Origin of the sequence: Streptomyces sp. NBC_00620, from assembly GCF_026341825.1 — a bacterium.
Classification (GTDB): Bacteria; Actinomycetota; Actinomycetes; order Streptomycetales; family Streptomycetaceae; genus Streptomyces.
This window is the reverse complement of sequence record NZ_JAPENY010000001.1, coordinates 460,766-688,530: the sequence shown is the minus strand read 5'-3', so window position 1 is coordinate 688,530 and position 227,765 is coordinate 460,766. Positions and strand designations below refer to the sequence as shown.

208 protein-coding genes and 2 pseudogenes (2 of these 210 running past the window's edge) are annotated in these 227,765 nt (G+C 69.7%); 114 read left to right on the top strand and 96 right to left on the bottom strand.

The genetic code is table 11. The features are described from left to right. The 6 genes from OG246_RS03080 to OG246_RS03055 all read left to right on the top strand — a co-directional run. Positions 1–425, top strand: the final stretch of a protein-coding gene (locus OG246_RS03080) for a BMP family protein (RefSeq protein WP_266455445.1). The gene continues 625 nt to the left of window position 1, outside the view; the window shows 425 of its 1,050 coding nt (coding positions 626–1,050); its start codon lies off the left edge, out of view; the stop codon is at positions 423–425. Between the two features lie 271 nt (positions 426–696). Next, positions 697–2,313 carry an ABC transporter ATP-binding protein gene (locus tag OG246_RS03075; RefSeq protein ID WP_266455443.1) on the top strand — a complete coding sequence of 539 codons (1,617 nt, stop codon included), beginning with the start codon at positions 697–699 and terminating at the stop codon, positions 2,311–2,313. After that, positions 2,313–3,443: an ABC transporter permease gene (locus tag OG246_RS03070; RefSeq protein ID WP_266455440.1), complete on the top strand. Its 1,131-nt coding sequence runs from the start codon at positions 2,313–2,315 to the stop codon at positions 3,441–3,443. The genes OG246_RS03075 and OG246_RS03070 overlap by 1 nt, the downstream gene beginning before the upstream one ends. Next, a complete protein-coding gene (locus tag OG246_RS03065; protein ID WP_266455438.1) occupies positions 3,440–4,705 on the top strand; it encodes an ABC transporter permease in 1,266 nt (421 codons plus the stop codon). Before OG246_RS03070 ends, OG246_RS03065 begins: the two co-directional genes overlap by 4 nt. Beyond that, entirely contained in the window at positions 4,702–5,115 is a 414-nt protein-coding gene (locus tag OG246_RS03060; RefSeq protein ID WP_266455435.1) for a cytidine deaminase, read from the top strand. Before OG246_RS03065 ends, OG246_RS03060 begins: the two co-directional genes overlap by 4 nt. Before the next feature lie 82 nt (positions 5,116–5,197). Continuing rightward, the gene (locus OG246_RS03055) at positions 5,198–6,481 is read left to right on the top strand and encodes a thymidine phosphorylase (RefSeq protein ID WP_266463818.1); all 1,284 of its coding nucleotides are present in this window, start codon (positions 5,198–5,200) and stop codon (positions 6,479–6,481) included. Positions 6,482–6,506: 25 nt separating this feature from the next. Here OG246_RS03055 and OG246_RS03050 read toward each other — a convergent pair whose 3' ends face one another. Continuing rightward, entirely contained in the window at positions 6,507–7,427 is a 921-nt protein-coding gene (locus OG246_RS03050; protein WP_266455417.1) for an AEC family transporter, read from the bottom strand. 123 nt (positions 7,428–7,550) lie between these two features. Here OG246_RS03050 and OG246_RS03045 point away from each other — a divergent pair. Then, positions 7,551–7,790 (top strand): annotated as a pseudogene (locus OG246_RS03045) (hypothetical protein); the annotation flags it as partial. Between the two features lie 39 nt (positions 7,791–7,829). Here OG246_RS03045 and OG246_RS03040 read toward each other — a convergent pair. Continuing rightward, complete coding sequence (locus tag OG246_RS03040) at positions 7,830–8,864, bottom strand: sigma-70 family RNA polymerase sigma factor (RefSeq protein ID WP_266455414.1); 1,035 nt, start codon at positions 8,862–8,864, stop codon at positions 7,830–7,832. Between the two features lie 318 nt (positions 8,865–9,182). Next, positions 9,183–10,472 (bottom strand): MFS transporter, encoded by a 1,290-nt coding sequence (locus tag OG246_RS03035; RefSeq protein ID WP_266455411.1) that lies wholly within the window; start codon positions 10,470–10,472, stop codon positions 9,183–9,185. Between the two features lie 62 nt (positions 10,473–10,534). Between OG246_RS03035 and OG246_RS03030 the strand changes: the two genes are divergently transcribed. After that, positions 10,535–11,497: a LysR family transcriptional regulator gene (locus OG246_RS03030; RefSeq protein WP_266455408.1), complete on the top strand. Its 963-nt coding sequence runs from the start codon at positions 10,535–10,537 to the stop codon at positions 11,495–11,497. Here the strand turns inward: OG246_RS03030 and OG246_RS03025 are convergent. The 7 genes from OG246_RS03025 to OG246_RS02995 all read right to left on the bottom strand — a co-directional run bounded on the left by OG246_RS03025 (position 11,451) and on the right by OG246_RS02995 (position 19,098). Continuing rightward, complete coding sequence (locus OG246_RS03025) at positions 11,451–12,338, bottom strand: anchored repeat-type ABC transporter permease subunit (protein ID WP_266455405.1); 888 nt, start codon at positions 12,336–12,338, stop codon at positions 11,451–11,453. The two genes, OG246_RS03030 and OG246_RS03025, sit on opposite strands and share 47 nt — an antisense overlap. After that, positions 12,335–13,060 (bottom strand): anchored repeat-type ABC transporter ATP-binding subunit, encoded by a 726-nt coding sequence (locus OG246_RS03020; protein ID WP_266455402.1) that lies wholly within the window; start codon positions 13,058–13,060, stop codon positions 12,335–12,337. The genes OG246_RS03025 and OG246_RS03020 overlap by 4 nt, the downstream gene beginning before the upstream one ends. Further along, positions 13,057–14,442 carry a TIGR03773 family transporter-associated surface protein gene (locus OG246_RS03015; protein ID WP_266455400.1) on the bottom strand — a complete coding sequence of 462 codons (1,386 nt, stop codon included), beginning with the start codon at positions 14,440–14,442 and terminating at the stop codon, positions 13,057–13,059. Before OG246_RS03015 ends, OG246_RS03020 begins: the two co-directional genes overlap by 4 nt. Then, positions 14,442–15,926, bottom strand: a complete 1,485-nt coding sequence (locus tag OG246_RS03010) for an anchored repeat ABC transporter, substrate-binding protein (protein WP_266455398.1) — start codon at positions 15,924–15,926, stop codon at positions 14,442–14,444. The genes OG246_RS03015 and OG246_RS03010 overlap by 1 nt, the downstream gene beginning before the upstream one ends. Continuing rightward, on the bottom strand, positions 15,923–17,551 hold the full coding sequence (locus OG246_RS03005) for a choice-of-anchor M domain-containing protein (RefSeq protein ID WP_266455396.1): 1,629 nt from the start codon (positions 17,549–17,551) through the stop codon (positions 15,923–15,925). The genes OG246_RS03010 and OG246_RS03005 overlap by 4 nt, the downstream gene beginning before the upstream one ends. A 9-nt stretch (positions 17,552–17,560) precedes the next feature. After that, positions 17,561–18,211 (bottom strand): choice-of-anchor M domain-containing protein, encoded by a 651-nt coding sequence (locus OG246_RS03000; protein WP_266455393.1) that lies wholly within the window; start codon positions 18,209–18,211, stop codon positions 17,561–17,563. 125 nt (positions 18,212–18,336) lie between these two features. Further along, positions 18,337–19,098: an alpha/beta hydrolase gene (locus tag OG246_RS02995; protein WP_266455390.1), complete on the bottom strand. Its 762-nt coding sequence runs from the start codon at positions 19,096–19,098 to the stop codon at positions 18,337–18,339. 113 nt (positions 19,099–19,211) lie between these two features. On the opposite strand from OG246_RS02995, the gene OG246_RS02990 reads away from it, so the two are divergent. Both OG246_RS02990 and OG246_RS02985 read left to right on the top strand, forming a co-directional pair. Beyond that, positions 19,212–20,366, top strand: coding sequence for an adenosine deaminase (locus tag OG246_RS02990; RefSeq protein WP_266455388.1), 1,155 nt, complete (start codon positions 19,212–19,214; stop codon positions 20,364–20,366). Positions 20,367–20,508: 142 nt separating this feature from the next. After that, on the top strand, positions 20,509–20,862 hold the full coding sequence (locus tag OG246_RS02985; protein ID WP_266455387.1) for an ATP-binding protein: 354 nt from the start codon (positions 20,509–20,511) through the stop codon (positions 20,860–20,862). 79 nt (positions 20,863–20,941) lie between these two features. On the opposite strand, the gene OG246_RS02980 is transcribed toward OG246_RS02985, so the two are convergent. From OG246_RS02980 to afsQ1, 5 genes are all read right to left on the bottom strand, one after another. Then, positions 20,942–21,145 carry a PspC domain-containing protein gene (locus OG246_RS02980; protein ID WP_266455385.1) on the bottom strand — a complete coding sequence of 68 codons (204 nt, stop codon included), beginning with the start codon at positions 21,143–21,145 and terminating at the stop codon, positions 20,942–20,944. Between the two features lie 102 nt (positions 21,146–21,247). Next, positions 21,248–21,799, bottom strand: a complete 552-nt coding sequence (locus OG246_RS02975) for a VanZ family protein (protein WP_266455383.1) — start codon at positions 21,797–21,799, stop codon at positions 21,248–21,250. Positions 21,800–22,150: 351 nt separating this feature from the next. Beyond that, positions 22,151–22,768, bottom strand: coding sequence for a hypothetical protein (locus OG246_RS02970; RefSeq protein ID WP_266455380.1), 618 nt, complete (start codon positions 22,766–22,768; stop codon positions 22,151–22,153). Beyond that, the gene (locus OG246_RS02965) at positions 22,765–24,357 is read right to left on the bottom strand and encodes a HAMP domain-containing sensor histidine kinase (protein WP_266455377.1); all 1,593 of its coding nucleotides are present in this window, start codon (positions 24,355–24,357) and stop codon (positions 22,765–22,767) included. The genes OG246_RS02970 and OG246_RS02965 overlap by 4 nt, the downstream gene beginning before the upstream one ends. Next, positions 24,354–25,031 (bottom strand): two-component system response regulator AfsQ1, encoded by a 678-nt coding sequence (gene afsQ1, locus OG246_RS02960; protein WP_037625670.1) that lies wholly within the window; start codon positions 25,029–25,031, stop codon positions 24,354–24,356. Before afsQ1 ends, OG246_RS02965 begins: the two co-directional genes overlap by 4 nt. Before the next feature lie 298 nt (positions 25,032–25,329). On the opposite strand from afsQ1, the gene OG246_RS02955 reads away from it, so the two are divergent. Continuing rightward, on the top strand, positions 25,330–26,070 hold the full coding sequence (locus tag OG246_RS02955) for a SigE family RNA polymerase sigma factor (RefSeq protein ID WP_266455371.1): 741 nt from the start codon (positions 25,330–25,332) through the stop codon (positions 26,068–26,070). Positions 26,071–26,254: 184 nt separating this feature from the next. Here the strand turns inward: OG246_RS02955 and OG246_RS02950 are convergent, their stop codons facing one another. After that, a complete protein-coding gene (locus tag OG246_RS02950) occupies positions 26,255–26,893 on the bottom strand; it encodes a uridine kinase (RefSeq protein WP_266455368.1) in 639 nt (212 codons plus the stop codon). 256 nt (positions 26,894–27,149) lie between these two features. Between OG246_RS02950 and OG246_RS02945 the strand changes: the two genes are divergently transcribed. Next, on the top strand, positions 27,150–27,560 hold the full coding sequence (locus tag OG246_RS02945) for a hypothetical protein (protein WP_266455366.1): 411 nt from the start codon (positions 27,150–27,152) through the stop codon (positions 27,558–27,560). Between the two features lie 137 nt (positions 27,561–27,697). On the opposite strand, the gene OG246_RS02940 is transcribed toward OG246_RS02945, so the two are convergent. From OG246_RS02940 to deoC, 3 genes are read right to left on the bottom strand one after another with little or no spacing between them, the layout of a single operon-like run. Then, complete coding sequence (locus tag OG246_RS02940; protein ID WP_266455364.1) at positions 27,698–28,606, bottom strand: aldehyde dehydrogenase family protein; 909 nt, start codon at positions 28,604–28,606, stop codon at positions 27,698–27,700. Further along, positions 28,599–30,035 (bottom strand): aldehyde dehydrogenase family protein, encoded by a 1,437-nt coding sequence (locus OG246_RS02935; protein WP_266455361.1) that lies wholly within the window; start codon positions 30,033–30,035, stop codon positions 28,599–28,601. The genes OG246_RS02940 and OG246_RS02935 overlap by 8 nt, the downstream gene beginning before the upstream one ends. 5 nt (positions 30,036–30,040) lie before the next feature. After that, a complete protein-coding gene (gene deoC, locus OG246_RS02930; RefSeq protein ID WP_266455358.1) occupies positions 30,041–31,030 on the bottom strand; it encodes a deoxyribose-phosphate aldolase in 990 nt (329 codons plus the stop codon). Positions 31,031–31,188: 158 nt separating this feature from the next. Here deoC and OG246_RS02925 point away from each other — a divergent pair, with 158 nt between their 5' ends. Continuing rightward, a complete protein-coding gene (locus OG246_RS02925; protein WP_266455355.1) occupies positions 31,189–31,887 on the top strand; it encodes a PH domain-containing protein in 699 nt (232 codons plus the stop codon). 498 nt (positions 31,888–32,385) lie between these two features. On the opposite strand, the gene OG246_RS02920 is transcribed toward OG246_RS02925, so the two are convergent. After that, positions 32,386–33,150, bottom strand: a complete 765-nt coding sequence (locus OG246_RS02920; protein WP_266455353.1) for a calcium-binding protein — start codon at positions 33,148–33,150, stop codon at positions 32,386–32,388. Positions 33,151–33,597: 447 nt separating this feature from the next. Between OG246_RS02920 and OG246_RS02915 the strand changes: the two genes are divergently transcribed. The 10 genes from OG246_RS02915 (at position 33,598) to OG246_RS02870 (ending at position 46,970) form a co-directional block, all read left to right on the top strand. Next, positions 33,598–33,984, top strand: a complete 387-nt coding sequence (locus OG246_RS02915; RefSeq protein WP_266455350.1) for a DUF1508 domain-containing protein — start codon at positions 33,598–33,600, stop codon at positions 33,982–33,984. 305 nt (positions 33,985–34,289) lie between these two features. Beyond that, complete coding sequence (pstC, locus tag OG246_RS02910) at positions 34,290–35,231, top strand: phosphate ABC transporter permease subunit PstC (RefSeq protein WP_266455347.1); 942 nt, start codon at positions 34,290–34,292, stop codon at positions 35,229–35,231. Between the two features lie 14 nt (positions 35,232–35,245). Further along, on the top strand, positions 35,246–36,550 hold the full coding sequence (gene pstA, locus OG246_RS02905) for a phosphate ABC transporter permease PstA (RefSeq protein WP_266455344.1): 1,305 nt from the start codon (positions 35,246–35,248) through the stop codon (positions 36,548–36,550). Beyond that, on the top strand, positions 36,547–38,268 hold the full coding sequence (pstS, locus tag OG246_RS02900) for a phosphate ABC transporter substrate-binding protein PstS (protein ID WP_266455339.1): 1,722 nt from the start codon (positions 36,547–36,549) through the stop codon (positions 38,266–38,268). The genes pstA and pstS overlap by 4 nt, the downstream gene beginning before the upstream one ends. Beyond that, the gene (locus tag OG246_RS02895) at positions 38,265–40,736 is read left to right on the top strand and encodes a hypothetical protein (protein ID WP_266455336.1); all 2,472 of its coding nucleotides are present in this window, start codon (positions 38,265–38,267) and stop codon (positions 40,734–40,736) included. Before pstS ends, OG246_RS02895 begins: the two co-directional genes overlap by 4 nt. 169 nt (positions 40,737–40,905) lie before the next feature. Beyond that, positions 40,906–41,964 (top strand): hypothetical protein, encoded by a 1,059-nt coding sequence (locus tag OG246_RS02890; RefSeq protein WP_266455326.1) that lies wholly within the window; start codon positions 40,906–40,908, stop codon positions 41,962–41,964. Positions 41,965–42,100: 136 nt separating this feature from the next. After that, positions 42,101–43,549: an Ig-like domain-containing protein gene (locus OG246_RS02885; protein ID WP_266455324.1), complete on the top strand. Its 1,449-nt coding sequence runs from the start codon at positions 42,101–42,103 to the stop codon at positions 43,547–43,549. Between the two features lie 89 nt (positions 43,550–43,638). Further along, positions 43,639–44,580: a sortase gene (locus tag OG246_RS02880; protein ID WP_266455321.1), complete on the top strand. Its 942-nt coding sequence runs from the start codon at positions 43,639–43,641 to the stop codon at positions 44,578–44,580. Positions 44,581–44,674: 94 nt separating this feature from the next. Further along, positions 44,675–45,499, top strand: coding sequence for a phosphate ABC transporter ATP-binding protein PstB (pstB, locus tag OG246_RS02875; RefSeq protein WP_266463815.1), 825 nt, complete (start codon positions 44,675–44,677; stop codon positions 45,497–45,499). A gap of 187 nt (positions 45,500–45,686) precedes the next feature. After that, positions 45,687–46,970, top strand: a complete 1,284-nt coding sequence (locus OG246_RS02870; RefSeq protein WP_266455318.1) for a lytic transglycosylase domain-containing protein — start codon at positions 45,687–45,689, stop codon at positions 46,968–46,970. Positions 46,971–47,205: 235 nt separating this feature from the next. On the opposite strand, the gene OG246_RS02865 is transcribed toward OG246_RS02870, so the two are convergent. The 4 genes from OG246_RS02865 to OG246_RS02850 form a co-directional block, all read right to left on the bottom strand. Continuing rightward, a complete protein-coding gene (locus OG246_RS02865) occupies positions 47,206–48,297 on the bottom strand; it encodes a glycosyltransferase family 39 protein (protein WP_266463812.1) in 1,092 nt (363 codons plus the stop codon). Between the two features lie 254 nt (positions 48,298–48,551). Continuing rightward, positions 48,552–50,183, bottom strand: coding sequence for a phospho-sugar mutase (locus tag OG246_RS02860; protein WP_266455315.1), 1,632 nt, complete (start codon positions 50,181–50,183; stop codon positions 48,552–48,554). 311 nt (positions 50,184–50,494) lie between these two features. Then, positions 50,495–51,319: a purine-nucleoside phosphorylase gene (locus tag OG246_RS02855; RefSeq protein ID WP_266455312.1), complete on the bottom strand. Its 825-nt coding sequence runs from the start codon at positions 51,317–51,319 to the stop codon at positions 50,495–50,497. A gap of 157 nt (positions 51,320–51,476) precedes the next feature. After that, a complete protein-coding gene (locus OG246_RS02850) occupies positions 51,477–51,914 on the bottom strand; it encodes a gamma-glutamylcyclotransferase (RefSeq protein ID WP_266455309.1) in 438 nt (145 codons plus the stop codon). Between the two features lie 107 nt (positions 51,915–52,021). Between OG246_RS02850 and OG246_RS02845 the strand changes: the two genes are divergently transcribed. Next, positions 52,022–53,470: an NAD(P)H-quinone dehydrogenase gene (locus OG246_RS02845; RefSeq protein ID WP_266455306.1), complete on the top strand. Its 1,449-nt coding sequence runs from the start codon at positions 52,022–52,024 to the stop codon at positions 53,468–53,470. Between the two features lie 167 nt (positions 53,471–53,637). Further along, positions 53,638–54,603, top strand: coding sequence for a DeoR/GlpR family DNA-binding transcription regulator (locus tag OG246_RS02840; RefSeq protein ID WP_266455304.1), 966 nt, complete (start codon positions 53,638–53,640; stop codon positions 54,601–54,603). Between the two features lie 142 nt (positions 54,604–54,745). Here the strand turns inward: OG246_RS02840 and OG246_RS02835 are convergent, their stop codons facing one another. Then, positions 54,746–56,518, bottom strand: coding sequence for a biotin carboxylase N-terminal domain-containing protein (locus OG246_RS02835; RefSeq protein ID WP_266455302.1), 1,773 nt, complete (start codon positions 56,516–56,518; stop codon positions 54,746–54,748). Between the two features lie 356 nt (positions 56,519–56,874). On the opposite strand from OG246_RS02835, the gene OG246_RS02830 reads away from it, so the two are divergent. Further along, positions 56,875–57,357, top strand: coding sequence for a hypothetical protein (locus OG246_RS02830; RefSeq protein WP_266455300.1), 483 nt, complete (start codon positions 56,875–56,877; stop codon positions 57,355–57,357). A 12-nt stretch (positions 57,358–57,369) separates the two neighbouring features. Here the strand turns inward: OG246_RS02830 and OG246_RS02825 are convergent, their stop codons facing one another. Both OG246_RS02825 and mmpB read right to left on the bottom strand, forming a co-directional pair. Continuing rightward, complete coding sequence (locus tag OG246_RS02825; RefSeq protein ID WP_266455298.1) at positions 57,370–57,990, bottom strand: nucleoside triphosphate pyrophosphatase; 621 nt, start codon at positions 57,988–57,990, stop codon at positions 57,370–57,372. A 57-nt stretch (positions 57,991–58,047) separates the two neighbouring features. Next, positions 58,048–58,176: a morphogenic membrane protein MmpB gene (mmpB, locus tag OG246_RS02820; RefSeq protein WP_266455295.1), complete on the bottom strand. Its 129-nt coding sequence runs from the start codon at positions 58,174–58,176 to the stop codon at positions 58,048–58,050. A 164-nt stretch (positions 58,177–58,340) separates the two neighbouring features. Between mmpB and OG246_RS02815 the strand changes: the two genes are divergently transcribed. Beyond that, complete coding sequence (locus tag OG246_RS02815; RefSeq protein ID WP_266455292.1) at positions 58,341–59,471, top strand: SGNH/GDSL hydrolase family protein; 1,131 nt, start codon at positions 58,341–58,343, stop codon at positions 59,469–59,471. 7 nt (positions 59,472–59,478) lie between these two features. Here OG246_RS02815 and OG246_RS02810 read toward each other — a convergent pair whose 3' ends face one another. Together OG246_RS02810 and OG246_RS02805 are read right to left on the bottom strand one after the other, a co-directional pair. Then, the gene (locus OG246_RS02810; protein WP_266455289.1) at positions 59,479–59,688 is read right to left on the bottom strand and encodes an acyl-CoA carboxylase epsilon subunit; all 210 of its coding nucleotides are present in this window, start codon (positions 59,686–59,688) and stop codon (positions 59,479–59,481) included. 34 nt (positions 59,689–59,722) lie between these two features. Then, positions 59,723–61,321, bottom strand: a complete 1,599-nt coding sequence (locus tag OG246_RS02805; RefSeq protein ID WP_266455286.1) for an acyl-CoA carboxylase subunit beta — start codon at positions 61,319–61,321, stop codon at positions 59,723–59,725. A 181-nt stretch (positions 61,322–61,502) separates the two neighbouring features. Here OG246_RS02805 and OG246_RS02800 point away from each other — a divergent pair, with 181 nt between their 5' ends. Then, the gene (locus OG246_RS02800; RefSeq protein ID WP_266455283.1) at positions 61,503–62,375 is read left to right on the top strand and encodes a biotin--[acetyl-CoA-carboxylase] ligase; all 873 of its coding nucleotides are present in this window, start codon (positions 61,503–61,505) and stop codon (positions 62,373–62,375) included. Between the two features lie 329 nt (positions 62,376–62,704). Further along, on the top strand, positions 62,705–63,889 hold the full coding sequence (locus OG246_RS02795; RefSeq protein ID WP_266455280.1) for an adenylate/guanylate cyclase domain-containing protein: 1,185 nt from the start codon (positions 62,705–62,707) through the stop codon (positions 63,887–63,889). Here the strand turns inward: OG246_RS02795 and OG246_RS02790 are convergent. Next, complete coding sequence (locus OG246_RS02790) at positions 63,886–64,401, bottom strand: hypothetical protein (RefSeq protein ID WP_266455277.1); 516 nt, start codon at positions 64,399–64,401, stop codon at positions 63,886–63,888. The two genes, OG246_RS02795 and OG246_RS02790, sit on opposite strands and share 4 nt — an antisense overlap. A gap of 269 nt (positions 64,402–64,670) precedes the next feature. Here OG246_RS02790 and OG246_RS02785 point away from each other — a divergent pair, with 269 nt between their 5' ends. The 5 genes from OG246_RS02785 (at position 64,671) to OG246_RS02765 (ending at position 70,733) form a co-directional block, all read left to right on the top strand. Further along, the gene (locus tag OG246_RS02785) at positions 64,671–65,483 is read left to right on the top strand and encodes an enoyl-CoA hydratase/isomerase family protein (protein WP_266455275.1); all 813 of its coding nucleotides are present in this window, start codon (positions 64,671–64,673) and stop codon (positions 65,481–65,483) included. Between the two features lie 232 nt (positions 65,484–65,715). Continuing rightward, the gene (locus tag OG246_RS02780; RefSeq protein ID WP_266455272.1) at positions 65,716–66,885 is read left to right on the top strand and encodes a diguanylate cyclase; all 1,170 of its coding nucleotides are present in this window, start codon (positions 65,716–65,718) and stop codon (positions 66,883–66,885) included. 64 nt (positions 66,886–66,949) lie between these two features. After that, complete coding sequence (gene hutH, locus OG246_RS02775; RefSeq protein WP_266463809.1) at positions 66,950–68,488, top strand: histidine ammonia-lyase; 1,539 nt, start codon at positions 66,950–66,952, stop codon at positions 68,486–68,488. A 257-nt stretch (positions 68,489–68,745) separates the two neighbouring features. After that, entirely contained in the window at positions 68,746–68,949 is a 204-nt protein-coding gene (locus tag OG246_RS02770) for a cold-shock protein (RefSeq protein ID WP_266455269.1), read from the top strand. 113 nt (positions 68,950–69,062) lie between these two features. Beyond that, positions 69,063–70,733: a DEAD/DEAH box helicase gene (locus tag OG246_RS02765; protein ID WP_266455267.1), complete on the top strand. Its 1,671-nt coding sequence runs from the start codon at positions 69,063–69,065 to the stop codon at positions 70,731–70,733. Positions 70,734–70,816: 83 nt separating this feature from the next. Here the strand turns inward: OG246_RS02765 and OG246_RS02760 are convergent, their stop codons facing one another. Then, a complete protein-coding gene (locus tag OG246_RS02760) occupies positions 70,817–71,554 on the bottom strand; it encodes a DUF2625 family protein (RefSeq protein WP_266455264.1) in 738 nt (245 codons plus the stop codon). 37 nt (positions 71,555–71,591) lie between these two features. Beyond that, positions 71,592–71,936 carry a hypothetical protein gene (locus OG246_RS02755; RefSeq protein WP_266455255.1) on the bottom strand — a complete coding sequence of 115 codons (345 nt, stop codon included), beginning with the start codon at positions 71,934–71,936 and terminating at the stop codon, positions 71,592–71,594. Positions 71,937–72,046: 110 nt separating this feature from the next. Here OG246_RS02755 and OG246_RS02750 point away from each other — a divergent pair, with 110 nt between their 5' ends. The 6 genes from OG246_RS02750 (at position 72,047) to OG246_RS02725 (ending at position 80,654) form a co-directional block, all read left to right on the top strand. Further along, the gene (locus OG246_RS02750) at positions 72,047–72,391 is read left to right on the top strand and encodes a hypothetical protein (protein ID WP_266455252.1); all 345 of its coding nucleotides are present in this window, start codon (positions 72,047–72,049) and stop codon (positions 72,389–72,391) included. A gap of 209 nt (positions 72,392–72,600) precedes the next feature. Next, positions 72,601–73,872: an Ig-like domain-containing protein gene (locus OG246_RS02745; RefSeq protein WP_266455249.1), complete on the top strand. Its 1,272-nt coding sequence runs from the start codon at positions 72,601–72,603 to the stop codon at positions 73,870–73,872. A 172-nt stretch (positions 73,873–74,044) separates the two neighbouring features. Next, positions 74,045–75,520, top strand: coding sequence for an ABC transporter permease (locus OG246_RS02740; protein WP_266455246.1), 1,476 nt, complete (start codon positions 74,045–74,047; stop codon positions 75,518–75,520). Positions 75,521–75,579: 59 nt separating this feature from the next. Then, on the top strand, positions 75,580–76,263 hold the full coding sequence (locus OG246_RS02735) for an ABC transporter ATP-binding protein (protein ID WP_266455243.1): 684 nt from the start codon (positions 75,580–75,582) through the stop codon (positions 76,261–76,263). Between the two features lie 263 nt (positions 76,264–76,526). Further along, a complete protein-coding gene (locus OG246_RS02730) occupies positions 76,527–79,784 on the top strand; it encodes a S8 family serine peptidase (RefSeq protein ID WP_266455242.1) in 3,258 nt (1,085 codons plus the stop codon). A gap of 99 nt (positions 79,785–79,883) precedes the next feature. Further along, a complete protein-coding gene (locus OG246_RS02725; protein WP_266455240.1) occupies positions 79,884–80,654 on the top strand; it encodes a group II truncated hemoglobin in 771 nt (256 codons plus the stop codon). A 188-nt stretch (positions 80,655–80,842) separates the two neighbouring features. Here the strand turns inward: OG246_RS02725 and OG246_RS02720 are convergent, their stop codons facing one another. After that, entirely contained in the window at positions 80,843–81,757 is a 915-nt protein-coding gene (locus tag OG246_RS02720) for a helix-turn-helix domain-containing protein (protein ID WP_266455238.1), read from the bottom strand. 190 nt (positions 81,758–81,947) lie between these two features. Here OG246_RS02720 and OG246_RS02715 point away from each other — a divergent pair, with 190 nt between their 5' ends. Further along, the gene (locus OG246_RS02715; RefSeq protein WP_266455235.1) at positions 81,948–82,988 is read left to right on the top strand and encodes an NAD(P)-dependent alcohol dehydrogenase; all 1,041 of its coding nucleotides are present in this window, start codon (positions 81,948–81,950) and stop codon (positions 82,986–82,988) included. A gap of 51 nt (positions 82,989–83,039) precedes the next feature. Here OG246_RS02715 and OG246_RS02710 read toward each other — a convergent pair whose 3' ends face one another. Genes OG246_RS02710 through OG246_RS02700 form a run of 3 tightly spaced genes read right to left on the bottom strand, consistent with a single transcriptional unit; the run spans position 83,040 to position 86,190 of the window. Continuing rightward, entirely contained in the window at positions 83,040–84,089 is a 1,050-nt protein-coding gene (locus OG246_RS02710) for an iron chelate uptake ABC transporter family permease subunit (protein ID WP_266455233.1), read from the bottom strand. Then, positions 84,086–85,093: an iron ABC transporter permease gene (locus tag OG246_RS02705; protein WP_266463806.1), complete on the bottom strand. Its 1,008-nt coding sequence runs from the start codon at positions 85,091–85,093 to the stop codon at positions 84,086–84,088. Before OG246_RS02705 ends, OG246_RS02710 begins: the two co-directional genes overlap by 4 nt. 41 nt (positions 85,094–85,134) lie before the next feature. After that, the gene (locus OG246_RS02700; RefSeq protein WP_266455231.1) at positions 85,135–86,190 is read right to left on the bottom strand and encodes an iron-siderophore ABC transporter substrate-binding protein; all 1,056 of its coding nucleotides are present in this window, start codon (positions 86,188–86,190) and stop codon (positions 85,135–85,137) included. Between the two features lie 188 nt (positions 86,191–86,378). On the opposite strand from OG246_RS02700, the gene OG246_RS02695 reads away from it, so the two are divergent. Then, positions 86,379–86,762, top strand: coding sequence for a VOC family protein (locus OG246_RS02695; RefSeq protein ID WP_266455230.1), 384 nt, complete (start codon positions 86,379–86,381; stop codon positions 86,760–86,762). Positions 86,763–86,770: 8 nt separating this feature from the next. On the opposite strand, the gene OG246_RS02690 is transcribed toward OG246_RS02695, so the two are convergent. Further along, positions 86,771–87,577, bottom strand: a complete 807-nt coding sequence (locus OG246_RS02690; protein ID WP_266455228.1) for a hypothetical protein — start codon at positions 87,575–87,577, stop codon at positions 86,771–86,773. 12 nt (positions 87,578–87,589) lie between these two features. Continuing rightward, positions 87,590–88,087: a hypothetical protein gene (locus OG246_RS02685; protein WP_266455225.1), complete on the bottom strand. Its 498-nt coding sequence runs from the start codon at positions 88,085–88,087 to the stop codon at positions 87,590–87,592. A 212-nt stretch (positions 88,088–88,299) separates the two neighbouring features. Here OG246_RS02685 and OG246_RS02680 point away from each other — a divergent pair, with 212 nt between their 5' ends. Beyond that, on the top strand, positions 88,300–89,592 hold the full coding sequence (locus OG246_RS02680) for an ArgE/DapE family deacylase (RefSeq protein WP_266455222.1): 1,293 nt from the start codon (positions 88,300–88,302) through the stop codon (positions 89,590–89,592). Positions 89,593–89,631: 39 nt separating this feature from the next. On the opposite strand, the gene OG246_RS02675 is transcribed toward OG246_RS02680, so the two are convergent. Continuing rightward, positions 89,632–90,609, bottom strand: coding sequence for an LLM class flavin-dependent oxidoreductase (locus tag OG246_RS02675; RefSeq protein WP_266455219.1), 978 nt, complete (start codon positions 90,607–90,609; stop codon positions 89,632–89,634). Positions 90,610–90,902: 293 nt separating this feature from the next. On the opposite strand from OG246_RS02675, the gene OG246_RS02670 reads away from it, so the two are divergent. Beyond that, entirely contained in the window at positions 90,903–91,454 is a 552-nt protein-coding gene (locus OG246_RS02670; protein WP_266455216.1) for a DUF3455 domain-containing protein, read from the top strand. Between the two features lie 106 nt (positions 91,455–91,560). On the opposite strand, the gene OG246_RS02665 is transcribed toward OG246_RS02670, so the two are convergent. From OG246_RS02665 to OG246_RS02655, 3 genes are all read right to left on the bottom strand, one after another. Then, positions 91,561–91,974, bottom strand: a complete 414-nt coding sequence (locus OG246_RS02665; protein WP_266455213.1) for a hypothetical protein — start codon at positions 91,972–91,974, stop codon at positions 91,561–91,563. A gap of 78 nt (positions 91,975–92,052) precedes the next feature. After that, positions 92,053–92,394, bottom strand: coding sequence for a VOC family protein (locus OG246_RS02660; RefSeq protein WP_266455210.1), 342 nt, complete (start codon positions 92,392–92,394; stop codon positions 92,053–92,055). 166 nt (positions 92,395–92,560) lie between these two features. Next, complete coding sequence (locus OG246_RS02655) at positions 92,561–93,298, bottom strand: SDR family oxidoreductase (protein WP_266455208.1); 738 nt, start codon at positions 93,296–93,298, stop codon at positions 92,561–92,563. Positions 93,299–93,403: 105 nt separating this feature from the next. Between OG246_RS02655 and OG246_RS02650 the strand changes: the two genes are divergently transcribed. Next, on the top strand, positions 93,404–94,261 hold the full coding sequence (locus OG246_RS02650) for a helix-turn-helix transcriptional regulator (protein WP_266455205.1): 858 nt from the start codon (positions 93,404–93,406) through the stop codon (positions 94,259–94,261). A 79-nt stretch (positions 94,262–94,340) separates the two neighbouring features. Here the strand turns inward: OG246_RS02650 and OG246_RS02645 are convergent, their stop codons facing one another. Continuing rightward, on the bottom strand, positions 94,341–94,718 hold the full coding sequence (locus tag OG246_RS02645) for a helix-turn-helix domain-containing protein (protein WP_266455202.1): 378 nt from the start codon (positions 94,716–94,718) through the stop codon (positions 94,341–94,343). Between the two features lie 109 nt (positions 94,719–94,827). Between OG246_RS02645 and OG246_RS02640 the strand changes: the two genes are divergently transcribed. Together OG246_RS02640 and OG246_RS02635 are read left to right on the top strand one after the other, a co-directional pair. Next, complete coding sequence (locus OG246_RS02640) at positions 94,828–95,481, top strand: NADPH-dependent F420 reductase (RefSeq protein WP_266455199.1); 654 nt, start codon at positions 94,828–94,830, stop codon at positions 95,479–95,481. A gap of 726 nt (positions 95,482–96,207) precedes the next feature. Continuing rightward, a complete protein-coding gene (locus tag OG246_RS02635; RefSeq protein WP_266455197.1) occupies positions 96,208–98,268 on the top strand; it encodes a restriction endonuclease in 2,061 nt (686 codons plus the stop codon). Positions 98,269–98,418: 150 nt separating this feature from the next. Here OG246_RS02635 and OG246_RS02630 read toward each other — a convergent pair whose 3' ends face one another. Further along, the gene (locus tag OG246_RS02630) at positions 98,419–99,045 is read right to left on the bottom strand and encodes a hypothetical protein (protein ID WP_266455195.1); all 627 of its coding nucleotides are present in this window, start codon (positions 99,043–99,045) and stop codon (positions 98,419–98,421) included. A 469-nt stretch (positions 99,046–99,514) separates the two neighbouring features. After that, positions 99,515–100,177, bottom strand: a complete 663-nt coding sequence (locus OG246_RS02625) for a hypothetical protein (RefSeq protein ID WP_266455193.1) — start codon at positions 100,175–100,177, stop codon at positions 99,515–99,517. Between the two features lie 358 nt (positions 100,178–100,535). Here OG246_RS02625 and OG246_RS02620 point away from each other — a divergent pair, with 358 nt between their 5' ends. After that, on the top strand, positions 100,536–101,339 hold the full coding sequence (locus OG246_RS02620) for an MBL fold metallo-hydrolase (RefSeq protein WP_266455190.1): 804 nt from the start codon (positions 100,536–100,538) through the stop codon (positions 101,337–101,339). Here OG246_RS02620 and OG246_RS02615 read toward each other — a convergent pair. Further along, positions 101,270–101,467, bottom strand: a pseudogene (locus tag OG246_RS02615) (IS256 family transposase); the annotation flags it as partial. The gene OG246_RS02620 and the pseudogene OG246_RS02615 overlap by 70 nt on opposite strands. Positions 101,468–101,732: 265 nt before the next feature. Here OG246_RS02615 and OG246_RS02610 point away from each other — a divergent pair. After that, complete coding sequence (locus tag OG246_RS02610; protein WP_266455187.1) at positions 101,733–102,368, top strand: DUF6000 family protein; 636 nt, start codon at positions 101,733–101,735, stop codon at positions 102,366–102,368. A gap of 57 nt (positions 102,369–102,425) precedes the next feature. On the opposite strand, the gene OG246_RS02605 is transcribed toward OG246_RS02610, so the two are convergent. After that, on the bottom strand, positions 102,426–103,022 hold the full coding sequence (locus OG246_RS02605; protein WP_266455184.1) for a hypothetical protein: 597 nt from the start codon (positions 103,020–103,022) through the stop codon (positions 102,426–102,428). 105 nt (positions 103,023–103,127) lie between these two features. Then, a complete protein-coding gene (locus OG246_RS02600) occupies positions 103,128–103,721 on the bottom strand; it encodes a DUF4291 domain-containing protein (protein WP_266455181.1) in 594 nt (197 codons plus the stop codon). Between the two features lie 204 nt (positions 103,722–103,925). Here OG246_RS02600 and msrA point away from each other — a divergent pair, with 204 nt between their 5' ends. Next, positions 103,926–104,438 (top strand): peptide-methionine (S)-S-oxide reductase MsrA, encoded by a 513-nt coding sequence (gene msrA / locus OG246_RS02595; protein WP_266455180.1) that lies wholly within the window; start codon positions 103,926–103,928, stop codon positions 104,436–104,438. Between the two features lie 74 nt (positions 104,439–104,512). Here msrA and OG246_RS02590 read toward each other — a convergent pair whose 3' ends face one another. Next, positions 104,513–105,631, bottom strand: a complete 1,119-nt coding sequence (locus OG246_RS02590) for a hypothetical protein (protein ID WP_266455177.1) — start codon at positions 105,629–105,631, stop codon at positions 104,513–104,515. 134 nt (positions 105,632–105,765) lie between these two features. On the opposite strand from OG246_RS02590, the gene OG246_RS02585 reads away from it, so the two are divergent. Then, the gene (locus OG246_RS02585) at positions 105,766–106,923 is read left to right on the top strand and encodes a cystathionine gamma-synthase (protein WP_266455174.1); all 1,158 of its coding nucleotides are present in this window, start codon (positions 105,766–105,768) and stop codon (positions 106,921–106,923) included. A 5-nt stretch (positions 106,924–106,928) separates the two neighbouring features. Here the strand turns inward: OG246_RS02585 and OG246_RS02580 are convergent, their stop codons facing one another. The 3 genes from OG246_RS02580 to OG246_RS02570 all read right to left on the bottom strand — a co-directional run bounded on the left by OG246_RS02580 (position 106,929) and on the right by OG246_RS02570 (position 108,466). Continuing rightward, positions 106,929–107,177, bottom strand: coding sequence for a hypothetical protein (locus OG246_RS02580; protein ID WP_266455172.1), 249 nt, complete (start codon positions 107,175–107,177; stop codon positions 106,929–106,931). Further along, a complete protein-coding gene (locus tag OG246_RS02575) occupies positions 107,174–107,671 on the bottom strand; it encodes a sigma factor-like helix-turn-helix DNA-binding protein (RefSeq protein ID WP_266455170.1) in 498 nt (165 codons plus the stop codon). Before OG246_RS02575 ends, OG246_RS02580 begins: the two co-directional genes overlap by 4 nt. A gap of 288 nt (positions 107,672–107,959) precedes the next feature. Continuing rightward, positions 107,960–108,466: a MarR family winged helix-turn-helix transcriptional regulator gene (locus tag OG246_RS02570; RefSeq protein ID WP_266463803.1), complete on the bottom strand. Its 507-nt coding sequence runs from the start codon at positions 108,464–108,466 to the stop codon at positions 107,960–107,962. A gap of 164 nt (positions 108,467–108,630) precedes the next feature. Between OG246_RS02570 and ilvA the strand changes: the two genes are divergently transcribed. From ilvA to OG246_RS02555, 3 genes are all read left to right on the top strand, one after another. Further along, the gene (gene ilvA, locus OG246_RS02565) at positions 108,631–109,860 is read left to right on the top strand and encodes a threonine ammonia-lyase (protein ID WP_266455168.1); all 1,230 of its coding nucleotides are present in this window, start codon (positions 108,631–108,633) and stop codon (positions 109,858–109,860) included. A gap of 227 nt (positions 109,861–110,087) precedes the next feature. Further along, positions 110,088–111,113, top strand: a complete 1,026-nt coding sequence (locus OG246_RS02560) for an ATP-binding cassette domain-containing protein (protein ID WP_266455166.1) — start codon at positions 110,088–110,090, stop codon at positions 111,111–111,113. Continuing rightward, a complete protein-coding gene (locus tag OG246_RS02555; protein ID WP_266455164.1) occupies positions 111,110–111,967 on the top strand; it encodes an ABC transporter permease in 858 nt (285 codons plus the stop codon). Before OG246_RS02560 ends, OG246_RS02555 begins: the two co-directional genes overlap by 4 nt. Before the next feature lie 114 nt (positions 111,968–112,081). On the opposite strand, the gene greA is transcribed toward OG246_RS02555, so the two are convergent. Continuing rightward, positions 112,082–112,579, bottom strand: a complete 498-nt coding sequence (greA, locus tag OG246_RS02550) for a transcription elongation factor GreA (RefSeq protein WP_266455162.1) — start codon at positions 112,577–112,579, stop codon at positions 112,082–112,084. Between the two features lie 168 nt (positions 112,580–112,747). Beyond that, positions 112,748–113,146, bottom strand: coding sequence for a DUF4307 domain-containing protein (locus OG246_RS02545; protein ID WP_266455159.1), 399 nt, complete (start codon positions 113,144–113,146; stop codon positions 112,748–112,750). A gap of 182 nt (positions 113,147–113,328) precedes the next feature. On the opposite strand from OG246_RS02545, the gene mca reads away from it, so the two are divergent. Together mca and OG246_RS02535 are read left to right on the top strand one after the other, a co-directional pair. Beyond that, positions 113,329–114,189 (top strand): mycothiol conjugate amidase Mca, encoded by an 861-nt coding sequence (gene mca / locus OG246_RS02540; protein WP_266463800.1) that lies wholly within the window; start codon positions 113,329–113,331, stop codon positions 114,187–114,189. 1 nt (position 114,190) lies between these two features. After that, positions 114,191–114,502: a hypothetical protein gene (locus OG246_RS02535; protein ID WP_266455156.1), complete on the top strand. Its 312-nt coding sequence runs from the start codon at positions 114,191–114,193 to the stop codon at positions 114,500–114,502. 191 nt (positions 114,503–114,693) lie between these two features. Here the strand turns inward: OG246_RS02535 and OG246_RS02530 are convergent, their stop codons facing one another. Then, entirely contained in the window at positions 114,694–117,897 is a 3,204-nt protein-coding gene (locus OG246_RS02530; protein WP_266455154.1) for a tetratricopeptide repeat protein, read from the bottom strand. Between the two features lie 133 nt (positions 117,898–118,030). Between OG246_RS02530 and OG246_RS02525 the strand changes: the two genes are divergently transcribed. From OG246_RS02525 to OG246_RS02505, 5 genes are all read left to right on the top strand, one after another. Next, positions 118,031–120,070: a thioredoxin domain-containing protein gene (locus OG246_RS02525; RefSeq protein ID WP_266455151.1), complete on the top strand. Its 2,040-nt coding sequence runs from the start codon at positions 118,031–118,033 to the stop codon at positions 120,068–120,070. A gap of 201 nt (positions 120,071–120,271) precedes the next feature. Further along, complete coding sequence (locus OG246_RS02520; RefSeq protein WP_266455148.1) at positions 120,272–121,525, top strand: glycosyltransferase; 1,254 nt, start codon at positions 120,272–120,274, stop codon at positions 121,523–121,525. A gap of 60 nt (positions 121,526–121,585) precedes the next feature. Beyond that, a complete protein-coding gene (locus tag OG246_RS02515) occupies positions 121,586–123,253 on the top strand; it encodes a glycosyltransferase family 39 protein (protein ID WP_266455146.1) in 1,668 nt (555 codons plus the stop codon). Beyond that, entirely contained in the window at positions 123,250–124,461 is a 1,212-nt protein-coding gene (locus OG246_RS02510) for a glycosyltransferase family 2 protein (RefSeq protein WP_266455143.1), read from the top strand. Before OG246_RS02515 ends, OG246_RS02510 begins: the two co-directional genes overlap by 4 nt. Positions 124,462–124,616: 155 nt before the next feature. Further along, a complete protein-coding gene (locus tag OG246_RS02505; protein WP_266463791.1) occupies positions 124,617–126,884 on the top strand; it encodes a galactose oxidase early set domain-containing protein in 2,268 nt (755 codons plus the stop codon). 58 nt (positions 126,885–126,942) lie between these two features. Here OG246_RS02505 and OG246_RS02500 read toward each other — a convergent pair whose 3' ends face one another. From OG246_RS02500 to OG246_RS02480, 5 genes are all read right to left on the bottom strand, one after another. Next, the gene (locus OG246_RS02500; RefSeq protein WP_266455140.1) at positions 126,943–127,221 is read right to left on the bottom strand and encodes a type II toxin-antitoxin system RelE/ParE family toxin; all 279 of its coding nucleotides are present in this window, start codon (positions 127,219–127,221) and stop codon (positions 126,943–126,945) included. A 5-nt stretch (positions 127,222–127,226) separates the two neighbouring features. Beyond that, positions 127,227–127,508: a type II toxin-antitoxin system Phd/YefM family antitoxin gene (locus OG246_RS02495; protein WP_266455137.1), complete on the bottom strand. Its 282-nt coding sequence runs from the start codon at positions 127,506–127,508 to the stop codon at positions 127,227–127,229. 60 nt (positions 127,509–127,568) lie between these two features. Then, the gene (locus tag OG246_RS02490; RefSeq protein ID WP_266455134.1) at positions 127,569–128,192 is read right to left on the bottom strand and encodes a TetR/AcrR family transcriptional regulator; all 624 of its coding nucleotides are present in this window, start codon (positions 128,190–128,192) and stop codon (positions 127,569–127,571) included. Positions 128,193–128,197: 5 nt separating this feature from the next. Then, positions 128,198–129,775 (bottom strand): MFS transporter, encoded by a 1,578-nt coding sequence (locus OG246_RS02485; protein ID WP_266455131.1) that lies wholly within the window; start codon positions 129,773–129,775, stop codon positions 128,198–128,200. Between the two features lie 360 nt (positions 129,776–130,135). Beyond that, the gene (locus tag OG246_RS02480; RefSeq protein WP_266455128.1) at positions 130,136–130,894 is read right to left on the bottom strand and encodes a hemolysin III family protein; all 759 of its coding nucleotides are present in this window, start codon (positions 130,892–130,894) and stop codon (positions 130,136–130,138) included. A 338-nt stretch (positions 130,895–131,232) separates the two neighbouring features. Between OG246_RS02480 and OG246_RS02475 the strand changes: the two genes are divergently transcribed. From OG246_RS02475 to OG246_RS02430, 10 genes are all read left to right on the top strand, one after another. Next, positions 131,233–133,065, top strand: coding sequence for a phosphoenolpyruvate carboxykinase (GTP) (locus OG246_RS02475; RefSeq protein ID WP_266455126.1), 1,833 nt, complete (start codon positions 131,233–131,235; stop codon positions 133,063–133,065). A gap of 306 nt (positions 133,066–133,371) precedes the next feature. Next, positions 133,372–134,382: a serine/threonine-protein kinase gene (locus OG246_RS02470; RefSeq protein WP_323178274.1), complete on the top strand. Its 1,011-nt coding sequence runs from the start codon at positions 133,372–133,374 to the stop codon at positions 134,380–134,382. Continuing rightward, on the top strand, positions 134,366–134,845 hold the full coding sequence (locus tag OG246_RS02465) for a hypothetical protein (protein WP_266455123.1): 480 nt from the start codon (positions 134,366–134,368) through the stop codon (positions 134,843–134,845). The genes OG246_RS02470 and OG246_RS02465 overlap by 17 nt, the downstream gene beginning before the upstream one ends. A gap of 129 nt (positions 134,846–134,974) precedes the next feature. Then, entirely contained in the window at positions 134,975–135,919 is a 945-nt protein-coding gene (locus OG246_RS02460; protein WP_266455120.1) for a hypothetical protein, read from the top strand. A 41-nt stretch (positions 135,920–135,960) separates the two neighbouring features. Continuing rightward, complete coding sequence (locus tag OG246_RS02455; RefSeq protein ID WP_266455118.1) at positions 135,961–136,722, top strand: hypothetical protein; 762 nt, start codon at positions 135,961–135,963, stop codon at positions 136,720–136,722. 28 nt (positions 136,723–136,750) lie between these two features. Beyond that, positions 136,751–137,548: a PP2C family serine/threonine-protein phosphatase gene (locus tag OG246_RS02450; protein ID WP_266455116.1), complete on the top strand. Its 798-nt coding sequence runs from the start codon at positions 136,751–136,753 to the stop codon at positions 137,546–137,548. Next, positions 137,545–138,699 carry a hypothetical protein gene (locus OG246_RS02445; RefSeq protein ID WP_266455115.1) on the top strand — a complete coding sequence of 385 codons (1,155 nt, stop codon included), beginning with the start codon at positions 137,545–137,547 and terminating at the stop codon, positions 138,697–138,699. Before OG246_RS02450 ends, OG246_RS02445 begins: the two co-directional genes overlap by 4 nt. A 149-nt stretch (positions 138,700–138,848) precedes the next feature. After that, positions 138,849–139,673 carry a hypothetical protein gene (locus tag OG246_RS02440; protein ID WP_266455113.1) on the top strand — a complete coding sequence of 275 codons (825 nt, stop codon included), beginning with the start codon at positions 138,849–138,851 and terminating at the stop codon, positions 139,671–139,673. Then, on the top strand, positions 139,670–141,847 hold the full coding sequence (locus OG246_RS02435; RefSeq protein ID WP_266455110.1) for a bifunctional serine/threonine-protein kinase/ABC transporter substrate-binding protein: 2,178 nt from the start codon (positions 139,670–139,672) through the stop codon (positions 141,845–141,847). Before OG246_RS02440 ends, OG246_RS02435 begins: the two co-directional genes overlap by 4 nt. Before the next feature lie 61 nt (positions 141,848–141,908). Then, the gene (locus OG246_RS02430) at positions 141,909–144,017 is read left to right on the top strand and encodes a bifunctional serine/threonine-protein kinase/ABC transporter substrate-binding protein (RefSeq protein ID WP_266455107.1); all 2,109 of its coding nucleotides are present in this window, start codon (positions 141,909–141,911) and stop codon (positions 144,015–144,017) included. A 20-nt stretch (positions 144,018–144,037) separates the two neighbouring features. Here the strand turns inward: OG246_RS02430 and OG246_RS02425 are convergent, their stop codons facing one another. The 6 genes from OG246_RS02425 to OG246_RS02400 form a co-directional block, all read right to left on the bottom strand. Continuing rightward, the gene (locus OG246_RS02425; protein WP_266463788.1) at positions 144,038–144,625 is read right to left on the bottom strand and encodes a hypothetical protein; all 588 of its coding nucleotides are present in this window, start codon (positions 144,623–144,625) and stop codon (positions 144,038–144,040) included. A gap of 22 nt (positions 144,626–144,647) precedes the next feature. Next, on the bottom strand, positions 144,648–146,198 hold the full coding sequence (locus OG246_RS02420) for a substrate-binding and VWA domain-containing protein (RefSeq protein ID WP_266455104.1): 1,551 nt from the start codon (positions 146,196–146,198) through the stop codon (positions 144,648–144,650). Then, on the bottom strand, positions 146,195–147,370 hold the full coding sequence (locus OG246_RS02415; RefSeq protein ID WP_266455101.1) for a toxic anion resistance protein: 1,176 nt from the start codon (positions 147,368–147,370) through the stop codon (positions 146,195–146,197). Before OG246_RS02415 ends, OG246_RS02420 begins: the two co-directional genes overlap by 4 nt. A 13-nt stretch (positions 147,371–147,383) precedes the next feature. Continuing rightward, positions 147,384–148,457: a substrate-binding domain-containing protein gene (locus OG246_RS02410; RefSeq protein ID WP_266455098.1), complete on the bottom strand. Its 1,074-nt coding sequence runs from the start codon at positions 148,455–148,457 to the stop codon at positions 147,384–147,386. A gap of 343 nt (positions 148,458–148,800) precedes the next feature. After that, positions 148,801–149,220, bottom strand: a complete 420-nt coding sequence (locus tag OG246_RS02405; protein WP_266455095.1) for a hypothetical protein — start codon at positions 149,218–149,220, stop codon at positions 148,801–148,803. A 103-nt stretch (positions 149,221–149,323) separates the two neighbouring features. Continuing rightward, the gene (locus tag OG246_RS02400; RefSeq protein WP_266455093.1) at positions 149,324–150,535 is read right to left on the bottom strand and encodes a pyridoxal phosphate-dependent aminotransferase; all 1,212 of its coding nucleotides are present in this window, start codon (positions 150,533–150,535) and stop codon (positions 149,324–149,326) included. Positions 150,536–150,661: 126 nt separating this feature from the next. On the opposite strand from OG246_RS02400, the gene OG246_RS02395 reads away from it, so the two are divergent. Together OG246_RS02395 and OG246_RS02390 are read left to right on the top strand one after the other, a co-directional pair. Next, positions 150,662–151,288, top strand: a complete 627-nt coding sequence (locus tag OG246_RS02395; protein WP_266455090.1) for a hypothetical protein — start codon at positions 150,662–150,664, stop codon at positions 151,286–151,288. Positions 151,289–151,439: 151 nt separating this feature from the next. Then, on the top strand, positions 151,440–152,312 hold the full coding sequence (locus tag OG246_RS02390) for a serine protease (RefSeq protein WP_266455087.1): 873 nt from the start codon (positions 151,440–151,442) through the stop codon (positions 152,310–152,312). A gap of 19 nt (positions 152,313–152,331) precedes the next feature. Here OG246_RS02390 and OG246_RS02385 read toward each other — a convergent pair whose 3' ends face one another. After that, positions 152,332–153,954 carry an amidohydrolase family protein gene (locus OG246_RS02385; protein WP_266455084.1) on the bottom strand — a complete coding sequence of 541 codons (1,623 nt, stop codon included), beginning with the start codon at positions 153,952–153,954 and terminating at the stop codon, positions 152,332–152,334. Between the two features lie 20 nt (positions 153,955–153,974). Next, positions 153,975–155,252: an amino acid deaminase gene (locus tag OG246_RS02380; protein ID WP_266455081.1), complete on the bottom strand. Its 1,278-nt coding sequence runs from the start codon at positions 155,250–155,252 to the stop codon at positions 153,975–153,977. 146 nt (positions 155,253–155,398) lie between these two features. Between OG246_RS02380 and OG246_RS02375 the strand changes: the two genes are divergently transcribed. The 4 genes from OG246_RS02375 (at position 155,399) to OG246_RS02360 (ending at position 159,220) form a co-directional block, all read left to right on the top strand. Beyond that, a complete protein-coding gene (locus OG246_RS02375) occupies positions 155,399–156,418 on the top strand; it encodes a sugar kinase (RefSeq protein ID WP_266455078.1) in 1,020 nt (339 codons plus the stop codon). Next, positions 156,415–157,194: an IclR family transcriptional regulator gene (locus tag OG246_RS02370; RefSeq protein WP_266455076.1), complete on the top strand. Its 780-nt coding sequence runs from the start codon at positions 156,415–156,417 to the stop codon at positions 157,192–157,194. Before OG246_RS02375 ends, OG246_RS02370 begins: the two co-directional genes overlap by 4 nt. Before the next feature lie 7 nt (positions 157,195–157,201). Then, positions 157,202–157,612 (top strand): RidA family protein, encoded by a 411-nt coding sequence (locus OG246_RS02365; RefSeq protein WP_266455069.1) that lies wholly within the window; start codon positions 157,202–157,204, stop codon positions 157,610–157,612. Between the two features lie 123 nt (positions 157,613–157,735). Beyond that, the gene (locus OG246_RS02360; protein WP_266455067.1) at positions 157,736–159,220 is read left to right on the top strand and encodes a GntP family permease; all 1,485 of its coding nucleotides are present in this window, start codon (positions 157,736–157,738) and stop codon (positions 159,218–159,220) included. 78 nt (positions 159,221–159,298) lie between these two features. Here the strand turns inward: OG246_RS02360 and OG246_RS02355 are convergent, their stop codons facing one another. The 3 genes from OG246_RS02355 to OG246_RS02345 form a co-directional block, all read right to left on the bottom strand. Next, on the bottom strand, positions 159,299–159,556 hold the full coding sequence (locus OG246_RS02355; protein ID WP_266455065.1) for a hypothetical protein: 258 nt from the start codon (positions 159,554–159,556) through the stop codon (positions 159,299–159,301). Further along, complete coding sequence (locus OG246_RS02350) at positions 159,553–159,900, bottom strand: hypothetical protein (RefSeq protein WP_266455063.1); 348 nt, start codon at positions 159,898–159,900, stop codon at positions 159,553–159,555. The genes OG246_RS02355 and OG246_RS02350 overlap by 4 nt, the downstream gene beginning before the upstream one ends. A gap of 129 nt (positions 159,901–160,029) precedes the next feature. After that, positions 160,030–160,878: a helix-turn-helix domain-containing protein gene (locus OG246_RS02345; protein ID WP_266455058.1), complete on the bottom strand. Its 849-nt coding sequence runs from the start codon at positions 160,876–160,878 to the stop codon at positions 160,030–160,032. A 487-nt stretch (positions 160,879–161,365) separates the two neighbouring features. Between OG246_RS02345 and OG246_RS02340 the strand changes: the two genes are divergently transcribed. Both OG246_RS02340 and OG246_RS02335 read left to right on the top strand, forming a co-directional pair. Then, entirely contained in the window at positions 161,366–161,689 is a 324-nt protein-coding gene (locus OG246_RS02340) for a hypothetical protein (RefSeq protein ID WP_266463785.1), read from the top strand. A 159-nt stretch (positions 161,690–161,848) separates the two neighbouring features. Next, complete coding sequence (locus OG246_RS02335; protein WP_266455055.1) at positions 161,849–162,466, top strand: hypothetical protein; 618 nt, start codon at positions 161,849–161,851, stop codon at positions 162,464–162,466. Positions 162,467–162,552: 86 nt separating this feature from the next. On the opposite strand, the gene OG246_RS02330 is transcribed toward OG246_RS02335, so the two are convergent. Then, complete coding sequence (locus OG246_RS02330) at positions 162,553–163,920, bottom strand: M14 family metallopeptidase (RefSeq protein ID WP_266455052.1); 1,368 nt, start codon at positions 163,918–163,920, stop codon at positions 162,553–162,555. 335 nt (positions 163,921–164,255) lie between these two features. On the opposite strand from OG246_RS02330, the gene OG246_RS02325 reads away from it, so the two are divergent. Continuing rightward, positions 164,256–165,575 carry an Nramp family divalent metal transporter gene (locus OG246_RS02325; protein WP_266455049.1) on the top strand — a complete coding sequence of 440 codons (1,320 nt, stop codon included), beginning with the start codon at positions 164,256–164,258 and terminating at the stop codon, positions 165,573–165,575. A 3-nt stretch (positions 165,576–165,578) separates the two neighbouring features. Here the strand turns inward: OG246_RS02325 and OG246_RS02320 are convergent, their stop codons facing one another. From OG246_RS02320 to OG246_RS02305, 4 genes are all read right to left on the bottom strand, one after another. Then, positions 165,579–166,880 carry a hypothetical protein gene (locus OG246_RS02320; protein ID WP_266455047.1) on the bottom strand — a complete coding sequence of 434 codons (1,302 nt, stop codon included), beginning with the start codon at positions 166,878–166,880 and terminating at the stop codon, positions 165,579–165,581. Between the two features lie 63 nt (positions 166,881–166,943). Beyond that, positions 166,944–167,459, bottom strand: coding sequence for a SigE family RNA polymerase sigma factor (locus tag OG246_RS02315; RefSeq protein ID WP_266455044.1), 516 nt, complete (start codon positions 167,457–167,459; stop codon positions 166,944–166,946). An 88-nt stretch (positions 167,460–167,547) separates the two neighbouring features. Further along, on the bottom strand, positions 167,548–168,198 hold the full coding sequence (locus tag OG246_RS02310) for a hypothetical protein (RefSeq protein ID WP_266455042.1): 651 nt from the start codon (positions 168,196–168,198) through the stop codon (positions 167,548–167,550). Positions 168,199–168,347: 149 nt separating this feature from the next. Then, a complete protein-coding gene (locus tag OG246_RS02305) occupies positions 168,348–170,039 on the bottom strand; it encodes a glycosyl hydrolase family 18 protein (protein ID WP_323178273.1) in 1,692 nt (563 codons plus the stop codon). Between the two features lie 411 nt (positions 170,040–170,450). Here OG246_RS02305 and OG246_RS02300 point away from each other — a divergent pair, with 411 nt between their 5' ends. The 17 genes from OG246_RS02300 to OG246_RS02220 all read left to right on the top strand — a co-directional run bounded on the left by OG246_RS02300 (position 170,451) and on the right by OG246_RS02220 (position 185,493). Next, entirely contained in the window at positions 170,451–171,398 is a 948-nt protein-coding gene (locus OG246_RS02300; protein WP_266455037.1) for a hypothetical protein, read from the top strand. Positions 171,399–171,471: 73 nt separating this feature from the next. Further along, entirely contained in the window at positions 171,472–172,185 is a 714-nt protein-coding gene (gene cpaB, locus OG246_RS02295; RefSeq protein WP_266455034.1) for a Flp pilus assembly protein CpaB, read from the top strand. A gap of 180 nt (positions 172,186–172,365) precedes the next feature. Continuing rightward, positions 172,366–173,985 carry an AAA family ATPase gene (locus OG246_RS02290; RefSeq protein ID WP_266455031.1) on the top strand — a complete coding sequence of 540 codons (1,620 nt, stop codon included), beginning with the start codon at positions 172,366–172,368 and terminating at the stop codon, positions 173,983–173,985. Positions 173,986–174,104: 119 nt separating this feature from the next. Beyond that, positions 174,105–174,473 carry a TadE/TadG family type IV pilus assembly protein gene (locus OG246_RS02285; protein ID WP_266455028.1) on the top strand — a complete coding sequence of 123 codons (369 nt, stop codon included), beginning with the start codon at positions 174,105–174,107 and terminating at the stop codon, positions 174,471–174,473. A 24-nt stretch (positions 174,474–174,497) separates the two neighbouring features. Beyond that, positions 174,498–175,838, top strand: coding sequence for a CpaF family protein (locus OG246_RS02280; RefSeq protein WP_266455025.1), 1,341 nt, complete (start codon positions 174,498–174,500; stop codon positions 175,836–175,838). Positions 175,839–175,863: 25 nt separating this feature from the next. Further along, on the top strand, positions 175,864–176,808 hold the full coding sequence (locus tag OG246_RS02275) for a type II secretion system F family protein (RefSeq protein WP_266455023.1): 945 nt from the start codon (positions 175,864–175,866) through the stop codon (positions 176,806–176,808). A 13-nt stretch (positions 176,809–176,821) separates the two neighbouring features. After that, entirely contained in the window at positions 176,822–177,712 is an 891-nt protein-coding gene (locus tag OG246_RS02270) for a DUF5936 domain-containing protein (protein ID WP_266455020.1), read from the top strand. Then, the gene (locus OG246_RS02265; RefSeq protein ID WP_266455017.1) at positions 177,709–179,187 is read left to right on the top strand and encodes a sensor histidine kinase; all 1,479 of its coding nucleotides are present in this window, start codon (positions 177,709–177,711) and stop codon (positions 179,185–179,187) included. The genes OG246_RS02270 and OG246_RS02265 overlap by 4 nt, the downstream gene beginning before the upstream one ends. Further along, positions 179,180–179,914 carry a response regulator transcription factor gene (locus OG246_RS02260; protein ID WP_266455014.1) on the top strand — a complete coding sequence of 245 codons (735 nt, stop codon included), beginning with the start codon at positions 179,180–179,182 and terminating at the stop codon, positions 179,912–179,914. Before OG246_RS02265 ends, OG246_RS02260 begins: the two co-directional genes overlap by 8 nt. A 114-nt stretch (positions 179,915–180,028) precedes the next feature. Continuing rightward, the gene (locus tag OG246_RS02255; RefSeq protein WP_266463782.1) at positions 180,029–180,232 is read left to right on the top strand and encodes a hypothetical protein; all 204 of its coding nucleotides are present in this window, start codon (positions 180,029–180,031) and stop codon (positions 180,230–180,232) included. After that, positions 180,229–180,843, top strand: a complete 615-nt coding sequence (locus OG246_RS02250) for a pilus assembly protein TadG-related protein (protein WP_266463779.1) — start codon at positions 180,229–180,231, stop codon at positions 180,841–180,843. Before OG246_RS02255 ends, OG246_RS02250 begins: the two co-directional genes overlap by 4 nt. 15 nt (positions 180,844–180,858) lie before the next feature. After that, a complete protein-coding gene (locus OG246_RS02245; RefSeq protein WP_266455011.1) occupies positions 180,859–181,455 on the top strand; it encodes a hypothetical protein in 597 nt (198 codons plus the stop codon). A gap of 2 nt (positions 181,456–181,457) precedes the next feature. Continuing rightward, positions 181,458–182,114 (top strand): OmpA family protein, encoded by a 657-nt coding sequence (locus OG246_RS02240; protein ID WP_266455009.1) that lies wholly within the window; start codon positions 181,458–181,460, stop codon positions 182,112–182,114. A gap of 142 nt (positions 182,115–182,256) precedes the next feature. Beyond that, positions 182,257–183,237: a hypothetical protein gene (locus OG246_RS02235; RefSeq protein WP_266455007.1), complete on the top strand. Its 981-nt coding sequence runs from the start codon at positions 182,257–182,259 to the stop codon at positions 183,235–183,237. A 161-nt stretch (positions 183,238–183,398) separates the two neighbouring features. After that, on the top strand, positions 183,399–184,022 hold the full coding sequence (locus OG246_RS02230) for a dihydrofolate reductase family protein (RefSeq protein WP_266455005.1): 624 nt from the start codon (positions 183,399–183,401) through the stop codon (positions 184,020–184,022). A 40-nt stretch (positions 184,023–184,062) separates the two neighbouring features. After that, positions 184,063–184,935, top strand: coding sequence for an LLM class flavin-dependent oxidoreductase (locus OG246_RS02225; protein WP_266455004.1), 873 nt, complete (start codon positions 184,063–184,065; stop codon positions 184,933–184,935). Between the two features lie 45 nt (positions 184,936–184,980). Then, positions 184,981–185,493, top strand: coding sequence for a GNAT family N-acetyltransferase (locus tag OG246_RS02220; protein ID WP_266455002.1), 513 nt, complete (start codon positions 184,981–184,983; stop codon positions 185,491–185,493). On the opposite strand, the gene OG246_RS02215 is transcribed toward OG246_RS02220, so the two are convergent. Next, on the bottom strand, positions 185,478–185,990 hold the full coding sequence (locus tag OG246_RS02215) for a DinB family protein (protein ID WP_266454999.1): 513 nt from the start codon (positions 185,988–185,990) through the stop codon (positions 185,478–185,480). The genes OG246_RS02220 and OG246_RS02215 overlap by 16 nt on opposite strands. Before the next feature lie 97 nt (positions 185,991–186,087). Here OG246_RS02215 and OG246_RS02210 point away from each other — a divergent pair, with 97 nt between their 5' ends. Beyond that, entirely contained in the window at positions 186,088–186,888 is an 801-nt protein-coding gene (locus OG246_RS02210; protein ID WP_266454996.1) for a class I SAM-dependent methyltransferase, read from the top strand. An 8-nt stretch (positions 186,889–186,896) separates the two neighbouring features. Here OG246_RS02210 and OG246_RS02205 read toward each other — a convergent pair whose 3' ends face one another. From OG246_RS02205 to mgrA, 3 genes are all read right to left on the bottom strand, one after another. Beyond that, a complete protein-coding gene (locus OG246_RS02205; protein WP_266454993.1) occupies positions 186,897–188,048 on the bottom strand; it encodes a winged helix DNA-binding domain-containing protein in 1,152 nt (383 codons plus the stop codon). Positions 188,049–188,471: 423 nt separating this feature from the next. Continuing rightward, complete coding sequence (locus OG246_RS02200) at positions 188,472–188,807, bottom strand: DUF192 domain-containing protein (protein ID WP_266454991.1); 336 nt, start codon at positions 188,805–188,807, stop codon at positions 188,472–188,474. Between the two features lie 445 nt (positions 188,808–189,252). After that, complete coding sequence (mgrA, locus tag OG246_RS02195) at positions 189,253–190,293, bottom strand: L-glyceraldehyde 3-phosphate reductase (protein ID WP_266454989.1); 1,041 nt, start codon at positions 190,291–190,293, stop codon at positions 189,253–189,255. A gap of 153 nt (positions 190,294–190,446) precedes the next feature. Between mgrA and OG246_RS02190 the strand changes: the two genes are divergently transcribed. From OG246_RS02190 to OG246_RS02175, 4 genes are all read left to right on the top strand, one after another. After that, entirely contained in the window at positions 190,447–191,220 is a 774-nt protein-coding gene (locus tag OG246_RS02190; RefSeq protein ID WP_266454987.1) for an isoprenyl transferase, read from the top strand. 353 nt (positions 191,221–191,573) lie between these two features. Continuing rightward, positions 191,574–192,899, top strand: a complete 1,326-nt coding sequence (locus OG246_RS02185) for a PhoH family protein (protein WP_266454984.1) — start codon at positions 191,574–191,576, stop codon at positions 192,897–192,899. A gap of 417 nt (positions 192,900–193,316) precedes the next feature. Beyond that, positions 193,317–194,033, top strand: coding sequence for a transglycosylase SLT domain-containing protein (locus OG246_RS02180; RefSeq protein ID WP_266454981.1), 717 nt, complete (start codon positions 193,317–193,319; stop codon positions 194,031–194,033). 136 nt (positions 194,034–194,169) lie between these two features. Further along, the gene (locus tag OG246_RS02175) at positions 194,170–195,636 is read left to right on the top strand and encodes an AI-2E family transporter (protein ID WP_266454978.1); all 1,467 of its coding nucleotides are present in this window, start codon (positions 194,170–194,172) and stop codon (positions 195,634–195,636) included. 115 nt (positions 195,637–195,751) lie between these two features. Here the strand turns inward: OG246_RS02175 and OG246_RS02170 are convergent, their stop codons facing one another. The 5 genes from OG246_RS02170 to OG246_RS02150 form a co-directional block, all read right to left on the bottom strand. Beyond that, positions 195,752–198,094, bottom strand: coding sequence for an ABC transporter permease (locus OG246_RS02170; protein WP_266454975.1), 2,343 nt, complete (start codon positions 198,092–198,094; stop codon positions 195,752–195,754). Beyond that, on the bottom strand, positions 198,091–198,780 hold the full coding sequence (locus tag OG246_RS02165; protein ID WP_266463776.1) for an ABC transporter ATP-binding protein: 690 nt from the start codon (positions 198,778–198,780) through the stop codon (positions 198,091–198,093). The genes OG246_RS02170 and OG246_RS02165 overlap by 4 nt, the downstream gene beginning before the upstream one ends. Positions 198,781–198,803: 23 nt before the next feature. Then, positions 198,804–199,331, bottom strand: a complete 528-nt coding sequence (locus OG246_RS02160) for a PadR family transcriptional regulator (protein ID WP_266454972.1) — start codon at positions 199,329–199,331, stop codon at positions 198,804–198,806. 138 nt (positions 199,332–199,469) lie between these two features. Further along, positions 199,470–199,757, bottom strand: coding sequence for a hypothetical protein (locus OG246_RS02155; RefSeq protein WP_266454969.1), 288 nt, complete (start codon positions 199,755–199,757; stop codon positions 199,470–199,472). Then, the gene (locus OG246_RS02150; protein ID WP_266463773.1) at positions 199,754–200,689 is read right to left on the bottom strand and encodes an SPFH domain-containing protein; all 936 of its coding nucleotides are present in this window, start codon (positions 200,687–200,689) and stop codon (positions 199,754–199,756) included. The genes OG246_RS02155 and OG246_RS02150 overlap by 4 nt, the downstream gene beginning before the upstream one ends. A gap of 259 nt (positions 200,690–200,948) precedes the next feature. On the opposite strand from OG246_RS02150, the gene OG246_RS02145 reads away from it, so the two are divergent. After that, positions 200,949–203,243, top strand: coding sequence for a transglycosylase domain-containing protein (locus OG246_RS02145; RefSeq protein ID WP_266454966.1), 2,295 nt, complete (start codon positions 200,949–200,951; stop codon positions 203,241–203,243). Between the two features lie 57 nt (positions 203,244–203,300). Here OG246_RS02145 and OG246_RS02140 read toward each other — a convergent pair whose 3' ends face one another. From OG246_RS02140 to OG246_RS02125, 4 genes are all read right to left on the bottom strand, one after another. Continuing rightward, positions 203,301–204,764: a catalase gene (locus tag OG246_RS02140; protein WP_266454963.1), complete on the bottom strand. Its 1,464-nt coding sequence runs from the start codon at positions 204,762–204,764 to the stop codon at positions 203,301–203,303. A 171-nt stretch (positions 204,765–204,935) separates the two neighbouring features. Beyond that, positions 204,936–207,080: a SpoIIE family protein phosphatase gene (locus OG246_RS02135; RefSeq protein WP_266454960.1), complete on the bottom strand. Its 2,145-nt coding sequence runs from the start codon at positions 207,078–207,080 to the stop codon at positions 204,936–204,938. A gap of 370 nt (positions 207,081–207,450) precedes the next feature. Further along, on the bottom strand, positions 207,451–208,143 hold the full coding sequence (locus tag OG246_RS02130) for a DUF402 domain-containing protein (RefSeq protein ID WP_266454958.1): 693 nt from the start codon (positions 208,141–208,143) through the stop codon (positions 207,451–207,453). A gap of 115 nt (positions 208,144–208,258) precedes the next feature. After that, positions 208,259–209,644: an aspartate ammonia-lyase gene (locus OG246_RS02125; RefSeq protein ID WP_266454956.1), complete on the bottom strand. Its 1,386-nt coding sequence runs from the start codon at positions 209,642–209,644 to the stop codon at positions 208,259–208,261. Between the two features lie 146 nt (positions 209,645–209,790). On the opposite strand from OG246_RS02125, the gene OG246_RS02120 reads away from it, so the two are divergent. Both OG246_RS02120 and OG246_RS02115 read left to right on the top strand, forming a co-directional pair. After that, on the top strand, positions 209,791–210,306 hold the full coding sequence (locus OG246_RS02120) for a SigE family RNA polymerase sigma factor (protein WP_266454953.1): 516 nt from the start codon (positions 209,791–209,793) through the stop codon (positions 210,304–210,306). A 65-nt stretch (positions 210,307–210,371) separates the two neighbouring features. Next, a complete protein-coding gene (locus OG246_RS02115; RefSeq protein WP_266454950.1) occupies positions 210,372–210,809 on the top strand; it encodes a PASTA domain-containing protein in 438 nt (145 codons plus the stop codon). A 64-nt stretch (positions 210,810–210,873) separates the two neighbouring features. On the opposite strand, the gene OG246_RS02110 is transcribed toward OG246_RS02115, so the two are convergent. Continuing rightward, positions 210,874–212,541, bottom strand: a complete 1,668-nt coding sequence (locus tag OG246_RS02110) for a fumarate hydratase (RefSeq protein ID WP_266454947.1) — start codon at positions 212,539–212,541, stop codon at positions 210,874–210,876. A gap of 201 nt (positions 212,542–212,742) precedes the next feature. Between OG246_RS02110 and OG246_RS02105 the strand changes: the two genes are divergently transcribed. Together OG246_RS02105 and OG246_RS02100 are read left to right on the top strand one after the other, a co-directional pair. Further along, positions 212,743–213,459 (top strand): DUF1707 domain-containing protein, encoded by a 717-nt coding sequence (locus OG246_RS02105; RefSeq protein ID WP_266454944.1) that lies wholly within the window; start codon positions 212,743–212,745, stop codon positions 213,457–213,459. Between the two features lie 208 nt (positions 213,460–213,667). After that, on the top strand, positions 213,668–214,045 hold the full coding sequence (locus tag OG246_RS02100) for a WhiB family transcriptional regulator (RefSeq protein WP_266454941.1): 378 nt from the start codon (positions 213,668–213,670) through the stop codon (positions 214,043–214,045). Positions 214,046–214,203: 158 nt separating this feature from the next. On the opposite strand, the gene glpX is transcribed toward OG246_RS02100, so the two are convergent. Beyond that, a complete protein-coding gene (gene glpX / locus OG246_RS02095) occupies positions 214,204–215,235 on the bottom strand; it encodes a class II fructose-bisphosphatase (RefSeq protein WP_266454939.1) in 1,032 nt (343 codons plus the stop codon). Between the two features lie 126 nt (positions 215,236–215,361). Between glpX and OG246_RS02090 the strand changes: the two genes are divergently transcribed. Next, positions 215,362–215,880 (top strand): DUF4245 domain-containing protein, encoded by a 519-nt coding sequence (locus OG246_RS02090; RefSeq protein ID WP_266454938.1) that lies wholly within the window; start codon positions 215,362–215,364, stop codon positions 215,878–215,880. Positions 215,881–215,982: 102 nt separating this feature from the next. On the opposite strand, the gene OG246_RS02085 is transcribed toward OG246_RS02090, so the two are convergent. The 4 genes from OG246_RS02085 to OG246_RS02070 all read right to left on the bottom strand — a co-directional run bounded on the left by OG246_RS02085 (position 215,983) and on the right by OG246_RS02070 (position 219,773). After that, positions 215,983–216,573, bottom strand: coding sequence for a malonic semialdehyde reductase (locus OG246_RS02085; RefSeq protein WP_266454937.1), 591 nt, complete (start codon positions 216,571–216,573; stop codon positions 215,983–215,985). 165 nt (positions 216,574–216,738) lie between these two features. Next, entirely contained in the window at positions 216,739–216,987 is a 249-nt protein-coding gene (locus tag OG246_RS02080; protein WP_266454935.1) for an exodeoxyribonuclease VII small subunit, read from the bottom strand. A gap of 9 nt (positions 216,988–216,996) precedes the next feature. Beyond that, a complete protein-coding gene (gene xseA, locus OG246_RS02075) occupies positions 216,997–218,205 on the bottom strand; it encodes an exodeoxyribonuclease VII large subunit (protein ID WP_266454932.1) in 1,209 nt (402 codons plus the stop codon). Between the two features lie 176 nt (positions 218,206–218,381). Continuing rightward, the gene (locus tag OG246_RS02070) at positions 218,382–219,773 is read right to left on the bottom strand and encodes an APC family permease (protein WP_266454929.1); all 1,392 of its coding nucleotides are present in this window, start codon (positions 219,771–219,773) and stop codon (positions 218,382–218,384) included. A 97-nt stretch (positions 219,774–219,870) separates the two neighbouring features. Between OG246_RS02070 and OG246_RS02065 the strand changes: the two genes are divergently transcribed. Both OG246_RS02065 and ppgK read left to right on the top strand, forming a co-directional pair. Next, positions 219,871–220,875: a 4-hydroxy-3-methylbut-2-enyl diphosphate reductase gene (locus tag OG246_RS02065; RefSeq protein ID WP_266454926.1), complete on the top strand. Its 1,005-nt coding sequence runs from the start codon at positions 219,871–219,873 to the stop codon at positions 220,873–220,875. 96 nt (positions 220,876–220,971) lie between these two features. Further along, positions 220,972–221,718, top strand: coding sequence for a polyphosphate--glucose phosphotransferase (ppgK, locus tag OG246_RS02060; protein ID WP_266454923.1), 747 nt, complete (start codon positions 220,972–220,974; stop codon positions 221,716–221,718). A gap of 168 nt (positions 221,719–221,886) precedes the next feature. On the opposite strand, the gene OG246_RS02055 is transcribed toward ppgK, so the two are convergent. Next, positions 221,887–222,468, bottom strand: a complete 582-nt coding sequence (locus OG246_RS02055) for a DUF6542 domain-containing protein (protein WP_266454920.1) — start codon at positions 222,466–222,468, stop codon at positions 221,887–221,889. A 174-nt stretch (positions 222,469–222,642) separates the two neighbouring features. Here OG246_RS02055 and ychF point away from each other — a divergent pair, with 174 nt between their 5' ends. From ychF to OG246_RS02030, 4 genes are all read left to right on the top strand, one after another. Then, positions 222,643–223,731, top strand: coding sequence for a redox-regulated ATPase YchF (gene ychF / locus OG246_RS02050; protein WP_266454917.1), 1,089 nt, complete (start codon positions 222,643–222,645; stop codon positions 223,729–223,731). A 206-nt stretch (positions 223,732–223,937) separates the two neighbouring features. Further along, positions 223,938–225,353, top strand: coding sequence for a DUF234 domain-containing protein (locus tag OG246_RS02045; protein ID WP_266454914.1), 1,416 nt, complete (start codon positions 223,938–223,940; stop codon positions 225,351–225,353). A 676-nt stretch (positions 225,354–226,029) separates the two neighbouring features. Next, a complete protein-coding gene (locus OG246_RS02040; protein ID WP_266454911.1) occupies positions 226,030–227,019 on the top strand; it encodes a helix-turn-helix domain-containing protein in 990 nt (329 codons plus the stop codon). Between the two features lie 620 nt (positions 227,020–227,639). Beyond that, a protein-coding gene (locus tag OG246_RS02030; protein ID WP_266454908.1) for a hypothetical protein crosses the window boundary here: on the top strand, positions 227,640–227,765 show its 5' portion. The gene runs 963 nt beyond the window's last position; the window shows 126 of its 1,089 coding nt (coding positions 1–126); the start codon lies at positions 227,640–227,642; its stop codon lies beyond the right edge, outside the window.

Sequence of the window (227,765 nt, the reverse complement as noted above, 5' to 3'; positions counted from 1 at the left end):
AGGGTGGCTTCTCCAGCCCCGACAAGGGCAAGACGGCCGCCGAGGGCCAGATCGAGAAGAAGGCCGACGTCGTCTACGCGGCCGCCGGTCTGTCCGGCCAGGGTGTCATCGAGGCCGCCTCCGCCGCCAAGGTGTGGGCGATCGGTGTCGACTCCGACCAGTACAAGCAGGAGGCCCTGAAGGCGTACAAGGCCTCCATCCTGACCTCGGCGACCAAGGACGTCGCCAAGGCGGTCTACAACCTCGCGAAGTCGGTCGAGGACGGCAAGCCGGAGACCGGTATCGTTCGGGGCGACCTGAAGTCCGGTGAGGTCGGCCTGGCCGATTCCAACCCGGAGTTCAAGAACAACACCGCGATCCAGGACGCCGTCGAGGCGGCCAAGGCAAAGATCATCAGCGGCGAGATCAAGGTCAAGACCAGCTGACGAGCAAGACCTCAGGACCGCTGAGCGGCTCCGGGGAAGTTCAGGAGGCTCCACAGGTGCCGCCCGCTCTTCCCCGGAGCTGCTTAGTAACCGCGGGGTTACGTCCGCTCAACGGGGTACGGGGAGTCTGGCTCTCCGTATCCCGTTCTCGCGGCGCGTCGCCCCTTATGTTGCCGTAGGGGCGCTACGCGCGTAGACGACCCCCTTTCCCTCAGGAGAGTGCGCCATCAACGCGTCCAGCAGCCCTCCGGCCGGCGCGGTCAACGGTCAGGTGACCGCAGTCGAACTCGCCGGGATTACCAAGCGGTTCCCCGGCGTCGTGGCCAACCACGACATCCACCTCAGCGTCCGCAAGGGCACGGTGCACGCCCTCGTCGGCGAGAACGGTGCCGGCAAGTCGACGCTGATGAAGATCCTCTACGGCATGCAGAAGCCGGACGAGGGCACCATCGCCGTCGAAGGTGAGCAGGTCACCTTCTCGTCGCCCGCCGACGCCATCGCGCGCGGCATCGGCATGGTCCACCAGCACTTCATGCTCGCCGACAACCTCACCGTCCTGGAGAACGTGGTCCTGGGCAGCGAGAAGCTGTACGGCATCGGCGGCAAGGCCCGCCGCAAGATCCTGGACCTCTCCAAGCGGTACGGCCTCGGTGTGCGCCCCGACGTCCTCGTCGAGGAGCTCGGTGTCGCCGACCGCCAGCGCGTGGAGATCCTCAAGGTCCTCTACCGCGGCGCCCGCATCCTCATCCTCGACGAGCCCACCGCGGTCCTCGTCCCGCAGGAGGTCGAGGGGCTCTTCGCCAACCTGCGCGAGCTCAAGGCCGAGGGCCTGTCGGTCATCTTCATCTCGCACAAGCTGGGCGAGGTCCTTTCGGTCGCCGACGACATCACCGTCATCCGCCGCGGTACGACGGTCGGCACCGCCGTCCCGTCCCAGACCACCTCGCGCCAGCTCGCCGAGCTGATGGTCGGCAGCGAGCTGCCGACCCCGGAGACGGCGGAGTCCACGGTCACCGATCGCCCGGTCCTGACCGTCACCGACCTGCGCCTGGTCGCCCCCGGCGGCAAGGCCCTCCTCGACGACATCACCTTCACCATCCACGCGGGCGAGGTCCTGGGCCTCGCCGGTGTCGAGGGCAACGGCCAGACCGAGCTGATCGACGCGCTGATCGGCCTCAAGGGCGCCGACTCCGGCACCATCACGCTGGCCGAGGAGGAGATCACCTCCTGGGCCACCCGCAGGCGCCGCGAGCAGGGCATCGGCTACATCCCCGAGGACCGGCACCGCCACGGCCTGCTCCTGGAGGCCCCCCTCTGGGAGAACCGCATCCTCGGCCACGTCAGTGAGAAGCCCAACGCGAAGGGCATCTGGCTCGACATCAAGGGCGCCCAGGCAGACACCCGCCGGATCGTCGAGGAGTACGACGTCCGCACCCCCGGCATCGACGTCACGGCGGCCTCGCTCTCCGGCGGCAACCAGCAGAAGCTGATCGTCGGCCGCGAGATGAGCAGCAAGCCGCGCTTCCTGATCGCCGCCCATCCCACCCGGGGTGTGGACGTCGGCGCGCAGGCCCAGATCTGGGACCAGATCCGGGAGGCCCGCCGCGAGGGTCTCGCCGTACTCCTTATCTCCGCCGACCTGGACGAGCTGATCGGCCTGTCCGACACCCTCCGGGTGATCTACAACGGCAAGCTGGTCGCCGACGCCAACCCGGCCACCATCACTCCGGAGGAGCTCGGCACGGCCATGACCGGCGCCGCCACCGGCCACCTGGAGAACGAAGAGCTCGCCGAGCAGGTGGAGCTCGAAGAGCAAGCCGAGCAAGCCGCCGATCAAGCCGAGACCACGGCAGACACCCCGGACGCCCCGGAAGACGAGGCCCGCTGATGAAGAAGTTCGACAAGGAGCGCCTGCTCCTCGCGGTGGCCGGACCGGTCATCGCGCTCGTCGTGGCCGTGGCGCTGACCTCGGTCGTGCTGATCGCCTCGGGCAAGAACCCGATCGAGCCGTACACGCTCATGTTCGAGCAGGCCACGTACTCCGACATCCAGGTCCTGATCATCAACCAGGCCTCGATGTACTACATCGCGGCCCTCGCGGTGGCCATCGGCTTCCGGATGAACCTGTTCAACATCGGTGTGGACGGCCAGTACCAGCTGGCCGCCATGATGGCCGCGGTCGTCGGCGCCCATGTCGCGCTGCCGGCCGTCCTCCAGGTCCCGCTGCTCATCCTGACCGCGGTCTGTACGGGCGCGTTCTGGGCCGGCATCGCGGGTGTCCTCAAGGTCACCCGAGGGGTCAGCGAGGTCGTCGCGACGATCATGCTCAACGCGATCGCCACCTCCGTCATCGCCTACCTCTGGCTGCCGAACGTCTTCGGCGTCAAGGTCGGCAACAACAACACCACCGGCGAGATGGACAAGTCCGGCTGGGTGCCCGGCTTCGACATGGGCGACTCGGGCGAGATCTACGGCCTGGTCGTCCTCGCGGCGCTGCTCGGCATCGGCTACTGGATCGTCCTCAACCGGACCCGCTTCGGCTTCGACCTGCGCGCCTCGGGCGCCTCGGAGACCGCCGCCGCGGCCAGCGGTGTGAACCCCAAGCGCATGGTGCTCACCGCCATGCTGGTCTCCGGCGGACTGGCGGGCCTCGCGGGCCTGCCGATCCTGCTCGGCGACTCGCACACGTACAGCCTGAACTTCCCGACCGGCATCGGCTTCCTGGGCATCGGCATCGCCCTCCTCGGCCGCAACAACCCCACCGGCATCGCCTTCGCGGCCCTGCTGTGGGCCTGGCTGGACAAGGCGTCGCCCGAGCTCGACTACAACGGCTACGACAAGGAGATCGCGGTCATCATGCAGGGCCTGATCGTGCTCTCGGTCGTCGTCAGTTACGAGTGGGTACGCGAGTGGGGTCTGCGCCGCCAGCAGCGCCGCGTCGGCGCGGAGCTGGCCGCGGGCAACGTCCTCGGCGCCTCCTCCGACAACGACACCAAGAAGGAGGTGGCGGGCCGATGACCACCGCAACCGACGTCAACCAGCCCTCGCTGGAGACCGCGCCCCCCGGCGGCCGCCGGCTGTCGCTTCCCGTCCTCCTGCTGGTCATCGCGGGCGGCCTCGCGCTGACCTCGATCGTCCGCATCATCACCGGCGCCGACGGCATCACCAACGTCAGCCAGATGTCGACCGCCCTCGAACTGGCCGTCCCGATCGGCCTTGCCGGTCTCGGCGGTCTGTGGGCCGAGCGCGCGGGCGTCGTCAACATCGGCCTCGAGGGCATGATGATCCTCGGCACCTGGTTCGGTGCCTGGGCCGGCTACCAGTGGGGCCCGTGGAACGGCGTCCTGGTCGGCATCATCGGCGGCTGCATCGGCGGTCTGCTGCACGCGATCGTCACCGTCACCTTCAACGTCAACCACATCGTCTCCGGTGTGGCCATCAACATCCTGGCGCTCGGCGTCACCCGCTACCTCGCCCCGCTCGCCTTCGAGGGCGTCCAGGGCGGCTCGGCCAAGCAGTCCCCGCCGGTCGACTCACTCGGCAGCTTCACGGTGCCGGGGCTGTCCGACTGGCTCACCACCCTCAACTCCAAGGGCTGGTTCTTCGTCTCGGACATCGCGGGCCTGCTCGGCGGCCTGGTCACCGACGTCTCCTGGCTGACCCTGATCGCCATCGCGCTGATCCCCGCCACCTGGTGGATCCTCTGGCGCACGCCCTTCGGCCTGCGTCTGCGGTCCTGCGGTGAGAACCCGATCGCGGCCGAGTCGCTCGGCGTCAACGTCTACAAGTACAAGTACATCGCCGTGATCATCTCCGGCGGTCTGGCCGGCCTCGGCGGCGTCTTCCTCTCCACCGTCGCCAACCCCTTCTACCTGGAGGGCCAGACCAGCGGACGCGGCTACATCGGTCTCGCCGCGATGATCTTCGGCAACTGGATGCCGGGCGGACTCGCCCTGGGCGCGGGCCTGTTCGGCTACACCGACAGCCTCAACCTGCGCGGCGGCTCCGAGAACGTCCACGCGCTGCTGCTGCTCGCCGCCATCCTGCTGCTCATCGGCGCGATCTGGCTGGCGATCAGGAAGAAGTACGTTCCCGCCGTGATCACCCTGGTCATCGGTGTCCTGGTGTTCCTCTGGTACGCCCTCACCAACGAGGTCCCGAACCAGGTCGTCTCCGCCACGCCGTACGTCATCACGCTGCTGGTGCTCGCGCTGTCGGCGCAGCGCCTGCGAATGCCGAAGGCGGACGGTCTGCCGTACCGGAAGGGGCAGGGCAAGTGACGGCCGCACACGGGGGTTCCTCGGCCGTCGACTGGGATGCCCTTCGGGAGGTGGCCCGCGCGGCCATGTCCCGTGCGTACGCGCCGTATTCGGGCTACCCGGTCGGTGTCGCCGCCCTCGTCGACGACGGCCGGATCATCTCCGGCTGCAACGTCGAGAACGCCTCCTACGGGGTCGGGCTGTGCGCCGAGTGCGGTCTGGTCTCGGAGCTGCACAACACCGGGGGCGGCCGGCTGACGCACTTCACCTGTGTCGACGGGCGGGGCGAGATCCTCGTCCCGTGCGGGCGCTGCCGTCAGCTGCTGAACGAGTTCGGCGGGCCGGATCTGATTCTGGAGACCCCGGCCGGGATCCTGCCGCTCTCCGAGATGCTGCCGCAGGCCTTCGGGCCGGAGCATCTCACCAAGTAACTCCGTGCGGCCCCTCCCGATCGACCGAACACCGATCGTCGGGAGGGGCCGCTCACCTTTCGGAAGGAAAGCCATGACTGTGTTGTCGATGGATGCCGTCTCCGTCATCCGCACCAAGCGGGACCGCGGTGAGCTCAGCGACGAGCAGATCGACTGGGTCATCGACGCGTACACCCGCGGCGAGGTCGCCGACTACCAGATGGCCGCCCTCAACATGGCGATCCTGCTCAACGGCATGGACCGCCGTGAGATCGCCCGCTGGACCGCCGCGATGATCGCCTCCGGCGAGCGCATGGACTTCTCGTCCCTGTCCCGCCCGACCGCCGACAAGCACTCCACGGGCGGCGTCGGCGACAAGATCACACTCCCGCTGGCGCCCCTGGTGGCGGCCTGCGGTGCGGCGGTCCCGCAGCTGTCCGGGCGCGGCCTCGGCCACACCGGCGGCACGCTGGACAAGCTGGAGTCGATCCCCGGCTGGCGCGCGCTGCTCTCCAACGAGGAGATGCTCGCCGTACTGGACGGCGTGGGCGCGGTGATCTGCGCGGCGGGCGACGGTCTCGCCCCCGCCGACAAGAAGCTGTACGCGCTCCGCGATGTCACCGGCACGGTCGAGGCGATCCCGCTGATCGCCTCCTCGATCATGTCCAAGAAGATCGCCGAGGGCACGGGCTCGCTGGTCCTGGACGTGAAGGTCGGCACCGGCGCCTTCATGAAGACCATCGAGGACGCGCGTGAACTCGCCTCCACGATGGTCGGGTTGGGCACGGACCACGGCGTGAAGACGGTCGCGCTCCTCACCGACATGTCGACACCGCTGGGTCTGACGGCGGGCAACGCGCTCGAAGTACGGGAATCCGTCGAGGTGTTGGCGGGCGGCGGCCCCTCGGACGTCGTCGACCTCACCGTCGCCCTGGCCCGCGAGATGCTCGACGCCGCCGGCATCAAGGACGCCGACCCTGCGAAGGCCTTGGCCGACGGCTCCGCGATGGACGTCTGGCGTCGCATGATCGCCGCACAGGGCGGCGACCCGGACGCCACGCTGCCCGTCGCACGCGAGCAGCACGTCGTCACGGCGCCCGAGTCGGGCGTGCTCACCCGCCTCGACGCCTACGACATCGGCATCGCCGCCTGGCGCCTGGGCGCCGGCCGCGCCCGCAAGGAGGACCCGGTCCAGGCCGGAGCGGGCGTCGAACTCCACGCCAAGCCGGGCGACACGGTGACCGCGGGCCAGCCCCTCCTCACCCTCCACACGGACACCCCGGAGCGCTTCGAGTACGCACTCCAGTCGGTCGAGGGGTCCTACGACATCGCGGCCGCGGGCACGGACTTCAAGCCGACCGCGATCGTGCTGGACCGGATTTCCTAGGCAGCCGTTGCTGATGGGCTGGTGGTCATCCCAGTAGTGCCGCGATGACCACCAGCACTGGTACGGCAAGGATCGTCGACAGCAGGATCGACTCGCGGGCCAGGGTTTCGCCGACCCGGTAGCGCGAGGCGTAGGTGAAGAGGTTCTGGGCGGCGGGCAGGGCCGAGGTGACCACGACGTCGAGCAGGGGTGCGCCGTGCAGGCCGAAGACGCCGACGGCCAGTGCCCAGGCGGCCAGCGGCTGGCCCACGGACTTCAGCGCGACGGAGAGCAGTACCGGGTGCCGGTCGGAGCCGCGCCCCGGGAGGCTGCTGCCGCACAGTGAGATGCCGAACGCCAGCAGTACCGCGGGCACCGACATGTTCCCGATCAGCGTGAGCGGGTCCAGGACAGGGCCCGGCACTGTCAGGCCGGTCGCCGAGACCAGGACCCCGGCGAGGGAACCGACCGCGATGGGGTTGCGCAGCGGCGTGATCAACTGATGCCACAGGGGACCCTTCTCGCCGTCCCCGGACAGGTCCAGGACGGTGAGCGCGACGGGAGTCACGGCGACCACCTGGAAGAGCAGCACGGGCGCGACCAGGGAAGCGTCCCCCAGCACGTATACGGCGATCGGTATGCCGAGGTTGCCCGAGTTGACGTAACTGGAGCACAGCGCGCCGATCGTCGTACGCCCCACGCCCCAGCCCCGTACGGCACCCACCGCGACGAAGACGCCGGCCGCCGCGGCCGTACTCAGCGCCGTGACCAGGAGCCGGCTGGAGAAGATCACCGACAGGTCGGCACCCGCGAGCGTCGTGAACAGCAGGGCGGGTGATGCCACGTGGAAGGCGAGCTTGGTGAGCACCTCACGTCCGTTGTCCCCGAGGTGTCCGCGCCGTCCGATCACATAGCCGACCCCGATGACGACGGCGATCACCGCGAAGCCGGTCAGCACCCCCTGCACGTCGCCCCCTCGGCGGGGAGGCGGCCGTCGGGTATCGCATGAGGTGTTGGTTCGTGGGGCATACACCCAACCCTCTGTGGGCAGCCCGGTTCAGGTCAATGTGATCCTGTGCGGACCCTCGCGATGAGTTCCGCGCCCCCGGCCGGTCTACTGAATGTGGATGCCACGACACCCGCGGTACTCGTGCTGCCGGGCCCGGTCACCAGGGACGAGGTGCCCCGGCTCTGTGACGACGTGCGTACGCGACTGGAGACGAGCGGGAGCGGGGTGGTGGTCTGCGATGTCGCGGGGATCGGGCCGCCCGGCCTGGGCGCCGTGGATGTACTGGCTCGGCTGGAGCTCGCCGCGCGGCGGGCCGGGGGCCGGATACGGCTGCGGAATCCGGACCCGGCCCTGCGCGCCCTACTCGACCTGGTCGGTCTCCGCTTCGAGGCCTTCGACACCCTCGACGCCTTCGAGCCGGAGAGGGAGGCCGAAGAGCGGGAACCAGCGGGCGGTGTCCAGGAAGCAGTGGAACCCGGTGATCCGCCCCTTTGAGATCTCCAGGACCTGCACGGCCCAGGGCGAGAAACCGCCCTCCTCCGGATCCGGCTTGTAGTGCGCGAAGCCCGGGAGGCCGTTGACCTCCACCGGCACCAGGCGCGAGTTCGCGCAGCCGGCGCCCAGCGTCGTCATGAAGCCGGTGATGTCGTCCGTGCCGACCAGCCACAGGTCGAACGGCGGCATCGTCATGATCGCGTCCTCGTGGAGCAGCGCCGTCAGCGCCGTCATGTCGTACCCCTCGAAGGCGGCGACATAGCGCTCCAGGAGCTTCTGCTGCTCCTCGTCGAGCGGGTCGGAGGTGGCGGCGTCCGCCCCGGCGCCGTCGCTCTCCGCGAGGGTCACGCGGGCCCGCTGGAGCGCGCTGTTGACCGAGGCGACCGTCGTGCCGAGCAGTTCGGCGACCTCGCTCGCCTTCCACGCGAGGACCTCGCGCAGGATCAGCACCGCCCGCTGCTTGGGCGGCAGTTGCTGCAGTGCGGCCATGAAGGCGAGCCGCACCGACTCCTTCGCCACCGCGGCCTCGGCCGGGTCGGTGACCTCGGGCAGGACGCGGGCGGTCGGCATCGGTTCCAGCCAGGTGTGGTCAGGGAGGGGGTTGAGCGCCGCCTGTGCCAGCGGTGAGGGTGCCGACAGGTCCATGGGGCGTGCCCTCTTGTTGCCCGCGTTCAGCATGTCCAGGCATACGTTCGTCGCGATGCGGTACAGCCAGGAGCGCATCGAGGAGCGGCCCTCGAACTTGTCGTAGCTGCGCCAGGCTCGGACCATCGTGTCCTGCACCGCGTCCTCGGCCTCGAAGGAGGAGCCGAGCATTCGGTAGCAGTACCCGGTCAGCTCGACCCGGTGCTTCTCCAGCCGGACGTCCAGGTCTGTCGTCGTCGCCGTGCCGTCGCTCATAGCCAACCCACCCCTGTGGCTGCTTCCGTCGCGTCTTCGCGCCGCACTTCGGAAGCTACCGCAGGCCACTGACAATGGCCCCCGGAGTGGGGAAAGGTGCAGGTCAGGGGGCGGGTGATTTTGTTCGCCCCCTCCGCCCCTACCCGTCCCTTGCTTCCTGGGGGCTGCCGCCCCCAGACCCCCGCATCGCGCTGACGCGCTCGTCCTCAAACGCCGGACGGGCTGAAGATTTTCAGCCCCTCCGGCGTTTGAGGAGCGGGGTCTGGGGCGGAGCCCCAGGAACAAGGGACGGGCAGGGGCGGAGGGGGCGAAAAAACGTCAGTGCGCCAAGACCGGCCCCCGCCGCGCCCGCACCCGCGCCGCGTGCGATCCGAGCACCGTGATCGCGACGACTCCGAGCACGGCGAGCAGGCCGAGGGAGACCGTGCCCGCCCAGCCACCCGCGTGGAACGCGACCGCGCCGAGCGTGCTGCCGGCGCTGGAGCCGACGTAGTACGCGGACTGGTACAGAGCCGAGGCCTGCGCCCGCCCCCGCGTCGCCGTGTGACTCACCGAGGACGACGCCACCGCATGCCCCGCGAAGAACCCCGCGGTGATCAGGACGAGGCCGAGCAGGATGAGCGGCAGCGAGTCGGCGAGGGACACCAGCAGACCCGCGGCCGTCGTGCCGCCCGCCAGGTAGAGGGAGCCCCGGCGGCCCAGGCGGCCGACCAGCCTCCCCGCCGTGGACGCCGACACCGTACCCACCAGGTACACCAGGAAGATCGAGCCGATGATGCCCTGGGGAAGGGAGAAGGGCGCCTCGGTGAGCCGGTACCCGATCACCGTGTAGACGCCGCCGAACACCGTCATGAACAGCGCGCCGATCGCGTACAGCCGGCACAGCAGCGGGTTCGAGAGGTGGTCACGGACGGTACGGACCAGCACCCGCGGCCGCAGCGAGCCCGGCGCGAAGTGCCGCGGAGCGGGCAGCAGCAGCCGGAACGCCACCGCGCACGCCACCGCGATCAGGCCGATCACGCCGACGGCGACCCGCCAGCCCCACTCCTGCGCGACCCAGCCGGTGATGACCCGCCCGCTCATGCCGCCGACGCTATTGCCCGCTACGAACAGACCGATCGCGGTGATCAGCGCCTTGGGGCGGACCTCCTCGGCCAGATACGCGGTCGCCGAGGCCGGCAGCCCCGCGAGCGCGGCACCCTGCACGGCCCGCAGCGCGATCAGCGCGCCGATCGACGGGGCGAAGGGGACAAGGAGGCCGACCGTCACGGCCACCACCAGGGACGCCGTCATCAACGTACGACGCCCGAACCGCTCCGACAGCGCACTCATGGGGAGGACGAACAGCGCAAGCGCGCCCGTCGCCGCCGACACCGTCCAGCTCGCCTGGCTCGCACTCACCGTGAAGTCGTGCGAGATGAGGGGGAGCAGCGCCTGCGTGGAGTAGAGGAGCGCGAAGGTCGCGACGCCCGCGAGGAAGAGGGCGAAGCTCATCCGGCGGTAACCGGGCCCGCCCGGGGCCATACGGGAGTCGGTCGGGACGGCAGGAGCGGAAACGGTGGTCGCGGCGCCCACGGTCGTGGACGCCCCGGTACTGGCAGAAGGCATGCTTCGAACCTAAAGACCCGCCGCTCATCCGTCCAATGCACAGAAACGCCATAATCGTTCCCGTGATGCATGAGCAGAGGTCAGAGACGCACCTGTCACCGTCCAGTGACACAGAAGACAGCGCGGACATGTCGAGGTTGCTCGCTCCGCGCCTCGCGTACTTCGCCGGAGTGGCCCGCACCGAGCACGTCACGAGGGCCGCGCACGAGATGGGCGTGCCGCAGTCGACTCTGTCGCGGGCCATGGTCCGGCTCGAACAGGACCTGGGTGTCGACCTGTTCGCGAGAAGGGGGCGGACGGTCTCGCTCACCCCGGCAGGGCGTACGTTCCTCGGCTCCGTCGAACGGGCCCTCGCCGAGATCGAACGCGCCGCCGACGAGGTGCGCGCGGACGCCGACCCGGCCACCGGCAAGGTCGCCTTCGGCTTTCTGCACACCATGGGCTCGGAAACGGTCCCCGGGCTCATCCGCGCCTTCCGCGCCGACCACCCCCGTGTCCGCTTCAGCCTCGTCCAGACCTATGGCGAGGCGATGCTGGAACGGCTGCGCTCCGGCGAGCTGGACCTGTGCCTCACCTCGCCCGTGCCGGACGCGCCCGACCTGGTGGCCCGCCGCCTCGACGAGCAGAAGCTCCGGCTCGTCGTCCCCGCCGACCACCGCCTCGCCGCCCGCAAACGCATCCGCCTCGCCGAGGCCGCCGACGAGACCTTCGTGACCCTCGAACCCGGCTACGGCCTGCGCCGTATCACCGACGCCGTGTGCCAGGAGGCGGGCTTCCGGCCGAAGGTCGCCTTCGAGGGCGAGGAGGCGGAGACGCTGCGAGGACTCGTCGCCGCCGGGCTCGGAGTGGCCCTCCTTCCACCACCGGCCTTCGCCCGCCCGGGAGTTGTCGAACTGACGGTCACCGCCCCGCGCGCGGTGCGCGAGATCGGCGTCGCCTGGCTCGACGGCCACCCGGACACCCCGCCCGTCGCGGCCTTCAAGAAGTTCCTGCTGTCGCGGCGGGGGCACTTGCTGCCGGAGTGACTCGCTGCCGCAGGGCCCGCGTCAGCAGCCCGTGCCGCGGCGCCAGACACCAGGTGACGATGAAGACGCCGGTCAGCACGACGACCACCGAACCACCCGCCGCGAGGTCATAGGCGTACGACACATAGAGCCCGGCCACACTGCCCGCGCAGCCGATCCCGGACGCGAGCATGGTCATCACCCACAACCGGTCCGTCAGCATCCGGGCGGTCGCCGCGGGCGTGATGAGCAGCGCCAGGACGAGTACGTTCCCGACGGCCTCCAGCGACATCACGATCGTCGCGGTGACGACGACGTACAGGGTGAGATCGAGGCGGAAGACCGGCAGCCCCGCCGCGCGGGCGGTTTCCCGGTCCAGGCTGACGGCCACCAGCTCCTTGCGCAGCGCGAGCACGACGGCGACCAGCACCGCCCCGATCCCGGCCACCGTCCACACGTCGGACGCCGACACCGCGAGCACCTGCCCGAACAGGAACGACGACAGGTCGGTCGTCCAGCTGTCCCGCGTCGACACGAGCACGATCCCGAGCCCGAACGCGAAGGCGAAGAACACCCCGATGACGGTGTCCTCCTTCAGCCGCCGGTTCTGCGACACGAACGCGATCAGTACGGCGGTGGTGATCCCGGCGGCCGCCCCGCCGATCAGCAGGTTCCCCTCGAAGGTGTAGGCGAGTGCCACGCCGGGGAACGCCGAGTGCGCCACCGCGTCCCCGATGAACGCCATCCCGCGCAGCACGACGTACACCCCGACGACCCCGCAGACCAGCCCGACGACGGCGGCGACGGTGAACGCCCGCTGCATGAAGGGGAGTTCCCAGGGGTCGAGCAGAAAGTCGATCACGCGGTCACTCCCTTGCCCGCCATCGCCCGGTCGAGTCCGAACGCCCGCAGCATCTGCTCCGGGTCGGTGAGAAGGTCCGGCCCGCCCTCCGCGACGACCGTTCCGTTGATCAGCACCACCCGGTCGCAGGTGCGGGCGGCGGCCGCCAGGTCGTGGGTCGTCATCAGCAGCGCCTTGCCCTGTTCGCGGGTGAGTTGTCCGAAGAGGTCGTTGAGCAGCTGCTGCGTGGGCACGTCCACTCCGGTGAACGGCTCGTCCAGCAGCAGGAGTTCGGGCTCGGCGGCGAGGGCGCGTGCCACGAGCACCCGCTGCCGTTGCCCGCCCGACAGCTCGCCGATGGGCCGGCGGCGGAGCTCGGTGAGCCCGGTCAGCTCCAGGGCCCGTGCGACGGCCGCCCGGTCCGCGGCCCGCGGCGCCCGCAGCCAGCCGATGGAGCGCGTACGTCCCGTCAGCACGGCCCCCGCGATGTCGATGGGGAAGTCCCAGGCGAACTCGTGCCGTTGGGGCACGTACCCGATGGGCGACGACTCGGCCCGGACGGCTCCCGAGGCGAGCGGGACAAGACCGAGGACCGCCCTCAACAGGGTGGTTTTTCCTGCCCCGTTGGGCCCGATGAGCCCGACCAGCTCGCCGCCGTCGACGGTCAGCGAAGCGTCCCGCAGGGCCGGGCGCCCGCCGAGGACGACGGACGCCGAGTCGACCGTGAGCCGGGTGCCGCTCACGCCTCCTCACCCGTACGGCGACGTCGTACGGCCCAGACGGCACCGGCGCCCGCCACCGCCAGACCGGCGGCCATGGATCCGAGGAGGACGGTGTCGTCCGCGCCGGTGTGGGCCATGGAACCGGAAGCGTCGGTGCTCCCGGTGGCCGCGTCCTCGGACGTCCCCGAACTCCCGGAGTTCGTATTCGTGTCCTCGGCGGAGTCCGACGAACCGTCCCCACCGCTCACCTCCGACGGATCGGTGCCGTCCCCGACCACGAACGCGAGCGTCTCCGTGTCGCTCACCTTCGTCCCGTCCGCCAGTTGCCCGGACATGGTGAACGTCAGCCGGTAGGTCCCCTCCTTCCGGAAGGCCCAGCCGCCGTGCGCGTGGGTGTTCAGGGCGACGTCGAAGGAGTCCGGCACGCCGTCCGCGCTGTCGAAGAGCACATCGGCGCCCGACAGCCCGTCGTAGGTGTAGAGCGCGAAGTCCCCTGGCCCGTCGGCCTTGTCGAGCGAGAACCTCACCTCGCCCTCGGTCGCCCCCGCCGCGATGTTCTCGGTCGACCAGCCGGGCCACAACAGCCCGTCCTGCTGCACCTGGTCGAGCAGCCACACCGGGTCGCCCGCCTTGCCGAGGAACGCGAAGTCGTCGCTCTCGGGGACGGTCTTCCTGGCGGCCGGCTTGACGTGCAGTACGAGGGACGAGGGTTCGCGCCAGGTGGTCTTCCCGGCGACGGTTCCGTCCTTGACGTGGATCTGCATCCTGCCGGCCACGACCCGGGCGGCGATGTCGATGTGCCCCTCGTCGAGGGTCGTCTTCGTGGAGACGACGGTCACGTCGTCCTCGGTGGCGGACCGGACTTCCTCGGTGGCGGACCGGACCTCCTCGGCGGCGGGTTGGGCGAGCTGCTGGGCGGCGAGCATCGGGACGGCGGGCGTCTCGGTCACCTCGGCGGCAGGAATCCTGGCGGCGGGCGGAGGAGACTCATCCGCCTGGGCCTCGGTCTCCGCCTCCTCGATGGCCGTATCCCCGACAAGCACCTGATACCGAGCCTCGGTCGCCTCACCCGTCCGGAAGACCAGCTCGTACGTCCCCGCAGCCGCGAACACCCAACGCGCGTCGCCCTCTTGACCCTCCGAGGTCACCGCCCCCGGCCCCTCGGCCCCGCTCAGCGACCACCCGTCCCGGCCCCAGCCGGTCTCGTCCGCCGTCACCTCCCACACGCGCGAGCCCGCGAAGTCCTCGCCGCCTCCGGACACGACGATCCGATGGGAGTCGTCCACCTCCACCACGGGAACCTCGGCGTCCACGCCGTCCTCCGCCGCGAAGGCCACACCCCCGCCCACCGCCAGCGTGGCGGCCAGCGCCACCGCCACTGCCGTACCAACCCTGCCGCGCATCAACGTGCCTCTCCCTCAAGGCACTTCGCGAGCTCATTCGCGTTGTGCCGCATCATCGCCACGTAGTCGTGGACCTTGTCGTCGAACGAGTCGCCGTAGATCGTGCAGACGCGCACGCCCTCGTCCTCGGCGACCCGGCGCAGCACGTCGGCGCGGGCCGCGAGGTTCGGTTCGAGGAAGACCGCCGGGACGTTCTTCTCCCGGATGGTGTCGCCGAGTTCCTCGACCTCGGCGGCGCTCGGCTCCTGGTTCGGCACGGGGACGACGAAGCCCGCGACCTCCATGCCGTACGCCTTCGCGAGATAGCCGAAGGCGTCATGCGTGGTGATGAGCCTGCGGTTCTCCTCGGGGATCGTCGCGAGCGTGTCCGCGACCTCCTGGTCGAGCGCGCCGAGCGTCTTGAGATAGGCGGAGGCGTTCTTCTCGTACGCCGCCCTCCCGGCCGGGTCCGACTTGACCAACTCGGCCTCGATGCGGCGCACATAGGCCTCCGCGTTGGCGACGTCCTCCCACGCGTGCGGGTCCAGATCGCCGTGCACGTGCTTGCCGATGACGGCCTGCGGCAGCACCCACAGGTCGGCTCCGGGCGCGCCCAGGAAGCCGTACGCGCCCTCCTCGGGCACTTCCTCCTTCGCTCTGTCCGGCACATTGAGCGTGACGTCGCCGGTCGCGTGGTACGTCCGCTTCCCGGTGTCGGGGTCGTCGGAGCGTACGGACACCTTGTGCCGCTCGGCGTCGAAGGCGACGTCCGCGTGCCCGCCGTCGAGAACCGAACCCCCTGCGGGAGCCGCGCCGCCGACCGAGAAGGTCAGCGTGCCGCTGCCGGCACCCGAGCCCTCGACGGTCAGCCGGTACGTACCCGGCTCGGTGAAGGCCCAGTTGACGTGGGTGTGCGCCTCGGCGGGCAGCTCGAAGGAGTCGTCCTCGTCGAAGCCGTCGGTGGAGTCGACGTAGCTCCGGGGGCTGCCGAGGGTGTCGGTGAGATAGACGTGCAGGTCGCCCGGACCCTCCAAGTCCGTTGCGCTGATCCGCATTTGGTCACCTGTGCCGCCGAGATCGCCCTCGACCGCCCAGCCAAGCCACAGCACATCGAGCCCGAGGTCCTCCTCCAGCTTGATGACCGTGCCGCCGTACTCCTCCAGCTTCTCGCTGATCCCGACCTTGGGCGCGTCCTGCCGGGCGTTGCTGTGGACCATCTTGGTGATCCCCGGCTCTTCGAGCAGCAGCCCGTTGCTGAAGACCAGGTCGGCCCGCGCGACCTTCGCCGCGTCGCCGGGGCTCGGTTCGTAGGAGTGCGGGTCGCCGTGCTGCGGCACGATCGAGGTGACGTCGACCCGGTCACCGCCGACCTGGCGCACCAGGTCGGCGATGATCGCGGTGGTCGTCGACACCTTCAACTCGACGGTGTCCGAGCCCTGTTGGGACATGGCGCACCCGGCGAGCAGTACGCCCACGAGGACCGCCGTGACCGCGCGTCCCCTCACCGCTGAACCTTCCTTCTCCGTACGGCCCACACGGCCCCGCTCCCGACGACCAGCGCGGCGACGGACGCGCCGAGCGGCACGAGGACACCGGAGCCGGTGGAGGCGAGAGCGCCGGTGGCCGTGGTCGGCGTACGGCTGCTGGACGACGCTGCGGGCGTGGCACCCGCCGGTGACGCGGACGGCTCCGCGCTCGGGGCGGCACTGGTGCTCGAACTCGCCGTCCCCGTAGGCGATTCGGAGCCGGACGCACCGGCCGTCGGTGTCGCCGTGGCCTCGCCCCCCGCCCCCGGATTCACCGTCGACGGGTCGACGTCGTCGCCCACGACCCAGGCGATGGTCGCCGTGTCGCTGACCTTCGTCCCGTCGGCGAGCGTCGCGCTCACGGTGAACTTCGTGCGGTAGACGCCTTCTTGGGTGAAGGCCCAGTACGAGTGGGAGTGCGCGTCGACGCTGTGATGGAAGCTGTCGGGCAGCCCGTCGCCGCTGTTGATCCAGAGGTCCCAGCCGCTGAGCGAGCCGCCCGAGAAGACGGCCATGGTGCCCGGGCCCTGCAACGAGTCCACCCGGTAGGTGACTTGGCCGTCGAGCGCGGACGGTTCCCACTCCTCGGTGTTCCAGCCCGGCCAGAGGATGCCCGAGACCTGGGCGAGCGGCAGCCACCAGACGGGGTCGCCCTCGGCGCCGAGAAAGGCCGTGTCGCTCGTGATCTTCTTCTTCGCGGCCGGGACGACATGCAGGACGACCTCGTCGGGCTCGTACCACTCGTAGTCGTATGCCGTGCCTTCCTTGATCTGGAACCGGAGCCCGCCGTCGACGGGGCGGGCGGCGAGGTCCAGGTGCCCGTCGTCGATTACGTGGGCGGCGGGGCCGGTGGGGGTGACGGTCTCCGTCGGGGGCGAGCTGCTTGGCGTCGGAGTCGGCGTCGATCCGTCCCCCGGCAGTACGTCCGTCGGGTCCACGTTCCCGACCGCGACCGCGAGGGTCTCGGTGTCGCTGGAGACGGTGCCGTCGGCGAGGGTGGTGCTCGCCCTGAAGGTGAGCCGGTAGACGCCTTCGGTGCCGAACCCCCAGGTGGGGACGGCGTGTTCGGTGTCCTTGCCCAGCGTGTAGGAGGTGTTCGCGGCGGGGTCGGAGGCGAGGTGTACGTCCGGCGGGATGTCGTTGTACGAGTCGTCCTCCAGCCAGTCGTAGAGGGCGAAGCCGCCCGGGCCCTCGAAGCCGGTGAGCGTCACCTCGGTGTCGGACCCGGCCTCCGTGCCGTTCCAGCCGGGTTCCAGGGCGAAGATCTGGTCCGCCTCCCAGCCGTTGAGGTACCAGGCGTCCATCAGACTGCCCAACGGCCCCTGGAGCGGGCCCTCGACGAACGACTTCGCCTCGGGTACGACGTGCCAGACGACCTCGGACGGCTCGCGGACCACCTCGGTGTCCGTCGTCCGGTCGTCGATCTGTAGCTGGAGTTCGCCGTCGACGAGCCGGGGCGTGAGATCGACCGCCCCCTCGTCGAGGACGACGGCGCCGGACGCGGCCCGGGCGGGCGGGGTGCCGCCCGCCACGAGCCCCGCCGCGCCGGTGAGTACCGCCGCCGCGGTGATCACCGCGGCGGCGTAGGTGTGTCCTTTACTCATCGGCCCGGATCAGCCCGACACGACGAAGGTGAGGGTCTGCTGCTCGGAGGTGACCGTGCCGCCGCCGACCGTGCCGCTCACGGTGAAGGTGACCTGGTAGGTGCCCGCCTCCTCGAAGGCCCAGTTGGGGTGGTTGTGGGCGCCGACGGTGAACGACTCGGAGCGGTTGGCGGTGCTGCCGCTGTCGAAGTAGCGGTTCACCGAGCCCGAGGCGTCGCTGTAGACACTGAAGTCCTCGGTGGTCGCGCCGTTGCGGGTCGCGCTCACCAGGGTGTAGGTGACGGTGTTTCCGGTGAAGGTGCCGGTGGTGAGGTGCTCGGTGGAGACGCCGGCGAAGAGCACGCCTGCCGCGGTGGCCTCGGCCTCCGTGTCGGGCAGCAGCCACACCTGGGTGCCGGTGCCGAGGAAGCCGTAGCCCGGGTTGGTGACCTTCGCCGCCGCCGGGACGGCCAGGGTCACATCGGCCGGCTCGTACTCGGTGTCGGTCACCTCGTCGTGCACGTGCAGGTGCAGGGCGCTGCCGTCCCACTCCGAGTCGAGTACGTCGACGTGGCCGGACGACAGCGTTGTCGCGGCGAAGGCCGACGTGTTGAGACCGGCCGCGGCGAGAGCGGCGGCGGCGACACCGGCAACGGTCAGCAGGCGCTTGCGGGTACGCAAAATAGACCCCCCTGAGTCATGTACATGCCCCCCATGGGCATGTAAAGACGATAATCATTTTCAGTAAAGGTGCGCAAGGGGGTCCTGTGAGAGGGGTGACCTGTTGTGCGCGGGAGAGTTGGCGGCTACCGCCGCAGCGACTGCCCGAAGCCCGCCGCGAGCGGCATCCTCAGCCCCAGCGGCGGCGGCGCGGCGAACGCGTCCTCGACCGGGCGCGAGAAGGAGCGCCCGAACAGCGCGCCCAGGACGAAGTCCTCGGCGAGAGCAAGGACTTCACTCCGGTGCTGCTGCAGCGCGTGCCCGTCGGAGTGGACCTCGAAGCGGCAGATGTCGCGGTTGGCCTTCTTCGCGCGCGCCGCCAGACGGAAGGACAGTTCCGGGTCGGTGCGCTCGTCGTTCGTGCCGTGCACGATCAGCACCCGGCGCCCGGCCAGCTGTTTCACCGGTTCGGGTGGTGCCGCCACGTCCTCCTCGGGCAGCCAAGGGGCAAGCGCGAGAACGGAGTTGACGGCGCTGTGGCCGCCCGCGTGCAGCGCCGCGCGGCCTCCCATGTCGACGCCGGCCAGGCACACGGGGACGTCTCCGTAACGGCGTACGACCTCGTCGGCGGCCCAGGACGCGTCGGCCGCCAGCTCCGCCTCGGGGCCGTTCCAGCCCCGGACCCGGTAGTGCACCACATGCGTGACCAGGCCCTCCGTGCGTCCCGCGCGGGTCAGTCGGCGCCCCAGGGTGTGGAGGGAGGCGGCCGCCAGCATCGAGGACGGTCTGCGGGCGGAGATCTCCTCGCCACCCGGGAGCAGCAGGACGACCCCGCTGACCGCCGTCGGCTCCGAGCCGAGCGCCCTCCCCAGCCGGGCTCTGCGAACCGGCGTCGCTTGGTGTGCCATGACAGAACAGTCTCAGAAGCGGCGGTGTACGCCACCCGTCCGCAGGGTCACCGTTACGTATCGACGGATCTGCCCGACAGGAGATCTACGCGCGTAGGGACTAGAGTGCGAAAATGACGAGCCAGATCCCGAACACCCCGAGCTCGGAGCAGATCCGCCGGGCGCCCAAGGTCCTGCTGCACGATCATCTCGACGGGGGCCTGCGCCCCGGGACGATCGTCGAACTAGCCCGTGACACGGGCTATTCAGGTCTCCCCGAGACCGACCCCGACAAGCTCGGCATCTGGTTCCGCGAAGCCGCCGACTCCGGTTCCCTCGAGCGGTACCTGGAGACCTTCGCCCACACCTGCGCCGTCATGCAGACCCGCGACGCGCTCGTCCGGGTCGCGGCCGAGTGCGCCGAGGACCTCGCCGAGGACGGCGTCGTGTACGCCGAGGTGCGCTACGCGCCCGAGCAGCACCTGGAGGGCGGGCTCAGCCTCGAAGAGGTCGTCGAGGCGGTCAACGAGGGCTTCCGGGAAGGCGAGCGGCTGGCCCGCGAGAACGGCCACCGCATCCGCGTCGGCGCCCTGCTCACCGCCATGCGGCACGCCGCCCGCGCCCTGGAGATCGCCGAACTCGCCAACCGCTACCGGGATCTGGGTGTCGTCGGCTTCGACATCGCAGGCGCCGAGGCCGGGTTCCCGCCCACCCGGCACCTCGACGCGTTCGAGTACCTCAAGCGCGAGAACAACCACTTCACCATCCACGCCGGAGAGGCCTTCGGGCTGCCCTCGATCTGGCAGGCGCTGCAGTGGTGCGGCGCCGACCGGCTCGGGCACGGGGTGCGGATCATCGACGACATCAAGGTCCACGAGGACGGCTCCGTGCAGCTCGGACGGCTCGCCTCCTATGTACGCGACAAGCGCATCCCCCTGGAGCTGTGCCCCAGCTCCAACCTGCAGACCGGTGCCGCCGACTCGTACGCCGCCCACCCGATCGGGCTGCTCAGGCGGCTGCATTTCCGGGCCACGGTGAATACGGATAATCGGCTCATGTCCGGTACCAGCATGAGCCGGGAATTCGAGCACCTTGTCGAGGCGTTCGGTTATTCGCTCGACGACATGCAATGGTTCTCCGTCAATGCTATGAAGTCAGCATTCATTCCTTTCGATGAACGACTGGCCATGATCAATGACGTGATCAAGCCTGGTTATGCCGAGCTGAAGTCCGCCTGGCTGTTCGAGCAGACCGCTTCCACCAGCGGTTCTGTGGAGGATGAGGGCTGATTGGGCGTGGCGGGAAGCGGTCGGGTCTTCACTTGTTCTCCATGACTCGGCCGCTTTTCGATGTTTGCAGAGGGCCGCTTTACGTGTTTACGGTCTTGGACCGCTCACATCCCCGTCTCACGTATCCAAGGACGCATTCAAAATGAAGCAGTCTGCTGCCAAGACCCTCGGTGTCGCCGCTCTCGGTGCCGCCTTCGCCGCCGCCGGCGCGGGTGCCGCGAATGCCGCGCCGGCCGTGCCGGACGCCTCCTCGGCGCTGGACACGGTCACCTCGACGCTGCCCGCGGAGAACGTGACCAAGGCGCTCCCCGGTGCGGGCGAGGCGATCGCCCAGGGGCAGGGCGCGCTCGGCGCGGGCGTGGCCGCGGCTCAGCCCGCCGTGGCGAAGGTGCTCGCCGACGGCCCGACCGCTCCGGTGGCCGGTCTGCTCGGCGGTCTGCCGGTGCAGGGCCTGCCCACCCACGGACTGCCGGTGAACGGTCTGCCGCTCGGCTGAGGCAGCTTGCACGGACGAACGCCGGTGGGGCGCACCCGACTTGGGTGCGCCCCACCGGCGTTCCGTCGTGCGGCCGTGGTCACCAGGCCGTGGTGCGGGCCTTGTCCTCCGAGGGGAACAGGATCCACAGCGCTATGTAGAGCAGGAACTGCGGGCCCGGGAGCAGACACGACAGGACGAAGATCACGCGCATCGTGGTCGCGGAGGTGCCGAAGCGCTGTGCCAGCGCTGCGCACACTCCGCCGATCATGCGGCCGTTGGTCGGGCGGGCAATGGCGCTCATTCGGGGCTCCTTCGCGAACCGTCGGTCAGGCGACTTGTTCGCCTCGGTGACCGTGTCTCTGTGCCTTCAAAGCTACGGAGACGAAGCGGGCGAAGCGTCGCTCTACGGTGCGATCCCGACCCTGGGAATCGTCGGGGTCCGACCCTGAGCCGCGTCCTCCGGGCGGAGGGCGGCGCGTCGTCGCTTCTCCGCCCGGCGGCGGAACCCGGCCCGGGTGGCGGGCACGATCGCGAGGTGGGCCAGGGCGACACCGACGGTGTTGAGCAGCAGCGAGTCGACGTCCACCACCTGGCCGGGGACACCGGTCTGCAGCAGCTCGATGCCCAGCGAGAGCAGGGCGCCCGCGGCGATCGTACGGACGAGGGAGCCGAGCGGGGAGGCGGCGAGCCTGCCGCCCGCCATCGGGAGCAGGACGCCCAGCGGGGCCAGCAGGACCAGGCCCTCGCCGATGCGGCGGGCCGCTTCCCGGGGTCCCAGCGCGAGATCCGCCCTGATACCGGCGAAGGGCCGCAGGTTGGCGGCGCTCACCCAGGGGACGTCCAGGGGGCGCAGGGTGATCCAGGCGACGAGGGCGAGGTGCGCGAGGAGGAGGACACCTCCTGCCACACGGACACGGATCGCGGCACTGCCGCCGCCTGAGCCTTCACGCTGCACGTTCCCCAAGACGCGGGGTTCGGCGCGATCGGTTCCGGGTTGGTGGGGAGGTTGGGGCTGAGGGGTGAGGCATGCGCCACACGACACGCTCCACGCGTACAGCTGTACGAGTGGAGCGGGCTAGGGCCTGTCCGGCGGGTCAGGTCGGAGGAAATCGGCGGTGCCTCATTTGACGCAGGTGAGCGGGGCGTGGTGCGTCGAGCTGCAAGGCGGAGGAGGGCGACGACGCGATGGGGGTCCCCCCGCTCGAGCGAAGCCGAGAGTGGGGGAGTCGGCAACCGACGACAACGCCGCAGATTGGCGTGCCACGCCCCGCGTCTCCGGCCTGATCCGCCGGACAGGCCCTAATCCTCAGGTGCCCTCGACGGCTGTCGAAGACAGGGACTCCGTGCCCGGGCTGGAGCGGACCTCGGGTGTGCACTCGTAGCGGTTGAGGGGGCCGGTGGCTGGGCCGCCGAGGATGACGGAGCCGTCGTCCTGGGCGGCGGCGGAGTCGGCGAAGGTGCAGACGATCTGGGCGAGGGCGAAGCGGGTGAGGTCGCTCGGCGGGGTGCTCAGCCGGAGGGCGTCCTCGGGGTCCTTGGGGTGCGGACCGCTCACCGTCATGCCGCCGCGTACGTCCGTGGCGTAACCGGCCTGCCGCTCGGCCGTGGACGGCGTCTCGGCGAGCTCGTCGAGCAGCCCCTGGGCCACCAGGACGCGCCGCGCGGCCTCCTCCGTGCCGGCCGGGATGGTGACGGCCCTGTCGACCGTGACGAGCTGAGCGGAGCAGAGCAGGAAGACCTGGACCGGGACGCCCCCGGAGGTCTGTGTGGAGATGTCGCCGGACAGGGCACAGGGGACCAGGGAGGGCGCGGGGCCGAAGTCCGTGGGTACCTGGGTGGAGCGGATGCCGCAGCCCGCGAGCAGCGCGGCCAGCAGGCCGACGGCCGCCCAGGAGCGGACGGAGCGGCGTCTTACGGTCGTCATCCGGCGGTCGCCTCCGTGCCGTTCCCGTTCTCGTCGCCGTCGTCGCCGTTCCGGTCGCGCGGGTCGTCGGCGAGCAGCACCGGCGCGTCCTGCGGGAGGCGGAGCGTGAAGACGGCGCCGCCCTTGGGCGCGTTCGCCGCGGTGATCTCGCCGCCGTGGATGTGCGCGTTCTCCAGGGCGATGGACAGGCCCAGGCCGCTGCCCTCGGAGCGGGGGCGGGAGGCGCTCGCTTTGTAGAAGCGGTCGAAGACGTGCGGCAGTACGTCCTCGGGGATGCCCGGACCGTGGTCCTGGACCTCGATCAGCAGCGCGTCGGCCTCCTTGCGCACCGAGACCCGTACCGGCGAGCCGCCGTGCTTGAGCGCGTTGCCGATCAGGTTCGCCAGGATCACGTCCAGGCGCCGCGGATCCAGGCGCACCATGACACCCCGCTCGGCGTCCAGGTCCACCGCGTCCAGCCAGGCGCGCGCGTCGATGCACGCGGTGATCTGGTCGGCAATGTCCACGTCGTCCAGGACGAGCCGGGCGGTACCCGCGTCGAAGCGGGTGACCTCCATGAGGTTCTCCACGAGGTCGTTCAGCCTGCGGGTCTCGCTGACGACGAGCCGTACGGCCGGTTCGATCATCGGGTCGACGCTGCCGGTCTCCGCGTCCAGTTCCTCTTCCAGGATCTCCGTGACGGCGGTGATCGCGGTGAGGGGCGTACGGAGCTCGTGGGACATGTCCGCCACGAAGCGGCGGGAGGCCTCGTCACGGGAGCTCATGTCGGCGACGCGTTTCTCGAGGGCCTCGGCCGTGTGGTTGAACGTACGGGAGAGGTCGGCGAGTTCGTCCGTGCCGGACACCCGCAGGCGGGTGTCGAGTTTGCCCTCGCCGAGGCGGCGGGCGGCGATACCGAGGCGGTGCACCGGCTTGAGGACCGTGGTCGCGGCGGCCTGGGCCAGCAGCGCGGAACCGATCAGGGCCAGACCGGTCGCGATACCCAGGGACCAGGCAAGGGAGTTGAGATCCTTCGCCTCGGGTTCGAGGGACTTGAGCATGTAGCCGGTCGTGCTGCCGCCGATCACCTTCGCACCGCCCACGAGGTACGGCTTGTCGTCGTCGGTGACCCGCTGCCAGTACAGGTGGTACGCGGACTTGTTGTTCGAGGAGAGCGGCTGCTTCTTGTTCACCGCCGTCTGGAGGGACTTGGGTACGTCCTCCAGCGTGAAGGTGTCCAGGGCGGAGTTACCGGTGATCTGCTTGCCGTCCGCGGCCTCGGCGACCAGGAGCACGCTGAAGCGCTGGCTGCTCGCCGACATCTGCCCTGCCGTGCGCTGGAGTTCGTCCTGAGCGGGGTGCACCGGCAGCATGCTCGCGCGGTTGTTCATCTCCTGCTGGAAGTCGCGCAGCACCGCGTCCTGCGTACGCGTCAGGACGGCCTCGCGGTTGAGCCAGTACGCGATGCCCGACGCCGACACGGCGGCCGTGAGCGCGACGAGCCCGAACACCACCACCAGGCGCAGCCGCAGACTGGTGAAGCGCAGGCCGGACAGTATCGCCTTGCGCGCCGCCGCCCAGCCGCGGAGCTTGTCCTGCGGTTTGGTCACTGAGGATTGTCCAGCCGGTAGCCGACTCCGCGCACCGTGCGGATGAGGGTGGGGGAGGAGGGTACGTCCTCCACCTTCGCGCGCAGCCGCTGCACACAGGCGTCCACCAGACGCGAGTCGCCGAGGTAGTCGTGCTCCCAGACCAGGCGCAGCAACTGCTGGCGGGACAGCGCCTGTCCGGGCCTGCGGCTCAGCTCCAGGAGCAACCGCAGCTCGGTGGGCGTCAGTTGCAGGTCCTCGCCGTTCTTGGTGACCGTCATGGCGGCGCGGTCGATGACGAGGGAGCCGAAGGACGCCGAGTCGTTCGCCTCGCGTTCACCACGCCGCAGCACGGCCCGGATCCGGGCGTCGAGCACCCGCCCCTGCACAGGCTTGACCACATAGTCGTCGGCGCCGGACTCCAGGCCCACCACCACGTCGATGTCGTCGCTGCGCGCGGTCAGCAGGATGATCGGCAGCTGGTCGGTGCGCCGGATGCGCCGGCACACCTCGAATCCGTCGATGCCGGGCAGCATGACGTCCAGCACGATCAGGTCGGGCCGCTGCTCACGCAGCAGCTTCAGACCGTCCTCGCCGGTGGCAGCTGTGGCCACACGGTGCCCCTGGCGCGTCAGCGACAGCTCCAGGGCCGTACGAATGGCGTCGTCGTCTTCGATCAGCAACAGGGAAGGCACGGACGTCATTCTGGCCCATCGAACGGTGGTGTATCGACCGTTGGAGCGCTCCCACTCATCTCCGGCACACGCGGAGGCCCCGCGCGAGCCCCCAAGTGGTCATCCGAGTAGTCGTACCGCTCTTCTCTGTGATCACGCTGTGACCCTGCCGTGACGTGCCTGCGGGCGGGCCCTGTGACAGGTCTGTGACAGTCGGCGGACACCGCCATGAAGTGGCCCGGGCAAGCTTCTCGACACAAGGCAAGACAGCACGGCGGAACGAACCGAAGAACCGGGATTCCACGACGGGGGGCGCGAGATGAACACGCTGCACAGCACCAGCACTAGCGCAGTAGTCACGCGTCTGCACGACGTCACAGTCTCCCGGAACACGGAGAAGTCCGGTGCCGTGAGCGGGCGGGGGTGCGCTCGCGGCACCGGGCGTCAGCACACCGGGTACATGACGGTGGTTGACGCGGGGGGACAGGCTCACGGGGGAGCCGCGTACGGGGAGGGCACGGGGGAACGGCGCTCGGTGTCGGAGGCGGAGTTCACCGCCTACGTCCAGGAGCGCCGGGCCTCCCTGTACGCAACCGCCTACCACCTGACCGGTGACCGCTTCGAGGCCGAGGACCTGCTGCAGAGCGCGCTGTTCTCGACGTACAAGGCCTGGGACCGGATCAGCGACAAGGCCGCGGTCGGGGGCTATCTCCGCCGCACCATGACCAATCTGCACATCAGCGCGTGGCGCCGCCGCAAGCTGAACGAGTACCCGACCGAGGAACTGCCGGAGACCGCCGGTGACACGGACGCGATGCGCGGCACCGAGCTGCGCGCCGTGCTGTGGCAGGCGCTCGCCCGGCTGCCCGAACTCCAGCGCACCATGCTGGTCCTTCGTTACTACGAGGGCCGCACGGACCCGGAGATCGCGGAGATCCTCGACATCAGTGTCGGCACGGTGAAGTCGAGCATCTGGCGGTCGCTCCGCCGGATGCGTGAGGACGAGGTCCTCAGCTTCGGACGTGACGAGGAGGAGTCCTTCGGGGAGCTTGTCGCCTGAAGGTCTGGGGGGAAGTAAAGGGAAACAGGTAACACGGGGGAGCGGTTCCGGGGGGAACCAACGGGTCGGGGGACCCACCACGGGGTCGGGGGACCACGTGGGAGCACGGGGGAAACGAGAAAGGTCCAGGCGGACTGGGGGGTCCGCCTGGGCCTCTTTTCGTTGTGTGCGTACGTCCGGGGCGCTACGCCGTTGCCGGGCGCGGCGTCGAGCAGCGGCCGGCCGCCGCCGCGGTCAGGCGGCCGAGGGCCTCGTCCTTGTCGCAGGGGTGCGCGCCAAGGGCGGTCTGGCGGGCCACGATGGAGCGCTCGGCGCGCATCAGGCGCCAGCCGCGGCGCAGCAGGAACGGGACCGACTTGCGGCCCTCCTTGAGATCCCGCAGGAAGCGGCGGCGGAACGTCGTCACCGGGCCGCGCGACAGGCACAACGCGTCCGCCAGCACACCCAGTTCGCGGCAGCGCCCGACGATCTCGGCGGCGAAGATGCCCTCCGCGATGAACAGCGGAGTCCGCTCGATGTGCAGCGCCTCCGTGCCCGTACGGGCGCTCAGCGCGATGTCGTACACGGGGATGGTCGTACGACCCGTGCGGCACAGCTCCTCGATCGCGGTGACCGCGGTGTCCGCGTCCCAGGACAGCGGATGGTCCCAGTCGATGTCCGCGCTGCCCTCCACCTGGGGCAGCGTCGGGTCCGTGCCCTCCTTGTAGAAGTCGTCGAGGCGGAGCACGGGGAGGCCGGAGTCGGCCGCGAGAAGGGACTTCCCAGAGCCGGAGGGGCCGCAGAGCAGCACCACGCGGGTGGGTATCGGGGGATGGGAACCCAATTCTCAGTTCCTTCTCTGACTCGACCTGGCCTCGCCGCCTGCCGGCAACGTCCAGGACATTATCCCTGCCGCGGGACCCTTGTTCCGGTCAGTGGGGCGAGGGCTCCGTCACGCCCTTGCCGACGGCCTCGACCACGGTTGGCGCTGATATGCCTGTTGGGCCGCACAGGGGAATCAGCCGCCGGGACCGCCCGGAAGAGGACCCGAGTCAACTACTCTGCGTGTCAATCAAGTTGCTCTCCGAATAGGAAATGTGATGGCGCGACACGCAGACCAGCTGACCACCATGGCGCGCAGGACCGCGCGGATCGCCACCGCGGCCGGCGTGGTCGTTGCTGCCGGTGCGGCCGTCGCCGCCCCGGCCGTCGCGGACGCGGACCCCGTCGTGGACGTCGTGCGCACCCGGCCCACCTCGATCGGCAACATCGACCCGCAGGCGGGTCTGGGCGCCCTGACCGGCACGGTCGGGTACGTCACAGGGCCGGTCGCGGGGCTCAAGCCCAACCCGCTGGCGGGCACCGGGGTCGATCCCCTCGACAACGGGGTCGCCACGCAGCTGGCCGACTTCAAGCCGCTGTCCTCGCAGGCACTGACGGGGCCGCTGGCGCAGGCGCCGTCGGTGGGCAGCATCCCGGTGCTCGGGCAGGCGGCAGGGCTGCTGCGCTGAACGAGAAGAGAGCCGCGCTTCCCCTGGACGGAGGGGAGGCGCGGCTCTCTCGTGAACGGGACCCCGGGGACACGGATCGGGGTCCCGAGTCGGCAGAGGGCGCCGAGATCCTCGTACGCCCTCGCTTCTAGTCGCTTCTAGTACGACGATCCGGAGGCGCCGAGCGCGCCCGTCGGGTGCCAGACCGTCTTCGTCTCCAGGAAGGCGGTGAGGCGCTCGATGCCGGGCGTCTCGGAGTAATCCACAGCCTGTGGACGGAGAACTCGCTTCAGGTTGTCCGCGGCTGCGATCTCCAGCTCCTTCGCGAGTACGTCGTCCGCGCCCGCGAGGTCGATCGCGTTGACGTCCTGGTGTGCGGCGAGCGGTGCGGCGATCTCCGCCGTCCTGCCGGAGAGGACGTTGACGACGCCGCCGGGCAGGTCGGACGTCGCCAGGACCTCGCCAAGCGACAGCGCCGGGAGCGGGGACTTCTCGCTCGCGATCACGATTACCGTGTTGCCCGTCGCGATCACCGGGGCGATCACCGAGACCAGGCCCAGGAACGAGGACTCCTGGGGGGCCAGGACGGTGACCACGCCGGTGGGCTCCGGGGTGGAGAGGTTGAAGTACGGGCCCGCCACCGGGTTGGCGCCGCCGATCACCTGGGCGATCTTGTCGGTCCAGCCCGCGTACCAGACCCAGCGGTCGATGGCCGCGTCGACGACCGCCGCGGCCTTGGACTTCGAGAGCCCCTCCGAGTCGGCCACCTCGCGTACGAACTGGTCCTTGCGGCCCTCCAGCATCTCCGCGACGCGGTAGAGGACCTGGCCGCGGTTGTACGCCGTCGCGCCGGACCAGCCGCCGAACGCCTTGCGGGCGGCGACCACCGCGTCCCTCGCGTCCTTGCGGGAGGAGAGCGGGGCGTTGGCCAGCCACTTGCCCTTCGAGTCCGTCACTTCGTACACCCGGCCGCTCTCGCTGCGGGGGAACTTGCCCCCCACGTACAGCTTGTAGGTCTTGAAGACGCTCAGACGGTTCTGCTCGGACTTCTCCGACTTCTCAGACATCGAGGTACGCCTCCAGGCCGTGGCGGCCGCCCTCGCGGCCGAAGCCCGACTCCTTGTAGCCGCCGAACGGCGACGTCGGGTCGAACTTGTTGAACGTGTTGGACCAGATGACGCCCGCGCGGAGCTTGCCCGCGACCGCGAGGATGCGGGAGCCCTTCTCCGTCCAGATGCCGGCGGAGAGGCCGTACTGGGAGTTGTTGGCCTTGGCGACCGCCTCGTCCGGGGTGCGGAAGCTGAGGACGGACAGGACCGGGCCGAAGATCTCGTCGCGGGCGATGGTGTGCGCCTGGGTGACGTTCGTGAAGAGCGTCGGGGCGAACCAGTAGCCGGAGGAGGGGAGTTCGCAGGGGGCGGACCAGCGCTCGGCGCCCTCGGCCTCGCCCTGCTCGACGAGCGTGGTGATGCGGGACAGCTGCTCGGCGGAGTTGATCGCGCCGATGTCCGTGTTCTTGTCGAGAGGGTCGCCGAGGCGGAGCGTCGAGAGGCGGCGTTTGAGCGAGTCCAGCAACTCGTCCTGGATCGACTCCTGTACGAGGAGTCGGCTGCCCGCGCAGCAGACCTGGCCCTGGTTGAAGAAGATGCCGCTGACGATGCCCTCTACGGCCTGGTCGATGGGGGCGTCGTCGAAGACGATGTTCGCGCCCTTGCCGCCGAGTTCGAGGGTGACCTTCTTGTTGGTGCCCGCGATCTGGCGGGCGATCGCCTTGCCCACGGCGGTGGAGCCCGTGAAGGCCACCTTGTTCACGTCCGGGTGCTCGACGAGGGCCGCGCCCGTGTCGCCGTACCCGGGGAGGATGTTGACGACGCCCTTGGGGAGGCCCGCCTGGCGGCAGATGTCCGCGAAGAACAGCGCGGAGAGGGGAGTCGTCTCGGCGGGCTTCAGGACGACCGTGTTGCCGGTCGCCAGCGCCGGGGCGATCTTCCACGCCAGCATCAGGAGGGGGAAGTTCCAGGGGATGACCTGGCCCGCGACGCCGAGGGGCCGGGGGTTCGCGCCGAAGCCCGCGTGGTCGAGCTTGTCTGCCCAGCCCGCGTAGTAGAAGAAGTGCGCCGCTACCAGGGGGAGGTCCGCGTCGCGCGTTTCCTTGATCGGCTTGCCGTTGTCGAGGGTTTCGAGGACGGCGAGCTCGCGGGAGCGTTCCTGGATGATCCGGGCGATGCGGAACAGGTACTTGGCGCGCTCGGAGCCGGGCAGGGCCGACCACTTCTCGAAGGCCTTGCGGGCCGCCTTCACGGCGCGGTCGACGTCCGCCTCGCCCGCCTGGGCGATCTCGGAGAGGACCTCTTCGGTGGACGGGCTGACCGTCTTGAAGACCTTGCCGTCGGCCGCCTCGGTGAACTCTCCGTCGATGAAGAGGCCGTAGGAAGGTGCGATGTCGACGACCGAGCGGGACTCGGGCGCCGGTGCGTACTCGAATGCGGATGCCATGGTGATCAGTCCACCGTCACGTAGTCGGGGCCGGAGTAGCGGCCGGTGGCCAGCTTCTGACGCTGCATCAGCAGGTCGTTCAGGAGCGAGGACGCGCCGAAGCGGAACCAGTGGTTGTCCAGCCAGTCCTCGCCCGCGGTCTCGTTGACCAGCACCAGGAACTTGATGGCGTCCTTGGTCGTGCGGATGCCGCCGGCGGGCTTCACGCCGATCTGCACGCCCGTCTGGGCGCGGAAGTCTCGTACGGCTTCCAGCATGAGCAGCGTGTTCGCCGGGGTCGCGTTCACGGCCACCTTGCCGGTGGAGGTCTTGATGAAGTCGGCGCCGGCGAGCATGCCGAGCCAGCTGGCGCGGCGGATGTTGTCGTACGTCGACAGTTCGCCGGTCTCGAAGATGACCTTGAGGCGGGCGCTGGTCCCGCAGGTCTCCTTCACGGCGGTGATCTCGTCGTACACCTTCAGGTACTTGCCCGCGAGGAACGCCCCGCGGTCGATGACCATGTCGATCTCGTCGGCGCCCGCGGCGATGGCGTCCCGCACATCGGCCAGCTTGACGTCGAGGGCGGCTCGGCCGGCCGGGAAGGCGGTCGCGACGGAGGCGACCTTCACGTCGGAGCCCGCGACGGCTTCCTTGGCGGTGGCCACCATGTCGGGGTAGACGCAGACGGCGGCGGTGCCGGGTGCCGTACGGTCCGTCGGGTCCGGGTGGACCGCCTTGGCGCCGAGCGCCCGGACCTTGCCCGGGGTGTCCGCGCCTTCCAGCGTCGTCAGGTCGACCATCGAGATGGCGAGGTCGATCGCGTACGCCTTGGCCGTGGTCTTGATGGAACGGGTGCCTAGCGAGGCGGCGCGCGCCTCCAGGCCTACCGCGTCCACGCCGGGGAGCCCGTGGAGGAAGCGGCGCAGCGTGCTGTCGGACGCGGTTACGGCGCCGAGTGCGTTTGTGGGGGCACCACCCACGCTTTCGGCAGTGGGGGAGGGTGCAGTGGTGGGCATGGTCACAAGCCGAGCATATCTACGCGCGTAGCGGCTGTACAACCCCTCAGGCATCTCCCGGGTAACTCCGGGTGGTCGTCGAGAGGCGGCAAGGGTGGCGGCCCGCGGGGGCCCACCGCGCATGAGCGCCGGTCCGGGCGTCGGGCAGAATCGGGGCCATGACGACCCCGGATCATCAGTCACCCACGCCGGACGCCTCGCGACCCGAGTCGAAGGACCGGATCTACCGGTCGCCCGCCGGCATGGTGGGCGGCGCACTGCTGCTGGCCCTCGTGGGCTGGCTCGGCATCGACGCGCTGGTCTCCGGCGAGGACCGCACCCCCTGGCTGGCGCTCGCCGCGATGCTCCTCGTCGTGCCGCTGATCGTCGCGTTCACCCTGCGCCCGGCCGTCTACGCCAACGCCGACCGGCTGGCCATCCGCAACCCGCTCCGCCTCATCGTGCTGCCCTGGGGGCAGGTCGCCGGGCTGCGCTCCGGTTACTCCAACGAGGCGGTCGACCAGTCGGGCCGGAAGTTCCAGCTGTGGGCGGTGCCGGTGTCCTTGCGCGGACGCAAGAAGGCGGCCCAGCGTGAGGCGCGGCAGGCCGCCGACGCGTCCGGGAAGCGGCGGGGCGGCGGTGGTGGGCTGGGGGGCTTCGGTGGCCTCGGCGGAGGCGCCGGCGGTCCGGCATCCCGACCGGCCGGGCCGGTGCGTGCGGAGGCCGACCGGATCATGGACGAACTGCGCGAGCTGCGGGAGACGCGGGGCAAGGCGGAGAGCGCGCAGGGCGAGGTGACGGTGCGGTGGGCGTACGAGGTGGTGGGGCCTGCTGTTGCCGGGGCTGTGTTGCTGGTGGTTTTGCTGGCGATCGGGTGAGTTGTGGCGCCTTGTGCCGGGTGGGTGGGTCGGGGCCGTACCGGAGCATCCGTCCTCGGTCTGGCGCGGAATGGGTTGCTCAAGAGGGTGGCGGTGTTGACGCGCCAGCCGCTGCGGGCGGACGTTCCGGCACGTCCCCTTGCGCCGGTGGGCGGCTGCGGGTCGCATCTCTTCCAGTTCCGGGGCCCCGGCACCCCGGTCCGGCTGCGGGGTCTGGGACCCCGGCCGGGCGCAGGGACCTCTGATCCGGTGATGGGCCGGGGTGCCGGGGTCCCGGTCCGGCGACGCACCCAGGGGCCCCCGGTCCGGCGACGTACGGCCCCGCGCCCTGCCCGTGCTCACCGGAGCCATGTGTAGGGGCAACGGAGCCTCCGGGCCCGACCGGCTGTCCCCGGGTGTGGGGCAAGGACCGGAACGCCCGGCACCGTGGGACGGTTCGCCTGGGCATGAGCCCCGCCGCCAGGGTTCATGCCCGATCAGTTCGTGGAACGGGAACGGTCAGACGACGTCGACGTAGTCGGCTTCCGAGACCGCGGCCGCGGTGGTGGCCGTGCCGGCGTAGGACCAGCGGTAGTCGCCGTCGGCGTATGCCCGAACGGTGGTGGAGACGGTGCCGTCGGCGGAGGTCGGGACGGTCTTGACGGTGGTGTATTCGGTGCAGCCCTTCTTGCGGAACTGCAGGGCCACGGGCCGGCCGGCCTCGGCGGCGGCATAGGTGCCGGTCGCCCAGGCGGCGTTCTGCACGCTGCCCGTGACGGTGAGGACCTTGCCCCACCTCACCGGCTCGGGGGTGGCGTCGGCGGTCACCCGGGTGTCGCGCTGCACGGCGAAGGTCGCCGCGCTGTCCAGGAAGTGGGCGTCGATGTCGGCGGAGACCGCGTAGGCGCTGACACTCCAGGTGCCGGCAAGGGAGTCGTTGGCCGGCGTGGTGCCGGGCTTGAGAACGAAGGTCAGGGTGCAGGTGGTGGTGGCGTCGGCCGTCGGACCGCAGGCCGCCGCCGAGGGCACGGTGGCGTCCTGGGCGCCGTACGCGCCGTGGTACAGCGTGGCGTTGATCTCCGAGAGGCCGGACGGGTCGGTCGCGGTGACCTCGACGGTGACGGTTCTCTCGGTGGTGCCGACGACGACGGGGTCGCCCCCGTTGACGACCACGCCGGTGATCTCGGTGTCGCCGAACTTCTCGTCCGCGTGCGCGGCCGGGACGGTGAGGGCGGACAGAGCAACGACGCCGCACGCGGTGGCGACAGCAGAGTAAAAGCGCATTCGAATTCCCCAAGTTGAATGCCACGACCTGCCAATTCCCTGCCGGCAGGCCCGAATTGGTGTGCAGCGTACTCATCCTGTGGAGATTTAGGAACGTTTTTCGCGCGAAAGTGATCGGGGTCGCCGATTTCCCGGAAAAGGAGCTTCGGGTGAATATCTGCTGCGTCGATTCCATGGAAAACCGAAGGGGAAATTCGACTCGAATTTCAGCGGACCTGGCGACCACCTACGCGTACCGCGGTCAGCGGGGCCCCGCACAGTCCCCAGGTTGTCCATTCGCCGATTGCGTGAACGAGGGGCAACTTTCACATGAAGCATGTCGAGGGCGCTTAAAGATGGCGATCGTGTTTCACTCCCGCCTCACTACTCTGCGTGTGCCGCGTGAACGATGAACCATCTTCGGCTCATGCGGCCTTCCTGAAGGCGGGAACACAGGGGTGGGGATGGATGGCAGCAAGACAGGGGGGCGCGGCCGTACCCGGCACGCGCTGCCAGATAGACATAGGCGCGGACGGCAGTTACCTGTGGCGACTCACCGCCACGAACGGGCGGGTGATCGCCGTGGCGGCGATGACGTACAGGAGCTACGGCGAGTGCCGTACCGCGTTCGAGCAGCTGTGTGCCGATGTCGGGGAATTACCGGGCGGTGTGCATCACACGTCCGAAGGCAATGGCTGGGTCTGGCGGCTCCGCGATCGCAGCGGCGGCGCCGTGGCCGTGTCCTCGCGTGCCTATGAACGGCACTCGACGTGCCAGGCCGCCTATGACAGGTTCCGGGCACTCCTGTCTGAACTCGGGTCGGGGGGACTGATCCCGTGGGACGACCTGGACTGAGTGGACTGAGTACGTCGCATTGAAGGCTCGGCGCCGCAGGCCAGGGGCCGGGGCCCACCGCACCGGTGGGCCCCGGCCCCTTGGCGTTCCCCTGTCGCCTGCTGCTCTCTTGCCGCATTGGCGCTCTCTTGTCGCCGCGTTCACGTCAATCCCGGAAGTTGCCTCTCGGGGTTGTCTCGTTCACGTTCACGTGCGCGGGCGTCCATCACGCGTCAGGAGCGTCGACTCATGTGACGACGCGAACATATGAGAGACCTGTGGCGCCCGGGGACGACCCTCCCAGACGCCTGTACGCCGATCAGGGCGTGCCCGACCGCGTGTTCAGGGGAATCCTGCGCGGCGGCGGCGGCCTGGTGCTCGCGATCATGCTGCTCGTCGGGGGCTTTCTGACGTACCGGGCCTGGCAGGCGCTGTCGGATGCGAAGTGGGACTTCGTCACCACCGAGGCGTGGGAGCCCGAGGCCCACAACTTCGGCATCGCTGCGGTGCTCGTCGGCACGATCCTGATCGCCCTGGTCGCCATCGTGTTCGCGGTGCCGCTGGCCCTCGGCACCGCGCTCTACATCTCCGAGTACGCGCCGCCGCGGATGCGTCAGACACTCATCAGCGTCGTCGACCTGATGGCCGCCGTGCCGTCGGTGGTCTACGGCCTGTGGGGGCTGTTCTTCTTCCAGGGACACGTGGTCACCGTGTCGCGCTGGATCTCCACGTACCTCGGGTGGATCCCGCTCTTCAAGGTCGACGGTGCCGATCCGGACGACCCGCTCGCCACCGCGACGGTCTACACCTCCTCCACCTTCATCGCGGGCATGGTCGTGTCCCTGATGGTCGCGCCGATCATCTGCTCGGTGATGCGGGAGGTGTTCTCGCAGGCTCCCGTCGGTGAGCGGGAAGGGGCGTTCGCGCTCGGCGCGAACCGCTGGGGCATGATCCGCAGCGTCGTCCTGCCCTTCGGCAAGGGCGGCATGATCGGCGGCACCATGCTGGGCCTGGGCCGGGCGCTCGGCGAGACCATCGCCGTCTACCTGATCATCTCGCCGATCTTCGTGATCCAGCCGCACATCCTGCAGAACGGCACGAGCTCGGTCTCCTCGCTGATCGCCCTGCGCTACGGCGAGGCGAGCGACCTCGGCATGTCGGCGCTGATGGCCGCCGGTCTCGCGCTCTTCCTGATGACCCTCGTCGTCAACTTCGCCGCATCGTCGATCGTCGCCCGCAGCCGTTCCGGTGCGACGAGCGACTCCTGAGGAGACCGAGCCCGATGACCGTCACCACCGCCCAGAGCCCGCCCGGCGACCAGGAACCGCAGGAACAGCCGGCCCCCGCGGTCCCGCCCGTGCCCGGCACCAGCCTGCCCGGACGCGGGACCGGCGGCAGCGCCACGCTCGGAGAGTCCCGCCGCAACCTGGCCACCCTGCGCGCCACCGACGTGTACGCCCTGCTGGGCGCCGGCGCCGCGTCCCTCGCCATCACCTGGCTGATGTTCGACCGGATGCTGCCCTTCAACGGCGCGCTGGGCTTCGTCGTCATCGCCTACGCGCTCTTCCTCGGCCTGTACGCACTGCTCGTCTCCTTCGACGAGGACGGTCCCGCGGTACGCGACCGGGTGGCCGCCGCCATCATCCAGAGCCTCGGCCTGGTGATGCTGGCCGTACTCGCCTTCGTGGTCGTCTACACCCTCTACGAGGGCCGCGAGGCGCTGCCGCACCTGAACTTCTACACCGAGTCGATGGCCGACGCGGGTCCGCTCGAACCCCTCGGCGTCGGCGGCATCCTGCACGCGATCGTCGGCACGCTGTGGCAGATCGGCATCGCCCTGGCGATCTGCATACCGTCCGGCCTGGTGTGCGCGGTCTTCCTCAACGAAGTCCCGGGCGCCTTCAGCCGGTTCGTCCGCACCATCGTCGAAGCGATGACAGCGTTGCCGTCCATCGTCGCCGGCCTCTTCATCTACGCCACCTTCATCCTGGCCCTTGGCTTCGACAGCTCCGGCCTCGCCGCCGCGCTCGCCATCTCCGTGATGATGCTGCCGATCATCATCCGCGCGGCGGACGTGGTGATCCGGCTGGTCCCCGGCACCCTGCGCGAGGCGTCGTACGCGCTCGGCACCTCGCGGTGGCGGACGGTGTGGCACGTGGTGCTCCCCACCTCCCGGTCCGGGCTGACCACCGCGGTCATCCTGGGCACGGCCCGAGGTGTGGGCGAGACCTCGCCGGTCCTGCTGACCGCCGGTTTCACAGCGGAGCTCAACACCAACCCCCTTGAGGGGCCGATGGTTTCGCTGCCGCTGGCGGCCTTCGAACTCGTCAAGTCGCCCGAGCCCACCTACATCGCCCGCGGCTTCGGCACCGCCGCGGTGCTTCTGGTGCTGGTGCTCGTCCTGTTCGTCGTCGCCCGTGTCATCGGCGGCCGCGGACCGGGACAGCTGACCCGGCGTCAGGAACACCGCCGGGTCAAGGCGTCCCGCCGTGACGCGCGGCGCTTCACGGCGCGCACCGCCACCGCCCGGCCGTCACCCAGCCCCGCCAGTTCAGCCGGTTCCGCATCGACGAGGAGCACCCCGTGATACCCGCACCTGTCCGTCGTCCGCGCGCTACGCGCGTGTACCAGGCGCTGGCGCTGTTCGTCGCCGTGGTCTGCGCGCTGCTGGCCATCCATCCACCGGACGCTTTCGCGGCCACCTACACGAAGATCAGCGGATCCGGCTCGACCTGGAGCGCCAACGCCATCGAGCAGTGGCGCCGCAACGTCCGCCAGCAGGGCATGACCGTGAACTACTCGGCGGTCGGATCGTCCGTCGGCCGGCAGCAGTTCAAGAACGGCACCTCCGACTTCGGCGTCTCCGAGATCCCCTACGGCCTCACCGACCTCGGGCAGCAGGATCCGCCGCCCACCCGCAAGTACGCCTACATGCCGATCGTCGCCGGTGGTACGTCGTTCATGTACAACCTGAAGATCGGCGGCAAGCAGGTCACCAACCTCCGGCTGTCGGGTGACGTCCTCACCAAGATCTTCACGGGCAAGATCACGCAGTGGAACGCGGCGGAGATCAAGGCGGACAACCCCAAGCTGACGCTTCCGGCCCGTCGTATCGTCCCGGTCGTCCGCTCGGACGGCTCAGGCACCACCGCCCAGTTCACCCTGTGGATGTCCAAGCAGTACGACTCCCTCTGGAACGACTACTGCCGCCGGGCGGGCAAGCCCACGCCCTGCGGTCTGACCTCGTACTTCCCGGTGATCCCCGGCTCCGGCTTCGTCGCCCAGTCCAGCTCACTCGGCGTCGCGGGCTACACCAAGCAGTCGCAGGCCGAAGGCGCCATCACCTACGTCGAGTACTCGTACGCCAAGAACGCGGGCTTCCCGGTGGCCAAGGTCCTCAACAAGTCCGGCTACTACGTCGAGCCGACCGCCTCCAGCGTGGCCGTCGCCCTCACCAAGGCCCAGATCAACAACGACCCGCGCTCCGCGAACTACCTGACCCAGAAGCTGGACGGCGTCTACACGTACAGCGACCGGCGCACCTATCCCCTCTCCAGCTACAGCTACATGATCATCCCGACCAAGGAGGAGATGGGCTTCACCAAGGCCAAGGGCAAGACGCTGAGCGCCTTCAACAACTACTTCCTCTGCGAGGGCCAGCAACAGGCGGACCGGCTCGGCTATTCACCACTGCCGGTCAACCTCGTGGAAGCGGCCATGGAGCAGGTGCGCAAGATCCCCGGCGCCGTGGCGGAGGACATCAACATCAAGAACTGCAACAACCCGACGTTCTCCTCCGACGGGAAGAACCTGCTGGCCACGAAAGCCCCGTACCCGCAGGCGTGCGACAAGAAGGGGTCCGACCAGTGCGCGACCGGCACCGGCGGCAACAAGACCCCCACGACGATCAACGGGGGGAGCAGCGGCGGCAGTAGCTCGGGCGGCTCCAGTTCGTCCGGCGGCACGGGTTCGACGGGCGGTACCGGTACGACGGGCGGGACGGGCTCGACGGGAACGGCCGGCGGCACCGCCGGTGGTACGGCGGGCAGCACCGGCGGCGCGGGCGGGACGTCCGGCGGCACCGTCGTCGACCCCGACACCGGCGAGGTGCTCGGCACCGACCAGGCCGCCGGTGACACCTCCATCGTCGCCAACCCGGTCGCCCTGGGCTCGGGTGACGCCCTTGGTCTGCGTACGGCGCTGATGGCGCTGTCGGCCGCGCTGCTCATCGGCGTCGTCGTCGGACCGCCGTTCGTCGCGCGCATGATGGCCAACCGGTCGCGCCGCAAGGGCGGTGCGGCATGACGACCACACTGAACCGGCCCCGGCCCCGGCCGCGCGTCTTCGTCGCCGTGGGCTCGCTGGTGGCCGCCGTCCTCGTGGCCCTGTTGCCGCTGCCGCCCACATCCTCCGCGGCAGCGGCGGACGGCGGCGCGGAGGACTCCGCGGTGACGCAGACGGGGAAGAAGGGGAAGTACGACGACTTCTCGGATCTGAGGGTGACGGTCGATCAGACCAAGGATCTGCGTGGGCAGGGTGTACGGGTCAGCTGGGAGGGCGGGGCGCCGACGACGCCCGGCAGCGCGCGAGGCAACTACCTGCAGATCATGCAGTGCTGGGGGGACGACCCGCACGGACCCGACCGTGAGCAGTGCGTGTTCGGGGCCGGCGGTGTGCTTCCGGGCTCAAGTACCTATAGCCGAGCGGTCAGTTCGAGCGCCGATCCCGCGGAGACGCGGAGCGACTTCGTCCCCTTCCGCCCCGCCAATGGAGAAGCCCCGACCGCCGAGGCTTTCGACAACACCTATTTCGGGCCGCTGGACACCAACGAGCAGAATTTCAACCGCACTTTCGCCAACGGGACCGGCGAAGTGGAATTCGAGGTGCAGGACGGGATCCAGGCGGACTACCTCGGCTGCGGTGTGAACACGGCTCCCGCCGGTAACACCCCCACTCCGCGCCCCTGCTGGCTGGTCGTCGTGCCGCGCGGCACCCACAAGCCGACCGGCGACGAAGTCGACCCGGACAACGTCAGTTCGACGCTCACCACCTCGCCCCTCTCCGCGACGGACTGGTCCCAACGCATGGCCTTCCGCCTGGATTTCCTGCCGGTCGACAACTTCTGCCCGGAGGGCCGGGCGGAGCGGCCCGTGACCGGCTCCGAACTGGCGGCGGACGCGGTCTCCTCGTGGCAGCCGAAACTCTGCTCCTCCACGGACACCGCGTTCTCCTACGACCCGGCAGGCGAGGAGTCGGCCAGGATCGGCGTATCGGGCACGACCACCGATGCGCCACTGCTGGGCGTCACCGTCGACCCGGTGACTCAAGTGGCGGGTCAACCGGACGTTGTGCACGCGCCGGTGGCGGTGTCCGGGCTGGCCATCGGATTCTTCATCGAGAGCCCGGTTCGCGGTGCGATGCCGGAACTGAAACTGACCCCGCGGCTCGTGGCCAAGATACTCACCCATTCCTATGTGCGGACCGTGCCCTGGAACAATGGCAGCCCCACGCCGGAGCATGTGAAAGGGAACCCGCAGTCCTATTTCGACGACCCGGAATTCAAAGAATTGAATCCGGAGTTCGCCGAATTCGCGAACGACGGGCAGCCTTCGGCGCAGTTGAGCCTCATGGTTCCGACGGGCAACTCCGACACCACGCGGCTGTTGTGGAACTGGCTCCAGTCGGACAGTGAAGCCAGGGATTTCCTCTCCGGAAAGCCGGATCCGTGGGGAATGCGGATGAACTCCTATTTCCAAGGGCTGGGTCTGGATGAGGACACCTCATTGTCCGACTTTCCGAAGAACGACCCGACCACAGTGCTCGGCGTCGGTGCCGAGGAAGCCACTGGAATCGAGGACCTCCCCACCTACGGGATAACGGCTCTCGATCCGTTCACGGACGACCTGCACGACGGGGCCCTGCGAACCCGCCGTGGCAACAACAACAACAAGGTCTTGTACGACCCGACATCCGTCAACAGGACCGAGTTGAAGAATCTGCCCGGCAAGCGCACGGTCATGGCCGTCGTCGACGCCGTGTCGGCGGAGCGCTACGGACTCAGCACCGCGGCGCTGCGCAACGCGGCCGGCCAGTTCGTCAAACCCACCACCGACACGCTGCTGAAGGGCGTCGCCGCCATGCAGCCGTCGCCGGACAACGCCGGTGTGCTCAAGCCCGACCCGGCGCGAGCCAAGGGCCAGGCCTACCCGCTGACCGCGGTGACCTACGCTGCGGCCTCGGTGAACCAGGGCGCGACGGACCGCAAGGCGTACGCGGACTTCATCAGGTTCGCCGCGGGACCTGGCCAGACGCCGGGCCTTTCGGCGGGCGAGCTGCCCTACGGCTATGCGCCGCTCCCTGCCGACCTGCGCGAGCAGGCCGAGACCGCCGCCGACGACCTGGAGCGCGGAGCGGTCCCGGACGACGGCGACGACCCGGATCCGGACGATCCCGGGGGAGTGGACTCCGGCGGACCCGCATCCGGGGGCGACACCGCCGGAACCTCCTCGGGTACGGACGCGGGAGGTGTGTCCTCGGGCGGTGAAAGCGGCGGTGACAATACCAATGTGTCGGCGTCGGAATCCTCCGCCGGTAATGGCTCCGCTTCCGCATCCGGAGCCCAGCAGAATGTTGCCGATGCCAAGACCGGATTTACCCCGGGGGAAGTACTCGGAATCATCCGCTGGGTACTTCTCGTCGTCCTCTTCCTGGGTGGAGCGGCAGGCCTTGCAGGTCCGATAATGCTTCGTTTCTCCCAGCGTCGGACTCCCTAGGAGACACCTAGGAAGCCTTCTCGTAACCTTTCCCTCGTTGGGAATTGGTTGGCCATCGCTCGGAATCCTGGAATTGTATGCGGTGGCCGATCGACGGGTCGGCAGCACGAAAATCCGGATTCATCTTGAACGTCCAGTCTTCGAAGTTCCGAAAACGAGGAGTTCAGAAGTGAACGTCAAGTCTCGCGTCAAGGCCGGTGCTGTTCTCGGTACCGCGGCTCTCGGCCTCGGAATCCTGGCCGTCCCCGCTTCCGCCGACCCGAACCCGGCCACCGACACGCGCATCCTGGCGGGTGTCGGCTCGGACACCACGCAGTACGTCTTGAACGGCCTCGCCAACGGCACCACCGTCGTGAACTCCAGCGGCGCCAAGATTCTCGCGTCGTGGGACGCCATCCCGCCGTCCGGCACCGCCGACAACATCACCACCAAGACGGGCTGCACCTTCGCCCGCTCGACCGTGAACGGCTCCTCGAACGGCATCAACAAGCTGATCGCCGAGATCGACAACCCGGCTTCGCCCGACTGTGTCGACTTCGCCCGTTCCTCGCGCGGCGTGGCGACCGCCGGTACGAAGCTCACCTTCATCCCGTTCGCCAAGGACGCCGTCACCTACGCCTCCCGCCTGGGCAGCACGGTGCCGACGAACCTGACGCGGGCCGACCTGATCAAGCTCTACACCTGTGCGGCCGACCGGCCGGCGGGCATCAAGCCGCTGCTGCCGCAGGCCGGCTCGGGCACCCGGTCGTTCTGGCTGCAGTACCTGAGCGACGTGCCCGGCACGCCGATCGTGCCCGGCACGTGCGTCAACGAGGGCCTCACGACTGCTCCCCAGGAGCACGACGGCACCGCGCTGACCGCCAACGACCAGATCATGCCGTACTCGATCGCGCAGTGGATCGCTCAGGGCAAGAGCCTCCCGGACGTCCCGAACCGTCGCGGTCTGGCGTGGGTGCGCAGCATCAACGGCGTGGCCCCGACCACCGGCACGGGCACCGCCACCGCCCTCAACGCCACCTTCCCGGCGGCCCGTGAGGTCTACAACGTCGTCTCGACCGGCCGGCTCACCGACGCGGCGATCGCGGAGGCCTTCGTCGGCTCCGGCTCGGACGTCTGCTCGGCCGCGAGCATCGACGTCATCAAGAACTACGGCTTCGGCGACCTCGCCGCGGACGGCAACGCGGCCACCAACTGCGGTGACGCGACCAGCTTCAAGGGCAACTCGTAACCGTTGACCGCCATTTGACCTCCGCGTGACGGCCGGGCACCTCCCAGGTGCCCGGCCACCCGCGCTGTCCATCGATCCGTCCGACTACCGTCCCCCGGGGGCAACCGCAATGAGAGTGCTTCACCCATTCCGAAGAGTGGCCGCCATCATGGCGGCCTGCGCCGTGCTGGCCATGGGCGTGGTGGCCCTGGTGGCCGCCCAGTCCCAGCCTGCCCGGGCGGCGGACGTCGGGACGTTCACCATGACGCCCAGCAGTGGCAAGTTGAGCGATCCGCAGCCCATCGCCGGCTCCATAGACATCCCCGGTGCCTGCCCGGACATCACCCTCGACCCCCTCAACTTCAACAGCGTCCTCAACCTCTACGTGGTCAAGGAGGGTTCCCCCGCGGGGGTCGCGCTGTGGGGGATCACCAACAGCGCGCCCTACACCGAAGCGACCTCGACGGTTTCGCTGGCCGCGGCGGACAACCCGGGGATGGAGGTACGCGGCCTGTCCGACTACATCACCGGCGACGGGACGTACGAGCTGCGCCTGCAGTGCGTGGACCAGTTCGCCCTCCAGCCCCCCGACCAGTACGGGCTGCCGAGCGACCACTGGTCCCAGAAGATCACCGTCACCGGCGACAACTGGGTGGTCGGAGAGGGCGCGGAGACCACCACGGTCGCGTTGACGACCAGCCTCAATGAGCCCGAGCCCGGCAAGGACGTGAAGCTCACCGCGACGGTCACGCCGGCGGAGGCCACCGGCACCGTGACCTTCCTGGACGGCGCGACAACGCTGGGCACGGGCCCGGTCACCGTCGCCAACGGGAAGGCCGAGTTGACGACGTCGACGCTTGCGAAGGGCTATCACGACCTCGTCGCCCGGTTCACTCCGGCGAACGCCGCCGAGTGGGGCTCCTCCGAATCCGAGCCCGTGCGGGTGACCGTGTCCGAGCCGGCGGTCGAGATCCAGGACGAGGACGGTCAGCGACTGACCGGAACCCCCGGACCGGAACTGGAGCGCGGTCAGAAGGTGAAGGTCATCGTCCGGGGCTGCGAGGCGGGCGCTGCTCACTCGATGTCCCTGGTCAACCGCGAGGACTCGTTCCCCAGCGCCACCGCAGACGCCGACGGAGTGGTGACCTGGAACTCCCTCACCGTTCCGGAGGACATGGTCGCCGGCATCGCCTCGTGGACCTGGACGCCGTCCTGCACGTATCTGAACGGCGCGACGGTCAACGCGGTGTCGTTCACCGTGGCCGAGCCGTCCTCCGAGTCCCCGTCGCCGAGCGACGACCCTTCGGGCGACCCCAGCGACGACCCGACGGACGACCCCACCGATGACCCGACCGCCGACCCGACGGGCGACACCTCCGGCACCACTGACGGCGGCACCACGTCCGGCACCACCGACGGCGGCAGCAGCACCGGCGGCGACTCCACCACCGGCGGCACCTCGCCGACCGGCGGCCTCGCCTCCACCGGTAGCCAGATCGCACTGTTCTCCGGCATCGGCGCCGTCGTCCTCGTCACGGCCGGCTTCGTCTTCGTACGGTTCGGCCGCCGCAACGGGCTGCTGAACTTCGGCGACCCGCGCCCGTAACGGCCCGCGGAGTACGGGCGGCGGGTTCCCGACCCCGCCGCCCGCGCCTCCTTTTCTCCACTCCACACCTCTCCACAGGAGCGCTCCCCGTGACCGTGCTGTCCCCGCCCCCGCCGGCCGTGGCACCGCCGGCGTCGGCGCCTTCACCAGAGCCCGGGCCCGCCTCCCGGCCGCCCCGGGCGGAGCGCGTCGGCATCGCGTTCGCCGGGGCCGCGCTGTGCCTGCTCGCCGCCCTGCTGCTCGGCTTCGCCGCCAACCTCACGATCGTGGGCCACCTCCAGCACAGCCGCGACCAGCAGACGGCCTACGACGAGCTGCGCCGTCAACTCGCCCTCGGTATCGCCCCGGTGGGCCAGCAGACGTACGACGGCAAGCTCCTTGAGCCGGGCGCTCCCGTCGCGCTGCTGCGCATCCCGGCGCTGGGTCTGAAGGAGGTCGTCGGGGAGAGCACCACCTCCGGCGTGCTGATGTCGGGCCCCGGCCACCGCCGGGACACCCCGCTGCCGGGACAGGCCGGCACCAGCGTGATCATGGGCCGCCAGTGGGGGTACGGCAGCCCGTTCAACGACCTGCACCAGCTGCCCCCGGGCACCGAGATCCGGGTGACGACCGGTCAGGGCACCGCCACCTACGAAGTCTCGGCCGTCCGCCGTGAGGGCGACCCGCTGCCGCCCGCCCTCAAGGAGGGCGAGGGCCGGCTCACGCTCATCACCGCCGACGGCGGGCCCTACACGCCGTCCGGCCTGATCCGCGTCGACGCGACCCTGACGAGCGACGTGCAGCCCAGCCCGCCGCGTCCGCTGGCCACGGGCTGGATCGACGAGTCCGAACAGGCCCTGGGCAGCGAGAGCGCCGCCTGGCTCTCCGTCTTCCTGTGGTCGCAGGCACTGCTTCTCGCTGCCCTGCTCACCATGGCCGCCCACCGGGCTTGGGGCCGCTGGCAGACCTGGATCGTCGGCGTACCCGTACTGGCCGCCCTCGGTCTCGCCGTCTCCGGTGCCGCCGCCCGCCTGCTGCCCAACCTGCTCTGACCGACGAGGAGTTCAGCCCATCATGTCCGACACCACTGACACGACCGACACCACCGAGATACTCGTCGACGAGATCCTCGACCCGACGAGGAGGATGACGGCCGTCAAGCCGGGCAGGCCCGGCGCCGCCACCGGGCCGAGTGATCCGGCCACCCTCGAGGCCGACGCCATCTCGGCCTGGTTCGGCGACCACAAGGTCCTGGAGCGCGTCTCGCTCACCATGCCGGCCCGCAAGGTCACCGCGCTCATCGGCCCGTCCGGCTGCGGCAAGTCCACCTTCCTGCGGATCCTCAACCGCATGCACGAGCTGGTCGGCTCCGCCTCCCTCGCGGGCCGGGTGCTGCTCGACGGCGAGGACATCTACGACCGCGGACGCCGCATCACCCACGCCCGCCGCCAGATCGGCATGGTCTTCCAGAAGCCCAACCCCTTCCCCGCGATGTCGATCTACGACAACGTCACCGCCGGCCTGAAGCTGGGCGGCATCAAGGCCGACCGCGACGGCAAGGACGCGCTCGTCGAGGAATGCCTGACCAAAGCGGGCCTGTGGAAGGAGGTCCGCGACCGTCTCCGGCAGCCCGGCGGCGCGCTCTCCGGCGGCCAGCAGCAGCGCCTGTGCATCGCGCGCTCGCTGGCCGTACGACCACGGGTCCTGCTCATGGACGAGCCGTGCTCGGCCCTTGACCCGACGTCGACGCGACGCATCGAGGAGACCATCCACGAACTGTCCGAAGAGGTCACCATCGTGATCGTCACCCACAACATGCAGCAGGCGGCCCGCGTCTCCGACCAGTGCGCCTTCTTCCTCGCCGAGCAGGGCACCCCCGGCCTCATCGTCGAACACGGCACCACGGATGCGATGTTCAACAACCCGCAGGACCCGCGCACCACGGACTACGTGAACGGCCGCTTCGGATAAGGGGGGTGACCATCGCGGAGCCCGCCCAACTCGCCGCGCACCTCGGCAAGTTCATCTCCCCTTAGCCCCTAGGAGTCGGCCAGGCGCCCCGCCGCGGCCGCCCGCTGCCTAGCCTCGGGCGCGGTAACCGGAACAGACAACTCAGGCCCCGTGTGCCACCGAAGTCCCGACCGGCAGGAGTCTCCTCATGCCCCGTCCGCTCACCAGACCCTTCCGCCGCGTGAGCGCAGGACTGCGCACCCGGCGTGGCCTGCGCGGTGCGGCCGTCGCCACCTTCGCCACGGTTGCCGCGGCTCTGCTCACCGCCGGTTCCCAGGCGCCGGGGACCGTCGGTGCCGCCCGGGCCCCGGAGGGCGACGGCATGAGCGTCCCCGGGGGATTCGTGGCGCCCGACGCCCCGCTGCCGGACGTTCCCTCACAGGGCGACGACTCCTACCACGTCGAACTGCCGCCCCTGGACGGCGTGTCGGGCGCCGAGAGGCTGTGGGGCGAGGAGGCTGCGAAGCCCTCGGTACAGCGGGCCACGGCCGAGGCCGGTCTGCCGGCGAGCGTGTTCGCCGCCTACCAGCGAGCCGCGGCAGCCGTCGGGCGCACCGACCCGGGTTGCGCCCTGCCGTGGGAGCTGCTCGCCGCGATCGGCAAGGTCGAGTCGGGGCACGCAAGCGGCGGCGCCGTCGCCGCCAACGGCGACACCCTCACCCGGATCACCGGACCCGCCCTCGACGGCAACGGCTTCGCGCTGATCCTCGACAGCGAGGGCGGCACCTGGGACGGCGACGCGGTGTACGACCGGGCCGTGGGCCCCATGCAGTTCCTGCCGACCACCTGGAAGACCTGGGGCGCGGACGGCAACGGTGACGGCATCTCGAACCCCAACAACATCCACGACGCCGCCCTGGCCGCAGGCCACTACCTGTGTGCCGGAGAGCGCGACCTGGGCACCGCGGCGGGCCTGGAGCGGGCGATCCTCAGCTACAACTACTCGCGCGACTACCTCAACCTCGTCCTCGGCTGGATGGAGTTCTACCTCCGCGGAGTGCACACCGTCCCCGACGGCACGGCGGTCGCCCCACACAGCCCGGGGGCGGGCAGCGACACCCCGGCCACGGAGCCGGTGCGCGAGGCGGGAGGCGGCGACGACGCCCCCGACGGCAGCCTCACGCCCGCGCCCGCCACACCCACCCGGCCGGCGTCCCCGTCCTCGTCCCCATCCCCGTCGGCGAGTACGAGCCCCACCCCGACCCCGACCCCCAGCGAACCCCCCGCCGAAACCGAACCCCCCGTCCCGACCCCCACCGAGACCTCCCCGTCGCCCTCCCCCGACAGCGACGCCGACCCCGTACCTTCGCCTTCGGTGACCACCCCGGACCCCGAGCCGTCGACCGACCCCCCTGCGAGCCCGAGCGATTCGGCGACCCCCACACCCACGGAGACCCCCGAGCCCACCCCGTCCGGCACACCCACGGGCTGACCGCGCGCTACGCGGGCGAACCGACACGGGGTTCAGCTGCCTGGGGGGCGCTCCGAACCCCGTGTCCGGCCCTTGCCTGGCATCCCGCATTTCTGGTGAAAGGGGGCGCGGGACACCCGGTGGGCGGATGCGTCCAAAGGGGGGTGAGGACCGCATCCGCACTCCCTTCCAGCGTGGGACGCACGGGAGCGGAGCAGGCAGCCGAGGAGCATGCGACAGCCCAACTCCCTGTGAATCAGGGGGCGCTGGGCCACACGAGAGCCATATAGGCACCGAAGTACGCCGCCCCGAGGACCGCCGCCGCCAGCGTGAACGCGCGGAAGCGGAGGGAGGCGCGGGCCAGGTGCAGCGCGGCGGGGAGCAGCAGCGGGAAGGCCGGCAGCAGGAAGCGGGCGCGGGGGAAGTAGACGCCGCCGCTGCCCAGCACGATCACCAGCAGCAGTCCCGTGAACAGCAGCAGCGGCAGCGGTTGCCGGTCCCACGCCGACAGCGCGAACAGCAGCACCGAGGCGATCAGCGTGGCGGTCACCATCAACAGGAACAGCTCGGGCGTCGAGTCGTACATCAGGTACTCGCGCATCCGCCGCAGCGTCGCCAGGCCGCCGTCGAACTCGTTGTGCCACAGCAGCTGTACGGCGAAGTAGCCGTCCCAGCGGCCGAGCCGCAGGCCCACCCAGCCGACGTACGCGAGCCACCCGAGCGGAGCGAGGACGGCGGCCGCGAGGACGCGGGCGTCGAAGCGGCGGCGCAGGGAGAGCAGGGCCGTGACGGTCACCGCGGCCGCGACGGCGACACCGGTCGGCCGGGTCAGCCCCGCGAGCGCGGCCAGCGCCCCCGCCCACAGCCAGCGGCCGCTGAGCACCGCGTACAACGACCAGGCGGCGAAAGCCGTGAACAGGGACTCGGTGTAGCCCATCCACTGCACGAGCCCGACCGGCAGCGCGGCCCACAGGACGGTGAGCAGGACGCCGACCCGCTGACCGTGCAACCGGTCACCGACCGCGAAGACTCCCCAAGCGGCGACGAGGGAGGCGACGACGGCGATCCCGAGGCCGGCGCCTGCCGGGCTGCCGGGCGTGAGCGCCGCGACCGCCTTGACGAGGACGGGGTAGAGCGGGAAGAACGCGAGATTGTTCGCGTCGAACGCCGTGCCCAGCTCCCGCGCGTACCCGTGGCCGGCGATCCCCAGATACCAGTCGGCGTCCCACTGCGTCGCCAGGACCGGCCAGACTCCGTGTCCCTGCCGGTGCGCCCAGCCGGCGAGGACCAGCAGTCCCACGGCCCGTACGGCGACGTAGGCGAGGAGCGCGGGCGCGGCCCGGCGCAGGACACCGGGGGAGGCCGGCGCGGCGGACGGGGGTCGTGGCCGGGTGCTCGGAACGTGTCTGCCGGGGGCGGTGTCGGGGACGGTCGAGGACACGGCGGCGGCTCCAGTACTCGGCGGGCGGTACCGGTTCACCGTTTCCCGGAGAGGGCGGCCGGGTGCGGAGGTGCGTCAGCTGTCCCGCGGAAATCACCCGATGGGGTGGCCGGGGACGGCCGGTCCACCCCATCGGGTACGAGTACGCGTGCGGGTACGGGTCAGATGCCGGCGGCGGCCGAGAGGTCCCGCTTGATGGCGGCCAGCGACTCCGCCGCCTTCGTCCGCGCCGCGTCGAGCCCCTCGTGCGAGGCGACGGGCACGACGACCTCGAGGTAGCACTTCAGCTTCGGCTCGGTCCCGCTGGGCCGGACGATGACGCGCGCGCCCTCCAGCGTGTAGCGCAGCCCGTCCGTCGGCGGGAGCCTGTCCGTCCCCTTCGTCAGGTCCTCGGCCTTCGTGATCGCCAGGCCCGCGAGCCGGGTGGGCGGCTGCTCGCGCAGGCGCTGCATGGCGTTCGCGATCAGGGAGAGGTCCTCGACGCGGACCGAGAGCTGGTCGGTGGCGTGCAGGCCGTACTCGACGGCGATGTCGTCGAGGAGGTCGAGGAGGGTGCGGTTGTCGGACTTGAGCTCCGAGGCGAGTTCCGTGATCAGCAGAGCCGCCGTGATGCCGTCCTTGTCGCGTACGCCGTCGGGGTCGACGCAGTAGCCGAGCGCCTCCTCGTACCCGTACCGCAGCCCCTCGACCCGGGCGATCCACTTGAAGCCGGTGAGGGTCTCCTCGTACGGCAGACCCGCCTTCTCGGCGATCCGCCCGAGCAGCGAGGAGGAGACGATCGACTCGGCGAACGTGCCCCGCGCGCCGCGCTTCACCAGGTGCTGGGCGAGCAGCGCGCCGACCTCGTCGCCGCGCAGCATCCGCCAGCCGTCGCCGTCCTTGACGGCCACGGCGCAGCGGTCCGCGTCCGGGTCGTTCGCGATGATCAGATCCGGCTGGGTCTCGTGGGCCTTCGCGAAGGCGAGGTCCATCGCGCCGGGCTCTTCCGGGTTCGGGAACGCGACCGTCGGGAAGTCGGGGTCCGGCTCCGCCTGCTCGGCGACGAGCACGGGCTCCGGGAAGCCGGCCCGCGCGAACGCCGCGAGGAGGGTGTCCTTGCCGACGCCGTGCATCGCGGTGTAGACGGTCCGGGCCGTACGCGGGGAACCCTCGGCGAGTACGGCGTCCGTGCGGGCCAGATACGCGTCCAGGACGCCCTCGTCGAGGGTCTCCCAGCCGCTGTCCGGGCGGGGGACGTCGGCGAGTGCGTGGACCGCGTCGATCTCGGCGGCGATCTCCGCGTCCGCGGGGGGCACGATCTGCGAACCGTCCCCGAGGTACACCTTGTAGCCGTTGTCCCGGGGCGGGTTGTGGCTGGCGGTGACCTCCACGCCCGCCACCGCGCCGAGGTGCCTTATGGCGTACGCGAGGACGGGGGTCGGGAGGGGGTACGGGAGTACGGCGGCACGCAGGCCGGCGCCGGTCATGACGGCGGCCGTGTCCCGTGCGAAGTCGGCGGACTTGTGGCGGGCGTCGTAGCCGATCACCACCAGGCCGTCCGTCTCGCCCTTGCCCTTGAGGTACGCGGCGAGGCCCGCGGCCGCGCGGATGACCACGGCGCGGTTCATCCGCATCGGGCCCGCGCCGAGTTCGCCCCGCAGGCCTGCGGTGCCGAACTGGAGGGTGCCGCTGAACCGTGCGGTGAGCTCCGCCGTGTCGCCGGCGTCGATGAGCTTGGCGAGCTCCTCACGGGTCTCCACGTCTGGGTCCTCGGCCAGCCACGCCTTGGCCCGAGCGATGAGTTCGTCCTGCACGTCCGGTGCGCCTCTCTGTTCGGTCGTACGTTGCTGTGTGCCCGGGGGTTTTCTCGCCCCCTCCGCCCCTACCCGTCCCGTACCTGGGGGCTGCCGCCCCCAGACCCCCGCATCGGCCTGAACGGCCTCGTCCTCAAACGCCGGACGGGCTGGAAGATCTCTCCCCGGCCGGGACTGAAAGGTTCTCTGGCCGGGCTGAAAGATTTCAGCGCCGGCCGGGGAAAGTTTCAGCCCCTCCGGCGTTTGAGGAGCGGGGTCTGGGGCGGAGCCCCAGGGGCAAGGGACGGGTAGGGGCGGAGGGGGCGAAAAAACTACAGCCGATCCAGCACCTGGGTGAGGAGCTCGCCCATGCGGGTGGCCGAGTCGCGGCCCGCCTGGAGGACCTCCTCGTGGTTCAGCGGCTCGCCCGTCATACCGGCGGCGAGGTTGGTGACCAGGGAGATGCCGAGCACCTCCGCGCCGGCCTCGCGGGCGGCGATGGCCTCAAGGGTGGTCGACATGCCCACCAGATCGGCTCCGATGACCCGAGCCATCCGGATCTCCGCAGGCGTCTCGTAGTGCGGCCCGGGGAACTGCGCGTACACACCCTCCTCCAGACTCGCGTCGATCTCCTTGCACAGGGCGCGCAGCCGCGGCGAGTACAGATCGGTGAGGTCCACGAAGTTCGCGCCGATGATCGGCGAGGTGGCCGTGAGGTTGATGTGGTCGCTGATCAGGACCGGCTGCCCGGGGCGCATGCCCTCACGCAGCCCGCCGCAGCCGTTGGTGAGCACGATGGTCTTGCAGCCGGCGGCGACGGCGGTACGGACACCGTGCGCGACGGCGGCGACACCGAGGCCTTCGTAGTAGTGGGTGCGGCCCAGGAAGACCAGGGCCCGCTTGTCGCCGATCTTGTACGAGCGGACCGCCCCGCCGTGGCCCTCGACCGCCGGCGGGGGGAACCCGGGCAACTCGGTGACCGGGAACTCGGCCTCGGGTGAGCCGAGCGCGTCCACGGCCGGCGCCCAGCCGGAGCCCATCACGAGGGCGACGTCGTGGGTCTCGGCGCCCGTGAGCTCACGCAGTCGCGTGGCGGCGGCGTCGGCGGCCGCATGGGGGTCGCCCTGGATGTCGTCCGGAAGAAGAGATGCGTTCACGCGCATGAGGGTAGCTGGTCCAGGCCTACGCGCGTAGATGACAGAGCTCACGGTCTTGCGATCGTTGTCTTGTCGTTTCCAACAAGCGGAGGAGGCGCGTTTCCCACAATGGGGTGGGCAAATGGTGCAGAAAGGGACGGAAGTGAGGTGCCCCGCCTCAGCAGGGCCGCTTACGCAGCTCCATCACATAGTCGTGGGGCGCCCCGGCCGATTCGGCGGCGTCGGCGAGCTCCCCCAGGTACCGCGCCGACGGGAGTCCCCCCTCGTACCCGTTGAGTACGTACACCCACGCGGCTTCCTCGCCCTCCAGCGTGTGCACCCGCACCCGCATCCGGCGGTAGATGTCGAGCCCGACACCCTCCCACCGGTCCATGGAGTCCTCGTCCAGGGGCGCGATGTCGTACAGCGTCACGAAGACCTGGGACCGCGGTGCCTCGACGATGGTCGCCAGCGCGCCTTCCCAGCCCATGTGCTCGCCCCCGAACGTCAGCCGCCAGTCGTTCAGCCAGCCGGTGGCGCGCAGCGGCGAGTGCGGTGCGCGGCGCGTCATGAGCCGCGGGTCGAGATTGCCGGCGTACGCGGCGTAGAGCGACATGGGGTCGAGGGTACGGCAGTGAAACGTGCGTCTCTCGCGTAACAGAAGCAGCTCGAATACCCCTATGGCGCCCCCCAGGGCGGAAGCACCTTGAAGCGTGCGGGACAATGGAGTACGTGACTCGGATCGTGATCATCGGTGGCGGACCCGGCGGATACGAGGCGGCCCTCGTGGCCGCCCAGCTCGGCGCGGAGGTGACCGTCGTCGACTGCGACGGTCTGGGCGGGGCGTCGGTGCTCACCGACTGCGTGCCGTCGAAGACCCTTATCGCGACGGCCGAGGTGATGACCACCTTCGATTCGTCGTACGAGGAACTCGGCATCATCGTCGCCGACGACACTCCACACATCGACGCGCCCGCGCGGGTGGTGGGCGTCGACCTCGGCAAGGTCAACCGCCGTGTGAAGCGCCTCGCGCTCGCCCAGTCGCACGACATCACCGCCTCCGTGACCCGCGCCGGCGCCCGTGTGCTGCGCGGACGCGCCCGCCTCGAGGGCATGCAGGCACTGGACGGCTCCCGCAAGGTGATCGTGCGGTCCGCCGACGGCACCGAGGAGACTCTGACCGCCGACGCCGTGCTGATCGCGACCGGCGGGCACCCGCGCGAGCTGCCCGACGCGCAGCCCGACGGCGAGCGGATCCTGAACTGGACCCAGGTGTACGACCTCGACGAGCTCCCGGACGAGCTCATCGTGGTCGGTTCCGGTGTCACCGGCGCCGAGTTCGCCGGCGCCTACCAGGCGCTCGGCTCGCGCGTCACGCTCGTATCCAGCCGCGACCGGGTGCTGCCCGGCGAGGACCCGGACGCCGCAGGCGTCCTGGAGGACGTCTTCCGCCGCCGCGGCATGAACGTCATGGCCCGCTCCCGCGCCGAGTCCGCCAAGCGGGTCGGCGACCGGGTCGAGGTCACCCTCTCCGACGGCCGGGTCATCAGCGGCTCGCACTGCCTGATGGCCGTCGGCGCCATCCCGAACAGCAGCGGGATGGGCCTGGAGGAGGCCGGCGTCAAGGTCAGGGAGTCCGGCCACATCTGGACCGACAAGGTCTCGCGGACCACGGCTCCCGGTGTGTACGCAGCCGGTGACGTGACCGGCGTCTTCGCCCTCGCGTCCGTCGCCGCCATGCAGGGCCGCATCGCCATGTACCACTTCCTGGGCGACGCGGTGGCCCCGCTGAACCTGAAGACCGTCTCCTCTAACGTCTTCACCGACCCGGAGATCGCCACCGTCGGGTACACCCAGGCCGACGTGGACGCGGGCAAGATCGACGCCCGGATGGTCAAGTTGCCGCTCCTGCGCAACCCGCGCGCCAAGATGCAGGGCATCAGGGACGGCTTCGTGAAGCTCTTCTGCCGCCCGGGCACCGGGATCGTGGTGGGCGGTGTGGTCGTGTCACCGCGCGCCTCGGAACTGATCCACCCCATCTCGATCGCGGTCGACAACAATCTGACGGTCGAACAGATCGCGAACGCGTTCACCGTGTATCCGTCCCTGTCGGGCTCGATCGCAGAGGTGGCACGGCAGTTGCACACGAGGAAGACCGAGAGCGGCAACTGAGCCCCACGGGCGACTCTCCGCTGGTCACGGGGAGTTGTCGCCCATTCGTACGGCATAGGCGGCATGAGTAGGCGCGTATACCACTTCATGCGCTGCCATGCGAACAACTTCTGTTATTCGGCGCAAACTGCTGAAAGCAGACGGTCGTTGGGGTTACTGTCAGTTTCGTGTTCGCTGCAGAACGTCGCCAATTGATCCTCGAAATGGTGCGAGCGAATGGGGCCGTGTCGCTCCGTGAGCTCGCCCGCGTCGTCCAGACCTCCGAAGTGACCGTACGGCGGGACGTGCGCGCACTGGAGGCAGAAGGACTCCTCGACCGCCGGCATGGCGGTGCGGTATTGCCGGGCGGGTTCACGCGAGAATCCGGCTTTCCGCAGAAATCGCATCTCGCGACCGCCGAGAAGACGGCCATCGCCGATCTCGCCGCGGGTCTCGTCGAAGAGGGCGAGGCCATCGTGGTGGGCGCGGGGACCACCACGCAGGAGCTGGCCCGTCGGCTCGCGCGGGTACCCGGGCTGACCGTCGTCACCAACTCCCTCCTGGTGGCCCAGGCGTTGGCCCACGCCAACCGGGTGGAAGTCGTGATGACCGGCGGCACCCTGCGCGGTTCCAACTACGCCCTGGTCGGTTCAGGGGCCGAGCAGTCCCTCCAGGGGCTGCGGGTCTCCCGGGCCTTCATCTCCGGAAGCGGGCTGACCGCCGAGCGCGGCCTGTCCACGTCCAACATGCTGTCGGCCTCGGTCGACCGCGCGCTCGTCCAGGCCGCCGCGGAGGTCGTCGTCCTCGCCGACCACACCAAGCTCGGTACGGACACGATGTTCCAGACGGTCCCGACCGACCTGATCACCCGCCTGGTCACCGACGAGCCCCCCGCCCACGACGACCGTGCCCTCACCGAACTGCAGGCCCTGGCCGACCAGGGCGTACAGATCACGGTGGCCGGGTCATCCGCGGGCGGCGGCGCTGGAGGCGATCCCGTCCCGGCGGGGCGTCCGCCACGCCGGGACATGCCGCTCCCGGGCCCGCGCCGCGGCCAAGTCCCCGGCTCGGCACCCCAGTTGCGCTCGGCCACGGTGCTGGGCGAGCAGTCCCCCGGGGAGCGCGCGAGGGTGGCGGACCTGCGCCGCCGCTGACCGACTCCGGCGGGGCGCGACTGAAAAGCTGAGCTCCGGCGGACGGGGAAAGCCGAAGCGCCCGGCGGACTGACTGCTCCAGTCCGACAGGCGCTTCGGGATGTCGTACGACCCGTCTCCTACGGGTGGGCCGTGCGGGCCGTCAGTCCTTGATCTCGCAGATCGCGGCGCCGGAGGTCAGCGAGGCGCCGACCTCGGCGCTGAGGCCCTTGATGGTGCCGGAGCGGTGGGCGTTGAGAGGCTGTTCCATCTTCATGGCCTCCAGGACGACGACCAGGTCGCCTTCCTTGACCTCCTGGCCCTCCTCGACGGCGACCTTGACGATGGTGCCCTGCATCGGGGAGGCGAGGGTGTCGCCCGAGGCCACAGGCCCGGACTTCTTCGCCGCCCGCCGCTTGGGCTTGGCACCCGCCGCAAGACCCGTGCGGGCCAGCGACATGCCCAGCGAGTAGGGCAGCGAGACCTCGAGACGCTTGCCGCCGACCTCGACGACGATCGTCTCGCGGTCCGCCTCGTCCTCGGCCTCGGTGTCCGCCGGAGCGGCGAAGGCCGGGATCTCGTTGACGAACTCGGTCTCGATCCACCGGGTGTGCACCGTGAACGGGTCTGCGGAACCGGTGAGTTCGGGAGCGAAGGCGGGGTCGGCGACGACCGCGCGGTGGAAGGGGATGGCGGTGGCCATGCCCTCCACATTGAACTCCGCCAGCGCGCGGGCGGCCCGCTGCAGGGCCTGCTCGCGGGTGGCGCCGGTGACGATCAGCTTGGCGAGGAGCGAGTCCCAGGCCGGGCCGATGACGCTGCCGGACTCCACGCCCGCGTCCAGCCGGACGCCCGGCCCCGACGGCGCGTCGAACACGGTCACGGTGCCGGGGGCGGGCAGGAAACCGCGCCCCGGGTCCTCGCCGTTGATGCGGAACTCGAAGGAGTGCCCACGCAGTTCGGGGTCGCCGTAGCCGAGTTCCTCGCCGTCGGCGATGCGGAACATCTCGCGCACCAGGTCGATGCCCGCGACCTCCTCGGTCACCGGGTGCTCCACCTGGAGGCGGGTGTTGACCTCCAGGAAGGAGATCGTGCCGTCGGTGCCGACCAGGAACTCCACCGTGCCCGCACCGACATAGCCGGCCTCGCGCAGGATCGCCTTGGAGGAGGAGTACAGCTCCTCGACCTGGGCGTCGGAGAGGAAGGGGGCGGGGGCCTCCTCGACCAGCTTCTGGTGCCGGCGCTGCAGCGAGCAGTCCCGGGTGGAGACCACGACCACATTGCCGTGGGAGTCGGCCAGGCACTGCGTTTCCACGTGCCGGGGCTTGTCGAGATAGCGCTCCACGAAGCACTCACCGCGCCCGAAGGCGGCGACCGCCTCACGGACCGCGGAGTCGTACAGCTCGGGTACTTCTTCGAGCGTGCGGGCGACCTTCAGGCCGCGCCCGCCGCCGCCGAAGGCGGCCTTGATCGCGATCGGCAGCCCGTGCTCCTGCGCGAACGCGACGACCTCGTCGGCACCGGACACCGGGTCGGGTGTACCGGCCACCAGCGGGGCGCCGGCCCGCTGGGCGATGTGCCGGGCGGCGACCTTGTCACCCAGATCGCGGATGGCCTGCGGTGGCGGTCCGATCCACACCAGGCCCGCGTCCAGCACTGCTTGGGCGAAGTCCGCGTTCTCGGAAAGGAAGCCGTAACCGGGGTGGATGGCGTCCGCCCCCGAATCCCTGGCGGCCTGGAGCACCTTGGCGATGTCCAGGTAACTGGTGGCCGGGGTGTCACCGCCCAACGCGAACGCCTCGTCCGCCGCACGGACATGCAGAGCGTCCCGGTCCGGTTCCGCGTAGACGGCAACACTCGCGATACCGGCATCCCGGCACGCCCGGGCCACGCGGACAGCGATTTCGCCACGGTTGGCGATGAGCACCTTGCGCACGATGGCTCCCTCCTTGAAACAAGCCGAGTTTAGGGACTGCCGACACGAGCTTTCGACCCGTCCCCAATGGTGAGCTTGCCCACACGGAGTGTGATTCGAGGCGCGCTCGACCCGTGAAATCCCTTGTCGCGCCACGGCACACGGGATCCCTGCCCTGAACCCTAGCCCTCCTGTGTGGTCGAGGTCTCTGTGAGTCAGTGCTGCGTGCCACAGGGTTTCTTTGTCGAGTCCCTACGAATGGCCCAATGATTCTTTGCCCTCGGCAGAACCCTTGTCCCGAGGTTTACCCGTTAGTAGCGTTCAGGATGTACTCGAACGTACTTGGGGTAACAGCACACGGAAGCGGGTGGGGACCGGTGGTGCGCAGACCGGTTGCGTGGGTGGCGGCGATCGTGCTCTTCGTGGAGGCGATCGGCATCGCGCTGCTGAACTGGTTGCTCGGCACTGTCGTCGACAACCAGGACATGTCCCTGGCGGGGCTCGACCCGGACATGATGTCCATCTCCTCGAAGGTCGGGGGCCTGGTCTTCGGCGCCTACTTCGCGCTGTGCGGCCTCACCGCCCTGCTGGCCGCCGTGCGCGACCGGGCCCCGGGCCTCTTCGGCCGGATCCTCCTCATCAGCGCCGCGGTGGTGCACGGCCTGCTGGGCGCGCTCACGGTGGGCCTGGTCGGCTGGGGCGCGTTCGCCTTCCTGATGGTGGGGCTCGCGCTGATCGTGTTCACGCTTCTGGCGTTCGGCCGCCCGGCGGGCCCGGTCGACGCCGCGCCCGAGAAGGGCGGGAACGGAGACAACGGAGGTGCGCCGGTCGTGGCCCCTCCGGCCCCCTCGCCCTCCTGATCCCGCTCCCGGTCACTTCTCCCGCGGCGTCCACAACTCCGTGATGCCGACGCCCAGTTCGGCCAGCAGGCGGCGCACCAGTGGCAGCGAGATCCCGATCACGTTGCCGTGGTCGCCGTCGATGCCGTCGATGAACGGGGCCGAGCGGCCGTCGAGGGTGAACGCCCCGGCCACGTAGAGGGGTTCGCCCGAGGCGACGTACGCGGCGATCTCGGCGTCGCTCGGATCGCCGAAGTGGACCACGGTGGACGCGGTTGCCGAGGCGTAGCGCTTGGCCGCCGTGTCGTAGACGCAGTGGCCCGTCTGGAGTGTCCCGGCGCGGCCGCGCATCGACTTCCAGCGGGCGGTGGCCTCCTCGGCGTCGGCGGGCTTGCCGTAGGCCTCGCCGTCCAGGTCGAGGACCGAGTCGCAGCCGATCACCAGGGCGCCCTGGACCTCGGGCTTCGCCGCCACGACGGAAGCCTTCGCCTCGGCCAGCGCCAGGGCGAGTTCGGCGGGGGTCGGTGCGCTGACGGCTTCCTCGTCGACCCCGCTCACGATCACCTCGGGGGCGAGTCCGGCCTGCCGCAGCAGGTTGAGCCGGGCAGGGGACTGCGAGGCGAGCACGAGACGGCGACGCGGCTGATCAGTCATGCGATCAGGGTATCGGCGCCGCCGCGATGATCGCCCTCCGTGTCATGTGGAGGGTGCTCACATCACGCCGAGGACGACCATCGCGAGCACCATGGCCAGCGCCACGAGAACACCAAGGCGCCGCAACATGTCCTGAGTGTCGCGGAGTTCCTTGGGGGGCTCGTTCTCGGGGTCGGACCACAGCATGTCTTCGATCGTGCGACGGCGAGGGGCCGGGCGCCTGAGTACGCGTACTCAACTTGTGCACGTCTCGCGTAAACGGGTCTGAGGTTTCTTTAGTGCGCCGCCGCCTGTTACCGTCGTGAGCGTTACTAAAGGAACCCTGGTCCCTTTAATGGAGGCAAGCTGCCGTGTTCACCACCGCCTGGACCGCATCGCCCCAGCTCCCCGCCGAGGGCTTCACCCCCAACTGGTCGCAGGAGGGCTTCTGGCGCCAGTCGCTGCGCCAGGCCGTACGCCTCACCGCGGGCGGCGGCCGGGTCCGTATCCGGCTGTCCAACGCCTACGGCACCTCGCCCCTGCGGATCGCGGGCGCCACCGTGGCCCGTGCCGGCGAAGGAGCAGCGATCGAGCCCGGCTCGGTGCGGCGGCTCACCTTCGGCGGGGACGCCTCGGTCGAGATCCCCGCGCGCGGCCTCGCCGTCAGCGACCCGGCCGAACTCGCCCTGGAATCCCTGGAGTCGGTGACCGTCACCCTCCACCTCGACGCCGTCACCGGCCCCGCGACCTTCCACGCACAGGCCTTCGCGACCAGCCACCGGGCCCCGGGCGACCGCCTGGCGGACATCGGGGGCGAGGCCTTCGACGCGTCGTCCGAGTCCTGGTACTTCCTCTCGGCCGTCGAGGTCGACGCCGGCCGCACGGACGCCGTCGCGCTCTTCGGGGACTCCATCACGGACGGCTTCGGCTCGACCCCGGGCGCGAACCACCGCTGGTCGGACCTGCTCGCCGAACGCACCGGACGGCCCGTCCTCAACGCGGGCATCGGCGGGAACCTGCTGCTCAACGACTCGGCCTGGTACGGCGAGAAGGGCATCCACCGACTCGGCCGCGACGTCCTCGACCACCAGGGCGTGGGCACACTCGTCGTGCTCCAGGGGCTCAACGACATCGGCTTCAGCGAGACCGGTGAACAGCCCACCTACAAGCCCGCGCCGGTCGTGGAGGCCGGTGAACTCATCGACGGCTACCGGGAGTTGATACGGCAGGCGCGTGCCCGGGGGCTACGGGTGATCGGCTCCACCCTCCTCCCCTTCGGCGGCTCCGACCACTGGGGCGAGCACGCGGCGAAGGTGAGCCACGAGGTGAACGAGTGGATCCGCGGCGCCGGCGAATGGGACGCGGCGATGGACCTGAACCGCGTACTGGCCGACCCGGACGACCCGGACCGGCTGCACCCGGCGTACGACTTCGGCGACCACCTGCACCCCAACGACGCGGGGTACGCGGTGATGGCCGAAGCCCTCGCGGAACTGCTCTAGAGCCTGCCTAGCCGGGCCAGTACGTGCGGCCCCACGCCGTCGGGCCCGGCTGGGGCAGCCGGCGCGTGGCGATACGGGCCGGGTCGGCCCACGCGGCCCTGGCCCCGGGCGCGCCGGGCGGGGCCGAAGCCGCCGCCGCGGCGCGCGCCCGGACCACCGCCAGTGCGGCGGCCAGCTCCTCCGGGGTCGGATTGCCCCGTACGACCTTGATCGTCATTACCGCTCCCAAGCTTTTCAGGGTCTGGAGGGGTCTAGAGGGGGATGTTGCCGTGCTTCTTCGGAGGCAGCGACTCCCGCTTCGTACGCAGCGCACGCAGGCCGCGTACGACATGGGCGCGGGTGTCGGACGGCATGATCACGCCGTCGATGTAGCCGCGCTCGGCAGCCGTGTAGGGGTTCAGGAGCGTGTCCTCGTACTCCTGGATCAGGCGGGCCCGGGTCGCCTCCTGCTCCTCCGCGGGAGTCGCGGCGATGGTGCGGCGGTGCAGGATGTTGACCGCGCCCTGCGCGCCCATCACAGCGATCTGGGCCGTGGGCCAGGCGAGGTTGAGGTCGGCGCCCAGGTGCTTGGACCCCATGACGTCGTACGCGCCGCCGAAGGCCTTGCGGGTGATGACCGTGATGAGCGGGACGGTCGCCTCGGCGTAGGCGTAGATCAGCTTGGCGCCGCGGCGGATGATGCCGGTGTGTTCCTGGTCGACGCCGGGGAGGAAGCCCGGGACGTCCACGAACGTGATGACCGGGACGTTGAAGGCGTCGCACGTCCGGACGAAACGCGCGGCCTTCTCGCTCGCGTCGATGTCCAGACAGCCCGCGAACTGCATCGGCTGGTTGGCGACGATGCCGACCGGGTGGCCCTCGACCCGCCCGAACCCGGTGAGGATGTTCGGCGCGAACAGCGCCTGCGTCTCGAAGAACTCGGCGTCGTCCAGGACGTGTTCGATCACCGTGTGCATGTCGTACGGCTGGTTCGCGCTGTCCGGCACGATCACGTCCAGCTCGCGGTCCTCGTCGGTGACGGTGAGGTCCGCCTCCTCCGGGAAGACCGGGGCCTCGCTGAGATTGTTGGACGGCAGGTACGACAGCAGCTGCTTGACGTACTCGATGGCGTCCTTCTCGTCGCCCGCCATGTGATGGGCCACGCCGGACACCGCGTTGTGGGTCCGGGCGCCGCCGAGCTCCTCGAAGCCGACGTCCTCGCCCGTCACCGTCTTGATGACATCGGGCCCCGTGATGAACATGTGCGAGGTCTGGTCGACCATGATCGTGAAGTCGGTGATCGCGGGGGAGTAGACCGCGCCGCCCGCGCACGGGCCGACGACAAGGGAGATCTGCGGGATCACCCCGGAAGCATGGGTGTTCCGGCGGAAGATCTCGCCGTACATGCCCAGCGCGCTGACACCCTCCTGGATGCGGGCGCCGCCCGAGTCGTTGATGCCGATGACCGGGCAGCCCGTCTTCAGCGCGAAGTCCATCGCCTTCATGATCTTCTGGCCGAAGACCTCGCCGAGGGCGCCGCCGAACACGGTGAAGTCCTGTGAGAACACGGCGACGGGGCGGCCGTCGACCGTGCCGTACCCGGTGACCACACCGTCTCCGTACGGACGGTTCTTCTCCAGGCCGAAGTCGCTGGACCGGTGCTGCGCGAACTCGTCGAACTCGACGAACGACCCCTCGTCGAGGAGCAGCTCGATCCGCTCACGGGCCGTCAACTTGCCCTTGGCGTGCTGCTTTTCGACGGCGCGTGCCGAGCCGGCGTGCGTCGCCTCCTCGATACGGCGCTGCAGGTCCGCGATTTTGCCCGCGGTGGTGTGGATGTCGGGGTGTTGCAGCTCTTCCGGCTCGGACATCGGGATGCGGCTCCCTGCCTGCTCAATGGGGACGTGAGGGTGACGTACTCAAGGGTGCTGCTGAGCGCTCCGTGGCGCGTTCTGCTCAAGGATGCTGCTCAGGAGTTTGCTACTGACTCGTAGGGTAGTGGCGGCGATACGGTTCGGCAGTGCGGCGTTTACCACACCTAGGGTGGGTTGCATGACGCCGCGAGATGCATCAGACGCCAACGACAACCCGTGGTCCGACCTGGACCGTCCGCCGCTCAACGCGGTCGCCCTGCGCAAGGCGCTGGTACGGGACGGGAGCCTCTGGTCGGGCATCGAGGTGGTCGCCCGCACCGGGTCCACCAACTCCGACCTCGTCGCCCGCGCCGCCGCGGGAACGGCCGCCGAGGGCACGGTACTCGTCGCCGAGGAGCAGAACGCCGGACGCGGCCGCCTCGACCGGCAGTGGACGGCACCCGCCCGCTCCGGCCTCTTCTTCTCCGTCCTGCTGAAGCCGGCCCAGGTCCCCGTCGAGCGCTGGGGATGGCTGCCGCTGCTCACCGGGGTCGCGGTCGCGACGGCGCTGTCGCGGGCCGCGGGCGTCGATACGGCACTCAAGTGGCCCAACGACCTGCTGGTGACCGTGGACGGTGCGGAGCGCAAGGCCGGCGGCATTCTCGCCGAGCGGGCCGGGACCGACGCGGTCGTGGTGGGCATCGGCATCAACGTCTCGCTGCGCGAGGACGAACTCCCCGTCCCCGGGGCCGGGTCCCTCGCCCTCGCAGGCGCGGCGACCACGGACCGTGACACCGTGCTGCGGGCCGTCCTGCGGTCGCTGTCGCAGTGGTACGAGCGCTGGCGCGACGCGGGCGGGGACCCTGTCGCGTCCGGGCTCCAGGAGACGTACGCCGCCGGGTGCGCGACGCTCGGGCGCGTGGTGCGGGCCGAACTCCCCGGGGGGCGGTCGATCAGTGGGGAGGCGGTGGCCGTGGACGGGGACGGGCGGCTGGTTCTGGCCACGGAGGAAGGGGTGCAGGAGCCGGTGGGGGCGGGGGACATTGTGCATCTGCGGGCGGTGGGGGGTTGAGGGTGGGTTTCTCGCCCCCTCCGCCCCTACCCGTCCCTTGTTCCTGGGGCTCCGCCCCAGACCCCGCTCCTCAAACGCCGGAGGGGCTGAAATCTTGCCCGAGCCGGAGATCCTTCAGCCTGTCCGGCGTTTGAGGACGAGCGCGTCAGCGCGATGCGGGGGTCTGGGGGCGGCAGCCCCCAGGTACGGGACGGGTAGGGGCGGAGGGGGCGAAATCAGCCAAGGCCAGCCCCACGTGCCCGTACGCGTCAGGAGTGAGCCAGCCCACACCTGCCGTAGAGTTGAGCGCGGTCGATACCTGACCGTGGCAGATCGGAAGGGCAGCAGGCGTGACCGTCGACGACACCGGTTCCGGTACGGGTGCAGACCCCGCCCCCGACACCGAGCCGGGCCGTACCGCCGGGTCGGTCAACCACACCTCGTCCCCCCGGGTGGACGCACCCGAGGACCCCGACTCCGGCGAGGACCCACTCGCACTCCGCCTGGAGCAGCTGATCCTCGGCGCCGAGCGCCGCTACACCCCCTTCCAGGCGGCCCGCAGCGCGGGCGTCTCCATGGAACTGGCCTCCCGCTTCTGGCGGGCCATGGGCTTCGCCGACATCGGCCAGGCCAAGGCGCTCACCGAAGCCGACGTCCTCGCCCTGCGCCGCCTCGCGGGCCTCGTCGAGGCGGGCCTGCTGAGCGAGGCGATGGCGGTCCAGGTGGCCCGTTCCACCGGCCAGACCACCGCCCGCCTGGCCGAATGGCAGATCGACTCCTTCCTGGCGGGCCTGACCGAGCCCCCGGAACCAGGGATGACGCGCACCGAGGTGACGTACCCCCTGATGGAACTGCTCCTGCCCGAGCTGGAGGAGTTCCTCGTCTACGTCTGGCGCCGCCAGCTCGCCGCCGCGACGGGCCGCGTCGTACAGGCCGGGGACGACGAGGAGATGGTCGACCGCCGGCTCGCCGTCGGCTTCGCGGACCTCGTCGGGTTCACACGCCTGACGCGCCGTATGGAGGAGGAGGAACTCGGCGAACTGGTCGAGGCCTTCGAGACCACGGCCGCCGACCTGGTGGCCGCGCACGGGGGCCGGCTCGTCAAGACGCTCGGCGACGAGGTCCTGTACGCCGCCGACGACGCCGGGGTCGCCGCCGAGATCGCCCTGCGCCTCATCGAGACGATGGCGAACGACGAGACCATGCCGGAACTGCGCGTCGGCATCGCCTTCGGCACGGTGACGACCCGGATGGGCGACGTGTTCGGTACGACGGTGAACCTTGCGAGCCGCCTCACCTCGATAGCGCCACGGGATGCCGTCCTGGTGGACGGCGCCTTCGCGGAGGAACTGGTCCGCACCGGCGACGCGCCCGCCTCCGAGGCGGAGGCCGCCGAGGCAGCGGCCGCCGCGGAGAAGGAGGGTGAGGAACCGCCCTCCTACCGTTTCGCCCTCCAGCCGATGTGGCAGCGTCCGGTGCGCGGCCTCGGCGTGGTCGAACCGTGGCTGCTCGCCCGCCGCGGCGCCGAGTCCTAGCGGGGCCCGGCAAGGGATCCGAGCGGCTCGGTCAGGCCGTTCACGCAGAGACCGACGACCGGTACGCACAGGCCCGGGGGTTCGGGCTTCGGGCCCGGAGCGGTCGTGCTCGGGGCGGGCGCGGCGGTGGTCGTCGCGGCCGGTGGCCGCGGTGCCGCGGGAGCGGGAGCCTGACCGGTGGGAACGCCGGTCGTGTCCGGCGTACCGCCCACCGGGACCCTGACAGGTGTAGACGGGGCCGTCACGAAGCGTGTCGGCGTCGGTGCCGGTGTCGGCGCGAGGCTCACGCCCGGGGTCGGCAGCGCGCTCTCCCCGCCCATCACGGCGGGCGTCGTGGCGGCCACCGGATGTGCCGAGGGCACGGCCTCGACGGTCACGGCGGCATTGCCCGCCGTGTCGGTGACGGTGCCCGTCGTCGGCTCGGCGTCCGGGGCCCCCATGCCCCCGATCACCGACTCCGGCGCCATCCGTACGAGACTCAACGCCCCTGCCGCCAGCGCGAGTCCCCCCACGGCAAAGAACACTCGTCGCGGGCGGGGCCTGCGATGCCGCCCACGTGTCGTCTCCCGGTTCGTCATGGTCATACCTCCCCAAGGTGCCCGCGCTCCCCGATGCGCTGCGGCGGTGCGCAGGTTATTCGGCCGGTGAGGGCGGGGGCCGGGAGTTGGGGCGGGTGTCACCCGAACGGGGAGGTGGGGGTGCGGGGGTGGGTTCCGGTGGGCGCCTGCGGCTGCGATGATCGGGGCGTCGGCAGTTAACCCGCGTTAACCAGGAGGGTGTCATGGCGGAGCTGGAGCAAGGGGGCGAGCGGCGGTTCGGGGAGTTCGTCGCCGTACGGCGGCACGGGTACGTCGCGGAGCTCGCCCTCGACCGGCCGAAGGCCATGAACGCGGTGTCCACGGACATGGCACGCGCCATCGCCGGTGCCTGTGAGGCGCTCGCGGCCGACCCGGACGTACGCGTGGTCGTGCTGACCTCGACGCATGAGCGGGCCTTCTGCGTCGGCGCCGACCTGAAGGAACGGAACTCCCTCACCGACGCCGAGCTGGTGCGTCAGCGGCCCGTCGCGCGGGCCGCTTACACCGGGGTTCTGGAGCTGCCGATGCCGACCGTCGCCGCGGTGCACGGGTTCGCGCTGGGCGGCGGGTTCGAGCTGGCGCTGTCCTGCGACCTGATCGTGGCCGACCGTACGGCGGTCGTCGGGCTGCCCGAGGTGTCGGTGGGGGTGATTCCCGGCGGGGGCGGTACGCAGTTGCTGCCGCGGCGGGTCGGGTCGGCTCGCGCGGCCGAGCTGATCTTCTCGGCGCGGCGGCTGGAGGCGGTCGAGGCGCGGGAGTTGGGGCTTGTCGACGAGCTGGTCGAGGCGGGGCGGGATCGCGAGGAGGCGCTCGCGCTGGGGGCTCGTATCGCGGCGAATTCCCCGGTGGGGTTGCGGGCGGCGAAGCGTGCGCTTCGCCTCGGTCACGGTCTTGACCTCCGGGCCGGGCTCGAGGTCGAGGACGCCGCCTGGCGGTCCGTCGCCTTCTCGGGGGACCGGGCGGAGGGCGTGGCGGCGTTCAACGAGAAGCGCACGCCGGAGTGGCCGGGGGTGTAGGCGTTTTTCGCCCCCTCCGCCCCTACCCATTCCCGTCACTTGGGGGCTCCGCCCCCAAACCCCCGCTCCGCGGGGTTCAGCCCGTCCGGCGTTTGAGGACGAGCGCGTCAGCGCGATACGACGGGACGGGAAGGGGCGGAGGGGGCGAAAAACCCCAACAGGACCACCGCCTCGGACCCCTGTTCGCCATACCAATGTCCCGGAATGCCATGTTTTTACCTAGCCTGGAGTGATGGGTGAGGACAGACGGCTGAGGGCCGTGGTGGAGCTGGCGCAGGGGATGGCGGCGGCGCACACCCCGCGCGAGTCCTGGCGGGCCGCGGCGCTCGGGGCCTGCCATGCCCTCGACGGGAGCTTCGCCGCGCTCTCCGTGTGGGAGCGGGAGCTCGGCCGGCTGCGGGTTCTGGCGAACGTGGGGGAGCGGGCGGAGGGCGAGGAGGAGTTCCCGGAGGGGGAGGCCTATCCGGTGCACCAGTTCCCGGAGATCACCGAGTTCCTGCACGAGCGGTGGGCCGGAGGCGGCGAGCCCGACGCCTGGGTCGAAACCGCGGAGGGGCCGGCCGGAGGCCCCGCCGGGTACTGCCATCAGCGCGTCGCCGCCCTGCGCAGGCGCGGCCGAGGCTGCTGCGTCGTCGCCCCGATCGTGCTGCACGGCCGCGCCTGGGGCGAGCTGTACGTGGCCCGCCCGGCGGGAGCCCCCGTCTTCGGCCGGGCCGACGCCGACTTCGCGACCGTCCTGGCCTCGGTCGTCGCGGCCGGGATCGCGCAGACCGAGCGGCTGGAGGAGGCCAGGCGGCTGGCGTTCACGGACGCCCTCACCGGTCTCGCCAACCGCCGCGCCGTCGACGTACGGCTCGACGAGGCGATCGAACGCCACAAGGAGGACGAGAAGGTCGTGGTGAGTCTCGTCGTCTGCGACCTCAACGGGCTCAAGCGGGTCAACGACACCCGGGGGCACGCGGTCGGCGACCGGCTCCTCGAACGCTTCGGGTCCGTGCTGTCCCTGTGCGGCGCGATGCTCCCCGGCACCCTCACGGCCCGGCTCGGCGGCGACGAGTTCTGCCTCCTCGCGGTGGGCCCGGCCGCCGACGAGGTCGTCCGCGTCGCCGACGAACTCTGCCGCAGGGCCGCCGAGTTGGAGCTCGGGGAGGGCGTGGCCTGCGGGGTCGCCTCGACCGAGGACCCGATCGGCCCTGTGCGTTCGGCCCGGCGGCTGTTCCGGCTTGCCGACGCCGCCCAGTACCGCGCGAAGGCCGTACGGGCCGCGAAGCCCGTGGTCGCCGGGCGCGAGGGCCCCGACGACCCGGTCGTGCGTCTCGCCGACGCGCCGTCCAGGGAAGGGGCGGGGGAGCGGCGCCGCTTCCGGGGGCGCCCCGGACCGCGGAACACGGAGGAGAGGTAAGGGGCCAACCCGCCACCCACTAGTGACATCATCGAATTCACTGCGTACGCTCCTGAATATGGATATGCACACTGTGGTGGTGGGGACGTCCGGGGTGACCGCGTCCGACGTTCTCGCCGTGGCGCGCGCCGGCGCCCGGATCGAGCTCTCCGGCGAGGCGGTGGCGGCTCTCGCCGCGGCCCGCGAGATCGTGGACGCGCTGGCCGCGAAGCCGGAGCCCGTCTACGGCGTCTCCACCGGGTTCGGCGCCCTCGCGAGCCGGCACATCAGCCCGGAACTCCGCGCCCAGCTGCAGCGCAACATCGTCCGCTCGCACGCCGCCGGGATGGGCCCGCGCGTCGAACGCGAGGTCGTCCGCGCGCTGATGTTCCTGCGGCTCAAGACCGTCTGCTCGGGACACACGGGCGTGCGGCCCGAGGTCGCGCAGACCATGGCCGACATCCTGAACGCCGGTATCACCCCGGTCGTCCACGAGTACGGCTCGCTCGGCTGCTCCGGCGACCTGGCCCCGCTGTCCCACTGCGCGTTGACCCTCATGGGCGAGGGTGACGCGGAGGGCCCGGACGGCACCGTACGGCCCGCGGGCGAGCTGCTCGCCGAGGCCGGCATCAGCCCCGTCGAGCTGCGCGAGAAGGAAGGCCTCGCCCTCCTCAACGGCACCGACGGCATGCTCGGCATGCTGGTCATGGCCCTCGCCGACCTGGAGACCCTCTACAAGTCGGCCGATGTGACGGCCGCCCTGTCCCTCGAGGCCCTCCTCGGCACCGACAAGGTCCTCGCCCCCGAGCTGCACGCCATCCGCCCGCACCCCGGGCAGAGCGCCGCGGCCGCCAACATGCTGGCCGTGCTGAAGGGTTCGGAGCTCACCGGGCACCACCAGGACGGCGCCCCGCGCGTCCAGGACGCCTACTCCGTGCGCTGCGCCCCGCAGGTCGCGGGCGCCGGACGCGACACCCTCGCGCACGCCCGCACGGTCGCCGAGCGGGAGTTGGCCTCCGCCGTCGACAACCCCGTCGTGCTCCCCGACGGCCGGGTCGAGTCCAACGGCAACTTCCACGGCGCCCCGGTCGCCTACGTCCTCGACTTCCTCGCCATCGCCGCCGCCGACCTCGGCTCCATCGCCGAGCGCCGCACCGACCGGCTGCTCGACAAGAACCGCTCGCACGGCCTGCCGCCGTTCCTCGCGGACGACGCCGGCGTCGACTCGGGCCTGATGATCGCCCAGTACACGCAGGCGGCACTGGTGAGCGAGATGAAGCGGCTCGCCGTACCGGCGTCCGCGGACTCCATCCCGTCCTCCGCGATGCAGGAGGACCACGTCTCGATGGGGTGGTCGGCCGCGCGCAAGTTGCGCACCGCCGTCGACAACCTCACCCGCATCGTCGCGATCGAGCTGTACGCCGCCACCCGCGCGATCGAGCTCCGCGAGGGCCTCACCCCGGCCCCGGCGTCGCAGGCGGTCATCGAGGCCGTCCGCGCGGCCGGCGTCCAGGGCCCCGGCCCCGACCGCTTCCTCGCGCCGGACCTGGCGGCGGCGGACGCGTTCGTGCGCGCCGGGCAGGTGGTCACGGCCGTGGAGCCGGTGACGGGTCCGCTGGCCTAGCTCTGCCGCCGGTCGTACGCGGATGTCGTACGTGGCGGGGGCCGCCGTCGGCTGTACGGTGGTCCTCGTCACGTCCGGGCCTCTCGGGGACCAGGCGTGGCCAGAGGTGTGCTACTGTCACATTGATACGTTTTTGGTACCCATTTACTTTGTGCGCCTGATCGGAATCTTCCGCAGGCGCGTTTTGTTTTACCGGCATCTCCGGCTTTTCCCGGTGCATCTCCGGATTGGGGCCCCTACCTATTCAGGAGAGAAACATGGCTACAGGCACCGTGAAGTGGTTCAACGCGGAAAAGGGCTTCGGCTTCATCGAGCAGGACGGCGGCGGCCCCGACGTCTTCGCTCACTACTCCAACATCGCCAGCTCCGGCTTCCGTGAGCTGCTGGAGGGCCAGAAGGTCTCGTTCGACGTCGCGCAGGGCCAGAAGGGCCTGCAGGCGGAGAACATCGTCCCCGCCTAAATCGGGGGAAGCGCTTTTCCAGAGCCGGGGCCCCGCACCTTCGGGTGCGGGCCCCGGCTCGCGCTGTGCGCGTGTGCTGTCCGTGTGGCCCAGGAAGGAAATCCAGATCCAGCATGACTCGATCCGAACGTCCCGTCCGTAAGAGGCCGGCGAACGCACGCGGTACCCAGACCGGCTCCTCCGCCTCCGCGCGGAACGCCGGCCGTGGCACCGGCAACAAGGGCGGGGCCCGCAAGGCCGCGCCGGCGCCGCAGGAGTTCTCGCTGCCCGAGAGCATCACGCCCGCACTGCCCGCCGTCGAGTCCTTCGACGCGCTGGACATGCCGGCCGCGCTGACGAAGACCCTGACTGCCCAGGGTGTCACCGAGCCCTTCCCGATCCAGGGCGCGACCCTGCCCAACGCCCTTGCCGGGCGCGACGTTCTGGGCCGGGGCCGCACCGGCTCCGGCAAGACGCTCGCCTTCGGCCTCGCCCTGCTGGCCCGCACCGCGGGCCGCCGGGCCGAGAGCAAGGCGCCCCTCGCGCTCGTGCTCGTCCCCACGCGTGAGCTCGCGCAGCAGGTCAACGACGCGCTGACGCCGTACGCGACCGCTGTGAACCTGCGCATCGCGACGGCCGTCGGCGGTATGTCGATCGGCCGCCAGGCCGGGACGCTGCGCCGTGGTGCCGAGGTGCTCGTGGCCACCCCCGGGCGGCTCAAGGACCTCATCGAGCGCGGCGAGTGCACGCTCGGCCAGGTCGCCATCACCGTCCTCGACGAGGCCGACCAGATGGCCGACATGGGCTTCATGCCGCAGGTCACGGCGCTGCTCAAGCAGGTCGAGCCGGGCGGTCAGCGACTGCTCTTCTCGGCGACGCTCGACAAGAACATCGACCGGCTGGTCAAGATGTTCCTCACCGACCCCGTCGTCCACTCCGTGGACCCGTCGGCGGGCACGGTGACCACCATGGAGCACCACGTGCTGCATGTCGCCGACGAGACCGACAAGAAGGCCGTGGCGCTGCGGATCGCGGCGCGCGACGGCCGGGTGATCCTCTTCGTCGACACCAAGCGCGGTGCCGACCGGTTCACAAAGCGACTGCTCGCCAACGGTGTCCGGGCGTCCGCACTGCACGGCGGGCGCAGCCAGCCGCAGCGCAACCGCACCCTCGACCAGTTCAAGACCGGTCAGGTCACCGTGCTGGTCGCCACCAACGTGGCCGCCCGCGGTATCCACATCGACGACCTCGACCTCGTGGTCAACGTCGACCCGCCGGCCGACCACAAGGACTACCTGCACCGCGGCGGCCGTACGGCCCGTGCCGGTGAGTCCGGCAGCGTCGTCACGCTGGTGCTTCCCGAGCAGAAGCGCGAGATGACCCGTCTGATGGCCGACGCCGGCATCAACCCGCGCATCGCCCGGGTCACGTCCAGCGACGAGGAACTGGCCCGTATCACCGGCGCCCGCGAGCCCTCCGGGGTCCCCGTGGTCATCGAGGTGCCTCAGGTCGCCGAACAGCCGAAGCGGCCCAAGTCCCGTCCCCGGGTGGGCGGCGGAGCACGTCGTCCGCAGGGAACGGGTGCGGGTGGCCGCGCTCAGGGCACGGGTACGGGTGGCCGCGCCAAGAGCACGGGTGCCGGTGCCGGTACGGAGTCGCAGGGCCGTCAGCCCCAGCGCGCCGGTGGTCGCCGCACCGAGGCCGGTGGCGCCGCGGGCGCGAGCCGCGCGGGTGGCCGTGGCCGCGCCCCGCAGCGCCGCGGTGAAGGCGGCGGTCAGGGCGGCGGCGGTCGCCGGGCCGCCTAGTAACAGGCGTACGCACCGAAGGGGGTGTCGTGCGGGCCGATCCGGCCCGCACGACACCCCTTCGGCTTTGCCGGACGCGCGGCTCAGTCGTGCACCTCGCCGAAGAACCCCGGGTCGACCGAGTCGAGTTTGAGGGCGGAGCTGCGGTGGAGGTCGAGGAGTTCGGCGAGGGGGGCCGCGCGGCGGGTGGTGGCCGTGAGGTCGCGGCGGGCCTCGGCGGACCAGAGGTTCGGGAAGACGGAGAGGCCCTGGGTGCCGGTCAGGGCGCCGGACTCGCCGCGCCAGCCGGGCCAGCGGAGGGTGTCGTAGAACTGCTCCATGCCGCCGCTCAGAAGCCAGTTGAGCCAGTCGCCGTGGCCCACTTCGAGGGCCTCCCAGCGCAGCGAGTCCGGCGCGAAGTAGATCATCTCGCCGGGTTGGCCGGGTCTGCCTTCGGCTTCGGGGGTAGGGCCGTTGAGGACGAAGACGCCGCCCAGGACGTCATGGCCGATGACGAGCCCGCCGTCCGGCCGCCAGGTGGGATCGAAGCGTTCGGGGAATTCGTTGACCTCGGCGAGGCCGGGCGGGCCCGCCGGTGTGCCGTCGCCCGGACTGCCGTAGATGCGCAGCCATCCGCTGTCCAGCACCACCCCGCCGCAGTTGAGCGCGAGCGCGCCCAGCCAGGACCGGGCCGTGATCTGCAGCTGGAGCAGGGTCCCGCGGCCCTGCGCCGGGTCCACCGGGAGCACTTCCAGGGACACGGAGTTCGTCGTGGAGAGCCTCTCCGAGAGGGTCGGCCACGCCGGATCCTCGACATCGGTCAGCTCGGTCAGGTCTCGCATGGATTCCCCGATGGGTACGGGCGCCGCAGCACCTCGCTCAGTAGGCCACCGTGCGCTCCCGGCGCACCGAATACGTCACGAACCCGGCCCCCAGGCCGAGAAAGAGCGTGCCGCCTATGACGTACGGCGTCGTGTCGACGCTTCCGGTGTCGGCCAGCTGGGCCTGGTCCCCGCCCGACTCGGTGGCGGAGTCCGTGGAGGTCCCGTCCACGGTGGTCGTCGTCGAGGAACCGGCCGAGGCACTGGGCGATGCGCTGGTCGACGTCGAGACGTGCTGGACGGGCTCGTCCTGGGTCGCGTTGGCGGACGGGACGAACCACAGGGCTCCCAGGAGGGTCCCCGCGGCTGTGGCGGTCAGCAACGATCGACGTGCGGCGGACACGAAATATCGATCCCCTTGTGGCGCTGGCGAATTGGCCGTGTGGACCGATGCTAATGAAAGGCGCGGGTCGTGGGAAAGTCGCGGAACGTGTGGGTCGTACGCTCCCTCCCATGAGTACACCTGAGACAGCACGGTTTGTACGGCTTCGTGTCGAACTGGTGCTTGAAGTCGACGACGCCGACGCCGTCGCCAAGGCCGCGTTGCGGCGGATCGCGGACGACACCGGGATGCCGGCCGACGAGCGGACGCACGCCGAGAACGCAGTGACGGAAGACACTGCCGAGGCCCTCGCCTATCTCGTCGACCCGTTCGACCTGGTCAGCGAGGTGCCCGGGATCGAACTCGCCCAGGCCTCCTGGAGCAGCGAGCCGATCGAGTACGACCCCGATTCGCCGGATTGGGACCTCGACGAGGATGATGACGCCGAGGACGACGAGGAAGTCGGCGTCGGCTGACGCTTCTTGGGGAAATCGTGACCCCGGGCGGCAACCGCCGTCCGGGGTTTCGTCGTCTCAGAAGAAGCACTGACCACATCCGCACCACTCGCCCCATGGGGATCCGACGTGGTGTGCCCCACACTTCCACGGGATGTGGAACGGGACGAACCGGTCGTAGCGTTGAAAGTTCTTACGGGGCTCTCTTGGTTTTTGGGGATTCGGCAACGATGGAGAAGCGTGTGATGACGGACAGTAAGCGGCGCAGGGGCCTGATGGTCGCGTCCGCGCTGCTCGGCGGGGTGCTGGTGCTCTCTGCGTGCAGCGGGAGCGACGACAAGGCCACGGGCGGTGACGGTGGCAACACCAGCAGCGCGCAGGCCCAGGCCGACGAGGCCGCCGCCAAGAAGACCTCCGAGGCATCGATCACGATCACGCCGAAGGACGGCTCCGACAACGCCTCCATCAACAACGCCGCCAAGGTCACCGTGAGCAAGGGCACGCTCACGGACGTGACCATGAAGACCGCGGACGGCACCGCCGTCGCCGGCGAGATATCCGCGGACAAGCTGAGCTGGGCGCCCACCGGTCAGCTGGAGCGCTCCACCACGTACAAGATCACGGCCGAGGCCGCCGACTCCGAGGGCCGCGTCGCCCACGAGAACGCGTCGTTCACCACGGTCTCCCCGGCCAACAGCTTCATCGGCAACTTCACGCCGGAGGACGGCTCCACCGTCGGCGTCGGCATGCCGGTCTCGATCAACTTCGACAAGTCGATCACGAACAAGGCCGACGTGGAGAAGGGCATCACGGTCAGCTCCAGCAGCGGCCAGGAGGTCGTCGGCCACTGGTTCAGCGCCAACCGCCTGGACTTCCGCCCCGAGGACTACTGGACCGGCGGCTCCACCGTCACCCTCAAGCTGAACCTCGACGGTGTCGAGGGCGCGAGCGGTGTGTACGGCGTGCAGCAGAAGACGGTCACCTTCAAGATCGGCCGCAACCAGGTCTCGATCGTCGACGCCAAGACCAAGACCATGAAGGTCACCCAGAACGGCGCGACCATCAAGACCATCCCGATCTCCGCCGGTTCGCCCGAGAACAAGACGTACCAGGGCGTCATGGTGATGTCCGAGATGTTCAAGGAGACGCGCATGAACGGCGCGACCGTGGGCTTCACGGACGACGACGGCAAGGGCGAGTACGACATCAAGGACGTGCCGCACGCCATCCGCCTGTCGGCCTCCGGCACCTTCATCCACGGCAACTACTGGGGCGCCAAGTCCGTCTTCGGCAGCGTCAACACCAGCCACGGCTGCGTGGGCCTGTCGGACACCAAGGGTGCGAACGACCCGAACACGACCGCCGCCTGGTTCTACAACCACTCGATGATCGGCGACGTGGTGGTCGTCCAGAACACCGGCGACAAGACCATCGCCCCGGACAACGGCCTCAACGGCTGGAACCTGGACTGGGCGGCGTGGACGGCCGGTTCGGCCGTCTGATCCCCTTCACCTCACCGTCGGCGGCGGCAGCTCTCACGGGCTGTCGCCGCCGACGCGTTTGCACAGGCTTCTGGGGTTGCCCACAGGTGAACTCCCGCCCCGTCACAGCCTTCTCATCATTCTCTTATCCCGGCCTTATGCCTTCATCACCCGCCGTACCTAGCTTGCGGCCATGTTCTTCACCTACCTGAGGCGCGAACTGCGCCGCCGCAGAAAGGCGGCCCTCGTCGTCGCCTCCGGGCTCGCCCTGGGCATCGCCCTGGTCATCGTGGTCAGTTCCGTGTCCTCGGGCATGGAGAAGGCCCAGGGCAAGGTCCTCCAGTCGCTGTACGGACTGGGTACGGACATGACGGTCACGAAGGCCGCCGCGGCCCAGTCGGACACCAGCGAGCGTCCGCGCTTCAACTTCGACGCGAACGAGGGTGATTCCGAGCAGAGCAGCGACCGCGTGATGGTCCAGGGCTTCCAGACCCTGGCCTCCAGCACGGTCACCAAGGTCGACTCGCAGGCGGGCGTCGCGGACTCCGTCGGCGGGCTGAGCCTCCAGGTCGTCAAGGTCAACGGCAACTTCAGGCAGGGCCAGTTCCAGCAGGACGAGGGAGCGACCGCTGCCCCCGGTGGCGGCGGTGGCGGTGGCAACGGTGGTGGCACCGGTGCTCCCCAGGGCCGTGTCGAGGGCGGCGGCGCCGAGTTCGACGTCAACAGCTACACCGTCTACGGCACCGACGTCACCAAGCCCGAACTCGGCCCGCTGACCTCCTCGAAGATCACCAGCGGCCGTACCTTCACGGCGTCCGAGACGGACGCCAAGGTCGTCGTCGTCGACACGTCGTACGCCAAGGAGAACAAGCTCGTTCTCAATGACACCGTCACGATCAAGAGCGTCAAGTACAAGGTCATCGGCATAGCGACGCCCGACAGCGGTGACGCGGCGGCCAACCTGTACATCCCGCTCAAGCAGGCGCAGACGCTCAGCGACTCCAAGGACAAGGTCACCACGATCTACGTCAAGGCGTCCGACTCGCAGCAGATCGACAGCGTCAAGAGCACCATCCAGAAGAACATCTCGGGTACGACGGTCACCACCTCCGCCGACCTCGCGAACACCGTCTCCGGTTCCCTGTCGACCGCCTCCGACCTCGCCTCGAACGTGGGCAAGTGGCTGTCGATCGCGGTGCTCATCGCCGCGTTCCTGGTCGCCGGTCTGCTCACCTCCTCGGCCGTCTCCCGGCGCGTCCGCGAGTTCGGCACCCTCAAGGCGCTCGGCTGGAAGTCGAGCCGGGTGACCCGCCAGGTCGTCGGTGAGGCCATCGTCAACGGTCTGGTCGGCGGTGCCCTCGGTATCGCGGTCGGGCTCGCCGGCGCCTTCGTCGTCACCGAGATCAGCCCCACCCTGCAGGCGGAGGTGGGCAGTTCGGGCGCGGCAGCCGGTCCCGGTGGCGGTGGCCCCGGAGGCGGTGGCGGCTTCGGCGCCGCCCGCGAGGCGGCGTCCTCGACCCTCGACGTCGCGCTCAGCGCACCCGTCAGCCTCAACACGATCGTCGTCGCGGTCGGCCTCGCAGTCGCCGGCGGTCTGATCGCCGGTGCCTTCGGCGGCTGGCGCGCCTCCCGGCTGCGTCCCGCGGACGCCCTGCGCCGCGTCGAGTAGTCCGGCCCCGAGCGGCCTCACGCGGCCAACCCCCTTACGCACAACCAGGAGTTGTTCCCATGTACGAACTCAGAGGCGTCACCAAGCGCTATTCGCGGGGCAAGGACACGATCGATGCGCTGGCCGGTGTCGACCTGACGATCGCCTCCGGCGACCGGCTGGTCATCCAGGGCCCCACCGGTGGCGGAAAGTCCACCCTTCTCCAGATGCTCGGCGGGCTCGACCGGCCCACCGAGGGCAGCGTCGAACTCGACGGCACGGACATGGCGAAGCTGTCCGAGGCGAGGCTCACCAAGGTGCGCGCCGAGAACATCGGCTTCGTGTTCCAGAGCTTCAACCTGATTCCCACGCTCACCGCCCAGGAGAACGTGGAGACCGCCCTCGTACCCCTCGGTGTGAAGGCGAAGGACCGGCGCCAACGGGCCGCCGACGCGCTGGAGTCGGTGGGTCTCGCGGAGCGGCTCGGGCATCTGCCCGCAGAGCTGTCCGGCGGTCAGCAGCAGCGCGTCGCGATCGCCCGCGCCCTGGTCAAGCAGCCGAAGGTGCTGCTCGCCGACGAACCGACCGGCAACCTCGACGAGTCGATGCGCGACGAGATCATGGACGTACTGGAAACCATGTGGAAGGAGCACGGGCTCACTTTCATCATGGTCACGCACGACTCCGCGATCGCGAAGAAGGCTCCGCGGCTTGCGACTATCCGCAAGGGCAAGATCACCGTCAAGGAAAACGCGGGAGCTTAAAGGAGTACAAAAGGGGGAGTGCGGGAGCGTAGCGGAGCAAGTCCGTCAACTCTTCGCCGCTTCCCCTCTATTGAGTAGGCGATCACCCCCCGGGCATAATTGCGTATTCCGGGGGGTGCACGTATGCGCGTGCGGAACTTCCTCCGGCCGGATGAATGGGGATTCGTCCGGATCTCATCTCAGGGGGAGTTTTGCGCAGACAAGTGAAAAAGGCGTGCGCTGCGACGGTCGCCACGGCGGCCGCTGTGGCACTGGCGGCGGGAATGACCAGCCCGGCGTCGGCCGAACACGCGAGTAGCGCTTCCACGGCCCAGCAGGCCCAACTGGCCGCGCAGGCCAGGCAGGCCGGGCTCACGGCCAAGCACAGCATCACGCTGATCACCGGTGACCGGGTGGCCGTCGACGCCAAGGGCCGCGTCGTCGGCGTCGAGCGCGCCGAGGGCCGCGAGAAGATACCCGTCCAGATCCGCAAGGCCGACGGCCACACCCTCGTGGTGCCGGCCGACGCGCAGCGCCTGATAGCCACCGGCAAGCTCGACCAGCGGCTCTTCGACGTCACCGAGCTGAACAAGGCGGCGAACCGCAAGTCCCAGAAGCAGGGCCTGAAGGTGATCGTCGGCTACAAGGGCACGGCGACGGCCGCCAAGGACGACGTCCGTGACGCGGGCACCGTCCGCAGGACCCTCAAGTCCCTCAACGCGGACGCCGTTCTGACGCCCAAGCAGGACGCCGCCGAGCTGTGGGACGCGGTCACCGACGACGGCAGCGCGGCCTCGGGAGTCGCGCACGTCTGGCTGGACGGCGTACGCGAGGTGACCCTCGACAAGTCCGTGCCGCAGATCGGTGTCCCCAAGGCGTGGGCCGCCGGTTACGACGGCAAGGGCGTCAAGATCGCCGTACTGGACACCGGAGTCGACACGACCCACCCGGACCTCAAGGGCCAGGTGGCCGAGTCGAAGAACTTCTCCACCTCTCCGGACGCGACCGACAAGTACGGCCACGGCACGCACGTCGCGTCGATCGCGGCGGGCACGGGCGCCAAGTCGAACGGCAAGTACAAGGGTGTCGCGCCCGGCGCGACGATCCTCAACGGCAAGGTCCTCAGCGACACGGGCAGCGGCGAGGACTCCAGCATCCTCGCGGGCATGGAGTGGGCGGCCGAGCAGGGCGCCGACGTCGTGAACCTCAGCCTGGGCGGCTTCGACACCCCCGAGATCGACCCGCTCGAGGCCGAGGTCAACAAGCTGTCCGAGGAGAAGGGCATCCTCTTCGCGATCGCCGCGGGCAACGACGGCGGCGAGCAGACCGTCGGCTCCCCGGGCAGCGCGGCCGACGCGCTCACCGTCGGCGCCGTGGACGACAGCGACAAGCTGGCGGCCTTCTCCAGCCGGGGCCCCGGCCTCGACGGGGGCATCAAGCCCGACGTCACGGCGCCCGGTGTGGACATCACGGCGGCCTCGGCCGCGGGCAGCCTCATCGCCCAGGAGGTCGGCGAGAAGCCGGCCGGCTACCTGACCATCTCGGGTACGTCGATGGCGACCCCGCATGTCGCGGGCGCGGCGGCGATCCTCAAGCAGCAGCACCCGGACTGGACGTACGCCGAGCTCAAGGGCGCGCTGACCGGTTCCGCGAAGGGCGGCGCGTACACGCCGTTCCAGCAGGGCGCGGGCCGGATCCAGGTCGACAAGGCCATCCAGCAGACCGTGATCGCCAAGAACTCGTCGGTGAGCTTCGGTATCCAGGAGTGGCCGCACACCGACGACACCCCGGTGACCGAGCAGATCACCTACCGCAACCTCGGCACGGCGGACGTCACCCTGAACCTCACGGCGACGGCCACCAACCCCAAGGGCCAGGCGGCTCCCGCGGGCTTCTTCACGCTCGGCGCGACGACGGTCACCGTCCCCGCGAACGGCGAGGCCTCCGTCGACCTGACGGTCAACTCGAAGCTGGGCGGCACCACGGACGGCGCGTACTCGTCGTACGTGACGGCGACCGGCGGCGGCCAGACCGTGCGCACGGCGGCTGCGGTGCAGCGCGAGGTGGAGTCGTACGACGTCACCGTGAACTACATCACCCGCGCGGGCGAGCAGCCCATCCACCTCACCGACCTGTGGGCCTACTCGGGTCTGGCCGAAGGACGGGACTTCTACCGGCAGGGCACCGGGGCCACCGACACCATCCGGGTGCCCAAGGGCTCGTACATCCTGGACACCATCCTGCTGAAGGACCTCGTCACCATCGAGGGCGGCGTGGACTGGCTGGTCCAGCCCAAGCTGGACGTCACCAAGGACACCACGGTGACGATCGACCAGCGCACCGCCAAGGGCGCCGACATCACGGTGCCGGACGCGGCGGCGAAGCAGCTCCAGGGAGTCGTCTCCTACTCGTACGACGCCGCGGGCATCGGACTGGGCATCGGCCTGGACTCCTTCCAGAACCTGCGGGTCGCGCACGTCGGACCGGCGATCGCCTCCGGCCTGTACCAGAGCTGGTCCGGCAGCTGGGTCAAGGGTGGCGCCACCGAGTACGACGTGTTCACCGGCGGCAAGGTCACCAAGCTGCAGGGCGCCAAGGTCAAGCACTACAAGGCGAGCGAACTCGCCAAGGTGAAGGCGAACCTGGGGGCCTCGGCCTCCGGCAAGACGGGCTCGGTCCTCGCCTACGGCGAGCTGCCCAACGACTTCACCTTCGGCGTCGAGGTCGCCCAGAAGCTGCCGAGCTCGCGGACGGTCTACCTGTCCACCGGTGACCAGGTCAAGTGGGGCCTCGACTTCGCGCAGTACGGGGGCGTGGCCGCGGACGGCTCCCCGGCCATGGAGGCCTTCTACACCTCGGGCGACCCGGTGACCTACCGGGCGGGCACGAGCTACACGAAGACCTTCAACAGAGGGGTCTTCGGCCCGAAGCTCGGCAGCGCGTACGGGGTCTTCCGCTCCGGGGACTACCTCTACGGCTATCTGCCGATGTTCGCCGACGGCCCGGGGAACGCCGGTGAATCCCTCTACACCTCGGTCAAGACGACCCTGTACCGCAACGGCACCAAGATCTCCGCGAGTGCCGATCCGCTGGACGGCAGCGGCCAGTTCAAGGTGCCGGCCGCGGATGCGCAGTACCAGCTGAACACGTCCATCACGCGTTCCGCGAAGGTGGCCGCGGCCGCCACGAAGATCAACGCGAGCTGGACGTTCCGCTCGAAGAAGGCCGCCAACGCGAAGCTGCCCATCTCCACGGCCCGCTTCGGCGCGCTCGTCGGCCTGGACAGCCGTGCCACGGCGGGCGCGAAGGTGACCATGCCGGTCACCGTCCAGGGAGCGGCCGCGGGCAGCAACCTCAAGTCGCTGGCCGTGTACGTCAGTTACGACTACGGCAAGAAGTGGACCAAGCTGACCGTCAAGAACGGCAAGGTCACCTTCAAGAACCCGGGCAAGGGCAAGGGCATCTCCTTCAGCGCCAGGATCGCCGACAAGAAGGGGAACAAGTCGACGGTCTCGGTCTTCAACGCGTACTTCGGGAAGTGAGCCCGCAGGCAGGTTGAGCCCGCAAGTGAAGTGAGCCAATAGCGAACGGCCCGTCGGAGGGAGAGCTTCCGGCGGGCCGTCCGTGTTTGTGTGGGGGGCATGACCGTCCACACCGTCGAGTACATCCGGTACCGCATCCCCGAGCAGCAGTCGGCGGAGTTCCTCGCCGCCTACACCCGGGCCGCCGTCCAGCTCGCCGCGGCTCCGCAATGCATGGACTACGAACTGGCGCGCTGCGACGAGGACTTCGAGCACTTCGTCCTGCGGATCACCTGGACGTCGACCGAGGACCACCTCGAAGGCTTCCGCAAGTCGGAGCTCTTCCCCGACTTCCTGGCCGAGATCCGGCCCTACGTCTCCAGCATCGAGGAGATGCGCCACTACAAGCCGACGGCGGTACGGGGTTCGGGTGCGGCCGTGCCCACGCTGTACGCCTGGGCGGGGGGCGCGGAGGCCTTCGCCCGTCTCACCGAGGTCTTCTACGACAAGGTCCTCAAGGACGACGTCCTCGCTCCGGTGTTCGCGGACATGGCCCCCGAGCATGCCGCGCATGTCGCGCTCTGGCTCGGTGAGGTCTTCGGGGGTCCTGCCGCGTACTCCGAGACGCAGGGCGGGCACGGGCACATGGTCGCCAAGCACCTCGGCAAGGGCATCACCGAAGTCCAGCGCCGCCGCTGGGTCAACCTCCTCCAGGACGCGGCCGACGACGCCGGCCTGCCGACCGACGCCGAGTTCCGCTCGGCGTTCGTTGCGTATGTGGAGTGGGGGACGCGGCTGGCTGTGTACTTCTCCGGCCCGGACGCGGTGGCTCCAGGGGAGCAGCCTGTGCCGCGGTGGGGGTGGGGGGTGGCACCGCCGTATCGGGGGTAGGGGGAGTTTTTTCGCCCCCTCCGCCCCTACCCGTCCCTTGTTCCTGGGGGCTGCCGCCCCCAGACTCCCGCTGTCGGCCTGAACGGCCTCGTCCTCAAACGCCGGACGGGCTGAACCCCGCGGAGCGGGGGTTTGGGGGCGGAGCCCCCAAGTGACGGGAATGGGTAGGGGCGGAGGGGGCGAAAAACCTACGACGGTGACCCGGCGCCCGCGCGCGTCGCGTCCCGGCCCCAGCTGGACAGCAGGTGGAGCGCCTCCGCAGAGGGCGACCCCGGCTCCGCGTGGTACGTGACCAGCACCTGCTCAGCGTCCCCGGCCAGCTGGAAGGACTCGTACTGAAGGGAGAGGTCACCCACCAGGGGATGACGCAGCCGCTTCACGCCGTGAGTCTTCTCCTTCACGTCGTGCGTGGCCCACAACCGCCGGAAGTCCTCACTCTTCACGGAGAGTTCCCCGACCAGCGCGGACAGCCGAGGATCATCGGGGTGACAGCCCGCGTCCATCCGCAGAAGGCAGACGATGTCGATCGCCTTCTGCTCCCACTCCACGAACAGATCGTGGTACTCGGGCTTGAGGAACACCATCCGCGCCCAGTTCCGCTCCTGCACCGGCAGCTCCGCCCAGTCACCGAACACCGCCGCGGCCATCCGGTTCCACACGAGGACGTCGGACCGCCGCCCGGTGATGTACGCCGGCACCCCGTCCAGCGTGTCGAGCAGCTGCCGCAGGGCACCCCGTACCTGCTGCGGCCGAGCCCCCTGCTTCTTCTTGTGCTGCTTGGGCTTCGCGAGGTGGGTGAGATGCGCGTGCTCGGCGTCCGTGAGCCGCAGGGCGCGCGCGATTGCGTCGAGTACCTCCGCGGACACGTTCCGTCCGTTGCCCTGCTCGAGGCGGGTGTAGTACGCCACCGACACCCCGGCCAGCTGCGCCAGCTCCTCGCGGCGCAGCCCCGGCACCCGGCGGTGCCGCCCGAAGTCCGGCATCCCCACGTCCTCGGGCTTCAGCCGGGCCCGGCGCGTGCGCAGGAACTCGCTGAGCTCGGCGCGCCGGTCCAGCGGGGGCCCCGCTTCGCCCGCGGGCTGCTGAGAAGGCTGTGGGTCCATGCCTTCAGTATTCACGGCCCGTCCACGGTCGTACGCGCACGAGCCTGACCCCGCCAGTAGTAGGACCAGTGAACGTACGTAAAGCCGTGACCTGGGTGAATGTCGCGCGCACCGGCACGCTGGACGACGTACCCGGTCAGAAGGTCAGAAGGCAGCCGGGTACACGACCACTCCCTAGGAGAACCCCGGCATGACCACTGTTGCTGCGTACGCCGCCCCCGCCGCCAAGGCTCCGCTGGAGCGCACCACCATCGAACGGCGCGAGGTCGGTGAGTTCGACGTCCTGATCGACATCAAGTTCGCCGGCATCTGTCACTCGGACATCCACCAGGCCCGCGAGGGCTGGGGCGAGGCCATCTTCCCGATGGTTCCGGGCCACGAGATCGCCGGCATCGTCACCGAGGTCGGCTCCGGCGTCACCAAGTTCCAGGTGGGCGACCGCGCGGGCGTCGGCTGCATGGTCGACTCCTGCCGCGAGTGCGAGAACTGCAAGGCGGGCCTGGAGCAGTACTGCGTCAAGGGCAACATCCAGACGTACAACGGCATCGGTGTGGACAGCACGCCCACCTACGGCGGCTACTCCACGCACATCGTCGTCGACGAGAACTACACCCTCCGCATCCCCGAGGGCATCTCCCTCGACGAGGCCGCGCCGCTGCTCTGCGCCGGCATCACCACGTACTCCCCGCTCAAGCACTGGAACGCCGGTCCCGGCAAGAAGGTCGCCGTCCTCGGCATGGGCGGCCTCGGCCACATGGGCGTCAAGATCGCGCACGCGCTCGGTGCCGAGGTTACCGTCCTGTCCCAGTCGCTCCGGAAGAAGGACGACGGCCTGAAGCTGGGCGCCGACCACTACTACGCGACCAGCGACCCGAAGACCTTCCAGGAGCTGGCGGGCACCTTCGACATCATCCTGTCGACGGTCTCGGCCCCGCTGGACTTCGGCGCGTACCTGTCCCTGCTGAAGTCGGACGGCGCGCTGGTGAATGTCGGCGCCCCGGAGGAGCCGATCTCGCTCAACCTCTTCACCCTGATCATGGGCCGCAAGACCCTCGCCGGCTCCGGCATCGGCGGCATCCAGGAGACCCAGGAGATGCTGGACTTCTGCGCCGAGCACGGCCTGGGCGCGGAGATCGAGCTGATCACCGCCTCCGAGATCAACGACGCGTACGAGCGGGTCCTCGCGAGCGACGTCCGCTACCGGTTCGTGATCGACACGGCCACGATCTAGTCAGGTCCGCGGCATTGCGCCGAACCCGGGCCCGGTTCTCCGGGCCCGGGTTCAGCGCTTGCCCGAACGCCCCAGCAGCCACAGCAGATACGGCCCCCCGACCAGCGACGTCAGCGCCCCCACCGGAATCTCCAGCGGCGGCACCACCGTACGGGCCACCAGATCCGCGACGACCACGATGACCGCTCCCGTCAACCCGGAGGCGACGAGCGGCAGTTGCGGGGTGCGCGTGATACGGCGGGCCAGCTGCGGCCCGGTGAGGGCGACGAAGCCGATCGGTCCCGCAGCCCCCGTCGCGGTCGCGGCGAGCACCACGCCCAGGAAGGTCAGCCCGAGTTGGGTGCGGTGCACGCGCATGCCGAGCGCGGCGGCCGTCTCGGGGTCGAGGCCGAGCGGTCGCAGCGCCCGGTTCGCCCACACCAGGGCGGGCAGCGAGAGAAGCAGGACCCAGCCGAGCGGCCCCGCCTGCTCCCAGCCCCGCCCGTTGAGGCTGCCGGTCAGCCACAGCTTGAGCGCCTCGGCCTCGGCGAGTTCGCTCTCGGTCAGATACAGCTGTACGACCGCCGAGAGCGCGACCCCGATCCCGACTCCCGTCAGCACGAACCGACTTGGCTGCATCCCGTGCCGCCAGGCCAGCACGTACACCAGCGCGGCGGCCACCAGACCGCCGGTGACCGCGACGGCCGGGAGCGCGCCGGGGGAGGCGACCGTGCCGGTGGCGAGCGCGAGGACGGTCGCGGCGGCGGCGCCGTGTCCGACGCCGATGACGTCCGGGCTGGCGAGCGGGTTGCGCGTCACGGTCTGCACGAGCGCCCCGGACAGCCCGAGCGCGGCGCCGACCAGCGCGCCGAGCACGATCCGCGGGACGCGCAGCTCACCGACGATCAGTTCGTACGGGCCGCCCTGGCCGCGCAGCACCCGCCAGACCTCGCCCGGCGGGATGTACGTCTGCCCGACGCACGCCGACAGCAGCATCACGCCCGCGAGGAGCACGACGAGTGCGCAGACGACGGCTGCCGAACGCCGGTGCAGGAGGACGGAGAGGCCGCGGTGGCGGACGGCGGAGAGGCCCGCTGAGCGGGGGTAAGTGCTGGTGCTCATGCGCCCACCGACTTCCGGCGTACAAGCACGATCAGTACGGGTACGCCCACGAGCGCGGTCATCACGCCGGCCGGGACCTCCGCGGGGGCGCGGACCACCCGCCCGGCCACATCCGCCGCGAGCAGCAGGGCGGCGCCGAGGAGGGCGGACAGCGGGAGCGTCCAGCGGTGGCCGCCGGAGACCAGACGGTTGGCGAGGTGGGGTACGGCGAGCCCGATGAAGGCGATCGGCCCCGCGGCGGCGACCGCGGCGGCGGTGAGCACGGTCGCGCCGAGCGCCGCACACCCCCGTACGAGCGCGACCCGGTGGCCCAGCGCCCGCGCCGTGTCGTCGCCGAGCGCGAGCGCGTCCAGGCCGCGGGCGCAGGCCAGCACCAGGAGTGCGCCGGCGATCAGGAACGGCAGCATCCGCCCGACGGTCCCGGCGTCGCGCCCGCTGAGCGCGCCCACCTGCCAGAACCGGAACTGGTCGAGGGTCGCCGAACTCGACGTCAGTACAACGGTGGTGGCCCCGGCCGTCATCGCGGACAGCGCGGTTCCGGCGAGGGCCAGTTTCACCGGCGAGGCGCCACCCCGCCCGCGCGAGGCGATGGCGTACACGACACACGCGGCGACGACGGCGCCGGTGAAGGCGTACCAGACGTACCCGGAGAAGCCGTTCGCCCACCCGAGCGCGATCGCGAAGACGACACCGGCCGCCGCGCCCTGGCTCAGTCCGAGGATCCCCGGATCGGCGAGCGGATTGCGGGTGACCGCCTGCAAGGCCGCCCCGGCCAGCCCGAGCGCGGCCCCCGCCGTCAGCCCGATCGCGGTCCGCGGCACCCGCAGCGAACGTACGACCAGCGCGTCCGGTGAGTCCCCGCCGTGCAGGAGGGCGTCGAGGACGGTGGACAGGGGCACGGGGCGGGTGCCGACGGCGAGGCTGAACGCGACGGCGGTGACTGTGAGCAGGAGCGCGACGACGAGCCAGGCGGTACGCCTGGCTGTCGTCGCGCGTCGTTTCACCGACCTCGGCGGAACCGCGTGTTCCGCCTGAGCTGCCTGACTCACTTGCCGATGGTGTCCGTGAGCTGCTTGATGACGAGCTTGGCGGCGGTCGGACCGGCGTTGAGGTACCAGGGGTCGTCGTCGACCTTCACGGCCTGCCCGGCCTTGACCGCCTTCATCGACTTCCACAGAGGTCCGGCGAGCACGCTGCCCGCGTCGGTCTTGGACGCGTCGCCCTGCACGGAGTAGAAGATCCAGTCGCCGTCCGCGGTGTCGATGCTCTCCGCGCCGATGTCCTGCGAAATCGCGTTGAACTGCTGCGACTTGGGCCGGCCGAGCCCCATGTCGACGGCGATCGAGCCGGTGAACGAGGACACCCCGAACATCCGCGTACGGTCCGGCGTGAAGCGCAGCATCGACACGGCGGGATCGCCGAGGCTCTCACCACTGGCGGCGGCGTCGTCCACGATGGAGTCGAGCAGCTTCTGCGCCTGCTCGCCCTTGCCGAGAGCGTCGCCGACGAGCAGCAGGTCGCGCTTCCAGTTGATGCCGTTGCCGGCCGTCACGACGGTCGGCGCGATCTTCGACAGCTTCGGGTAGAGGTCGCCGAGCGAGTCGTTGAGCAGGATCAGGTCGGGCTTGGCGGCGGCCAGCGTCTCCAGGTTCGGCGCCTGGCGGGTCCCCGCGTCGGTCATCTCCGCGAGCTGCTTCTTGTACGCCGGGAAGGCGTCCGCCAAATAGTCCGGGACGAGCCCGGCGTTGTCGGCGCGGGTCGTGACCGTCGGCACGACGCCCAGGGACAGCAGGTCGTCCAGCTGCCCGGTGCTGAGCACGGCGATCTTCTTGGGCTCGGTCTTGATCTCCGTCTTGCCCTGGAAATGCCCGACGGTCCGGGGGAACTCCCCGTCCTTGGCACTCCCGGCACCCATGCCGGCCTCGACGGCGCTGGGGGCGACGGAGGGTCCCTCGGAGGCACCGGCCACGAGATTGCGGTCCGAGTCGGAGGCGGTGCTCTCGCTCTTCGAGGAGGAGGCTCCATCGCTGGACGAGCATCCGGCCAACAGCCCGCCGATGACGGCAACGGCCAGTACGGCCTTTGATCCCCAGGTACGCACAACGACTCCGATCGATGAATTAGGTAAGGCTTACCTTAAGCTCTTCTCTGGGGTGGCCTGGACCGGGGGGCGGTCTGGAACGGAGGGGCGGACTGGACGGCGTACCCCGGAGTTGCGAGGCTGGCTGTACGAGGTGGCGGCGCGGGCTCTACGAGGTAGCGACGCCGGCTCTACGAGGAGGCTTCGGGATGACCATCGAGCTGAACCACACCATCGTCGCCGCCCACGACAAGAAGTCCTCGGCACGGTTCCTCGCCGACATCCTGGGCTTGCGGGTGGGTGAGCAGTACGGCCCGTTCATCCCGGTGCCGATCCCCAACGGCGTCACGCTGGACTACATGGACACCCCCGGGCCGATCCCTCCGCAGCACTACGCGTTCCTCGTCTCGGAGGACGACTTCGACGAGATCTTCGCCCGCATCCAGGCCGCCGGACTCACGTACTGGGCCGACCCGTTCCACCGCCGCGTGAACGAGGTCAACACCAACGACGGCGGCCGGGGCGCGTACTTCGACGACCCGAACGGCCACAACCTGGAGATCCTGACCCGGCCGTACGGAAGCGGCGCCTGACGCTCACCTCACGTCCTGCGGATACCGCCCAACTCGCCCGCGAGCAGGTCATCGTGGCCGATGGCGAAGTCCCCGTTGGGGAGAGCGCCCTCGAAGCGCCGCCCCACCACCGCACCGGGCAGGAACCGCCGCAACTTGTGCCGCATGCCTTCGCCGTACGCGACGGGGAAGCCCCACCCCTCGGGTGCCTCATCGGTACCGAACAGCACCCAATGATCCACCGCCACCTCGGAGTCGAGGTCGGGCACCTCTCCCGTGTGGCAGTCCACCGCGGGCAGGGTGAGCACGTCCGGATCGATCGGCGGGTACCACATCAGCAGCGGTTTGGCCTGCGCCGCCTGCGCGTTGTCGAAGCAGCACACGGCAAGGGCGTACCCCGGACACCGCTCCCCGTAGAACCGCAGCAGCGCCTCGCTCAGCCGGGGCCGCTTGTGGGCAGGCACCTCGGCGAGGGCGGCGGGCAGTGCGGCCGGGTCGCGGGCCAGCAACACCGTGTAGATGTCGTGCTCGAAGACCTCGACCTCCGGGGCGGTGTCCCACCCCATCCAGGCGATGCCGTCGTCCGCACGGGCGGCCGGTCGCACCGCTTCCACCATCCGCTCCAGAACGTCCGAACTGCGCCCCACCGAAAGGAAGTTGTCCCGGCTCATCCGGTACGTCGGCAGGTGCAGCAGCATGGCATTGGGGCCGTCGGCCAGATTGACCACGGTGTTCTGGTAGCCCAGGACGTGAATCAGACCGTGCGCGGGATGCCGCAGCCGTCCGGCGTAGAGGGTGGTGCCGGAGAAGTCGGCCCGGTCCATCGAGACACACATGGCCGCAAGCTACTACTCCTGCTGGGAACCGTTGTCCGGGGCTCCGGTCCCGGACCGGGGTTGCTCCGACCGGCGGCGGACCGCCGAGAGCAGGCGTCGTATGCCGGCCGCGTGCCCGCCCGTCCCGATGACGAGCCGTCGGTAGAGGCCGCCGGCCAGGCCGGGGAAGACGGCCCGGGTCTCGGCGCGCAGCAGTGTCCGGCCCGGTCCTGCGTGGTCGAGGTGGAAGATCAGCGCGTAGGTCGAGAAACGATGGCGCCCCTCAAGTGCCAACTCCCGCCCCGGCAGCGCGGCGGCTACCCGGAACCCGGGGAACGTCGAGCCCTCGGCGAGAGGCCGCGGCCCGGACGCCGTACGGTCGGGGCTTCCGACCAGCCGCGCGTAGCCGGCCGCACGGGGAGCCGAGAAGGACCGCTCCACGATTTCGCCCAAGGCATGCCAGACGTCGTCGGCCTCCGCCGCGATGACCGTCACGTGCTCATCCACGAATGGCAACGAAGCGATCTCCACCAGAGCCTCCCGGCATGCTCTCCCGGCACGGATACCGACCAGACCTGGTCTCAATAGTCGGCCAATACGGAGATTGAGTGCCCATTTGGCGGGCCATAGGATCCGGAGTGGTCCAACATCAACGTGAACATCACGCGACGAGACAGCCATGACGCACTGAGCCGTGACGCACTGAGCCATGACGCACTGAGCCGCGACAGGAGCGACCGCCCATGACCACCGACGTGCCCAGTGCCGAGTTGAGTGCGCAGGAGGCGGCCGCCCTGGCCGCGATCGACGAGGGGGCCATCGCCCGGACCCTTCTCGAGCTGATCGCCATCCCGAGCGTGACGGGGAGCCCGGCGGAATCCGAGGCGCAGCACCATCTGGCAGGGCTGCTGGGCCGGCTCGGCCTCGACGTCGACCTGTGGTCCATGGGCCTGCCCGCACTGCTGGCACACCCCGGCTTCCCCGGGTCGGAGGCGCCGCGGGACGAGGCGTGGGGCCGTGTCGGGGTCACGGAGGACGGCGGTGACGGGCCGACGCTGATCCTTCAGGGCCATGTGGACGTCGTACCGCCCGGTGACCCGGCGGGCTGGGACGGGGACCCGTTCGTGCCGAGGGTGGTCGGGGACACCGTCCACGGCCGGGGTGCGTGCGACATGAAGGCGGGACTGGTGGCCCACCTCGCCGCGCTTGCCGCGATCCGGGCGAGCGGGGTACGGCTGCGCGGCCGGTTGGCGGCGCACTTCGTGGTGGGCGAGGAGGACGGCGGACTCGGCGCCTTCGGCACGCTCCAGCGCGGCCACACGGGCGACGCCTGCATCATCACCGAGCCGACGGGCAGCTCCCTGATCACGGCCAACGCCGGTGCGCTGACCTTCCGTATCGCCGTGCCCGGTCTTGCCGCCCACGCCAGTTCCCGTGACGCCGGGGTCAGCGCCATCGACGCGTACCTGCCCGTCCACCGCGCGCTGGCCGCCCTGGAGGCCGAGCGGAACACCGACCCGGATCCGCTGATGGCCGAGTACCGCATTCCGTACGCGCTGTCCGTCGGTACGGTCCGCTCGGGTGACTGGGCGAGCAGCGTGCCCGATCTCCTGGTCGCCGAGGGCCGGTTCGGCGTACGCCTGGACGAGGACCCGGCGGCCGCCCGCGCCGCCCTGGAGAGCTGCGTGGCCGAGGCCTGCGCCGCCGACCCGTGGCTGCGCGACCATCCGGCGAAGGTCACCTGGCCCGGGGGCCAGTTCGCCAGCGGGCGCCTGCCGCCCGGGCATCCGCTCCGGGATGTCGTACGGAAGGCGGCGCACGCCGTCGCGGGCGGTGCCCCCGCCCCGCACGAACACGGCGCCCCGTACGGCAGCGACCTGCGGCTCTACGCCGCCGCCGGAATCCCGACCCTGCAGTTCGGCCCGGGCGACATCCGCGTCGCGCACAGCTCGCAGGAGCGGGTCTCGGTCTCCGAGATCGTGCACGTGACCCGCGCGTTGATCGTCAGCGCGCTGCGTACGGTCGGCACCAAATGACACCGCCGCATGATGAGCGCCGCTACGGCGCCGTCGGCATCATGACGCGCTGACGCGCTGCTTGACGAGTTCGTACGACCTCAATCGGTCGGCCAGCACGTAGACGGGTGTCACCAGCATGAGTTCGTCCGCGCCGGTCACGTCCACCAGGGCCGCCAGCTGTTTCACGACGGTCTCGGGTGAACCGAGTGCCTGGTGGGCACGGAAGCCCGCCAGCGTCCGCACTTCTTCCGCGGTGAACGGGTGGGTGGTTGCCTCTTCGGGCGTGGGGAAGGTGATGTCGCCCTGTCCCTTGAGGAGTGCGGCCTTGACGACATCCATCGGGCCGGCGAGCCGGGCGGCCTCCTCCTCCGTCTCGGCGCAGACCGTTTCCACACAGAGCAGCACGCGTGGGCGCTCGCACCAGCGGGAGGGGGAGAAACGCTCGCGGTAGTGGCTGAGCGCGGCCAGGGTGTTGTCGGGCCGAATGTGATGGGCGAAGGCGATCGGCAGCCCGAGTTCCGCGGCGAGCGCGGCGCCGGCCGTGCTGGAGGACAGCAGCCACGGCTCCGGGAGCGGGTCGAGCGCGATCTCGTCCACCAGGAAACGCAGAATCGACGACACGTCGTCGCGGTACTCGGCGTCCGTTGTCGGACCTGCCCCACGGCGCAGAGCCCGCGCCGTGGAGTCGTCGAAAGTACCCGGGCCACGGCCGATGCCCAGGTCGATCCGGCCCGCGTGCAGCGCGGCCAGCGTGCCGAATTGCTCCGCCAGCATGATCGGGGCGTGGTTCGGAGCGAGCACGCCCCCGGAGCCGAGCCGGATGGACGACGTCAACGCGGCCGCGTGGGCGGTCAGTACGACGGGCGGGAACGCTCCGATGGCCGGAGAGTGGTGATGCTCCGCGTACCAGAGCCGCCCGTAACCGAGATCCTCAAGGCGTCGGGCGAACTCGGTGGTGTCTCGTAGCGTGCCTTCCGCGCGGGCGCCCGTCTGGACCATGGCCACCTCGAGCGCGCTGAGCGGAACAGTGATCATTCGGTCAGTATAGGAAACGTCCGTCGGCGCCAACTCCCTTTGCGTGCAAGGTCGGTCGAGCTGAACGCCCTACGGCGACACTGCGTACCCATGAGGCGGGATGATCCCGGATCTGTCGTCGCGTCAACTGTCTTACGAGAGTCTTACGTGAGCCGAGTATTCATGAATATTTTCCTGCTTCGCGGGCTCGGCGGACCATGCTGTTCCGGCACGCGGACAACGTACGGCGTCTGCGTCCACACCCACGATCTTGTTCAGAGAACGTTTCAGAGAACGTTTTGGAGACCAACTCGATGAAGCTCGCCAAGCGTCTGATCCTCACCACCACAGCTCTCGCCACCGTGACCGTCGGCTCGCTCCTCGGCGCGACGGTCGGCCAGGCGGCAACCGCGCAGCCCGCCCACGCCGGCGTGGACGCCCCTGCCGCGCTGAAGGTCCCGGAAGGCAACAGGCTCACCGGCGTCTTCTCCGCCGCGGGCGTCCAGACCTACACCTGCACCGACGGTGCCTGGAAGCTGCTGGAACCCGCCGCGACCCTCTGGGCCAAGAAGGACCGCTCCCACCGCCCGGTCGCCCTGCACTCCCGCGGCCCCGTCTGGGTGTCCACGGTCGACGGCAGCGCCGTCAACGCCGCCGCCATAGCCACCTCCCCCAAGACCGGCACCATCCCCGAACTCCTCCTGCAGTCCACCGCCACCCGCGGCACCGGGGTCTTCGCCGGCGTCTCCTACATCCAGCGCCTCGACACCGAGGGCGGCGTCGCCCCCACCACCGCCTGCACCGGCACCGACCAGACCAGCGTCCCGTACACCGCCACCTACGCGTTCTACAAGCCCGCCAAGTGATGCGCTAGGGATCAACGGCAAGGGCCCCTGGAATGCGCCGATTTCGAGGGGCCCCTGCCCAGCCGTGTGAGACGAGACGGCAATTGCCGGAGCCCGGCGTCAGCCGTCACGGCGCGTAGTAGGCGGCGTACCAGGCCGAGTGACTCGCGGCGGAGAAGTCCTCGAAGTCGCCGGCCGCTTCACAGCGGAGCAGCCGTTGCAGTGCCGCTTCGGCTTCGGGCAGGCGTTGGCTCGACAGATACGCCTTGGTCCTGGCAAGACCGCCTCCGCACAGCAACTGAATGTCGATCGAGCAGCCTGCGTCCATGCTTGCGGACTTGGCCTGCCAGATGAGCAGCACGTCGTCGAGAACCCCGGCGTTGAACAGCTGCACGCAGCACAACTTCATCAGCTCCGTGTCACCGTCACCCTGCGCACGCTTCTCCAGCATTGTTCGTACGGTGAGCAGCCCTCGCACTTCGTCGAGGTCCGCGCCGACGGGGTGCAGGCCGTAGCGGCGCAGGCTTTCGTCTTCGTCCATCGCCATGCTTTCTCGCGGTTCGGTTCGGTGATCCGACCGCTCAACCGGAGCCGCCTTCTCCGTCCACTTCACCCGCGATCATTGTGAAGCGCCGCCGAATCCGAACTCGTTGCCGTCCGGGTCGTGGTAGGTGATCTTGCGCATGCCTTCCGGGTAGGTCTCGCGGCTCGTGGGCCTCAGTCCACGGTCGGCGATCTCGGCGACGCGGGTGTCGAGGTCGTCGACGAGGACGGTGTGCATGGCGTTGCCGGCCTGCTCGGGGCGATGCTCGATGTACACGTACCGATGTTCCGCGAGTTCCCAGACGGCTTCCGTGTCGTTCGGCAAGAACGCCGGCGGGGAGCCGAGGAGCCGTTCGTACCAGGCCAGTGCCGCCGCGTAGTCGGTGACCGGGATGCCTGCGAAGAGATCGAGGGGCATGCCGCAATGGTAGGTCCGGCGAGTCTCCGAATCAGAGGATCAGCCGTCTGCCTTGGCCACCGATCGGGCGGGAAGCGCTCGTCCCGGTGAGCCGGGGCGGCCGCGTGACTCGCGGGGCCGCGCCGCGGGTGTCGGCGGGCCGGCCGTATCCGAGGGGCGCGGGAGATCAGCTCTGGGCGGCCGGGCGTACGACGATCTCGTTCACGTCCACGGTGTCGGGCTGTTCGATGGCGAAGGCGATGGCCCGGGCGATCGCTTCCGGCGGGATCGCGATGTCGTCCCGCATCTTCGTGATGTCGGCGCGGACCTCGCTGTTGGTGGACGCCTCGGCGAAGTCGGTCGCGGTCACCCCGGGCGAGACGGTGGTCACCCGCATGGAGCCGCCCGACTCCTGGCGCAGCCCTTCGCAGATGGCCCGGACCGCGACCTTCGTACCGGCGTAGACAGCCATGGCCGGCGCGACGCGAAACGCGGCCGTGGAGGCGACGGTGACGAAGTGGCCCGTGCCCTGCTCCCGGAAGACCGGCAGCGCGGCACCGATTCCGTGCAGCACACCCTTCACGTTGACGTCGACCATCCGGTCCCATTCGTCGACGCGCAGATCGTCGAGGGGCGAGATCGTGCCGAGCCCGGCATTGCTGACGAGCACGTCGAGCCGGCCGAAGCGCTCACGGGCGACCGCGACCAGGGCGTGCAGGTCCTCCCGTCGGGTCACATCGGTGCGGATCTGCACGGCCTCGCCGCCCGCCTTCTCGATCCGGGCGACCAGTTCCTCCAGCCGCTCGGTCCGGCGTGCGCCGAGGACGAGTCGCGCGCCGCGTTCGGCGAGCAGCAGCGCGGTCGCCTCACCGATGCCGCCGCTGGCCCCTGTGATCGCCACTACCTTGCCGTCGATTCCCGACATGATGCCTTCCTCCTTGAGTCGTGCTCCGTACTTGAACCCAGTGTGCGGCGGGTTTAGCCTGGTATCCAGAGCGCATTTATCCTGGAATAAGGGCTGCCACACACCATGCCGAAACAGCCGGACCGCCGTCAGGAACTGGCCGCGTTCCTACGCAGCCGCAGAGAGCGCGTCACTCCGGACGAGGTCGGCCTGCCGGGGACCGGTCGCCGCCGGACGCCGGGGCTGCGGCGGGAGGAACTCGCCCTGCTCGCCGGGATCAGCGCCACCTGGTACACGTACCTGGAGCAAGGGCGGGAGATCCGCGCCTCGGAGCAGGTATTCGAGTCCCTCGCCTCGGTACTGCGGCTCAACCGGCACGAGCGCGGGCATCTGCTCCAGCTCGCCGGCCACGCACCACCGGCGGAAGCCGAGGCATCCGAACCCCTCACGCCCGAAGTGGCGGCCGTCCCGCTCCTGTTGCAGCCGCACCCCGCGTACATCATCGACGGCAACTACGACGTCCTCAGCCACAACCAAGCCGCCGACCAGCTGTTCCCGAACCTCATCACCGAGGACGACAGCCCGGCGAACTTCGTCCGCTGGGTCTTCCTCGAGCCCGTCGCCCGGGATGTGCTGGTCGACTGGGAGCCGGAGGCCCGAGGTCTGCTCGCCCGGCTCCGGACACTGGCCGGACGCCATCCCACCGACCCGCGCTACACCCGGCTGATCGAAGAACTGCACGAGGGTAGCCCGCAAGCACGGGCCTGGTGGGCCCAGTACGAGGTACAGCCCCGGCACAGCGGACGGAAACGGCTGAGGCACCCGGGCCTTGAACCGGTCGACTACGCCTACACCGCCTTCCACCTGGCCGAACAGCCGGAGCAGACCCTCGTGATCTATCTCGCCGGCGGCACTGAACCGGCCGAAGGAACGCGGGCGAGTGCGGCGGCGGCGCTGATGGGTACCGTCCACCCGTCTGCGTAGCGTCGTGCGGCCGCTCATCCGCGTATGCGTGGTGTCGTACGGCCCCACCGGACAGGCCCAGTTGGCAGGGAGAGGTACGTCATCCAGGCGTCCGTGCCGCGCTTTCCTGGGCTTCGAGAAGCTCGTCGCCGTGCTCGACGGCCCAGCGTCCGAGCGCCGTCATCGGGCCCTCGACGAGGCTCTGTCCCAGACTGGTCAGGCCGTACTCGACACGAGGTGGCGCCTCGGCGTGTGCGTGACGGTCGACCAGGCCGGCGGCGAGCAAGCGGTGCAAGGTATCGGTCAGGACCTTGTCGCTGATGCCGCCGATCTCGGTACGCAGTGCGCGGCGTCGGCGCGGTCCCGTGCGAAGAGCCGCCAGCACAACGGGATCCCAGGTGTGGGCGAAGAGATCGGTGGCCGCACGCAGACGGCAGTCGGCGACCAACTCGTAGCAGTGGGCTTCGCGATCGGTCATCTCGCCGCCCATCCTCGCGCGTTGGTTACGCACCGATCGGTGCGTAACGCCTTCCTTACCGTAACTGCCCTACTGGCTACTGCTTGCTACTGCTTGAGAGGCAGCGACGATGCGAATCGGGATCCTGGGAACGGGGACACTGGCGGCGGCCCTGGGCGAGGGCTGGGCGCGTGCGGGGCACGAGGTGGCGATCGGCGGACGGTCGCAGCTCAAGGCGGAGAAGCTTGCCGAGCGGCTGGGCCACGGAGTGCTCGCCGTCGCGCCACGCGAGGTGGCCATCGGGCGCGATGCCGTACTGCTCGCCGTGTCATGGGACGGCGTCGAGGACATGCTGCGATCGGCGGGTGCGCCTGACGGCGTCCTCGAGGGGACGCCGTTGATCGATCCCACGAACGCCGTCGCACACGGTGTCGGCACTCTGCTCACCGAACCCGGCGAGTCGATGGCGGGGCGGATCGCCGAACTCGCCCCAGGCGCCCACGTCGTGAAGGCGTTCCACCTCTTTCCCGCCGACCAGTGGACGAGCTCTCCCGACCCTGACCGAACCCGCGTGACCGTCGCGATGTGCGGCGACGATACGGCGGCACTCCACACCGTCGGCGAACTGGTGCGTGGCGTCGGCGGGACGCCGGCGGTACTCGGGGCGCTGGACCGCGTCCACCAGCTGGAAGAGGTGGCGGGCTTCGTCATCGGGCTGGCGTTCGCGGGCTTCGACCCCAACTCCGCGGTCCCTTGCGTTGCTTCATTGCCTGCGGTGTCCTGAGCCGTCGTCCATAAGGTCGTAGCCCGCGATGAGGTCGAGGAGCAGTTCGACGCGGGTTCGGACACGGCTGTCCACGGTTCCCCGGACACTCACCGATACCTGGCTTCGGCCCGGATCGCCGGGCTTATCGGTAGCCGCTCCAGCTCACAGGGGTAGTCATACGGACTGTCCATGTCCTCTGGTCACAACGGAGTGTCTACGCCGGTCTCGAAGGAGAATCGCAGGTAGTGGATCACGCGGCATCCCCTCAGGCGTCCGCAGACTCTGCGCGCACAGAGTCTGTCAGCGGGGCTCACTTGATACCGGGCCCAGGAGCACCGCTATGGCAGCCAATAAGCCGGAGACTCCCGCACCGGTGCGGGCCTGAGACCGCCGCCGCATGCCCATGCTCCTCGCCCAACGGGTCGTTGCGGGCTTTCCATGCCCACGGTTCGGGCCGGCGACACCGCAGAGCCAAGAGGTATCCATCCGAAGTACCAGGCAGCCTCTGATTGGTCATCCATTCGCGGACTCGGCGGTCCGAGGAGCGGCCACGTGGACAGTGCCGTGTGCCGCAGCTTCAGGCGCGTCCAATGAGTTGACCTGCAGAGTCGGATCTCCACCCAGCCTTTGGCGAATGCATATGCGCGGCGGCAGTTGCTGGATAGAGTCGTATCGTCACAGTTGGTTGTGGGGACAACCGAAGTGTCTTTCGGCTGCCAATGTCCTGGGGAGGGCCTGCAGCAAATGAGTCGTCGTTCTACCGGTTTTGTCGGCGCGTGGGCTGAGGTGCAACGGCAGCAGCAGCGCCAGTCGGAAGCCGAGACCAGACAGCGGAGACAAGAAGCTCAGCAAGCGCGGGCTTACCAGCGGCGAGCTGCCCAAAGCCATCGCGAGTACAGGCAGGCAGATGCGTTGCGTCGCACGGAGGAACTGGACGCAGAGGTAGCGGCACTGCAAAGCCTTCTCGCTTCAGGTTGCGACGCTCCGGCTTTCAGGGCGTCCTCGCTCAAGCGAGCCGAGGTCGTTCAGCCTTTCGCTCCAGGTCCGTTGGCGCGGCCGCTGCCCCTGCCGGATGTCAATCAGTACCAAACGCAGAGTGGTTGGACGGCGAGTCGCCGGGCTCATGCTCAAGCCGAGGCGCGGGCGCGTTTCGAGCGGGACCTGCAGGCTGCACAGGCAGCGGAGGCTCACCGTCAACAGCAACTGGCCTCGTATCAGCGTGAGTACCAACAGTGGGTCGACGCCCAGCTGGCCGAGGTGCGTGAGCACAACGCCGGCGTGGTCGCGATATCCGAAGGCGTGAGGCGCCGAGATCCCGATTCCGCGGTCGAGTACTTCTCAGCTGCTCTCTATTCCTCAACGGCGTGGCCTGAGGGCTTCCCACGACAGATAGCGGCCGCGTACGACTCAGCTGCCCGACAGCTGGTGCTCGACTGGGAGTTGCCCTCCTACGACATCGTCCCTGCGATCAAGTCCGTTCGGTACATGTTCGGGACCGACCAGGACAAGGAGACCTCCCGCCCGGAAAGCCAGCGGCGGGCTCTGTACAAGGAGATGCTCGCGCAGTGCATGTTGCTTGTCCTGCACGAGCTCTTCGCCGCGGACGAACAGGGGGCGCTGGAGTCAGTGGCCCTGAACGGGTTCGTTGACGGACATGACCCCACGACGGGCCGACCGGGCCACATCTTCCTCGCGACGGTCATGGCCTCACGCTCTTCGTTTCGTGACTTGCACTTGGCGCAGGTGGATGCAGGGAGTTGCCTGGCCGGCGCCCTGAGAGGGCAGCTCTCGACCAGGCCGGACCAACTCACACCGGTACGGCCGAGCCGCAGGCCACAAGACGTCGGAAACCGCGTTGTCGCCCACGGCAGCGACGAGGAACCGGACCTGTACGACATGGACCCGGTGGAATTCGAGAATCTCGTTGCTGATCTCTTCCGGGCCATGGGAATGCAGGCGGTGACGACCCAGCGCTCAGGCGATGGAGGTGTGGACGTCGACGCGCTGGATCCGACACCGATCCGAGGCGGCAAGATCGTCGTACAGGTGAAGCGCTACCGCAACACGGTGCCGCCCACTGCCGTGCGTGACTTGTACGGGACTGCGCAGGGTGCGGGCGCCAACAAAGGCGTGCTGGTGACGACGTCAGGGTTCGGCCCCGGCTCACATACCTTCGCCAACGGCAAGCCGTTGGAGCTGATCTCGGGCACGGAACTCGTCGACCTGTTGCATCGTCACGGACTGCGCGGACGATTGGGCGAGGGTGGTCGTCAAGCCTCCCCGCAGCCGACCCCGACGGACCCGAACACTCGGCTCCCCGACGACTACAACGTGCTGGGAATGTCGTGGGCCGGAAGCGTCGCCTTGGACGTGTGCGCGCTCGTCTGCCATGGCAATCGCGTCCTCAGCGACGATCACTTCGTCTTTTTCAACAATCCACAGACTCCCGACGGCTCCGTGCGTGCCCTTCCCGCGGTGGCGCCTGACAAGGCTGCGATCTGTGTCGCCTTCGACGGGCTGCCGGTGGAGGCTGATCGGTTCGTGCTGGTGGCGGCCATCGATCCGGAGGTCAACCCGGACGCGGATCTCTCGGGATTCACTGATGCCTGCATCCGGCTGCTCGATCCGGTGATGTCGGAGCTGGGACGGCTTGAGGTCTCTGACGGCCGACCGCTCGAAACCGCCTTGGTACTCGGTTCCTTCCGCCGAAGGGCCAGCGGAGACTGGGAGTTCGTCCTTGGCGGCAAGGGCTACACGGGTGGCCTGGAGGAACTCGTTCAGGACTACGGCATCGATGTGGAGTAGGTCAGCCTGGGTATGGATGAGGTCTGTGAACGCGGCTTGAGGATCCATGTCAAGGCGCGTTCGCAGACCTTTCCCTCAGGCCTTGCTCGCGGAGAGCGCGACTCGGTGCGTGTCCATTCCCGGCCGTGAGACAAGCAGCGCGCCGGTCGTTCAGCGCACCTGTGCTTTCCGGAGAGCGTCGGCTTGGGACTTCAGCATGTCGTGGTCCAGCTTCGGCATGAAGGCGCGCTTCTTCGATGCCGAGAGCTGGCTGCCGACGATGCTGTCCGACACGGCGGTAACGGTCGCCTCTCCTGTGCGGACAGTTGTGATCAAGGAAAACGTGTCCGATTTGAACCCGTTCAGATCGGCAGTCCAGTGCATCCGGAAACTCACCGAGGCGTCTCCCAGCGTGACTTGGCTCGCCACTCGCTCGATGTCTGCCGTCACACGATCGCCGTACCGGCTCAGGAAGGACAACGACGGGCAAGCATCCAGAGCCTTGTCGAGGGAAGCAAGATGAGCATCCGCACCGTCGGAGTCATAGCTGGCGAAGGTGAGGCTCTCGGTCGGCGGGGCGAATCCGGAAGGGGATATCGAGACCCAGGCCCTGGCAACCGAGGTGGCGGAAGCGCCGGCGCGAGCATCCCAGAGCGGACGGCACGCTTCTGGCCGCACATCGGGATCGGATGTGCTGCCGTCGGTGCTCGACTCGGGTGTGCTGGTGACGCTGTAACCCGGCAAGCTCCCGTCTCGTGGCAGTGCTGCCGTCAACTCGGCGGCGCTCAGCGGCTGCACAGCTGCGGATGGTGTTCTCGAAGGATCGAAAGACGCACCGGACCGGGCTTCCGTGTTGCCTGTAGCCGAAGAACAACCACCTACAAGAACAAGCACAGCACCGGCAGAGGCCACGGGCAGGGAGGAACGGCCTCGCTTGAACGACATACGGACCCCCGTCGCAAGACATCGAATGCCACGCAGTGTATGCGCTGGTCAGGCTGCGCCTGGTTGCCGCGAACTGCAGGGGCCGAATACTGCCGATCTGGCTTGGGCGGATCCTCGCCGATCGCGTCAAAATTCCGCAACCTACCGCAGCGTGCACCAAGTTACGTGTGCTCGGCGCGCTCGCCTCTGGTTACTACACCCCTCCTGAAAGGGTCTGTGAACGCGGCTTGATGACCCATGTCAAGCCGTGTTCACAGCCCTTTCCGTCAAAGGTGTTCGGACTGGTCGTCCATGGTCGTACCTCTGAGGGTGCTGGGCAGCATCAGCCGCGTCGCTGCCACCAGCGCCGCTTCGGCTCGACCATCCGAGGATGGTCTGCGGTCTCACCAAAGGCTGGTGGCGTTACCGAGGAGAGGGAGTTCAGGGCGGCACGGATACGGTCGAAGGAGACAATCGCGTGGTGACCGTCGGCGGGCAGCGTCACCCCCAGGCAGACCAATTTGAAACTGTCCCCGCTGAGGCGAACGCTGATGAACGCCGGTGCCCCCACGCACCCCAGTGGCAGGTCTCCGTTCCAACGGATGCTGTCGCTGCTGGTGCGCGTAACCTGGCCGACCACCACAGCCTGCTCTCGGGCACCGTCCTCGACGATGTGCCCCAGCACGTAGGCCGCTATCGGGTGCTCACCGAGGCCGGCGATGTCCTCTTCCGTGGCGGCGATACCGTCGGTGATCTCGTCGGTCGTCCAGCGCCACCCCTTGCGAGCGCCGTGCGCGTGCAATCCGGTGGTGGGCATGACCGCCACCCCCAGGTCGCCGAGATGAGTCCACCCCTCCGCGAAGTCGATCATCATCAGCTTCTCTGCGCTCATCGCGGGTGTGCACAAGTCCGGGCGCAGGGTGAACTCGGCCAACTCGACTCTCGCCGGCTCGCCGGCAGTTACGAGGTGCTGGCGGATGACCTCGCCCTCGGCGGTCGTCTCCACGAGTCCGTTGAACCAGAAGGCCGTGGCGTGTTGTTCCTCCCGGTGGGCTCGCTGGAAGGGAAGCGTCGATCGGCCGGCGTGATCGACTATCGCGTCGATCGTCGCACTATGAAGGTCGGGTAGGTCGGACACAGTTCGAGAGGCTAGTGCCTGCTCTGAGACAGGAAAAGGAGCCCAGAGCACCCGGACTCAACGGTCAGCGCTGGTCACGGGCCTCTCAGCCGGATGGCGTCCTGGACCGGCTGATGAGCGCGTCGATCCCTAGATGCTCCAGGAGAAGGGCCTTGAGCCCGCGACCGTCGATGAGTGAAGTGAGTAATCGTCAGGACTTGTGGATCGTGCGTTCTAGGATCTTGGGATGAGTGATGAGCTTCTTCACCTCACGGTCCTGGGCTGCGCGACGCCCTACCCGAGTGTGGACAATCCGTGCTCCGGCTATCTGCTGTCGAGCGGGGACACCCGCATCTGGGTGGACGCTGGCAGCGGGACGCTCGGCCCGCTTCAGCGTCATGTGCGGCTGGACGAGCTCGATGCGATCTGGATCTCGCATCTGCACGCCGATCACAGCGCGGACCTGCTCACCGCGTACTACGGAGCCCTGCACGCGGACATCCACCTCGCAGCGCCGATCCCTCTCTATGGTCCGCCGGGAATCGCCGACCGGTTGGCCGACTTCCTCACCAACACTCCGGCCCGCAGCCCGATCGAATCCGCCTTCGCCGTCACCGAGTTGTACGACGGGCACCAGGTGGCCATTGGCTCGCTCCGGCTGACCAGCCGCGCGGTGTCGCACGGCATTCCGGCCTTCGCCGTACGCATCGAGGCGGCGGGCAAGTCGCTGGTGTACTCCGGGGACACAGCACCGTGCCCGAGCCTCGTGGAGCTGGCCGAGGGATGCGACGTGCTGTTGTGTGAGGCCGAGAGCGCACAGGCGCCGGTCGAGGGCGAGCAGGTGCACCACACGCCCGAGGACACCGGAGACACAGCCAGCGCGGCCGGGGCGGGCAGACTGATCGTCACGCACGTCGGCCCCTTCCTCACACCGCAGCAAGCGGTGGCGCGTGCCTCGGTACGGTTCGGCGGTCCCGTCGACTACGCCGCCCCCGGTGCCACCTTCTCGATCGGCCAGGCCGCGGCTGCCTCGGGGCGTTCGACGAACTGACCTCGTTTGAAGCGGGTGCTTGCCCGGACGAGGGCGACGAGGTGGGGCGCGTTCACGGCCCGCCACCGTTGCTGGGCGGACTCGACGAGTTTGAAAACCCTGGCCAGGGTGGCGGCGCGGGAAGACGGCAACCCACCCCAACCGCGTCGGCAGGACGGAAGAGGTCTGCGAACGCGGCACGATGATTCACGTCGTGCGGTCCGGCACGCGACCACCGCGGGGCGCGGACGCCGACGCCCGCGGCTGGGCATGCGAGATCGAACGACACCAGCGGATCGCCGACCGCATCTCCAGCTCCTCGACGACCTCGGTCAGCCCTCGGGTGGCGCCTACGAGAATCCGTGACCCGGGAACCCACTGGACCGGCCTGTCCGCCGCAGCCAGGATGCGTCCATGCCCTTCCCCGAGCCGATGCCCAATTCCGGAACAGACACCCTCCGCCGTTACGTGATGGCCACCCCGAGCCCCAAGACCGGCCGCTACCTGGACCTGCTCCATGGCAACTTCGTCAGGCTGCCCGCCGAGGAACGCACACAGTTCCTCCAGACCCTCGGCCTCGACTCGCGGAGTGTCACTGACGCCGAACTCGAATTCATGCTCCAGCCCAACTGGCGCTCCCGCATAACCGCGGCATGGATGATCGGGCTGGACCACCGCGAGCAGTTCCGCGAGCGCATTGGTGCCCTCTTGCTCGCCAGCGAACTCACCTACGCTGGCCAGGGCTACTGCATCGCACTCGCCCTGCTCGGCACTACCGAGGACGCGGCCTTGCTCACCACCTACCTGGACCACTACCTCCGGCGGCCCGAGTGCCAATACGACCAGGAATGGGCGCTGGGCGCGCTCTTGCACCTCGACGGAGTCCTCGGCACCACGCACGCCGCCGGGTTCCTGGAACCGGACGGACTCTGGAGCCAATGGGCCAATGACCGCAACAGGCTCCCTGAAAAGTTGAGGCAGCACATCGGCGAAATGTGCGCCCTCGCCGACGAGTACGCGCAGCACGATGCCCCTCCCGGGCACTCCTGACCGAGCGCACTCGATCGGGCGAAATTGCCCGTCTTCTGGGCGGTACCCGCTCCTCGGTCAGAGACCGGACGGGTGGCTGGAGAGCCAGTCTGTGTGCTGGTCGCGCAGTCGGTCTCGCTCCTCGGGCGTCGCGAGGATGACGTCTGCGCCGCCGTCGTACGGATTGTGGATGCGTCGAAGTTCCGTATCAGCGAAGAACACTTCGACGAGCGCCTCGTCCGCGACGGCGCGCAGCAGCCCATCGACGCAGCCGCGTTCCCACGGGCGCCGGTCGGCGTACAGACGTGTGTGGGTATGGAACTCCGGGTCAGGGTCGTTCTGCTCGGACTCGGTCCACCAGCGGACGCCGTTCGGGTGCAGCGCCTCCCGTGGTGATGCGTAGCCGGCGGGCCCGTTCGGAGTGTCCGACCAGTCCATGGTCACCACGAACACATCCGTGCCCGCGAACAGTTCGTCGAGGACCGTGTTGTATCGGTCCAGCGCGATCGCGTACTCGTCTTCGGACACCGGGTAGCGCTTCGAGCCGGGGAGGCTGTGGAAGCGCACCCAGCGATCCGTGTACGTACCGCGAAACGTGTGGGCGACAGGCGGACCCGACGGCCGTCGTTCCTGCCACAGCCTTGCCAGCAGCGTGGGGGTGAAGCCAGTACTCATCCATCCGCCTTCGCGACACGGATCGGGCAGGACACCCTCGTCCCGTCGAGCCTGTGCTGCCATGTGACCCTTCGGCCGCGGTCGACTGTCGGGTGGACCAGCCTGTCATCCCAGGAGGTGGGCAAGAGATTCGTCTCCAGCTGGATAGGGGCGCTCCTGGGGCAGCAGCCGGGCGGCGGAGTCCAAGTCGCCACTGCGGACGAGGGCGTGGATCTCGTGGGCGAGGGGAGTGATGTCGCGGATGGAGACCGTCCAGTCGTCCGCGTAGTGCCGTACGGCCTCGCCGGCGAGACCCAGTTGCAGGGACCGGTACGGCAAGGGCTGGAGGTGCAGGTCCCGTTCGGGGTCCCACTGGACGCGAGCGGGAGCGCGCTTCAACTGACGTTGCCAGGTGGCTCGGTCGGGGTGCACCCCGCGGACGTAGCTCGACAGAGACGAGTGGCGCAGCGCCCACTCGAAGCCGTCGCGGCTGATCTCGACAGCGAGGACGGTCTCCTGCCCCGCTTTCGTACCCCAGCCGCAGCGGTACATCATCCACAGGAAGCTCGGCTTGATCCATGTCATCCGGTCCCGCTTCCACATGGCGGGAAAACGACCCTCGCGCACCGCTGGCAGGCCAATGGCCGGGGAATACGCCTGGTAGACGGTGATCGTGGATGCCGTGTGGAGTGCTCGGATCCTGCGTTGCGGTTGTTCCATGGCGTACAGCGTGGCGCCCGTCGGGTGGGGGCAGCCATCGGTTTTCGACTGGCTTCGTGACGGGGGTGTCGGCCGCGGGGTCGGGTTGGGCGTGCACGGAATCGCCAGGAACCCTCGTGCGTTGTGGGGAGTGGGTATGAGATGCCGGTGGTGGGCGAGCCGGGCAGCCCGAGTGACCTAGCTGACAGGAATTGGAGGGCCGCAATGGCTGCGCAGACGCAGAGGGCCGTGCTGGCGGGTGGATGTTTCTGGGGGATGCAGGACCTGATCCGCCGGCTTCCGGGAGTTACGGCGACCCGGGTCGGATACACCGGGGGTGACGTGCCGAACGCGACGTACCGCAACCACGGCACGCACGCGGAGGCCATCGAGATCCTTTTCGACCCCGAGAAGACCGACTTCCGCGCGCTCCTGGAGTTCTTCTTCCAGATCCACGACCCGAGCACCAAGAACCGTCAGGGCAACGACATCGGCCTCAGCTACCGCTCGGCGATCTACTACGTGGACGACGAGCAGAAGCGGACCGCCGAGGACACGATCGCGGACGTGGACGCCTCCGGACTGTGGCCGGACAAGGTCGTCACCGAGGTCGAGCCGGTCGGCCCCTTCTGGGAGGCCGAGCCCGAGCACCAGGACTACCTGGAGCGTTACCCGGAGGGCTACACCTGCCACTTCCCGCGCGCTGGATGGCGGCTGCCCGCCCGCGCGCAGGGCTGACCCCGTACGCAATACCGCGCCCCGCCGTGGCCGTCATGGCCGGCACCGCTGAAGCCGTGCCGGCACGTGCGGCCTCAGCGCGGGAGCGTCGCCGGGCTGCCCCCGTTCGCCTCGTACCCCGCCACCGCCAGCGCCCGGTACACCGCGTAGTCCGCCGCCGGGTCGGACGTGAGGGTCCAGGGCAGCGCGCCGACATGGCCGTCGACGTGCACCAGCTGGTTCATGGCCTCCGCCCAGCGCTCGCTGCGGACCAGGAAGAAGACCAGCAGATGGCGGACGTGGGCGAGCATCGGGTCGTCGGGGCGGGCCGCGTGCACCGCGAAGAGGGCGCCGTGGACGGCCTTCGTCACGACCTCACTCTGGTAGAAGCTGCGGACCAGGTTCACCTCGGGGAGGTGCTCGAAGACCGCGAAGAGCGGCATGGCGGCAAGAAGTGAGCCCTGCGGGGCCCGCGCTGCCGCCGCCTCCGCGAACGAGTACGACACCTCCCGCGAGCCGTGCCACTTCTCGCACCAGTAGTGCAGCGCCGCGAGATGCGCACCCATGTGGGCCGGAGCGCGGTCCAGGATCTTCAACCAGAGCTTCTCGAACTCCGGCTGGGGGTAGGCGAGTCCGCGGGCCACCGAGAGCTCGATGATGTACGGGATCGGGTCACCGGGGGACAGCAGCGCCGCCTCGCCGCACGCCGACTTCGCCTCCTCCATGATGATCCGGAACTCGTCCGTGCCCGGCGTCGACGTGCGCCACGCCTGCTGCACCAGGAACTCCGCGTGCACCGACGCGCCGCCCGCGTCCTTGGGCTTCTCTGCCCGCCACACCCGCAGCCACTGTCCGCCGGGCGTCTCGCTGACCCCGCCGGGGCGCTGCTGCAGCTCCAGCGACGCGGCGCCCGCGAAGGCCTGCACCCGCTGCCAGCGCCGCTCGCCCGCCGTTTCCGTGCCCGCGAGGAGCTGCGACGCGGAGCGGTAGTCCTGCGTGCGCTGCACCAGGTCCAGCACGTCCACCAGGTCCCGGTCGGGGCCCGGCATACGGATGTCCAGCTCCTCCTGGAGCAGGAATCCGTAGTTCGCCGGGTCCGCGGCGTCCGGGTCGCCCGGCGAGACCAGCTGTATACCGGCACGCCTGCGCCTGAAAACCGGCAGCAGGACCAGGCTGAACAAGGCCAGCGCCATCAGGACCCAGAGAATCTCCATGCCTCAAGCGAACCAGACGGGTCGGACAATTGGCGAACCCGATCGCCTCCACCGGCACCCGCCCCCCGGTGAACGGGTCGCCTCCACGACCGCGCGACCGCATCAGCCCCGCGAGCGCACTACGCTCGGTACCCATGAGCGACAGGCACATCAGTCAGCACTTCGAGACCCTCGCGATCCACGCGGGCAACACCGCCGATCCCCTCACCGGCGCGGTCGTCCCGCCGATCTACCAGGTCTCGACCTACAAGCAGGACGGCGTCGGCGGGCTCCGCGGCGGCTACGAGTACAGCCGTAGCGCCAACCCCACCAGGACCGCCCTGGAAGAGAACCTCGCCGCCCTGGAGGGCGGTCGTCGCGGCCTCGCGTTCGCGTCCGGACTGGCGGCCGAGGACTGCCTGTTGCGCACGCTGCTCAGCCCCGGCGACCACGTGGTCATCCCGAACGACGCGTACGGCGGCACGTTCCGCCTGTTCGCGAAGGTCGTCTCCCGGTGGGGGGTGGAATGGTCGGTCGCCGACACCAGCGACCCCGCCTCCGTACGGGCAGCCGTCACCCCCAAGACCAAGGTTATCTGGGTGGAGACCCCCTCCAACCCCCTCCTCGGCATCACCGACATCGCCGTCGTCGCCCAGATCGCGCGCGACGCGGGCGCCAGGCTGGTCGTCGACAACACCTTCGCGACCCCCTACCTCCAGCAGCCGCTCGCGCTCGGCGCGGACGTCGTCGTGCACTCGCTGACCAAGTACATGGGCGGTCACTCGGACGTCGTCGGCGGCGCGCTGATCGTCGGTGACCAGGCACTGGGCGAGGAACTGGCGTACCACCAGAACGCGATGGGCGCGGTCGCCGGGCCCTTCGACTCCTGGCTGGTGCTGCGCGGCACCAAGACGCTCCCGGTGCGCATGGACCGGCACAGCGAGAACGCCACCAAGGTCGCCGAGATGCTCACCCGGCACGCGCGCGTGACGCGCGTTCTGTACCCGGGTCTCCCGGAGCACCCCGGTCACGAGATCGCCGCCAAGCAGATGAAGGCGTTCGGCGGCATGATCTCCTTCCAGGTCGACGGCGGCGAGGAGGCGGCCGTCGAGGTCTGCAACCGCGCCAAGGTGTTCACGCTCGGCGAGTCCCTGGGCGGGGTGGAATCCCTGATCGAGCACCCCGGGCGCATGACGCACGCGTCCGTGGCCGGCTCCGCCCTCGAAGTGCCCGCCGATCTCGTACGCCTCTCCGTAGGCATCGAGAACGTCGACGACCTGCTTCAGGACCTCCAGCAGGCGCTCGGCCAGTAACCGGTTCACCAGCCCGTCAGTGGTGGGGTCGTCTCCGACGGCGGCTCCACCCAGGGCTGCGCTGTGATCGCCCAGACGGCGAAGGCGACGGCCGCGGCGAACAGCAGCAGCCACATCAGGCGCCGGGCCACCGTCCTGCGGCGCAGGATGCGGCTTCCACGGCGTACGACGTCCGCGTGCAGGTCGGGCGGCACGGGGGGCGGCGTCCGCTCCAGCATCCGCCGTACGGCCGCCTCGCGCTCACGCACACTCATGACGGCACCACCTTCGCCAGGGCCGGTGCCGGTCCGCGCGGCGGGTGCAGCAGGGTCGCCATCGCGCGGGCGCAGATCGCCCGTACCCGTTCCGTGGGGAGCCCGAGCAGGGCAGCAGTCTGTTCCTCGGCGACCCCCTCGTACAGCCTGAGGACCAGGATCAGCCGCTCCTGGGGCGCCAGGCGCGCCAGGACACTGTCCGACGACGGGCGGGTCCGGCCGAGGCTTCCGTGCTGGTGCCAGGCGCCGCGTGCGAAGCGGACGGCCAGGTGCTGGCGGGCGTGGTCGTACGGATCCTCGCCGCGCAGCCTGTCCCAGGAGGCGTACGTCTGGGCGAGGGCCAGCGTCAGCAGGCGCCGCGCGCGCGGGTTGGCGTCCCGGGGCTCCGCCGTGAGCAGTGTGGCGGCATGCAGCAGTCGCCCTGCCGCGCCCGCGACGAACGCCTCGAACTCCCGGGCCCGGCGGGCGTTTTGGGACGCCTGCCGTTCGCGCAACCGTGCCTCCCGCCTGAGGCCGACCCTGAAAGAAACGGGGCCCCGGCCGCGCACGACAGGCCGCACCGCGTACGACAAGGACCCGATCTCATATGAGGCCAGACGCGGCCTCCCGGTCAAGGGCCGGGCACACATGCACGCGCGCGTGGAGGGAAAAGCGAACCCCGCGCACGCGCGCGTGGAGGGAAAACGGAACCTCGCGCACGCGCGCGCGTGCTTGCAGGCATGGAGGGGCAGGACCTCGCGCGCGTGGAGGACCTGGGCGCCGGATCCGGCGCCCGGTGCGGCTCAGGAAGCCGGCTGCGACTCGCCCACCGGCGGGCCCTGGGCGGCCTGACGGGCCGAGAGCGCGCTGTTGAAGCGCGTCAGGAGCGTGCAGAACGCCTCGCGCTCCTCCGGCTCCCAGTCCTCCGTCAGCTCGGCCATCAACTGGCGCCTGGAGGAGCGCACTTCGTCGAGGCGGGACTGCCCGCGCGGCGACAGCTGGAGCACCACCGCGCGTCCGTCCTCGGGGTGCGAGGTGCGCTTGACGAGCCCGGTGTCGACCAGCGGTGCCACCTGCCGGGTGACCGTCGAGGAGTCGATACCCATGCTTGCGGCGAGCGCCTTGACGCCCATCGGGCCTTCCTTGTCGAGGCGGTTGAGCAGGAGGTAGGCGGCGCGGTCCATGGAGTTGCGCACCTGCCCCACCCCGCCGAGCCGGGTCTGTTCGGCACGGCGCGCGAAGACCGCGACCTCGTGCTGCAGGGTGTCGAGAAGACCGGTGTCACCGACGGTCGTCATGTCCATCGACATCTCTGGTGTTGTGGGCATGGCCGGGGGCTCAATTCATGCGTGGGGAGCTGGGTTGGGGGACAGGGTACGCGGCCGGGGCGCGGGCCGTACCGACGCTGCGTAAACCAGTCTCGGAGCGTGGTCACACCGGGAGGAGAGCCGTGTGAACTGCGAGACTGGTGGTCATGAGCTACAGCACGGCTGACTCCTTGCCCAGCGTGACTCTCGACGACGTACGCGGCGCGCAGAAGATGCTCACGGGTGTGGCGCGGATGACCGCGATGGAGGGCAGCAGGTACCTGTCCCAGCTGGTGGGCGCGCCGGTGCACCTCAAGTGCGAGAACCTCCAGCGCACGGGTTCGTTCAAGCTGCGCGGCGCGTACGTGCGGATCGCGGGGCTGCTTCCCGAGGAGCGCGCCGCGGGTGTCGTCGCCGCGAGCGCCGGCAACCACGCGCAGGGCGTCGCGCTGGCCTCCTCGCTGCTCGGGGTGCGTTCCACTGTCTTCATGCCCACCGGCGCGCCGCTGCCGAAGGTCGCGGCCACGCGCGAGTACGGCGCCGAAGTGAGGCTGCACGGACAGGTGGTGGACGAGACGCTGGCCGCCGCCCAGGAGTACGCGGAGCGGACGGGGGCGGTGTTCATCCACCCCTTCGACCACCCCGACGTCATCGCGGGGCAGGGCACCGTCGGCCTGGAGATCCTGGAGCAGTGCCCGGAGGTGCGCACGATCGTCGTCGGGATCGGCGGCGGAGGCCTCGCCGCGGGCATCGCGATCGCGGTGAAGGCGCTGCGCCCCGATGTGCGGATCGTCGGTGTGCAGGCGGCGGGCTCGGCGGCGTACCCGCCCTCACTTGCGGCCGGGCGCCCGTTGTCGATCGAGAACCCGGCGACGATGGCCGACGGCATCAAGGTCGGGCGGCCGGGCGATGTGCCGTTCCGGATCATCGGGGACCTGGTGGACGAGGTCGTCACGGTGTCCGAGAACCATCTGTCCAGTGCGCTGCTGCTCTGCCTGGAGCGGGCCAAGCTGGTCGTCGAGCCGGCGGGTGCGAGCCCCGTCGCGGCGCTGCTGGCCGAGCCGGGCGCCTTCGAGGGCCCGGTCGTCGCGCTGCTGTCGGGCGGCAATGTGGACCCGCTGCTGATACAGCGCATCCTGCGCCACGGCATGGCGGCGAGCGGCCGCTACCTGGCGGTCACGCTGCGTCTGACGGACCGCCCCGGCGCCCTGGCCACACTTCTCGGGGTGTTGTCAGTGGCCGACGCTAACGTCCTCGATGTGAGCCACGTACGGACCGATCCACGGCTCGGGCTCACGGAGGTGGAGGTCGAGCTGCACCTGGAGACGAAGGGGCCCGAGCACTGCGCCGAGGTGAACCAGGCGCTGCGCGAGGCGGGTTACACGGTCATCGACTGAGGTCCGCTGAGCTCGTCCGAGGTTGTCTTCGCAGGTCAGGGGCGTTGTCAGTGCGAGGTGGAAAAATCTGTTGAGTGACGCGATACATCGCGTTATGGTGTGTCCCTCGCCACATATCCCACCACAAGTCTGTCCGGGCGGTCGAACGCTTTTAAACGCCGGGCGGGACAAAACAGCGAAAACTAAGCTCCTTCCTAGGAATTCCCCAACCACTTGGGAGACCCCACATGCCAGGCGCCATCTATGCCGAAGGCCTGGTGAAGACCTTCGGTGACGTAAGGGCTCTGGACGGCGTCGATCTCGATGTCCCAGAGGGAACCGTGCTGGGCCTGCTCGGGCCGAACGGCGCGGGCAAGACGACGGCGGTCCGCTGTCTGACCACCCTGCTGCGGCCCGACAGCGGCAAGGCGATCGTCGCGGGCGTCGACGTCCTCAAGAACCCCGACGCGGTGCGCCGCCGGGTCGGTCTGTCCGGGCAGTTCGCCGCGGTCGACGAGTATCTGACCGGCCGCGAGAACCTCCAGATGGTCGGCCAGCTCTACCAGATGAAGGCGAAGGCCGCGAAGGTCCGGGCGGAGGAGCTGCTCGAGCAGTTCAACCTCACGGACGCCGCCGAGCGCACCGCCAAGACCTACTCGGGCGGTATGCGCCGCCGGCTCGACCTGGCGGCGGCGCTCGTCGTCTCGCCGCCGGTGATGTTCATGGACGAGCCGACGACCGGCCTGGACCCGCGCAACCGCCAGCAGCTGTGGGAGGTCATCAAGCAGCTCGTCTCCGGCGGTACGACCCTGCTGCTCACCACCCAGTACCTGGAAGAGGCCGACCACCTCGCGCACGACATCTGCGTGGTCGACCACGGCCGCGTCATCGCCCGCGGCACCGCCGACCAGCTCAAGGCGCAGACCGGCGGCGAGCGCGTCGAGGTCGTCGTGCACGAGCGCGAACACATAGAGACGGCGTCCGAGGTGCTCCGCGGCTTCGGCAAGGGCGAGACCACCGTCGAGGAGCACACCCGCAAGCTCACGGTGCCCGTCTCCGGCGGCGCGAAGCTCCTCGCCGAGGTCATCCGCGAGCTGGACACCCGCGGCATCGAGATCGACGACATCGGCCTGCGCAGGCCCACCCTGGACGACGTCTTCATCTCGCTCACCGGCCACGCGGCCGAGGAGAGGGAAGAGGGCAACGGAGTGGCCGACAGCAAGGACGGCAAAGACAGCAAGGGCCGCAAGCGCAAGAAGGAGGACGCGAAGTGAGTGCCGTCACCGACGCCGTGCAGATCGCGGCGCCCACCAACCCCATAAGCCAGTCCATCCGCGACTCGCTGGTCGTCGCCAAGCGCAACCTGATCAGAATGTCCAGGATCCCGGAGATGGTGATCTTCGGACTGATCCAGCCGATCATGTTCGTGGTGCTGTTCAGCTATGTCTTCGGCGGCTCCATGCAGATCGGCGGCAGCACCAGCTCCACCGACTACCGCAACTTCCTGATGGCCGGCATCTTCGCGCAGACCGTCACCTTCGCCACCGCGGGCGCCGGAGCGGGCATCGCCGACGACATGCACAAGGGCCTCATCGACCGCTTCCGCTCGCTGCCCATGGCGCGCGGCGCGGTGCTGACCGGGCGTACGCTCGCCGACCTCGTCCAGACCGCGCTGACCCTGCTGGTCCTCGCCCTGGTCGCCCTGCTGGTCGGCTGGCGGGTCGGGTCGGACGGCGACACCAACGCCGGCAAGGTCCTCGGAGCCTTCGGGCTGCTGCTCCTGTCCGGGTACGCGTTCACCTGGATCGGCGCGCTCATCGGCCTCTCCGTGCGCACCCCGGAGGCGGCCACCTCCGGCGGACTGATCTGGCTGTTCCCGGTCACGTTCATCTCGAACGCCTTCGTGGACTCCAGCAACATGACGCCCTGGCTGCGTCATATCGCGGACTGGAACCCCTTCAGCGCCACGGTGCAGGCCTCCCGCGAGCTCTTCGCCAATCCGGGTGTCTCACAGTCGGACGCCTGGCCCATGCAGCACGCGGTCTGGGCCTCGCTGATCTACTCGGTGCTGATCGTCCTGATATTCAGGACGCTGGCGGTGCGCAAGTACCGGTCCGCCACCGCATGACCGGGGCATGACGATGCCCCCGGCGCGCGGCCGGGGGCATCGTCGCAGTACGTGGTCCTGGGCGAAGGCGGGTCCTGGACGTACCTGGTCCCGGACTCCGGGCGGGGCCTGGGCTCAGGCCTGGTACGGCACGGCCTTGAGGATCTTCACCGAGGCGAGCTTCCCGTTCGGCAGTTCGTACTGGGCGTCCTCGCCGACCTTCTTGCCGCTCACGCCGGAGCCCAGCGGGGACTGCGGCGAGTACGTCTCGATGTCGGCGCTCGCGTACTCCCGCGAGGCCAGCAGGAAGTCCAGGGTGTCGTCCTCGTCGCCGTCGAAGGCGATGGTGACGACCATGCCGGGCGCGACCGCACCGTCCGCCGCGGGAGCCTCGCCGACCTTGGCGTTCTCCAGGAGCTGGGTCAGCTGGCGCACACGGAGCTCCTGCTTGCCCTGCTCCTCCTTGGCCGCGTGGTACCCGCCGTTCTCGCGCAGGTCGCCCTCCTCGCGCGCCGCCGCGATCTTGGTCGCGATCTCCGTGCGCGCGGGACCAGACAAATACTCCAGCTCGGCCTTGAGCTGGTTGTACGCCTCCTGGGTCAGCCAGGTGACGTTCTCGCTGGTCTGGGTCACAGGTGCTCCTCGTAGGTACTGGGAATACAAAGCATCGCCCTACCCAGAAGAATGTTCCTTCACGGGTGGGCGAAACCACGAGCCTAACAATTCCGCGGCTGAAGGGGGAGGACATAAGACACCAGAATTACGTCAACGCAGGTCAGCACGTAAGTGCTGGGGGTGACGTCAGTCGTTGTGGCAGCCGAGTAGCTCCGCGGTGGTGCCCTTGGCCGTCGTGCGCAGTGTGAGGACCTCGTCGATGCGCGAGGAGTCCTGGTCGAAGCGGAAGTCCGCGCGGCCCACCTCGGCGCCTTCCGCGTCCTGTGAGCGCAGTGTGCAGTAGCCCTTGGCGTCGGCGTCCTTGCGTACTTCCAGGTGCACCTTGACCTCGGTGTCCGAGGCGCTGAAGGTGATCACCTCGGCGCTGATCTTCGTCCCGGCGATGTGGTCGTACCCGTACCAGCCGATCAGGACGAGCAGGATCACGCCCAGTGCACCGCCGACGACCTTGAGTTTCCGGTCGGCGCGCTCGTCCGCTGAGCGGCCGTACCGGCCCTCGGGCAGCTGCGTGCTCGCCGTACTCATGGTCGTCCTCTCGGCAGGGGCCCCGGCTCGGACCCGGGGAGGGCCAGGGGCCGGGCCCCGGAATTATTCGCCCTTCGGTTCCGTCACTATAGAAGCCGCCCTTCAAGCTGATTCACGCCGGGCGCGACTTCCCGACTGGCCGACTTACTGAGGATTGAGTCTTGACTGACCAGCTGCGACTGATGGCCGTGCACGCCCACCCCGACGACGAGTCGAGCAAGGGCGCGGCCACCATGGCGAAGTACGTGTCCGAGGGGGTGGACGTGCTTGTCGTGACCTGCACGGGCGGGGAGCGCGGCTCCATCCTCAACCCGAAGCTTCAGGGCGACAAGTACATCGAGGAGCACATCCACGAGGTACGCAAGAAGGAGATGGACGAGGCTCGCGAGATCCTCGGCATCAAGCAGGAGTGGCTGGGCTTCGTCGACTCGGGGCTGCCCGAGGGCGACCCGCTGCCGCCGCTCCCCGAGGGCTGCTTCGCGCTCGAGGACGTCGACAAGGCGGCCGGCGAGCTGGTGAAGCAGATCCGCACCTTCCGCCCGCAGGTGATCACCACCTACGACGAGAACGGCGGTTACCCGCACCCCGACCACATCATGACCCACAAGATCTCGATGGTGGCTTTCGAGGGCGCGACGGACACCGAGAAGTACCCCGAGTCGGAGTTCGGCACGGCGTTCCAGCCGCAGAAGCTCTACTACAACCAGGGCTTCAACCGCCCGCGCACCGAGGCGCTGCACAACGCGCTCCTCGATCGCGGCATGGAGTCGCCGTACGGGGACTGGCTGAAGCGCTGGTCGGAGTTCGAGCGCACCGAGCGCACGCTGACCACGCACATTCCGTGCGCCGAGTTCTTCGAGATCCGCGACAAGGCGCTCATCGCGCACGCCACGCAGATCGACCCCGACGGCGGCTGGTTCAAGGTCCCGCTGGAGCTCCAGAAGGAGGTCTGGCCGACCGAGGAGTACGAGCTCGCCAAGTCCCTCGTCGATACCTCCCTCCCCGAGGACGACCTCTTTGCGGGCATCCGCGACAATGCCTGACATGAGCGCAAGCCTGGCACTGACGCACCTCGTCCCCCTCGCCAAGGAGGTCGACGAGAACAAGGTCACCCCCGGCGTCCTCGGCTTCATCGTCTTCGCGGCGATGGCCCTGGCGGTGTGGGCACTGATGAAGTCCATGAACCGGCACATGGGGAAGGTCAAGGACAACTTCGAGCAGGAAGCGGAGGCGGCGGCCTCCGCGGGCGCCGCCGGCGGGAAGAGCGGTTCCGGGACGGCGCCCGCCTCCGGTGCTTCCGCCGCCTCCGGTGGGAAGGCCTCGCCCGCCAAGGCCTCGCCGGCGAAAGCCGAGTAGGTCCGATCCGCGAAGGCCGAGCAGGGCTGCCCCGCGAAGGGCAAGGCGGGCCGGCCCGCGGCACGGCGCCCGCAGCACACCGGGACCCGGGGACCGGCAGGCGACCCGTCCCCGGCCGCGGCCGGTCGCCGTGGCGCGGGGACGTTCACCCTGCGTCGCGCCGACCATCACCCCTGCCTCGCACCCGACCGTCACCCCTGCACCGCCCCGACCGTCACCCCCATCACATCCCGGGCATGCCGCTTGGGCACCATCTGCAGCCGCCACGCCTGCCACCCGGTCTCCAGGCTCACACCCCGCTCCAGCAGCAGCTGATACGAATCGATGTAGTCGTCCAGCTTGCTGTCCCGTGACGGATGCCCGGTGCGGGACAGCTGGCTCAGCTCCTCCTGGGCCACGGCGGTGCCGATCTCGGAGCCGCCCGGGGCGGCGTAGGGGAGCAGGGTGCAGCGCAGGAAGCGGGCCCAGTCCTCGCCGCGGCGGTCGCCGTACGAGGTGAAGAGGGCGATCGCCTCGTCGCACAGCTTCAGGGCCTGCTGGGTACGGGCGTTGCCCCCGTCGACCACGGCCAGCTCCAGGCACGTCCACGCCTCCCCGTGGGCGACGCCGATGCGCTGGAAGTCGGCGCGGGCGTCGACGAGGAGCTGGCGGGCGAAGCCGGAGTTCCGCAACGAGCCGGTCTGGCCCGCCCGTTGGTCGCGGGTGACGCGGGCCGAGTGGTGGCGGGCGCAGGCCAGCCCGTACACGTCGCGCATCCGGGAGAACATCGTGCGGGAACGTTCCAGCTCACGGACCGCCTGGTCCAGGTTGCCGGTCTCCTCCAGGGCCTGGCCCAGGTAGTACACCGTCCATGCCTCGCCGCGGGCGTCCTCGTTGTCGCGGTGCCGGGAGGCCGCCTGGCGCAGGCCGTCGACCGCGGGGGACGGGTCGCCGGCGACGAGACGGGCGCGGGCCAGCTCGGTCAGGGCCCACGCCTCGCCCCGCGGGTCACGCGTGCGGCCGTACAGGTCGAGGGCCTCGCGCAGCTCGCGCTCCGCACGCGGTACGTCGCCCATGCGCAGGCCCAGTTGGCCGAGGTGGAAGTGCGCCCACGCCTCACCGTGCACCGACTCGCTCTCGCGGTGCAGGACCAGGGACCGGGTGAGCAGGTCCAGAGCGATGGCGAGGCGGGAGCGGTCGCGCTCCACGCCGGCCAGCGCGTGCATCGTCCAGGCGCGGTCTCCGGCCAGCTCGGGCGAGGACTGGAGGTCGATGGCCTCCTGGAGCTTCGCCGCGGCCTCGGTGAGATTGCCCTGGTGGTGGAGGGTGATGCCGAGGGAGCAGAGCGCCAGGGCCGCGCCCGCGTCGTGGTGCGCCTCGAAGTAGAGGTCGACCACCGAGGAGAGTGTCGTGCGGGCCTTGTCCAGTTCGCCGAGCTGGCGTGCCGCGATGCCCGTACGCCATTGGACCGAGCGGACCAGGAGACCCTGGTCGACCGCCTGCGTCAACTCGCTGATCTCGCCCAGCCGGTAGAGGTCGCCGCGCAGCAGGCAGTAGTCGCAGAGGGCGCCGAGGAGGTGGAGTACCGCGGCCTGGTCGACTCCTTCCGCGTGCCGCAGGGCCGCCGTGATGAAGCTCGACTCGTCGTCCAGCCAGCGCAGGGCCGCGTCGAGAGAGGTGAAGCCGTGCGGCCCGAACTGATCGGCCCGCGTGGACGTCTTGCCGTCGACCAGGCGGATCACCGAGTCGGCCAGCTCCGCGTAGTTCACGATCAGGCGTTCCTGCGCCGCCGTACGCTCGGCCGGTTCCTCCTCGTCCAGGAGGCGGGCCTGCGCGAAGGTGCGTACGAGATCGTGCAGGCGGTAGCGGCTGCCGCGGACGTGGTCGACGAGGCCCGCACGCGAGAGCGCGGTCAGGTGGCGGGTGGCCTCCGCCTCGTCCGTGGCGAGGAGGGACGCGGCCGCCACCGCGCCCAGGGAGGCGCGGCCCGCGAGGGCCAGGCGGCGCAGGAGCCGGCGTGCCGTGTCCGTCTGGTCCGTGTAGCGCAGCCACAGGACCCGCTCGACCGGTTCGACGGGTCCGTACGCCGCCAGGTCGGAGGCCAGTTGGCGCGGGGTCCGGGGGCCGAGCGAGGAACCCGCGATGCGCAGGGCCAGCGGCAGACCGCCGCACAACTCCCTTACGAGGTCGGAGGATTCGGCGTCGTACGGGCCCGACTTGTCCTGCGCAGCGGCGTTCAGCAGCTCCTCGGCGCCCGCCGCCTCCAGTGCCTCGACCGGGAGCTGGTGCACCCAGGCGGCGAGGTCGGCGGGCAGGTCGAGGGGTTTGCGGGCGGTGACCAGGACCAGGCTGTCCGAGCGCTCGGGGACCAGGATGCGCACCTGCTCGGCGTCGTTCGCGTCGTCAAGGACGATCGTCACCGGCAGGCCCGTCAGATGCTGGTGGTACAGCTCGCTCAGCCGCCTGACCTGCTGATCCTGCGAGGAACGCTCCCGGAAGAGCAGCTGTTCGCGCGGCGCGCCGAGACGATTCAGCAGATGGAGCAGCGCGTCACGGGTCGTCAGCGGCGGCTCCTCGGCGCTGTCGCCGCGCAGGTCCACCACGCACGCGCCGCGGAACTGGTCCTTCAGGGCGTGCGCCGCCCGGATCGCGAGCGTGCTGCGGCCGGAGCCCGGCGCGCCGTACAGCACCACCACCGTCGGCTTGGTCTCCGTGCTCGCGCGGGCCGCGTGCACCCACTGCGCGACCCGGGACAGCTCGGTGCGCCTGCCCGTGAACGGGCCGTCCAGATCGGGAAGTTGGCCGAAAGACTGCTCCAGGACACTGCGCCGCCTCGCCGCGGCGCTCTTGTCGGTGCGGCGCAGCTGGGGCGCTCCCTGCTTGGCGACCGTGGCGGCGCTGAGTACGCGCTGCTGATCGAGGAAGGGCCGGATACCTCGTACCTCCAGGGCCGTCAGCCACTGCAGCCGCAGCTGCTCGGCGCCCCCCGGCTGCCCGAGCGCCCCGGCCCGGCGGCTCGCGGCCGGCAGATGCGAGGCGGTCACCTTGAGCACCGTGGCAGCCGCGCCCACCACCGCCACCGTCGCCCCCGCACCGAGCGCCGTCCCCGCGCCCGTGCCGAGCGCCAGGTCCGCGACGACGGCCGCGATCGCGGCAACGGCCGCCACCATCAAGGGGGTTCCGCCACCCTCCTGGGCGTACCGCTGCCCGAACGACAGCTGCCCTGCCTCCGCCTCGTCGAGTGCCTGCGTGTACGCCCCGTACTCCTCGGCGGCCGTCTCGCCCATCGCCTCCAGTGAACCCCGAGCCCGCGAAAGCAGCACGCCCCTGTCGGTACGTCCGCCCGACCGCCGTACCTCTTCCTCCACGGCCCGGGCCAACAGCCGCTCGGCATCCGCCCGGTGGCTGTCCCGCATGTCACGTCCCCCTCCGGCGGCAACATCTGTCGCCGTCAAGTGTCCTGCGTGCGGGGCATCCGCGCGAGGGTGCGCGCGGATCATCACGGTGCCTTCGCAGCGATGGGGGGTGCGGTGCGCGAGTATGGGAGCCATGCCGAACCGACTGGCCCATGAGACGTCCCCCTACCTCCTCCAGCATGCCGACAACCCCGTCGACTGGTGGCCCTGGTCGGCCGAGGCCTTCGACGAGGCACGCAAGCGGAACGTGCCGGTGCTGCTGAGCGTCGGCTACAGCAGCTGTCACTGGTGCCATGTCATGGCTCACGAGTCCTTCGAGGACGAGGCGACGGCCGCGTATCTGAACGAGCACTTCGTGAGCGTCAAGGTGGACCGGGAGGAGCGGCCGGACGTCGACGCCGTCTACATGGAGGCCGTGCAGGCCGCCACCGGCCAGGGCGGCTGGCCCATGACCGTCTTCCTCACCCCCGACGCCGAGCCCTTCTACTTCGGGACCTACTTCCCGCCCGCCCCCCGCCACGGCATGCCCGGTTTCCGGCAGGTGCTGGAGGGCGTGCGCAGCGCCTGGACCGAGCGGCGCGACGAGGTGGCCGAGGTCGCGGAGAAGATCGTGCGGGACCTCGCCGGGCGGGAGCTGAGCTACGGGAACGCCTCGGTTCCGGGGGAGGAGGAGCTCGCCGGGGCGCTGCTCGGGCTCACCCGTGAGTACGACGCCCAGCACGGCGGGTTCGGCGGTGCACCCAAGTTCCCGTCGTCCATGGTGATCGAGTTCCTGCTGCGGCATCACGCGCGGACCGGTTCCGAGGGCGCGCTCCAGATGGCCGCCGACACGGGGGAGCGGATGGCGCGGGGCGGGATCTACGACCAGCTCGGTGGTGGGTTCGCGCGGTACTCCGTCGACCGCGAGTGGGTGGTGCCGCACTTCGAGAAGATGCTGTACGACAACGCCCTGCTGTGCCGTGTGTACGCGCACCTCTGGCGCTCCACCGGCTCCGAGCTCGCCCGCCGCGTCGCCCTGGAGACCGCCGACTTCATGGTGCGTGAACTGCGCACGAACGAAGGGGGGTTCGCCTCCGCGCTCGACGCCGACAGCGACGACGGGAACGGCAAGCACATCGAGGGCGCGTACTACGTGTGGACGCCCGAGCAGCTCAGGGAAGTCCTCGGTGAGGATGCCGAACTCGCCGCCCACTACTTCGGGGTGACCGAGGAGGGCACCTTCGAGGAGGGGGCTTCCGTCCTCCAACTTCCGCAGCACGAGGGCGTGTTCGACGCGGAGAAGATCGCCTCCATTCGGCAGCGCCTGCTCGCCGCCCGCGCGGAGCGCCCGGCCCCCGGCCGCGACGACAAGATCGTGGCCGCCTGGAACGGGCTCGCGGTCGCCGCCCTCGCGGAGACCGGCGCCTACTTCGAGCGCCCCGACCTCGTGGAGGCCGCGATCGGCGCCGCCGACCTCCTCGTACGGCTGCACATGGACGACCGGGCGCGGCTGTCCCGTACCAGCAAGGACGGTCAAGTCGGGGCGAACGCCGGAGTGTTGGAGGACTACGCGGATGTCGCCGAGGGGTTCCTCGCGCTGGCGGGGGTCACCGGTGAGGGCGTGTGGCTGGAGTTCGCCGGGTTCCTTCTCGACCATGTGATCGTGCAGTTCACGGACTCCGAGTCGGGTGCCCTGTACGACACGGCGGCCGATGCCGAGCGGCTCATCCGCCGTCCGCAGGATCCGACCGACAACGCGACGCCCTCCGGGTGGAGCGCGGCGGCCGGTGCGCTGCTCTCGTATGCGGCGCAGACCGGGGCGGAGCCCCATCGGACCGCCGCGGAACGGGCGTTGGGTGTCGTGAAGGCGCTCGGGCCGCGCGCGCCCCGCTTCATCGGCTGGGGTCTGGCCGTGGCCGAGGCGCTGCTCGACGGGCCGCGTGAGATCGCCGTCGTGGGCCCGATGGAGGACCCCGCCACCCGGGAACTGCACCGTGCGGCGCTCCTGGGCACCGCACCGGGCGCCGTCGTCGCGGTCGGCGCTGCGGACAGTGACGAACTCCCGCTGCTCGTCGACCGTCCGCTGGTCGGCGGTGAGCCCTCCGCTTACGTTTGCCGTAACTTCACATGTGACACGCCGACCTCCGATGTCCGGCGTCTGCGCGAGGCCGTCGGCGGCGGAAACGTCGCCTGACAAGGGATTACAGCGACCGTAAACCTCCGACGTAGCGGGATACGTCCGGGTACTCGCCGATACTCGACCGAGGATTCCGAAACATTCTATTTATCTGATGAGCTTTCTGGCTTCACAGTTCCCCCATAGTCTCTGCACGGTGACGCGGCAGGAGTGACTCACTGTCGCGACAGGGGGCTTTAGGGGATCTGGGGGGATCTGTTGCTCACGTCTGTCTTTATTGCTGCCGTTTCGCTGGCCTTGTTCTGGATGGCAGCCTTCACTTTGTGGTGGCAGATGCACGCCTGGCGTACGCCCGAGGTGCTCGCTTCCACCCGTTTCAGCAGTCCGGACGGCGGCGACGGGCTGTCGTTCTCGCTGCTGCTGCCCGCTCGGCACGAGCAGGCGGTACTCGACCACACCATCCAGCGGCTGCTGGAGTCGAGCCACGACGACTTCGAGATCATCGTCATCGTCGGGCACGACGACCCGGAGACCACCGAGGTGGCCCGCAGCGCCGAGGCACGCGACCCGCGCGTCCGGGTCGTCGTCGACCACCACGAGAAGAAGAACAAGCCGAAGGCCATGAACACGGCGCTGCCGCATTGCCGCGGTGACGTCGTCGGAGTCTTCGACGCCGAGGACCAGGTCCATCCGGAACTGCTCGCCCACGTCGACCACGCGTTCCGTACGACGGGTGCGGACGTCGTCCAGGGCGGCGTGCAACTCATCAACTTCAACTCCAGCTGGTACAGCCTGCGCAACTGCCTGGAGTACTTCTTCTGGTTCCGGTCCAGGCTCCATCTGCACGCGCAGAAGGGCTTCATCCCGCTCGGCGGCAACACCGTCTTCGTACGCACCGACGTGCTCCGGGAAGCGGACGGCTGGGATCCCAACTGCCTCGCCGAGGACTGCGACTTGGGAGTACGGCTGTCCAGCGTCGGCAAGAAGGTCGTCGTCGCGTACGACTCCGACATGGTGACCCGGGAGGAGACCCCGGGCAGCCTGATGTCGCTGATGAAGCAGCGAACTCGCTGGAACCAGGGCTTCCTTCAGGTCTACCGGAAGAAGGACTGGAAGCAACTCCCGGGATTCGGGCAGCGGTTGCTCGCCCGCTACACCCTCATGACGCCGTACCTCCAGGCCGTCTCCGGCGTGGTCATCCCGCTCAACGTGGCCATCGCGCTCTTCCTGGACGTACCCGTCGGCATCGCGTTCATCACGTTCCTCCCGGCCGTGACCGCACTGGTCACCTTCGTCTTCGAGGTCGTCGGACTGCACGACTTCGGCAAGCAGTACGGGCTTCGCGTCCGGCTGGTCCACTACCTGAAGCTGATCGTCGGTGGCCCCTTCTACCAGGTGCTGCTGGCCGGCGCCGCCGTTCGCGCAGTGTGGCGCGAGCAACGGGGGCGCAATGACTGGGAGTTGACCAGTCATGTCGGCGCGCACCTCACCGAAGTCGAAGCGGCCCGCTAGCCGGCGGGATCGCGAGTTCGCCAGTCCGGTAGCCCGAGAGTCCCGAGAGGACATTTCCGCGTGACCTCCACCCTTCCCGCGGTGGCCACCTCCACGGTCCCCGCGCAACGGCCTTCCGCGCCCAAAAACGTCCCCGATCCCCGTCCACCGTCGCGTTTTCGCCGCCCGAGCTCCGACCTGCTGCTGTGCGCCGCGCTCCTCGTGGCGATCATGCTCGTCCAGGGCTGGAACATCGCCGACTACCCGACCCTCAGCGACGACGAGGGCACCTACCTCGCCCAGGCCTGGGCCGTGCAGGAGGGCAACGGGCTCGCCCACTACACGTACTGGTACGACCATCCGCCGCTCGGCTGGATACAGATAGCCGCGCTCACCTGGATCCCCGCTCAGTTCAGCCCGGGTCTGATGACGGTCGGCTCGATGCGCTTCGCGATGCTCCTGATCAGCGCCATCAGCGCGGTCCTCGTCTACGTCCTCGCGCGCCGCCTCTCGCTGCCGCAGTGGGCGGCCGGACTCGCGATGGTGCTCTTCGGGCTCTCGCCGCTGTCGGTGGTGCTCCAGCGGGAGATCTTCCTGGACAACATCGCGGTGATGTGGACGCTGCTCGCGTTCTGCCTCGCCGCATCCCCGAGCCGCCATCTCTGGCACCACTTCGGGGCGGGCATCGCGGCCGCGGCGGGCGTGCTCACCAAGGAGACGATGCTCGTCATCCTGCCCGCGCTGCTTGTCACCATGTGGCGGCACGGCCACCGCGACACCCGGAAGTTCGCGCTCACCGGGGCCATCACCGCGTGCGTGCTGATCGGCATGGCGTACCCGCTCTTCGCCCTGCTCAAGGGCGAGTTGTTCCCGGGCTCCGGCCATGTGTCGCTCTGGGACGGCATCACGTACCAGATGAGCCGCCCCGGTTCGGGCTTCATCCTCGACTCGGGCACCGGCTCGTACGGCGTGCTGCAGTCCTGGCTGTACTACGACCGCGTGCTGCCCCTCGGCGGCCTCGCGGGTGCGCTGCTGCTCCTGCTCACCTGGCGCTGGTCGGTCACCGCGCGCGCCCTCGCCGGACCCGCGCTCACCGTGGCGATCCTCGCCCTGGTGGCGATGCGCCCGAGCGGCTACCTGCCCGCGATGTACGTCATCCAGGCCCTGCCGTTCCTCGCACTGGTCCTCGCCGGCGGCACCGCGAGCGTCGCCCACGCGGTGCTGCGCAGATGGCGCAGCGCCGAGGAGAAGCCGTACGTCCTGTGGGGACGGCGGGTGACGGCGGCCTTGCTCGTGGCGGGCGCCGCCTTCTACGTCGTACCGCGCTGGTACGACGGTGACCGCACCGCCGTCACCGTCGACGCCAACGCCCCCTACCGGGCGGCCTCGTCGTGGCTCAAGACCGAGGTCGAGAACCCGGCGGATACCCGTGTCCTCGTCGACGACGCACTCTGGCTCGACCTCGTGCACGCCGGCTACGAACCAGGGCTCGGCGTCATCTGGTTCTACAAGGCGGACCTCGACCCCGCGGTGACCGAGACGATGCCGCGCGGCTGGCGCGACCTCGACTACGTGGTCGCCTCCCCGACGGTACGGCGCGACGCGGTCGACCTGCCCAACGTCAAGGCCGCGATGGAGCATTCGACGCCCGTCGCCACCTTCGGCAAGGGCGAGGACCGGATCGAGATCCGGCAGATCGACGACAGCGACGACATCACGACCACCGCGAGCGACGGAGGCAGTCGATGACTAGCTTCGAGAGCACCGTCCCCGACGAGCTGGGCGACCCGGCCGTACGAGCCGTGGAAGTTCCCGAACCCGGCGCCGTCACCATCGTCGTGCCGACCTTCAACGAGGCGGCGAACATCGGGGAGTTGCTGTACCAGATCACCGAGTCGGTGCCCGCGCGGCTGCCCTGTGAGGTCCTCTTCGTGGACGACTCCACGGACGACACCCCCGAGGTGATCCGCGAGGCCGCGCAGGACTGCCCGTTCCCCGTCACCGTGCTGCACCGCGCCGAACGCGTGGGCGGGCTCGGTGGCGCGGTCGTCGAGGGACTGAAGGCCGCGACCTCCGACTGGATCGTCGTCATGGACGGGGATCTGCAGCATCCGCCGTCCCTGGTACCGGAGTTGGTCGCCACCGGTGAGCGCTCCTCCGCCGGACTCGTCGTCGCCTCGCGCTACATCAAGGGCGGCAGCCGCGAAGGGCTCGCGGGCGGCTACCGCGTCGCCGTCTCTCGCGGCGCGACCTGGCTGACCAAGACGCTCTTCCCGCGCAAGCTGCGCGGCATCAGCGACCCGATGAGCGGCTTCTTCGCGATCCGCCGCAGCGCGGTCACCGCCGAGATCCTCCAGCCGCTCGGCTACAAGATCCTCCTCGAACTCGCGGTGCGCAGCCGCCCCCGCGAGGTCACCGAGGTCCCGTTCGTGTTCCAGGACCGGTTCGCGGGCGAGTCCAAGTCGACCGCGCAGGAGGGGTTCCGCTTCCTGCGCCATCTGGTCGGGCTGCGCACCGCCTCGCCCGTCGCGCGCATGGTGGTCTTCGGCCTGATCGGCGCCACCGGCTTCGTACCGAACCTGCTGGGCCTGTACGCCCTCACCGCCGCCGGAATGCACTACCTGCCGGCGGAGATCGTCGCCAACCAGCTCGGGGTCGCCTGGAACTTCCTGCTCATCGAGCATCTCCTCTTCCGCGAGCGACGGAAGCACCGCCACTGGGGGGACCGCGTCGGCCGGTTCGCCCTGATCGCCAACGCCGATCTGGTGCTGCGCATCCCGCTGATCGCCCTGTTCGTGGGCCACTTCGGGATGGGCGCACTCTCCGCCACCGCACTGGCCCTGGTGACGACCTTCGTCCTGCGCTTCGTAGGGACCGAAGCGCTGGTCTATCTGCCGCGCCGCAGCAATGAGCCCGCGGGCGGGAGCCGTAGCCGCACAGCAAGGAGAGCCGCGTGACACTTCGCGTACGACCACGACTGAGACCACGGCGGAGAACATCACTTCTGGCCGTGGCGGGCCTCGCCGCGGGCCTGCTGCTCATCTCGCCGCAGCCCGCCTCCGCCGCCAACCTCGTCACCAACCCGGGCTTCGAGACGGCCGGCACGGACGGCATGCCGTACTGCTGGGAGAAGTCGGGCTGGGGCGACAACGACTTCACCTTCTCCACGGTGGCCGACGCGCACTCGGGCACCAAGGCGATGAAGGTCGAGCTGACCCGCCGGGTCTCCGGTGACCGCAAGGCGCTGATCACCGAGTCCGCCACCTGTGCGCCGGTGGTCACGGTCGGCAAGCAGTACGACCTCGGACTCTGGTACAAGACGACGACCCCCGACGCCTCCCTCACGCTCTTCCGGCACGACACGACGGCGGGCTGGCAGTACTGGACCGACCTCAAGACCCTTGAGATGCAGGGGAGTTGGACGCAGGCGACGGTCCGTACCCCGGAGGTCCCGGCGGGTACCGACCGCATCACCTGGGGCGTCTCGGTGTACGGCACGGGCTCCGCGACCACCGACGACTACACGATGGAGCAGGTCGCCGACACGCTCCCGCCGGCCACCTGCACCGGTACGGCCGAGCAGTGCGCCAACGGCAAGTGGGACGTGCTGCCCACCCAGAACCCGGTCCGCTCCATGCACTCAGTCGTCCTCAACAACGGCAAGGTGCTGCTGATCGCGGGCTCCGGCAACAGCGAGGAGCAGTTCAACGCGGGCACGTTCACCAGCGCGGTGTACGACCCGGTGAACGGCACGTACAAGACGATCCCCACGCCCAAGGACATGTTCTGCGCCGGTCACGTCCAGCTCGACGACGGGCGCGTGCTCGTGATGAGCGGCAACAAGGCGTTCCCGGTCGTGGGCGGGCACGGGTACGAGGGCTACAAGGACTCGTACATCTTCGACCCGGTCACCGAGACGTACAGCAAGACGAACGACATGAACGACGGTCACTGGTATCCGTCGGCGACCGAGCTCGGCAACGGTGACATCATCTCCTTCGGCGGTCTGCGCGAGGACTCCACCGGTTCGGTGACCGCCGAACTCTGGTCGGACGCGCAGCAGCAGTGGCTGCCGCTGTGGCAGGTCAACCAGACCTGGTCGTACTGGGGTCTGTACCCGTCGATGATCCTGATGCAGGACGGCCGCCTCTTCTACTCGGGTAGCCATGTCTTCGGCAACGGCACGCCGGGCACGGGTTCGGCGATCTACGACTACGGCGCGAACACGGTGACTTCGGTCCCGGGGCTCCAGAACAAGGACGAACGCGACCAGTCCGCAAGCGTGTTGCTGCCCCCGGCCCAGGACCAGAAGGTCCTGACGATCGGCGGCGGCAACATCGACTCGAACCCGGACGCCAACCGGCTCACCGACATCATCGACCTCAAGACCGCCAACCCGGCGTACACCGTCGGGCCGCCGCTTCCGCAGGGCACGGTGGATCTCGGCGCCGGTGCGGTGGCCCAGACGGGCAACCAGGGCAAGATGTACGTCTCCGCCGTACTGCTGCCCGACGGCAAGGTGTTGGAGACGGGCGGCGCCCTGCACAACCGCGCCAACCCGGTGTACGAGTCGTCGATCTTCGACCCGGCGACCTCGACGTTCGACCCGGTGGCTCCCGACCCGGAGGAGCGCGGCTACCACTCCTCCGCGTTCCTGCTGCCCGACGGCCGTGTGATGACGACCGGCGACAACCCGGGCAACGGCACGTGGAACCACGACGTGTCCATCTACACGCCGCCGTACCTCCTCAAGGGCACCCGCCCGACGATCACTTCGGTGATCGACAACGAGTGGGTGTACGGGGACACGCAGCGCATCACCACCGACCGGCCCATCGCCAAGGCCGAGTTGATCCGTCCGGCCGCGGTGACGCACTCCTCCGACCCGAACCAGCGGTTCGTGGACCTGCCGCTGTCCGTGGACGGCAACAACGTGGACCTGAACGTGACGAGCAACCCCAACCTGGCGCCGCCCGGCTGGTACATGCTCTTCGCGGTCGACGCCAACGGGGTGCCGTCGGTGGCCAAGTGGGTGCATCTCCAGGGCCCGTCGGCACTCGCCGCCGAGTCGACCGCCGAGGCGCACGTCCACTCCTTCGCCGACTCGCTTCAGGGCACGGTCACCGAGCCCGGCAAGAAGCGGACCTCGCAGCCCGTCAGTCCGACGATCTCCGGCTGCGACCGGCACTACGGCTCGATCAACGTCTGCGTGCCGACCGTCTTCCCCGACGAGGTGAAGAAGACGACGGCCGCCCGGTGCGCGTGGCTGAAGACGAACGACTACGGGCGCCTGAAGGTCAACGGCAAGGACGACCCGCTCAAGCTCGATCCGAGCAAGGACGGGGTGGCTTGCGGCGCCAAGGATCTGAAGCGCCGTTAGCCGCCGAACTCGGTGAGGGCGCGCCTGCGTTGGGCGCGCCCTCCCGGTCGGCCGGCGCTCACAGGTTCCGGTAGACGTCGCGACGATTGGCGACCGCGAGCACCCAGACGACGAGCCGGCAGTCCTCGATCGTGTACACGGCGCGGTAGTCGCCGACTCGGAGCCGCCAGCGGGCATCGTGCCCTTGGAGGGCCTTGATGTCGAGGGCCGAGGTGTCGTTCGCGTCCAAGGCCTTCTGGAGCTCGGTGAGGCGGTAGAGGATTCGAAGGGCGTCGGGGCGGGGGATCTTGAGCATGTCCCGCTGGGCGTGCGGTGTGAACCGCGTGACGTACCCCATGGCGCTCAGGCGTGTTGGTCGCGGAGCGCGGAGGCCATCTCTTCGAGTGAGACCGATCCTTCGAGGCCCTCGGCCTCCGCTTCGCCGGCCAGCCGGTTCAGCCAGGCGTCTTCGGCCTGCTCCGCGACCTCGCGCAGGCGTTTGTACTCGTCGATGTCGATCACCACGGCCTCCTGCTTGCCGCGCCGAGTGATGATCGTGGGGATCTCGTCCCGGTGGGCGCGGTCTATGACGTCCGCGAGGTGCTTGCGAACATCGGCCATGGGGGCAATGACAGGCTCGCTCATGTAATAAATGTAGCAGATGTACATCTGTTGCTTTGTGGGCCCGGATACGTGCCCCGAAGCTCAGGGAGTCAGCCCGTTCTCCAGGACGTTCAGGGCCCTGTCGAGGAGGTCGGCGAGGTCGTCCTGGAAATCGTGTTCGGCCCAGTACTGGGTGATCTCCGCGAGGCCGCCGATGAGGGACATCGTGTAGACGCGCGCCTCCAGGCTGTCCGGGTCCCGGCCGGTGCGCTCGGCGACCGCCTGGGCGAGCATCCGGCCGGTGACCGACATGCTCTCCAGCATCCGGGAGCGCACCGCGGGGACCTGGACCATGAGGTGCGAGCGGAGTCGGGTGGCCTCGGGCTCCCTCTCCATCCCGAAGCCGATGGCCAGCTTCATGACGTACCGCAGCGAGTCCATCCACGGCTCGTCCGTCGGCCGCTTGCGCAGTTCCTCCATCAGGATCGGGTCGAACTCGTCCGTGAGGACGATGTCCTCCTTGGTGGGGAAGTAGCGGAAGACCGTGGACGGGGAGACCTCGGCCGCCTCCGCGATCTGCTCGATGGTCGTCGCGTCGTACCCCTGCTCCTGGATCAGCCGGTATGTCGCGTGGCGGATCGCGATGCGGGTCTTCATCTTCTTCCGCTCGCGGAGCCCGAGCGGGGGCTCCGCGGAGGGAGTGGAGCTGTGTGCAGTGGCGGCCATGGTGCTCATTGTCGGGCATCTGCGGCGGCCGGGGCCACGTCGGTCTCCTTCTCGGGGGTGGGGCGGCCGGCCGGCTCGGACGGCTTCGCGTTCGGCAGCAGCGCCGCGGCCAGCAGCGCGGTGATGAGCGCCGCGACCCCGCTGACCAGCAGGACCAGGTTCATGCCGTGGATGTACGAGGCGTCGGCGGAGGCGGCGAGCGCACTGTCGCCGAGCCGGCCGGCGACGACATGGGCGCCGACCACCGAGTCGGAGGCGGTGTCCGCGGCGGCGCGCGCAAGGCCCGAGGTGTCGAGCCGGTCGCTGTACGCGCCCGCCAGCAGCGAGCCGAGCAGGGCGATACCGATCGCGCTGCCCACCTGGCGCACTGTCATGAGCAGCCCGGAGCCGCTGCCGGCGCGGTCGCGGGGCAGCGCGCCGAGGGCGGCGGACATCGCGGGGACGACGGCGAAGCCGAAGCCGAGCCCGGCGATGGACAGCCACAGGGCGGTGAAGCCGTACCCGTCGTCGACCGTCGTACGGCTGCCCAGGATCGCGGCGAAGGCGAGCGCGACCAGGCCCGCGCTGATCACCGCGCGCGCCCCGAACCTCCGGATCAGCGGCTCCGCGCCCCTCGCGGCCACCAGCAGTCCGCCCATCATCGGCAGCAGCCGCACCCCGGTGGCGAAGGCGTCGTACCCGAGTACCGCCTGCAGATACTGCGGCAGCACGAACAGCAGCCCGGACAGGACGAACAGGACGAGGGTCGCGGCGAGCGTGTTGAGGAGGAAGCCGCGCTGGGCGAGGAGGGAGAGGTCCAGCATCGGGCGCGGGCTGCGGCGTTCGCGTACGACGAGGAGTGTGATCAGGAGCGCGGAAGCCGTGAACAGGGCGAGGATCAGCGGGTCGCCCCAGCCGCGGTGCGGGGCCTCGATGATCGCGTAGATCAGGATGCTGAGGCCGGCCGCGGTGTACGCGGTGGAGACGGCGTCGACCTTGGGTGCGGCCGGGTCGCGGGTCTCGGGGAGCAGGAAGACGCAGGCGGCGATGCCGAGCGCGGCCATGGGCACGTTGACCAGGAAGACCGAGCCCCACCAGAAGTGGTCGAGGAGCCAGCCGCCGATGATCGGGCCGAGCGGCATGCCGAGGGCGGAGGCGGCGGACACCGCGCCGACGGCCTTGGTCCGCTCGTCGGGTGCGAACAGCGTGGGCAGTACGGCCATTGCGAGCGGCATCACGAGTGCGCCGCCGATGCCCATCACGGCGCGGGCGACGATCACGGGCGTGACGTCGTCGACGAGGGCGCCGACGAGCGAGCCCGCCAGGAAGATACCGAGCCCGGTGATGAGCATCCGGCGCCGTCCGAAGCGGTCGCCGAGCAGGCCGGCGGGGAGCATCAGCGAGGCGAAGACGACGACGTACGCGTCGGCCATCCACTGCTGCTCGCCCGTGGACGCGCCCAGGTCCCGGGCCATCGTCGGCAGCGCCACATTGAGGATCGTCATGTCGAAACCGAGCACGAGCATGCTCGCGACCAGGGCCCCGAGGGCCCACCAGCGGCGGGGGTCGCGCCGTACGGCGCCATCGTTAGTGACAGTAACCATGAAATGAGAGTAGCTCTCAAAAGGTGGTTGCTGTCAATGTGTGGAGGGGGAGTGGACGGGGAGGGCGGGCAGGGGGAGCTGCGGGGAGGGGCTCATTGTCAGTGCGGCATGTCACTCTGAGATGGGGCTGATTCACGGTCCGTGATGGAGGAGGGGGCTCGTCGTGATGGAGGGAGGGGGCTCGTGAGGAGCACTGTCAATGTGCTGGCGCTGCTGGTCGCCGCGCTGTGCGTGGTCGCGTTCCTGGTCGGCGGCGCGACCGCGGTCCTGGGGGTCGTCGTGGTGGGTGTGGCCGCCGTGACATGCAAAGTGGCCGCGGCTTCGAAGCCACGGCCACTGAGGGTGAGTCGGTCAAAAAGATCAGCCGTGCTGATAGGCCACCAGCGAGATCCCGACGTAGTGCACGACGAACGCCCCGACGGTGAGGGAGTGGAACACCTCGTGGAAGCCGAACCAGCTGGGTGACGGGTTGGGGCGCTTGATCCCGTAGATAACGCCGCCCGCGCTGTACATCAGCCCGCCGACGATCACCAGTACGAGCACGGCGATGCCGCCCGTCCGCATGAAGTCGGGGAGGAAGAAGACGGCCGCCCAGCCCATCGCGATGTAGCAGGGGGTGTAGAGCCAGCGTGGGGCGCCGACCCAGAACACCCGGAAGATGATGCCCGCCGCGGCCGCGGCCCAGATGCTCCACAGGAGCCACTGTCCCTTGGCTTCCGGCAGCAGCAGCATCGTCAGCGGCGTGTAGGTGCCCGCGATGATCAGGAAGATGTTCGCGTGGTCGAGTCTGCGCAGCACCCCGTCCATGCGCGGGCTCCAGTTGCCCCGGTGGTAGAGCGCGCTGACTCCGAACAGGAGGCAGGCCGTCAGGGCGAAGATCGCGCAGGCGACGCGGGCGCGGGTCGAACTCGCGAGAGCGGTGAGCACCAGGCCCGAGATGAGGACGGCCGGAAACATGCCGAGATGCAGCCAGCCGCGGAGCTTGGGCTTGATCTCGTCCGACAGCGACGGGTGCGGCAGCGACAGATGTGTGGAGGACGAGCGCGACGAGGAGTGCGCGACGGAACCGTGGCCGGCGGCCGGCGAGTCCGTGGGCGCGTCGGGGACGGACGCAGTCATGCGCTGAATCGTACCTACGGAACCGTAAGTTACGTATCAGGATGCCCTTATGAAGGGCGAATAGTGGCCATCGTCTCACGGGCGCCCGGGGCGCGATAGGCCGCGGTGCGCCGTGTGGTGGGGGGTGAACCCCAAATGGCGCGGAGAAAACCCGGAGATGAGTGGCGATCCTCACTTCGCTCGTCTGTGAGGCCCTCTGGACATATGCGCGGTCTAGTCGGATGATCAAATGAGTGCGGTCGGCACCGGATGAGCGCCAGGGGATCCACCATCGTGAAGCGTCCGGGTCGCAGCCCCCACGGGGCACAAACAACAAAACCCCTCATTTAGGAGCAATCGTGGCGCGCGACATCGCGGCTCCCACCGTCGTACCCACCAACCACAAAGCACTGATCTCGTGGGTGAACGAGATCGCCGAACTGACCGAGCCGGACAGCGTGGTCTGGTGTGACGGATCCGAAGCCGAGTACGAGCGACTGAGCGAGGAACTCGTCCGCAAGGGCACCTTCAAGAAGCTCGACCCGATCAAGCGCCCCAACTCCTACTACGCCGCCTCCGACCCGACCGATGTCGCGCGGGTCGAGGACCGGACGTTCATCTGCTCCGAGAAGGAAGAGGACGCGGGCCCGACGAACCACTGGAAGGCGCCCGCCGAGATGCGGGAGATCTTCCAGGGCACGGACGGCAAGGGCGGTGTCTTCCGCGGCTCGATGCGCGGCCGGACGATGTACGTCGTGCCCTTCTGCATGGGCCCGCTCGGCTCCGAGCTCTCCGCGATCGGCGTCGAGATCACCGACTCCGCGTACGTCGCCGTGTCCATGCGCACCATGACCCGCATGGGTCAGCCGGTCCTGGACGAGCTCGGCTCCGACGGCTTCTTCGTGCGTGCTGTGCACACGCTCGGAGCGCCGCTGGCCGAGGGCGAGGTGGACGTGCCGTGGCCGTGCAACTCCACGAAGTACATTTCGCACTTCCCGGAGTCCCGCGAGATCTGGTCGTACGGCTCGGGCTACGGCGGCAACGCGCTGCTCGGCAAGAAGTGCTACGCGCTGCGCATCGCCTCCGTGATGGCGCGTGACGAGGGCTGGCTGGCCGAGCACATGCTCATCCTCAAGCTGACCCCGCCGCAGGGCGAGTCCAAGTACGTCGCCGCCGCGTTCCCGAGTGCCTGCGGCAAGACGAACCTCGCCATGCTGGAGCCGACGGTCGGCGGCTGGACCGTCGAGACGATCGGTGACGACATCGCGTGGATGCGGTTCGGCGAGGACGGCCGGCTGTACGCGATCAACCCCGAGGCCGGTTTCTTCGGCGTCGCGCCCGGCACCGGTGAGCACACCAACGCCAACGCGATGAAGACGCTGTGGGGCAACTCCGTCTTCACCAACGTCGCGCTGACCGACGACAACGACATCTGGTGGGAGGGCATGACGGAGGAGACTCCGGCCCACCTCACCGACTGGAAGGGCAACGACTGGACGCCGGAGTCCGGTACGCCCGCCGCCCACCCCAACGCCCGCTTCACCGTCCCCGCCGCGCAGTGCCCGATCATCGCGCCCGAGTGGGAGGACCCCAAGGGCGTGCCGATCTCCGCGATCCTCTTCGGCGGCCGGCGCGCGACCGCCGTACCGCTGGTCACGGAGTCCTTCGACTGGAACCACGGTGTCTTCCTCGGCGCGAACGTCGCCTCCGAGAAGACCGCCGCCGCCGAGGGCAAGGTCGGCGAGCTGCGCCGCGACCCGTTCGCCATGCTGCCGTTCTGTGGCTACAACATGGGCGACTACATGGGTCACTGGATCGACGTCGCCAAGGACAAGGACCAGGCGAAGCTGCCGAAGATCTACTACGTGAACTGGTTCCGCAAGAACGACGCGGGCAAGTTCGTGTGGCCGGGCTTCGGCGAGAACAGCCGGGTCCTGAAGTGGATCGTCGACCGCCTGGACGGCAGGGCCGAGGGCGTCGAGACCCCGATCGGCATCCTGCCGGCCAAGGGTGCCCTGGACACCGACGGTCTCGAACTGTCCGAGTCCGACCTCGACTTCCTGCTCACCGTCGACAAGGACGTGTGGCGCGAGGAGGCCGCGCTCGTACCGGAGCACCTCAACACGTTCGGCACGCACACGCCCACCGAACTGTGGGACGAGTACCGCGCGCTGGTGCAGCGCCTGGGCTAGTCCACGGAGATCTCCGCGGCCGGTCGGACTTGCCCTGACCTGCGACGTCGTCAAGACCGGCCGCGGTGACCGCAACTCGGGGGAGGCCGGGGCCGCGCACAACGGTGTGCGCGGCCCCGGCCTTCTTGCGCGCCGGACGCCATCTCGACGGGGTGTCGCACGTCGTCCCGCTGCGCGCGGCACGTGGTCCTGCTTGCGGGTCGAACGTAATCCCGGCCCCCATTTCCGCCATCACCTCTGCCACGGCGGGGATTTCGCGGGACACTCGGGACATCCTGCAACGAACCCTGGATCGAGGTGAGCGGGGTGCGCACGCCCGTCAGTGACCCCCTGAAGATCGGGCCGTACCGCATCGTCGGACGGCTGGGCTCCGGCGGGATGGGATGGGTGTATCTCGGCCGTTCGCCGGCCGGGCGCGAGGTCGCGGTGAAGGTGGTGCGGGCCGAGCTGGCGGCGGAGAGCGAGTTCCGGGAGCGCTTCGCGCGTGAGGTCGCGGCCGCGCGGGTGGTCAGCGGCGCGTACACCGCGGCCGTCGTCGACGCCGACACCCAGGCCGAACTGCCGTGGCTGGCAACGATGTACGTGCCCGGACCCTCGCTCGCCGAAGCCGTCCGCACCGACGGACCGCTGCCCGAGCCGCAGGTACGGCAGCTGGGCGCGGGCCTGGTCGAGGCGCTCCAGGCCATCCACGCCGCCCGCGTCGTGCACCGTGACCTGAAACCGGCGAACGTGCTCCTCGCCTCCGACGGTCCGCGCGTCATCGACTTCGGGATCTCCCGCGTCGACGGCGTACCCGGGCTCACCCAGACCGGCATCGTCGTCGGCACACCGCCGTTCATGTCGCCCGAGCAGATCAAGGGCGCGAAGGTGGGGCCGCCCAGCGATGTCTTCTCCCTCGGCGGGGTGCTGGTGTTCGCCCTGTCGGGAAGGCCCCCGTTCGGGAGCGGGGACGCCGTGCGCTTCCGGGTCGTACAGAGCGAACCCGAACTCGACGCCGTACCCCGGGGAACGCGCGAGCTGATCGCGCGCTGTCTGGCCAAGCGGCCCGAGGACCGGCCCCAACTGGACGAACTGCTCGCCGCGTTGCTGGAGGAGACCCCGAAACCGGCGTCCTGGCCGCCGCCCACCGTGGCCCACAGCATCAAGGTGCGCACCAGCGATCTGGCCGACCGCCGCAGGGCCGCGGCCGCGGGTCGCGGTGCCGGTACGAGTGTGTCCGTGCCCTCCTGTCTGCTGCTGCACGCCCAGGCGCTGCTGGACGCCGGGCTGACCGACGCGATGGTCGCCGAGGCGGTGGGCCGTGGCGGCGACGCCTGATTCCTCACCCACGCGTTTTCCCGGCCGGGAGCCCGAGGTACTCGAGATCGGCGCGCACTGGCGGCGGATGGTGGAGAGCTGGGTGGCCGGACGGAACTACCACACCGTGACCGACACCGTTTCCGTGTCCATGCAATTCGATCTCCAGGAAACGGGACGGCAGGTCACCGTGAGATTCATGACCACCAAACGGCTACTCGTCGCCTTCGTGACGGACGGTCATTATCTGCGCCAGGATCAACTGGCCGTCGCCGCCGCGGCCTCGAACGCATGGAATACCGAACAACTGAATCCCATGCTCTCGGTATGGGACGTACGGGGGCCGCGGCCCTGTCTCGCCGGGGTCTGCGATCTGCCGCTGACCTGCCGGATGACGCAAACGGATTTCGATGCTTTGGCCAGTGATTGGGTGGAACGGGCGAGGCAGATGTTCATCCGCTGCCATCAGGTATTCAAGTTGTAGAAGTGAAACCGGTGGTTTCCCTAAAACCCTTCCGGGCGCACGCCGGTTGCCCCCACTATGGGCGAGTGCCTTTTAGGCCACGGGGGGTTGCCCATGAGGCGTTCACTGTTTTGCGCGGTGTTTTTCGGAATGCTCGTCGCCCTGCTTCCCGCGGGTGCGGCGGTGGCCGACACGTGCGACGAGAACTTCGGGGCCCGGCTCAAGTGCTGGTCCCAGTCGATCGACGAGTTCGGTGTCCTGGTCACCCTGGACGACCAGGTGCCCTTCGACGACAAGGCGGGCGACCTCGGCGCCACCAAGCAGACCCTGTGGGACAACCGCCAGAACCTCGTGGTCGAGGTGCCGGAGGGCGGGAAGACCGGTGAGGGCGGAACAGCGCTCCTGCTGCTGGCGGGCACCGGCTGGGTGGACCCGAAAGCCACCATCGACAGACTTCCGGGGACTGCTCGGCAGGGACTGCCCGCCTGTGAGCCCGCGAAAGCCGGTGACCCCGGCTACCTCACGGAACTCCACTCCGCCTGCGGTCTGCTCGCCGCCAAGTCGCTGACCGGCCAGGAACTGATCGACGCGGCCCCGGCCACCTACCGCACCAAGCAGTCCTTCTCCGTCTCCACCTCCGGCAAGTCCGTCTGGGACGACCTCCCCCTCGTCATCGTGAGCGCCCTCCTCGTGGTCCTGCTCGCCGCCCTCGTGCTCGCCATCCGCCGCTCCTCCCGCGCGGCGCCCCGCCGCACCCTCGCCACGGCGGGCGGCGGCACGATTCCCACCGCGAACAGCCGCGCGGCCGACGAGAAGACCACCCACCTCAGGGTGGAGCCGGCCCCCCGTTACGGGCGCCGGGTCGGCAACGTATCCGGCCCCGCGAGGTCCGCCGTCGTCCGCACCGAACTGCACCCGCAGGGCTACGTCGAGCTCGGCCGCGTGCTGTACCGCGCCGTGTGGGCGGAGCCCGGCCGCCCGCCGCCCGCGCCCGGCCAGCTCGTCGACGTCACGGACGCACGCGAGCGCGACTCCGACGTCCTGTACGCCTTCCCGCCCACCACGGGACGGCACGCCAAAGGCACCCGGTCCTGAGGCCCGTGAGACACCCCGGAAACCAGGAGAAGAGAACAGAGATGCACAGCGATCACCCGCCCACCATGCCGGCGGAGTACGCCGACATCGAGTTCGAGAACAACGCGCAACGCCTGCCCCTCGTGCTCTGCCTCGACACCTCCAGCTCCATGGCGGGCCGCCCCATCCAGACGCTCAACAACGCGCTCATGGAGTGGACCCGGGAACTGCACGACGACGTCAGCCTCAGTTACAGCGTCGAGGTCGCCGTGGTCACCTTCGGCGGCCAGGGCGTCGTCGCCTGGCGCGGGCCCCAACTCCTGGACCCGCGCGCCCCGGTGAGCCCCTTCGTGCCCGCCCACATGTTCCGGCCGCCGCAGCTCGCCGCCGCGGGGGTGACCCTGATGACGGAGGCCGTCGAACTGTCGATGCACATCGTCGCGGCCCGCAAGGCCGAGCTGCGCGCCTCCGGACTCCAGTACTACCGGCCGCAGATCTGCCTGGTCACCGACGGTCTGCCGACCGACGGCACGGGCCATCTGACCGACTCCTGGCACCGGTTGATCCCGGTACTCGCCGACGAGCAGAGCGCCCGCCGCTTCCGCCTGTACGCGATAGGGGTGGGCGGCATCACGGACATGGGCGAGCAGGTGCTCCAGGCGTTCGCCCCGAAGTTCAACGCCCGGCTGCAGGGGTTCCCGTTCCGGGAGCTGCTCCAGATGATGTCGGCGAGCGCGAACGCCGAACAGAAGGGCGCGGGCGACGAGGTCTTCGAGAAGATCTTCAGCCAGTTCAAGACCCAGCGCCCGGCCTGGGAGTCCTGACCGAATGACCGGATGGGGATCCTGACTCATGGCCGGAGCGGAAAAGCAGGAATCGCCGTGGCGCATCCACGGCATGAGCGTCGAGGGCTACCGCCACCGCCGCCAGGGCCTGCCCTGCCAGGACGCCTGCGCGTACAAGGCATCGGCGTACGTGGCGGTCCTCGCGGTCGCGGACGGCGCGGGCAGCCGTCCGCGCTCCGAGGAGGGGTCGAGGCTCGCGGTCGAGCTGGCCACCGAGCACTTCGCGCGGCGGGCCGACGCGGCGGCCGACTGCCGGCCAGGAGAGGCCGTCCACGAACTGCTCGAAGACGCCTTCCACGATGTCAGCAAGGTCTTCCTGGACAGGACAGGGGCCGACGCCGCCGACTTCGCCACCACGCTCACCGTCGTGGTGCTCGCCCCCGGCTGGCTGGGCCAGCTCACCGTCGGCGACGGCTTCGTCGTACTGCGAGCCGGTACGGAGGACGGGGAGCGGCAGTTCCATCTGCTGCCACAGCCGCGGGCGGCCAGCGAGTACAGCAACGAGACGGTCTTCCTCACCTCGCCGGACGCGGCCCGCTGGGTGCACACCGACTGTGTGTCAGACGAGGGGATCGACGGCGTGCTGCTCTCCACCGACGGGCTCGTGCAGGCCGCGCTCACCCGGGCCGCCTCCGGGGCGCAGTCGCCGAACGCGTCCTTCGCCGACGCCGTGTTCCGCTCCCTGGACACGGTCACCGACGACGCCCACGAGGGACTCGCCGCGCTGCTCAGGTCGGACCGGCTCACCGCCCTGAACGCCGACGACAAGACCCTGCTGCGGGCCGTGCGCAAGGCGCGGCCATGAGCGGCCTCACGGTGTTCCTGGACGGGAAGCCCGTCGTCCTGGCGGAACTGGCCCTGAAGGGCGGCGGCCAGGCGGCCGTCTACCCGGTCGTCGGCGACGACGGCATCGTCGTCAAGCTCTACCGCGAACCGCCAGGACCCGAACAGGAGCGCCGGCTGACGCGGATGCTGACCATGTCCCCGCTCGCCGCCCGCCCCACCAACGCCTCCCAGCCACCCGAACTGGCCTGGCCCACCGCGCTCGCCCGCGGCCCCCGGGGCGAGTTCCTCGGCTACGCCATGCGCCGCTTCGGCGAACCCCAGCACGTCCAGCTGATCGGCCTGTTCACCCGCGCCCAGCGCCTCAAACTCTTCCCCGGACGGGCGGACTGGCGCTTCCTGCTCGGCGTCTCCTGGAACCTCGCCTTCATGACGGCCCGCATGCACTACGACAACCTCGTCATCGGCGACTTCTCCAGCAGCAACGTCGTCGTCGACGGGAACGGCTTCGTCACCTTCCTCGACTGCGACTCCATCGCCTTCACCGACCCGGTGACCGGGGAACCCTTCCCCTGCCTGATGCACACCACCGACTACTCGTCCCCCGAGCGCCAGGCCGGCGGCCCCGCCACCCGCGCCACCGACGACTTCGCCCTCGCCGTCCTCGTCTACCAGCTGCTCACAGCGGGCAACCACCCATTCGGCGGCGTCCCGCACGACAGCGCCTCCGAGTCGACCGTCAAGGACAACATCGCCGCCAGCTGCTCATACGTCGTACGCCCCGAACTGGTCGTCATCCCGCGCGGCACCGTCGACCCCTCCGTGCTGCCCCCGGAACTCCTCACCCTGGCCCGCACCGCCTTCGGCCCCGGCGTACAGGCCCCCGCCGCGCGCCCCCAGGCGGAGGCGTGGCTGCGCGCCCTGGACAGGGAACGCGCGCTGGTACGGGTCTGCCGCAACCGCCCGCTGCACGCGTACGGGTCCCATCTGCCGACCTGCCCGTGGTGCACGCGGGCGGCGGTCACGGGGCACGACGTGTTCAACGGGCCGGTGCCGGTTCCGGTGCCGGACGTGCCGCCGGAGGAGACGCAGCCGTGGCCCGCGGCCCTGAAGGTCGGCCTGCTGATCCTGGCGGTGCTGATCCTGGTGATCATCGTGGTGCGGCCAGGATGAATCCACAGCGCCATGCTCCGCCGTCAAAACCCATAACTGCTCATGTTTGTAAGGGTAGTTGGCACCCAAGTGCGTTTACATGCGCCACACTGATTACAGGGGTGCGGGCATAGGGGTGGGAGTGACGCATGACCGGGTGGAGGCCAGCCTTGGCCACGGCGGCGGGGGTGCTGCTGCTGGCGGGGTGTACCAGTGGAGCGGGCGACGAGCCCAAGACGGAGGGGACACCGAAGAAGAGCTCCGGCGCGTCTCCTTCGGCCTCGGCGTCGCCCGTGAACGAGCCGTACACGCTCGCCGAGGACCGGGCACCGAGGACGCGGGCCGAGGCCGTCGCCTTCGTTCGTGAACTCACCGTGCGCCCCGACTACTTCGGCACCGGGTACCGCAAACGCGATCCCTTCGAGAGCGATCCGGCCGAGTGGGCCGTACTCGGCGAGGACTGCCTGTGGCGGCGCGAGGCGCTGCCGAACACCGTACTGGCCAGTCTCACGCGGATGTACGAGCTGCCGACGAAGGGCGGCAAGGGGCCGGTGTACGTGTCGTTGACCGTCACCGTGCACCAGGACGTCGTGTCGGCACGGCGCGACATGGCCGGGTCGCTGGAGGAGGCGCTGCGCTGCCCCGAGCAGCAACTGAACGCCACGGACCGGGTGCGCGGCCTGTACTCCCGGGTCGACGCGTTCGCCGACGGGCGGCCCGTGATCTCCGACGACGACCTGACGGAGAGCGGGAACTGGGTCGCCGCCGGCGGCAAGGCGCATCCCTTCGACTGGTACAAGTTCCGGCTGGGGTCGGTCACCCTGGCCGCGACCGCGCGGCACGGCTCGGGCCGGACCGAGGCCGAGGACTCCACCGTCACCACCGACATGGGCAGGGGAATGACCTTCGTCGCGGCGAGCATCGACGGCCGGGGCAAGGCGGGCGATGCGAGTGCCACCGCGGAACCGACCGAGACGAAGGGGGCGGGACAGTGAGCGAACCGCTGCGGTCCTCCGACCCGTCCCGCATCGCGGGGTTCCGGCTGCTGCGGCGGCTCGGCGCGGGCGGCATGGGCGTCGTCTACCTCGGGCGCACCGACTCCGGGGCACTCGCCGCGGTCAAGGTGATCCGGGGGGAGGGCGCCGACGAGGACGACTTCCGGGCCCGGTTCGCGCGGGAGGTGGAGCTGGCGCGAAGGGTGGACAGTCCCTGGGTGGTTCCCGTCCTGGACGCGGACGCCGAGGCACGCGAGCCGTGGCTGGCCACCGCGTTCGTCCCCGGGCCCTCCATCGCCGAGGCGGTCGCCGCGCACGGCCCACTGCCGTCGCGTGCCGTACGCGTCCTGGGCGGGCTGCTGGCCGGGGCCCTGGATGCAGTGCACACGGCCGGGCTCGTACACCGGGACGTCAAGCCGGGCAACGTACTGCTCGCCCTGGACGGACCGCGCCTGATCGACTTCGGCATCGCGCGCGCCGCCGATGACACGGCACTGACCGCGTCCGGGCTCGTGGTCGGCACCCCCGGTTTCCTGGCCCCGGAGCAGGCCCAGGGGCAGTCCGCCACATCCGCGAGCGACGTCTTCGCACTGGGCTGCGCGCTGGCGTACGCCGCGACCGGCACTCCTCCCTTCGGCACCGGCACGCCGGATGCCCTGATGTACCGCACGGTCCACGACGAGCCCGAACTCGATCGTGTGGAGGGCGAGTTACGGCCCCTGGTGGAACGCTGCCTGGCCAAGGACCCGGCCGCGCGGCCCACGGCCGACGAGATACGCGGCCTGCTCGCCGATGACGCTCCGGACGCCTCCGGCGGCTGGCTCCCCGACCCCGTCGCCCGGATGGTCGCCGCACGGGCTGCCGAGAGCCTCGCCTTCCCGGACGTCGAACCCACGATCGTGGACGATCCGGCTGTCCCCGCCCGGCACCCGGCACGCCGCCGCCTGCTGCTGGCCGGCGGTGCGCTGCTGCTCGCGGGCGGCGGAACCGGAGCGGCGGTGTGGGCGTCGGAGGACGACGGGAAACCGTCCGCGAGCAGTGGGCGTCCCCTGTACGTACTCGGCGTGCACACGACCACCAGCACGAGTGAGGCCGCCGTCAGCCGGGCCAGTGAACGCGCCGCCCGCCTCGCCGTCGCCGAGCACAACGCCACGCCCAAGCGCTCCTACGACCTGAAGGTGAAGGTCCTCGCCGACCGGGGCGACGCGGACACCGCTCAGGAAGTGGCCCGTAAGTTCACCGCCGACCGGAACGTCGTCGCCGTGCTGGGACCGGTCGCCGAGCTCCCCATGCAGAGGGCCGCGGCCGTCTACGGTGCGGCGGGGCTGACGCATGTCTCCAGCACCACGGGCCAGCAGGACTACTTCCTGACGTCGCCGAAGACCTCGTTCCAGAGCGGCCCCGCCCACGCCGCGCTCGGCGGCTGGATCGGACTGCACGCCTTCATAACCCAACAGGTGGTGCGGGCCGGCGTTGTGATCGACCGGGCCGGGGGCCCTGCCATGCAGGACCAGGGCACCCAGGTGGTCGGCAACTGGCGCAACATCCTCAAGAGCGAGGTCGTGCCCCGCGTAGTCGCGGAGGACACGGACGACGGCCCGAAAGCGGTGCGCGAACTGCTCGCCGCCGGTGTCGGGGCCTTCGCGTACCTGGGCCCCCTGGACGCCACCGTCCGCACGGCCCGGTACCTGGCCACGGCCGGCTTCACCGGACCGCGCTGGATGCAGCACCAGTTGTACGGCTCGGACTTTCCGCGCCTCGCGGGTGCGGCGGGCGACGGCTGGTTCGTGGTGACGGACGCCGTGGACCCCTCCGTACTGACGACCAAGCGGGCCAAGGGCTTCACCGCGGCCTGGCGGAAGCGCTACGGCAGTACTCCGGAGCCGTACGCGACCGAGGCTTACGACAGCGTGGGGATGCTGCTCGCCGAGTTCGCCCGCACGGTCCCGGCCGGGGCACGTCGGCGGCCGGTGCGGGCCGATCTCGCTGCGCGGCTGGCGAAGGTGAAGTACCAGGGCATCGCCCGGACGTACGCCTTCGGCGACTTCCACCAGTACGACAACAGCTCGACGGGCTGGGCGGACGAGACCTTCGTCCACGAGGTCCGTGGCGGGCGGTTCAGACAGCTGGGATCACTCGGCGATCTGAACCGCGCGGCGCAGAGCCAGGGCTGAAGTGCTGGAGTGAGGCCCGGAACCGGCGGGCGGGAACGACAGGGAAACGGAGGCGGCTGACGTGGAACGGCTCCTGCCCGCCGATCCGTCCCTGATCGGCGGCCACCGGCTCGCCGGCCGGCTCGGCGCGGGCGGCATGGGCGTCGTCTACCTGGCGCGCTCGCCGCACGGCGCGTGGTGCGCGCTGAAGGTGATCCGCGCCGAGTATGCGGACGACCCCGGCTTCCGCGCCCGCTTCCGCCGCGAGGCCGAGCTGGCCGCGCGCCTCACCAGCCGGTGGACCGTGCCGGTCGTCGCGGCCGACGCCGACGCCCGCTCCCCGTGGCTGGCCACCGCCTATGTGCCCGGACCGTCCCTCGCCGAGGCCGTGGCGCTGCGCGGACCCTGGCCCGAGGCGCAGCTGCGCAGCCTCGGTGCCGTGCTGGCCGAGGCGTTGGACGGGGTGCACGCGGCGGGGCTGGTCCATCGGGACGTCAAGCCCGCGAACGTGCTGCTGGCCGCGGACGGGCCGCGCCTGATCGACTTCGGGATCGCGCGGGCCGTCGGCGCGACCGCGCTCACCACGGACGGCACCGTCGTGGGCTCCCCCGGCTACCTCTCGCCCGAGCAGGCCCGCGGGCACACCGTGGGTCCGCCCAGCGACGTCTTCTCGCTCGGCTGCGTCCTCGCCCACACGGCCACGGGCAGGCCGCCGTTCGGCACTGGTGGCGCCGCGGCCGTGCTGTACCGGACCGTGCGGGAGGAGCCGGACCTGGACGGCGTACCGGAGGGCCTCGACCGGACCGTACGGCGATGTCTGGCGAAGGAACCGGAGCGGCGCCCGAGCGCCCGTGAACTCCGCGACGTCTTCGGCGAGTTCGCCGTGGACGAGTGGCTGCCCGAAGGGCTGCCGGCCCTGGTCGCCGCCCGTGCCGCACGCGTCCTCGACCTGCCCGTTCCCGACCCCACCTTGGTCACCGGGCCCTCCCCCGTGGACGCACCGCCCTCGCCCACCCGGCGGCGCCTGCTCGTCGCGGGGGCCGCGCTCGGTGTCACCGCGGTGGCCGGGGCGGGCGCGTGGTGGGAGTGGGGCCGGGCCGACGCGTCGGCGAACACCGGCTCCGTACGGCGGTCCCGCCACGTGGTCACGCTGCTCGGCAGCCCGGACGACCCCTACTTCACCGACCACCGGCGCGGCGCTCTCCTCGCCGTCGAGCAGCACAACGAGGACGCCCGGCGCACCGTGGACCTCGTGCTGCGCACCGCGGACGACGGCGGCACCGCGACGGGCTCCGCCGCGGCGGCCGCCCGGCTGGCCGCCGACCCGGACGTGTCCGTGGTGATCGCCGCGGGCACGAACGCGACCGTGCCCGCTGTCCTCGCCCCGTGTACGAAGGCCCGGCTGACCGTGCTCGTCACCCGTGCCGACACCGAGGCCCTGGAGGTCGTCAACACCACCACCGCCCTCGTGTTGCGCATCACCCAGACCGTCGGCCCGTTCGCGGCAGTGATCTATCTGAACCGGGTCGTCAAACCCGCCCGCACGGTGGTCGTGCACGACCTGGCCACCGAGGCGGAGAGCCTGGCCGCGGTCCGCATCATCACCGTCTACGGCAAGCTCGACGGCGGGACGTCGGTGGAGGAGGTCGCCGCGGACGAGGACTTCACCGGGGCCGCTCGCCGCATCGCCGCCCGCCCCCGCGACGCCGTCTTCTTCGGCGGGGTGAGCCCCGACCGCGCCGCCGCCTGCGCCCGCGCGTTGCGGGACGCGGGCCACCGGGGTGCCAGGGTCGCGGGCGAGCACGTCCTCGGCGCCCCCTTCCTCGCCGTCGGCGAGGACTGGAGGATCAGTACGGGCTACACCGACGCGAGCGCCGACTCCCGTACCAAGGCGTTCGCCGCCGCGTTCCGCGCCCGCCACGGACGCGCCCCGGGCGCCTGGGCGGCCGAGGCGTACGACGCCGTCCGGTTCGCCGCCCACGGCCTCGCCTCCGTCGGCGACGACGGCCGCAGCGCCCTGCGCTCAGAACTCCTGCGCCGCCCCTGGCAGGGCATCACCCGTCTCATGAGCTTCGATGCCTCCACGCAGAACTTCAAGGCCGACGAGGACGGCGGAGGGTTCCTGTTCCGGGTGACCGGGGGAACAGTCCGCTTCGTGGCGCGCTCCGCCGACATCGGCAAGAAGACGTGACCCGTACCCCGGGACCTCCGCTAAGAGCGCCCCCGGTCCTCCAGATACCGTGTGAGCGACTCCTGCCGCCGTGCCTCCGTCTCCCGCAGCTGTGCCGCCAGCCGTTCCGACTCCTCGTGGAGCACGGCAAGTTGGCGCTCCAGGTGGCGTTCCGGCGGTTCGGTGCCGGGTGTCATCCGGGTCCACCACCGCGTCCGTACGAAGGTGTCGACGGCCTCGGGGATGTCCTGCCGGATGGCTCGGGACAGCGTGTGCACGCCCTCCGGGTCCTGTGCGAGAACCGCGGCGACCCAGCCGGGGTCAAGGAGGGCGGTGAGGATCTCCGTGAGTTCGGCGAGGCGTCCGGCGGCAGCGGGCGGCAGTTCGACGCCGTCCAGGTACTCGCGCAGCTTGCCGAAGTCGCCGCGCAGTTCGTCGAGTTGGGCGGAGGGGTCCGGGAAGTCGGGGAGCGGCGGGCGCTCCGGCGGCGCGATCAGGGCGCCCGCGCCGTACAGACCGAGGACGACGGCGGGCCAGTACGCGCCCGCGAGCCCCGTGAAGGTCAGCGCGAGCCCGGCGATCCCGCCCGCGCTCCCGGCGAGGTTCTTGCGGGACTCCAAGTAGCCCATGAACCGGCTGGTCCCCTTGGTCCTATTGGTAGCCACGGATCTCCTCGAAGGCGCCGTCGAGCGAGCCCTTCTGGGCGTCGAAGAGGCGGCCGCCGGTCAGATCGGCGATGTGCTGCAGCTCGCCGCGGTCGGAGTCGCCGAAGAGGATCGGGAAGACGGGTATCTCCTGCTCACCGGCGGGCAGTTGGCCGTAGAAGCCGTCGAACTCGTCCGCGCTCGCGCCGGCTGTGTTCTCGCCGTCCGTCATCAGCACGATCGACGTGAACGTGTCGTCGTCGGCGCCCAGATGCTCGTACGCCTTCTCCAGCGAGGTGAAGATCGCGGTGTCGCCCTCGGCGCTGAGCGCCTTGGTGTCCTTGCGGATGCCGTCGAGCCCGGCCTGCGGGTCCTCGGGCTTCACCACGTGCGTGCGGACGCTCTTGACCTCCGAGCCGAACGGCATCAGCGTCACCTCCTCGCGCTCGCGGAAGTCGCTCGTCAGATCGGTGAGCGCCTTCTTGAGCCGGTCGAGGCGGCCGTCCTCGCGCATCGAGCCCGAGGTGTCGAGAACGTATACGGTCCTCGACGGTCGGCGGAGCTTGTTCTCGTAGGCGTCGAGGAGGCCGTCGGCGACCGACTGGCTGCCGGGGAAGGGGAGTTCGCGCCTTCTGCTGGTGTCGAGGCCGGTCGCCGGGGCGACGGAGGCGACGACCGGGCGGCGCAGGGTCTCCTCGGTGATCTGCTGCTGGGCGGCCGGGGCGCGCAGGGCCTCGGTGAGACGGCGGACGTCCTCGCGGGTCTCCTTGGAGGACGAGGCGAGGGAGGTCAGCGGATAGTCCGCGGTCACCACGCCGTCGCTCGGCCGGATGACGGTGAGGCCCTTCATGCCCTTGAGGACCGACTCGTAGTTGAGCAGGGCGTCCACGGTGCCACGGCGCTCGTAGGCGGCCGCCAGCCAGCCCGAGGAACCCGAGGTCAGCTTCTGCCCCTGGAAGAACTCCTTCAGCTTCGGCGTCGCCTTCTCCACATCCGCGTCCGTCAGAGCCGACTGGGCTCCGGACAGGCCCGAGGCCACCGAGATCAGCGTGGAGAAACCGGAGTTGGAGCGCGCCGGATCGGTCATGCCGTACGTCAGCTTGCCGGCCGCCACCGCCTTCTCCACCTGCGACCAGGTGACGTCGTCCGGCTGCCAGCCCAGCTCGTTCACGGTCGCCGGCTTGACGCCGATGGCCACCGGGCTGGACATGATCGACGTCTCGGACACGACCTTCTTCGCCGCGTCGGGACGCAGCCGCAGATAGTCGTTGGAGGACAGCCACAGGGCGTCGTACGAACCGTCCACCTTGCCCTGTGCGAGCAGGTCCACGGCGGCGAGGGTGCCCATGTAGGTGGGCTTCACCGTGATGCCGGTGTCCTGCTGGATCTTCTCCAACACCGGTGCCATGTCGCTGAGTTCACTGGAGGCCAGGACACGGAGGGTGCCGGGTGTCGGTCCCGCCGCCTTGGGGTCCTCCGCCGCGTCTTCTGCCGTGCAGGCCGATACGGCGAGCAGGGCCGCCGCCGTCAGTACGGCGAACGCGCTTCGTCGTCTCATCCGTTCCCGCCTTCCAGGGCACCCTGCGAGCGGCTGCGCTCCAAGTACGCGCTCGCGTGCTGGAGTTCGGAGGTCAGGGACTCGACCGTCACGGCCATGGCCTCGGTGGCCTGGACCTTGTAGGTGTCGATCGCGTCGAGTGTGCGGTAGATCTGCTGGAAGGCGCTGCGCAGGGTCTCCGCGCCGACGGCCGGGTCGGCGGCGATCCGCTGGATCTCCCCGCTCTGCGTGGCGAGCATCTCGGCGTTGCCCCGGATGAGGTCCTCCGTCGTACCGCGCAGGGCGTTGACCTGGTCGACGACCTTGCGCTGGTTGTCGAGGGCGGAGGCGAGCATCACGGAGATGCGCAGCGCGGACACGGTCGTGGTCGCGGCCCGGTCGACGCCCTTGATCAGCTCTTCGTTGTTGCGGCGTACGACGTCCATGGCCAGGTATCCCTGGGCGCACACGGCCAGTTGGGTCAGCAGGTCCTGGTGCTTCTGCCGTACGGGGAAGAGGACGTCGGAGCGGAGGGTGTCGGCCCCCGCCGGGTCCCTGGCCTCCACGCCCACGATGTGCGCCTCGACGGCCGTGTCCAGGGCCTGGGTGAGGACGACGTACTCCTGGAGCTTGCCCATCGTCTCCCAGAGCCGGACCCGCTCGGTCTGCAACGCGGCGTTGTCCCGGCGCAGTTCGTCCTGTCCGCCGCGCAGCGAGCCCACGATCTTGTTCAACGTGCCTTGCGCGGAGGCGTACTTGGCGACGTGGTCGCGGAGCTTGTTGCCGCCGGGGAGCCGGGAGAGGAACTTGCGGCCCTTGCTCGCGGGCAGGTCGCGCGGGTCCAGGTCCTCCACGACTCGCCGGAGTTCGACGAGCGAGCCCGCCACGTGCGACTGGGCGTCCTCGCCCTTGCCGGGGAGGCTCCGGATGGTGCGCTCCAGCATGCGGTTGGACTGCGCGGCGGCGCCCCGCATCTCGCCCGCGCCCAGGCCCGCGATCTCGCCGACCTTGCCGGCGAACTCGGGGGAGCGGGCGTCCAGGGTGGCGAGCCCGCCGACGTACTCGGCGGCGCGGCGCGCCATGTCCTCGTGCACGGCCGGGTCGACGGGCACGAGCCCGCCCGCCTTCTCGCGGGGCACGGGCGCCACGGCCTCGGGCGGTGTGAGGGTCAGTGTGTTCGGTTCAGTGCTCATTGCGTGCTTCCCCCTACTTCCGGGCCCGGAGTGCCATCTCGTGCAGCACCTTGGAGGCGGGCACGGGCGCCTGCCGGACGCCGGTCAGCTTCTGATTGATGTACCTGGTCTGGGCCGCGGTCGCCTCGGTGAACTCCGTGCTCGCGCCCTGCGGCCGGAACCCGTGCCGGACGGCGAGCTTGCGCAAGGTCGGGTCGGTGCTGAGGAGTTCGCCGAGCGCACGGCCCTCAGGAGTGAGCGGTACGACGGTGTGGTCGCTGTTCGCCGTGGTGTCCGGGTAGAGGACGGTGAGGTCGCCGACCTCCTGGCCCTGGACGAGCAGCGAGGCGACCTGGGACTCGTAGGCGAGGACGAGCGGGTTGCCGGCCCCGCTGATGAAGTCCCTGAACGTGGCGTCCGTACTGCTCTGTTGAGCGCCCTGGACGCTGATCAGCTTGTGCATCAGGGGCGCGGTGCGGGTCACGGCGGTGTTGTCCGCGGCCACGCGTCCGCCGTCGGCGACGTACGAGGCGGCGGCGAGGTAGAGGGCGCCGGAGTTGGAGGTCTCGGGGTCGGTGGTGGCGATGAAGAGCGTGCCGGTCAGCTCGCCGTACTTCTCGGAACCCTTGAGTTCCTGCCAAGTCCGGTCCTGCTCGGCCGCCTTGAGGTAGGCGGACATCTTGAGGGTGCCGGTGGCCTTGTCGAGTACCGCGAGGCCGTTCTTCTCCAGGACCTCGGCGGCGTTGCGGTGGGCCACGACGACGAGGGGCGAGTAGAAGGGCCGGGGGAGCGGCTTCTGTGCGTGGTACTTGTCGGCCAGCTCATCCGCCGGCGCCTGGCTGGAAGGGAAGGCGAAGTCGTACCCCTTGAGGTCCAGGCCCTCCATGGCCCAGGACCCGGAGGTCTCCGTCTTCACGGTGTAGCCCTTGGCAGCGAGGGCCTTCACCACGTCGGGATCGGCGAAGAACTCCGCCTTCTCCGATCCGATCACTCCTTGCACGGTCTTCGTTGCCGTGCCCTTGTCCTGACCATCGCGGCCTGCGACGACGGCTGCTACCACTCCGCCGATCAGCAGCACCGCCAGGACGATTCCTACGATGCGTCTCACACCCGAGAGCGTGCTCCCGGACTCCAACATTCCCCCCGGCGCGGGGTGAACACGGGGTGACGACGGGGTCCCGGTACGCAACCGGAACGGGGGGTGCCGCTACGGGGGTCCACTCACCAGCGCCGGTGAGGGGATCCCCTCTTCTTTCCGCCGCAACGGTGCTCAGCCACGATGGCGCCTGACGGCGGTGCCGAGTGACCGAGACCCACCCGAAAACGCCGGGGTCCCCCAAAACCGGGGGCAAGCGAAACCCCCGCCAAAGCGAACGCAGTGCCGTGGCACCCGGTCCGCACGTCGCTGCGGTGCGCGCGGACCGGGGCCGTATGAGGGGAGCCGCGGAGGCTCAGTGGGCCGCGAGAGATGCCGGGGCGGTGGCGGACGCGTGGGCGTCCATGCGCTCGGCGGCGAGTATCGCGGCGGCGGTGTCGGCGCGGGACGCCGCGACGACGAGGGCGCGGCCCGCGAGGGCGTGCGCGCGCTGGTGGAGGGAGAGGAGCCGCGGCTCGTGAAGGGCGTCGGCCACCGACGACCGCACCGGCGCCACCCCGTCCCGCAGCCGGGCCACCTGCGCGGTGAGTCGCTCACCCGCCGCGTCCAGATCGCCGGACGGCGCGATCGCACGGATCTCGTCGGTCACCGCGAGCAGCGCCGCGAGATGACCGGCCAGCTGGATGTCCAGCTCCTCCTCGCGCGACCGATGGGGAAAGTCGGAGGTGGTGCCGGCCGTCGTGTGGACCGACTTGGTGCGGATCGGTTCGTACATGGGACGGCCTCCTGTGCTCTGACAGGATCCCATCCTAGCTTGGATTCCGTCTAAAGTTGAGCGGGATCGCAGAACCGGTCAAAGCGCACACACAGCGTGAGTGTCAGTGCTGGCCGTAGCCGTCCAGGAAGTTGCCGATCCGCGTCACCGCGTCCGTCAGATCCCCGACCGTCGGCAGGGTGACCACCCGGAAGTGGTCGGGCTCGGGCCAGTTGAAGCCCGTCCCCTGAACCACCATGATCTTCTCGCGGCGCAGCAGGTCGAGGACCATCTGCCGGTCGTCCTTGACCTTGAACACCTTCGGGTCCAGGCGCGGGAAGAGATACAGCGCCCCCTTCGGCTTCACACAGCTCACGCCGGGGATCTGCGTCAGCAGCTCGTACGCCACATCCCGCTGCTCCTTCAGCCGCCCGCCGGGCAGGACCAGGTCGTTGATGGTCTGCCGCCCGCTCAGCGCGGCGACCACCCCGTGCTGACCCGGCATGTTCGCGCACAGCCGCATGTTCGCGAGGATCGTCAGCCCCTCGATATAGGAGTCGGCGTGCGCGCGCGGCCCGGAGATGGCCATCCAGCCGACCCGGTAACCCGCCACGCGATACGCCTTCGACATCCCGTTGAAGGTGAGCGTGAGCAGATCGGGGGCGATCTTGGCGGTCGAGGTGTGCGTGACACCGTCGTAGAGGATCTTGTCGTAGATCTCGTCCGAGCAGACCAGCAGGTTGTGGCGGCGGGCGATGTCGGTCAGCCCGCGCAGCATCGCATCGTCGTACACCGCACCCGTCGGATTGTTCGGGTTGATGATCACGATGGCCTTGGTGCGGTCGGTGACCTTCCGCTCCACGTCCGCGAGGTCGGGCATCCAGTCGGACTGCTCGTCGCAGCGGTAGTGCACGGCCGTTCCGCCGGACAGTGACACGGCCGCCGTCCACAGCGGATAGTCCGGCGCCGGTACGAGCACCTCGTCGCCGTCGTCGAGCAGCCCCTGCATCGCCATCACGATCAGCTCGGACACGCCGTTGCCGATGAAGACGTGCTCGACGTCCGTCTCGATGCCGAGGGTCTGGTTGTGCATCACGACGGCCCGGCGTGCCGCGAGCAGCCCCTTCGCGTCGCCGTACCCGTGCGCCGAAGACACGTTCCGCAGGATGTCCTCGAGGATCTCGGGCGGGCACTCGAACCCGAACGCCGCCGGATTCCCCGTATTGAGCTTGAGGATCCGATGCCCCGCCGCTTCCAGCCGCATCGCCTCCTCGAGCACCGGGCCCCGGATCTCGTAACAGACATTGGCGAGCTTGGTCGACTGGATCACCTGCATGTCCGTGAGCTTACGGCCGGGTAACGCTCGGCGGGGCGTGTTTTCCACCACGTGAGACGTGCCGATTTGTTCGCCTTTTTCCCCTCGCTGTCCCCAGACCCCTCGCAGTCTCTACAATCCGCCCCCATGTCCCAGCAGAACGGCGAGCCCGAAGCCCCGCCGAGGGTGTACCTCCCGCAGAACGACGACGAGGCGCCCCCGGCCTACGAGGCGTACGCGGATCCGGCGGCGGCCCACGGCTGGGAGGACGTGCACGTCGGCGACGACGCCGACACCGCTCCGCTGGCCGTCGTCCCCGGTGGCTCATCGGCCCGGCACGACCGGCTGCTGCGCCGTCGCCGCACCCGGCTGCTGCGCCGGGCGGCGGTGGCCGGCGGCGCCGCGTGCGCCGTCCTCGTCGTCGTGGCGGTCTCCGGATTGTTCGACTCCGGGCCGTCGACGGATCCGGGCGACCGCGTTCGTGAGGCGACCTCGCCCGCGGAACCCGCCACGGGCACGACGGCATCGACGGACGGTTCCGGCCCGGCCGCGGGAGCGTCGTCGCCGGATCCGTCGCCCGACCCGTCCGATACGTCGGCGAGCGCCGGCGACGCCTCCCCGAGCGCCAGTGGGTCGGCCTCCGAGGCTCCCACCACAGGGACCTCTTCGACGGCGACAGCGACGGGGACAGCCACCGCCACGGCCGACCCGGGCCAGGGTAACGGCAACGGCAACCCCGGCCAGGGCCAGGGAGCGAGCAAGCGGCCCAAGTAGCCCCCGGGCGCGGCCTCTTGAGCGCACGGCTTGAACCAGCGGCCGGAAACAACTCCTTGTCCCCTCCCGCCCACCCCCTCACAATGCGCATGACAAAACAGAAGGTGACCGGAAAACCTTCGGTCACTCACGTCGCAAGAGGGGACCCCACATGAGAAAGCCTCTCGTTGCCGCGCTCTTCGCCCTGGTGATCGCCGGGGCGGGCGCGGTACCAGCGGTCGCGGCACCGGCACCGGCACCCGCGCCGGAGACCGTGGCCGCGACCACCGAAGCTGCCGCGCCCACGATCCAGGCCGTCAACCTCGCCGGCACCGTCGCGCTCAGCAACTGTTCCGGCTCGGTCGTCCGCTTTCCGAACTCCCTGGACACCGACCCGGCGCTGGTGCTCTCCAACGGCCACTGCCTGTCGACCGGCTTCCCGGAGCCGGGCGAGGTGCTCGTCAACCAGGCCTCCAGCCGCACCTTCGGGCTGCTCAACTCCGCCGGCACCCGGGTCGCGACCCTGCGCGCCAGCAAGCTCGCCTACGGGACGATGACCGACACGGACGTCTCGATCTACCAGCTCACCAGCACGTACGCGACGATCAAGAGCTCGTACGGGATCTCCGCGCTGACCGTGCAGAACACACACCCGACCGCCGGCACCGCCATCACCGTGGCGTCCGGTTACTGGAAGACGCTCTACAACTGCAACATCGACGGGTTCGTGTACCGGCTGGAGGAGGGTGACTGGACCTGGAAGGACTCGGTCCGTTACACCTCTGCCTGCCAGACCATCGGCGGCACCTCGGGCTCACCGGTGATCGACCAGTCCACCGGGAACGTCGTCGCCGTCAACAACACCGGAAACGAGGACGGCGGGACCTGCACGGTGAACAACCCCTGCGAGGTCGACGAGAGCGGCAACGTGACCGTCCGCGAGGGCATCAACTACGCCCAGGAGACCTACCTGATCCCGGCCTGCTTCACGACGGGCAACCAGCTCAACCTGAGCGCGAGCGGGTGCACCCTGCCGAAGCCGTAAGGCATGGGCGGGCGGTCCGTCACACGGGACTGCGACGGACCGCCCGCCCGGCCAGTACGTCCGTCCGCCGGCCGTCCTCGATGACGAACCGGCCGTCGATCAGCACGTGCGGGATGCCGGTCGGGAGCGTGCGCGGGTTCTCGAAGGTGGAACCCGCCGCGACCGTGGCCGGGTCGAAGAGGACCAGGTCGGCGCGGTAGCCCTCGCGGACGAGCCCGCGGTCCGCCAGCCGCAGCCGGGCGGCGGCCCGCCCGGTGAGGTGGGCGACGCACTCCTCCAGCGAGAGGACACCCAACTCCCTTACGTAGTGGCCCAGATAGCGCGGGAAGGTGCCGTACGCGCGCGGGTGCGGCTTGTCGCCGCGCAGGATGCCGTCGGAACCGCCGGTGTGCACGGGGTGGCGCATGATCGCGCGGACGTTCTCCTCGTGGCCGACGTGCTGGAGGATCGTCGGGCCGAGGCCGTCGTCGAGGAGGAGGCGGCGGGCGGTCGTCCAGGGGGCCTCGCCGCGCTGGTCGGCGGAGGCCTGGACCGTGCGGCCGACGTACGGCGCGAGGGCGGGGTCGGTCACGCCCGAGATCTCGATCGTGTCCCACTCGATGGGGACGCCGTGGCAGCCGTCGGCGCCCACGACCTCCATGTGGTGCCGGATGCGTTCCGCCGTGGTGTCGTCCCGCAGGCGGGCGAGGATCGACTCCGGGCCGCCCTCGCTCGCCCAGCTCGGCAGCATCGCCACGAGGGTGGTGCAGCCGGGGGTGTAGGGATACGTGTCGAGGGTGATGTCGGCGCCCTCCGCGAGCGCCTTGTCCAGGAGGGCGAGGAGGTCCGGGGCCCTGCCCTCGTTCACGCCGAAGTTCATCGTGGCGTGCGCGAGGTGGAGCGGGCAGCCGGCCTCGCGGGTGAGGGCCACCATCTCCTCGTACGCCTCCAGGGCGCCCGCTCCGTACGAGCGGTGGTGCGGGCAGTAGTAGCCGCCGTGCTCGGCCACCACCCGGCACAGTTCGGTGAGTTCGGCGTCCTTGGCGTACATGCCGGGGGTGTACGTCAGGCCGGAGGACATGCCGACGGCGCCCTCGCGCATTCCGGTGGCCACCAACTCCCGCATACGGTCCAGCTCCCGGGGTGTCGCCTCCCGGTCCTCCCAGCCGACGGCGAGCATCCGCACGGTGCCCTGGGGGATGAGGTAGGCGGCGTTCACCGCGATGCCCTCGCCGTCGAAGCCGTGGTCGAGCCGGTCCAGGTACTCGCCGACCGAGCGCCAGGTGAAGTCGATGTCGTCGCCGTGGCCGTTCCAGCCGGTGATCGTGCGGCGGACCTCGGCGAGCGTACGGTCGTCGACGGGGGCGTACGACAGGCCGTCCTGGCCGATGACTTCGAGGGTCACCCCCTGCGCGGCCTTCGCGCTGTGATCCGGGTCCCGGAGCAGCGCGAGGTCGCTGTGCGCGTGCATGTCGATGAAACCGGGGGCCAGCGCCAGGCCTTCGGCGTCCAGCATGCGGCGGGCCACGGGACGCTGGCAGCCGGCCGCCGCGGCCTCCTTGACCACGGTGGTGATCACGCCGTTCTCGATGCCCACGTCGGCGCGGTAGGAGGGCTCTCCGGTGCCGTCGACGACTTCCGCGTCGCGGATGACGAGGTCCATCACAGCTGTCTCCTGCTCTCCTAGAAGAAGGTGCGGATGTAGTCGACGACCGTGCCGTCCGCCTCGACCAGTGGGATCAGCTGCCACTTGTCGAAGGACGTGCAGGGGTGGGACAGGCCCATGCCCAGCCAGTCGCCGACCTGGACGTCCGCCTCCGGGGCCGTGCGGAGCCAGCCGTGCTGGTCGGAGAGCCCGCTGACCGTGACACCGGTGGCCGGGCGCTCGGTGCCGTCGCGGCGGACCACCTGGGCCTCCGGCAGATCGAGGTCGTACGCGGCGTCCCGCTTGCCCGCGTTGACGAAGGCCTGGTCGGGGGAGGGCCGGGAGACGACCTGGGCCCACAGCCGGAAGGCGGGGTGCAGGGCGCCCTCCTCGGGGACGCGGGTGAAGGGGGTGAGCTTGCGGTAGTGGCCGTCGTCGTGCGAGACGTACGCGCCGGAGCGGAGCAACTTCAGTACGGGGAGGGAGAGTTCGGGGAGCTCCGCGAACACGTCTGCCACCGCGTCGAACCAGGCGCTGCCGCCCGCGCTGACGACGATCTCGTCGAGGCCCGTGAACCGGCCGGCCTTGTCGAAGTCCGCGGCCAGGGAGGTGAGGCGGCGCAGCCACGCGTGCACGCGCTCGGGGTCGGCCTGTGGGACCTCGCCCTCGTAGCCCGCGACGCCCACCAGCCGCAGCGTCGCCGTCCCGGCCACCGCGTCGGCGACCGCCGCGCACTCTGCCTCCGTGCGGACGCCGGTACGGGCGCCCTCGCCGGCGGCGAGTTCTACGACGACGTCCACGGGGCGGGGGGCTCCGAAGAGCGCGGCGTCCATCAGCTCCACGCCGCGTACGGAGTCGACGTAGCAGATGAAGCGGAAGTCCGGGTCCGCCGCCAGGTCGGAGGCGATGCGGCGCAGGGCCGGTGCGTCGACGAGTTCGTTCGCGAGGAAGATCCGGTCGATGCCGAACTCCCTTGCCACGCGCACCTGGTGGGGGACCGCGAGGGTGATGCCCCAGGCGCCGTGCTCGATCTGCTTCCAGAACAGCTGCGGGGCCATCGAGGTCTTGCCGTGCGGGGCGAAGACGAGGCCGTGACGGGTGGCGTAGGTCTCCATGAGCGCGAGGTTGTGCTCCAGGCGCTCGCTGGAGAGGGCGAGGACGGGGGTGGTGAAGCCGTCGGTGAAGAGGTTGCGGCGCTGGGCGGCGAGTTCGCCGACGGTCAGACCCTCGGCGTCCGGGGGGAGGCCCTTGAAGCGGTGGTCGACGCGGTCCGCAGTGAGAGCGGCCAGCTGTGCTGCGGCGGTGTCGGCGCCCATGGGGCCTCCCGGATTTCCTGATGAGGTGCGTTGCAGTATCTGCAACGCTCATTGCGTATGTCGCTTACTGCTGTCTAACATCCCAGCCAACGCAGGGTCAACGGTGCCGATGCCGTTGCCCGAGAGAGCAAGGGGCCCCAGCCATCGTGACCGCCTTCGACGTCGTAGCACTCGGCGAGTCCATGGTCACGTTCTTGCCGTCCGGGCCGGGGCGCCTGGCCGATGTCCCGTCGTTCGAGCGAGGGATCGGCGGCGCGGAGTCGAACGTGGCGTGTGTGCTCGCCGCCACCGGTCACTCCGTGCAGTGGGTCAGCAGGGTCGGCGCGGACGGGTTCGGCGATCACCTGGTGGAGGCGATCGCCTCGTACGGCGTGGACACCTCCGCCGTACGACGGGATCCCGCGCGTCCGACCGGCATCTACTTCCGCACGGCGGGCGACCGGGCGACCGACGCGCACGAGGTGGCGTACTACCGGGCCGGATCGGCCGCCTCCGCGATGGCCGTGGACAACATGGACCTGGATGCCGTCAGGTCCGCCCGCGTCCTGCATCTCTCCGGCATCACCGCCGCGCTCTCCGACGACTGCCTGGCCCTGCTGCGGGAGCTGACCTCCCAGCGACCCGGCCGCCCCCTCGTCTCGTTCGACATCAACCACCGGGTGAACCTCTGGGACCGCCAGGAATCCGGTCCCGTCCTCCTGGAACTGGCCCGCGGCAGCGACCTCGTCTTCGTCGGCGAGGACGAGGCCGAGACCGCCTGGGGTGTCACCGGCGGCCCGGCCGCGATCCGCGCCGCGCTGCCCGAACCCCGGGCCCTGGTCGTCAAGCAGGGTGTCCGGGGCGCCACCCTCTTCGACGGTGACCGGGCCACCTTCGCCCCCTCCGTCCACGTGGACGTCGTCGCGGCCGTCGGCGCCGGTGACGCCTTCGCCGCCGGGTTCCTCTCCGCGACCCTGCGCGGGCTCCCCGCCAGGGACCGGCTCCGGCACGGCCACCTCATGGCGGCGGCCGCCCTCACCGTCCCGGGTGACCTGGCCGCGCCTCCCTCCCGCGACCACGCCGACCGGCTGGCCGCTCTGGACGACGAGGCGTGGGGGACACTTCGACTCGGCCCCGGCTGGACCGAAGCCGTCACGCGGGCCGACGAGGAGGTACGTACCCCATGAGCCAGACCGTCGACCGAGCGCTGAGCATCCTGCCGCTGCTCGCCGAGGGCCCCGCCGACCTCGGGCAGGTCGCCGACCGGCTCGGCGTGCACAAGTCCACGGCGCTCCGCCTCCTGCGCACGCTGCACGAGCACGGGCTCGTCTACCGCCAGTCCGACCAGCGCTACCGCCTCGGCGCCCGCCTCTTCGCCCTCGCCCAGGAGGCGGTGGAGAACCTGGACATCCGGGAGATCGCCCACCCCCACCTCGTACGGCTGAACGAGCAGTGCGGGCACACCGTCCACCTCGCGGTGTACGAGGAGAAGGAGGTCCTCTACATCGACAAGGTGGAGAGCCGGTACCCGGTGCGGATGTACTCGCGGATCGGGAAGCCCGTCGCCATCACCGTCGCCGCCGTCGCGAAGCTGCTCCTCGCCGATCTGCCCGAGCCCGAGCGGCGCGCGCTCGCCGACAAGCTCGACTACCCCATGTACACGGCCCGTTCGATCCCCAACGCCCCCGCCTTCCTCAAGGAGCTGGCCACGGTGCGCGAACAGGGCTGGGCCACCGACCTCGGTGGTCACGAGGAGTCCATCAACTGCGTGGGCGCCCCCATCCGCGGCACCGACGGACGGGTCGTCGCCGCGATGTCCGTCTCCGCACCCAACGTCGTCGTCACCCGCGAGGAACTCCTCACCCTGCTCCCGCTGGTGCGCCGTACGGCGGACGCCATCAGCCGCGAGTACTCCGGTAAGCCCACCGCCAGAGAAGCCGCCCCAGCTGCCCCGAAGGAATGAGCACGGCATGACCGACAAGATCGCCCTCACCCCCAAGACCCACACCACCCCGCCCGCCAAGTTCTCGCACGGCGTGCGGAAGGGGAACATCCTCCAGGTCGCCGGGCAGGTCGGCTTCCTCCCGGCCGTCGAGGGCCGGCCGCCCACGACCGCAGGACCGGCGCTGCGCGAGCAGACCCTCCAGACCCTCGCCAACGTCAAGGCGATCCTCGAAGAGGGCGGCGCGAGCTGGGACGACGTGATGATGATCCGCGTCTACCTCACCGACGTCGACCACTTCGCCGAGATGAACGGCATCTACAACACCTACTTCGAGGAGCAGGGCCTCACCGCGCCCCCCGCCGCCCGCACGACGGTCTACGTCGGTCTGCCGGCCGGACTCCTCATCGAGATCGACGCGCTGGCCGTACTCGGCTGACGCTCCTCTCCCCACCTCTCCCGCACCCCGTACGTCGTCACGGTGCGGCGCCCGTCATCCCTTGGGCGCCGTGCCGCGATCCCCCACGCCCGAAAGCTCTATGCACTTAAGAAGAGGTCCCCCTTGCTCTCCTATCCGCTCGCAGCGACAGCCCCTGTCCCCGAGACCCCACCCCACACCGGTGGCCTGCTCCTCCTCATCGACGGCACCGCCGGACTGCTCACGGTCGCCGCCCTCGGCATCGCCCTCCTGCTCGTCCTGATCATCAAGTTGCGGCTCCAGCCCTTCGTGGCGCTGCTCGCCGTCTCCATAGCCGTCGGCCTCTCGGCCGGGCTGTCGGTCACGGAACTCTTCGGCACCGTCCAGAGATCCACGGCCGTCTCGGTCATCGAGTCCGGCATGGGCGGCATCCTCGGCCATGTCGCGATCATCATCGGCCTGGGCACGATGCTCGGCGCGATCCTCGAAGTCAGCGGCGGCGCCGAGGTGTTGGCGTCCCGGCTGCTCGGGTTGTTCGGCGAGAAGCGGGCCCCGCTCGCGATGGGCCTCACCGGCCTGATCTTCGGCATCCCGGTCTTCTTCGACGTCGGCATCTTCGTCCTGGCGCCGATCGTGTACGCGGCGGCGAAGAGAAGCGGCAAGTCGATTCTGCTGTACTGCCTGCCGCTGCTCGCGGGTCTGTCCGTGACGCACGCGTTCCTGCCGCCGCACCCGGGCCCGGTGGCCGCCGCCGGACTCCTGCACGTGGATCTCGGCTGGGTCATCCTCATGGGCGTGGTCTGCGGACTCCCCGCCGTGGCCGCCGCCTGGGTCTACGCCGCCTGGATCGGCAAGCGGATCTTCGTCGCCGTACCGCAGGACATGGTCGAGGCCGCGGCGGAAGCCAAGCTGGCCGTGCGGGAGGAGCAGCGGGCGTCCGGCGTCGAGCCGCGCGAGAGCCCGGTCCCCCTCGGCACCGTCCTCGGCATCATCGGTACGCCGCTGGTGCTGATCCTGGCGGCGACCTTCTCCTCGATCGCGCTCGACCCCTCCACCACCCGCTCGGTGATCGAGTTCTTCGGCAGCCCGTTCGTGGCCCTGACCATCGCCCTGCTCCTGGCGTACTACCTGCTGGGCATCCGGCGCGGCTGGTCCCGCAAGTCCCTTGAAACGGTGTCGACTTCATCCCTCAAGCCGGTCGGCAACATCCTGCTCGTGGTCGGCGCGGGCGGCATCTTCGGTGCCGTACTGAAGGCCAGCGGTGTAGCCCAGGCCCTCTCGGACACCTTCAACGACGTCGGCCTGCCGGTCCTCGTCCTCTCCTACCTGATCTCCGTCGTCCTGCGCGTCGCCCAGGGTTCGGCCACCGTCGCCATCGTCACCACGGCCGGCATCGTCGCCCCCCTCCTCGCCGAGGGCGACCACTCCCAGGCCTTCGTCGCCCTCGTCATCATGGCGATCTCGGCAGGCTCGATCTTCGCCTCGCACGTCAACGACGGCGGCTTCTGGATGGTGGCGAAGTACTTCGGCATCAGCGAGCGGGACACCCTGAAGTCCTGGACGGTCCTGGAGTCGGTGCTGTCGGTGGCGGGGTTCGCGGTGGCGGCGGTGTTGAGTTTGTTCGTGTAGGGGTACGGCGGCTTGCTCGGGCCGGTGAGGTGGCGGTGGCCCCCTCACCGGCCCGGCGGCTCAGGCGTCGTCAGAGGTTCAGAATCCCAGGTAGGTGATCTGGACGACGTAGACGCGTTCGCTCCGCACGACAACCTGGTACCTGAACCAGCCGCCGGAGACGATGATCTCGCCGCCTTTCGGGTCGATGCCCTCATGGGCGCGGCCGTGGACGTGAAGAGCTTCGGCCGCCCTGACCAGTTCGTCGGCCCTGCAGGAAACAGTGGCCAGGAAGTCTGCCGGAGCGGCGCGCGCGGTTTCTTCGGCCCCGAAGGCGTACTCCCATTTCCAACTCACTCGCGAACTGCCTTCAGGGCCTCTTCGAGGACCGCGCTCAGCTCGCGAAGAGCTTCCTGCGCGATGGCCGGATCCTCGTGCTCCAGGTCCTTCTGCGCCTGGTCGTAGCGGGCAGTCAGGTCCGGTCGACGGGCGATCTCGATCTCCTTGGCCCAGATCAGCACCCAGCTCTGCACCGGGCTGAGGGACTGCCACTCGACAGCCTTGGCGAAGGCCTCGTCCTTCATGGCCTGCATCTCGTCGAGACGTCCCGGGGCGACCACGGCGAGGGCCGCACGGAGGGCATCCGGCGTCAGTTCTGGACGGGGGATCAGCTCGTGTCCGTGTTCGGACTGGGTGCTCATCGTGTCCTCCTGTGGGCGCTCCGGCCAGGGTATCCGGCCGGGCTGCCGACGGGAGTGGGCAGAGAACACGTGCTGAGGACTGGCCATGGTCGTGTCGGGGTCTCTCGTTCCGGGCACCGGAGCCGGCGGTCAGATGGTCACTGCGGGGATTCGGTCACGGCAGGCGCCGCAGCGGCCTGGTTCCGGGCCTCGGAAGGCGCGGTCGCAGTCGTCGCAGTTCCGGAGCGGGTGTCGGACGGGTGGTGGTGATGAGGGGGCTCGGAACGGGGGTGGCGGTGGCAGCTGGGTGGTCAGGCGGTGGGCCAGGAGGGCTGCCGGGCGGCACAGGGGGTCCGGGAGATCCGTGGTCAGGGCTTGGCGGACGGCGGTGGGGGTGAGGTCGCGTTCCAGCCAGGCGGCGACGCCGGGGGCCAGGTGGCTGGTGTCGTTGGTCGAGAGGAGCAGGCGGGGGTCCTCGCGGCGGAGGCCGGCGAGGAGGTCGGTGGCCTGCTGGAGGAGGGTGGGGGAGGGGTACGACGGCTGCGGGACGGCGGCGAGTGGCTTCTTGCGGGTCGGGCGGGGCTTCTTCGCCGCGGCCGGGGCGTGGTCGGGCTCGCCGTGGTTCCGTCGTCCGGGCTGGTTGCAGGAGATCGTGCGGCTGACGATGCGGCCGCCGGGGACGCGTTGGCGTTCGCGGCGCAGGTAGCCGTGGGCTTCCAGTTCACGCAGGGCGGCGGCGATACGGGTCGTGCCCTCGGGGAAGCGGGCGGCGAGGGTCTTGATGTCGACGCGGGCGCGCTTGGGGAGAGACTGGATGTGGCAGGCCAGCCCGATCGCGAGGAGAGACAGCTCCGCGTGCTGGACGAGGTGGTTGCCGACCACCGTGAAGCGGGTGGAGTGGCGGGTGTGATCGTGGTCGAGCCCGCCCGTGCGGGGGTGGTTTTTGCCCGCGATACCGGACTGGGCGCGCGAGGGCGCGCTAAGGTTTTGCGTATCCATCGGGAAGCGGCTTTCTTCCTTGGTGGTGAGGCCCTCGCACTGGGATTGCAGTCCCGGCGAGGGCCGTTGTATGTCTGCGTTTGTGTTGCGGCGAGCGTAAGGCAAGCAACCAGGCCGAAATCCAGCTGAGTTGGTGATGTTCACTCGCGAGGGTGACGCTGCGCCACGGGCGGGAGGGAGGGGTGGGGTTTGGTCGGTTTCTTTCCCTCTCGTGTTTCTTGGGGAAGACCACCCACGGCACCGGAGCATGGGTTTCTGGAGTGCGGTGGGGCGGCAACTGAAGCTGCGGCGAGAGGCGGTGGGGATGAGGGGCGCGGAGTTCGGTGTGGCGTCGAGCAGCGTCATTTCCAGCACGGGCCACGCCTCCCGCCTGTGACAGTGCAGCCGCGTGGTGTCCGTCTCGCTGCGTAAAGTGTTGGCTCGTCTGCCCGTCTGTGATGGCTGCGCGCACACGGACGGTTTCCCGTTCGACCCGAAGGACGGAGCCGTGCCCGACCGACCTGAGATTGTCTGCATCTGCGGCTCTACCCGGTTCGTGCACGAGATGAGCGCGGCGAACCGTGATCTGACCTTCGCAGGTGTCATCGTCGTCGCGCCAGGCGTCTTCCTGCGCGCCGAGGATCACGAAGCAGACGAGTTGATCACCAACGAGCAGAAGACCGCGCTGGACGCCCTCCACCTGCGCAAGATCGACCTGGCTGACCGGGTTCTGGTCGTCAACCCAGGCGGGTATATCGGCGAGTCCACCAGCAGGGAGATCGCATACGCCCACGCCACCGGCAAGCCGATCTCGTTCACCGATCCCTTCTGACCAGTAGACGCTTCGTGGTGCGCGCGGGCAACGAGTCTCGGTCAGCCTTGGAGCGTGTTGCTGGAGGGTCTTCGAATTCGCCCCCGTACCGTCCATCCCCCAAGAAGCCTTCTGCCCCCGGCGCCCCATGGCACAGCTTCGTCCGCCATACTTCCGGCTGTGGAGCAGCGCATAGGTTCGAGCAGCCAGCCCCTGGAAGGCGCCGGGTTCGACCCGGCCTTCATCCCCGGGCTCACCTCACCCGTGTCCGGAGAGCCGGCGGACGCCGGGTCCCCGGACGACTCCGTCGAGGCGGAGGCGAAGCCGGAGGCCGAGGCCGAGGCCGAGGAGTCCGAGGGACCCTCTCTCGAGAAGGCCGATCTCGAGAAGGCAGAGAAGTCCGAGGAGGTCGAGGAGGCGGAGGAGGACGAAGCCCCCGACGGCCCCGTCTTCGAGGCCTCCGACCGCCGCGCGAAGATCGCCGCCGACCACAAGGGCGTACGGCTCGCCCTGGACGACCAGGCGTGCGAGTTCCGCTGGGACGAGATCGGCGCCGTGGAGACGGAGTCCCCGCGCTTCGGCAGGCGGTTCACCATCACAGTCCACACTCCCGACCGCCGCTGGTACCCGATCGAGATCGAGGCGGCGTCCCGGGCGCGGTTCGGCGAGTGGGAGAACCAGCTCGACGCGGTCCTCGACGCCTACTTCGAGGACGGCGACGAGGACGCGGAAGACGCGGACACCGAGGTCGACGAGACCGAGGTCACCAAGGCAGACGTCGAGGACAGCGCCCCGTAAGGGGCGCGGGGAACTGCGCGACCGGCCACGTACGGCCCGCAGTTCCCCAACGACCTAGTAGTTGTCCGCCTCACTCAGCGGAGCGTTCACGCGCAGTACGTCGCTTCCTTGCCGATGGACCGGTACATGCAGTCGGAGTTCTCAAGCAGCTGCAGCACCGCGTCCCGGTTGCGGGACGTCTCCCGGGTGATGACCTCGTCGGGCGGGTAGAAGCCGCCGCCGGAGGCGGAGGACGGGTACATCTCGAAGGTGTACGCGAAGATCTTCTGGTTGCCCCACAGCCAGTCGTCGATCGAGCCGTCCGTGATGTAGAGATCACTGGACTGCTCGGGCGTGTAACCGTTGCTGGCTGCCATCTTCCCGCCGACCGCGGCGAAGGCGTTGCGGTCGTCCAGCGTCATACCGGTCGCGGTGTTGGCGGTCGTGTAGCCGTAGGGCCACAGCACCAGTTGGCTGTACGTGTGGAAGTCGATGCCCGTCTTGATCTGCTGGGTGCCGCCGACGACCCGGCTGCGTACGAAGTTGGCGACGACCTTGACCTCGGGGGCGGACTCGGGTGCCGTACCGCGGTAGGTCTCCGAGGACGTCGATCCGGAGGAGCCGCCACAGCAGCCCCACTGGTAGTTCCAGTTGCGGTTGAGGTCGGTACCGACGTACGACGAACCGGAGTTGGGCTGGCGGTTCTTGCGCCACGAGCGGTACGCGCCGCTCGCGATGTCGTACTCGCCGCCGTCCGGGTTGAGGTCCGGGATGATCCAGATCTCCCGGGAGTTGACCACGCTGGCGACACGGGAGTCCGTGGCGTACTTGGAGGTCAGCTCCTTCACCAGATAGAGCGCCATCTCGACGGTGAGGTGCTCGCGGGCGTGCTGGTGGTGGGTGAACAGCACCTCGGGCTCGGCCTCGTCCGTACCGACGTTGTCGCTGATCTTGAGGGCGACGATGTTCCGGCCCTGGTACGAGGTGCCGATGACGCGCTGGCTCACGAGGTTCGGGTAGGCCGCGATGACGGAGCTGATGTCGCTCGTCATCTCCGCGTAGTTGTGGTAGGTCGAGTCGGCCGTGGGGAAGTCGAGGACCCCCACGTCGGCCGCGCTCGAGCGGTCCGGTGCCGAGCCGAGCAGCGAGACCTCGTAGCCGAGCGAGCGCAGCTTCTTGATCTGGTCCGCGCGGCCCGAGACGACGACGGTCTCCGTGTCGGCCTCGTCCACGGTCACGCCGGTCTGCTGGATCGCCGTACGGGACGCGGAGTCCGAGTGCGTGTGCACCTCGTACTGGCGGACGGGGTCCGCCTCGGCCGCGGGGGCCTTCGCGCCGTCGGCCGTGGCGTCGGTGGCCGCGGTGAGGAGGGGTGCCGCGAGGGCGAGCGCCAGCAGAGTGGCGAAGGCGGCGGTGCGGCGGCCGCGTCTCTTTCCGGTGGTTCCGGCGCCGCTGCCGCGAATGCGAAGTCGCATGAAGTCTCCTTGTTTCTCCGGGCGTTCCGGGATCTCCGGAACGAAGGGAGTGGAGCGGGTGGGGGGTGGATCCGTGCGACGTGCCTGGTGCGGGTGTGGCGCTCATCGTGAAGGTCTGGCATGGTCAGGTCAAGAGTCCCCCATGGGCCGGTAGCGGGAATCGGCCGAAAAATGGGCCGGGGGATGTAGGCGGACGCTACCGCCCGACGCCCTCACCTGGCCCGTAGCCACCCCCTGGCGTGTCATCGTCGCCCGGCCTGTTCCCTGTGCACATCGGGTGATGATCGAAGCGCGCTCCCTTGTGCCCACCTGTTCTTTACGCTCTCTTGAATCACATGACGGAGACCACTGGGAAATCAGCGTCAGGGGAGTCCATCTCCCAGCCCCGCAAATCCAGTTGGAAGTACATCGGCCCCGGCATCGTCGTCGCCGCGACAGGCGTGGGCGCCGGCGACCTCGTCGCGACACTCGTCGCGGGCAGCAACTTCGGCTACACCCTGCTCTGGGCCGCGGTCATCGGCTGCGTGGTCAAGATCTCCCTCGCCGAGGCGGCGGGCCGCTGGCATCTGTCCACCGGACGGACCCTCTTCGACGGCTGGGCGAGCCTGGGCCGGTGGACGACGTACTTCTTCGTCGTGTACGTGGTCATCTGGGGCTTCGTGTACGGCGCGGCGGCGATGTCGTCGAGCGCGCTGCCGCTGCAGGCGCTGTTCCCCGACGTCTTCCCGGACGACTGGTCGATCAAGCCGTGGGCGGTCATCTGCGGCCTGGTCGGCCTCGTGTTCGTGTGGTTCAACAAGTACGAGGTCTTCGAGAAGGTCATGACCGTGCTGGTGGGCGTGATGTTCGTCGTCACGGTCTACCTGGCGATCCGCGTCACCCCCAACCTCGGCGACGCCTTCGCCGGCCTTCTCCCCGTTCTCCCCGACGAGAAGGACTCGATCCTCAACACGCTCGGCCTGATCGGCGGGGTCGGCGGCACCATCACCCTTGCGGCGTACGGCTATTGGGTCAACGCGAAGGGCTGGACGAACACGGGCTGGATGAAGGTGATGCGCCTCGACAACCGCGTCGCCTACATCACCACCGGCATCTTCGTCATCTCGATGCTCTTCGTCGGCGCGGAGCTCCTGCACTCCGCGAACGTGGCCATCGCGAGCGGTGACAAGGGCCTCATCCAGCTGAGCGACATCCTGGAGGCCGAGTACGGCACGGCGACCGCCAAGTTCTTCCTGATCGGCTTCTTCGCCACCTCCTTCACCTCGCTCATCGGCGTCTGGCACGGCGTGAGCTTGATGTTCGCCGACTTCGTGGAGCGCTACCGCGGGACCAGGACGACCGGGGAGGAAGTGGCCTCGGGCGCCCGCGAGAAGTCCTGGCCGTTCCGTGCGTACCTGCTCTGGCTGACCTTCCCGCCGATCGTCCTGCTCTTCCAGGGCCAGCCGTTCCGCCTGGTGATCCTGTACGGCGTCCTGGGCGCCGCCTTCCTCCCGTTCCTCGCCCTCACCCTGATCTGGCTCCTCAACTCCTCCCGCACACCGAGCGAGTGGCGCAACGGGCCCCTCAGCAACGCCATGCTCGCCATCGCCGGACTGCTCTTCCTGGTCCTGTGCGTGAAGCAGGTGTGGGACCAACCGTGGGCGGACTTTTTCTAGCTTTCAGCTGCTGAGCTCGAGCCACTTCGCACTCGTGGCGATCGCCTCGAGCTGCTCGATCGTGAGCGCGGGAGTCCCGCGCGTCGCGGCGCGCTCCTGGCTGCCGGAGTTGAAGGCGCTGACCACCACACGCCTGCCGTCGGTCCTGATGGTGTCGGCGGTCCACATCACGACCCCCGCGCCGCCCTTCTCGCCAGGACCCTGATGCGTGGCGACCTTCGTGCCGTCGGGCAGGGTCTTGGCGTCGGGGCCGAAGAGCTGGTCCTCGACGTCCGACATGTCGGGCTGCACGTTGATCTGGACGAGGCTCTCGCCCTGTCCGTCGTCGACCACGACATAGGTGTACTCGGTGTCCTGGCCGCCCTGTCCGACCACCTCGACGTCGTCGGGGAGCAGGGAGACGAGCGTCGACCGGATCGTCGCGCCGTCGATGCCGGCGGGCGGCTGGCCGGTGTTCTTCGGCTGCTCGGGCTTCAGCGACTCCTTCGCGTTCTCCGTGGCCTCGGAGTACGCGTCGATGGCGGTGAGCCACGCCTTCGCCGTGACGACCTTCTTCAACTGCGCCGTGGACAAGGGCGGTTCGGGCCTGCTGACCGGCGCGTCCTTCTCGGCGGCGGCGTTCCACTCGCTCACGTTGACGTGCTGTCCCTGCGGGGTGACGAGGTCCGCGGTCCACCACTTCGTCTGGACGCGGAGGTCCGGATACTCGTACCCCTGGAAGATCGTGAGCACCGAGCCGTCGGACAGTCTGCTCGTCACGCACGCGGGGTCGTACGCGAACAGGACCTTGTCCGGGCACGCGGTCGCGGCGCGGGCCTGCTCGCTGCCCGGTTCGACCTGGTTGAGGCTGACGGCTACGGCCGCCTCGCCCTTGCCGTCGTCGTACACGAGCCCTGCGTACGGTGGCAGCGTCTCGTTCGTGCCGCGCGACTGCTGTCCGCTGAACTCGCCCTTGGGGAGCAGCTTTTCGAGGGTGCTTACGAGTTCGTCGCCGGAGACCGCGTCGGGTGTCGCGTGGCCCACGGTCGACGACCCCGTGCTCGAGGCTCCCGCGCTCGCGGTCACGGACCGCTCGCCGCCCTCACCCCCGCCTCCGGGTACGAGCAGCGCCCCGCCCAGTCCCACCAGCGCGACGCCGGCGACGCCGCCCAGGACGGACGCCTTGCGCCGCACCAGGAGCCGGCGGCCGCGTACCTCCCCGGCGGTGATCAGGGTGCGCCGGTCGGTCTCGTAGGTCCCGCCTGCCTGGTGCAGGGCCGCGCCGAGCCGGTCCTCGAAGTGTTCCTCGGTGTCTTCAACGGGCATGGCGAACCAGCCTCTCCGCTAGGTCGTTGCAAGTGTCGTTAAGGTGCCGGCGCAGTCGCCGGTTCAGGACTTGGCGTACTCGCCGAGGGCGTCGCCGAGCAGGACACGCAGCCGGGCGAGGGCGCGGACGCAGCGGGTGCGTACCGCGGCCGAGCTGACGTTCATCGCGTCGGCGGTCTCCTCGATGCTGCGGTCCTCCCAGTAGCGCAGGACGACCACCGCCCGGTCCTTGGCGGACAGCCGGCCGAGCGCCTCGACCAGGGTCAGCCGCAGGGGCATGTCGGCGTCGGCCGAGTGCGGGTCGGGGACGTCGGGGAGCGTGTCGGTGGCACGCTCCCTGCTGCTGCGGCGCCGCTGGTGCGCGAGGAACGTACGGGTGAGGACGGTCTGGGCGTACCCCGCGGGGTTGTCGGCCCGCGAGACCCGGCCCCAGCTGACGTACAGCCGGCCGAGTGTCTCCTGCACCAGGTCCTCGGCGAGATGGGTGTCCCCACCGGTGAGCAGACACGCGGAGCGGTACATGTGCCCCGCACGTGCCGCCGCGAACTCCTGATACCCCTCGGCCCGGCCCTGTCTCATGAACTCCCCCGACGTCCCCCGAACTGCCTTCACTTCATTGATGCGGTGGACCCACGGAAATGTTTCACCCCGCCGGGCGCGGACGGCCCTAGGCGCGAAGGCTTGCGCTCAGCGTGGCGATTCCGGCCCGCTTGGCCTGTGCCATGCGCTCCTTGTCGCGGGCGATCTCCCGGTGCAGGTCCGGGGGAGTCCGGGTGCCGCGCTCCAGTGTCATGAGGTCCGTGGCCCCCGGCACCGCGATCACTCCGCCGAACTCGGGGTCGCCGGCGAACCAGGCGCCGTGCTCCATCTCGCCCGTCCAGCGCTTGCGCTGGAGCGGGTTGACCGCCCGCATGGTCCTGGACCAGTCGCCTTCCGCCTCGGTCCGCACGCGTACGGGAAGCGCCATCGTGTCCTTGACGCCGGGGGCGGGACGGACGGACGTGCGGTACTCCCAGGGGTACACGCGAAGCACCCTGCGGATCCTCCGCAGGCGCAGGACAGGACCCAGCGAGTACAGCGCGTAGGCGAAGGTGAACGGGGCCGCGACGACACACACCAGGCCGACGACGCGCATCCACATCGGCTGAGTCGTGGGCCGGTCCCCGAGCATCCCCATCACCACCAGGGTGGCAAGGAGCAGAATGATGACCGGCGGCAGCACCGCACCCGCGCGCAGCCGTGCGAGCTGCCAGTTCCGCCGGGTCTCGGGGTCGTCGAAGGCGCACTCGTCCGTGGGGATCTGCACGCGGGGTGTCATCTGGCCTGGCTCCTGCTTCGGGGTCCCGAGAGTCTAGGACACCCGCCTTAGGCATCCCTCACCAAGAAGTGTGCGGCGCCGCCGGTTTCCCGGCGGCGCCGCACAGCGAGGTGTCGGACGGTGCTACGGCAGTGCAGTGCCGGACGGTGCTAAGGCAGCGCGTGCACGTGCGGCCCGACCGAGTTCGACCACGCGTTGCCCGCCGTGGCGTCCCAGTTCGTCGACCAGGTCATCGCGCCGCGCAGGTCCGGGTAGGTCCTGGAGGGCTTGAAGGTGCCGCAGCCCGTGCCCTTGGCGAGGCAGTCGAGGGCGTTGTTCACGATCGTCGGGGAGACGTAGCCGCTGCCCGCGCCGCTGGTGGAGGCGGGGAGGCCGAGGCCCACCTGTGACGGGGCGAGGCCGCCCTCCAGCTGGATGCAGGCAAGGGCGGTCAGGAAGTCGACCGAGCCCTGCGAGTACACCTTGCCGTCGCAGCCGAGCATCGAACCGCTGTTGTAGTACTGCATGTTGACGACGGTGAGGATGTCCTTGATGTTCAGCGCCGTCTGGAAGTAGGCGTTGGACGTGGACTGCATGTCGATGGTCTGCGGGGCCATCGTGATGATGAGCGAGGAGCCCGCCTTGCTGGACAGGGACCTCAGCGCCTGCGACATGTACGTCGCGTTGAGACCGTTCTCCAGGTCGATGTCGACGCCGTCGAAGCCGTACGTCGTCATCAGCGAGTAGACGGAGTTGGCGAAGTTCGTCGCGGACGTGGAGTCGTTGATCGTCACCGTGCCGTTCTGGCCGCCGATGGAGATGATGACCTTCTTGCCCGCGGCCTTCTTGGCGGCGATGTCCGCCTTGAACTGGTCGACGGTGTAGCCGCCGAGCCCGGCCGAGTCGAGGTTGAAGGTGACCGCGCCCGGCGTCGTCGTGGCGTCGGCGAAGGAGACCGCGATGATGTCGTACTGGGACTGGACGGCGGAGATCCGCTGGACCGTCGCGCCGTTGTTGAAGTTCTGCCAGTAGCCGGTCACGGCGTGCTTCGGCAGCGTGCCGCCACCGCCGCCGGTCGCGGTCGTCGTACCGGTGACCGCCGCCGACTTCGCCGACTCACCGGCCGAGTTCGTCGCGGTGACCTGGAAGGTGTACGAGGTCGAGGCGGCCAGCGAGGACACGGTCGCCGAGGTGCCCGTCACCGACTGGACCTTCGTGCTGCCCTGGTAGACGTTGTAGCCGGTCGCACCCGAGACCGTGTTCCAGGCGAGGGACACGGAGGACGAGGACGTGGAGGAGACGGCCAGACCGGCCGGGGCCGCGGGGATCGTCGGGGCCGGGTCGCTGCCACCGCCGCCGTCCGGGCCGAACACCGAGAGGTCGTCGGCATAGTAGGCGGCCTGCCCGTACCAGCCGTGCGTGTACACCGTCACCGAGCTCGTCGAGGAGCCGGTGGTGAAAGTGGTCGTCAGCTGCTTCCAGGCGGCGGAGTCGGGCGTCCAGGTCGACACGTCCGTCGTACCCGTGCCGGTCACGCCGAGGTAGGAGTACCCGCCCTGCACCCAGGCGCTCAGCGTGTACGTCGAGTTGGGCTTGACGGCGACGGCCTGCGTGCACTTGGCGTTGTCCTGCCCGGCCGGCGTGCCCTTCAGCGCGGCCGCGCCGCCGTGCACCGGCGAGGTGACGGTCGTACCGCTGCCGGCGGAACACGTCCAGTTGGTCAGGCCCGACTCGTAGCCGGCGTTCTTGGCGTTGTTGATGTCCGCGGCCTCGGCGTCGGTGGCGAGCCCGGCGACGGTGAGGAAGGAGGCGGTGACGGCGGCGGCGAGGAGTCCCGCCCAATTGCGTCTGCGTCCGGGCATGCCTGATACGCGGTCCACTGGGACCTCCGGTGAGGGGGAGGGGATGGGGAAGATGTGGGGAGGGCATCGGGAACGGTGGCCACCGTTGTTGGGGTACAAGGTGGTCCAGACCAATTGGGTTGTCAAGACCTCTGGCGGCCCTCGGGTCCCTCAACGGCCTTACTGGCGTACCGAGTTGTGGCATATGCGCCTCACTCTCCGTTGATCAAGCCCGCACCTTCAGTGAGTTGATCTCGCGAAGTCGGTGTTGAGCGGGGCATGCCGTGGATATGGTGCTGATGCAGGAGGGCGTCACAGTGGCGATCTGTGGCCATATGTGACGGTCCATGGCGAAACAGGGGCGGTCCGAGGCGGTGGTTGACCACTCCGCCGCAGGGAACGGCCCGCCGCAGTGAACGGGGTGTGTGCAGCGTGCCGACCGCGATAGCCGTCACCAGTCCCGATCTGGTGCTCCCACCGCACGACCGGCAGATCCCGCCCGCAGTCGTCCAGCCCCTCGACACCCTCGAAAGCTCCCTCCTGGGGATGCACGCGCTCATCGAGCAGCACGGGTACGTCATCTCGCTCTACCCCGCCTCGGTCTCCGGCGAGGTGACACAGCGGCTGCGCACCGTCCGCTCCGTCCTGGAGAGCGACCGCATCGCACTGCTCGGCATCGACCTGCCGCCGCTCGGAGTCGCCCTGCTGGCCCAGCAGTTGAGGCAGCTCTCGGTCTGCGACTTCAGTCCGGGCGTACTCGCCTCCGCCGCCCGTCTGCTCGCCCACTACATCTACGCAGGCGCCCTGCTCGGCTCGGTCGCCAAGCTCGACCGGGTCCCGGTGTCCCTGAAGTCCCACGCCAAGTCCTGGGTGCCGGGCGCCCAGTTCGCCGTACTGGCCAATCCGCGACCGCAGCTTGTGCGCGTCGGCCAAGAGGAGCTCGCCGGGCCGGAGTTCGGCACGCGGCTGCTCGCCGCCGCCGGCCAGGCACCCTCCGACTGGGTCACCGAGACACTCGCGCCCGCCTGGCGGGTGCAGGGCGTCGCGACCGTACCGCTGCCGGAGGAGTCGACGCGCTGGTGGGGGACCGGGAAGCTCGTCGAGTTCGCCGCCGGGCTGTACGACGTGTCCGTGCTCTACCAGCTCGTGTCGTCCGTCCGGCGGGAACAGTGCCACTGGTGCGGGCTCGAACTCATCGGTGACCGCTGCGGGTTCTGCGCGGCGCCACTGCCACCGGTATCGGCATCGGCACAACCATCGCCGTCGCCATCATCTTCGCCGTCGTCCACGCGTTCGACTTCGGCCTCCCCATCGGAGCTTCCGGCTGCCACCGCGCGGGCAGCCTCTTCTGTACGCGCCCTGCCCCCGGGCGCCACATAAGCACCACGGAACAACACCAGGTACGACCGCTCGACCCCGCCGTCCCCGCCCCACGAACGAGGTTGTCCGGATCATGAACTCACGCCAGCGCCGCGGCGTCATCCTGCTGGTCCTCTCGGCCCTGTGCGCCATCGGTGCCTTCGCCGGAGTGCTCTCGGTGATCCGTGACGTGAACTCCAAGGTCGGCCCGGAGGTCGCGGCGTACCGCCTGAAGGACGACATCGCGCCCTACAAGGAGCTGTCGGCCGACCAGTTCGAGAAGGTCGAGATGCCCGAGCGGTGGCTGTCGTCCACGGCCGTCACCGACCTCTCCCAGATCCGCGGCAAGATCGCGGTCACCCGGCTGGAGAAGGGCTCCCTGCTCCAGGCCGACATGATCGTGGACCGGCCCGCGCTGGAGGCGGGCCAGCAGGAGATCGCGATCCTGATCGACGCGTCGACGGGTGTCGCGGGCAAGATCAACCCGGGTTCGCGGGTCAACATCTACGCCACCTTCGAGGCCGAGGGCGACACGGGCGTCGACCAGTCCAAGGTCATCGTGGTGAACGCCCGGGTCATCGACGTCGGCAAGCTCACCGCGCTCGACCCCGGCCAGTCCACCGCCGAACGCAGCCGGACCGCCACCCAGGCCGTCCCCATCACCTTCGCGCTCGGCACCGCCGACGCCCAACGCGTCGCGTACGCCGAGTCGTTCGCCGAACACGTCCGGCTGGCCCTGGTCGCGGGCGGCGCGGACAGCACCGTCGCTCCCGGCGACCGCACGTACACCCTCGACGAGGATAAGTAGGAGGCCGGGCATGACGACCACTAGGCCGGGCATGACCAGCACGCGGCCCGGCGTGACGAGTACGCGGCCAGGCGTGACGTGTTCCCGGACCGGCGTGACGAGTACGCGGCCCGGCGTCACGTGTTCGCGGCCAGGCGTGACGAATACGCGGCCAGGCGTGACGACCCATAGGCGGGTCCGATGACCATCCGTATCCTCCCGGCCGTCGGAGACATCGACTCGGCCCGCGCGCTCACCACACTGCTGAGCCAGCTCGCGGACGCCGAACCGGCCCCGCCGGTCCCCGACTCGACCGCTCTCCTCGACACCCTCGCGCGTCTCGCGGGGGAGTCCCTGGACGAGCTGCCCGAGGTCGTCCTCGTCCACGAACGAATAGGCCCCGTACCGGCGTTGGACCTGATCCGGGACCTGGTGATGCGCTTCCCGGCGGTCGGCGTCGTCCTCGTCACCGCCGACACCGGCAACGGCGTACTCACCGCTGCCATGGACTCAGGCGCCCGCGGCATCATCGGCCTGCCGCTGGCCTACGATTCCCTCGCGGAGCGCGTCCAGGCGGCCGCCGCGTGGTCGCTCGGCATGCGCCGCCACCTGGTCAGCGGTACACCGGAGCTGTACGCGGGCCCCGGCGGCACGATCGTCACGGTGACCGGCGCGAAGGGCGGCGTGGGCGCGACGGTGACGGCCGTCCAACTCGCCCTCGCCGCACGGGCGTCGGGGCGTGACGTGGCCCTGGTCGACCTGGACCTCCAGTCCGGTGACGTGGCCTCCTACCTCGACGTCCAGTTCCGCAGGTCGATCGCCGACCTTGCCGGGATCAGCGACATCAACCCCCGCGTACTCCAGGACGCCGTCTACACCCACGACACCGGCCTCGGCCTGCTCCTCGCCCCCTCGGAGGGCGAACGCGGCGAGGAGGTCACCGACCGGGTGGCCCGCCAGGTCCTTGCCACCCTGCGCTCCCGCAACGACGTCGTGATCGTCGACTGCGGCTCCCAGATGAACTCCGCGACCGCCGCCGCCATCGAGATGGCCGACCAGGCCCTCCTGCTCGTCACCCCCGACGTCATCGCCGTCCGCGCCGCCAAACGCATGATCCGCATGTGGGACCGCCTCCAGATCCGCAAGGCCGAGGAGACGACGACCGTCGTCAACCGCTTCGCCCGCGGTACGGAGATCCAGCCGTCCCTGGTCGAGAAGGTCACCGGCACGAAGGTCGCCCGCTCCGCCGTACCCGCCGCCTTCAAGGAACTCCAGTCGGTGGTCGACGCCGGCCGCCTCCAGGACCTGGACGCCCGCTCCACGGTGAAACAGGCGCTGTGGGCACTGGCCGGCGAGCTGGGACTGGTCGTCGCCCAGGAGGGCGGAGGAGGCGGCAGGCGCCGTAAGTCCTCACCCTCGGACCGCGGAGCGCTGGCACTCCGCCGCAAGGGAGGCGACCGGGGAGCCGTGACCCTCGAATTCGCCGGAATGTTCCCGCTGCTGCTCGTCGTGATGACCATCCTCTGGCAGTGCGTGCTGTACGGCTACTCGTACTCCCTCGCCGGGAACGCGGCGGACGAGGCGGCCCGGGCTGCGACGGCGGCGTACGCGGTCGACGGCGATGTGGGCGGTGCGTGCCAGGCGGCGGGGAGCGAGCATCTGCCGGGAGCCTGGGACGGTGCCCAGATCGGGTGTGCCCCCGCCGGCTCGCTGATGAGGGCCACCGTCAGCGTCCAAGTACCGCTGTTCTTCCCGGGGTTCGACGCGGGGTGGACCGTGAACGGGGAAGCGGGGGCGGCGTTGGAGGGTGATGGCGGATGAGGCTCTCCCCTCGACCACGGCGTCGGCTCCGGGGCCTGAGGCCTGGGCTGCGGGGCGTGAGGCCTGGGCTCCGGGGCGTGAGGCCTGGGCTCCGGGGCCTGAGGCCTGGGCTCCGGGGCTTGAGGCACGGGCTCCGAGGCCTGAGGCATCGGCTCCGGGACGACCGGGGCGTCTCCATCCTGGAGTTCACCGGGTTCCTGCCCATCCTGCTCGTCGTCGGGATGGCCGCCATCCAGTTGGGCCTCATCGGGTACGGCATCAACCAGGCCGGCACCGGGGCGCGAGCCGCCGCGCGGGTCGCCTCGCAGGGCGGGGACGGCGCGGCGGCCGGTCAGGCCGCCGTGAGCGGCTGGCTCAACCCGGCCGTGGCGGCTCCCGAGGGCCCCGACCTCACCACCGCCACCGTCACCGTCCAAATCCCCTCTGTCATCCCCCTCTTCGACCCCGTGACCTTCTCCCGCAGTGCCACCATGCCCACCGACGACTGACAGCAACAGGGAGGAGCCGAAGCCATGAGTCTGCGTTCCCGTATCGCCGCCCCCGACGAGGGGGGACCCGCCCGTGAGGACGGACACCTCGTCGCCGTCTACCGTTCGAAGCTGCTCGAAGAGATCGACCTCGCCGAGATGTCGAGCCTGGCGGCGGCCGAACGCCGGGTACGCCTGGAGCGCGTCCTCGGCCACATCATCAGCCGCGAGGGCCCGGTCCTCTCCTCCGCGGAACGCTCCCAGCTGATCCGCCGAGTCGTCGACGAGGCGCTCGGACTCGGCGTCCTCGAACCGCTCCTGGCCGACGCGTCGATCACCGAGATCATGGTCAACGGCCCGGACTCGATCTTCGTGGAGCGAGCGGGGCGCGTGGAGCAGCTCCCTCTCCGCTTCGCCTCCAACGAGCAGCTGATGCAGACCATCGAGCGGATCGTCTCCACCGTCAACAGGCGGGTCGACGAGTCGAACCCGATGGTCGACGCCCGCCTCCCCACCGGCGAGCGCGTCAACGTCATCATCCCGCCGCTCGCGCTCACCGGACCGACCCTCACGATCCGCCGTTTCCCCCGCGCGTACACCCTGCCCGAGCTGATCGGCCTCGGCACCCTCGACGAGCAGATGCTCATGCTCCTCGCGGCCTTCGTACGCGCCCGCTTCAACGTCATCGTCAGCGGCGGCACGGGCAGCGGCAAGACGACCCTGCTGAACGCCCTCTCCGGGCTCATCCCGTCCCACGAACGCATCATCACCATCGAGGACTCGGCCGAACTCCAGCTCCAGCAGGAGCACGTCATCCGCCTCGAATCCCGGCCCCCGAACGTCGAGGGCAAGGGCCAGATCACCATCCGCGACCTGGTCCGCAACTCGCTGCGCATGCGCCCCGACCGCATCATCGTCGGTGAGGTCCGCGGCGGTGAGACCCTCGACATGCTCCAGGCCATGTCGACGGGCCACGACGGTTCGCTCGCCACGGTCCACTCGAACTCCGCCGAGGACGCCCTGATGCGCCTCCAGACCCTCGGCTCGATGTCCGAGGTCCAGATCCCCTTCGAGGCCCTGAAGGACCAGATCAACTCGGCCGTCGAGGTCGTCGTGCAGCTCTCCCGCCACGCCGACGGCTCCCGCAAGGTCACCGAGATCGCGCTGCTGGTCTCGCACGGCCGCGAACAGTTCCGCATCGCGCCCGTCACCCGCTTCGTCCCCCGCCCCGTAGGCCCCGACCGGGTCGTTCGCGGCCACTTCGAGCACCTCCCGCTCCCGCGCTCCATCGCGGAGAAGCTGTACGTCGCCAACGAACCGCTGCCACCGGCCTTCGGTGTGGCCGAGGCGATCGACGTACTGAACACGAGGCAGGCCATCGGATGACTTCCACGGCTGAGAGGTGTGAGCCATGAACAACAACCCCGCCCTGCTCGCCCTCGGCGCGACGATCCTGTGCGGCACACTCGCCGTCGCGGGCATCCACTCGTACGCCTCCGGACGCGCCCAGCGCCAGGCACTGGTCGACCGTCTCGCCGGCGCCGGCCCCCTCCGCACGGCGGCAGGCCGGGTACGCCGCTTCGCGGGCATCGACCGCCGGGTCCGCCGCACCAGCATCGGCCGCTCGATCCACCTGCGCCTGTCGGCGACGGGACTCGACGTGACGGCGGGGGAGTTCTTCACGTACGTCACCGCCGTCGTCGTGGCGCTGTGGCTGATCGCGGCGGCGACCCTGGCCCCCTTCTTCGGCCCGATCGCCGCCCTCCTGGGCGTCTGGAGCGCGGCCTTCTTCCTCAACTGGCAGCGCCAGAAACGCATCGAGGCCTTCATCGCCCAACTCCCCGACGTGGCCCGCCTGCTGGCGAACGCGACGGCGGCCGGACTGGCGCTGCGGACGGCCCTGGCGATGGCGGCGGAGGAGCTGGAAGCCCCGGCGGGCGAGGAACTCGCGCACGTGGCCGACCAGTTGACGATGGGCAGGACCGTCGAGGACGCCCTCGCCGAACTCTCCGAACGCCTCCCGTCCCGCGAACTGATCGTCCTGGTCACGACCTTGGTGCTCGCCAACAAGGCGGGCGGATCGGTCGTCAGCTCCCTCCGGAACCTCACCCAGACCCTGGAGGACCGAAAGGAGACCCGCCGCGAGGTCCGCACGATGCTCTCCGAGGTCAACGCCACCGCCTTCACGGTCCCGTTCCTGGGCATCGGCTCACTCGTGCTGATCAACTCCTCGAACGAAGGAGCCCTGGCCCGGGTCACCGGCTCCCCGCTCGGCCAGGGCCTGGTCCTGCTGTCCCTGGGCCTCTACGCCGTCGGCTTCTTCGTCATCCGCCGCCTCGGCAAGATCGAAGTATGAGGGAGGGATCACGTTGCTGACGCTGCTGCTCGCTCTCCTCACGGCCGCCTCGGTCGCGGGCGTCCTCCTGGGCATCCGCATGATCCGCGCCGACGCCAAACTGCCCTCCGACCTCGTGCTCGCCCTGGAGGTCGGCGGAACCCGCGTCTCCAAGGCGGACTCGGCCGTCGACCGCCTCGGCATGCGCTTCGCACCCTCGGTCCTGCGCCTGATGGGCCCTCGCCGCGTCGACGCCAAACGCCGCCGCATCGACATGGCGGGCAACCCCGGCGGCCTCACCCTCAACCGCTACGCGGCCCGCCGGGCGGTGTACGGCATCTTCGGCGTCGTACTCGGCTTCGTCTTCCTCTCCAACGGCCAACTCTTCCTCGCCGCTCTGACCCTGGCCTTCGGCGTGGTGGCCGCCGACGCCCTCATCTGGCAGGCCGTCCGGGAACGCAAGGAAGTCATCGACCGCACCCTCCCCGACTTCCTCGACGTCCTCGCGGTCGTCGTCTCGGCGGGCCTCGGCTTCCGCCAGGCCCTGGACCGCGTCGCCGAGAAGTACGAGGGCCCCTGGGCGGACGAACTGCGCATCACGCTCCGCCAGATGGACGTGGGCGTCAGCCGCCGCCAGGCCTTCGACGAACTCCGCAAACGCAACTCCTCCGAGCAGGTCGCCCAGTTCGTCTCGGCGTTGCAGCAGGGCGAGGAACTCGGCTCCCCCATCGCCGACACCCTCATCCAGCTCGCCAACGACATGCGCCGAACAGACGCCCAGAACGCCCGCCGCCGCGCCGCGAAAACCATCCCCAAGGCCACGATGGTCACCCTCGTCTTCATGCTCCCCGCGACAATGATCCTGATCGCAACGGGCATGTTCCTGGGCTCGGGCACCGACTTCGGCTCGATCTTGGGCCGATGATGACTATGAGGCTGACGCGGCTGTGGGCCGCGGGCGCCGGCCGCAGTCACAGCTGCCGTCCCAGCTGTGGGCATGCGTGCCGCAAGGGGCGGCACGGGTGGGCACAGCGGCACCTCGCAAGCGCCGAGCAGCGCACCCACCCCGACGGTAACCAGGACGCCGGGCCCCCGGAAGCAGACGCGGGCTGGCCCAAGGGCGACGCCGGTTACCTCGCAGACGACGCCCCCGCCCCCGGCAGCATCCGCCTCCAACTGAACGCCCTACAGGCCCTATGCCGCCAGGCCTTCGCCGTACGAGGGGCAGCCATAGCGATAGGCGCCCCCGTAGCGATCGCCAACGCCACAGACGGCCCACCCCGCTACGCCGTACTGGCCGCGGCGGTCCTCGGCGTCATGGGCTCGTACGCCATGCTCCGAGACTGGGACCGCTTCGGCCCCCGCCTCCTGGCCCACCCCACCCTCATGGCCGTGGACCTCACCTTCGGCGCGGTCCTCCTCCTGACCGCGTCCCCGGCCTCCCCCCTCGCCTACGCGACGGTCTGCACCCCGCTCCTGGCGGGCCTCCTGTACGGCTGGCGCGGCTCGGGCATCTTCACGGGCCTGCAGCTGATCGTCCTCCTCACCGTGTACAGAGCCTGGGCACACCACCCGGGAGCGGGCGCCAACACCCTCCTCATCGCAGGCTTCTGCATCGGCGCCGGCATCATCGGCGTCACCCTCCGCAACCTGATGTTCCGCTTCGGTACGGCAAGTCAGGCACTCTCCGAGGCGACCTCCCGCCTCGCGGTCGCGGAGGCGGTGGAGTCCGAACGAGCCCGCCTGGCCCGCGAGATGCACGACTCGGTGGCGAAGACTCTCCACGGCCTGGCCCTGGCGGCGGAGGCGCTGGCGGCATCGGCGGACGCCTCGGACCCGAAGGCGCTAGAGGCGCTCAAGGGCCAGGCGACAACGGTGGCGGGCGCGGCGCGCAGAGCGGCGGCGGAGTCCCGCGCACTCCTGTCGGACCTGCGCAGCCACACCGACCTCCTCTCCGAACTCACCATCCGCACGGCCGACTTCGAGTCACACACGCAGATCAGCACATCCCTGAACCACAAGGGCGGCCGCTGCCCGCCCCTCCCCGACACCACCGCCCACCACCTCCTGGCGATCGTGTCCGAGGCCCTGGAGAACGCCCACCGCCACGCGGACGCGAAGCGGGTGACGATCGAACTGGACGCCTCCGAGACCGATCTCACGGTCCGCGTCCAGGACGACGGCCGAGGCCTGCCCGGGGCCACCACCCTTCAAGACGCAACGAAAACCGGCCACTTCGGCCTGCTGGGCATGTCGGAACGGGCCGCCACCCTCAACGCCCGCATCCACCTGGGCCGATCCCCCCAGGGAGGCACAGAGGTAGCCGTAACGCTCCCTCTGGCCCTCCCCGCGACGCCCTGCGCACCCCACCCCCCTCAACAGGAGGCCGCACATGCCTGACCAGGCACTTCCCGGCCCGCCGCCCCTCCGCGTACTCGTGGCCGACGACAACCCGGTCGTCCGGGCCGGCCTCACCGCGCTGCTCGGCGGCCACCCCGACATCGAGGTCGTAGCGGCGGCGGCCGACGGCGACGAAGCCCTCACCTCCGCCGCCCGCCTCGCCCCCGACGTCGTACTCCTCGACGTCCGCATGCCCGGCACCGACGGCCTGACCGCCCTGCCCGACCTGGCCCGAATCGCCCCGGTGATGATGCTGACGTACAGCCGTGAACCCGAGGTCGTGGCCGAGGCGTTGCTCCGGGGAGCGGCCGGCTATCTCGTCCACGGAGAGTTCACCGCCGCCGAACTGATCACCGCAGTACGCGACTTGAGGAACGGCACGCCGACTTTCACGAATTCACTCGGTGTTTCCTACGAACCGAACAAAAGCTCTTCGCATCTGCAACCAGTTGTGGCACAGTCGTCAAAGGCTCGACTCACGCACGCGGCGGCCCTTCACCGCCGCACCCCCAACCGGCCCGACTTCGGCCTGAGTTCAAGGGAGGTGGAGGTAATGGACCTCATCGCATCCGGCATGAGCAACCGCCAAATTGCCGCCACCTGCTTCATCAGCGAGAAGACCGTCAAGAATCACATCAACCGCATCTTCGCAAAGCTGCACAGTTCTTCGCGGAGCGAAGCGATCGCCCACTGGCTGGGGACTGCGCGGGAGGGGTGGAGGCGGTGACTCCGAGACGGACTGCAGTATGGGGAAGTTGGGCCCTTGGGCCCACTCGCAGTAGGCGGGTTCTCACGTACGGTGCTCGGGTCGATGGTGGCGTCGCATGGGAGGGCAGTGACGATGAACGGGTTCGACAGGTGGACGAGGACCGTTGTCTCCCGGATGCGGGGCGAAGGGCGGGACGCGGGGGCCGGGTTCGTGGAGTACGCGGGCCTGATGATCATCATCGCGGGGATCTTCACGATGATCGACGGGCTGGGGCTGGACGGCGCGATCTCGGGGGCGATCATGACCGCGGTCAACAACGTCATCGCCGGAGGCTGACCGCACTACACCCGCACGGCGACCGAGGTCAGACACTTCCCATCTACATCTGGCTGACGGTGATTCTGCTCTTCGCCGCGTTGGCCTTCTTCGTGTTCGCCCAAGCAGCGTCCGCCCGCAATGGTGCTCAATCCGCGGCGGACGCTGCGGCGTTGGCAGCGGCGCAGGACGCGCGGGACGAGCTGTTGCTCGATCTCGGGGACGCCATCGGTGCGGGTGACGACTGGCTGGATTGGCTTGACCTGACCGGCGATGCGGAGCTTCCGGCCGGAGGAACTGCCGAAGCGGCCGGGGAGTTGGCCGCTGCCAATGATTCGACCGTCCAGGCCATCGTGCCCCAGGCGGTGGGCGGCTACCCCGGATTCCGAGTCGACATACAGACCAACTACACGGTCGGCGACTCGATCATCCCCGGTACCGAAGGCATGCAGGCGCAGGCCCATGCCATTGCCGTGGTCCAGCCGCGCTGCGAGTTCGATCTGAACGCGGATCCCACACAACCCGTGGAACTGGTCTGCGACGGCGAGACCGTGAACATCGACCCCGAAGATTTCGATCCGGACGACCTTCCTGACGCGTCCGTGATGTTCTCTGTGTACCTGGCCGAGTGAGAGGAAGCCGCACCGATGGACTTTCGGCACACCATGAAGGGCCGCAGGGCGCTGAGCGCGGTGGCGATCACGGCTGGGCTGCTCCTCACGGTGGCCGGCTGCGGCGGGGGAGACGACGGGGACTCCGACAAGGGAGCCTCGACCTCGTCGGCTTCCCCGACGAGCAGCGCCAATGGAGGCCAGTCGGAATCGGAGACCCCGGAGGCCGACACGGTGCTCGCGGAGGTCAAGGGGGAGAACGGCCTGGTGCTGGCGATCACGTCCGCCAAACGTGACGAGGGCGGGTTCGTGACCGTCGAAGGATCGGTCACGAACAACACGGGCGCCCTGTGGGTGGCCGCGGAATGGCGCGGTGACGAGAGCGAGTTGGCCAGGAACGGCGGGTCCATCGCCGGCGCCAGCCTGATCGACCAGAAGGGCAAGAAGAAGTACCTCATCCTCCGGGACACCTCGGGCCGCTGCCTGTGCACGCAGTTCACCGGCGGCGTCCGCCAGGGGGCGACCACTCAGTGGTTCGCCCAGTTCCCCGCCCCCCCGTCGGACACCACCGAGGTCGACTTCCAAGTAGGCGGCATGCCCCCCGCCTCCATCCAGCTCACCGAGGGCGAGTAGCCATGGCCCTCCCACCCCGCACCACCGCGACGACGCTCACGGCCCTCGCCGTGCTGGCCACCCTGAGCCTCACCGGGAGCCCGGCGAACGCCGATGAGGGGGACCCCAGCGCCCCGCCGGGCAGCGTCACCACATCGCCGCCCCCCGAAGTCGACGCCAACAGCCCCGGGTTGAAGCTCTCCGACGGCGGGACCCTCGCCCCCGCCAAGGTCCTCGACATCAAGTCAGTCGTAGAAGACCTCGGCGGCGAAGAGCGCCGAGAGGACACCAACTCGGACGTGACCTTCGCCCTGCAGGCCGAGGTCCTCTTCCCCAAGGACAGCTCGAAACTGAACCCCGAGGCCCGTTCCCGTATCCAGGCGATCGCGGACGAGATCAAGGCCACGAACGCGACGACCGTCCGTGTCTTCGGCTTCACCGACAACCTCGGCTCGTACGCCCACGGCCTGACCCTCTCCAAGAACCGCGCGGAAGTGGTCCACGACCAGTTGGCCTCCTACCTCGGCTCGACAGACGTCACCTTCGAGGTCCGCGGCTACAGCGAGGACTACCCGATCGCCGACAACACCTCGGAACAGGGCCGCAGAAAGAACCGCCGCGTCGAGGTGACGTTCCCGCGGGGGGAGTCGAGCGGCGAATCGTCGGGAACCCAGAGCTGAGACCGGGATGCCGGACTGGGGCCACCTCGCGGAGACAGTGGGCGTCTGTTTCACGGAGGTCGTGCTGGTCCTCACCTTCCGCGTGAGGTTCTACGAGCCCTGGTTGCTTACAGCGACTCCTTGGCGGAGCGCCGGGAGGCCTATGAGGATCGCGCGTTCCGTGGTCGCCGAGCGCCCGAAACCGGCCGACGTGGGAGAGGTGACCGCGGCGATCGAGGCGAACGGCGCGCTTCCTCCCTTTCCGCCGGAGGAATTGGAGCGGCGGTTGTTCGAGGCCGAACTGGCCGACAGGGGACGCGAGCCCTGGCCGGTAGGGACGGTGATCGTGCCTTTGCTGCCGATGCTGGCACTGGCACTGGCGTTCCCAGACACGGAGTTCTGGCTGGCTGCCGCCCTGAGCATCCCCTGGCTGACCTGGATGCTCCGCGAGGCCTGGTTCCTGACCCGCATGACGGCTCAGGACTGCCCGCTGTCCATCCACGGCGACTGCGCCAGAGCGATCCTCGCCTGTGGAAAGGTCAGGGAGAGACAGGAGGACAGCCTGTCGCTCGACGCCCGGGTGGAGGCGGTGATCCGGGACCTCGGCGGCTTCGCGGAGTACGGCCACTGGCAGGCAAGCGCTCCACGGCGCAAGGAACTGGCCGAGCACATCACCCAGGTGCAGGGCGCTCTGCGCGACGCTGCCGGCGCTGTGTTCCGCGAGGGTGACGATGCGCTGCCGCCACTGGTCGCGAGACTGGTCACCGTGATGGAGCGCGCGGCAGCGGGCCGTTGGACAGGTCTGCTGGACTCGGCCGCGCTCCCCACCGAGCCGCTTCCCGTCCCCACCCCGACTCGCGGCCGGCGTCTCGCGGAAGCCGTCGGAGTCATGGCGCTCACGATGGGCGCCGGGGGTCTGGTGATCGGCGCGCTGGCACTGAACGCCCCGGCGCAGTACGCAGCCGTGCTCGGTATGGCCGGCTTTCTGGGCGGCGGGCTCGCCTGGCGTGGCCGCCACTTCGGCCTCACCACCCGAGGCATCTTCGGCGCGGTCGGCTCGGGCCTCTCGGCCGGCCCAGCGCCCTCGCCCCCAGTGCCCTCGCCCCCTGCGGACGCAGAAGGCGGTCGGCCGCTTCCGCCTTGATCGCACCGTACGTTGTCGCCCGCCCGGAGACGATCGCCGAGCGCGAGCAGCCCCAGGCGATCGAGCCCCCAGGCGAAAGGCGTTTCACCCTGCTGGTCCCGTGCCCTCCTGGTTGACTGGTCACGTCCCTGTGTAGCGAGACGACCCGGGCGAGGTCCGCCATGCGAAAGATCGTCGTGATGATGTCGGTGTCCCTGGACGGGTTCTTCGAGGGGCCGAACCGTGAGATCGACTGGGCTGTGGACGACGAGGAGGTGTTCCGGAACGTCAACGCGGAGGTCAAGGGGCTGAGCGCCCTGCTGTTCGGGCGGCTGACCTACGAACTGATGGCCGGGTACTGGCCGGACGCGGACAAGGACCCCGCCAGCAGCCCGACAACGGTCGAGTTCGCGGGGATCTGGCGGAACATCCCCAGGCTCGTGTTCTCCCGGACGCTGCAACGGGCGGACGGGCACACCACGATCGTGCGGGACGTCGTGCCCGAGGAGATCAGGGCGCTGAAGGAGCAGCCGGGCGGAGATCTGGGGCTCGGGGGCGCCGATCTCGCCGCCGAGTTCATGCGGCACGGTCTCGTGGACGACTTCCGGTTGTACGTCCATCCGGTGCTCATCGGCCGTGGCAGGCGCCTGTTCCCGGAGACGGACTACCTCACCCGTCTGCGGCTCGTCGAGTCGCGGATCTTCGACAGCGGTGTCGTACTCCTGCGGTATACGCGTGCCGACACCGACACCGACACCGACACCGACACCGTCACCGACTCCGACACCGGCGGCGGCGAAGCGTAAAGCAGTTGTCCGCCGAGCCAGTCCTAGGTAGTAAGGCCGCATGACTGGACTCGGTGCTGTGTTCCGGCCTCAGCTGCCCCCCGAGCGTCTGCGTGCCATGGCGCGCGTGGCGGACGAGGCGGGCCTTGAGGAACTCTGGCTGTGGGAGGACTGTTTCCTCGAAGGGGGGATCTCGGCCGCGTCGGCCGCCCTCGCCTGGACCGAACGGGTACGGGTCGGCGTTGGCCTGCTGCCCGTGCCGCTGCGCAATGTCGCCGTCACCGCGATGGAGACCGCCACGCTGCACCGCCTGTTCCCGGGGCGCGCGATCCTGGGCGTCGGCCACGGCGTACAGGACTGGATGGGACAGGTCGGGGCGCGGGCCGAGTCGCCCGTGACCTTGCTGCGCGAGTACCTGGAAGCGCTGCGCGCGCTGCTGGGCGGGGAGCGGGTCAGCACGGACGGGCGGTATGTGAAGCTCGACGGCGTCGCCCTCGACTGGCCGCCGACGCAGGCGCCGGAGGTTCTCACCGGCGCCACCGGCCCCCGTACGCTCCGGCTCTCCGGCGAGGCCGCCGACGGCACCATCCTCACCGCCGCCACCGCACCCGAGGGGGTACGGCGCGCACGCCAACTCATCGACGAGGGACGCAAGTCGGCGGGCCGGACCGGCTACCACCGGATCGTCGTCAACCTCCATGCGGCCACCGGCCCCGACGCCGCCGCCCGGCTGAGCGCCGAGATCGCGGCCAATGGCGAGGACCCGGTGCCCGAGCACGGAGTCGCCGGTGACGCGGACGCGGTCGCCAAGGCGGTCCAGCGCCTCGCGGACGCCGGGGCCGACACCGTGATCCTCCAGCCCACCGCCGACGAACCCGATCCCGAGGGCTTCCTGCGGTTCGTGGCAGGGGAAGTGCGGCCGCTCGTCCCCTGATGGGGCTCCGGGAATTGTCAGTGCCCGGTGCCACACTTCCTGAGCATGAGGGACGACGTACGAATCAGGGACGTACAGGACGCTGATCTGGAGCTGTTCTACGAGCAGCAGCTGGACGCGGAGGCGGTGCGGCGGTCGAGATTCCCCTCCCGGGAACGGGAGGTCTTCATGAACCACTGGGTCACGAAGGTCCTCGGCGACAGCACCGCCTTCGTCCAGACGGTCACCGTCGCGGGCGAACCGGCCGGCAACATCGTGGCCTGGTGGGACGACCAACCGGGCCGGCAGAGTCAACAGGATCCGCGGCGCTTCATCGGCTACTGGTTCGGCCGCCCGTACTGGGGCCGGGGCATCGCCACCGAGGCCCTCACCCTCTTCCTCCGCCTTGAGAAGAACCGCCCCCTGTACGCCGACCCCTTCACCGGCAACACCGCCTCCGTACGCCTCCTGGAGAAGCACGGCTTCCAGCACACCGGGACGATCCGCCACGGCGAGAACGAGCACGCCATGCTCGTACTCCACGAGCTCGACGAGGAGGGGCATCAGCCCGGCCGGTGATCCCCGGCCCCACCGTCGATCAACTCCCGCACGATGTCCATGTGTCCCGCGTGCCGTGCCGTCTCCTCGACCATGCGGATCAGGACCCAGCGCAGGGAGACGGTCGTACCGTTCCAGGACTTGCCGAGGTCGTCGAGGGAGAGTTCGTCGATGGTGCGGTCGGCGGCGGCGCGGGCGCGGCCGTAGAACTCCACGATCTGCGCCGTCGTCTCACCCTGGCCCGCGCTCATGTCCTCCGCGGTGAACGGGTCGAACCACAAAGGCTCGACCTCGCGCCCGAACGTCGAGCAGAACCAGCCGTACTCCACGGACGCGAGGTGCTTCACCAGGCCCAGCAGGTTCGTGCCCGACGGCGTCATCACGCGCCGCACCTGCTCGTCGTCGAGCCCCTCCAGCTTCCACAGCACGGCGTCCCGATGCCGGTTGAGACTCGCGTGCAGGCTTTCCTTCTCGCCACCGGTGTACGGCACCCGGACGGCCTCTGGATTCGTCGTCATGCCCGGAACGTAACAGCGACCACTGACAACGCCGGGCGACCGCGACGCGCCGGAATTCATTCGCGGCACCGTCCGCCCCCTTGAGAAGATCCGCCGCATGACCGCGATCCGCAACCGCACCTTCGAAGCCCTCGTCAGCGAAGCCGAGGCCGCGTCCGTCGACGGCTGGGACTTCTCCTGGTTCGAGGGCCGGGCCACCGAGGAGCGGCCCTCGTGGGGTTACGCGCGGGCGATGGGGGAGCGGCTCGCACGCGCGTCCGCCGCACTCGACATCCAGACCGGCGGGGGTGAAGTCCTCGCCTCCGCACCGAAGTTGCCCCCGCTCACCGCAGCCACCGAGGGCTGGCCGCCGAACGTCGCCAAGGCCACCGCTCTCCTCCACCCGCGTGGTGCCGTGGTGGTCGCCGCCCCGGAGGACGCGCCGCTGCCCTTCGCGCCCGAGGCCTTCGACCTGGTCGTCAGCCGCCACCCCGTCCGCACCTACTGGGACGAGATCGCGCGCGTCCTGCGCCCCGGAGGCACCTACTTCTCCCAGCAGGTCGGCCCGGCGAGTGTCGTCGAGGTCGTGGAGTACTTCCTCGACCCGCAGCCGGACAAGGTCAAGAACGGCCGCCACCCGGACCTCGCCGTCGCCGCAGCCGAGGCCGCCGGGCTCGACCTCGTCGACCTGCGCTCGGAACGCCTCCGCATCGAGTTCCACGACATCGGAGCCGTCGTCCACTTCCTCCGCAAGGTGATCTGGATGGTCCCCGGCTTCACCGTCGACCAGTACCGCCCCCAACTCCGCACCCTGCACGAGCAGATCGAGACCGAGGGCCCGTTCATCGCCCACAGCACCCGCTTCCTCATCGAAGCCCGGAAGCCCGAAGCCGCGAAGCCTGAATCCCGGAGGCCGTGACAGCGCGCCTACGCGTGCGCCCCCGCCGTCACGTTCCCGATCACCAACTCCGCCTTCGCCTCCAGCACTTCCCCCACCCGCTCCACCCGTACGGCCAACTCCCGTTCCCGCGCCGCCGTCAGCCGCCCCAGCGGCTCCACCGTGACCGTCGTACGCCTGCCCTGGCGGCGCTGGTGCCAGACCCCCGCGACCACGCCGTCGACCAGGAGCACCGGGTAGTTGCCGGCCTGGCCGCCCGCGAGGGCACGCTCGTACGCCGGCCCGGGGAAGAGCGTCTCGCGCGGCTGGGCGGCGATGGCGTACGCGTCGAAGTAGGGGAGCAGCCGCAGCCCGCGCACGGGTTCCGCGGGGAACTCCGTGTCGCCCGCCACCACCCAGGCCGGTCCTCCCTCGAAGCCGACCTCTTCGATCTCACCGGCCGCGGCGGACGAGGCGAACAGCTCACCCGCCCAACCCCGGGGCGCCGCAAGCCACTTGGCGAAGTTCGCCGCCGTCGCCGGTCCGTAGGCGCGCAGATAGCGCCGTACGAGCGTCGAGAGCGCCGCGTCCTCCGCGAGCGGTTCGAAGCGCGGAGGCCGTGTGTACGTCACCTTGCGGCCCCGGTTCGGCCCGAAACACAGTGCGCCCCGCTGTCCCGCTCGGTGCATCACCTGGCGCCAGCGCGGCCACATGGTCTGGAAGGCGGGCATCACCAGGTCCCCGGCCCAGGGCCCGGTGCGCGCCACCACCTCGTCGCTCAGCTCGTCGATGGTCAGGTACGTGCCGTCCAGGGCGTCCCCGATCGCCGCGACCACCTCTTCCGCCTGCGCCTCGGTGAGCCGCGCGTTCGGCGCGAACGGTCCCGAACCGGCCGGAATCGCCGCCAACGCCGTTGTCCAGAAGGGGAGTTCGGAGGTGGGCAGCAGATGCACGGTTCCCCGGGGGCCGTGCATCTTCACCAGCGACCGGTGCTCCCATAGCGCCGCGCGTACGTCCGCCCGCGTCACCCCGTCCGCCCGCACCCCCACCGACACCTCGGCCGCCGACAGCACCTGCGCGTGCGCGCCGAGCATCGCGCCGACCACCTCGGCCACGGGGGTGCCGGTCTTCGCGGGCACGGTGAGGAACTGCCGTTCCAGCCGCCGTGCGCTCGCCTCGTCCCATGTGATCTTCACGGTCATGAGGCCGACGCTAGACCCGAAAGAGGTCAGATTCTGTCCGCTGAGGCGGCGGGCGCTGATTGACCGAAAACATGCGGATGTGGCCCATTCCGCATGAGATGTCCGTCCATATGTTGGACACCCGGCGGTGGGTGGCGGTGGATGGCGGCGCGTGGGTGGGTGCGTGTCCGGCGTGTGGCGCACAACTCACACGGTTTTCACATCGTTATCCAGAGTGGCTCGCCTCGGCTGTTTGCCTCACGTAAGTTCAGACCAAGGTAATTCGCGTGAGCAAAGCTGCGCGTGTGGCACCGCGCAGTGGAGGGGGCTGCGCGGTGCTGCGTCCACTTTTCTGACGCGACGTCACCCCGTCGGAGCCCGGTGTCATCGGCATCGCACCGAGGTCACCGGCATCGCACCGAGGTCACCGGCACCGGACCGACGTCACCGGCCCTGGACCACGAGCCGCACCCCGCGCCGCAGACCCCACCGCTCCATCGCCCCGGCCTCCGCCTCCAGGACGTGCCTGGCTCGCGGGCGCGGCAGCCCCACCCGACCCGGGCGCATCGTGCGTACCGCCAGGACCCGGAATTTCCCGTCCAGGTGAGCCACGTCGATCGCGAACCGCATCCCCACCGTGTGCACCGAGCTCGCCGGACTCAGCAACAGCGCCCCCTCGATCCCCTCCCGCCCGAGCAGTCCGCGCCGCCGGGCCCGCGCCGACTCGGCGAGCTCCAGGGGGACCGGCTCGGGGTTCTCGGGAGTGGTGAACGTCGCCATGGCTGCGAAGTTAGCGGTGGCGTCAAGCCGCCGTTCCCGACGCGCGTCACTCTCTTGGAGTACGTCCCGGCGAGTCGCCGAGGAAAACACAATCAGCGAGCAAACCCTCCGGATCTTTCCGAATCCTCCGCGGTTCTCGACGAACCCCTTTGATTCCGCTGTGATTCGGCCATGATCGCACCCTGAATCCGGGCTTCCGGGCCCATCGCGGCGTCGTCGGGCGATTCCGGAGAGTAGTTGTGGCACGCCGATGCACGCAGCATCACTTACGAAGGGTTATGGTGGAAACCCCCCCTCGGGCCGGTCCGTCTCCCCCCCACGGACCGGCCCGTTTTTTGTGCCCGCACACCGCCCGCCGGACGGGCGCCCCCGTGCGCCCCCCAGGCCCCGCGGCCCCCAGCCCCGGTGACTCAGCGGCGACCGGCCCGGCGGATGCCCGACCGACTCAGCGCCTGCCGGCCCAGATGTTCGTCCCCGGCGTCGACACCGCGAACGCGTCGATCTCCTTCAGCTCCTCGTCCGTCAGCTTCGGAGCCGACAGCGCCGCCAGGTTCTCCTCCAGCTGCCGCACGCTGGACGCACCGATGAGGGCGGAGGTCATCCGCTCGTCGCGCAGCACCCAGGTGAGCGCGAGCTGGGCGAGGGACTGGCCGCGGCGGGCCGCGATGTCGTTCAGCCCGTTCAGCCGGCGCACGACATCGGCGTCGCCCGCCAGGCCCGGGTCCAGCGACTTGCCCTGGGTGGCTCGCGAGCCCTCCGGGATGCCCTTGAGGTACTTGCCCGTCAGCAGGCCCTGGGCGAGCGGCGCGAAGGAGATGCAGCCCATGCCGGCCGCCTCCAGCGCGTCGAGCAGGCCGTCGTCCTCCGTCCAGCGGTTGATCATCGAGTACGAGGGCTGGTGGATGAGCGGACGCACCCCCATCCCGGTCAGGATCGAGGCCGCCTCGGTGGTCTGCTCGGCGCTGTACGAGGACACCCCCACATACAGCGCCTTGCCCTGCTGGACCGCGGACGCGAGCGCGCCCATCGTCTCCTCCAGCGGGGTGTCCGGATCGAAGCGGTGCGAGTAGAAGATGTCCACGTAGTCGACGCCCATCCGCTTCAGCGAGGCGTCCAGGGACGACAGCAGGTACTTGCGGGAACCCCACTCGCCGTACGGGCCGGGGTGCATTTCGTAGCCGGCCTTGGTCGACAGGACCAACTCGTCCCGGTAGGGCGCGAAGTCCTGCTTCAGCAGCTTGCCGAAGTTGAGCTCCGCGGAGCCGGGCGGCGGCCCGTAGTTGTTCGCCAGGTCGAAGTGCGTGACGCCCAGGTCGAAGGCGCGGCGCAGGATCGCGCGCTGGGAGTCGAGGCCGCGGTCGTCGCCGAAGTTGTGCCACAGGCCGAGCGAGACGGCGGGCAGCTTGAGTCCGCTGCGTCCCGTACGCCGGTATTCCATCGATTCGTACCGCTCTGTCAAGGCGCGGTATACAGACGAGTCGTTCATGGTTACGAAGCTACGTCAGCGCGCTGACAACTCACAGGAGCGCCCTGCGCTCCATCACAGGGGAGCCCTGTACCCCAAGGGAACACTGCCTTCCCACAGGGGTAGGGTGTCGGCCCTGGGGGATCGCCATCTGCACGGAGGGGCTGACAACACGTGAACCTGCGCGACAACCTGCGCCGTCTTCTGGTCAGGTTCTATGCACGCAGGGTGGAAGGCCACCTCGACCACGATCAGGTGCCCAAGCACATCGGCGTCATCATGGACGGCAACCGGCGCTGGGCGAAGGCGGCGGGCTCCACCGCCGCACACGGGCACCGGGCCGGAGCCGAGAAGATCGAGGAGTTCCTCGGCTGGTGCTCCGAGACCGATGTCGAGGTCGTCACCCTGTGGCTGCTGTCGACGGACAACTTCGACCGTCCCGCGGAGGAGCTCGTCCCGCTCCTCGGGATCATCGAGAACGTCGTCCGCACCCTCGCCGCCGACGGCCGCTGGCGCGTCCACCACGTGGGCACGCCCGACCTGCTGCCCGGGCATCTGCAGCACGCCCTCAAGGAGGCCGAGGAGTCCACCGCGCACGTCGACGGAATAGTCGTCAACGTCGCCATCGGCTACGGCGGCCGCCAGGAGATCGCCGACGCCGTGCGCTCGATGCTCCTCGACGCCGCCGACAAGGGCGCCTCCATCGAGGACATCGCCGAGTCCGTCGACATCGACCTCATCGGCAAGCACCTCTACACCAGCGACCAGCCCGACCCCGACCTCGTGATCCGTACGAGCGGCGAGCAGCGGCTGTCCGGATTCATGCTCTGGCAGACGGCTCACTCCGAGTACTACTTCTGCGAGGTCTTCTGGCCGGCCTTCCGCAAGGTCGACTTCCTGCGCGCCCTGCGTGACTACGCGGCGCGACACCGGCGTTACGGCGGCTGACACACCCCCTTGTGACGCCCGGACCTCGGCACGGGCGCGCTCCTTCGGCATGCCCGCCGACGGCACCCCGGGGACACACGTCATCTGGAGTTAACGAACGCGTGGTCATATGCCCTGGCATGGCAGTGCGTGTTCGAGGGCATAAGCCATGCAGGTCGATGCCCGAACCACGGGCGTCGGATCTCAGCGGACGGCACGGGGCCGTCCGCCCGGGAGGCCCTTTGCACCAGCCCGACCGTGCGGTCAGTACGGACGAAGCGGAGGGCCGGTTTTCGGCCCGCGCATCGGCGCCGCAGACCGGTCCAGATCTCCTTCGTCGCTCCCCGACCTCATCCGAGGGGGTACGTCCTTCCGTGGTGACCAGCACAAAGCGCCGTATGCCAGACCGGCGCACCTATGTTCTCGACACCAGCGTCCTGCTGGCCGACCCGAACGCCCTGAACCGCTTCGACGAGCATGAAGTCGTGCTTCCGATCGTCGTGGTCACGGAGTTGGAGGCCAAGAGGCACCATCCCGAACTCGGCTACTTCGCCAGGCAGGCCCTGCGTCTGCTCGACGAGTTCCGAGTGCGGTTCGGCCGCCTCGACGCCCCTCTCCCGATCGGGGATCTCGGCGGGACGCTACGAGTCGAGCTCAATCACTCGGACCCCAGTGTGCTGCCCAGCGGCTACCGCCTGGGGGACAACGACTCCCGCATCCTCGCGGTCGCCCGCAATCTGCAGGCCGAGGGGTACGACGTCACGGTCGTGTCGAAAGACCTGCCGCTCAGGATCAAGGCATCCTCCGTCGGACTCCTCGCCGAGGAGTACCGCGCGGAGCTCGCCATCACGGGCAACTCCGGCTGGACCGGAATGTCCGAACTGACCCTGGCGGGCGAGCAGGTGGACATCCTCTTCGACGAGGGCCACGCGTACGTCCCCGAGGCGGCCGATCTGCCGGTCCACACGGGCCTGACGATCCAGTCGGAGCGCGGCAAGGCACTGGGGCGCGTCACGTCCGAGGGCAACGTCCGGCTCGTACGCGGCGATCGCGAGGCCTTCGGCATCAAGGGGAGGAGCGCGGAGCAACGGATCGCCCTCGACCTTCTCCTCGACCCGGACATCGGGATCGTGTCGATGGGCGGCCGGGCCGGCACCGGCAAGTCCGCGCTCGCGCTCTGCGCGGGTCTGGAGGCCGTCCTGGAGCGGCGCCAGCACCAGAAGGTGATGGTCTTCCGGCCGCTGTACGCGGTGGGCGGGCAGGAGCTCGGCTATCTGCCCGGCTCCGAGTCGGAGAAGATGAGCCCGTGGGCGCAGGCGGTCTTCGACACCCTGTCGGCCGTCACTTCGCGCGAGGTCATCGAAGAGGTCACCGCACGCGGCATGCTGGAGGTCCTGCCGCTCACCCACATCCGCGGCCGCTCCCTGCACGACGCGTTCGTGATCGTGGACGAGGCGCAGTCACTGGAACGGAATGTGCTGCTGACCGTTCTGTCGCGAATCGGCGCCAATTCACGGGTCGTTCTGACCCATGACGTGGCACAACGGGACAATCTGCGAGTCGGCCGGTACGACGGCGTGGTTGCCGTCGTCGAGAAACTGAAGGGGCATCCACTCTTCGCGCACGTGACTCTGAACCGGTCCGAGAGGTCCCAGATCGCGGCACTAGTGACCGAAATGCTGGAGGACGGGCAGATCTGAACCATCTGAACCACCCTGACCCATTCCGTCAATGGGTGGCGGATGCACGGTAGTTGGCGCCGTCCGGCGAAGGCGAAGAGCCTAGCCGGGCGGCGTCTTGGTGCGTGCTTGTTTCCGGAAAACTCCTGAGGCAAACGGGGTGTGAGCTTTCACACGCAACTCAGAATTGCCTCCCGGCGTCGGGTTACGGCAGAGTCTCACTCCTGTCAGGCCCCGCATACGACACACCTGTACCCCCAGCGGTACGGCACAACAGGAACCTCAGAACTCCATAGAGCCGTCGTATGCCGCCCGCGCACCACGCGGCGCTCCCCGCAAGGGAGTTGCCCACCGGGCCCGTGCCTCCCGTGACCCCGCAGTTGGGAGGCCAGCGTCAAAGGGGCACGATTGCGTCCGCGAGGGTCACCTAAGCGGGCGATGCTGGAAGGAAACCGTGTGAGCCGGATTTCGGTCCGGGGATTCGCAGTGGCTTCGGCCACCGCGGTCACCGCTGTCGGAAGCGTCGTCGGAGTTGCCTCGGGCAGCACCGCTGTTCCCTCGAACGACGCCGAGGCGACGGCAAGCGACGCGACTCTCCTCGCGGACATACCCGCGGGCCAGCAGGCCCAGGTACAGACCGCATCCCTGACGCAGCAGGCCACCGCTCAGGCCATCCAGGCCGACGCGAGCGCCAAGAAGGACGCGGAAGAGGCTGCCCGCAAGCAGGCCGCCGACGACGCCGTCGCGAAGCAGAAGGCCGCGGAGAAGGCCGAGCAGGACGCCAAGGAGCGCAAGGAAGCCGAGGAAGCGGCCAGCCGCGACGCGACTCGCGACGCCAGCAGCTTCACCGTGCAGTCCTCCTACACCATCGCGCAGATCCAGGCCATGGCGCAGTCCATGGTGCCCAGTGGTCAGTACCAGTGCTTCAGCAACATCGTGGACCACGAGTCCAGCTGGAACTACCAGGCGGTCAACGCCTCCTCGGGTGCCTACGGTCTCTTCCAGGCCCTGCCCGGTTCCAAGATGTCGTCCGTCGGTTCCGACTGGCAGACCAACCCGGCCACCCAGATCAAGTGGGGCCTCAACTACATGAACGACCGCTACGGCAGCCCCTGTGATGCCTGGTCGTTCTGGCAGGCCAACAACTGGTACTGAGGCAGCGCTCAGCACACCGGACGCTCAACCTTTCGGAGCCCCTCCCCGTCCTACGGGGAGGGGCTTCGGCCATGTACGGTCGGATCCGACGACTCCGGGGGGAGTGGTGGAGCGCAACGGGGGAAGAGGACGGATCATGTCGCGGGTACCGGATTGGCTCGGCCGGATCGGTGCCGGACTGACCGAGTTGGGCAAGCGGTTGGACGAGCGGCGGGCCGAGGTGGAGCGGGAGTCGCAGTCCGGGCCGGAGGAACCGCCGGTGCGGCACGCTGCTCGGGCGGATGCCCCGTCCTCGCCGGACGACGCGGCCCCGGGGGAGGCCAAGGCCTCAGGGGACGCACAGCCGCCGTCGGCCGCGCCCGGCTCCCAGGACGCGGCAGTGGTCTCCGACCTCGCCGGCGCCCCTGCCGACCCCGCCTCGCCTCCCGCTCCTGTTCCCGCCCCAGCTCCTCCCGCATACGTCACCGCGGTGGCGGCACGCCCCGACCCCGCCGTGGCGGTGCCCTGGGGTGTACGGGTCGCGGCCGAGGCCGGCTGGCGGCTGCTCGTACTCGCGGGCACCCTCTGGGTGTTGATGCGGGTCATCAGCTCCGTACAACTCGTGGTGTTCGCCTTCGTGGCCGCGCTGCTCATCACCGCGATACTGCAACCCACCGTGGCCCGGCTGACGCGCTACGGGGTGCCGCGCGGGCTGGCCACCGCGCTCACCGCGATCCTCGGCTTCGTCGTCATCGGGCTGATCGGCTGGTTCGTGGTCTGGCAGGTCCAGGAGAACATCGACAACCTCTCCGACCAGATCCAGGACGGCGTCGACGAGTTGCGGAACTGGCTCCTCAACAGCCCGTTCCATGTGACGGACAAGCAGATCAACGAGATCGCCAAGAACCTGCGCGACGCGATCGGCACGAACACGGATCAGATCACGTCGGCGGGCCTCGAAGGCGTGACGGTCATCGTCGAGGCCCTCACCGGCATCCTCCTGACGATGTTCTCGACGCTGTTCCTGCTCTACGACGGCAAGAAGATCTGGCAGTGGACGCTCAAGCTGGTTCCGGCGGCCGCCCGTCCGGGTGTCGCGGGCGCGGGCCCGCGGGCCTGGCGCACGCTGACGGCGTACGTCCGCGGCACGGTGGTGGTGGCGTTGATCGACGCGATCTTCATCGGCCTCGGCATCTACTTCCTCGACGTCCCGATGGCCGTACCGCTCGCCGTCTTCATCTTCCTCGGCGCCTTCATCCCCCTCGTGGGTGCGGTGATCTCGGGAGCGCTGGCGGTGGTGGTCGCGCTGGTGACGCAGGGCCCCTTCACGGCGGTCATGGTGCTGGTCGTGGTCCTCGCCGTGCAGCAGATCGAGGGGCACATCCTGCAGCCGTTCATTCTGGGCCGGGCCGTACGGGTGCATCCGCTGGCCGTCGTCCTGTCGGTCGCCGCGGGTGGCATGGTCGCCGGGATCGGCGGCGCGGTGGTGGCCGTCCCGCTGGTGGCCGTCACCAACACGGTGGTGGGCTACCTGCGTTCGTACAGCTCCGAGGAGCCCGGGGGAGCCACGGCGGTGGATGTGGCTCTGGCCCAGAACGCGCTCCAGGAACACCGCAGACGGTGAGGTAACCGGCCTGCTTGCGGGAGCGGCGCGCGGGACCGAGCACGAGGAAGGCCGCAGCGCTCCGGGAAGCGCTGCGGCCAATTCCCGTACGGGTTCTCCCAGCCGTCCGTCGGTCCTACTCGGTACGCAGCCCGTCCGGCCGCATCAGCCGCAGCAGCGGCGGCAGGCTGAGCAGCGTCACCACGACCACGACCGCCGCACCGATGCCGGTCATCTGCAGCATGCTCGCCCAGTCCACCCGTACCGGGGTGCTCGCCATCTTCAGCAGGACCGAGCCCAGGGTCAGGCCCACCGCCGAGGCCAGGAACAGGCCGAGGGAGATCGGGATCGCCGTCTGCCAGAGCACCGACAGGCTCAGCGTGCGGCGCCGGGTGCCGAAGGCGACCAGGGCCGAAAGGAGCTTCTTCCGTTCGCGCAGCTGCTCGAGCTGGGAGACCAGCAGGCTCGCGCCGATCAGGAAGAGTACGCAGGTGGCGCCGACGAACAGGCCGGTGCGGATGGAGGTGTAGCGCTCGGACCGCTCGCTGGACGTCCACAGGAAGGGGTCCGCGAACGGGCTGATGCCCGCGGCCGTGTTCCGTACGTACTCGTGCACGTCCGGCACCGACTCGTCGAGGCTGAGGTAGAGCTGCCCGTCGACGGTCGGCGCGGCCTTCGCCGGCAGAGCGCTCGGAGTGATCAGGAAGCCACCGCGATACTGGCCGGTCGGGTCCTGGCTCGCCTTGGCCTGCTTCAGGTCCTTCGGCACGGTCCAGGCGATCTCCCGGCTCCGGGGGGAGTCGCTGTAGGACGGGTCCATGTAGAGCGTCTGGCCGGGCTTGGCCAGCTCCTCGGTGTCGGTGTCGTAGTCGACGCCGGTGACAGCGAATACGTCGCCGTCACGGCACGAGGGCAGGGTCGCCACCTCGCGCAGGGCGGCGCAGTCGCCGACGGTGAACCCGTTGGAGTGCTCGGGGTCCTTCCTGCTGTCGCCGAGGTAGCCCTCGGAGAGCGCCAGGACATGGCGTACGCCCTTGGTCCGCTCGAGCTTCTCGGCGGCCGGAGCGAGCGGGGTGCCGCTCGGCAGCGGCACCTGCATCTGTGCCCGTGTGAGGTCGTTCTGCGACACCGTGGTGAAGTCGTCCTCGACGCCGGCGAACAGCATCTGCAGGGCGATCGCCCCGGCCACCGCCACCGCGATGCCGTTGACCATGCGGGCCGCCGTTCCGCTGCTCAACTGGAGCCTGCGGACGGCCAGTTGCCAGGCGACCGGGCCGGAGCCGAGTCGGGCGACGACGGCCTCGACGACCCAGGGCAGCAGTGCGGTGATGCCGACGAGCAGCAGGATGACGCCGCCGATCACCAGGTACTGGTTGAAGTCCCCGTTCTCCCGGCCCTGCCCGATCATCGGGTAGAGCATCGCGAGCCCGCCAAGGGGCAGCAGCAGCCGCCACCACAGCCGGCGCCGTGCCGGCCGGGCCGAGCGCACCACGCCGAGCGGCTCGATGACGACGCCGCGCAGCGCGAGCAGGGTGACCAGCACCGCGGCCGCCGGAACCGCGAGGGCGACCAGCGCGGCCAGCCCCGGCGAGGGGTTCATGTAACTGGGGAACACACTGACGTCGAGAACCTCGACGGAGCCCGCGATCTCGCGGCCGATCAGGAAGAAGACCGTGCCGAAACCGAGCCCGACCACGGCACCCGCGAGCGCCTCACCGGCGGCGATCCGCCGGGTCATCCGGCTGTCGGAGCCGACCAGGCGCAGCGCCGCGAGCCTGCGGTCGCGCCGCTCGCCGCCGAACCGTACGGCCGCGGCGATGAAGACGCCGACCGGCGTAAGCAGCACCACGAACATGACGACGACCAGCAGGATCAGTACGGGATCCATCGGCTCGGACGACGGCAGCGGATCCCCGAACTTGTCGATGCGGACCACCTTGCCGCCGCTGACCTTCGGTGCCAGTCCCTCGCCGCCCGCGTAGAAGGCGAGTTCGGCCGAGCCGATGAGACCGGGCTCGCCGATGGTGCCGACGGTGCGGTACGGCAGCCGCTCGCGCAGCAGCTTCCCGCTGTCCGACTTCAGCAGCTCGTCCAGCGCGGGGGAGACCACCATCTCGCCGGGCGCCGGGAACTTGTCCACTCCCGGCGGCAGCGGAGCCCGGGGTCCCTCGGGCTCCAACTGCCGTCCCCGGACGTCCTTCTCGCGATAGGTGGTGCCGACGTTCGCGACGATCAGCGTGTTGTCGGCCTTCGCCACCTGATTGTCGCTGTACGTGATGTCCGTACGCGCGGTCTCGCGGTCGTGCCGGGCGGTCAGCGCGCTCGGGATCGCGGCGGTGAGCAGCAGCAGTGCCACCCCGAGCCCGACCCCGACGGCCGTCAGCAGGACCCTGACCCAGCCCTCGCGTCCGCCGGTGAAGGCGAACCTGGTGCCCATGGCCAGGTCTCTGGCCCACTGGCGGACCCCCCGCGCCTTCATACGATCCGCTCCATGTCCCGGGACTTTCCATCGCGTACGACGATCTCGCGGTCGGAGTACGCGGCCACCCGCGCCTCGTGCGTGACGAGCACGACGGCCGCGTTGGTGGACCGGGCGGCCTCCGTGAGCAGGTCCATCACGCGCTCGCCGTTGAGCGAGTCGAGCGCGCCGGTCGGCTCGTCGGCGAACAGCACACGCGGGTCGGTGACCAGCGAACGGGCCACCGCCACGCGCTGCCCCTGGCCGCCGGAGACCTCGCCGGGCCGCTTGCCCTTGAGGTCGTCGACCTCCAGCTGCTCCATCCGCGCCAGCGCGGTGCGCTCGGCCTCCTTGCGGCTCGTGCCGTTGAGGCGCAGCGGCAGGGCGACGTTCTCGACGCAGGTCAACTCGGGTACGAGCTGCCCGAACTGGAAGACGAACCCGAACTCGGTACGCCGCAGGGCACTGCGCTGCGTGTCGTTCATCGTCGCCATCTCGCGGCCGTTGTACGTGATCGAGCCCGAGTCGGGCGTCACGATTCCGGCGAGGCAGTGCAGCAGCGTGGACTTGCCGGAGCCGGAGGGTCCCATCACCGCGACGACCTCGCCGGGGTGTATGGAGAACTCGGCGCCGTCCAGTGCGGTCGTCGGTCCGTATGTCTTGCGAAGTTCCGAAGCGGTCAGCAGGGAACCGGGAGGAGGAGTCATCGGGGTCCTCGGGGTCATGGTGGTCATCGGGTTGTCACCGCCTCGGCGAGTTGGCCGAGGCGCGCGGCGGTGAGCTCCAGCCACCGCAGATCGGCCTCGAGGTGGAAGAGGGCGTGGTCGCAGATCAGTTGGTCCGCGAGATCGCCCTTGCGCTTGCGGTCGGTCAGCATCCGCATCATGCGCAGGTGCTCCGAGCGCTGGGTGTCGAGGAGCTCGCTCGCGTCGCGGTGGGTCAGCAGGGCGAGGACGATCTTCGTGTAGAGGGTCGACTGCAGATAGGGCTCGGGCTTCTCGGGGGTCGCGAGCCACTGCTGTACGTCGGTGATCCCCGCCTCGGTGATCGCGTACCGCTTGCGCTCGGGACCGCCGCCCGCCTCTATCCCGTCGACCTCCACGAGACCGTTCTTCAGGAGGCGCGACATCGTCGAGTAGACCTGGCCGTAGTGCAGCGGCCGGTCGTGACCGAACTTTTCGTCGAAGGCCCGCTTCAGGTCGTAACCGTGCCGGGGCCCGGACTCGAGGAGTCCTAGGAGCGTGTGACCGATGGACATGGCGAGGACAATACACAGCACGTATACATGGTGTGTATACGTGCTGTGTATAGATCGGGATGGGGAGGCCAAGACTGCAGCTCAGAGGGCATTGTCACGGTTCTGTCACCGGTCTTTTCGCGCCCCCTGCCGGGGCGGCTAATCCTCGGAGTCGTCCGAGGCGGGCGGCCGCCCCCGCCGCGGGATCGGCCCGGTCCCGCCCGGCAGCCGGCCCGCCTCCGCCAGTGCCCTGCGCAGCAGGAACTCGATCTGGGCGTTGGCGGAGCGCAGCTCGTCCCCGGCCCAGCGGGCCAGTGCGTCGTGGACGAGCGGGTCCAGCCGCAGCAGCATCTGCTTGCGCTGCTGCTGCGGCCGTCGTCCGGGAGCGGAGCCCTTGGCGGGAGTCCCGCCGGGACCCGCCGCGGAGGGATCGGAAGGAACCGTCACTGGTAGAGGGACCCCGTGTTCAGGACGGGCTGCGGCGCACGATCCCCGCAGAGCACCACCATCAGGTTCGACACCATCGCCGCCTTCCGCTCGGAGTCCAGCTCCACGATGTCGCGCTCGGTGATCCGGGCGATCGCCGCCTCGACCATGCCGACTGCGCCGTCCACGATCTGCCGCCGTGCGGCGACGACCGCCCCCGCCTGCTGCCGTTGGAGCATCGCCGACGCGATCTCGGGAGCGTACGCGAGATGCGTGAAGCGCGACTCGATGATCCGCACTCCGGCGGCGGCGACGCGCGCGTGCAGTTCGACGGCCAGCTTCTCGGTGATCTCCTCGGCGTTGCCGCGCAGCGACAGCCCGCCCTCGTCATGGGCGTCGTACGGGTACTCGATGGCGATGTGCCGCAGGGCCGCCTCGGTCTGGGTGGCGACGAACTCCAGGAAGTCGTCCACCTCGAAGGTGGCCTGCGCGGTGTCCTGGACGTTCCACACCACGACGGCGGCGAGTTCGATGGGGTTGCCGTACGCGTCGTTGACCTTGAGGACAGGGGTCTCGTGGTTGCGTACGCGCGTCGAGATCTTGGTCCTCGAGGTCAGCGGGTTCACCCAGCGCAGCCCGTCCTGCCGGATCGTCCCCCGGTACCGCCCGAAGAGCTGGACGACGCGGGCCTCGCCCGGTGCCACGGTGTTCAGCCCGCACATGGCGGTGAACGACGCGATGGCGATCACGATGCCGCCGATGATGAGCGCGGCCTTGGGCCCGGTCGCGTCGACCGTCGTCGCGGTCGCGATCATGCCTGCGCCGAGCAGCAGCCCGACCAGGCCGAGCAGCAGCGCGAGCCCGCCTCCGATGCTGCGCGCGGCGAACTCCCGTACGCGTGGGGCGGGCATTTCGGGTACGTCGGCGATGGGTGTGGAGTCGTGCGCGGACATGAGCGTCCCCCCGTGGTCGTGGTTGCCGTGCGGCATAGCTTGAATCTAGCTAAGTGATATCACTTTACCCCGCTCGGCAACCTTCCACCCCTCTCGATCGTCGGTTCCATTGGGGCTGGAGTGTGTCGCGTGCTGATTCTCACGTCCGTAAAAGACGGGATCGGCCGCCCTTTGTCATATCGCGCGGTGTTAGTTTGCTGAGCTGACCTGAGCGATGAACCTGTGTGCCACACGAGAGTGAAGCGGAGCGGATCGACCCATGGGACGAGCGGACGAGAGACGAGCGCGGCAGGCGCAGGGCCACCGCCGCGCGGCGCCCAAGCGCTCGGCCAAAGGCAAGGCCGGCCGCCGCAGTGGCATACGCCGGTTCGTGAACTGGAAGACGCTCCTCGGTACGTTCCTCGGCTTCTGCCTGCTCGGCATGGGCGCCTTCATCGTGCTCTACATGATCGTCGACGTGCCCAAGGGCAACGCGGCCGCGCAGCAGCAGAGCAACGTCTACCAGTACAGCGACGGCTCGTCCCTCGCCCGCACCGGTGAGGTCAACCGCGAGGTCGTGGACCTGGCCGAGGTGCCCAAGGGCGTCCAGAAGACCTTCGTCGCTGCCGAGAACAAGACCTTCTACACGGACTCGGGAATCGACTTCAAGGGCACCGCCCGCGGTCTGTTCAACACCCTGTCGGGCAAGGGCCTGCAGGGTGGCTCGACGATCACCCAGCAGTACGTCAAGAACTTCTACCTCACGCAGGACCAGACCGTCACGCGCAAGCTGAAGGAAATGGTCATCTCGCTGAAGGTGGACCGCCAGACGTCCAAGGACGACATCCTCGCCGGTTACATCAACACCGCCTACTACGGCCGTACCGCGTACGGCATCCAGGCCGCGGCGCAGGCGTACTACCGCGTCGACGCGAGCGATCTCAGCGTCGAGCAGGGCGCGTACCTGGCCTCGCTCCTCCAGGCGCCGAGCCAGTACGACTGGGCGACCGCCACGGACACCGGCAAGGCCCTGGTCAAGGACCGCTGGAACTACACCCTGGACAACATGGTCGAGCAGGGCTGGCTGGACTCCGCCAAGCGCCAGGACATGAAGTTCCCGGTGCCCAAGGACCCGCAGGGCGCGCCCGGTATGGAGGGCCAGACCGGCTATCTGGTGAACGAGGCCGACAACACTCTGGCCAAGCAGCTCGTCACCCAGGGCGCGGCCGCCGACCTCGACGAGGCCAAGGCCCTGGTCGACGCGGGCGGCTGGACCATCAAGCTCAACATCGACAAGAAGAAGCAGGCGGCGCTGGAGAAGTCCGTCAAGGACAAGCTGACCAGCAACCTGGACGCCAAGGAGCGGGACGTCGACGCGGACGTCCAGGCCGGTGCCGCCTCCGTCGACCCGAAGACCGGCAAGGTCCTCGCGATGTACGGCGGCACGGACTACTTCAAGCACTACATCAACAACGCGACCCGCGCCGACTACCAGCCGGCGTCCACCTTCAAGCCGCTGATCCTCGCGGCGGCCCTGGAGCAGAGCGCCGAGACGCAGGACAAGAAGCCGATCACGGCGAGCACGGTCTACGACGGTACGAGCGGCCGCAAGGTCGAGGGCAGCGACATCGCCTTCGCTCCGCCGAACGAGGACGACCAGGACTACGGCGACGTCACCGTCCAGACCGCGATGAACAAGTCCATCAACTCCGTCTTCGCGCAGATGGGCGTCGACGTCGGGATGGACAACGTGCTGAAGGTCGCGGGCGACCTCGGTATGGACACCAAGGGCGTGCAGGCGGTGCCCGCGCAGACCCTCGGCACCATGGGCGCGAGCCCGCTGGAGATGGCGGGCATCTACGCCACCCTCGACAACCACGGCAAGAAGGTCACCCCGGCCGTCGTGGCGTCGGCGGAGCACAAGGACCGCAACGTCGAATTCCCCGACCCGATCGGCGACCAGGTCATCAGCGAAGAAGCTGCCGACACCGTCACCTCCGTACTGACCGGTGTGGTCGACGACGGTACGGCCCGGAAGTCGGTGGCCCAGGCGCCCGACCGCAAGGGTCAGCAGGTCGCAGGCAAGACGGGTACGTCCGACGACAACAAGTCGGCCTGGTTCACCGGCTACACGCCGAACCTGGTCACCTCGGTCGGCCTGTTCGGCGAGGGCGCGGTCGGCACCAAGGAAGCGGGCAAGCAGGTGACCCTGAAGGGCGCCGCGGGCGGTGGCCGTGTCAACGGCGGTGGCTTCCCGGCCCAGATCTGGGCGGACTTCACCTTCGGCGCGATGGGCAAGGTCACCAAGTTCGACCTGGACACCACGCAGGGCGCGGCGGTGGCGCCCACCGCGTCGCCCTCCATCACGCAGTCGCCGTCCACGACCCCCTCGTCGACGCCGACCACCGAGAAGCCGACGACCAAGCCGCCGACGAGCAGTAGCGCGCCCCCGACCCCGTCGGACGAGCCCACGACGAGTGCGCCGGCGACGACCGAGCCGGCGACCACGCCCACGGCGACGTCGAGCGACGACGAAGGGCTCCCGGAGGATCCGTTGGATCCGAACAGTCAGTAGGTGGACGAGAGGGGGGCGCCCGGTGAACCACCGGGCGCCCCCTCGCGTACCGCGTACTCAGCCTCCGTTGACCTCGTTGGCGATCCGGTCGCCGATCTCCTTGTCGATGTTGCGCCAGTACTGGAGCGCCCGGTCGAGGACAGGGCCCGACACATCGGCCTGCAGATGACCGCTGACGTTGGACACCAGCCGGTCGCGGGCCGCGTCGTCAAGGACTTGGCGGACCATCGTGCCCGCCTGGCCCCAGTCGTCGTCCTCGCGGTGCAGCTTGGTCGCCTCGCGCACCAGCTCGCCGGCGGTCTGCCAGCTCGCGGGGTCACCGAAGCTCCCGTAGTCGGCCGCGGGTCCGCCGTAGGAGTTGGGCGCGTACGGGCGGGCGGCGTTCGACGGCTCGTAGCGCATCGGGCCGTCCTTGGCGTACGAGTTCACCGGGGAGCGGGGCCGGTTGGGCGGCAGCTGGGCGTAGTTGGGGCCGATCCGGTACCGGTGGGTGTCCGGGTACGAGAACAGCCGGCCGAGCAGCATCTTGTCCGGCGAGGGGCCGATGCCGGGCACCAGGTTCGAGGGCTCGAAGGCGGCCTGCTCGATGTGGACGAAGTAGTCCTCGGGGTTCTTGTCGAGGGTCATCCGGCCGACGTCGATCAGCGGGTAGTCCCCGTGCGGCCAGACCTTGGTCAGGTCGAAGGGGTTGAAGCGGTAGTCCGCGGCGTCCTCGAACGGCATGATCTGGACCTTCAGGCTCCAGCTCGGCGCGTTGCCGGACTCGATCGACTCGTACAGGTCCCGGCGGTGCAGGTCCCCGTCCTTACCGGCCAGCTCGTCGGCCTCGGCCTGGGTGAGGAAGTCGATGCCCTGGTCGGTCTTGAAGTGGTACTTCACCCAGAACCGCTCACCGGCACCGTTGATCCACATATAGGTGTGGGAGCTGTAGCCGTTCATGTGGCGGTACGTCTTCGGGATGCCCCGGTCGCCCATCAGCCAGGTCACCTGGTGTGCCGACTCGGGGGACAGGGTCCAGAAGTCCCACTGCATGTCGTTGCTGCGCAGCCCGGTGGCCGGGTGGCGTTTCTGCGAGCGGATGAAGTCCTGGAACTTGATCGTGTCACGGACGAAGAAGACCGGGGTGTTGTTGCCCACGAGGTCGTAATTGCCGTGTTCCGTATAGAACTTGAGCGCGAAGCCGCGGGGGTCGCGCCAGGTGTCGGGCGAGCCCTGCTCACCGGCCACGGTGGAGAACCGGGCCAGCATGTCGGTGCGCCTGCCCGGCTGGAAGAGGTCGGCCTTGGTGAACTGGCTGATGTCATTGGTCACTTCGAAGAATCCGTACGCGCCACTGCCCTTGGCGTGCACCACCCGCTCGGGAACCCGCTCCCGGTTGAACTGGGCCATCTTCTCGATGAGGTAGTGGTCCTGGAGCAGGATCGGGCCGTCGGGACCGACGGTGAGCGAGTGTTCGTCGCTCTCCACCGGAATTCCTGCGTTGTTCGTGGTGTACGGAACCTTCTGGGGTGCCTGCGTCACGAGCGTCCTCCCGTCAAAGAAAGAGGGTCGTCAGGTCGCTTCGTCCACCCCAGCAGTCAACTCCGCCGACGGCATGTCGGCAACATTTGGACGGGGTCCAAACCCGGTCTGGGTCCGACTGGCTGCTTCCGCTACTGGAGGACGCTGAGGGGATCCCGCGCGGGTACCCCCTCAGCTCCGGTTCAGCTCGAACCAGACGACCTTTCCGGTGCTCAGCCGGGTGGCGCCCCACCGTCTGGCCAGTTTGTTGACCAGGTAGAGCCCGCGTCCGTCCTCGTCCGTGGCGCGCGCCTGCCGCAGCCGCGGCAGCTGCGGCACGTCGTCGCCGACCTCGCAGCGCAGTACGTCCGTACGCAGCAGCCGCAGCGTCACCGGCCGCGTCGCATAGCGCACGGCATTGGTCACGACCTCGCTGACGAGCAGCTCCACGGAGTCGGTCATGTCCTCCAGGCCCCAGCGGGACAGCGCCCGCCGGGCGAGCTTGCGGGCCCGCCCCGGGGCCGCGTCCTCCGGCTCCAGGTACCAGTACGCGACATCGCTCGGCGCGATCCCGTCGAAGCGGGCGGCGAGCAGCGCGATGTCGTCGTCCCGGTCGCCGGGGCCGAGCATGTCGAGCACGTCGTCGCAGAGCGCTTCCAGCGGCGGCGGATGGTCGGGCCCGGTCAGCTGCGCGGTCGCGGCAAGCCGCTCCCGCAGCTGCTCTATCCCGGTCCATACGTCCCTGAGGCGGGACTCGACCAGGCCGTCGGTGTACAGCAGCAGCGTCGCCCCGGCGGGCGCGTCCAGCTCGACCGCCTCGAAGTCCACCCCGCCCACACCGATCGGGGCGCCCGGCGGCACCCGCAGCACCTCGGCCCGCCCGCCCAGGTGCAGCAGGACCGGCGGCGGATGGCCCGCGTTGGCGATGGTGATCCGGTGCGAGACCGGGTCGTAGACCGCGTACAGGCAGGTCGCCATCCGGTCGGTGCCCAGGCGCTGCGCCTGCTCGTCGAGGTGGTGCAGCACCTCCTGCGGCGGCAGATCGAGCCCGGCGAGGGTCTGCGCGGTCGTCCGCAGCTGGCCCATGATGGCGGCCGAGGTCATGGAGTGGCCCATGACGTCACCGACGACGAGCGCGACGCGGCTGCCCGGCAGCGGGATCGCGTCGTACCAGTCGCCGCCGACCCGAGCGGTCTCGGCGGCCGGAAGATAGCGGGACGCCAGCCGCACACCCGTGGGCCGCGGCAGCGTCTCGGGCAGCATCGTGCGCTGCAGCTCGTCGGCGATGTACGCCTCACGCCCGTACAGCACCGCCTTGTCGATGCCGAGCGCGGTGTGCGTGGCGAGCTGCGCGGCGACCAGCAGATCGTCGGCCTCGAAGGCGAGCCGCTCCGGACGGCGCAGGAACAGCGCCGCGCCGATCACCCGGCGGCGGCCGCGCAGCGGGGCCAGGATCCCGCGCTGCCCGCACGGCACGACCAGCTCGTCGCCGAGCAGCTCGGGCAGCGCGGCCCGGGCGGCCGGCGCGTCCGCGAAGACGGGCCGTACACCGCGCAGCACCTCGGCGAGGGCGCCGCCGGGGCGTACCTCGCACAGCTCGGCGCTGACCGGCTGCAGCAGTTCGACGGGCTCCGGCGGCTGGAGCGCGGGCGAGAAGCCGTTCTCGGTGTCCCGCTCCGGGGGGATCCGGTCGGTGCGCCGCAGCCGCAGCACGAGCGGCCCGGTGGGCCGCTCGTCGCCGACGGGCAGCGGGTCGCGCAGATAGACCAGGATCGCGTCCGAGAAGGTCGGCACGGTCGCCCGGCACAGACCCATCACGATCTCGTCGAGGTCGATGCCGCGGGCGATCCGCCGGGTCGCGGCGCCCACGAAGCGCAGCCGGTCACCGTCCCGCCGCATCGGCATCGGGCCACCCGGCGGCAGCCCCTGTCCGGTGCGCCGCTCCTTGCTGCCGGAATCACCCGAGGACCGCTCCTGATCGGGTCCCTGCTGGACCGGGATGCTCTCGGGAGCGGGGCGCGGACGGTGCGGATCGGACTCGGTGGCCGAGGGCTGGGAGTGCTCGGGACCCGGGCCGGGGCCCGGGGAGGCCGACGACGGCGCGTCGGTGCCGGCGGACGCCTGGCCGCCGGACGGGCCGTTCTTGCCGCAGGGCACGGTCGTACCGGATCCGCTCGGGGCGTCTCCCGCGCGTGCCTGTACCGGTAACCCGCCGGCTCCCGGGGTCTGCAACGGCTGCTCCGGGGTACGCAGGAGCCCCCCGCGGGGGTCCGCGGGGGCGGGTGACCGGCCGGCGCCGGGCTTGCGGCGCTCGTGCGAGGTGGGGTGCTCCGTCACGCGTGTCGAATCCATCCGTCCGGGGCTGCACGCCCTGCGCGCAGTTCGTCCCGCAGCCCCGATACCCGGAATGTGTGCCCCAGGAACGGAATCTGCGCTTCGTCAGGACCGGGCCGGTCCGTTACCGGCCGGAGCGCCGTTGCGGCTCCGCCCGTCGCCGGCCCGAACGCCGTCGTGCCCCGGTCCGGCCGGTGCGGCCCGTACGGCCGTCTGCAGGCCGTACCGCCGTGGCCCTCGTACCCCTCGCTCACGTCCTGCCGCCCCTCGGTGACGTATGGTCAAGCCCGCCCCATACTGCGGGAGTTGTTGCTGCCGTGCGCCCTTGCGGAAGACGATCCTACGGTTGTACCACGGGGGCGCATCAAGGGTCTCATGAGGACACATGCGCGGGCGTACGGTCCCAGTCATCGGGGAGGGCGGGAACCGGCCATGCCGGATCCGGGCGCCAGCGCGGCCAGCCGTCCCGGAACGGCGCGCCCCAGGCACGGATCACGTCCACCGCCGACCACCCCGCTTCCCTTACCTTTGCCGCCAGTTGAGCGTCCATGAGACCGGCCCGCTGAGCCTGCGCGAACTCGTCCTCGTCCAGCCAGCGCCAACTCCGGTCCGGGTGGACGGAGATGTCCAGGAAGTGATCCTCGGAGTCGACTCCGCCCTCCCAACGGGCAAGCGGAGCCTCAAGGTTCACGTACCAGTTCTTGAAACGCCACCCCGGCTCCCAGAAAAGCCACACGGACCAGGGCTCGCCGGGCCGCGCCAGCTTGAGCACCCCCGTGCCGAACCAGCGGTCAAGGCGCACGGTACGCGGCTTCGTGTAGCGGGACTCGAGCGGTTCTCCGTGCAGGGGCGTGCCGTCGGCGAGCACCGGCCGCACGCACTCCGTGCCGGGCGCCATCCACACCGCGAGAAGCTCGTCGTCGTCCTGTACGACGGTCACCGGGCGGCAGATGTGGAAGCGCGCGCCGGCGTTCTCCCGGTACCGCCACAGGATCTGACTCCCGGGGGCCCAGTGCGCCGTCGAACCGCCCGCTTCCACTTCTCTCACCGCTCCACCGTCTGTCATGACCAGATATTAGGTGCCCAGGGCATACGACGCTGCGGCGAGCGTCACGGTTCTCCCCAACCGGCACATGACGTAACGGAGGTGTCATCAGGCGTTTTTCGGAGGCTCTGCGCCGTTACGGACGCGTCATCCGCAGGACATCCAAGGCCTGGTCCAGCTGCTCGACCGTCAGATCGCCCCGCTCCACGTACCCCGACTCCAGGACGACCTGGCGAATCGTCTTCCGTTCCGCGAGCGCCTTCTTGGCGACCTTGGCGGCCTCCTCGTACCCGATGTACTTGTTCAGCGGGGTGACGACGGACGGTGACGACTCGGCGTACTCCCGGGCCCGTTCGCGGTGCGCGACGATCCCGTCGACGGTCCGGTCGGCGAGCAGCCGGGACACGTTGGCGAGCAGCCGGATCGACTCCAGTACGTTCCTGGCGATCACCGGGAGCATGACGTTGAGCTCGAAGTTGCCCGCCGCGCCCGCCGTCGCCACGGTCGCGTCGTTCCCGACGACCTGTGCGGCGACCATCAGCACGGCCTCCGGGATCACCGGGTTGACCTTGCCGGGCATGATCGAGGAGCCGGGCTGGAGGTCGGGGAGGCTGATCTCGGAGAGGCCCGTGCGCGGCCCTGAGGCCATCCACCGCAGGTCGTTGGCGATCTTCGTGAGGCCCACGGCGATGGTCCGCAGCTGCCCGCTGGTCTCGACGATCCCGTCCCGCGCGCCCTGCGCCTCGAAGTGGTCGCGCGCCTCGGTCAGCGGCAGCCCGGTGGTGCGGGCGACCTCCTCGATGACGGCGGCGGAGAAACCGGGGGGTGTGTTGATGCCGGTGCCGACGGCGGTGCCGCCCAGCGGCAGCTCGGCGAGCCGGGGGAGGGAGGCGTTCAGCCGCTCGACGCCGTACCGCACCTGGGCGGCGTACCCGCCGAACTCCTGGCCCAGCGTGACGGGCGTGGCGTCCATGAGGTGCGTCCGCCCCGACTTCACGACGTCGGCGAACTCCTCGGACTTGCGCTCCAGGGCCGCCGTCAGATGCTCCAGGGCGGGGATCAGGTCGCGGGTGACGGCGGCGGTGGCCGCGATGTGGATGGACGAGGGGAAGACGTCGTTGGAGGACTGGGAGGCGTTGACGTGGTCGTTGGGGTGCACGTCCCGGCCAAGCCGCTCGGTGGCGAGGGTGGCGATGACCTCGTTGGTGTTCATGTTGGACGAGGTCCCGGACCCGGTCTGGAACACGTCGACGGGGAAGTGCTCGTCCCACCGCCCCTCCGCGACCTCGCCCGCTGCTTCCTGGATCGCCTCGGCGATGTCCTTGTCGAGCACACCGAGACGCGCGTTCACCCGGGCCGCGGCGCCCTTGATCCGGGCGAGCGCCTCGATGTGGGCGCGCTCGATGCGCTGGCCGGAGATCGGGAAGTTCTCCACGGCCCGCTGCGTCTGGGCCCGCCACTTGGCGTCCGCCGGGACGCGTACCTCGCCCATGGAGTCGTGCTCGATGCGGTATTCGCTCATGCCCGTATAGCGATCGGGACGGTGGGGATGTTCCGGGCGCTCGGCCACCCGGGTGCCGCTCTTGTGTGACCCAGGTCTCATGGCGGTCGTGCAGCAGACGAAGGGGTGTTCGCGTCGAGGAGGGGTGACAGGAAGGGGGGAAGCGTGTGGAGACGGACTTCGACGGTTTCGTCGCCGCCCGGTCGGCCGCGCTGTTCCGGGGCGCACTCGTCCTGACGGGCAACCGGGACGCGGCCGAGGACCTGGTCCAGGAGACCCTGGAGCGGGCCTGCCGCAAGTGGCGCACGGTCTCCGCCAAGGACGCCCCGGACGCCTATGTGCGGCGGATCATGGTGAACCTGGCCAACGACCGCTGGCGCCGCTTCCGCCGCACGGTTCCGCAGGCGGACGGCCCCGACCGGGCCGCACCCGGCGACGAGTACGGACAGGTCGACAGCAGGGACCAGTTGGTGCGCGCGCTGCAGCAACTGCCCATGCGGATGCGGACGGTCGTGGTGCTGCGGTACTTCCACGACCTCTCCGACGCCGAGATCGCGGCCGACCTGGACATCTCACCGAGCACGGTGCGCTCCCAGCTGGCCCGGGGGATCGAGAAGCTCAGAAGCCAGTTCCCCGCACTCTCCGCCCCAACACCCCGACAGCAAACGGAAGGAATCCGATGACCTCGTACGGCGACGCACGGCCTTCCGGCTGTTCACCATTCGCCTCACCATTCGAAGAGGAACTGATGAACGCCATGAACCAGTACGCCAACTCCGCCGAGTCGCCCGACTTCGACGCGCCCCAGATCCTGCGCCGCACCCGGCGCAGGCGGACCGTCGGCATCGCCGCCGTCGCCGCCGCCCTCATCGCGGCGGGCGGCGGGACGGCCCTGGCCACCTCGGTCGCGGGCGGCGACGCGAAGCCGGCGGCGAGCCCCACGGCCACCGGCAGCGACGCCACCACCATGCTCTACGGCACCGATCCGACCATCCCGATCGACTTCGCCGGCTGGAGCCTGGAGGGGGCCAAGTCGTACCTCGTGAAGACCCAGACGAAGCTCGGCACCGTCACCAAGAAGTCCGTCAAGGGCTGCAAGCCGGGCTCGGTGATCGGTGTGTCCCCGCACGCCCCGAAGATCGTCAACAACGGCGACACGGTCAGCTTCACCATCTGCGCCGGCTGATCAGGACCTGAACCGAAACGACGCCCGCCCCTGCACCAATCAGGGGCGGGCGTCCGTCACAGGATCACACCAGACCCGGCCCGCGCACCGGAATCGACGTGAACGTCGGCGCGGGCGCCGGATCCTGGAAGAAGTCGTTCCCCTTGTCGTCGACCACGACGAACGCCGGGAAGTCCTCCACCTCGATCTTCCAGACGGCCTCCATGCCGAGCTCCTCGTACTCGACGACCTCGACCTTCTTGATGCAGTCCTGGGCGAGCCGGGCCGCCGGGCCGCCGATCGATCCGAGGTAGAAACCGCCGTGCGCGTCACACGCGTTGGTGACCTGCGCGGACCGGTTGCCCTTGGCGAGCATCACCTTGGAACCGCCCGCCGCCTGGAACTGCTCGACGTAGGAGTCCATGCGGCCGGCCGTCGTCGGACCGAAGGAACCGGACGCGTACCCCTCGGGGGTCTTGGCGGGACCGGCGTAGTACACCGGGTGGTCCTTCAGGTACTGCGGCATCTCCTCGCCCGCGTCCAGCCGCTCCTTGATCTTGGCGTGCGCGATGTCGCGCGCCACGACGAGCGGGCCGGAGAGGGAGAGCCGGGTCTTCACCGGGTACTTCGTCAGCTCGGCGAGGATGTCGTCCATCGGCTGGTTGAGGTCGATCTTGACGACGTCACCGTCGGACTCGAGGTGCTCGTCGGTCGTCTCCGGCAGGAAGCGCGCCGGGTCCGTCTCCAGCTGCTCCAGGAAGACGCCCTCGGCGGTGATCTTCGCGACCGCCTGCCGGTCGGCCGAGCAGGACACGGCGATGGCGACCGGGCAGGACGCGCCGTGGCGGGGGAGGCGGACCACGCGTACGTCGTGGCAGAAGTACTTGCCCCCGAACTGCGCCCCGATCCCGATCCGCTGCGTCAGCTCGAAGACCTTCTCTTCCAGGTCCTTGTCCCGGAAGCCGTGCCCGAGCTCGGAACCCTCGGCCGGAATCTCGTCCAGGTAGTGCGCGGACGCGTACTTCGCCGTCTTCAGGGCGTACTCCGCGCTCGTACCGCCGACCACGATCGCCAGGTGGTACGGCGGGCACGCGGCCGTGCCCAGCGAACGGATCTTCTCCTCCAGGAACTTCATCATGGAGGCCTCGTTCAGAACGGCCTTCGTCTCCTGGTAGAGGAACGACTTGTTCGCCGAGCCGCCGCCCTTGGCCATGAACAGGAACTTGTACGCGCCGCCGTCCGTCGCGTACAGCTCGATCTGCGCCGGGAGGTTCGAGCCGGTGTTCTTCTCCTCCCACATGGTGAGCGGAGCCATCTGCGAGTAGCGCAGGTTCAGGTTCAGGTACGCGTCGTAGATGCCGCGGCTCAGGGCCGACTCGTCGCCGCCCTCGGTGAGCACGTTCTGCCCGCGCTTGCCCATGACGATCGCCGTGCCGGTGTCCTGGCACATGGGGAGGACGCCGGCGGCCGCGATGTTCGCGTTCTTCAGGAGGTCGAGCGCGACGAACTTGTCGTTGCTCGACGCCTCCGGGTCGTCGATGATCCGCCGCAGCTGCGCCAGGTGAGCGGGCCGCAGATAGTGCTGGATGTCGTGGATGGCCTCTTCGGCGAGCTTGCGCAGCGCCTCCGGCTCGACCTTGAGGAACGTCCGCCCGTCGGCGTCGAAGGTGGAAACACCCTCGGAGGTCACCAGCCGGTACGGAGTGGTGTCCTCTCCCTGGGGGAGCAGATCGGTGTACGCGAACTCAGGCATCTCGCCCATTCCTCACTCGACAGACAGCGGCATGCCTCCATTGGCAGCGTCCACCAGCGTAGAACCTGGCACGGACAGCGGGCTTGTGAGGTAAGGCTCAGTTCGAGTTCCGGACGGATGGCCGAGCGGTCGGCCGGACGGTTTTCCACAGCTCGCGAGAAGGGGTAGTCGCGATCTATCGCGTTTGGGTACGCTGTTGCCGTGGACCTTCAGAAGCGCCCCGACCCGACAGTCCCCGCGCCGCCGGAGCGGACCGAGCTCCGTGCCTCGGACGCCGACCGTGACCGGATCACCGACATCCTGCGTGATGCCCTCGCGGAGGGGCGCCTCACCGCCGAGGAGCACTCCGAGCGCGTGGAAGGGGTGCTGGCCACGAAGACCGTGGGCGAGCTCGACCAGTTCGTACGGGACCTGCCCGCGGCCCACGGGCCCCGCGCGACCCCCGCGTACACGATCGCTCCCAACCGCCCCACCGCGGGCGCCATCCCGCTGGAGGCCGATCACCACGTGGTGGCGGTCTTCAGCGCCGCCGTCCGCAAGGGCCGCTGGCGCGCGGGCCGCCGCATCCACGCGTACTCGGTCTTCGGCAGCATCGAGATAGACCTCACCGAGGCGATCTTCGAGTACCAGCAGGTCGTGATCAAGGCGGTCTCGGTCTTCGGCAACGTGGAGATCCGCGTTCCGGAGAACGTGTCACTGCGGGGCAGCGGCGCCGGTGTGCTCGGCAACTTCGAGGTGGACACGCTGGATTCGGGTGATCCCGACGCACCCGTGATCTATGTGGACGGCCTCGCCGTACTGGGCAACGTCGAGGCGAAGCCCAAGCGGGGCAAGCTGATCGCGGACATCCTCGAACGCGTGACGGACCGGGTGTCGGACAAGCTGGACAAGAGTTTGCGCAAGCACCTGGACCGTTGACACATGTGAATTCGACGGCTCCCGCGGCGAATTGGTCCAGCCCCGTGAGCGCGGTACGAGGTCGGCCGGTGACGAGAATTCCCGGGTTCGGAACACAGTGCATAGGCGCGCGCACAGCGGGTAGGCCTTGCTGCATCGTCTCTTGGAGGGCGCTGCGGACTTCCCGCGGCGCTCAGCACGCTCGCGAAGCCGTCGTCAGGAGTAGACCGTGCTGCAACCGCCGCATCAGTCCCTGCAGGTAGCTGCCGTTCCGGCCCAGCGGGCGCCAGTGCGGGACAGGGATCAGGAAGCCCCGTGGCACACGGAGGCCGTGTGCCGACGGGACGAGGCAGGCCTGTTCTTCGCACCCTCCAAGGAACCCACCGCCGCCCGCCTCTCCCGTGAGGAGGCGGCGAAGCGGGTCTGCGCGCGCTGCCCGGTCATGGTCGAGTGCCGCGAACACGCACTCCTGCAACCCGAGCCCTACGGCGTCTGGGGCGGCCTCACCGCCGCCGAACGCCGAGTGGTCCTCGCCCGCCGCCGCCGCCGCGACCTCGAACTCAAGAAGGCCACACGCCCGACGGGGTCGATAGCGGCGGCCGGCTGACCGGCACACACGAGAAAGGGGCGCCCCTCCGCACAAGGGGCGCCCCTTGGTCTTTTGATCTTTAGGGGCGCGGGGAACTGCGCGACCAGCCACAGTGGACCCGCAGGTACGTACGATCCGCAGTGACCCGGCGAAACCAGCGGAGCGCCTCCGCGGAGCTACTTCGCTCGGTCGAAGTCGATCGCGCTGTACGCCCGCAGCTTGCTCAGCCGGTGCTCCGACGTGATCCGCCGAACCGTCCCGGACTTGGACCGCATGACGATCGACTCGGTCGTAGCGGTCTCGGCGCGATACCGAACGCCCCGCAGCAGCTCGCCGTCCGTGATGCCGGTGGCGACGAAGAAGACGTTCTCGCCGGAGACCAGGTCGTCCGTGTACAGGACACGGTCGAGGTCGTGGCCCGCGTCCAGCGCGCGCTGCTTCTCGTCGTCGTCCTTGGGCCACAACTTGCCCTGGATGGTGCCGCCCAGGCACTTCACGGCGCAGGCCGAGATGATGCCCTCGGGCGTGCCGCCGATGCCGAGGAGCAGGTCGATACCGGTGCCCTCGCGCAGGGCCAGGATCGAGCCCGCGACGTCGCCGTCGGAGATCAGCTTGATCCGGGCGCCGGTCTCGCGGATCTCTTTGATGATCCCGTCGTGGCGGGGCCGGTCGAGGATGCAGACGGTGACGTCCTCGGGGGAGGACTTCTTGGCCTTGGCGACCCGGCGGATGTTCACCGACACGGGCGCGTTGATGTCGACGAAGTCGGCGGCTTCCGGGCCGGTGACCAGCTTGTCCATGTAGAAGACCGCGGACGGGTCGAACATGGTGCCTCGGTCGGCGGCGGCGAGCACGGCGATCGCGTTCGTCATGCCCTTCGCGGTGAGGGTGGTTCCGTCGATCGGGTCGACGGCGATGTCGACCTCGGCGCCGGTCCCGTCACCCACACGCTCCCCGTTGAAGAGCATCGGGGCCTCGTCCTTCTCGCCCTCACCGATGACGACGACGCCGTTCATCGAGACGGTGGAGACGAGGGTCCGCATGGCACGCACGGCGGCACCGTCGGCGCCGAGCTTGTCGCCGCGGCCGACCCAGCGGCCCGCGGCCATCGCGGCTGCTTCGGTGACCCTGACGAGTTCCAGGGCGAGATTTCGGTCGGGGGCCTCGGCGGGGACCTCGAGTTCGGACGGCAGATGATGCTCGGTCATCGAGACGCACCTTTCTGATACGACGACGGCCGGATGAGGGTGTGCCCCCGACTCTATCGTTAGGCCGACAGAATGAGCAGGGGACCCCACGGATGAGCAGGCCAGGGTACCTGCGACGATAGGGACGTGGCAGGTACGAAAGGCAAGCAGTCGGTCCGGGACATGATCCTCTCCCTGGGCGTCATCGCGCTGGTGGCAGGCGTCATCTACGTGTTCATCCCGCACGACGACTCCGAACCCGAGCTCAAGCGTGTCGACTACCGCGTCGAGCTGCTCACGGCCCGCCGTGCGGCGAGCTATCCCGTGGCGGCGCCCGAGGGGCTGCCCACGGAGTGGAAGGCGACGTCGGTGCGTTACGACGGCTCGGAGTTCGACGCCTGGCACCTGGGCTTCCACGACCCCGACGGCCAGTACGTGGCGGTCGAGCAGTCCACCGAGAAGCCGGCCGCGTTCATCGACACGGCCAGCCAGGGCGCCGAGGAGACGAAGGCCACCCAGCGCATCGGGGACCAGACGTGGCAGCGGTACGAGGGTGCGAAGTACGACGCCCTCGTGCTCAAGGGCGAGGACTCCACGACGGTCGTGACGGGGACGGCGTCGTTCGGACAGCTGACGAAGATGGCGCAGGCCCTGAAGACGACGTAAGCGCCCCTGCGTGCAGGAAGACGACGTAACCCCCGCGTGCAAGTAGGAGAAGGGCCCCGGCGATATCGCCGGGGCCCTTCTCCGCAACTGGCTACAACCGCATCAGACGGTCGTGATGACCCGCTCGCTCTCCAGGCGCGGCCCACGCGGGAACCACGCGTCCTCGCCCGGCCGGCCGATGTTGACGATCATCAGCGGGGTGTGGTCGTCGTCCAGGAACTCCTTCTGGACACCGGTGGCGTCGAAGCCGCCCATCGGGCCCGCGGCCAGTCCGGCGGCGCGGACACCGATGATGAAGTACGCGGACTGGAGGGCGGCGTTCAGGGTGGCCGACTGCTCACGGGCCTCGCGCGAGCCGTCGAAGAGGCCCTTGGCGCCGGGGAAGTGCGGGAAGAGCTGCGGAAGCTCCTCGTGGAACTCGTTGTCGGCGGAGAGGATCGCGACCAGCGGGGCGGCGGCCGTCTTCGGCTGGTTGCCCTCGGCCATGTGCGCGACGAGGCGCTCACGGGCTTCGGCGGAGCGGACCAGGGTGATCCGCAGCGGCGACTGGTTCATGGCGGTCGGACCGTACTTGACCAGGTCGTAGATCGCCTGCACCTGCTCCTCGGTCACCGGCTCGTCGGTGAAGGTGTTCGCGGTGCGGGCCTCGCGGAACAGCAGGTCCTGGGCAGCGGAGTCAAGAACGAGAGACATGGTTGAACCTTCTCGAGGGGGTGCGTCGGATCCGGGGGGATCGGCTGGCAATGACGACAGTACGTCGATGAAGTTTAAAGTTCAACCAAAAGTGGGGCATCGTGATCCGCTTCACAGACACCGGTGTTGTTTTGCCAGGGAGCGGGCCTACAGGAAGCGTGGCTACTAGGACTCCGCGCCGTCCCCGGCCCCGTCCTCGTCCCCTTCGCCCTCTTCCTTGGCCAGTGCCGCGTCCAGCCGCGCCCGCGCCCCCTCCAGCCAGCGCCGGCACACCTTCGCCAGCTCCTCGCCCCGCTCCCAGAGCGCGAGGGACTCCTCCAAGGTCGTGCCGCCCGCCTCCAGCCGGCGTACGACCTCGATCAGCTCGTCCCGCGCCTGCTCGTACCCGAGCGCCTCGTCCACCTTGCTGGTCATGCGCCCACCCTATGCATCGACTCGTACGGAGAATTCACCCTCGGCGACCCGCGCCCGCAGCGGCTCGTCGGCCGTCACCTCGCCCGGGTCACGCACCACATGGCCGTCGGCCTTCTGCAGCACCGCGTAACCCCGCTGGAGCGTCGCGGCGGGGGAGAGGGCCACCACGCGCGCGCGGGTGTGCGTCAGCTCCGAGTCGGCGCGGTCCAGGAGGTGGCCGAGCGTGCGCCGGCCGCGGTCCAGGAGCGCGGCGACATGGTCCGCCCGCTCGTCGACCATCCGGTGCGGATCCTCTATCGAGGGCCGGGCCAGCGCGTGCGCCAGGCCGCGCTCCTCGCGGTCGATGAAGGCATGGACGCTGCGCCGCGCCCGGTCCCGCAGCAGCCGCACCCGCTCGTACTCCTCGCCGACGTCCGGCACGACCTTCTTGGCCGCGTCGGTCGGCGTGGACGCGCGCAGGTCGGCCACGTAGTCGAGCAGCGGGGTGTCCGGTTCGTGTCCGATGGCCGACACGACGGGCGTACGGCAGGACGCGACCGCCCGCACGAGCTGCTCGTCCGAGAACGGCAGCAGGTCCTCCACGCTGCCGCCGCCCCGCGTCACGATGATCACGTCGACGTCCTCGATCGCGTCCAGGTCCTTCACGGCCTGCACGACCTGCGGCACGGCGTGCACCCCCTGCACGGCGACGTTGCGGACGTCGAAGCGGACGGCGGGCCAGCGGTGCCGCGCGTTCTCCAGCACGTCACGCTCGGCCGCGGACGCCCGCCCGCACACCAGCCCGATGAGCTGCGGCAGGAAGGGCAGCGCCTTCTTGCGGTCCGGCGCGAACAGCCCCTCGGCGGCAAGGGACTTCTTCAACTGCTCCAGACGGGCGAGCAGTTCACCCACCCCCACCGGCTTTATCTCGGTGGCCCGCAGCGACAGCTGCCCCCGCGGCGCATACCACTCGGGCTTCGCGAGTACGACGACACGGGCGCCCTCGGTCACCACGTCGGCCACCGCGTCGAACACCTGCCGGTAGCAGGTCACACTCACGGAGATGTCGTGCGACGGGTCACGCAGCGTCAGAAAGACGACGCCCGCGCCCGGGCGCCGCGACAACTGGGTGATCTGCCCCTCGACCCACACCGCCCCGAGCCGGTCGATCCACCCGCCGATGAGCCGCGACACCTCACCGACGGGCAGCGGAGCCTCTGCGGACGTGTTGAGAGCCATGCCGCGAGAGTAGCCGCAGGCTCGGACAACACGGCTGCACGATCCAGCCCGTCCGGCGTTTGAGGACGAGGCCGTTCAGGCCGAAAGCGGGGGTCTGGGGGCGGCAGCCCCCAGGTACGCGGCGGGTAGGGGCGGAGGGGGCGAAAACCCACACGGCCGGCCCCAACGCCGGCCGACTAACCAGCCCCCTCGCCGCCCCGACCTCGCTGTCCCACCAGCACCGCCAGCCCCACCGCCAGCCAGATCGCCCCCACCACCTGAGCCGTCGCCGACGCCTCGACGATCACGGCGATGGTGATCGCGGCGCCGACGACCGGGACCAGGATGTGCCGCCACCACACAACAGGCCCACCCCGACGGCGTACGGCGAACCAGCCCACCACGCTCGCGTGCAGCAGCGTGAAGGCGGTCAGCGCACCGATGTTGACCACCGACACCAGGTGGTCGAGTCCGTCGTCGCGCCGGGCCGCCCAGACCGCGGCGACCAGCGTGATGACCGCCGCGCACAGCAGCGCAAGCCTCGGCACCCCGGAGTCCGTCTTCGACAGGACCCGCGGCAGCCGCCGGTCGCGGGCCATCGCGAACACCAGACGGCCTGCCGCGGCCTGCCCGGCGAGCGCCGCGAACGCCGCTCCGATCGCCTTGCTCACGGCCACCAGGTCGTGCAGCCAGGTCCCGACGGAGGCGTCCACGGCGTCGTAGAAGGCCGATCCCTGCTTCTCGGGATCGGCGGCGAGCTGCGCGGACGTCGTCGGCTCGAGAAGCGCCACCAGGTAGGTCTGCGCCACGAACAGCACACCCGCGAGCACCAGGCAGAACAGCACCGCCCGGGCCACCTTCTCCGAACCGCCCGTCACCTCCTCCGCGAAGGAGGCGATCGCGTCGAAGCCCAGATACGACAGGACGGCGACCGACACGGCGCCGATGACCGCCGACAGCGCGAACGCCCCCTGGGTGCCGTCACCCGAAAGGGGCGACAGCCAGCCGCGCTCGGCCCCGTCCCGCGCGAGTACGACGATCGCCGACACGACGAAGACAAGAAGGACCACGATTTCCATCGCGAGCACCAGGAAACCGACCCGGGCGGCCGCCCGCACACCCCACAGGTTGAGCAGCGTCGTGACGACCACGGCGAGCGCGGTCCACACCCACCGGGAGACCTCCGGGACCAGCGCGTTCATCGCGATCCCGGAGAAGAGGTACGCCACGGCCGGGATGAGCAGATAGTCCAGCATCGCCATCCACCCGGCGATGAACCCGGCCTCTTTTCCGAGGCCCGCGCGCGCGTAGGCGAACACCGAGCCCGCCTGAGGGACCACACGGACCATCTGGGCGTAGCTGAAGGCGGTGAACGCCATCGCGACGGTGGCGACGACATAGACCAGGGCCACCGCGCCGTGCGACTTGGCGTCGAGGGTTCCGAAGATGCCGACGGGTGCCATGGGGGCGATGAACAGCAGCCCGTAGACGACCAGGTCCCGGAAGCCGAGACTGCGCCGCAGCCCGCGTTCCTCACCGGTACCACCGGCGTCACCGGCCGCTCCGGCCGAGGTCTGCGTGTCGGACATCCGTGCCTCCCGAGAGTCGCGACTGGCCCCACCCCTCCCAGCTCTCCAACAGTCTCCCCAAGGAGGCGATCTTTGACCTGCCGAGCGCGGCCTTACGATGGGAGGCATGACTGCTTCGCCTGGCCGCCGTGTCCTGCTTGCCGCCCCCCGGGGCTACTGCGCGGGTGTGGACCGCGCCGTGATCGCCGTCGAGAAGGCCCTCGAGCAGTACGGGGCCCCCATCTATGTCCGCCATGAGATCGTCCACAACAAGTACGTCGTGCAGACCCTTGAAAAGAAGGGTGCGATTTTCGTCGAGCGGACGGCGGAGGTCCCCGAGGGGTCCATCGTCATGTTCTCGGCGCACGGCGTCGCCCCTGTCGTCCACGACGAGGCCGCGGCCGGAAAGCTCGCGACCATCGACGCGACCTGCCCGCTGGTCACCAAGGTCCACAAGGAAGCCGTCCGCTTCGCGAAGGAGGACTACGACATCCTCCTGATCGGGCACGAGGGCCACGAGGAAGTCATCGGCACCTCCGGTGAGGCACCCGAGCACATCACGCTGGTCGACGGCCCCTCGGACGTCGCCAAGGTCGAGGTCCGTGACCCGTCGAAGGTCGTCTGGCTCTCCCAGACCACGCTGTCGGTCGACGAGACGATGGAGACGGTCGACGCCCTCAAGAACAAGTTCCCGCAGCTCGTCTCCCCGCCCAGCGACGACATCTGCTACGCCACGCAGAACCGCCAGATCGCGGTGAAGAAGCTCGCCGAGGACGCCCAGCTGGTGATCGTGGTGGGCTCGAAGAACTCCTCGAACTCGATCCGTATGGTCGAGGTCGCCCTGGACGCCGGCGCCTCCGCCGCGCACCTGGTGGACTTCGCCTCCGAGATCGACGAGGCCTGGCTGGAGGGCGTCACCACGGTCGGCCTGACCTCCGGCGCCTCGGTCCCGGACGTGCTGGTCGACGGAGTCCTCGAGTGGCTGGCCGAGCGCGGCTACGGCGACGTGGAAACGGTGAAGACGGCCGACGAGTCCATCACCTTCTCGCTGCCGAAGGAGCTGCGCCGCGATCTGCGTGCGGAGGCGGCGGCGCTGGTGGCGGAGCGCACCGGAGAGAAGTGACCGGCCGGGCGGTCGCGGGGCGTCCGGACGTGAAGGTTCCGGCGCCGTACGCCGTCCGAGAAGTGACTGTCAGTCGCAGGACGTAACGTGGGATCCATGCAGATCTTTGGTGTGGACATCGGTGGTTCCGGGATCAAGGGCGCTCCTGTGGACCTGGACCGCGGCGAGTTGACGGAAGAGCGCTTCAAGGTGCTCACTCCGCATCCCGCGACGCCCGACTCGGTGGCGGACGGCGTGAAAGAGGTCGTCGGTCACTTCGGCTGGACGGGCCCTGTCGGCATCACCTTCCCCGGTGTCGTCACCGGCGAGGCCACCATCCGTACGGCTGCCAATGTCGACAAGGACTGGATCGACAAGGACGCGCGCGCCCTGCTCAGCGGGCGGCTCGGCGGCCTTCCGGTGACGGTGCTGAACGACGCGGACGCGGCGGGCGTCGCCGAGATGCAGTTCGGCGCGGGCCGCGACCGCCAGGGCACGGTCATCCTCCTCACCTTCGGCACGGGCATCGGCAGCGCGCTCTTCATCGACGGCGTCCTCGTGCCGAACACGGAGCTGGGCCATCTGGAGCTGGGCGGCCACGACGCGGAGAAGCGCGCTTCCACCAAGGCCAAGGAAGACCACGAGCTCACCTGGGAGCACTGGGCGCGCCGGGTCACGAAGTACCTCGCCCACCTGGAGATGCTCTTCTCCCCTGAGCTCCTCATCATCGGCGGAGGCGTCAGCCGCAAGGCCGACAAGTTCCTGCCCCTGATCGAGGGCATCAGAGCCGAGATCGTCCCGGCGCAGCTGCAGAACAACGCGGGGATCGTGGGGGCGGCGATGAGGGCGGCGAAGGCGTCGTAAGCCCGCTGGGCGGGGCTTTTCAGAGCTGGACCTGGTAGCGGGGCGAGTCGGGTGGCTGGGGTGGGAAACCCGCCGCGAAGCGGCGAAAACCCACAGCGGACCTCAGGTCGTACGCGCGGACCTCAGGTCGTCGTACGCGCGGACCTCAGGTCGTCGTACGCGCGGACCTCAGGTCGGACGACGACGCGCAGGGGTCTGCGCCCGGCGCTGAGCGGCACGTCGGCTCATGAGCCGAGCCTTCCGCACGGTCACGATGAGCCCCGCGACCAGCGTCCCCCCGTACAGCCACCCCGCCTCCACGGCGAGCGTGGTGACCAGCCCCATCAGCCGGCCCCCCACCCCGCCCCCGCTGTCGTCGGCGATCGGCAGCAGCCCGAAGGTGAAGGCGATCGGCACGACGACCGGCGCGCTGACGAGGTCACCCCGCCGCACCCACACCGCGGTCAGCGCGCAGACCGGCAGGAACAGCACCCCGTAGACCACCAGCGAGGCCCCGAACAGCAGCTGGTCGAGGCAGCCGAGCGCGAACATCAGCGCACCGCAGAACAGCCCGCTGCCCAGCCCGGTGAGCCGGGGATTCGGCATCCGCCGCACCGCCTGGACGACCGGCGGAACGGGCCGCCGGGAGACCCCCGCGCCCCGCCGGACAGCATCCGCCGCACCCCGCCCGGCCTGCGACGGGAAGGGCGTGCCGCGAGGCGGTCTCTGCTGCGGTCTGTACTGAGGGGGACGCGTCCTGTGTTGCTCCACTGGACCAACTTAGGTCGGTTTATGTGTGGAATAGGCCTTCAGACACGCCGTAGGGGAGACCTTGGCCAAGCGTTCGATACGTCGCCGGTGCGGGACCCCGCACGCCGTAGACTGGTGGATCGGCCCGCGCTCTCCGGGGGCCCTCGCCCATCCTCACGTACGGGAAGTCGCAACGTGTCGCTCACGATCGGAATCGTCGGTCTGCCCAATGTCGGCAAGTCGACCATGTTCAACGCCCTGACCAAGAACGACGTGCTCGCGGCCAACTACCCGTTCGCCACGATCGAGCCGAACGTCGGCGTGGTCGGCGTCCCCGACGCGCGCCTCGCGAAGCTGGCCGAGATCTTCGGCTCGCAGAAGATCCTCCCTGCCACGGTCGACTTCGTCGACATCGCGGGCATCGTGAAGGGTGCCTCCGAGGGTGAGGGCCTGGGCAACAAGTTCCTCGCGAACATCCGCGAGTCCGACGCGATCTGCCAGGTCATCCGCGCCTTCAAGGACGAGAACGTCGTGCACGTCGACGGCAAGGTCTCGCCCAAGGACGACATCGAGACGATCAACACCGAGCTGATCCTCGCGGACCTCCAGACGATCGAGAAGGTCCTGCCGCGCCTCCAGCGGGAGTCGCGCATCAAGAAGGACATCGGCCCGAAGGTGGCGGCGGTCGAGGCGGCCCAGGCGATCCTGGAGAAGGGCGACACGCTCTTCTCGCAGGGCATCGTCCAGGGCTCGGGCAACGAGGAACTCCTCCACGACCTGCACCTCCTCACCACCAAGCCCTTCCTCTACGTCTTCAACGTCGACGAGGACGAGCTGGTCGACGAGGACTTCAAGACCGAGCAGCGCGCCCTGGTCGCCCCCGCCGAGGCGATCTTCCTCAACGCCAAGCTGGAGGCGGACCTCGCCGAGCTCGACGAGGAAGAGGCGATGGAGCTCCTGGAGTCGGTCGGCGTCGAGGAGCCCGGCATGGCGACCCTGGCCCGCGTCGGCTTCGACACCCTCGGCCTCCAGACCTACCTGACGGCAGGCCCGAAGGAATCCCGCGCCTGGACCATCAAGAAGGGCGCCACCGCCCCCGAAGCCGCCGGTGTCATCCACACCGACTTCCAGAAGGGCTTCATCAAGGCCGAGGTCATCTCCTTCGCCGACCTCGTCGAGACCGGCTCGGTAGCCGAGGCCCGCGCCAAGGGCAAGGCCCGCATGGAGGGCAAGGACTACGTCATGCAGGACGGCGACGTGGTGGAGTTCCGCTTCAACGTGTAGGCGCATTTCCAGCACGTCGTGCTTGCTGAAAGCGCAGGTCAGAGGGGGTCGGCTCGCCTGGGTCGGCCCCTGACGCTTTCCCGTGCCGGGATAGTGCTGGGACATCTGACGAACCGCCATGTTTCGTCGTGCATTGCAAGCCCGCTCGATGCTAACGTTTGAGTTACTAACATTGACGTTAGTTTCATGCGTGGAGGTCGGCAGGCGTGGTGGACTTCGTAGGCCGTCGGCAGGAGCTGGCGACGCTGGAGCGCGAGCTTCAGAAGGTGGCGGTAGGTGTCGGGAGTGAGCGGCCGGGCCGTTGCGTGATGCTGCGCGGACGACGCCGAGTGGGAAAGTCGCGGCTCGTCGAGCGGTTTGCGGAGCAGTCCGGGGCGCCATTCTTGTTCTACGCCGCCATCGGTGCGTCCCCCCGAGACGAGCTGGCACGGCTGGCCCGGGATGCCCAGGCGTCGACGCTGCCCCTGGCGCAGCTGGTGGCTGCCGCGCGGCCGGAGAGCTGGGACGCTGCGTTCGATGTGCTGGCCGCGGCGCTGCCTGCCGACCGGGCGAGCGTGCTGGTCATCGACGAGGTTCCCTACCTGATGGATACTGACGGCGCCTTCGAGGGGATGCTGCAGCGTGCCTGGGATCGCGTCCTGGAGACCAAGCCGGTGCTGCTGGTCCTGATCGGCTCGGATCTGTCGATGATGGAGGCGCTGAACAGCTATGGGCGCCCCTTCCACCAGCGCGGCCGAGAGATGGTGCTCGGGCCGCTGAACCCTGCCGAAGTAGGGCGGATGCTGGGACTGGATCCGGCGGAAGCCTTCGACGCCGCGCTGGTTACCGGCGGGCTGCCGCTGATCTGTGCGGAGTGGCCGCACGGCGCAGGGCTGTGGGATTTCCTCGGCGAGGCACTGCACGATCCGGTCTCGGCACTGCTGGTTTCCGCTGAGCGCTCACTGGCTGCGGAATTCCCGCCGCAGGCCCAGGCGCGCACGGTGCTGGCGGCCATCGGCAGCGGCGAGCGGACCTTCACCAACATCGCCCGCGCGGCCGGGATCGGGGCCACGCCTTTGCAACGGGCGCTGGAACTGCTCACGGAGAAGAGGATGGTGGCTGCGGAACTCCCCGTATCCCTGCGGCCCTCGAAGGATCGCCGCTATCGGGTGACGGATCCCTACCTGCGGTTTTGGCTGCACCTTCTCGGCCCCTCCATGGAGGAGATCGAGCGGGGACGAGGCGATCTGACCTTGGCGCGGATCCGGGAGAACTGGACCAGTTGGCGCGGTCGGGCCGTCGAGCCGCTCATCCGCGAGGCGCTCGCCCGGATACTGCCCGACGACCAGTTGCCTGCGGCCCCTGCGGTGGGCGGCTACTGGACCCGCACCAACGACGTCGAGATCGACATCGTTGGTGCGGACCGCGCGCCCATCGCCAAGGAGCTGCTGTTCGTCGGTTCCATCAAGTGGCTGGAGCAATCCCCCTTCGACCGGCATGACCTGGCAGTCCTCCACCGCCACCGGGCTGCGCTCACCCCCGATCCCGTCCTGGTTGCGGCGGTCTCGCGCAGCGGAATCGACTGTCCGGGACTCGACGCCGCCTATGGCCCTTGCGATCTGCTGACGGCATGGCCGCTGTGAGCGGCAAAATCCTTGAGAGCCAACGCGGTTGGCGTCGGGGCGGGTCGGCGACCTGGGTAGTCGTGTGAGGGCCTGTGCCAACGGTCGCGAATCGCCTGTTGGTCGCTTGAGTCGGCGTCCTGCTGACAGGCGATGCTGCGACCTTGGCAACTGAGAAGGCCTGGCAGCAGCGCGAGAAGCCCGCCTGCTGGCGGACGCGCCGGGCCGCCTAATGGTAGAGCCGGGTGGCAGGCCGTTGACACGACCGCCCTCCAGAGGCCCTGCGGGAGTTGGAGGCGGGCACAGAAGGGGGAAGCCTGTTGCAGTCGGAGGGGCAAGGGCCACGCGCGACGGACACCGACCCGGGTGGTCAGCTCGGTCTCTGGGGCTGATGTCGGCGGATGTCTCCGCCTTGTCGGCCGGTGCCGTCGCATGTATACGGTTCGGCTTCGGAATTGCGATCGCGTGCGGTGGTTGGCGATGTCGTCCGCGAGTCCTCCACCGGCAGGGCGATGTCGCTGTGCGGAGCTACGGAGGACCAGAAGGGACCGGTGCCCCTCACTGATAGGAATTAATCCAAGATGGAGAGGCAAACATTGTTCACGCGATTGGATGACTCGGTTGGGTAAGGGCCTTTGAATCTTCATGGACCGGCATACTTTGTCACGGGTGGCCGGTGAAGAATGGGGCTTGAGTCATGCCGGATGTTTTTGATCGCATCGAATGGAACGTTCGCCAGGGCTTCGGGGGAATGCCAGTTTGCGTGCATGTGGGAGATGTGAATGAGTGCGAGTTTAAGCGTCATCCCATTTATCCGAAGTTCCGCTCCGAGGTGATCTCCGCAGGAGTCCGGTCAGCGGCCAGTTCTCGCCTGTGGGAGTCCCTGATTGCCATGGGAAGGCTATGTGATCTGGATGGCGACGACACGTGGCGACTAGTCATCCTCGACTGCATCGTTCCATGTTTCCGCTCACTGTCTTCGAGGATCTCCCGTGACTTCCGAGTTGAACTGGAGGAAATTCGGTCGGCCATGGTGGCAACCGCATTGGAGGTGTGGGTAGACACTGCCTCGGGCGTTCCGCCACGGCACGTCAGGGATCGAATGGCAAAGGCGGCCTTCGAGGTAGCTTTTCGGTATGGGAATTCCACCTCGTCGGAGTACTCGATGGATGACGTCGAAACATTCATCCAGCCGGAAATGTCCGCCCAGGGTTCCGTGCTTAGGGCGTCGTCGATCATCGATACTGGAAGTATCCGTGACCCGGATGTCGCAGAGCAGATCAGGGGTGAGCGACTCGGGGCGCTGCTTCAGAGGGTGGGTTACTCCGACGCCGTGCAGGGATTTCACGAAGATCTGCGCACTGGTCGTCGTTCAGGGTCGGTCAGTCAGGTGGTGAGGGCATCGAATCTGTCGCGATCCCGGATTTCCAGCCAGAATCTCTACTATTATGCCTCTGACCTTTACCCCTCGTTCGTTGGGCTCCAGGAAGCCGCAGACGTGATGGGAATCTCTATTTCTGGCGCACATCGTCTCATTCGGGCAGGCCAGTTTCCTTTCCCTGTGGCGAGGGCAGGGCGGAGCTACAAGGTTTCCGTCAAGGCCCTCATGCACTTCAAGGATATTCCGGATGTCATCGTCCATGTCGACGACATTGAGAATGGAGCTCTCCATGCGAGCGGCGGCTAAGGACATCCATGGAAGTGGTGCGGGGCTGGCAGCCTCCATGGTGACAATCCCGCACGGGGCATCCGGATATGCCGGAGGGATGCGCTGGCGGCGGACGAGGATGAGATCCCGACTCCGGCCGAGGCCGATCTGATTGCGGAGAACATCCCGCCGTGGCACCGGCTCACCGTCTAACTTCAGTCCGGCAGCGGCCAGCGTCCCAGTGAGTCTGTGACCTGCTTGGCACTGGCCCGGCGCTGGTGGTCAACCGTCAGAACAACCCCGAGATCGACCTCATCGGTGCGGACCGCGGAGCGGGTGGCCGGCCAGGTGCACTTCGTCGGGTCGGTCAAGTGGCTGGAGACCCAGCCCTTCAGCCGTCACGAGTACGACGCCTTGGTATGCGACATGCTCACCGTCCCCGGTACCGCTCCGGACACTTCACTGGTCGCGGTGTCCCGCTGGGGGGGGCGATGATCTGCCGCTGACCGCGCGCTGGGGCTGGAAGACCTCGTACGGGCGTGGCAGTCCCGATAGCCGCGGAGCCTGCGGAACCGGTCTGTGAACAGCGCGGATACGGTCTCGCAGAAGGTCACTTGGGGGTCTATCGGCCGACACCCGGGCCCGGCACAATCCCTCGCATGACGATCACCGCGGGCGCGCCGCCCACGCACAGCACTCCCGTCGCCCTCGCCCGGGGGTTTGTGACGGGTGGCGTGGTCGGGACGGCGCCGGCTGCTTTTGTCGTCGGCATCGTCATCGAGAAC

What these genes read in the sequence shown, in the direction of transcription:
- OG246_RS03070 (WP_266455440.1), top strand. Translation starts at nt 2,313, where the DNA reads ATGAAGAAGTTCGACAAGGAGCGCCTGCTCCTCGCGGTGGCCGGACCG.
- OG246_RS03065 (WP_266455438.1), top strand. Translation starts at nt 3,440, where the DNA reads ATGACCACCGCAACCGACGTCAACCAGCCCTCGCTGGAGACCGCGCCC.
- OG246_RS03040 (WP_266455414.1), bottom strand. Translation starts at nt 8,864, where the DNA reads ATGAGCGACGGCACGGCGACGACGACAGACCTGGACGTCCGGCTGGAG.
- OG246_RS03035 (WP_266455411.1), bottom strand. Translation starts at nt 10,472, where the DNA reads ATGCCTTCTGCCAGTACCGGGGCGTCCACGACCGTGGGCGCCGCGACC.
- OG246_RS03015 (WP_266455400.1), bottom strand. Translation starts at nt 14,442, where the DNA reads ATGCGCGGCAGGGTTGGTACGGCAGTGGCGGTGGCGCTGGCCGCCACG.
- OG246_RS03005 (WP_266455396.1), bottom strand. Translation starts at nt 17,551, where the DNA reads ATGAGTAAAGGACACACCTACGCCGCCGCGGTGATCACCGCGGCGGCG.
- OG246_RS02995 (WP_266455390.1), bottom strand. Translation starts at nt 19,098, where the DNA reads ATGGCACACCAAGCGACGCCGGTTCGCAGAGCCCGGCTGGGGAGGGCG.
- OG246_RS02990 (WP_266455388.1), top strand. Translation starts at nt 19,212, where the DNA reads ATGACGAGCCAGATCCCGAACACCCCGAGCTCGGAGCAGATCCGCCGG.
- OG246_RS02985 (WP_266455387.1), top strand. Translation starts at nt 20,509, where the DNA reads ATGAAGCAGTCTGCTGCCAAGACCCTCGGTGTCGCCGCTCTCGGTGCC.
- OG246_RS02980 (WP_266455385.1), bottom strand. Translation starts at nt 21,145, where the DNA reads ATGAGCGCCATTGCCCGCCCGACCAACGGCCGCATGATCGGCGGAGTG.
- OG246_RS02970 (WP_266455380.1), bottom strand. Translation starts at nt 22,768, where the DNA reads ATGACGACCGTAAGACGCCGCTCCGTCCGCTCCTGGGCGGCCGTCGGC.
- OG246_RS02955 (WP_266455371.1), top strand. Translation starts at nt 25,330, where the DNA reads ATGAACACGCTGCACAGCACCAGCACTAGCGCAGTAGTCACGCGTCTG.
- OG246_RS02945 (WP_266455366.1), top strand. Translation starts at nt 27,150, where the DNA reads ATGGCGCGACACGCAGACCAGCTGACCACCATGGCGCGCAGGACCGCG.
- OG246_RS02940 (WP_266455364.1), bottom strand. Translation starts at nt 28,606, where the DNA reads ATGTCTGAGAAGTCGGAGAAGTCCGAGCAGAACCGTCTGAGCGTCTTC.
- OG246_RS02935 (WP_266455361.1), bottom strand. Translation starts at nt 30,035, where the DNA reads ATGGCATCCGCATTCGAGTACGCACCGGCGCCCGAGTCCCGCTCGGTC.
- deoC (WP_266455358.1), bottom strand. Translation starts at nt 31,030, where the DNA reads ATGCCCACCACTGCACCCTCCCCCACTGCCGAAAGCGTGGGTGGTGCC.
- OG246_RS02925 (WP_266455355.1), top strand. Translation starts at nt 31,189, where the DNA reads ATGACGACCCCGGATCATCAGTCACCCACGCCGGACGCCTCGCGACCC.
- OG246_RS02920 (WP_266455353.1), bottom strand. Translation starts at nt 33,150, where the DNA reads ATGCGCTTTTACTCTGCTGTCGCCACCGCGTGCGGCGTCGTTGCTCTG.
- OG246_RS02915 (WP_266455350.1), top strand. Translation starts at nt 33,598, where the DNA reads ATGGCAGCAAGACAGGGGGGCGCGGCCGTACCCGGCACGCGCTGCCAG.
- pstA (WP_266455344.1), top strand. Translation starts at nt 35,246, where the DNA reads ATGACCGTCACCACCGCCCAGAGCCCGCCCGGCGACCAGGAACCGCAG.
- OG246_RS02895 (WP_266455336.1), top strand. Translation starts at nt 38,265, where the DNA reads ATGACGACCACACTGAACCGGCCCCGGCCCCGGCCGCGCGTCTTCGTC.
- pstB (WP_266463815.1), top strand. Translation starts at nt 44,675, where the DNA reads ATGACGGCCGTCAAGCCGGGCAGGCCCGGCGCCGCCACCGGGCCGAGT.
- OG246_RS02870 (WP_266455318.1), top strand. Translation starts at nt 45,687, where the DNA reads ATGCCCCGTCCGCTCACCAGACCCTTCCGCCGCGTGAGCGCAGGACTG.
- OG246_RS02850 (WP_266455309.1), bottom strand. Translation starts at nt 51,914, where the DNA reads ATGTCGCTCTACGCCGCGTACGCCGGCAATCTCGACCCGCGGCTCATG.
- OG246_RS02845 (WP_266455306.1), top strand. Translation starts at nt 52,022, where the DNA reads ATGGAGTACGTGACTCGGATCGTGATCATCGGTGGCGGACCCGGCGGA.
- OG246_RS02825 (WP_266455298.1), bottom strand. Translation starts at nt 57,990, where the DNA reads ATGACTGATCAGCCGCGTCGCCGTCTCGTGCTCGCCTCGCAGTCCCCT.
- mmpB (WP_266455295.1), bottom strand. Translation starts at nt 58,176, where the DNA reads ATGCTGTGGTCCGACCCCGAGAACGAGCCCCCCAAGGAACTCCGCGAC.
- OG246_RS02810 (WP_266455289.1), bottom strand. Translation starts at nt 59,688, where the DNA reads ATGACGATCAAGGTCGTACGGGGCAATCCGACCCCGGAGGAGCTGGCC.
- OG246_RS02805 (WP_266455286.1), bottom strand. Translation starts at nt 61,321, where the DNA reads ATGTCCGAGCCGGAAGAGCTGCAACACCCCGACATCCACACCACCGCG.
- OG246_RS02800 (WP_266455283.1), top strand. Translation starts at nt 61,503, where the DNA reads ATGACGCCGCGAGATGCATCAGACGCCAACGACAACCCGTGGTCCGAC.
- OG246_RS02785 (WP_266455275.1), top strand. Translation starts at nt 64,671, where the DNA reads ATGGCGGAGCTGGAGCAAGGGGGCGAGCGGCGGTTCGGGGAGTTCGTC.
- OG246_RS02780 (WP_266455272.1), top strand. Translation starts at nt 65,716, where the DNA reads ATGGGTGAGGACAGACGGCTGAGGGCCGTGGTGGAGCTGGCGCAGGGG.
- hutH (WP_266463809.1), top strand. Translation starts at nt 66,950, where the DNA reads ATGCACACTGTGGTGGTGGGGACGTCCGGGGTGACCGCGTCCGACGTT.
- OG246_RS02770 (WP_266455269.1), top strand. Translation starts at nt 68,746, where the DNA reads ATGGCTACAGGCACCGTGAAGTGGTTCAACGCGGAAAAGGGCTTCGGC.
- OG246_RS02765 (WP_266455267.1), top strand. Translation starts at nt 69,063, where the DNA reads ATGACTCGATCCGAACGTCCCGTCCGTAAGAGGCCGGCGAACGCACGC.
- OG246_RS02760 (WP_266455264.1), bottom strand. Translation starts at nt 71,554, where the DNA reads ATGCGAGACCTGACCGAGCTGACCGATGTCGAGGATCCGGCGTGGCCG.
- OG246_RS02750 (WP_266455252.1), top strand. Translation starts at nt 72,047, where the DNA reads ATGAGTACACCTGAGACAGCACGGTTTGTACGGCTTCGTGTCGAACTG.
- OG246_RS02745 (WP_266455249.1), top strand. Translation starts at nt 72,601, where the DNA reads ATGGAGAAGCGTGTGATGACGGACAGTAAGCGGCGCAGGGGCCTGATG.
- OG246_RS02740 (WP_266455246.1), top strand. Translation starts at nt 74,045, where the DNA reads ATGTTCTTCACCTACCTGAGGCGCGAACTGCGCCGCCGCAGAAAGGCG.
- OG246_RS02735 (WP_266455243.1), top strand. Translation starts at nt 75,580, where the DNA reads ATGTACGAACTCAGAGGCGTCACCAAGCGCTATTCGCGGGGCAAGGAC.
- OG246_RS02730 (WP_266455242.1), top strand. Translation starts at nt 76,527, where the DNA reads ATGACCAGCCCGGCGTCGGCCGAACACGCGAGTAGCGCTTCCACGGCC.
- OG246_RS02725 (WP_266455240.1), top strand. Translation starts at nt 79,884, where the DNA reads ATGACCGTCCACACCGTCGAGTACATCCGGTACCGCATCCCCGAGCAG.
- OG246_RS02720 (WP_266455238.1), bottom strand. Translation starts at nt 81,757, where the DNA reads ATGGACCCACAGCCTTCTCAGCAGCCCGCGGGCGAAGCGGGGCCCCCG.
- OG246_RS02715 (WP_266455235.1), top strand. Translation starts at nt 81,948, where the DNA reads ATGACCACTGTTGCTGCGTACGCCGCCCCCGCCGCCAAGGCTCCGCTG.
- OG246_RS02710 (WP_266455233.1), bottom strand. Translation starts at nt 84,089, where the DNA reads ATGAGCACCAGCACTTACCCCCGCTCAGCGGGCCTCTCCGCCGTCCGC.
- OG246_RS02695 (WP_266455230.1), top strand. Translation starts at nt 86,379, where the DNA reads ATGACCATCGAGCTGAACCACACCATCGTCGCCGCCCACGACAAGAAG.
- OG246_RS02690 (WP_266455228.1), bottom strand. Translation starts at nt 87,577, where the DNA reads ATGTGTGTCTCGATGGACCGGGCCGACTTCTCCGGCACCACCCTCTAC.
- OG246_RS02680 (WP_266455222.1), top strand. Translation starts at nt 88,300, where the DNA reads ATGACCACCGACGTGCCCAGTGCCGAGTTGAGTGCGCAGGAGGCGGCC.
- OG246_RS02675 (WP_266455219.1), bottom strand. Translation starts at nt 90,609, where the DNA reads ATGATCACTGTTCCGCTCAGCGCGCTCGAGGTGGCCATGGTCCAGACG.
- OG246_RS02670 (WP_266455216.1), top strand. Translation starts at nt 90,903, where the DNA reads ATGAAGCTCGCCAAGCGTCTGATCCTCACCACCACAGCTCTCGCCACC.
- OG246_RS02665 (WP_266455213.1), bottom strand. Translation starts at nt 91,974, where the DNA reads ATGGACGAAGACGAAAGCCTGCGCCGCTACGGCCTGCACCCCGTCGGC.
- OG246_RS02660 (WP_266455210.1), bottom strand. Translation starts at nt 92,394, where the DNA reads ATGCCCCTCGATCTCTTCGCAGGCATCCCGGTCACCGACTACGCGGCG.
- OG246_RS02655 (WP_266455208.1), bottom strand. Translation starts at nt 93,298, where the DNA reads ATGTCGGGAATCGACGGCAAGGTAGTGGCGATCACAGGGGCCAGCGGC.
- OG246_RS02650 (WP_266455205.1), top strand. Translation starts at nt 93,404, where the DNA reads ATGCCGAAACAGCCGGACCGCCGTCAGGAACTGGCCGCGTTCCTACGC.
- OG246_RS02645 (WP_266455202.1), bottom strand. Translation starts at nt 94,718, where the DNA reads ATGACCGATCGCGAAGCCCACTGCTACGAGTTGGTCGCCGACTGCCGT.
- OG246_RS02640 (WP_266455199.1), top strand. Translation starts at nt 94,828, where the DNA reads ATGCGAATCGGGATCCTGGGAACGGGGACACTGGCGGCGGCCCTGGGC.
- OG246_RS02635 (WP_266455197.1), top strand. Translation starts at nt 96,208, where the DNA reads ATGAGTCGTCGTTCTACCGGTTTTGTCGGCGCGTGGGCTGAGGTGCAA.
- OG246_RS02620 (WP_266455190.1), top strand. Translation starts at nt 100,536, where the DNA reads ATGAGTGATGAGCTTCTTCACCTCACGGTCCTGGGCTGCGCGACGCCC.
- OG246_RS02610 (WP_266455187.1), top strand. Translation starts at nt 101,733, where the DNA reads ATGCCCTTCCCCGAGCCGATGCCCAATTCCGGAACAGACACCCTCCGC.
- OG246_RS02605 (WP_266455184.1), bottom strand. Translation starts at nt 103,022, where the DNA reads ATGAGTACTGGCTTCACCCCCACGCTGCTGGCAAGGCTGTGGCAGGAA.
- OG246_RS02600 (WP_266455181.1), bottom strand. Translation starts at nt 103,721, where the DNA reads ATGGAACAACCGCAACGCAGGATCCGAGCACTCCACACGGCATCCACG.
- msrA (WP_266455180.1), top strand. Translation starts at nt 103,926, where the DNA reads ATGGCTGCGCAGACGCAGAGGGCCGTGCTGGCGGGTGGATGTTTCTGG.
- OG246_RS02590 (WP_266455177.1), bottom strand. Translation starts at nt 105,631, where the DNA reads ATGGAGATTCTCTGGGTCCTGATGGCGCTGGCCTTGTTCAGCCTGGTC.
- OG246_RS02585 (WP_266455174.1), top strand. Translation starts at nt 105,766, where the DNA reads ATGAGCGACAGGCACATCAGTCAGCACTTCGAGACCCTCGCGATCCAC.
- OG246_RS02580 (WP_266455172.1), bottom strand. Translation starts at nt 107,177, where the DNA reads ATGAGTGTGCGTGAGCGCGAGGCGGCCGTACGGCGGATGCTGGAGCGG.
- OG246_RS02570 (WP_266463803.1), bottom strand. Translation starts at nt 108,466, where the DNA reads ATGTCGATGGACATGACGACCGTCGGTGACACCGGTCTTCTCGACACC.
- ilvA (WP_266455168.1), top strand. Translation starts at nt 108,631, where the DNA reads ATGAGCTACAGCACGGCTGACTCCTTGCCCAGCGTGACTCTCGACGAC.
- OG246_RS02560 (WP_266455166.1), top strand. Translation starts at nt 110,088, where the DNA reads ATGCCAGGCGCCATCTATGCCGAAGGCCTGGTGAAGACCTTCGGTGAC.
- OG246_RS02545 (WP_266455159.1), bottom strand. Translation starts at nt 113,146, where the DNA reads ATGAGTACGGCGAGCACGCAGCTGCCCGAGGGCCGGTACGGCCGCTCA.
- mca (WP_266463800.1), top strand. Translation starts at nt 113,329, where the DNA reads ATGGCCGTGCACGCCCACCCCGACGACGAGTCGAGCAAGGGCGCGGCC.
- OG246_RS02535 (WP_266455156.1), top strand. Translation starts at nt 114,191, where the DNA reads ATGAGCGCAAGCCTGGCACTGACGCACCTCGTCCCCCTCGCCAAGGAG.
- OG246_RS02530 (WP_266455154.1), bottom strand. Translation starts at nt 117,897, where the DNA reads ATGCGGGACAGCCACCGGGCGGATGCCGAGCGGCTGTTGGCCCGGGCC.
- OG246_RS02525 (WP_266455151.1), top strand. Translation starts at nt 118,031, where the DNA reads ATGCCGAACCGACTGGCCCATGAGACGTCCCCCTACCTCCTCCAGCAT.
- OG246_RS02510 (WP_266455143.1), top strand. Translation starts at nt 123,250, where the DNA reads ATGACTAGCTTCGAGAGCACCGTCCCCGACGAGCTGGGCGACCCGGCC.
- OG246_RS02505 (WP_266463791.1), top strand. Translation starts at nt 124,617, where the DNA reads ATGCCGTACTGCTGGGAGAAGTCGGGCTGGGGCGACAACGACTTCACC.
- OG246_RS02500 (WP_266455140.1), bottom strand. Translation starts at nt 127,221, where the DNA reads ATGGGGTACGTCACGCGGTTCACACCGCACGCCCAGCGGGACATGCTC.
- OG246_RS02495 (WP_266455137.1), bottom strand. Translation starts at nt 127,508, where the DNA reads ATGAGCGAGCCTGTCATTGCCCCCATGGCCGATGTTCGCAAGCACCTC.
- OG246_RS02490 (WP_266455134.1), bottom strand. Translation starts at nt 128,192, where the DNA reads ATGGCCGCCACTGCACACAGCTCCACTCCCTCCGCGGAGCCCCCGCTC.
- OG246_RS02485 (WP_266455131.1), bottom strand. Translation starts at nt 129,775, where the DNA reads ATGGTTACTGTCACTAACGATGGCGCCGTACGGCGCGACCCCCGCCGC.
- OG246_RS02480 (WP_266455128.1), bottom strand. Translation starts at nt 130,894, where the DNA reads ATGACTGCGTCCGTCCCCGACGCGCCCACGGACTCGCCGGCCGCCGGC.
- OG246_RS02460 (WP_266455120.1), top strand. Translation starts at nt 134,975, where the DNA reads ATGCTCGTCGCCCTGCTTCCCGCGGGTGCGGCGGTGGCCGACACGTGC.
- OG246_RS02455 (WP_266455118.1), top strand. Translation starts at nt 135,961, where the DNA reads ATGCACAGCGATCACCCGCCCACCATGCCGGCGGAGTACGCCGACATC.
- OG246_RS02450 (WP_266455116.1), top strand. Translation starts at nt 136,751, where the DNA reads ATGGCCGGAGCGGAAAAGCAGGAATCGCCGTGGCGCATCCACGGCATG.
- OG246_RS02445 (WP_266455115.1), top strand. Translation starts at nt 137,545, where the DNA reads ATGAGCGGCCTCACGGTGTTCCTGGACGGGAAGCCCGTCGTCCTGGCG.
- OG246_RS02425 (WP_266463788.1), bottom strand. Translation starts at nt 144,625, where the DNA reads ATGGGCTACTTGGAGTCCCGCAAGAACCTCGCCGGGAGCGCGGGCGGG.
- OG246_RS02420 (WP_266455104.1), bottom strand. Translation starts at nt 146,198, where the DNA reads ATGAGACGACGAAGCGCGTTCGCCGTACTGACGGCGGCGGCCCTGCTC.
- OG246_RS02415 (WP_266455101.1), bottom strand. Translation starts at nt 147,370, where the DNA reads ATGAGCACTGAACCGAACACACTGACCCTCACACCGCCCGAGGCCGTG.
- OG246_RS02405 (WP_266455095.1), bottom strand. Translation starts at nt 149,220, where the DNA reads ATGTACGAACCGATCCGCACCAAGTCGGTCCACACGACGGCCGGCACC.
- OG246_RS02400 (WP_266455093.1), bottom strand. Translation starts at nt 150,535, where the DNA reads ATGCAGGTGATCCAGTCGACCAAGCTCGCCAATGTCTGTTACGAGATC.
- OG246_RS02395 (WP_266455090.1), top strand. Translation starts at nt 150,662, where the DNA reads ATGTCCCAGCAGAACGGCGAGCCCGAAGCCCCGCCGAGGGTGTACCTC.
- OG246_RS02390 (WP_266455087.1), top strand. Translation starts at nt 151,440, where the DNA reads ATGAGAAAGCCTCTCGTTGCCGCGCTCTTCGCCCTGGTGATCGCCGGG.
- OG246_RS02385 (WP_266455084.1), bottom strand. Translation starts at nt 153,954, where the DNA reads ATGGACCTCGTCATCCGCGACGCGGAAGTCGTCGACGGCACCGGAGAG.
- OG246_RS02380 (WP_266455081.1), bottom strand. Translation starts at nt 155,252, where the DNA reads ATGGGCGCCGACACCGCCGCAGCACAGCTGGCCGCTCTCACTGCGGAC.
- OG246_RS02370 (WP_266455076.1), top strand. Translation starts at nt 156,415, where the DNA reads ATGAGCCAGACCGTCGACCGAGCGCTGAGCATCCTGCCGCTGCTCGCC.
- OG246_RS02365 (WP_266455069.1), top strand. Translation starts at nt 157,202, where the DNA reads ATGACCGACAAGATCGCCCTCACCCCCAAGACCCACACCACCCCGCCC.
- OG246_RS02350 (WP_266455063.1), bottom strand. Translation starts at nt 159,900, where the DNA reads ATGAGCACCCAGTCCGAACACGGACACGAGCTGATCCCCCGTCCAGAA.
- OG246_RS02345 (WP_266455058.1), bottom strand. Translation starts at nt 160,878, where the DNA reads ATGGATACGCAAAACCTTAGCGCGCCCTCGCGCGCCCAGTCCGGTATC.
- OG246_RS02330 (WP_266455052.1), bottom strand. Translation starts at nt 163,920, where the DNA reads ATGCGACTTCGCATTCGCGGCAGCGGCGCCGGAACCACCGGAAAGAGA.
- OG246_RS02325 (WP_266455049.1), top strand. Translation starts at nt 164,256, where the DNA reads ATGACGGAGACCACTGGGAAATCAGCGTCAGGGGAGTCCATCTCCCAG.
- OG246_RS02320 (WP_266455047.1), bottom strand. Translation starts at nt 166,880, where the DNA reads ATGCCCGTTGAAGACACCGAGGAACACTTCGAGGACCGGCTCGGCGCG.
- OG246_RS02315 (WP_266455044.1), bottom strand. Translation starts at nt 167,459, where the DNA reads ATGAGACAGGGCCGGGCCGAGGGGTATCAGGAGTTCGCGGCGGCACGT.
- OG246_RS02310 (WP_266455042.1), bottom strand. Translation starts at nt 168,198, where the DNA reads ATGACACCCCGCGTGCAGATCCCCACGGACGAGTGCGCCTTCGACGAC.
- OG246_RS02305 (WP_323178273.1), bottom strand. Translation starts at nt 170,039, where the DNA reads ATGCCCGGACGCAGACGCAATTGGGCGGGACTCCTCGCCGCCGCCGTC.
- cpaB (WP_266455034.1), top strand. Translation starts at nt 171,472, where the DNA reads ATGAACTCACGCCAGCGCCGCGGCGTCATCCTGCTGGTCCTCTCGGCC.
- OG246_RS02290 (WP_266455031.1), top strand. Translation starts at nt 172,366, where the DNA reads ATGACCATCCGTATCCTCCCGGCCGTCGGAGACATCGACTCGGCCCGC.
- OG246_RS02280 (WP_266455025.1), top strand. Translation starts at nt 174,498, where the DNA reads ATGAGTCTGCGTTCCCGTATCGCCGCCCCCGACGAGGGGGGACCCGCC.
- OG246_RS02275 (WP_266455023.1), top strand. Translation starts at nt 175,864, where the DNA reads ATGAACAACAACCCCGCCCTGCTCGCCCTCGGCGCGACGATCCTGTGC.
- OG246_RS02265 (WP_266455017.1), top strand. Translation starts at nt 177,709, where the DNA reads ATGATGACTATGAGGCTGACGCGGCTGTGGGCCGCGGGCGCCGGCCGC.
- OG246_RS02260 (WP_266455014.1), top strand. Translation starts at nt 179,180, where the DNA reads ATGCCTGACCAGGCACTTCCCGGCCCGCCGCCCCTCCGCGTACTCGTG.
- OG246_RS02255 (WP_266463782.1), top strand. Translation starts at nt 180,029, where the DNA reads ATGAACGGGTTCGACAGGTGGACGAGGACCGTTGTCTCCCGGATGCGG.
- OG246_RS02245 (WP_266455011.1), top strand. Translation starts at nt 180,859, where the DNA reads ATGGACTTTCGGCACACCATGAAGGGCCGCAGGGCGCTGAGCGCGGTG.
- OG246_RS02240 (WP_266455009.1), top strand. Translation starts at nt 181,458, where the DNA reads ATGGCCCTCCCACCCCGCACCACCGCGACGACGCTCACGGCCCTCGCC.
- OG246_RS02235 (WP_266455007.1), top strand. Translation starts at nt 182,257, where the DNA reads ATGAGGATCGCGCGTTCCGTGGTCGCCGAGCGCCCGAAACCGGCCGAC.
- OG246_RS02230 (WP_266455005.1), top strand. Translation starts at nt 183,399, where the DNA reads ATGCGAAAGATCGTCGTGATGATGTCGGTGTCCCTGGACGGGTTCTTC.
- OG246_RS02225 (WP_266455004.1), top strand. Translation starts at nt 184,063, where the DNA reads ATGACTGGACTCGGTGCTGTGTTCCGGCCTCAGCTGCCCCCCGAGCGT.
- OG246_RS02220 (WP_266455002.1), top strand. Translation starts at nt 184,981, where the DNA reads ATGAGGGACGACGTACGAATCAGGGACGTACAGGACGCTGATCTGGAG.
- OG246_RS02215 (WP_266454999.1), bottom strand. Translation starts at nt 185,990, where the DNA reads ATGACGACGAATCCAGAGGCCGTCCGGGTGCCGTACACCGGTGGCGAG.
- OG246_RS02210 (WP_266454996.1), top strand. Translation starts at nt 186,088, where the DNA reads ATGACCGCGATCCGCAACCGCACCTTCGAAGCCCTCGTCAGCGAAGCC.
- OG246_RS02205 (WP_266454993.1), bottom strand. Translation starts at nt 188,048, where the DNA reads ATGACCGTGAAGATCACATGGGACGAGGCGAGCGCACGGCGGCTGGAA.
- OG246_RS02200 (WP_266454991.1), bottom strand. Translation starts at nt 188,807, where the DNA reads ATGGCGACGTTCACCACTCCCGAGAACCCCGAGCCGGTCCCCCTGGAG.
- mgrA (WP_266454989.1), bottom strand. Translation starts at nt 190,293, where the DNA reads ATGAACGACTCGTCTGTATACCGCGCCTTGACAGAGCGGTACGAATCG.
- OG246_RS02180 (WP_266454981.1), top strand. Translation starts at nt 193,317, where the DNA reads ATGCTGGAAGGAAACCGTGTGAGCCGGATTTCGGTCCGGGGATTCGCA.
- OG246_RS02175 (WP_266454978.1), top strand. Translation starts at nt 194,170, where the DNA reads ATGTCGCGGGTACCGGATTGGCTCGGCCGGATCGGTGCCGGACTGACC.
- OG246_RS02170 (WP_266454975.1), bottom strand. Translation starts at nt 198,094, where the DNA reads ATGAAGGCGCGGGGGGTCCGCCAGTGGGCCAGAGACCTGGCCATGGGC.
- OG246_RS02165 (WP_266463776.1), bottom strand. Translation starts at nt 198,780, where the DNA reads ATGACTCCTCCTCCCGGTTCCCTGCTGACCGCTTCGGAACTTCGCAAG.
- OG246_RS02160 (WP_266454972.1), bottom strand. Translation starts at nt 199,331, where the DNA reads ATGTCCATCGGTCACACGCTCCTAGGACTCCTCGAGTCCGGGCCCCGG.
- OG246_RS02150 (WP_266463773.1), bottom strand. Translation starts at nt 200,689, where the DNA reads ATGTCCGCGCACGACTCCACACCCATCGCCGACGTACCCGAAATGCCC.
- OG246_RS02145 (WP_266454966.1), top strand. Translation starts at nt 200,949, where the DNA reads ATGGGACGAGCGGACGAGAGACGAGCGCGGCAGGCGCAGGGCCACCGC.
- OG246_RS02130 (WP_266454958.1), bottom strand. Translation starts at nt 208,143, where the DNA reads ATGACAGACGGTGGAGCGGTGAGAGAAGTGGAAGCGGGCGGTTCGACG.
- OG246_RS02125 (WP_266454956.1), bottom strand. Translation starts at nt 209,644, where the DNA reads ATGAGCGAATACCGCATCGAGCACGACTCCATGGGCGAGGTACGCGTC.
- OG246_RS02115 (WP_266454950.1), top strand. Translation starts at nt 210,372, where the DNA reads ATGAACGCCATGAACCAGTACGCCAACTCCGCCGAGTCGCCCGACTTC.
- OG246_RS02110 (WP_266454947.1), bottom strand. Translation starts at nt 212,541, where the DNA reads ATGCCTGAGTTCGCGTACACCGATCTGCTCCCCCAGGGAGAGGACACC.
- glpX (WP_266454939.1), bottom strand. Translation starts at nt 215,235, where the DNA reads ATGACCGAGCATCATCTGCCGTCCGAACTCGAGGTCCCCGCCGAGGCC.
- OG246_RS02085 (WP_266454937.1), bottom strand. Translation starts at nt 216,573, where the DNA reads ATGTCTCTCGTTCTTGACTCCGCTGCCCAGGACCTGCTGTTCCGCGAG.
- OG246_RS02080 (WP_266454935.1), bottom strand. Translation starts at nt 216,987, where the DNA reads ATGACCAGCAAGGTGGACGAGGCGCTCGGGTACGAGCAGGCGCGGGAC.
- xseA (WP_266454932.1), bottom strand. Translation starts at nt 218,205, where the DNA reads ATGGCTCTCAACACGTCCGCAGAGGCTCCGCTGCCCGTCGGTGAGGTG.
- OG246_RS02070 (WP_266454929.1), bottom strand. Translation starts at nt 219,773, where the DNA reads ATGTCCGACACGCAGACCTCGGCCGGAGCGGCCGGTGACGCCGGTGGT.
- OG246_RS02065 (WP_266454926.1), top strand. Translation starts at nt 219,871, where the DNA reads ATGGGAGGCATGACTGCTTCGCCTGGCCGCCGTGTCCTGCTTGCCGCC.
- ppgK (WP_266454923.1), top strand. Translation starts at nt 220,972, where the DNA reads ATGCAGATCTTTGGTGTGGACATCGGTGGTTCCGGGATCAAGGGCGCT.
- OG246_RS02040 (WP_266454911.1), top strand. Translation starts at nt 226,030, where the DNA reads ATGCCGGATGTTTTTGATCGCATCGAATGGAACGTTCGCCAGGGCTTC.